Genomic DNA, 230,686 nt, shown 5'->3' with positions numbered 1-230,686 from the left:
AAAACCAAAAGACCAATACCAATGACAATACGCCCTACTTGACGCCAATCACGTTTTTCAGTTGTCATGAAGATACATGTGCCAATTAAAAGGCATATTGGCACAACAAGTGTGAGGTCATAGGAAAGAATTTTGACAACGAATGCCGATCCTAATTCTCCCCCACGTACAGCCATAAGTCCTGCTAATCCAGAGACAAAACCAGATTCAACAAAAGAACTAACAAGGAGCGTTATTGCTGTAGAGCTTTGTAAAATCATTGTTGAAAAAAGTCCAAAACTTACAGCAAACAACGGTTTGGAAATGACGTAGCGCATTTTATATTTAAGCCGGTCACCATAGGCACGTTCAACACCTGTGCGTACCATACGTGTAGCCCAAAGAAGTAAAGAAACAGCGCCTGCAAGATGAAGGAGTACCAATGAACTATTCATGATACTTTTTCTTTCTCTGTTGTTATAAATATGGTTGATCTAAAAAATCGATGAATTGAGATTTATCGTTTTACTGTTCTTTCATTTTTAATACATGATGAAAGTCATAGCCACTTGGATTTTGAAAAATCTTTAGACCAAAGCTAGGAAGGATGGAATAAAGGTGGTCAAAAATATCAGATTGAATTTGTTCATACTCTAGCCAAACAGTTGTGTTGGTAAAACAATAAATTTCCAAAGGTAAACCATTGGGTGTAGGAGGCAATTGTCGTGCCATCAGAGTCATGTTTTGTTCGATATTTAAATGATTTTTTAGGTAAGCAAAAACATAAGCACGGAAAGTTCCAATGTTAGTTAAACGGCGGGTATTGGCTAACACGTCGTGATTTTTATCTAATTGAGTATTCCATTCATTGATTTCTGGTATTTTTTGTGTGAAATAATTTTCTAACAAATTAAATCGGGAAAGATATTCTTGTTCCTCTTTTGTGTGAAAACGGATACTTGATTGGTCAATAAAGAGGGATCGTTTAATACGTCGTCCACCTGCTTCTTCCATTCCACGCCAATTCTTAAAAGGGTCCGTCACCAATTTACGGATAGGCACAGTCGTGATTGTTTTATCAAAATTTTGAACTTTAACAGTATGAAGTGCAATTTCAGTGACATCACCATCTACATCAAGACTGGGAATTTGAATCCAATCACCAACACGTACCATATCGGTGGATGAAATTTGGATACCTGCAATGAGAGAAAGGAGCGTATCTTGGAAAATCAGCATGAGGACAGCAGCCATTGCACCAAGACTGGATAGAAGGATAAGCGGTGAGCGGTCAATTAATGTAGCTACCATGAGAATTGCAGCTACAGTAAAAAGCGCAATTTTAGCGATTTGAATATAACCCTTTATTGGTTTTAACCGCGCTGTCGGCTGTTGTGCATAAAGGATATTAATAACATTAAGAAGAGAAGAAATTGCTAAAACAACAACAAAAATAATGAAGGCATTAGCAACATTGCCTATAATAGTACTGAGTGCATCAGGGAGTGTTTGGATAAAATCAATGCCGATTGAGAGAGTAAAGGCTGCAACAGTGTTAGCTATGTAGCGAATGGTGGCCTCAATATCAACGGTGGTATTTTTAGGGAGAAAAGAAGAAAGCCGTTTTGCTCCATGCGAGAGGAGGCTTCGTGCTAAAAAGTTGATTAAAAGCGCAATGATGATAAGAACAATGAGCCAAACAACAGATTCTAGCAAAGGATATTGAACAAGAAATTTTATCACTTTTTCACTCTCCATTTCTGCAAAATATGCGGTTGAGCCTTTAAAATTTTTCAACCGCTTAAAAGGAAGTATTGGAATTATGCTCTAAAGTGGTTAAATATGCAAAAAAGAATTTTAAAACTCTGTGAGAGATAATGCGCTTTCCGCCTGATTTCCTTGATGATCTCCGCACTAGATTACCAATTTCAACAGTTATTGGCCAAAGGGTGGTATTTGATCCCCAAAAAAGCAAGCCTTCGCGAGGAGATTTTTGGTGTTGTTGCCCATTTCATGGTGAGAAAACTCCAAGTTTTCACTGTAATGATCGTAAAGGACGCTATTATTGTTTTGGCTGTGGTGTGAGTGGTGATATTTTTACTTTTCTTTGTGAGCTTGATGGATTGCGCTTTTCAGAAAGTGTAGAGCGTTTGGCTGATTTTGCGGGGATAAAATTACCTCTTTTTGATCCACAAAGTCATAAACGTCAAATGGAAAAAGCTGATCTTTATGATGTTATGGGAATAGCTACAAATTTTTTTCAACAGAGCTTGTATGATAAAGCAGGTGTTCAGGCGCGTCGTTATCTTGATGCGCGGGGGGTGACGCCAAAGCTTGCCGAGCGTTTTCGAATTGGTTTTGCTCCAATGAAACGTACAGCTTTGAAAGAAGCTTTAGGCGCGCGCGGTATTTCAATAAAACAAATGGAAGATTGTGGACTTCTTAAATTGAGTGAAGATAATACGATTTCCTACGATCGATTTAGAAATCGTATTATGTTTCCTATTGAAGATTTACGCGGACGTGTGGTGGCTTTTGGAGGGCGTGCGTTGGAGAAAGATACGCCGGCAAAATATCTCAATAGCCCTGAAACGGTGCTGTTTCATAAAGGAAATATGCTTTACAATGCAGCAGCAGCTCGCAAAGATAGCCGCTTCGTTGGCGATGAAAAAGTTCATTCGCTCCTTGTTGTTGAAGGTTATATGGATGTGATTGCGTTGACTAAAGCTGGTTTTGAAGGAGTGGTAGCGCCTTTAGGGACAGCATTAACGGAAGCGCAAATTGGGCTTTTATGGCAAATGGGGAGTGATCCTATTTTGTGTTTTGATGGTGATGATGCTGGTTTAAAAGCAGCTTTTCGTGTTGCTGATCGTGTGCTTCCCCTTTTAAAGACCGGGGTTTCTGTGCGCTTTGTTTTGTTGCCACAAGGTAAAGATCCAGATGAAATTATTGCTGCTGGTGGCGCACAACTTTTTTCTTCTTTTTTGCAAAAAGCGATTCCGTTAATTGAGCTTTTATGGTGGCGTGCTGCTTACGGAAAGAATTTTGAAACTCCAGAAGCACGAGCGGCGCTAGAAAAGCAACTGAAACAGCAAATTTTTACGATTAAGGATGAAGATATACGCCGTTATTATTTGCAGGATATAAAGAAACGGCTTTTTGATTTTTTTCGTCCCTCTTTTTCGAAAAAAAAAGATGCAGGGCAATATCAACAGTATTCCCCAACTAGAATATTTAAAGGTCAATCTTTTTCTGTTTTGGAAAATTCTGATATGGTGCGCAATTCGTCGCAATCTATACCTCTGCGCGAGGCCGTTATTTTATCGATTTTAGCTTACTATCCTGAGCTATGGTATGAAAATTTTGAAGTGCTTGCTGAATTAGAATTACAAAACACTCAATTAGTCTGTTTTCATCAATCTATGTTGGAAATTCTTGGGAACCAGCAACTTCATGATAAAGAGACAATGGTTGCGCTCTTAGAAGAAAAAGGGCAAAAAGCTCTGTTAGAGCGTATGAAACATCTTGTGCAACATGTTGGTATGCGTGCTGTCTTTATTGGAGCTCCTGTAGAAGATGCTCGTGCTATATTAAAACAGGCCATCTACTTGCATCTTCAAGAACACCACCTACATAAAAGATTACAAGATATTGAAGAGCAACTCGTAAAGAATCCTAAGAGTGAGGTTTTTAATTTGCTTCGTGAGACAAAAAGTGAGTTAGAAAGAATGCGAGAAACAGAAGCGTTAATTGAGGGATTTGGAAGTTGGTTGGATGAAAAAGTAGACGAGAATAACAAAGATACGATAAAATGATTCGCTTTTTTGATGCGAATCAGTCACCTAAAGCGTAAGATGAGGGAGTTCATGTAGAGCGTAGAGCAGCATCTTTATAAAAAATGACGATTAGATTTTAGGAAAAGCGGGAAATTGGTTCTTACTTGTAGGATACAGAGATTATCTCAGAAAGGTTGAGAGGTGTCGGGGAAACTTCTGAAGTTTTCCCGCGTTTTTGTGTGAATGAAGGGTGTATACAAAATGTATTCTTTCAAATAGTAATCTCCTCTAAAAGGGGGAATATTGTGAAAAACTGTTAGTACGCTTAAATGAGAATGCGAAAAGCTGGTCACGTGGAAGCTGTGGAGTGATCAAGTGGAGTTACGGTATGGCAACAAAGGTTAAACAGAAAGATAGTGTAGAAGTAATGAGCCAAGCGAGTTTGGATGGTCCTCTTCTTGATTTTTCTGATGATGCCATTAAGAAAATGGTTAAGCTCGCCAAAAAAAATGGTTATGTGACGATGGATGAACTGAATGCAGTTCTTCCTTCTGAAGAGGTTACGTCTGAACAAATTGAAGATATCTTAGCGATGTTTTCTGAAATGGGTATTAATGTTGTGGATGATGAAGATGAAGTCGATTCTGAACATTATGATGGAGGAATTACGGTAGAGGGGGGGGATTTAGTAGAGGCCTCTAGTCACGCGATCGCTACGACAACGAATAAGCGTGAAATAACAGATCGTACTGATGATCCGGTGCGTATGTATTTACGTGAGATGGGAGCTGTTGAACTGCTGTCGCGGGAAGGCGAAATTGCCATTGCTAAGCGTATTGAAGCAGGTCGTGAGACAATGATTGCAGGACTTTGTGAGAGTCCTTTGACTTTTCAAGCCCTTATTATCTGGCGTGAAGAATTGAAAGAGCAGCGTATTCTTCTTCGTGAAATTATTGATCTTGAAATGACTTATGCTGGTCCGGAAGCTAAGCAGGCTCCTATCGTTGAACGAGGTGAAATTGATAAAATAAAAGAGGAAAAAACATCTCATAGCACGCGTAATATGCTGGGTATTGAAGGAGATAGAGGCATTGAGGATGATGAAGAGGACGATGACGAGGTTAATTTGTCGCTTGCTGCAATGGAAAGTGAACTCTGTCCTCAAGTAATGGAAACATTGGATTTCATTGCTCAAACCTATGTAAAATTGCGAAAATTACAAGATCAGCATGTTGAGAGTAGTTTGGCAGATCGTAAAGAGGGTGCTCTTACACCTTCTCAGAGGAAAAAGTACATTCAATTAAAGGGCGAGTTGATTCAAGCAGTAAAATCCCTTTCTTTGAACCAAAATCGTATCGAATCTTTGGTTGAGCAACTTTATGACATCAATAAGCGATTGATTCATAATGAGGGTAAGCTGAAGCGGATTGCTAATAGTTATGGCATTGGTCATGAGGACTTCTTAAAAGAATACCAAGGACGCGAATTAGATGCAGATTGGATAAATTATATTGCAACTTTGCCAGGATCTGGTTGGAAAGAGTTTTCAACGCGTGAAGAAAAAGAAATTCAAAGGCTGCGTTGCGAGATACAAAATCTTGCACAGGAGACGGCTATTTCGATTGGCGAATTTCGTCGGATTGTTACGCAGGTGCAGAAAGGCGAACGCGAATCAACAATTGCTAAAAAAGAAATGGTGGAGGCTAATCTACGTCTCGTGATTTCAATTGCAAAAAAATATACCAATCGTGGTTTGCAGTTTCTTGATCTTATTCAAGAAGGTAATATCGGTTTGATGAAAGCCGTGGATAAATTTGAATATCGGCGTGGATATAAGTTTTCAACTTATGCAACATGGTGGATTCGTCAGGCAATTACCCGCTCAATTGCTGATCAGGCACGTACTATTCGTATCCCTGTTCATATGATTGAAACAATTAACAAAATTGTTCGTACTTCCCGACAGATTTTACATGAAATTGGACGTGAGCCCACACCAGAAGAATTGTCTAGTAAGCTTTCTATGCCGTTAGAAAAAGTACGGAAAGTTCTTAAAATTGCAAAAGAGCCTATTTCACTTGAAACGCCTGTTGGTGATGAAGATGATTCCCATTTGGGCGATTTTATTGAGGATAGGAATGCGTTATTGCCGATTGATGCTGCTATTCAGGCGAATCTGCGGGATACAACAACACGCGTCCTTGCTTCATTAACGCCACGTGAAGAACGTGTTTTGCGAATGCGTTTTGGTATAGGGATGAATACCGATCATACGTTGGAAGAAGTTGGTCAACAATTTTCAGTGACTCGGGAGCGTATTCGACAGATTGAAGCAAAGGCGCTTCGTAAGTTGAAGCATCCTAGCCGTTCGCGCAAATTGCGTAGTTTTCTCGATTCCTAAATAAAGGAATTTGTACCTTTTTCAAGGATGTATCTTTTCTTGATGAATGTGGGTAAAATAGCTTTTGAGATGCTTTTTAAAGAAAGAGGCGGGTAAGTATTGTAAAATATTTGTGATGTCTAAGAGTTCTGTTGGCTTTGATGTTTGTGCTTTTATCTGCAAAGATAACAAGATAGGTGGCATAATATTCTATGGTGGTTTCTCAACGAAATAAACGCGGTGTTCTAAGCATTCTTTGTGAGTGTCGTAAAGCTTGCGAGTTCCTTAAGAGATGTAATATCTTAAAGTTAACTTATTGAAAAATATAGGCTTTTTATGACGAAATGCACGTTTTCTCTTGTACTAATGAGACTTTTACAGAAGCGATTTATGCAGATATGTGGGAGTTTAAAAATTCCATTTTGATGGATGTTATTGTTTTAGATTGTAAAATATTAACTGCGTGTTAAGATCTTTTCCTATGTTTCTCATAAGGGATATTTTTATGCATTATTTTTCTTTATATGAGATGTTTGCTAAAAATGAAATATATCTTTTTTTAATTGATTTTAAAAAGATTGTCTTAAGGCCACAGAGTGGATTGAATGTTTTTTAAGAAACAAAAATTGGTGATATTGTAAGGATTAAGTTTTGTTTATTTCGCTTGTTGATAGATTTTTTATTTCAAAAAGATATAGCCGGTCTTATGAGTGAAAAAACTCCCTTTTGGAAAGTAAAAAAATTAGAAGAAATTTCCATTTCTGAGTGGGAGAGTCTCTGCGATGGCTGTGGGCGTTGTTGTTTGCATAAGGTAGAAGATGATGATACTGGAAATATCTATACAACCAGTGTAGCTTGTCGTCTTTTAGATGGGGAAACTTGTCGATGTCGGGACTATATTCATCGTCAATCAATTGTTTCAAACTGTATATCGTTAGATGTTGCAACGGTTAAAAAAGCTCGCTGGCTTCCGGAAAGTTGTGCTTATCGGTTGATTAATGAGGGAAAAGATCTTCAATGGTGGCATCCATTAGTGTCAGGAAATTGGCAAACGGTGCATAAAACACAATTTTCTGCCCGTGGACAGATAGAAATTTACGAAGACGAATTATCGTCTGAAGAGGCTTATCTCGACCATATCACCGGTCTCCTCTGTGAAGGCCAATGATATGATTATTTCACGCAATAATTGATGACATTATATGACTTATTCTATAGCAAATACTGCGCTAACACTGACATTATAGCTCAACTCACCCCCTGAAAAATTTGTATCGGCGTAGCTTGCATGTGTTGCACTTCTCATAAGGCGTGGCGTTGGATAATAATTGTCATTATTTTCATTGATTGCAATGATTTTTCCTAATTTCAAATTCGCTGCTTGTGCTATAGTTTCTGCTTTTTCAATGGCTTCAGCGATAGCTTTTTTACGTGCTTCTTGGTAAAATGGCTTTGTATCGGCGTTGGTAAAGGTGATACCATTAACTGAATTAACGCCGAGCGCCATTGCTTGATCAAATATTTTACCAGCATTGGCAAGATCACGAATACGTACTGTTAAAGAATTTGAAACATGATATGGTCTTTCATCGTTCTTTTTTTCGTGATGTTTATCGGGGTTAGATTGATAAATGGATAAGCCTGATGTTTGCAAATCATTTGCTTGTATACCGTTGTTCTTAAAAGCATTTACAATATCATTCATAGATTTGTTGTTAGCTGCTAATGCTTTTTGGGCAGTTTTGTCATGTGTAACAATGGCTAGATTTATAATCGCCATATCCGGTGCTGCCTGGCTTTCGCCGGTTGCGGTAACTGTAATAGTTGAGTTTTTCATTTTGCTTTCTTCAGCGTGCACGGTGAGCGAACTGGCTAGCAGTGCGACTGCCATCACAGCTATTTTAACTCTATAATGGTTTAACGGTTGGAAAATTGTTTTTGTCATCTCTATTCCTTTATATTTGTCGGTTTATTACTTTCTCATTTTTGGGAGTTTTTGTAAAGGAATTAGGGCACTAGAGAAAAAAACCGATAGATAAACAGAAAAAGATGGATAATAATTCGAGTAGGCCCTTGTATCATAGGGCGTTTTAGTTTAGAGAAAAGCAACCTGTGTGGGGCCTGTAGCTCAATTGGTTAGAGCCAGCGGCTCATAACCGCTTGGTTGGGGGTTCGAGTCCCTCCGGGCCCACCATTTATAGAATAAATAGGTTATAGAGAAGTTTAGAGATTTTGCTTCCATTGTTCTTTTGAGTTATTTTCTGTTTATCTTGAATCTTTTTGTGGTTTTCTTGAATATTTTGTTGCGCGTGGTTTCTTATCAGTCTTTTTAGTATCGAGGGATATTGTATTATCTTAAGGCCAGCCAAAATTTTGTTTTTGTTCGTGGTATTGTAGCATTTGCATTAGCTGGTAGGTGTTGCTGCCTACTTTCTCAATATCTATTCTGATTTTTCTTAAAAATAGATACTTTATCCTAATAAGACCAATTTTAAAATTTTTGGCGTGTTTTGGTAAAATTGGAAGAAAAGCTTTTATCTTAAATCAGCTTTTTTCTGTTTTGGAATAAATAGCATTATTTATTATGCTTTTTCGGAATCTCAGAACTGTATCATTTTAATACAAATCTGGTGGTCTAAGCCTGTATAAAAGAAAGTGGGTCACAGACATTTATGTATATCGTGGGAGAAAAAATTATAACGTTTGTCACTATTTTATTTTTTAAGCTGAAAATCTATTTTATTTTATTGTAGATACTTGTACAATTTATGTACCGGTATCATTAAGGCTTGACCCATTGTACCTTTTTAAGTATTGCTATCTCTGTTCATGACAGACCTCTATGCTGGTATTTCTAGGGAGCTTTCGGAGAGAAGGTAGCCTTTTTTAGAAAATATGTCGTAGAGTTCTAGGCAGCGCTGATGTTCATAAAAACTATATATATCGCGTCGTTATGTACTTGTTTTGCTATATTGTTTAAAAACATAGATAGTGCTGTGTAGAATAAAATTGTGATATATTTTTCGTTCAAAATAAGATTTTTCATATTTTCTTACATAGAGGACAGCAACGTCTTCAGAGATATTTTCACATCAATTAGTCATTGGTTTGATTCACAAGATCTGATTAACATTATTAGCGTTGTTGATAAAAGTGATGATGCCATTTTTTCATAAAAAAGTCCGGACTGTGCGATGTTTTCTGTTTCACCATGGTACATAACTAACAGAATCCCGTCTGATTGTATAAGACCAGTTTGTACACAATTGCTTCCATACTGCCTATTGCAAATATTTTTTTGTAATGTATGGGACATGTATGAACGCTTTAGCGTTAGTCATTTTGACTACATGGAGTATAACGATGAAGAATAGCGAAAAATTTGAGGCAGCTTTGTCTGACATTATAGTGAAATGGGAGGCCTTGTCGATAGCTCAAAAGCAAGAGATATTGAAAATAGTAGAAAGCTCTACAACTTCTGATCAGTCAATAGAACACTTAAAGCTTCAATCTTCTTTTTATCTCCAGACGAAATCAAAGCGATGAGTTTTAAATCTTCATCGGAAATGTTAAAACCGGTTATTACATATATAGCGCTAGCATTTCCGAGTGTGTTAAGAATAGCCATCAATTTATCTACAGAGGGTCTTTTTCCTCCATTTATCATTTGTTGTACGTAGTTTTGTCCACAGCCTGCTGCTTTGCTTATTTCAATCATTGTGCGTCCGTCACTTTTTATCAATTCAATTAAGCGTTGGAACCAATCTTTTTCAGTCTTTTTCATTTTTAGACCTTTACACATTTACGCTATAGCGTTAATATTGAACTGCGAATCTAGAGTAGATGATATAAGGAGCGTGAGAATATCCATGCGTAGCTTTTCGCTTATGGAGGATAGATGGTCTTTTTTAACTAATAACAAGATGTCCCCATGCACTTTCAGATTCGAATCAATACAAAATGGTTACTTAGTTCCACGATTGTGACAGGATGGATGCGTATGACCAGATATGGAAATACACTTGGTGTGTTCATGAAATGTTGCCGATGATATACGCAGTGTCACTATAAATCAAGATATACCCTAACATTGGCATTTGTAAGGAATTTCTGCGTCGAGGCGGTGCGCAGATGGAATAGAGCTTTACAGCCTTAAGAGCAGGATGATGGCTGTAAAAAATGTAAATTCATGAGCACAGGATGTCATTTTTTTGTTTTAATAGATTAGGTTGCTTCCAGATGGTATATCACATGTGGGCGTTGAGGGACTTTGTAAATGTCAAAAAAAGTGTTTTTGGTGATTTTATAGAGTTTAAAGGTACTCTTCGTTATGAAGATGATTGTTGGGGGAAATATCATATAAGCGATAAATGCTGTATCAAAGGTGGGTGTGCTTTTACCGATACTATTATGGCTTATAATAGTACTCGTGTTTGCAATGGCAGCACTATTTATGACAATGCAAAGATGTATTGTATATTGCTTTTTTCTAGTGGTGTCCGTTTTTACGACAATGCTGAGGTTTGTAACTATGAAGGTTTTCGTAATGGTAAAGAAATCCGCATAGATAACCGTATTGTACATATTACAAAAAAGGTAAACAAAAACAACGCGAGGGAGTCACGTGTGAAGTTTACCACGCCGTTAGCATTGTTTGAAATTATTTGTGTTGCTACGTTTTATATAAATAAATGTAACGCAAACATATTGGCGTGAGAGTATAGATTTAGGCAGCTTTCATGGGGTTATTTTACATCATTTGTTAGAGTGTTTTGCGGAAAGAATAAGCTTACCAAGCGTGATTTGTTGCACTTGGCATGTACAATTTTTGGCATTCTTTTTTATGGAGGATTGAACCAGACAAATTGGTCGGAATGATCAATTTAATGACAGTTAAAGGAGATCAAAATGAGTGTAAATGAAATTTTATTAGCAGCTGTAATTATTATTGTGCTTTTGAGTGGTATTATGTTTCGTTTTGCTTTTTATTATCGCGATCAGGTTAAAGCTCTTAAAGAAGAGGCAAGAAAGATCAAGCACGAGTTCTTAAGAGATTCTATGAAGATGACTAAAGAACGAGATAGGGCAATTAGAGATCAAAGTATGGTGATTAAAAGACGTGATCAAGCAATTGAAAAACTGAAAAAACAAATTAAGCAGCACGAAGAAGTTATAAAACAACATCAGGAAGCAATTAAATCTGAAGATGATGCGAAGAGATGATTTATCCATATTTACATTGGATTTGTATATTAGAAGATTTTGGTAACGTGAGGTTTGGGACAACAAGAGAGGTAAGCTTTTGTCATAAAAGCAAATGTTGGGTTGGTGGTGAAATTATGTTTTGGGGTAATACTCAAGTTTATCGAAAGGTAGTTGTTGATAGTAACATAAGAGTTTATAGCGATGCACTAACTTATAGATATACTAAAGTTATTAAGGATATACATATATGATCCTAGAACTGTTTGTGGTGTGTACGTATTGCTGCGAATAATATTGAAGGTGGTACGTTCACTTGGGGAATGAAGTGTATTATGATAAAAATGTCTCAAGAAATTAGTATATCAGCAACAAGAAAAAAGCTTCCTGTCCTTTAGAAGATGAAGCGGTCAAGAAAATAGGAAGAGAAGAATGTACGCAGAAGACATCGGTTATTTGATAAAGCAATCATATTCATAACTTATGATTTACATGTACTTTATTAAATTTATTACTTATACGAACAGATACAAAATCTAAGAGAGTTGCTGATTGTCAGTTCAATGCAGCTTGATAATTATTTTATATACAAGCTATAGCATACACTGTTATCCAGGTTGCTTGCGTATATTATGAATCATATAACCACAACTCCTCCATTGAAGCAAACTAACCACTTCATTGTTTATCATAAAAGCATGAGATTAAAAATATACGAAGTAGAATTTTGTTTTAATGGTAAAGAACGTTAAGATCGCAGTTCTCTAATAAGAGCTTTATGCGTAATTTCTCTTATCTGCTCAATATTTATCAGGATATCTTGTTTCGTTGGATAACCCTTACTAGAAAAAGCAATCTTCTGTTCATCTCCTGAAATTAGACGCCAGTACCATTGATTGTGAACTCCTTGAAACACCTCAAAATACATGCTTTCTCCCTCATAAAATAGCCGATAATTTGCAGGATAAATATTCAACCAATCTGACTATAAGCATTAAGCTATGTTTCAATAGTAAGTAGTCAATATATTCTCCTTAAATTTTTTTTGATCTCAAACAATAATTTTTATGAGAACTACATTCTGTAACAAGAAAATATTTATTGTCAATAAGGTATAAATAGGTATTTCATAATATAAAGCTGTTTTTTTTAATTTAATTATGTTGTATTCCTATTTGGATTAGGAATTTTTTTTCATTTTTATTAGGAATATGTATTTAATTATTTTACTATAGAAACAAACTTTATACAGCACACTAAATCTTACCAGCATGGAAAAGGTAAGCGTTTCTTTCCATGCTGATAAATCTTACATCTATTTTGCTATCCTTTATGATAAGGACATCTATTGATTAGCTATAATTTCTTTTTGCGATATGCTGCGAATGAGTAAATCAATGAACAAGCTGAGAGTATAAGAATTAGCCATTTTTGCTTTCATATCAATTAAAGAAGTTGCAACTTTTGGGCTAAGGCTATTAGATAAACCTTGTCTTGACAAAAATTGCTGCAATTTTTCATAAGAGCTGTCAATTTTTTCTTGATTTGGTTTTTCACTACTGTCACCGCTGGTAAGAATTTCTTCAAGACTCTCAATTTTTTTTATAAAATAGTTCCAATCAAAGTCACCTTTAGTATACTCAGTGTCAAACATTTTTCCCTGTCCTGTTAGAAGCCAATTAATATTGACACCGTACAATGTGCGATATGTTTGTAAGACACTAAGATTAGGCTCCCTTTCTCCACGCTCATAAAAAGCAATGGAATTTTTTGTCATGCTAAAACTTTTCGCTAGTGTTTCACGTGATGGATCCCCTAAAGCAAGGCGTACATAACGCAAACGTTTTCCAAATACAGTTTTTGATTCAGTTTCAGGACGGGCCACGAATTATCTCCCTCAGTAAATCATCATGGTATAGAGTTTAACCGATAAAGGCACACTATGTATTAATATTTCATGATGTAATGTCAATATTTATAGTTTTATTTCTCTTTATTTTTTTCTAAATTTAGTGGATAGAAAGCTATTTTCAATTTATTATATTGCATATTACTTAAAACTGGTATTCATTTCAAACAAAATGATAAAATTGTTGGTTATTTTCTTGTTTTTTCTATAGTAACTTCCATATGAAACTGCCGTGTAGGGCTTTTCTATCTTTGCGTTAATAGATGTAATCTTTTGATTCGCACTACAGACGAATGAAAGAAATGGATTTTTAGGAGTGATCATGGCCCTATTAGGTTATTTTAGGTGGGCTTTTTTTTTCACAATTGTTGGTGTCTTTATGGGAGGGGCGATTGGTTGGTTTGAAACAAAAAGTGTTACTGGTTTTCTTAAATATTTTTTCATTTGCTGTGTTTTAGGAATTTTGGAAATTTCTTTATCTTTTGATAATTCTATTATCAACGCTCGTGTTCTTGGAAAAATGGATCCATTATGGCGCCGTCGTTTTTTAGTATGGGGTATTTTGGTGGCTGTGTTTGGGATGCGGATTGTTTTTCCATTGCTGGTGGTTGCTGTTGCTGTTGGGATTAACCCCATTGCAGCCGTAAAGTTAGCAATATGGGAACCACATCAATACGCTGCAATTTTAACAGATGCTTATGTGGGAATTGCAGCTTTTGGGGGAACTTTCCTGATAATGGTTGGTTTGAGATATTTTCTTGATCCTCAAAAAGAGGTGCATTGGCTTGCTTTTATAGAAAAGCCTGCGCAAAAGTTTGGGGCGCTTGTTGGCATTGATATTGCAATCGTTTTAGTTTTGATATTGTTCTTTTCAGAACAGATTGTAAGAGAAGATAAAACGACGTTTTTATTAGCGAGCCTTTATGGACTTTTGACGTTTATAGGTGTCGAAGCTATTGGTTCGCTTTTGGATGGTCCAAAAGCGGCTTTAGCTACCGTTGCTAAAGGGGGAGCTGGAGCTTTTCTTTATCTAGAGATTCTAGACGCTAGTTTTTCTTTTGATGGTGTTGTTGGTGCTTTTGCTTTTTCACACAACCTTTTTATTATCGCAATTGGTCTTGGTATCGGTGCGTTTTATGTTCGTTCTATGACGATTATGTTGGTCGAATCAGGGGTATTGTTGCATTATCGTTATTTGGAGCATGGTGCTTTTTATGCGATTTTGGTACTTGCGGTGATTATGTATCTGCAAACTGTTATATCGGTTCCTGAAATACTAACAGGATTGGTAGGGGGGGGGATTATTGGAATGGCGTTTTATGCTTCTCTTCGTTTTAAGCGTCATCACCTGAATGAACATGGTGTATCTAAGTAAATTGAAAATTGCTTATGCGTTGTGATAGCAAGACAGAGAAAAGTGTTTTAGGAAGCCATTAAAAGTTCTATACCAGATTCGTTCATAGTTTTAAGTATAGTGTTAAGAGACCCGTTGAGATCAATACCAGCACAGGCGTTTAATGAAACACTTACTTTAAAGCCGCATTGTGTGGCGTGAAGTGCGGAAAATCCCACACAAAAATCGGTTGCTAAGCCACATATCGCCAGCTTTGTAAAACCATGTTCTCTGAGATAAACTTGTAAGCCTGTTGGTGTTTTTTGATCATTTTCAAAAAAGGCGGAATAGCTATCAATTTTTTTATTATAACCTTTTCTAAGGATAAGTTGCGCCTTCTCAACTCTGAGAAATGGGTGAAAATCTGCTCCTTGTGTTCCTTGTATGCAATGATCAGGCCAAAGTATTTGAGGGCCATAATCAAGCTCAATGGTATCATAGGGCGCTTTTCCAGGGTAGGAAGAAGCAAAGCTGCAATGATTTTTTGGATGCCAGTCTTGGGTTAAAATGACATGGTCAAAATGATTTATGAGATTATTGACAGCGGGTAAAATGGCATCGCTTTGTGGTACTGCAAGTGCCCCACTTGGTAAGAAATCATTTTGAACATCAATAACAATTAAAGCTTTTTTTTCCATGAATATATTCCTGTAAGAGACTTGCTCTTTATGATACATTTAAGAGGTTATATTTTCATCTTGTGGAAGTTTTGAAATAATTTCGTGGATATTGGTATTATTTTTATAATTATCAATCCAAAAAAGGGGAAGTGATAAGTTTTTACAATTCGTTTTATAGTTTTTTACAAATTGCAACCATGTACCAATGGGAAGTGCACTGTAGTCACAAATTGCTACATGTCGGTGTAAAGCTTTCATGATCATCAGGCTTGGAACGTCAGATCCCATAAGGCGGCGGTCATTTTGTAAACACAATTTGAGCCATAGTAAAGCAAGGGATGAAGTCCATTGCTTTTCGTGACACAAAATTGATGAAAAAAGAGAGTTTTTTTTTACCGCGTAATCTAAAGCCCATAAAGCAAAAAAAGAGGGGGCATAGAGAATTGGTTTTTTTGGGGGGGGTATATTGCATTGATAAGTCGGTTTAATACGATAAAAATACAATGTTGTATCTGGTAAGGAAAAGATGGGTGATGTTTGATAGCATGTTTCAGGTACAGCTAAGAGGATTTTTTTTTATTTGTCGAGGGTGTATTTTTTTGCATTCAGAACCATAGTGGGGCTTGTGAGATTAGAAAAAATGTATCAATATTAAAATGCAAAACTCTTGCGTTGAACATAAATGTTGCTTATCCGAAGTTTAAGGAAAGCGAAAGCATTTTTTCAAAGTCCTAATTCTAATACCACACAATATTTAAAGAGAAGTTTATGGCACGTCAATTTATCTATCACATGGCTGGGCTTACCAAGGTTTATGGTAATAAGAAAATTTTGGAAAATATTCATCTGTCTTTTTATCCAGATGCAAAAATCGGTATTTTAGGGCCAAATGGTGCAGGTAAATCAACCATTTTACGGATTATGGCTGGGCTAGATAAGGAATATATCGGAGAAGCATGGCTTTCTGAAGGAGCACGTTGTGGTTATCTGCCTCAAGAGCCTCTTCTTGATGTGAGCAAAGATGTACGTGGTAATGTGATGGAGGGTGTTGCAGATAAGCAGGCAATTTTAGAGCGTTATAATGAATTGATGATGAATTATAGTGAAGAGACAGCTGATGAAAGTGCGCGTCTTCAAGATATCATCGACAGTCAAAATCTTTGGGATTTAGAAAGTCAAGTAGAAATGGCTATGGCTGCCCTTGATTGTCCGCCAGCCAATGAGGATGTGATAAAGCTCTCGGGAGGTGAGAAGCGGCGCGTTGCGCTTTGTAAATTGCTTTTGTCGAAACCTGATTTATTGCTTTTAGATGAACCAACAAACCATTTGGATGCTGAAACTACAGCTTGGCTTGAAAGGCATCTACGTGAATATCCCGGTGCGGTGCTTTTAGTGACGCATGATCGTTATTTTCTAGATAATGTAACGGGATGGATTTTAGAATTAGATCGCGGAAAAGGTATTCCTTATGAGGGGAATTATTCTGCTTATTTGGGATCTAAAGCCAAACGTTTGGCTCAGGAAGGGCGTGAAGAGGCTGCTCGTCAGCGTGCGCTGTTACGCGAAAAAGAATGGATAGCTTCTAGTCCAAAAGGACGACAAGCAAAGTCAAAAGCGCGGATTAAAGCGTATGATGAATTGGTTCAGGCTGCAAATGAGCGCCGTCCTGGAGATGCACAGATTATTATTCCTATCGGCGAAAGATTGGGGCAGGTTGTCATTGAAGTTGATAACCTCTCTAAGGCATATGGAGAGCGTGTGTTGATTGATGGTCTTTCTTTCAAGCTTCCTGCTGGTGGAATTGTTGGAGTCATTGGTGCCAATGGTATGGGAAAATCTACTTTGTTTAAAATGTTGACGGGTCAGGAACAACCGGATTCAGGTCAAATACGCATCGGCGAAACAGTTCACATGAGTTACGTTGATCAGAGCCGTGATTCATTGGCGGGCGATAAAACCGTTTGGGAGGAAATTTCCGGCGGAAATGACATTATTAAATTAGGTAAATATGAGATGAATAGCCGCGCTTATTGCGGTGCGTTTAATTTTAAGGGTGCAGATCAACAGCAAAAAGTAGCAAGTTTATCAGGAGGACAGCGTAATCGCGTGCATTTGGCCAAGCTTTTGAAAGAGGGAGGTAATGTTCTTCTTCTTGACGAACCAACAAATGATCTTGACACTGAAACGTTGGGTGCATTGGAGGATGCGCTGGAAAATTTTGCTGGTTGTGCGGTTATCATATCGCATGATCGTATGTTTCTTGATCGATTGGCAACGCATATTTTGGCCTTTGAAGGTGATGGACATGTAGAGTGGTTTGAAGGTAATTTCGCAGAATATGAGGCTGATAAGGTTCGTCGTCTTGGATCAGAGGCTCTTAATATGAAGCGTGGGAATTATAAGCCACTTACACGCTAGCATTGCTTGTTTATTTTTCCCTTTTATCTCAGCAAATCGTGATGCTTTCAGTGTTACTTTTATTCTTCAGGAGATACGTTATCATACTTTTTCTAAAGTATAATAAGAGTTTAGCATTTATCTAGGTTGTAATAGAGAATCATAGGTCTTCATATGCAGTTGGGTGTATGGTTGGAATACCAGTAACTTTGCCATCATTGTTGTGAAATGGCGGGGAGGGGTTTTTCATTTTTTAGCAATTGTCCATTTTTATCTTATCAAAAAACAGTACGAACAGAAGTGATACAACTATATGTCTTCTGCTTGATTTTCTATTTGTAGGAATAAATGCTCGCCTGAGCAGTAAGGAATATTTATGGAAAAAGTAGAAAGTTTGGATGTGATGATTGTGTTGCTAAAAGCGATGGCAGAGACGAGTCGTTTGCGCATCATTGCACTTTTGTATCACGAAGATTTAACAGTAGCGGACTTTATATTTATCCTTGGTCAGTCGCAATCGCGTGTATCACGGAATTTACGTTTATTGTGAGAAGCACAATTGATTGAGCGTTATCAGAAGGGGGGGAAGGGTTTATTTTAAGCTTTGTCATAGTTGTTTGGCTAACAGCTCTTCCAGAGCATGATTTAATGTTTGTGCACGATTTGGTACGTTTAGTAAATGTGAAAAAACAGCGCCAAAACAAGAGAAATAAGGATTTCTCACAAAATGTGGCGCAATGGGGAGGCATTACGGTTATCGTATATTGCAGATCACTTGGTAGAAAACGCTTTACTTGAAATCATTGGTGATAAACCATTTGAGACTATGCTGAGTGTTGGTACGGATACAAGTTATCTCTTGCAATTGTTTTCAGGTCTTTATACGCGTGCTGTTGAAGTTGCGTTTGATAGCGATGTTTTGCATTTATCTGTTGGAGATGCAACTTTTGACTTGGTTATTCTTTATTGGGCAGAATCCTGAGATAGTTCTTAATGAGGCAGCACGTGCTTTGCATCTTCATGGGAGTTTGCTGATTGTAGATTTTGTTTGTTATGAAGTTGATTATTTATATTTTTCTCACGCTTATAGGTATTTTGGATTTCCAGATTCACAAATAGAACAATGGCTTAAAAAAGTAGGGCTTATTCTAGAACAAACGGCTTATCTTGCTTCTTTGCCCAATAAAAATAATGAAGGGTTAATGGGTAAGCTTTGGCTCGCATATGATCCGCGTTTGCTGGTTGATGATATCAAAGACGAAAAAGCAGACTTTGCATAATTATATTTGTTAACGTGCTTCATTTTTCGGCATTTCTCAATTAGAAGTGTAGAAGTGCGAAAATGGGATTTTAGTAAGTCTTTGAAGAGTTGTCGCTTTTGGGGTGTGCATTGTGTTTTTTCCATGAGATTACTGATGCTTCAAGAGATGTATGTGTAGATGTATCAGTTAACGGGATTTTTATAGAGATGGGGCTATAATGGCAGTCATTTAATGCATGTTGATACAGTATTTGCTGATTGACTAGTTGATTGATTTTATGAATGTTAATTTTAGGCGTAAGAATATTTTCTTGTTTTAAACTTTTTTATTTATAAATCAAAAGTCGTTTGTTTCTATGTTACAAGAGAAATTAATATACGAATAAAAATCATTTGAACAAGTGGTAAATATGTCTCTTAAATCGTTGATATGCAAGAATGGTCAGATATTGGAAGTAGGTAAATATAGTATGGTATTGGGATGTAGCGTCACTGAGTATAAAGATAGATAGTTCTAATAGATCTTGTAATTTTATCTTTCACAAATAGGGTTGGAGGATGAGATTAGAGGTAAGGTGAGATCCTTTTTAAGCAAATAGGCGAATGCGTAATCCAAAGATGTAAGGTTCTTCGTAAGAGATGTTCTTCCCTTGAGAAGGATGAACAGTAAAAAAGAAGGTACTATACAATTTCTTTAAGAGCGGATAGCATATAAAAGTCTTCGAATACAGAAGCTATAATTTTATCACTTTCTTGAGTGATTATTTATATCGTAAAGATTGGAAGAAATTCTCCGCACTGGTCGTTGTTTATGATATGTTGGAATTTGTTTCTTGTTGTCAATTAATCTGTAGCTATTTTAGACTAAAATAATGGACGATTCTAAGAAGATTACGTTTAGAATTTCGATTTTTGTGGTGGTAACTGCGGAACAAGTGACTGCTGCTTTTATGCATTTTGCCCATCATAAGGGGAGTTTGTATAACTTACTCATGTTGTTAAACTTTTACGGTTATGCGATTTTTGGGGGGAAGGTTATTTTGCAAATTGTGATGATTGCAGATTCTTCTTGTTGATGCTTATTGAAATAAAATTGCTTCAAATTGGATCATTTTGAATATTTTTTGCCTAAATTTTTCCATTTTTGAACGATTTATAATTTTTTTATGTTTTTTTGCGTGGAAGATGATAAGAATTTCTTGTTGTTTAAAACATTTTATTCCATAGCAAGGATATTGTGTTGGCTACATTAGTAGTTGATACGAAAGACGATCGGGGAACCTCCTCCCCCCCCCCCCCGCGTGGATCCCTTAGATTGTCTGGCCTGGCTGGGGTTTTCCTCAGTCAGGTTTTTTGGGTTTTGGTATTGCGGTTTTTAGAGTGTTGTTAAGGGGAAAAAATGTAGGCACTTTGGCTCGTATGGTGTTTGTATATTAAAGAGAGATACTAGATTTTTTTAGTGAGTGGTGCTATTTAGAGGGATGTTTTGTGTGCTATGATGCTTAGGTAAGAGATGATGGGGTTTTGCTGGCGTCGTATTGTTTTTGTTTTATTTGTGTTTTTAGTATTTTTCGTTAGTTTTTTTACTTTTCGGAATGCTTCTGTTTATAGATTTTTATTTAAACGATCTTTTTCTTCTCAGCAGGTTGATGTTACAGAGGAGGCACTTCTAGAGAGATTAGCAGTGTCTTTTCCTGATATTATAACACAGCTCTCTAAGCTGGATCCTGAGCAACAAAAGCAACTAATTGAGTGGGTGCGTCGCGATGTAGTTGCTGCTGCTTCTGCAGGTGGTAAGAATAATGAACAGGCTCAAAAGCTGGGTAAAAAGGTTGCTATGGCCTTATCGAGAGCGGTTTCTCACCCTTCTATTGCTGATACTTATTTTTAATTGTTTCTTTAAATTATACATTTACGATTAATCTTAAAAGTGCTTCTATGGTTTTCGTGGATTTTGAAAAATGTGCAGGGAAGATACTATTGATTTTATTTTACCTCATAGGGTGATAAAAGTAGCAAAGTGCCTGAATTTTTTTTCATGTGAATTTTAAAAATTTTGTCCGTTTCTATGATTTCTAGAGATAGCAGTGAGGTTGTGCAAGGTTTATGAAATCATCGTATGCGGGTGAAATACTTAAATAGGAATGAATAATGTAAATTTTTATATAGATGTTCTTGAGATTTTTCGTGTTGCCTCCTTTATAGAATTTTTCAAAAAACGGACAGAGTAATTATTAAGTTTTGCTATACAATCAGAGACCGATGTGCTTGTGTGTATTTGTGCGTTTCCTATACATAATGGTTGTTTTTGGTAGACGACTTGTTTAGCATGGAGTTTTCTGCAGTGAGTATTTATCAAGCAATAGGAAAAGTTGATAATGATTTCTCTTCCCAGTAGAGCTCTTGCAATGTAGATAGCATTTGGTGAAGTTGTCCTGGCTTATGTTGCTTCTTAAGATTATGGAATTTGTTTCAACAAGATTTTAATAATAAGCTATAAAAGATAGAAGAAGTATTTTGAATGCTTTCTTTGTTTGTTAAAATTACATTTTTTGCATTTATTATCATAAACTAATATAGTATATTATATTTTTATTACATTTAAAGTCTCTTTGTATTTTATTTATTGTTAAATATCCTATAAGATAAAAAAATATATAATAAAAAAGTTGAGTTATCTTGTTATTTTACAACAAAATATTTTTGAAATAATCTTAATATTTTCATTTTCAAGCCGTTTTTTAGCTTTTTTTCTCTGTAGAATGCGTCCGCAAAGCCGTTGCGGCTAGGATTTGAAGATGTCTTGAAGAGAAAGAAAATGCAATTTTTGAAAATCCTTTTAAGTGCAGCATTTGCTGTATTTTTTATTTTTGATATAAGTTTGGCTCATACTATCTTGAATGTTGCAGATTCAAAGGAAAGCTCAGGGGCACTTACTTCTAAGATTCCTGCTCGTCCTTATGAATCTCTCATTCAGAGATTTGCAAATAAGTATAATGTTCCTGTTAATTTAGCACATGCTGTTGTAAGAGTTGAAAGCAATTATAAAGCACGTACAAAGGGAGCCGCTGGCGAGGTAGGCTTGATGCAAATTAAACCATCTACTGCGCGAGGGTTGGGTTTTAATGGCTCTGTGCAAGATCTTTATGATCCTGCGACAAATCTTGAATATGGTATGCGTTATTTGGCGCGGGCATATATGCTAAGCGGTGGGAACACATGTGGCACAATTCTTAAATATAATGCAGGTCATGCTGCAAAAAAAATGAATTCTATTTCAGCGAAATATTGCTCAAAAGTGAAAACTTATTTGGCGTCATTAAAATGGAAATAATCTTAAAGGTAATGCATTTGCTATAAAACTATAAAATATCTTGAAGGTGCTATTTTCACGTGATAAAAAATGTTTTATAAGCGCTGCGTCAGTCGGCTGGGCAGCCGCGCTTGTCTTGTGCCTAAAGGTGGCAGGTGAGGAAAGTCCGGGCTCCACGGAAAAACGGTGCCGGGTAACACCCGGCGGGGGCGACCCTAGGGAAAGTGCCACAGAAAGCAAACCGCCTATTTTTATAGGTAAGGGTGAAAGGGTGGGGTAAGAGCCCACCGCGCATTCAGTAATGAATGTGGCAAGGTAAACCCCACCGGGAGCAAGACCGAATAGAAATGACGCGCAAGGCTTAACTTGCAGCCAGTTTCCGGGCGAGTCATTCGGGTAGGTTGCACGAGGCGGATGGTAACATCCGTCCCAGATGAATGGTTGCCATGGAGAGTGTAAGCTTTACCATACAGAACCCGGCTTATAGGCCGACTGATATTTCATGGTTGAGTTCTATTTTATAGATTGGATATTATGGACAGTTGATATTTCTATGCTATATTGCATGTGAGCTTTTTCTATAGAAGGTGCATTCTTGAAAGTGTACACTTAAAAAAGAGTATTTTAAAAAATCATAATATTTCTTTAAATATAATGCATTAGGATATGCATCGGATTAACTTTGACTTTATTCTCTTTCATTGTGATAGATATGAGAGTTGAATTTTTAGTTATTCTGACATCAGTTGCCATTAAACAATTATTGATTTGAAAAAGTATAAATCAAGACGGATTATTTTGACAGAGCAGGGTCATAAAACTGAGCGCCATATTCCAGTGTTGTTGCAGCCAGTTTTAGCTGGGCTTGCACCATTGGTTGGGGCAAGAGTGATTGATGGTACCTTTGGTGCCGGTGGTTATACGCGTGCTTTTTTAAATGCCGGTGCAGAGGTTATTGCTCTTGATCGTGATCCTCATGCTATTCGTGAGGGACAATTGCTCGTTGATGAATTTTTCCCACGACTTCGTTTGGTGCAAATGGAATTTTCACAGTTGGATCGTGTTGTTGAAGAGAAGGTAGACGCTGTCATTTTGGATATTGGTGTTTCTTCCATGCAGCTTAATGAAGCTGAAAGGGGATTTTCTTTTCAGAAAGATGGTCCATTAGATATGCGAATGGCTCAGACTGGGTTTACTGCTGGCGATGTTATAAATTGCTTAAATGTTAATGAGTTAGCTCGAATCTTTAAAATATTAGGAGAAGAACGCTATGCTGGTCGGATTGCACGGATGATTGAAAAACGCCGCTGTGTTCAGCCTTTTTTGCGTACAGGTGATCTTGCTCATGCTATTGAGGTGTTGGTAGGGCGTAAATCAGGAGATCGCATTCATCCTGCAACGCGTGTATTTCAGGCTCTTCGCATTTATGTTAATGATGAAATTGGTGAACTTGCGCGTGGCTTATTTGCTGCTGAACGCATTTTAAAAGCAGGAGGCCGTCTGGGTGTCGTGAGTTTTCATTCTCTTGAAGATCGCATGGTCAAAAGATTTTTTTCTGCTCGTTCAGGAGAGCGTATGCGATCGCGCTATCTTCCTGAAATAGAGACGGATCCAGCAACATTTTTTCCTTTGTTTAAAGGGGGGATAACTGCAAGTGAAGAGGAATTGCAACAAAATCCTCGTTCGCGTTCTGCACGGTTACGTATTGGTGTACGCACAAATGCGGATAGTTTCATGGCAGATATGAAATTATTTGGTATGGCAGAGATTGCTGGTTTTGAAGGCGGCAAAAAATGACAGTTTTTCGTACATTTGATATGATTTTAGTGATGATTATGATTTGTATGGCAGGTCTTACCTATAAAGTGAAATATGACGTTCAGAAACGGATGAGTGAAATCCGTCGTCTTGAACATGAAATTGTTGCAGCAAAAAATACAGTGAGTTTACTTCGTGCTGAGTGGGCTGTGATGATAAAGCCTTCACGCATGCAAAAACTTGCAACGCGTTATCAAAAAGAGCTTAGTTTAGAGACTATACAGCCTCGCCAAGTCGTAGAGTTTAAGGATATTCCAGTACGTATCCATGATCAAATTGAAGAAGTGATTAAACAAACTATCTTGGAGGAAGAGAAGGATATTTTGGCAAATAATCGTACTTCTCGGGTGAACAATATTGTTCAAGAAAGCGTGCGGTGATGAAGTCGTACTTTCTATTTTCGCAGAAGAAAAAGTGTTTAAAGCCTTCGTTAGATGTTCATAACTTTCCTGTTCGTCGTTCTTATTCTAGTCGTCCACGCTTGCTTTTTTCTTTGCTCTGTTTTCTTATTTTATATGGTGTTATGGGAGCTTGTCTTATTTCTTATGGGCTTGAAGGTGGGCAGATTGAAGAGGCAAAAGGGCCAAGACTTCCTCAATTGACTGCGCGGCCTGATATTATTGATCGTAATAACCGTTTGTTAGCAACAGATATTAAAACTTATTCGCTTTTTGCTGAACCACGGCGTATTATTGATGTGGATGAAACAATTGAATTGCTCTCAACAGTTTTGCCCGATCTCAATTGGCAGGAAACTTATAACCGTCTCAAAAAAAAATCTAGTTTTTCTTGGATTCAGCGTGGATTAACACCAACGCAAAAGACGCAAATTATGGCTCTTGGTATTCCAGGGATTGGTTTTCGTACTGAAATCCGTCGTTTTTATCCAAGTGGATCGGTGGTTTCGCATATTCTCGGTATGGTTAATATTGATAATCAGGGTATAGCGGGGATGGAAAAATATATTGATGATGCCGGCTTGAGTGCTTTGCGTGCTGCTGGCCTTGCAACTGAGGAATCATTAAATCCTGTTCAGCTTTCGATTGATGTGCGTGTTCAGAGTATTGTGCATGATGAACTTGTTAAAGCAATGAAGCGTTATAAAGCACTTGCTGCAGGAGCTGTTATTTTGAATATCCACACTGGTGAAGTTTTGGCTTTGGCATCATTACCAGATTTTGATCCTGAAAATCCTGTTGAAGCTCTGAAAAGTGATCGCCTTAATCGGATGACTGCTGGAACTTTTGAAATGGGATCTATCATTAAAAGTTTTACGACCGCCATGGCGCTTGATTCAGGTCTTTTTCATTTAAATAGTGTCATTGATGCTTCACGGCCTTTTCAAGCAAGCCAGAATTATTTTATTCGTGATTTTCATGGAAAAAATCGTCCTTTAGCACTTTGGGAAGTTTTTATTTATTCCTCTAATATTGGTTCTGCTAAGGAGGCATTGGCGGTGGGAATTGATGGACATCGTAATTTTTTGAAACGACTTGGTTTACTGGATCGATTGACAACAGAATTGCCTGAAATTGCCCATCCTATTGTGCCACGTTATTGGAAGGATATTCATTCGATGACCATTGCTTTTGGACATGGTATGGCAACAACACCTTTGCAAACAGCAGTCGGTGCTGCTGCTTTAATGAATGATGGTTGGTTGATTGACCCCACCTTTTTGAAACGCACAAAGACAGAAACTTTGAAATATGCAAAACAAGTTTTAAATCCCAAAACAAGTCAAAATATGCGTTATCTTTATAAGTTAAACAGTGATATTGGTTCTGGACGTAATGCAAAAGTAGAAGGTTATCGGGTTGGTGGTAAAACAGGAACAGCTGAAAAAGTCGAAAATGGAAAATATTCTAAAACAAAAAATTTCAATAGTTTTCTCGCTGCTTTTCCTATTGAGAATCCCTCCTATGTTGTTTTAACAATTATTGATGAACCTCAGCCTGAAGATGGAAAAAAATCGGCAACAGCAGCAATGAATGCAGGGCCGATGCTTGCTAATATCATTCGCCGTTCAGCGAGTTTTTTGGGAATAAAACCAGATTTTGAAAAAGAATACGAGCCTCTTTTGAGCACAAAGAACAGTTTGAGATTCGTTAAACAACAGTAAAATTAATATGAAGGTGCATTGTCATGTTGTTTGGAACAGTTTTTACAGAATGTATTGAAGATGAGAATCTTTCTTCAATGGAAATAACAGGAATAAGTGCAGATTCACGGCAAGTTTTGCCAGGTTATGTTTTTGTGGCTGTTCAAGGTAATCAAGGTGATGGGAGACACTATATAAATGATGCACTAAAGCGTGGTGCACGAGCAGTCGTTACAGATTGTAATGTTGTTCTTGAGAATTTATCTGTTCCCCTTTTACGTGTTCGGGATGTTCGTCATAGTTTAGCGATAGCAGCTGCGCGTTTTTATAGTTCTCAACCTGAAACTATCGTTGCTGTTACAGGAACAAGTGGAAAAACATCCGTTGTCTCTTTTGTTAGGCAAATTTGGACTCATGTTGGATTATGTGCCGCTAGTATAGGGACGGTAGGTGTTGTTTCTCCTCACCGAAATGATTATGGTTCTCTCACAACACCTGATCCAGTAGTTCTACAGCGCCTCCTTTATGAAATTTCCAATGAAGGTGTTACACATGCAGCCCTTGAAGCATCTTCGCATGGGCTTGATCAATGCAGACTTGACGGAGTCCGTTTAACTGCTGGTGCCTTTACCAATTTAGGGCGTGATCATATGGATTATCACACGAGCGTAGAGGATTATTTGCGTGCTAAAATGAGGCTCTTTGATACACTTTTGCCTCAAGATTTTCCTGCTCTGATTTTTGCGGATGATGTTTATTCGCAAAAGGTTATTGATACGATCACACAAACACGCCGCCGTGTCTTAACAGTTGGGCGTAAAGGAAAATTTATCACTATTAATCGTATTGAACATCAACGGTCAAAACAGTGTGTTGAGTGTCGTGTGGAAAACAATATTTATACATTTGATTTGCCTTTAGCCGGAGATTTTCAGGTAATCAATGCACTTATGGCGGCAGGATTAGCAATTGCAACAGGAGTTTCTCCTGATAAAGTTTTTCATTCACTTGAAACTTTACAAGGAGCCCCCGGGCGCTTGGAATTGGTTGGAAAGACAGAAGATAATGCACCTGTTTATATAGATTATGCGCATAAACCAGAAGCTTTAGAGCAGGTATTGCTTTCTGTTCGCCCTTTTACGCAGGAGCGTTTAATTCTTGTTTTTGGTTGTGGTGGTGATCGTGATCGGGGAAAAAGGCCTTTAATGGGAAAAATTGCAGAAAACAAGGCTGATATTGTTATTGTAACGGATGATAATCCCCGTACTGAAGAACCTGAGAAAATTAGAAAAGATATTTTGCAAGCAGTTCCAAAAGCAATAGAAATAGCAGATCGTGGTGAAGCTATTGCTTATGCGGTTGGGATTTTGCAAGCTGGAGATACACTCATCATTGCTGGAAAAGGTCATGAGAATGGTCAGATTATAGGGCAAAAAACATATCCTTTTTCAGATCGCTTGAAAGCGATTGAGGCTTTGCAGGAACGAAAGAGATGACAGTGTTATGGGATAAACAAGCACTTATTACAGCAATTGATGGCTTTGTAATTGGATGCTTACCAGAAACTTTTTCTGGGATTTCTATTGATAGTCGTACGCTTGTAAAAGGTGATATTTTTTTTTGTATTAAAGGTCATCATCTTGATGGTCATGATTTTGTTGCGCAAGCTTATGCACGAGGAGCAGGCGTTCTTATCGTTGCCGAAGATCGTTTGGCTGACATGAAAACAATATCCGCTCCACTGATTGTTGTTCCTGATGTTTTGCAAGCCTTAGAAAAACTTGCGCAAGCTGCGCGTAGGCGTTCAGAGGCTAAAATTATAGCGGTAACAGGTTCTGTTGGAAAAACAACAACAAAAGAAGCTCTCAAACAAGTGCTTGCAACTGTTGGAAAGGTTCACGCGAATTCTGCTTCTTTGAATAATCACTGGGGAGTGCCACTTAGTTTGGCACGAATGCCAGCAGAGTGTGATTATGGTATCTTTGAAATTGGTATGAATCATAAAGATGAAATTCGCCCTCTGGTAAAGTTGGTTCGTCCGCATGTTGTTCTTATTACGCATATTGCTGCGGCACATATGGGTTTTTTCAAAAATCTTAAAGAAATAGCAGATGCAAAAGCTGAAATTTTTGAAGGATTAGATGAGGAAGGTGTTGTCATTTTAAATGCGGATAATGATTTTTTTTCTTATTTAATTCAAAAAGCAAAGCAATGTGGTGTGAAAAAGATCTTGAGCTTTGGTGAGGCTGAAAATTCCGATTATCAGGTTAGAGATATACATCTTCTAACGGGTTCTTCGTCTATGATTGTGCGCATTTCTGGGCAAGATAAAGAGATTAAAATTGGTGCTCCTGGACGACATATTGTTCAAAATAGTTTAGGTGTTATTGCGATTTGTGATGCAGTTGGTGCTGATTTAGAATGTATCGCACTTGCTTTGAGCCGTTTTTCTCTCCAAAAAGGGCGTGGTATCCGCTACCAGTTGTCTTTACCCAATGGGGGCGAATTTTATCTCATTGATGAAAGCTACAATGCGAATCCCGCGTCCATGCGTGCTGCTCTTGATCTGCTTGCTACGGGGCCGGTAGGTTTATGTGGTAGGCGCATTGCCATTTTGGGCGATATGTTGGAGTTGGGAGTTCATAGTGAAAAACTCCATCGTGATTTAGCAAAACCAGTATATCTTTCTGGGGCCAATCCAGTTTTTTTATTTGGTGAGGCAATGAAATTTTTGGCCGTTGATTTATCCGCTTACGTTAAGGTTCATTATGCTGAAAATATTGAAAAAATTTTACCGCTTCTTTTGGCAGAAATTTCCAATGGGGATCTGCTTATGATTAAATCATCCCGTGGTCTTAATTCTTCAGATATTGTGGCGGTACTTTTTGATCGTTATAAAGTGGTTTCTCTCTAATTTTAAATAGGTTTTTTATATTATGATGCTGTTTTTTTCTTTGCTTAGTGATTTGCTCCCAGGCGTTAACGTTTTTCGTTATATTACTTTTCGCACTATAGCAGCGATGCTTACATCGGGGCTCATTGTGTTTCTATTTGGTCCTAGTATCATTGCTTCTCTAAAATTGCGGCAGGGAAAAGGGCAGCCAATTCGCGCTGATGGTCCTCAAACACATTTTAAAAAGGCTGGGACGCCTACTATGGGTGGTTTGATGATTTTAACAGGCATTGTGGTGTCAGCATTTTTGTGGTGTAATTTATTGAATATTTATTTTTGGGTGTCGCTCTTTGTTATGCTTTCTTTTGGAGCAATTGGTTTTTATGATGATTATCTTAAGGTAACAAAACAAACACACAAAGGGTTTTCCGGTAAAGCTCGATTAGGATTGGAATTTTTGGTTGCAACAATTGCTGCTTTTATGATCTTACAAGTTGGTTCTCCTGGATTAGCTTTGCCCTTTGTGAAAGATTATTTTATCAATTTGAGTTGGTTTTTTCTTCCTTTTTCTGCTTTCGTTATTGTAGGAACTGGGAATGCGGTTAATTTGACTGATGGTCTTGACGGTTTAGCTATCGTTCCTGTGATGGTTGTTGCTTTGTCTTTTGCTTTAATTGCTTACCTTTCTGGTAATATCAATTTTGCTGATTATCTACAAATTCATTATGTATCAGGTACCGGTGAACTGGCTGTTTTACTAGGAGCTGTTGTTGGTGCGGGTCTTGGCTTTTTATGGTTTAATGCGCCGCCGGCGGCTATTTTTATGGGCGATACTGGTTCTTTGGCGCTTGGAGGACTCTTGGGTACTGTTGCTGTAGCAACCAAGCATGAAATTGTTTTGGCTCTTATTGGTGGGCTTTTTGTTCTGGAAGGGTTTTCGGTTGTTATTCAGGTTGGTTATTTCAAATTAACAAAAAAGCGTGTGTTTCTTATGGCACCAATACACCATCATTTTGAGAAAAAAGGCTGGACTGAAAGCCAAGTCGTGATACGCTTTTGGATTATTTCGATTGTTCTCGCTCTCATTGGCCTTTCAACACTTAAGTTGCGGTGACATTTTGATTTCTGTTACGTGTTATAAAGGTCAAAAAGTTGCTCTGTTTGGATTGGGGCCGTCTGGATTAGCAGCAGCAAAAGCATTGATACGTGGAGGTGCAGAAGTGGTTGCATGGGATGATAGTCCTTCAAGCGTGCAAGCGGCTTTTCGGCACAATGTTCCAACGCAAGATCTCCGTTATGAAGATTGGTCAGAATTCGTTGCATTGATTTTAGCTCCTGGTGTTCCTTTAAATTATCCTCAACCCCATTGGGTTGTTGAGAAAGCACGTCAAAAAGATATAGAAATTATCGGTGATATTGAATTATTTGTTCGTGCGCGCAACCATTTTTTACAGCACTATGGCTTTTGTGATCAAGATGTTCCGTTCATTGCTATTACTGGTACGAATGGGAAATCAACGACGACAGCTTTGCTTACTCATTTGCTAAAACAAATGGGCTATGATGTGCAGATGGGAGGAAATATCGGAACTGCAATATTGACCCTTAAGCCGTTTGTAAAAAAACGTATTTATGTGATTGAATGTTCATCGTTTCAAATTGATCTTACACCCTCTCTTCAGCCAACCGTTGGTCTTTTATTAAATCTCACGCCTGATCATATTGATCGCCATGGTAGCTTTGCTCAATATGTACAAGCTAAAAGGCGTTTAGTAGCTAGGGCTTCTCATGCCTTGATTTCAGTTGATGATTCTGCTTGTTGGAATTTGTACCAACAATTGCTTCATGAGGGTCGTCAAGTCGAGGCAATTTCCAAGGAACATTTTGTTGAAAATGGTTTTTATGCGGAGAGCACTAAGCTTTTTTCTGTTCATCAAGGGCAGCGCTCCATGCTTGCAGATCTGGCTCTTATAACAGCTTTACGTGGTAGTCATAACGCACAAAACGCACTTATGGTTTTAGCAACATTGCAAGCTTTGAAAATTACTGATCCACATATAGAGAACCATTTAGCAAGTTATAAAGGATTGGCTCATCGTATGCAGCAGGTGCGTAAAATGGGGACAGTTTTGTTTATCAATGATAGTAAGGCTACCAATGCAGATGCATCAGCTCCTGCACTCTCTGCTTTTGATGATATTTTTTGGATTGTTGGAGGGCAGGCAAAAAAAGGTGGGATTGAGTCTCTTAGAGGATTTTTTCATAAAATTCACAAAGCTTATTTGATTGGGAGCGCGGCGGAAGAATTTGCTGGCGTTATTGGATCTGTTTTTCCTTTTTCGATGAGCTTAACTTTGGAAAATGCGGTGCATGAAGCTGCTGCTGATGCAATGCATTGCAAGGCGAAAGAGGTTGTGGTTCTTTTTTCACCCGCTTGTGCAAGTTATGATCAATTTAAAAATTATGAAATGCGTGGAGAAGCATTTGTTTCTTTTGTTATGCAGTTAAAAGAGGCATGAATTTAAAAAAAGCGTTTTCATGTTAATATTCCAGAATCTTTTTTCGTGTAATTCAGTTTTTGAAGTGTTTTGCCAAAAAGTAGGGAACCATATCACTTTGAGTAGAATTATAAAAAAGATAAGGTGGATATAATGGTTACGCGTGCTGATAGAGATCCAATTGCGAATTGGTGGTGGACGATTGATCGCTCTATCTTTGCGGCTTGTTTGATCTTAATGGGGATTGGCATTATGCTTTCTTTTGCTGCAAGCCCCACTATTGCAAAAAAAATCGGAATTGCTGATGGTTTTTATTTTGTTCGCTGGCATATCATTTTTAGTATTCCAGCGTTTTTTACAATGGTTACCATTTCTTTTTTTTCGCTTCGTAATATTCGCCGTTTATGTGCTCTTTTGTTAATTGCAACGCTTGTTCTTATGGTTGCAACCTTATTTGTTGGTCCAGAATTAAAGGGGGCACGTCGGTGGATTCCTCTTTTTGGTTTTTCTGTACAGGCTTCAGAATTTATGAAGCCAGCTTTTGTGGTGATGTCTGCTTGGCTTTTTTCGGAACAGATGCGTAGGAGGGGAATTCTGGGTTATACGTTAGCGATTGTACTTTATGCCATTTGTTGTGTGCTTCTTGTTCTACAGCCCGATATTGGTCAAACACTTTTAATAAGTGCAACATGGGGGGGGCTGTTTTTTATTGCTGGTGTGCCTCTTACCATTCTTTTTCTTTTTCTCATTTTGGGGATTGTAGGAATTGTTTTTACCTATTTTTCTCTTCACCATGTGCGCGAGCGTATCAATGGTTTTTTGACAGGTGAAGGCAATACCTTTCAAGTGGATGTGGGACGTGAGGCTATTTTGAATGGTGGTTGGTTTGGGCAGGGGCCGGGCGAGGGAACGGTGAAACGTATCATTCCTGATAGCCATACAGATTTTGTTTTTTCTGTTGCTGCTGAAGAATATGGTATTATCCTCTGTCTTTTGATTATGATGCTTTTTGGCTTTATCGTTATGCGTTCATTGTATATAGCCATGAATACACGTGATTCCTTTATACGTCTTGGCATTACTGGCATAGCAATGATGATTGGTTTTCAATCAGCAATTAATATGGCGGTTAATCTTCATCTCATCCCTCCAAAGGGAATGACATTGCCGTTTATTTCTTATGGGGGTTCCTCTATGGTGGCAATTGCATTATCAATGGGGATTTTACTTAGTTTAACGCGCCGCTGGCCAGAAGCACGCTTTTCCGCTTTTTCCTCCCCTGCTGTTTTGGATATCACTTATGACTGATAAAAAAATTATTGTTTTGGTGGCTGGTGGTACAGGTGGACATCTTTTCCCTGCTGAAGCACTTGCCGTTGAATTAAGACGGCGTGGATATGATGTTCATTTGGCTACAGATAAAAGAGCTCAACGTTTTGTACGCTGCTTTGATAAAGAGCATACACATATACTTTCATCAGCGACATTTACACGACGCCATCCTTTTGCACTTGTAAAAACATTTTGGGCTTTGTTAAAAGGAATGGGGCAATCATTGGTGCTTTTTTATAAGCTGCGTCCTGTTCTCGTTGGTGGGTTTGGGGGATATCCTACTGTTCCTCCTCTTTTTATTGCTGCTTTAACACGGCGTGTAACATTTATTCACGAGCAAAATGCCATTATGGGGCGTGCCAATCGAGCGTTGGCAACTTTTGTGAGTGCAATAGCAGGTGGTTTGTTGTCGCCAAATAATATTTATACTGATAAAATACTTCTTACGGGCAATCCTGTGCGTGAGGCTGTTCTCAAAGCAGCGGAAATTCCTTATCATCCCTCAACTGGTGAAGATCCATTTCATTTCTTGGTTTTTGGTGGTAGCCAAGGGGCTTCTTCTTTTTCACGAATTGTCCCTGCAGCAATTGCTTTGCTGGATGAAAAGGACCGTAAACGCTTGCGAATTGTTCAGCAAGTTCGAGGTGAAGCTGGAGAGTTAATAGAAATCTATCATAAGATGGGTGTGCAAGCAGAAGTTGCCCCTTTTTTTGATGATATGACAGAACGTATGGCACGTGCTCATTTTATTTTGTCACGTGCTGGTGCTTCATCTGTTTGTGAAATAGCTGTGATTGGTCGACCCGCTTTGCTTATCCCATATCCCTATGCTTTAGATCACGATCAAGCGGCAAATGCAGCGCTGCTTGCTGCTGTGGGGGGTGCTCAAATTGTATCAGAAAAAGATTTGAATGCACAAAAACTTGCGTCTCTCTTAACAGAAGCCTGTTGTACGCCGCATTTATTGGAAAAACAAGCACTTGCTGCAAAAAAAGTTGGACAACCTCATGCAACTAGTCGCCTTGCTGATATGGCTGAAGCGTTGATTGCAGGGAAATTATTGTCAGATATAAAAGAGGAGTTTTTTGATGAAAATGCCGCTTAATATAGGTGTTATCCATTTTGTTGGAATCGGTGGTATCGGCATGAGTGGAATTGCGGAGGTTTTTCATAATTTTGGCTATCAAGTTCAAGGATCAGATCAAGTTGAGAATGCAAATGTTGAACGTTTACGGGGGAAAGGAATTAACATTTATATCGGTCATAACCCTGAAAATTTAGGGGATGCAGAGGTTGTTGTTTTTTCTACTGCTATAAAAAAAACAAATCCTGAATATATTGCCGCAAAAGAAAGGCATTTGCCGCTTGTGAGGCGTGCAGAAATGTTAGCGGAGCTTATGCGGTTTCGTCGGGCAATTGCCGTTGGTGGTACTCATGGTAAAACAACGACTACATCAATGGTAGCAGCACTTCTTGTTGCCGGTAATTTGGATCCGGTGGTGATTAATGGCGGTATTATTAATGCTTATGGCACGAATGCTCGTATGGGGGGAGGTGATTGGATGGTTGTTGAAGCTGATGAAAGTGATGGTACATTTTTAAAGTTGCCTGCTGATATTGCCGTTGTTACCAATATTGATGCTGAGCATTTGGATCATTACGGGAATTTTTCTGCTCTGCGCCGAGCTTTTCGGCACTTTGTAGAGAATGTTCCTTTTTATGGCTTTGCTGTTTTATGCCTCGACCATCCAGAGGTTCAGTCTTTAGCCAGTCGTATTGATGATCGTTGGGTGATCACTTATGGTGCCAATCCACAAGCAGATGTTCGTTTTCTTAATCTGTCTATGGATGGTCAAAAAACGCATTTTGATGTTCTTATTCGCTCGCGTAAGACAGGTAGAGAGACTGAGTTAAAAAATTTAATTTTGCCAATGTCTGGGCAGCATAATGTGTCTAATGCAACAGCAGCGATTGCTATTGCTCATGAACTTGGCATTTCAAATAGCTCTATAAAAAAGGGGATAGAAGGATTTAGTGGAGTAAAACGGCGTTTTACACAGATAGGGAGTTGGCATGGTGTTGAGATCTTTGATGATTATGGACATCATCCTGTCGAGATAAAAGCTGTTCTACGTGCAGCGCGTGAAAGTGCAAAAGGGCGCATTATTGCTGTTGCGCAACCACACCGTTATTCCCGTTTGCATAATCTATTTGATGATTTTGCTTCTTGTTTTAATGATGCTGATATTGTGATGATCACACCTGTTTATGCAGCCGGTGAAGAGCCAATCGCTGGTTTTGGTGCTAGAGAATTGGTTGAGCATATTCAAAAGGCCGGTCATCGTGATGCGCGTTTGATTCATTCTCTGGAAGATGTCATGTCGCTTGTCTCTACATTTGCTCAATCGGGGGATTATGTTGTTTTTCTTGGTGCTGGCAATATCACACAATGGGCTTATGCTTTGCCTCATCAGTTGATGGTGCTTGATAACAATGATAAATTTTCAACTCATTGATGGTGAGGCGCTGTTGGCGCGATTGCAACCGATATTGGGCGGAATAAAAGGCAAAATTACGCCTAATGTTGATATGCGTAAGGTGACGTGGTTTCGCACTGGTGGGTTGGCTGAGCTTTTTTATCAGCCTGCCGATGAAGCGGATTTGGTTCTTTTTCTTCAAAGTTTGCCTGAATCTATCCCTATAACAATTGTGGGGATCGGTTCTAATATTTTGGTGCGGGATGGGGGGATTCCTGGTGTTGTTATTCGTCTTTCGGCCAAAAGTTTTGGGCAAGTGCGACAAGTTTCTCCAAAGCGCTTTTTGGTTGGTGCCGCTACGGCAGATAAACATTTAGCAGCGGCAGCTTTAGAAGCTGAGATTGCAGGTTTTCATTTTTATCATGGTATTCCTGGTGGTCTTGGAGGAGCACTCAAAATGAATGCAGGAGCTAATGGTTTTGAGACAGCTGCGCGTGTTGTTGAAGTCTATGCACTTGATCGTAGAGGACAGCGTCATATTTTGAGTTTGAAGGATATGCACTATTCCTATCGCCATTGTGATATTCCTGAAGGTTTTATTTTTACTGCTGCTTTGTTGGAAGGACAACTAGGAGATAAAAACAATATTCGTGCAGCCATGGATGAAGTTGCACTTCATCGGGAAAAAGTACAACCTATTCGCGAAAAAACAGGTGGATCAACTTTCCGAAATCCTGAAAATACATCTGCATGGCGTGTTATTGATGAAGCAGGGTGCCGTGGTTTGCGGGTTGGTGGGGCTCAAATGAGTGAAATGCACTGTAATTTTATGATCAATACAGGACAAGCAACAGGCTATGATCTTGAAGCATTGGGAGAAACAGTGCGTGCCCGTGTTTTTGCTCACTCAGCCCATCTCTTACAGTGGGAAATACAGCGTATCGGTCAATTTGAACAAGGCCGTAGTGTTCTTTCTTTTGATAAGTTTAATTAATTTATTCAGTGCAATAAAAAAATTGTAATAAAAAATTGAGTCATTTCAAAGAGATAATGAAAAAAATCCATTAAGAATCAATAAATTAACAAAGAATCTCTTGCGTGATGCGTTTGAGTCTGATTCATTATACAAAATGCTTAGGTTATTGATTCGCAAGGATAAATCTTGGCATTTCCCGTATGTGGTATTGGTGATTTCTATGTGGTCTATATATAGTATGCCAAGGAGGATAGGTTGTTATGAAAGATGAGCATATAGCTGTATTAATGGGAGGTATCTCCTCTGAACGGTCTGTAAGTTTATCTTCAGGCGCTGCTTGTGCTGATGTTCTTGAGGCGCAGGGATATCGTGTGAGCCGCGTGGATGTTGATGGTCATATTGCTTCTGTTCTTGAACAATTACAGCCTGATATCGCTTTTAATGCATTGCATGGGGCATTTGGTGAGGATGGTTGTATTCAGGGTGTTCTTGAGTATTTAAAAATTCCTTATACCCATTCCGGAGTGATGGCGTCTGCACTGGCAATGGATAAGGGGCGTGCAAAAATTGTTGTTGCAAGCGTTGGTGTTTCTGTTGCTCCATCTTATGTGATGAGCCGCTTTGCTGTAGGGAGAGCGCATCCTATGGAGCCTCCTTATGTGATTAAGCCTGTGTGCGAAGGATCGAGTTTTGGTGTCGTGATTGTGAAAGGAAATGAACCTGCACCGCCGCGTAATATCATGGGAGCTGAATGGGTTTATGCAGATGAGGTGATTGTTGAAAAATATATTCCTGGGCGTGAACTTACTTGTGCTGTTTTGGGAAATGAGGCTTTGGATGTTTGTGAAATTTTACCCGATCAACGTTTTCAGTTCTATGATCATGACTCGAAATATAAATCTGGTGGCTCTCTTCACATTTGTCCTGCAAAACTTTCATCAAATATTTACCAAAAGGTGCAAAGAATGTCTTTGGCCGCACATCAGGCGATAGGTTGTCGAGGTGTTAGCCGTTCTGATTTTCGTTTTGATGAGGAAACGGAAGAGTTAGTTTGGCTTGAAATTAATACACAGCCCGGTATGACATCGACTTCTCTTTTTCCTGATATTGCAAAAGCGAGTGGTCGTACTTATAGCGATATTGTTCAGTGGATGGTGGAGGACGCGTCGTGTATGCGTTGAATGTTAATAAAACAAATGTTCCGATGGTGCTGTCAGTGTCAGCTTTGCCACGTCTTTATCGTCGATTTCTCCGATTTATGTTTGAGTTTGTCTTTACCAGTATTCATGTACCTCGCCATTTCGGTTCTTTTGCGGTTTTATTGTTTTTCTTTGTTACGGTGCTTTATGGGCTCTTATCAAGTGGTCGTATGGAGATGATTGTAAAAACTGTAATATCAGATATTGGTTTTGAGGTTACCGATATCGAGATAAGTGGTAATAAGCGCGTAGTAAAACAGAGAGTTTTGGAAATTTTAGGACTTGATCTTTCTCCATCAATATTCGTTTTTGATGTTGATAGAGCACGTTCTGTTTTGGAACAGCAGGCTTGGATTCAATCGGCTAATGTTCAAAAGATTTATCCTAACCGTGTGCGTATTTCAGTTGTGGAGCGTGAACCATATGCGATTTGGCAGCATGACGGTATGATGGATATTGTTGATAGTACAGGGCGCGTAATTGTGCCCTTTCAGGGAGGCTTAGTTCGGGGGTTGCCCCTTGTGGTTGGTCAGGGTGCACAAAATGCTGCCAAAGTTTTTATTCAAGCGCTTTCGGCATATCCGCAATTGTATAATCGTGTTCGCGCTTATGTACGTGTGGGTGATCGGCGATGGGATCTTGTCTTGGATAATGGCGTACGCGTTAAGTTGCCTGAGAATAATGCACTTGAAAGGCTTTCTTCTCTTATTAAGGCAGGTATAGAACAAGATCTTTTTTCTCGCGATATTTTAAGTATTGATTTACGTCTTTCTGATCGAATTACAGTTTCTTTATCAGATGAAGCATTGGAACGTCGTAGGGTCGCTGTGGCTGAAGAAGAACGCGCTTTAAAGGTGCGAAAGGCAGGAGGCCTATGATGTTGCTTGGATCACATCATATGGGGGGACGTAAAACACGTTTTTTGACTGTTCTTGATGTCGGCTCCAGTAAGATTGTTTGTCTTATTGCTTGTTTGCGTCCTTTGAAGCATATGCACTATTTACATGGTCGTACACATTCTATGGAAATTCTAGGTTTTGGAGTGCAGCGCTCACGTGGTATCAAATCTGGTGTTGTGATGGATATGTGTGCGGCAGAGCAATCCATACGGTTGGCTGTTAATGCGGCAGAAAAAATGGCTGGTTTGGTGGTGGATTCGGTGATTGTGAATTTTTCTTCAAGCCGATTACAAAGTACTCTTATCAATGGCATGGTACGTTTGAATGGTCGTGAGGTAACCAAGCGTGATATGCGTGTGGCATTTTCAGATGTTTCGCGCAAAGTTTTTGATGCTGAACGTCATGTCATGCATTCAGTTCCAGTCTCTTATGTGTTGGATGGAGATAAAGGGATTTCTGATCCTATTGGAATGGCGGGAGAATTGTTTGGTGTGGATGTGCATGTGGTAACAGCGGAAACAGCATCTTTGCGTAATTTGGAAGCTTGTATTAATCGTGCACATTTAAGTGTTGAAACAATGGTTGCAACTCCTCTTGCAAGTGGTCTTTCTGTTTTGATGAATGATGAAGCGCATTTAGGGGCTGCATGTATTGATTTTGGGGGTGGAACAACGACGTTTTCAGTGTTTTTTGAGGGAAAGTTTGTTCATGCAGATGCACTTGCGATTGGCGGACATCATGTGACTCTTGATGTTGCACGGGGGTTTTCTATGTCACTTACAGAGGCAGAACGTTTAAAGGTTGTCTATGGTTCAGCACTTCTGACAAGTGCTGATGAGCGACATATGATTAATGTGGCAGAGATTGGGAATGGACAGCGTGAAACTCAATATCCTCGTGCTGTTCTTGGTCGTATCATTCATGCACGTGTTGAAGAAATTTTAGAGATGGTACGTGATTGCTTAAATCGTTCTGGTTTTGGTCACATTATTGGTAAGCGCGTTATTTTGACTGGGGGAGCAAGCCAGTTAACGGGATTGCCAGAAATGGCACGTAGTATTTTGGGAAGAAATGTTCGCATAGGACGGCCTTTAGGTATCTCGAGGCTTCCTTCTCTTGCAAAAGGGGCGGCGTTTACATCTGCTGTTGGATTGTTAATTTATCCGCAATTGGTGGGTTTTGAAGAAAAAACAATGCAGGGTGCAGTAAAACATTTATCGATGGGCACGCGTGGGTATTTTCAGCGTGTTGGTCAATGGTTGCGTGAGAGTTTTTAAGTAAGTCTATTGAGGTAAAGTTAAATTTCATCGCTTTGACTTGCGATGTCTTATGAGAAGGAAAAAGAAATGACGATTAATCTGCATCGGCCAGATATCGCGGAATTGAAGCCACGCATTACCGTTTTTGGTGTTGGCGGTGGTGGTGGGAATGCCGTGAATAATATGATTAATGCTGGTCTTCAGGGAGTTGATTTTGTTGTTGCCAATACAGATGCACAGGCTTTGGCTATGTCAAAAGCTGAACGTGTTATCCAGCTTGGTGCAGCCGTTACGGAAGGTCTTGGTGCTGGTGCTTTGCCAGAAGTTGGTCAAGCGGCTGCAGAGGAATGTATAGATGAAATTATCGACCATCTTGCGGATTCTCACATGGTTTTCATTACGGCTGGTATGGGTGGAGGTACAGGAACTGGGGCGGCGCCCGTTGTAGCTCGCGCAGCACGTGATAAAGGTATTTTGACCGTTGGTGTCGTAACAAAGCCATTTCAGTTTGAAGGTGCTCGCCGTATGAAAACGGCAGAGGCGGGTATTGAAGAACTACAAAAGTCTGTTGATACATTGATTGTTATTCCCAATCAGAATCTTTTTCGCATTGCAGATGAAAAAACAACATTTGCTGATGCTTTTGCTATGGCTGATCAAGTGCTTTATTCTGGTGTTGCTTCTATTACAGACCTCATGATTAAAGAGGGGCTCATTAATCTTGACTTTGCTGATGTTCGTTCTGTTATGCATGAAATGGGTCGTGCGATGATGGGAACGGGTGAGGCGTCTGGTGATGGTCGTGCTTTGGCAGCTGCTGAAGCTGCTATTGCGAATCCGCTGTTGGATGATACTTCTATGCGGGGTGCTCGTGGCCTGCTCATTTCTATTACGGGTGGTCGTGATATGACTCTCTTTGAAGTGGATGAAGCAGCGAATCGTATTCGTGAAGAAGTCGATGCGGATGCAAATGTTATCTTTGGTGCTATTGATGATGAGTCCCTAGAGGGCGTTATTCGTGTATCTGTGGTTGCAACGGGTATTGATCGTGAGGTTAGTGATGTCGTTCAACCTTCTCATCCTCAGCTTCAAAGACATGCAACTTCAACTCGTAGGAGTGATCCTGCAGCGTCGCAGACTTCTTTTCCTATTCAGTCACCACCCTTACGTTCTGAGTCAATGGTAGAAGTGATAGAAGCGCTTGAAATAGAAAAGGGTAAACCGGCTGGAGAACAGTTCCGTCCTAAGAGTCAAATTTTTGCACAACCTGCAGATGCTGTCGCTGCACGAAGTGCGAATGCTTCCCCTTATGGATCAAGTGTTGTGCATGGGCAGATATCAAATGCACCACGTATGCAAGTTAGCCGTAGTTCTCAGCAGTCTATGATTGCACCTGTAAGCATGGAGGCGACGGCGCATGTTCTTGATGAGATGACAGAGGTTGTTAAGCAGAAAGACAAGCAAGTACAACAGATGCAAGCACGTTCACCGATGCGTATGCCTGAGTTAAAGGATTTTCCTCCTGTTGTTCATGCTCAACGTGAGAGGGCACCTGCAGCCGGCCAAGGACCTCGCAATCTTTGGCAGCGTTTGAAACAGAGCTTGACACATCGAGAAGAAGTTGAACCAGAAGCTCGATTAGAGCCCGCTGTGAAATCTTCTCAGAAGCAAGAAGCGCACGTTTATAAGAAAAGTTCTCAGGCACTTTCTCAGGATGCTTCTGTTTATGTTCCACGTCGTTCTGGTGAGTTGCATCCCCATGTACCGCAAGATCAGCGTACTTTTATAAGCGAAGAAGATCAGTTGGAAATACCAGCGTTTTTACGTCGTCAGGCAAATTAATTAGCAAAAAAATGAGAAAGATGGGGAAATTTGGCACTTTCTTCTATGATCAATAAAAGCTTTGTACAGTGAAATATATTGCTCTTTTGGAAAAAATACTCTGATTTTTATAAACTCGCGTGTTATAAGCGGGTTTATTATTTTCTTTGGTTATGGCTTTTATGCATTTATAAATATTTTTAAAGTGCGTAAAAAACTACTCAATGAAATAATATGATGAAGCTGGTGCAAAAATATCAGTCCACTCTAAAAAAGGCAGTGACATTTAAGGGGTATGGTGTTCACAGCGGGTGTTTGTCTGTGGTGAAGGTCTGTCCAGCTGACGTTGGGTGTGGTATTGTTTTTAAGCGTCGTGTGATGGATGGAACAGAGAAAATATTTCAAGCGCATGCATCGCAAACGGGAGAAACTGAATTATCAACAGTGCTTGGACATGGAGAAGCGAGAGTTGGAACGATTGAACATTTGATGGCTGCAATCGCTGCTTATAATTTGGATAATCTTATTATTGAAGTGTCGAGTAATGAGATACCCATTTTGGATGGTTCTTCATGGCAATATTGTCAAGGGTTTGAAGACGTTGGCATCGTACAGCAGGATGCATTGCGTTGCTATTTTGTTATAAAAAAGCCGCTGCGGATTGAAGTAGATGGTGGTATGGCAGAGTTTTTGCCGTTTGATGGACGGTGTTTTGATGTAACGATTTCTTTTCCTTCTTGCGCTATTGGTAAGCAACATTTCAATTTTGACCTTACCACGAAGGGGTTTCGAGATAATTTATCCCGTGCGCGCACTTTTGGTTTTGTCAAAGATGTGGAAGAATTATGGAATTCTGGAAAGGCGATAGGCGCTTCTTTGGAAAATTCCCTTATTATCGGACTTAATGATAAAATCATGAATCCAGATGGTCCTCATTGGGAAAATGAATGTGTGCGGCACAAAATGCTTGATGCGATTGGTGATACTGCTTTGCTTGGAGCACCTTTTATTGGATTATTTCGTTCCTATTGTAGTGGGCATAGAATTAATTCACAATTGGTGAAAGCTGTTTTGGCAGATAAATCTTGTTACGAAGAAAGCTATCTATAGGCAGCGTGAAGGAAAAATTGAAAAAATTTTCCTATAGCTTATTTGATTTTTAAGGGGATGATTGACCTAAGCCACTAAATTAGTTAGTGGATTTTAAAGCGATATGGTATAAAAGCTTTTGATAAATAACTTTTGCTACAAGGTGATATTCTCTGGAGGCCGGAAAACTATGACAAAATTTTATGTATGTATTGAAAATATGGCGGATAGGAAGTCTAACATTGTACGCACGGTATTGGGGGTGATGCTTTTGGGGAGCACCTGCATGTTAGCAGGTTGTTTGTTTAAAGAGAAAAATACCCTTGATCCATCTGCATATGTTTTAAAAATGGATCCACCAGATGTTTTATATAATCAGGCACTTGCTAGCCTTGATAGTGGGCGGCTTGGGGATGCATCGAAAAAGTTTCTTACGATTGAAAAACAGTATGCTTATACGGATTGGGGACGTAAATCTTTGGTGATGGGTGCTTTTACAAATTATAAGCTTGGTAAGTATGATGATTCAATTAGCATGGCTCAGCGCTATATTACTCTTTATCCAGGATCAGATGATTCCGCTTATGCTTATTATATTATTGGTCTTTCTTCCTTCCGTCGGATTCCTGATGTTACACGTGATCAACGTGATACGAAACGTGCTATTGCTGCTATGCAGCTTCTCATAGAGCGTTATCCTAATTCTGAATATGTTGAGGATGCTAAGGCAAAAATACGTTTTGGTCGGGAACAGTTGGCTGGTAAAGAGATGCAGGTTGGTCGTTATTATGAAGAGGGTCGGCGTTATCTTGCTGCTAGTAGAAGATTTCGTACTGTGGTTGAAGAGTATTCCGATACAAATCAAATTGAAGAAGCGCTTTTCCGCTTGACGGAAGTTAATCTTGCTCTTGGCTTAACTGCGGAAGCGCAGACAGCAGCAGTTATTTTAGGACGTAATTATCCAAAAAGTGAATGGTATAAATTCTCTTATAATTTATTGCAGAAGAATAGTATGTCACCAAAGGAGCATAAATCTTCTTGGATATCAAATGCTTTGAGTGGTGATAAGAATAAGGCACGTTGATTTTCTATGCTGGTACAGCTTTCGATTCATAATATTGTTTTGATCGAAACGCTTGATATTCATTTTACAGCGGGTTTATCGGTTTTGACTGGAGAAACGGGTGCTGGAAAATCTATTCTCCTTGATGCTTTGTCGTTAGCTCTTGGTGGACGTGGTGATGCTTCTCTTGTGCGTCATGGTGCTGCTCAAGGGCAGGTAACAGCTGTCTTTGATGTGCCTGTTTTACATCCTGCGCGCCAAATTATCCGTGAAAATGGCTTTGATGATGAGGGCGATATCATTTTACGGCGTGTACAATCAAGTGATGGTCGTAGTCGTGTCTTTATCAATGATCAGGTGGCTAGTGTTGCTCTGATGCGTAATGTTGGGCGTCAGTTGGTTGAAATTCATGGGCAACATGATGATCGCGCGCTTGTAGATGTTGCGACACATCGCCAGTTATTAGATGCTTTTGGTGGGCTTGAGGGTGAAATGAAAAATTTGCGCCGGTGTTATCAGATATGGCGTGAATTTGAAGAGCGTTTGCAACAACAGCGTGTCAAAGTAGAGGATGCTGTGCGTGAAGCTGATTATCTTCGCGCGTGTGTGGAAGAGCTTGATAAACTTGATTTTCAAGTTGGTGAAGAGGATGCGTTGTCTCTTCGTCGTGCGGATATGCTTAAATTAGAAAAAATAGCGATGGATATTAAGGAAGCTGATGATCTTTTAAGTGGCCCAAAATCGCCGATACCTGTTCTTTCTAATTTGGTGAGGCGTTTTGAGCGGAAAATTCCTGAGTCGCAAGAGCTGATTACACCTGTGGTCAAATCTATTGATGATGCGTTGCATGCACTTGCAACAGCACAAGAAGGTCTTGAAGCTGCAATACGGGCATTGGATTTTGAACCTGGTGAATTGGAGCGGATAGAAGAGCGTCTTTTTGCTCTTCGTGGTTTTGCTCGTAAATATCAAGTTTCTGCTGACGAATTGGCTCAGTTGCGCAATAAGATGGATGCTGAACTCGCTGATTTTGAGGAGGATCAGATCATATTGATGCGTTTTGAAGATGAGGCGCGGGAAGCACAGAAAAATTATGACACATTGGCGCAAACGTTGTCAATAAAACGTCGAGAAGCAGCAAAGCGTTTGTCTGAAAGCGTTATGGCTGAGTTGCCAGAATTGAAATTGGAAAAGGCAGAATTTATCGTTGAAATGCAAAGTGATGTTGAAAGACGTAGTGCAGAGGGGATAGATCGTATCGAATATTGGGTTCGGACAAATCCTGGAACACGTGCTGGACCGATGTTGAGTGTTGCTTCTGGTGGTGAATTGTCTCGTTTCTTATTGGCATTAAAGGTTGTTTTGTCCGATCGGGGATCAGCTCCCACATTGATCTTTGATGAAATTGATACGGGGGTTGGTGGAGCTATTGCAGCTGCTATTGGGCAACGATTGCAGCGTTTATCGGAAAGTGTTCAGGTTTTTGCTATTACGCATGCGCCGCAGGTAGCGTCGAAAGCGCACAGCCATTTTCTTATTTCAAAGGTTGAAAGTGATGATGAAGGATGCTTTGTTACGGGTATCCATAGAATGGAAGAGCATGAGCGTGCAGAAGAAATTGCCCGCATGTTAGCAGGAGAACAGATTACTAAAGAAGCGCGTGCAGCTGCTCAAAAGCTCCTTGCGTAGGTATAATTGATAAGCGATAAAAATACTGGCGAATATGCGTTTATTTGGGTTCTATTCGTGACAAAAATTTGAGATTCTTATGGCCATAACCCATACTTTGGGATAGATTTTATGAACAAGGATGCAATTAAAAATTTAACTGCTCTTGAAGCAGAAAGTGAATTGGAGTGGTTGGCAAAAGAGATTGCACGTCATGATGTGCTTTATAATAATCACGACCAGCCTGAAATTTCTGATGCAGAATATGACGCTCTTCGTCGCCGTAATGCAGAAATTGAATCCCTCTTTCCGGAGCTCATTCGTTCAGATTCTCCTTCACATAAAATTGGGGCACCGGTTTCTGAAAAGTTTGAGAAATCTGTTCATGCACAGGCGATGCTTTCACTTGATAATGCATTTAACTTTGAAGATGTTAGCGAATTTATTGAGCGTATTCGTCGTTTTTTACGGCTTCCAGCAACACAATTATTGGAAATAACAGCTGAACCGAAGATTGATGGTTTATCTTTGTCTTTGCGCTATGAAAAAGGGAGGCTTGTACGTGCTGCAACGCGTGGTGATGGATATGTCGGTGAAAATGTAACTGCAAATGCACGAACAATTTCTGATATTCCAAAATTCTTGCAAGGCGACTTTCCTGATATTATTGAGGTTCGTGGTGAAGTTTATATGGGGCGTGAGGACTTCCAAGCGCTTAATATGAGTCAAAAGGGGGAGGAAAAATTAGCTTTTGCTAATCCTAGGAATGCTGCAGCTGGTTCGCTACGGCAGCTTAATTCACGGGTAACAGCCAGTAGAAAGCTTAAATTTTTTGCTTATGCTTTGGGTGAAGTGAGTGAAATGCCAGCAGAAAGCCAAATAGGGATGATAAAAAAGCTAAAAGAATATGGATTTATTATCAATCCATTAACAAAAGTTTTTAAGACATTAGAAGAGGTTATTTCCTATTATCATCATATCGAAGAATGCCGCCATTTCTTAAGTTATGATATTGATGGAATTGTTTATAAGGTTAATGATTTGATGCTCCAGACGCGTTTGGGGTTTGTCTCTCGTTCGCCACGTTGGGCAATTGCGCATAAATTTCCAGCAGAAAAAGCGATGGCACTTTTGGAAGGCATTGATATTCAAGTGGGCAGAACTGGAGCATTAACCCCTGTTGCGCGTCTTGCACCTATTACTGTTGGTGGTGTGGTGATCACCAATGCGAGTTTGCATAATGAGGATTATATTAAGGGAATTGGTCATAAAGGAGAGCCAATTCGTGAAGGGCGTGATATCCGTGTAGGCGATACAGTGATTGTGCAACGTGCTGGTGATGTGATTCCTCAAATTGTTGATATTGTTGCTGCAAAGCGTCCAAAAGAGGCCTCTGCTTTTGTTTTTCCTCACTTATGTCCAGCATGTGGGAGTCATGCTGTTCGTGAAGTGGGGGAAGCTGTGCGTCGATGCACTGGTGGGCTTATTTGTCCTGCACAGGCAATTGAGCGTATTTGTCATTTTGTTTCACGCAATGCCTTTGATATTGAGGGACTTGGGAAAAAACAAGTGGAGTTCTTTTTCCATGTTCAAGATGAGACGCTTTGTATTCATACACCAGCCGATATTTTTACTTTACAACGGCGCCAAGAAAAATCTCTGGTGCATTTAGAAAATATGGAAGGTTTTGGTACTGTTTCAGTTCGTAAGCTTTATGATGCTATTAATGCACGCCGAGAAATTCCTTTAAGCCGTTTTTTGTTTGCATTAGGAATTCGCCATGTTGGAGAGGTTAATGCGCGGCGTCTTGCACGAGCCTATCAAAGCTATACAGCTTTTGAGATGGCGGCGATGACGGCTATTATGCCATGTGATAAGATTGATACAGAAGGAAATGAGGCTTGGATAGAGCTTACCAATATTGAAGGAATTGGACCACAGGTAGGGAGCGCGATTCTTGATTTTTATCAAGAAGCGCATAACCGCGAGGTTTTGTCTGTTTTGCTTAAGGAAGTTACACCTCTTGATGAAGAACTTGTGATGACAGATTTTTCACCAATAGCAGGAAAGATCATTGTTTTTACAGGAACTTTAGCACAGATGTCACGCGATGAAGCAAAAGCGTTAGCGGAACGGTTAGGCGCAAAGACCTCCGGTTCACTTTCTAAAAAAACGGATATTCTTATTGCAGGAGCTGGGGCGGGATCGAAATTGGCTAAAGCACAAGAGTTAGGTATTGAGGTTATCGATGAAAAGACTTGGTTGCAGTTGATTGAGGGGCATTATGTTTAAAATTTTTCCTTCAAGAACGATAAATACACCAGTATTGTCATTCATCTCATGTAAAGCATCGTTTGTACTTGTGTGCTAGAATGAGGAATGCTGATACTCTTTTTCTTTTCTTGAGATTGTTATGGTATCTCTTGTTTCGCGAAGAGCTTTGATTTATGAATATTCCAAATATGACTGTTCATATAAAGAGCTGTTCTTATATACTTTGATGAAAAGTCCGTGTCTTTCTTAAAAAAGATAAGGAGGATTTTTTTATAGAAAGAGTAAAAGTTGTAAGCTCTTTCGCTTAAAGAGGCATGGTTGCTTCTTTTACCCATTTTTTATCTTCTTCATTTAAGTAAGGTGCATTAACCTGATAAACATGTGCATGGTAATCATTAAGCCATTGTCGCTCTTGCAATGTCAAAAGCTCTGGGAGGATTAAGCGTCGATCAATGGGGCAATTTGTAAGTGTTTCAAACGAGAGCATTTCTATATCTCCACCATCAATTTTTTGCGCTGGCTTCACAATCATCAAATTTTCAATACGAATACCAAAAGCACCTTCGCGGTAATACCCAGGTTCATTAGAAATAATCATTCCTGGAATGAGTTCCTGGCATCCATTGCGCGAAAGATTTTGTGGTCCTTCATGAACAGAGAGATAAGACCCAACTCCATGACCAGTGCCATGGGCATAATCAAAACCCGCTTTCCATAAGGCGATGCGTGCTAGAACATCAATGTCTTGTCCACGTGTGCCTTTTGGAAATCGTGCGGTTGAAAGAGCAATCATGCCTTTGAGAACAAGAGTGAAACAACGTTTTTCTTCTTCTCCAATATTTCCAATTGCTACTGTGCGTGTAACATCTGTCGTGCCATCACGATATTGCCCACCTGAATCAACAAGATAAAGTTCACCAGTATTTAATTGTTTATTTGTTTGGGTCGTTACACGATAATGAACAATGGCACCATTTGCACCTGCTGCTGAGATTGTATCAAAAGAGAGGTCTTCAAGCTTTTCTCCCATTTCTTTTGCTGTTGTTATGCGAAATTCTTCTAATTTTTTTGCAGCAGAAATTTCATTTATTGTGCCGAGTGTTTGTTTATCTAACCAAGAAAAAAAGCGGGTAAGTGCTACACCATCGCGCAGGTGTGCTTTGCGCGCACCGTTTAATTCCGTGTTATTTTTAATGGCACGTGGTAGAGAAGCGGGATCAGTAATCGTAATAAAAGAGCCTCCTTGTTCTTCAATAGTGGTGCGTAATTTTTCGCACGTTAGCCGTGGATCTAAGGCAAACACTGTTCCTTTTTGAACATCATCTTTGATCTTTGGAATAAGCTGTTCTGGTTCATATAATTTTGCATAACGTTCCAAATATTGTTTTTGTTCTACACCAATTTTTTTGCTGTTAATGAATAAGGCTGGTGTTTCTTTAATTGGAATGAGAGCAAAACAAAAGGAAAAAGGTGTGTTGGAAACATCATTGCCACGTATATTAAATATCCATGCAATAGAGGAAGGGTCTGTAAAAATAAAAGCATCTGCATTGGTTTGCTCGATATTTTGGCGAATCAAAGTCAGCTTTTCATCAGTACTGTATCCTGCATATTTGAGAGGATGAATCGATAAAGCAGATTGTGGTAATTGTGGTTGATCATGCCAAATAAGATCAATGGGATTTGGTTGAATTGCTATAAATTTCCCACCTGCTTTAATCTCTAGTGCTTTTTTCAATGTATCTGTAGCAGCAATGGTATGAAGCCATGGATCAAAGCCAATAGAAAGTTTTTTCTCATTTTTTTCAAGCCATTGTGAGGGAGGGCAAGTTATGAGATCTTCATAATCAAAAATATTAGGATCAGTTTGTTGGCGAACTTGGAGCTTATATCGCCCGTCTGTAAATATGATGGCTTTGTTTTTTAAAATCAGTGCAATCCCTGCTGATCCAGTAAAGCCGGTTAGCCAGCTAAGGCGTTGAGCATGAGGAGGGACATACTCTCCTTGATGTTCATCTGCACGTGGAACAAGAAAACCATCGAGCCCAAGGCGATCTAGTTCTTTACGAAGAAAGGTAATGCGTTCTAGAGCGTGGGTTGGATTTGTTGTCGTTTCAAAAGATTGATACATAACAACGTCCTTTCTTTTATTTTAGATGTATCGTAATCCATCCTTGACGGTGGTATGTTTCAATGTGTTTCAGACCTTGTTGTACATAAGCCTTTAGAACATCTGCATGTTGTTCTTCAAGGATCCCAGAGAGTATGAGTGATCCGCCTTTTTGGAGTACCTTTACCATTTCTTGTGCAAGTTCGATCAGAGGATTGGCAAGGATATTGGCAACAATGAGATCAAAGGGCGCCCGTGAAGCAATTTCATCATGGGAAAAACTTGTTGCTGTGACGGCTGTGATATATTTCTTTACACCATTGAGTTGGATATTGTGTTGTGTAACTTGAATAGCGACAGGATCAATATCAGATGCAAGTATAGAAATAGGTTTGAGCATTGCGATGCCGATGGCCAGTACCCCACTGCCGGTACCGAGATCAAGTGCATTTTGGGGATTTTCGTGTTTCATCACTTTAGCAATCATTTCTAAACAACCAGCTGTTGTTCCATGATGTCCTGTACCGAAAGCTTGATTTGCTTCAATTTCAATAGGTAAAACATTGGATGGAATGTCGCCTCTATTGTGGCTTCCATGAAGAAAAAAAGGTCCAGCATGCACAGGTTTTAGTCCTTCAAGGCTTTTTCTAACCCAATCAATATTAGGTAAAATTTCACGGTTAATTTTATCAGGATCTGTAGAAAGAATGTGTGCAAAACGTTTTGAAGCATTCTCTTGGCTTTCTTGGTCTACATAAAGTGAAAGCTCATATATAGAATTTTTTTCATCTATCTCTGCAAGAGCAAGAGGATATCCCTCTTCATCAAAGGCTTTTTCCATAAGTGCGTACAATTGTTCTGCTTCGTTTTTGAAGGTAGTACAATACAAACGAACTTGCGGCGACATGCTGTTCTTTCTCTTAAATCAGCTTTTAAATTTAATTCGAGACGAGTTTTTTAAGCCGTTCAATGGCAATATCATCTCTTAGTTCATCGTTGTCTTCTTTAATTTCATAAGGAATAACGCCAGCTAATTTTCCACCTTTTTTGAGTAAAAAAATTGCTGCTGTATGGTTATATGTATAATTTCCATCTGTTCCAGGGACTTTTTCAGCAACGATGTTAAAAGAATCTACCATTTTATGAACTTTATCAGGATCTCCACTGATACCAATGATTCTATTGTTAAAATTACTGAGATATTCATGGAGTATTTCTGGTGTATCACGTTCGGGGTCAACAGTAACAAACCATATTCCTAACTTATCGGCATTGGGGCCAAGAGCTGTAAGCCATCGATCAAGATTTATCAGTGTGGTAGGGCAGCTTTCAGGACACATAGTGAAGCCGAAAAAAATTATTGAAGGCTTGCTTCGAATATCAGCTTCAGTAATAGTTTCTCCATTGGAATCAGTGAGTGTAAAATTATCACCTAAGGGCTTATTTTTTAACGCATCATAAATAAAAACGCCTGCAAGAAATATGACTGTTAGCCCCAAGATGCGTATTACATTTTTCATAGTTTGACTCTCTCAGATAGACCAATGAATTGTAACATTGGCTGGTTAACTTTGCAATCTCTGTTTCATGATTGATTTTATTTACCTAGTCGGTCTTTTTATTTACGGAAAAATAATTGGTGGAAGATAAATGGATGGAGAGAAAGATTTTCGATTTCATGAAAGTGAGCCTCGTATCCATACGACAGCACGGCTGCATGGTTATAAATTGGAACGCTATGTGGAAATCAATGAGCGGGTGGTTTTGCATGATGCAATGGTTGGAGATTTTTCTTATTTTGATCGTAACAGTGAGGCTATTTACAGCAATATTGGACGTTTTTGTTCTATTGCATCTCATGTTTGTGTAAATGCGCTAGAGCATCCCATGGAACGCCGTTCAACGCACAAAATAACCTATCGTTCTAATGAATATTTTCGTTATATGGCATTAAATAGTGGTTTCCGCGAAAGGCACTGTGCAAAACGTGTTATCATTGGGCATGATGTGTGGATTGGACATGGTGCGGTTATTATGCCTTGGGTGACAGTTGGACATGGCACTATCATTGGTGCGAACGCCGTTATAACGAAAGATGTTATGCCTTATGCGGTTGTCGCTGGTGTTCCTGCAAAGCACTTGCGGATGCATTTTCCCGATCATGTGATTGAGTGCCTTTTGGAGACGCCTTGGTGGAATTGGCCGCTTGAAAAAATTTATAACGCATTGCTTGATATGCAAAACTTTCCAATCGAGGTTTTTATTGGCAAATAGAAAGAGCGTTCAGAATAAAATGAAAAAATAGTTTTTTGTTTGGGGGTGTGGTTTCATTATGTTTATGCTAAGCTTTGTCTACAAAACTATCGAGCACGCGCTTTTCTCCAGCTTTCTCAAACATAATAGTTAATTTATGGCCGTCTATTGCGGAAATATGACCATAACCAAATTTTATATGAAAAATCCGATCATTGATTGAAAAATCTGAAGGAATCTCAGAGACTGGGTGGGCAATAACTTTTTCTTCAATGTTTTTTTGTGTACGTTTCCATCCTGATTTCGAATAATCCTTATAAAAGGAATGTTGATGTTTAAAGTGCGATTTCCCATAACCACCATAAGATGTTGCCATTTCTACTAATTCTACATTTTCTTCTGGTAATTCATTAAGAAAACGCGAGGGAAGTGTAGATTGCCAAAGTCCATGAATTCTTCGATTGGATACAAACCATATATGCAGATGTTTTTTTGCTCTTGTTAATCCTACATAAGCTAGTCTGCGTTCTTCTTCTAAACCTGAACGGCCTCCTTCATCTAATGAGCGCTGATGAGGAAAAAGTCCTTCTTCCCAGCCAGGAAGAAAAACTGTTTCAAATTCAAGCCCTTTGGCTGAATGAAGAGTCATAATATTGACCGCATCAGTATTTTCATTGTTTTCAGCGTCCATAACCAGTGAAACATGTTCTAAAAAGCTGTGAAGGCTTTCAAATTGTTCCATAGAGCGGATCATTTCTTTGAGATTTTCTAGTCGCGTTGGTGCTTCTGGTGAGCGATCTTCTAGCCACATAGCTGTGTAGCCTGAATCATCAAGAATTGTTTCGGCAAGCTCTCTATGGGGGGTGTGTTGCAGCATATTTTGCCAGCGGCGGAAATTTTCTACAATGCTTCGTAAAGCACTGCGTGCTTTTGGTTTTAGTTCGTCCGTTTCAATTATTTCAATAGCAGCAGCAAAGAGAGGAATAGAGCGTGCACGTGCACTTTCATAAAGAGTGCGTAGGGTTGCATCTCCTAAACCACGTTTAGGTGTGTTGATAATGCGTTCAAAAGCCAAATCATCAGCCGGTTGGACAACAACGCGTAAATAAGCCATGGCGTCACGTATTTCCATTCGTTCGTAAAAGCGTGGACCCCCAATGACGCGGTAATTAAGACCAAGTGTTACAAAGCGGTCTTCAAATTCACGCATCTGGAATGATGCGCGCACCAGTATAGCTATATGATTTAATGAATGACCAGCTTTTTGTACTTGTTCAATTTCTTCTCCGATGGCGCGTGCCTCCTCTTGCGAATCCCATGCTGCATGAATTTTTACTTTTTCTTCTTCGTTATTTGTTTGATCAGAAAAAAGTACTTTTCCAAGTCTTTCTTGATTATGAGAAATGAGATGAGAAGCGGTTTTGAGAATATGTGATGTTGAGCGATAATTGCGCTCTAAACGAATAATCTTTGCAGGAGGAAAATCTTTTTCAAAACGTAATATGTTATCGATTTTAGCACCACGCCACCCGTAAATGGATTGGTCATCATCACCAACACAACAAAGGTTGACATGTTGTCCTTTTGATTGTTTGGCCAAAAGACGAAGCCAAAGATATTGTGCTGTATTTGTATCTTGATATTCATCGACAAGAATATAGCGGAATTTGGAATGATATTCGCTAAGAATATCTGGATTGTGTTGGAAGAGAGAGATAGAATGAAGTAAAAGATCACCGAAATCACAGGCATTAAGACTTTTTAATCTTTCCTGGTAGCTACGGTAAAGTTCTCGCCCCATACCATTGCCGAAGGAATAGGCATCACTTTCTGAAATACGTTCTGGTGAAAGTCCTTGATTTTTCCAGGAATCAATCATTATGGCAAAGCTTCGTGCCGGCCAACGCTTATCGTCCAAGCCTTCAGCTTGAATAAGCTGTTTTAAAAGACGAAGGACCTCATCGCTATCAAGAATTGTAAAGTTGCTTTTTAAGCCAACAAGTTCTGCGTGGCGGCGCAAAATTTTAGCACTGGTGGAATGAAAGGTTCCAAGCCAAGGCATGCCTTCAACAATTTCACCAATAAGTTCAGAAATACGCGTTTTCATTTCACGTGCCGCTTTGTTGGTGAAGGTTACAGAAAGTATTTGCTGAGGAGAGGCAAGACCGGAGCACAAAATGTGAGAAATGCGGGTCGTTAAAACGCGCGTTTTTCCAGTACCAGCACCAGCAAGAACTAAAAGAGGTCCTTCTGTATTCATGACGGCCTGTCGTTGTTCTGGGTTAAGATTTTCTAAATAATCGGCATCATTTGAAATCATATCGCATTTTTTCTTTTGCTATTATGCAGCCATTTAACCTAGAGATATTTTCATGCTTATGGAGAAAGGGGATATTCTTCAAAGAATGGTATGTGATCGGGAAAATTACTCATTATACCTTTTTTGTAGTATTTTTTTCATTTGAGCGCTAGGTCTAAAAAACTTTTCTTAAAAGCGCCATAATACCCTCAGTTGAATAAGAAGACAAAAATTGCAAAAAATAAAAACGGATATTAAAGGTGTTGGGTGATAACACTCTGAAGTGCATAAACGCGTAATGAAGCTGAAAGATTTACTTGTTGTGGTCTTTTTCTATCAATATCAGTGATAATGGAGGCTAAAGATTGTCCTTTTTTGCGTGCTATGGCTTTGAGAATGTCTAGAAACGGTTGTTCTAAAGATACACTCGTTGCGTGTCCATCAATTCGAACGGATATTTTTCGCAGAATCACTTTTGACAAATCGATGGGATTATTTTCATGCATTTCTTCTACTCTTATTTATCGTACCATAAACGATTTTGATCAAGAAATTTTTGTGCTTTTAAAGATTCTTTTTTTTCAAAAAGTTTTTCAGCTTTTGTTCGTCCAAAACGACAGCGATTCTCCACTGCATGAACAGCTCTTTCTGCACGCTTTTTTTGTTTTCGAAATTGGCGAAGGTTAATCGGTTTAGTCATGAGAAAGTTTATTTATTTTTTCCGAAAAGAATCTAATGAGACAACATCAGCACTCTGTTTGGTATCACTGTTTGAAGCTTCCTTATTTGTACTGAGATTTTGTTCTTTTGTGAGCGTATTTTCTTTTTTTTGTTCGTCCGATAGAGTGATAGGTGTGAGTGAGGTATTGTCTGAATTTTCACTCTCTCCAGAAGTAAGGTTTGACGGCAGGTCAAATGCTGCTTCAAATGCTGCTACAGGGTCATAAAATACTTGGATAGACGTGAAAGGAATTACTAACCTTTCGCTAATTTCCCTAAAAGATAATGTTACTTCAAAAGCAGTTTCTGATACACTTAAATCTCTGAATTGATGTTGTAATACGATTGTCATTTGTTCTGGATAACGGTTTTTAAGTCGAGTAGAAATTTTTACTCCCGGTACATTTGTCAAGAAAGTAATAAAAAAATGGTGATTACCTGGAAGTCCTGCTTTGGCAACTTCCGATAAAACTTTACGGATAACTCCACGGAGCGCATCCTGAACGAGAATATCGTAACGGATTTGATCTTGAACCATTGAAGTTTATTCCTCTTATTTCACATAGTAGATGAGCATAAATGATATTGTGCAATGAAATGTTTCTCTAAGGTAGCAATATTTTTTTTACAATGCACCTCATTAATTGAGAAAAACACGAAATTTTATGACAAATAGTGTCTGAAAGATCAATCAATAATACTTAAAAAAGTGAAGGCTTCTGTTGCCAGGTGCCTTCGAACCCCGCTTAAACCTGCGATGGTTTAAGGCTTAGTTTGAAACATTCGCACTGCGTCAAGCAGCGAGACGTGCTTCCGCATAGTTGTCATTTGCAACTACTCATTTAGTCCGATAACGGTGGTACTATGCCGAGTAAAAGAGCAATCTTTACGCCCTTGTCGATCCTATTTCGCCCCCACCAAAATATAATTTTTTGTTTATTATATTTTGGTGGAGGCGCCGGGTACTGCCCCCGGGTCCAATGAGTTTATTTCATTGTCCATTTATTACCATAGCTGGTAAATCAGCCCTCTAAATATAGATGAAAAACAGTCTTTGTAAAAGGGGGCTTGTTAATATTTTTAATCCTCTAGTTATTTATGAAGCTAGGTAACGCGGTTGTAAAATGCAGCTGCTAATTTTTGGAGAGGAGATGTTGCAGAATGATAAATGATCTAGAAGATATTAAATTATATGATCCAAATCCCGATGAATCTGCAATAGAAAGGCTTCGTCATCGTTTAGCTTTGGTGATGAAAAAGCAGGATGCATCACTTGTTGCTACATCGGATCCAAAAGAGTTAGAGCGTGTTGAAAAATGGGTTCAAGATGTATTGGCTGCTGATGAGCAGAGTGCTAAAGCTGCTGTTGCAAAAGTTGCAGAAATGATGTCTGGAGATCGCAGAAAAAGTCGTATGACTTTCTATTATTTGGTAGCCAAACAATTAAATGCACTTGATAAAATTTAAACAATTTTAAAATTCAATTTTTGCTCAATAATTATAAAAAAGCCCAATTTATTGGGCTTTTTTATTTAGTATAGAAGGGTTAATTGGCTTCGTCTTTTTGAAGATATCCTCCTTTGCTCATATCCGGTATAAAGAGGGTAGCAACGAATGCGATGATCATTACGCCGATTACGTAAAAATAAAAGAGTGACTCATGTCCCATATTTTTTAATCCAAGTGCTACATATTCGGCAGAACCACCAAATAATGCATTACCAATAGCATGAGAGAGGCCAACTCCCAGTGCTCGTACTGAAGAAGGAAACATTGCTGATTTTACGACACCAGAGATGGATGTATACATGCTCATAATACAGAGTATTCCAATAATGGCTGACAGTGCAATCCATGTATTATGCGTATGACCGATTATGAGAAGCCCAGGAATCGTAAAGAGAGTAGAGAGTGCACTCCAAAGGATAAGTAAATTTCTCGTTCCAATTTTATCAGCCAGAAAACCAAATATAGGTTGGAGCAATATGAAAATAAGGAGTGCAGCGGTCATTATAGTTGTAGCGGTATGTTTGTCAAAACCGGTGGTTGTTATCAGATATTTTTGCATATAAGTCGTACAGGTGTAAAATGTCAGAGATCCTCCAGAGGCGAAGAGAACAATTACAAAAAATGCTTTTGTGTGTTTGCTTAGAAGCTCTTTAAGACTCCCAGTGTTTTTTTGAGAGCGGCTTGCTTTGGTCGTTGTTTCATGCATCGAACGACGCAGATAAATTGCAATCAGTGCTCCAAAGCCACCAATTAAAAAAGGAATACGCCAACCCCATGTTCTTAATTGATCTTCCGTTAGATAAAGTGCCAAAATAAATATAGTAAAACTGGCTAAAAGTTGACCAGTAATAAGCGTACCAGATTGGAAAGAAGCAAAGAGACCACGGTGATTTTTAAGGGAAATTTCGCTTATATAAGTTGCAGCTGTACCATATTCACCACCTGCTGAAAGCCCCTGCATCATACGGATTAAGAGCAGAAGAATTGCTGCAGTTCTCCCTAAAGTTTCATAAGTGGGAAGTATAGCAATGAGAAAAGATCCCCCACACATCATAAGAATAGATATGAGCATTGAGCGTTTGCGTCCATAACGATCAGAAATAAAACCAAAGAGCCAACTTCCAATTGGGCGCATAAGAAAACCAATAAAGAAGATTCCTGCAGTTTTTAAAAATTGGGTAACAACATCGTCATCTGAAGGGAAAAATTGTGGTGCAAAGTAAATAGATGCAAATGAGTAAATATAAAAATCATACCACTCTACTAGATTCCCTGATGCGCTAGATATGATGGCGAAGATACGTTTTCTCGTATCATGTTGTATCAAAGTTGTTTCATTTTTCATGAAGTGTTCCCCTTTTAGATCTGTAGTTTATATTTTTTTATTTAAAGTTGTTTACGATTTGTATCGCCACAATTCAATTGGTATAATGATAATTTCTTATGAAAGCTATATGAGAAGGCTTATTTGGTTGTAGAATTGAGCCTTTTGAGGGGGTTATTTTGTAGGAAGATAAAAGTTGATCACATCGAATCTAAAAGGGAAGTGTGCTGAAAAGTAGATTTAATCTGGATGAAATGTTGGTAAAAAAGTGCTTAAATGGCTGTTTTAAAAGTTGCCGGTAGGATGTTTGGAGAGTGCAGAAAAATTGTATAATTTTTTATTACTTAATCACTAAACATTTGATAAATAACCTAAACAATACATAGTATTATAAACATGTTCTTCACTGTATAAAGGAACACAAATATTTCTTTACGTAGGGCAGTTACAAGAAGAGAATCATTTTATATTATTTGCTTCTTTTATTAAATATTTATACATTCATTATAAAAAAGCCTAAATTATTAGGCTTTTTTATTTTGTATAGAAAACTTAATAGACATCATTGTCTTTAAGATACCCTCCTTTGTCTATATCTGGCATCGAGAGAATTGAGATAAGTGCAATGATCATCATACCAACTATATAAAAAAAGAAGATAGTTTCATGTCCTATACTTTTTAATCCAAGTGCTATGTATTCAGCAGAACCACCAAACAGCGCATTCCCTATGGCAAAAGAAAGCCCAACCCCAATTGCTCTGATTGAAGCAGGGAATAGCTCTGCTTTTATAATACCAGAGATGGAGGTATAAAAACTCATAATACAGAGCATTCCAATAATAATTAATAGCGCAACCCATGCATTATTAGTGCTACCAATTACTTTCAGTGCAGGAATTGTACAGATAATGGATAAGGTACTCCACATGATGAGTGAAGCTCTTGCTCCAATTTTATCGGCTAGAGAACCAAATAAGGGTTGTAGTAACACAAAAATAAGGAGTGCAGCAGTCATTATTGTTGTGCCAGTCTGTTTATCAAAACCGGTGGTTGTGATCAGATATTTTTGCATATAAGTGGTGTAGGTATAAAATGTCAGAGATCCTCCAGCTGTAAAGCCAATAATCAAAAAGAAAGCTTTTTTATGATTGCGTAGAACCTCTATAATACTACCAGTATGTTTTTTAGAGCGGCTTGCTTTTGTCGTTGTTTCATGCAGCGAACGACGCAGATAAATTGCAATCATTGCTCCAAAACCACCAATTAAAAAAGGAATACGCCAGCCCCATGCTTTTAACTGATCTTCAGTAAGGTAAAGTGCTAAAATAAATATAGTGAGGCTGGCGAGAAGTTGACCTGTGATCGTTGTAGCATACTGGAAGGAAGCAAAGAGCCCGCGTCGATTTTTAAGAGCAACTTCACTCATATAAGTTGCTGTTGTACCGTATTCACCGCCAACTGAAAGTCCTTGAAACATGCGAATTAAAAGTAAAAGGAATGCTGCTGTTATTCCCAAAGTTTCGTAGGTAGGAAGTATGGCAATGAGGAATGAGCCACCACACATCATAAAAACAGAAATAAGCATTGAGCGTTTACGTCCATAACGGTCAGCAATGAAGCCAAAGAGCCATGCTCCAATCGGGCGCATAAGAAAGCCAATAAAAAAGATTCCTGCAGCCTTTAACAGCTGCGTAACGGGATCTTTATCTGTAGGAAAGAATTGCGAAGCAAAATAAATTGACGCAAATGAGTAAGCGTAAAAATCATACCATTCTACTAAATTTCCTGATGCACTAGATATGATAGCAAAGATACGTTTCCTTGTATCATCCGGTTCTAATATTGTTTTGTTTTTCATGAAGTGTTCCCCTTTTAGATCTGTAGTTTATATTTTATTTAAAGTTTACTACGGTTCATGTTGTATATCATAAAAAAATTAATTCTACAGTGGTAATTTTTTATGAGAACTATTTAAGACCGATGACTTTGCTTGTAAAATTATGTATTTTGATGGTTTTGTTTAAGTAATGTAAAATAATTATAATATTAGTAGGAAATATATGTTTTAATTTTTATTACTTGTTTAATAATATTAATTATTATTAGATAAATGATACATAAATATATGGTGTTTTTGTGGTAAAATTATAATTTAATTTTTATTATTGATAATAAGAAATCTGTAGTTATCTTAATTATAATACGATTTTTAAATTTCTTTAGATGGTAAAAAATTTATGTGTTTAATAAAACCATCATTTCGTCGTGCTTTTAATAAATATAGGGGAGTCTAAAGTGTAATACTTCTCCGTTTAGGTAATTTCTGTTGTTTTATAAAATGGAATTATTGTATGCATTTGTGCAGTGCTGGGTATTTATTGATAAATTTGCAATATTTTAAGAGGTTGATTTGTAATGCGCTTATGAGAGAAAACAAGGTTTTTCTTGGGTAAGGTTTATTATGCACATCCATATTGTGATGATCCACAATCCACACGTTTACAACTGAAAGTACTATTGTTGTTCATTTTCCTTTACACTTAACTGCTGTTGCAAAAAAGAATTTTTCAAAATGAAGAAGACGCAGTTTTTGTTATGGAAGGGGGGTGATTTTCAATAAAAGTTAATTATTATTGAAAAAATTCCTTTTTTCTTCGATTTTGATAAAAAGAGCGAATGCTTTTTAAAGGTGACGTTTGTTAAAATAGTTAAATATTTTTTGATCTTAAAGGTTATATTTTCGTAAAATCATAAAATGACATATTTGTAATAACAGAAAGTAATTTACTTTTTAGAGCTTGTTACAGAGAAAGTATTTTTTATGACATGAGAGGAGGGGAGGTTGTAAATATTCAATTTCCATATGACAGGCATAAAAAAGCCCAACGTCCTGAGCTTTTTTGATTAACATAAAAAGTTAATGAATATCATCACCTTGAAGATAGCCCTCTTTTCGAGCATCGGGCATCAAGAGAACTGCAATGAATGCAATAATCATCATACCAGTTACATAAAAATAGAAGACAGATTCATATCCAAGATCTTTTAATCCAAGCGCGACATATTCAGCAGAACCGCCAAACAGTGCGTTGGCAATAGCATAAGGGAGTCCAACTCCTATTGCTCGTACTGAAGCGGGAAACATTTCTGATTTTATAATGCCAGAGATTGAGGTATAAAAACTCATAATACAGAGCATTCCAATAATGACTGATAAAGCAATCCACGCATTAACAGTGCTACCAATTACATTAAGCCCAGGAATAGTAAAGGTAATAGATAAAATACTCCAAATAAGGAGTGAAGTTTTTGTTCCAATTTTATCAGCCAGAAAACCAAATGCAGGTTGAAGTAACATGAAAACAAAGAGCGCAGCAGTCATTATAGTTGTTGCGGTATGTTTATCAAAGCCGGTGGTTGTGATCAGATATTTCTGCATGTAAGTCGTATAGGTGTAGAATGTGAGCGATCCTCCAGCAGTAAAGCCGATAACTAGAAAAAAAGCTTTGCGGTGGTTGCTCAGAAGTCCCCTAATACTACCAGCTTGTGTACTAGAACGACTCTCTTTCGTCGTTGTTTCGTGGAGTGTGCGGCGTAGATAAATCGCAACAATTGCTCCTAATCCACCAATGGCAAATGGAATACGCCAGCCCCATGCTTTTAACTGATCTTCGGTGAGATAAAGCGCTAGAATGAATATAACGAGACTGGCTAGAAGTTGACCACCAATCAGTGTGGTGTATTGGAAGGAGCCAAAGAATCCACGACGATTTTTTAGGGCAATTTCGCTCATATAAGTTGCTATCGTACCATATTCACCACCGACAGAAAGTCCCTGAAGCATTCGGAGTAAAAGTAAAAGAATTGCTGCTGTTACTCCAATGGTTTCATAGGTAGGAAGTAGGGCGATTAAGAACGAACCACCACACATCATAAAAACAGAAATAAGCATTGAGCGTTTGCGGCCATAACGATCGGCAATGAAGCCAAAAAGCCACCCCCCGATTGGACGCATAAGAAACCCAATAGCAAAGACACCAGCAGCCATTAAAAGTTGTGTAACGACATTGCCATCTGAGGGAAAGAACTGTGATGCAAAGTAAATGGACGTAAAGGAATAAACATAAAAGTCATACCATTCTACTAGATTACCTGATGCACTGGACACGATAGCCCAGATACGTTTTCTTGTATCATGGGGTGCCAAAGTTGTTTGATTTGCCATACAGTTATCCCTTTGTGTGTTCATATTTGTTCACTTGATTCTGAAGTTGTTTACAGTGTTTTATTTTTTGCGTCATCAAAATTTTAATTTTATAATGCCAATTTCTTGTGTAAGATATTCTTTTTGGTGGGTTTGAACTGTATTTTTATGAATTTTGCTATTTCTCTTTTCCTGTGATGGGTAGAATCGGTCATAATGTTTATATGAAAGCTTATCTTGATTTTTTATTCCATGTTTTAAATAATGGTGTTGATCGTTCAGATCGAACGGGTGTTGGGACACGATCAATTTTTGGGTATCAGATGCGGTTTGATTTACAGGCAGGCTTCCCTCTGTTAACGACGAAAAAATTGCATTTGCGCTCGATTATTTATGAACTTTTGTGGTTTCTGAAAGGTGATACAAATATTGCATGGTTGAAAGAACATGGGGTATCAATTTGGGATGAGTGGGCTGATGAAAAAGGCGATCTTGGTCCTATTTATGGTTATCAGTGGCGCTCTTGGCCAGCTCCTGATGGACGTCATATTGATCAAATCAGTAATCTTTTGACTATGATTAAAAAAACACCTGATTCTCGTCGCCTGATTGTATCGGCTTGGAATCCGGCATTGATAGAGAAAATGGCTTTGCCACCTTGTCATTGTTTTTTTCAGTTTTATGTTGCTGATGGTAAGTTATCGTGTCAGCTTTATCAGCGTTCAGCGGATATTTTTTTAGGTGTTCCATTCAATATTGCTTCCTATGCGTTGTTGACTATGATGATTGCGCAAGTAAGCGGACTTAAAGCAGGTGATTTTATTCATACTCTCGGTGATGCACATCTTTATTCTAACCATTTTGAACAGGCAAAATTCCAGTTGTCTCGTATACCAAATGCTTTGCCGTTGATGCTTATAAACCCAGCGGTAACAGATCTTTTTTCTTTCAAATTTGAGGATTTTGAATTGCTTAATTATGAAGCGCAGCCACATATCAAGGCACCGGTAGCAGTATGACTTTTCCAGTTTGTTTAATTGCAGCTGTTGCAAAAAATGGTGTTATCGGTCGTAAAGGTACAATGCCTTGGCATTTGTCGACAGATTTGCAACGCTTTAAGGATTTGACTTTTGGTAAACCCATCATTATGGGGCGAAAAACTTGGGATTCTCTTGGGCGTCCTTTACCAGGGCGTACAAATATTATTATTACCCGCAATTGTGCATTCACGGCTGAAGGTGCTATTATTGTTCACTCTTTGCCTCAAGCTTGTGCTATCGCAAAAAGGGTGGCTTCTCAAAATGGTGCAGATGCAGTTTTTATTATTGGTGGTGGTGAAATTTTTCAACAAGGGCTGAATATTGCTGATAAAATATTCCTTACAGAAGTTTTAGATTCCATTGAAGGTGATAGTTTTTTTCCTGTTTTTGATAAAGAGAAGTGGACTATTATGCAAACACAATATATTCCAGAAGGGGAGAAAGACAGCCATCCGACACGTTTTGTAGTTTATGGACGAAAATAATCGTTTGTGATTACGTGGAAAGAGCCTGTCAGTTGTATTATAATGAGGTAAGAGGCACTCTATAAGATCAAACGAATAGTTGGTATTTGAGTGGTGGTAGTCAGTTAAAGAGGTGAGGATGCCCTGGACAAATCAAAATGGTGGTGGCCCGTGGAGTGGCGATAAAAGCAAACTTGGTGGTGACAAAAAGAAACCAGCTAAGAATCTCTTTGGTTCTGGTGGCAATAACGATGGTGATAATAGTCCCAATCTTGATGATATTTTGCGTAAAGGGCAGAATCAGTTTAAACAATTTAGTAGGAGCGGGCTTTCTGTTTTATTACCTCTGCTTGCTGCGTTTTTTTGGCTATACCAATCAATTTATATTGTTCAGCAAAATGAACAAGCGGTGGAGTTGCGTTTTGGCGTTCCTAAAGAAGGAATCATCGGCGATGGTTTACATTTTCATTTTTGGCCAATTGAGGCCTATATGAAAGTCCCTTTAACGGAAAAAACAATCGCAATTGGTGGGAATCCTGGTCAGGCACAACAAAGTGATGGTTTAATGCTTTCGAGTGATCAAAATATCGTTAATGTTAATTTTTCCGTTTACTATCGGATTTCAGATCCTAGTCAGTTTTTATTTAATGTGAATGGTCAAGAAGGGACAGTTCGTCAGGTTGCCGAGAGTGCAATGCGTGAGGTCATTGGTTCTCGGCCAGTTGATGATGTTTTGCGTGATAAGAAAGAAGAAGTTGCTAATGATGTAAGAAAGATTATCCAGTTGACTGTAGATAAATATCAACTTGGTATTGAAATAAGTCGTGTGTCTATCAGTGAGGCTGCTCCTCCTACAAAGGTTGCTGCTGCGTTTAATTCTGTTCAGCAAGCAGAGCAGGAACGTGGGCGAATGATTGAAGAGGGGAATCGTGTGCGTTTTACGAAGATTGGTTTAGCAAATGGTGAAGCTTCACGCACACGGGAAATCGCAAAGGGTGAGAAGGCGCAAATGGTTGAAGAGGCAACAGGGCGTGCGGAGCGTTTTCAGGCTATAGCTCGTGAGGCTGCAATTTCACCAGAGGCTGCTCGCTACCGTCTCTATATGGAAACAATGGGGCATATTCTTTCTTCACCAAATAAATTGGTTCTTGATCAGGCAAATTCTCCAGCAGTGCCCTATTTACCTCTAAACGAATTGTTGCGTAGCAATTCATCAGAAAAAGTGAAGGCAACATCAGTACGTCCTGCATCGCTCTTGGATTCTCGCATTTCTGGAGGACATTAATTATGCAGCAGTCTCGTTTTTTATTTGTTTTGAGTGCTATAGTGCTTGTTTTGATGATTTTGTGGATGTCCGTTTTTATCGTCTATCCTCGTCAACAAGTAGCAATTAAGCGTTTTGGACAAATTGTTCAGGTAGAATCTAATCCAGGGATCTATTTGAAGGTGCCCTTTATAGATAAGATGATCATTGTTGATAATAGGTTGTTGCGTTATGATGTTCCTACACAATCTGTACAGGTTCGTGGTGGTGCGTATTATGAAGTGGATGCGTTCTTTATTTACCGTATTACAGATCCTAAGTTGTTTTTACAGCGCATTGCTTCTGGGCGTCCGCAAATTGCTGCCCGTGAGAATCTTGCACCGCGTTTTATTGATGCTTTGCGTGCTGTTTATGGTAAGCGAGAATTTAAAGCAGCTTTATCGGATGAACGAGGAGCGATGATGGCTGAGGTACAGAAGCAGTTTTCTGTAGATGCTGGTTCTTTGGGTATTACCATTGTTGATGTGCGTATTCGCAAAACTGATTTGACCGATGCTGTTTCAGAAGATGTCTATCGGCAAATGGCGGCTGAACGTGAAGCTGCTGCGGAAAATATTCGTGCTCGTGGTCAGCAAGAACGGGATCGTATTGTGGCGGAAGCTAATCGTGAATATGAAGAAATTGTAGCAGCTGCAAAGCGTGATGCTGAAATTACTCGGGGTGAAGGTCAGGCTGAAAGTATTCGCCTTTTATTGAATGCGCGGAAGGCTAATCCGTCTTTTTACGATTTTTGGTTGGCTATGGAGCAATACAAGAATTTAGAGCGTACTCCAATGGTGATTTCGCCAAATGAGGATTTCTTTTTCTATTTTCGTAATCCGCCACAAGCAGATAAAGAATTCTTACCGACAATGAATACTGGTCTTAATAATACGGATAAAAAATCCGCGGGAGAGTAGATAGGTAAATGGATTGCAGTCTGAGCTTTTTATGAGATAATTCGTGATCGCTTCCTTTTATGATGAAGGTGGTATGGCATTTTAAGAGCCATAATAATTTCGCAGGAATGAATTTAGTAATGCTCTTTACAGTATTTATCGAAGGTAGGTTATGGGTAAAAATATTAGGGATAAAAATATGTCTCTGAAATGCTTTGCTATAGGAGCTACCATCAGTGTAGTTTTGTTTTTTTCAGGGGCAATGGGTTGTTGGTCTCGAGAGGTAGTGTCCGAAACTACGCCACTTTCCGTTCCTGATTTGGCTGCTGAACTCTTGGAGACGGTTGTGAATATTTCCATAGCACAGACCGTTGATGGAACCGAACAGGACGAGAACATTCCTATACCCGTTATACCAAAAGATTCATTGTTGCAAGAATATTTTAGTGATTTTTTTACACCCAAAGATGGTCAAAAAGATAGTCAGTTTCAAAAGGTCCGTTCTTTGGGATCTGGTTTTGTGATTGATGCGCAAAGAGGGCTTGTTGTTACAAATTACCATGTTATCGTTGATGCTGATGATATTGAAGTTAATTTTACTGATGGTACAAAACTAAAAGCAAAATTGCTTGGAAAGGATAGCAAGACTGATTTGGCACTACTTCAAGTGGATGCTGGGAGTAAAAAATTAAAAGCTGTACGTTTTGGTGACTCAGAAAAGGCACGTATTGGCGATTGGGTTATGGCTATCGGTAACCCTTATGGTTTTGGTAGTAGTGTAACAGTTGGTATTATTTCTGCACGTAATCGTGATCTTAATGCTGGTCCTTATGATAATTTTATTCAGACAGATGCCGCGATTAACCGGGGCAATTCTGGCGGTCCGTTATTTGATAGAAATGGTGAGGTGATTGGCATTAATACAGCAATTATTTCTCCTTCTGGTGGGTCTATCGGTATTGGTTTTGCTATACCATCAGATATGGCTCTTTCTGTGATTAATCAGTTGCGTGATTTTGGAGAAATAAGACGCGGTTGGTTAGCTATTCGCATTCAACCGGTAACAGAAGATGTTGCAAAAGGTTTAAAACTAAAAAAAGCTGTGGGGGCACTGGTTGCTGGTAAAATGGAACAGGCGCATGTGGATAATAGTCAGTTGCAAATTGGAGATGTTATTCTTTTCTTTGGGAATGCAAAAATTAAGCATGCACGTGATTTGCCGCGTTTAGTAGCAGAAAGTCCGGAGGGAAAAGTAGTGAATGTTACTGTTTTTCGGAATGGACAAGAAAAAATAGTAAAAGTTAAGCTTGGACGTTTGATTGAGACAGATGCAAATGAAAATACAGTAGAAGAAGCCGATGATGAAAAAGGCGGTGCTCTATCAAAAAGCGTGACAATGCAATTTATGGGAATGACATTATCAGAGCTTACAACTGATTTGCGGCATCTCTATTCAATTACAGATAAACTTCGGGGGTTGGTGGTGACATCTGTTGCAAAAAACAGTGCTGCAGATAAAAAGCGTGTTCGCATTGGTGAAGTGATTGTTGATATCAATCAAAGTTCCATCACAACCATTGATGAGGCTAAAAAACGTATTCATAAATTACGTGAAGCTGGGCGCAAAAATGCTCTCTTCATCGTTGCTCGGTCAAATGGAGAGTTGCGACTCGTGACAATTCCAATGGATTGATATTCTTGAATGCGTGTTGAGTTATTTATGTTTTTGTTATCACTATTCAAAGTGTGCAAGAGGTAATGGTTTGCTCTCATATTATAATAGGAAGATCAACATAAGAACTCGTAAGCTGTAGGCATTACTATATTTTGCTTCGTAGTCGATGGAAAAGAAACAGTTGCAAGAAAAATAGGAGTTTAAGGAAAGTAACTTCCGGTCACTTATTGTGAATCGGAATGCTATCCATTTTAATGTAAAAAATAAAGCTGTTTGATTATATGCAATAAGCTAAGTATTATTTTTCTATGTGATTGCAAAAATTATGTTTGTTTATAATGATCTACCTGAAAGGGTTTTGGTGGTTATGTCTTGTTATTGAATAATAATAGCAGGAATAAATGCTTTTAAAGCTTTTTAACATTGTTATTGTGTTCATTTTTTATTTTCCCAAGGAATTAAAACTATCACAAGCACTTTTTCTGTATTAAGCGTAGAGATCCTGCTTGCATTTTTTTGAAGAGTCCATTCTATGGCAACGTAGATAAAATACAGGTTCTTTGGGGTTTGTCATGTATGTTGTAATACGTCGGTGTTTGATAGACATAAGGGGCATTCATTCATGATGCAGAGAGCGATTACATTGATAGCGGGGCCTACTGCAAGTGGTAAGTCAGCGCTTGCTTTACAAATGGCTCAAGAAAAAAATGCTCTCATCGTTAATACTGATTCAATGCAGGTTTATGACGTTTTAAATATTTTAACAGCACGGCCTACGGAGGCTGATATTGCGATCGTTCCACACTATCTCTATGGCTATGTGATTCCTACTCTTCATTATTCAGTGGGACAGTGGTTATGTGATGTTGAAGAGCTTTTAACTACATTCACGTCAAAATCACTTATTTTTGTTGGCGGAACAGGACTTTATTTTCGTGCTCTTTTAGAAGGACTTTCAGAAATACCTCATATTCCAGATGCTGTACGGCAGAAATGGCGACTTCGGCTTGATAAAGAGGGTGCTGAAAGCCTTTACCGCCAATTGTTGCAGGTTGATGCTGTTCTTGCTGAGAAAATTTCTTTGCAAGATGGTCAACGTATTGTTCGTGCTTTAGAAGTTTATGAGGCAACTGGTAAGAAGCTCAGTTGGTGGCAGAAGAAAAAAACGCCTCCTCTGATTTCGTCAGATTGTGCAGAAAAGATTCTTCTTCTTCCACCACGTCAACAGCTTTATGAACGCATTCATAAGCGGTTGGATACTATGATTGAAAGAGGAGCTTTAAAAGAGGTGTTTGCTATGAAAAAGCTTATGCTTTCTCCTCTGCTGCCAGCGATGAAAGCTATTGGTCTGCGTGAGTTGATGGATCATTTAGATGGATATAAAAGTTTTGAGGATGCTCTTGAAACAGCAAAAATACAAACGAGGAGGTATGCAAAAAGGCAAATAACGTGGTTTCGTCATCAATTTGATGAGGAATGGACGCTCATTTCTTCAGATGAAAAGCTGTAGAAAATTTTAAAAGAAAGAGAGCATTGGGAATGGAAAATTTTTAAAAAGATAATTTTTTATTGACGAATGGCATTGATGGAATTAATACTGCTCCTAACAAGGAATATCTTTCTTGCAGTATGTCATGCATTTGAATGGGGGGATAATTATACGATATATGTTTTTTGCGTGTAATAGGCTCCTTTGGGGGCCGTTTTTTATTGTGCTATAAATGGACGAGTGGGGAAAATGATAAATCATCCAAGAATAAAAGAGAGTGCGGACGGAAAAATAATGTCTGGGGCTGAAATGGTGGTGCAAGCTCTTATTGACCAAGGGGTTAAGCATCTCTTTGGTTATCCTGGTGGGGCTGTTCTTCCTATTTTTGATGTTATTTATCAACAAGACTCACTTCAGCATATTTTGGTACGTCATGAACAAGCAGCAGGGCATGCTGCTGAAGGTTATGCACGAAGCACAGGGAGGGTGGGAGTTATGCTTGTGACTTCTGGTCCGGGTGCAACTAACGCTGTAACACCTCTGCAAGATGCGTTCATGGATTCTATTCCTCTTGTTTGTTTTTCTGGTCAGGTGCCGACAACAGTGATTGGAACAAGTGGCTTTCAAGAAGCTGATACGGTTGGTATTACAAAACCTTGTACAAAATATAATTGTTTGGTTAAAGATGTAAATGATCTTGCGGTGATCATCCATGAGGCTTTCTTTATTGCCCAATCAGGACGTCCTGGACCAGTTTTAGTTGATATTCCAAAAGATGTTCAATTTTCTTCAGGGATTTATAGAGCACCTCAAACGCCGACATTTATGCGTTCTTATTCAAAGCCAAAAGGAAATGCACAGGCTATTGAAGAGGCTGTTTCTCTCTTAGTAGAAGCAAAGCGTCCTGTTATTTATTCTGGTGGTGGTGTTATTTCATCAGGTCCTGAAGCTGTAAAGCTTTTGCGTGATTTCGTTCAACTGGGTAATTTTCCGATTACGTCAACACTCATGGGGCTTGGTGCTTATCCTGCTTCTGGCAAAAATTGGCTTGGAATGCTTGGGATGCATGGAACTTATGAAGCTAATATGGCTATGCATGATTGTGATGTTATGTTGGCTGTTGGTGCGCGCTTTGATGATCGTATCACTGGGCGACTGGATGCATTTGCACCTCATGCGCGTATTATCCATATTGATATTGACCCTTCTTCCATCAATAAGATTGTAAAAGTAGAAGTGCCACTCATTGGTGATGTGGCTTGTGTTTTAGGAGATATGACGCAACTCTTAAAGATACAGCAATCAGCGTTCAACGGCGAAGTCCGTGAGGCGTGGTGGATGCAAATTAACCGCTGGAGAGCTCGTAATTCATTGGCATATGCGGAGAAAAAAGATGTCATTATGCCGCAATATGCTCTTGAACGACTTTATGCTCTTACTAAAGATGTACGTACTTATGTAACAACGGATGTTGGACAGCATCAGATGTGGGCAGCACAATATTATCGTTTTGATGAACCAAATCATTGGATGACTTCTGGTGGTCTTGGAACTATGGGTTATGGTTTACCTGCTGCTGTTGGTGTTCAAATCGCATATCCTGATGCACTTGTTTTATGTATTTCTGGTGATGCTTCAATTCAGATGAATATTCAAGAGCTTGCAACGGTAATTCAGTATGATACTCCAGTGAAAATTTTTATTTTAAATAATCAGTATATGGGTATGGTTCGACAGTGGCAGCAATTGTTGCATGGCAATCGTCTTTCCCATTCTTATACGGATTCGATGCCTGACTTTGTGAAATTGGCAGAGGCTTATGGAGCCGTTGGTATCCGTTGTTCAAAACCCGATGAACTTGATGATAAAATTCAGCAAATGATTGATTGTGATAAGCCAGTTCTCTTCGATTGCCGTGTTGATAATTTAGAAAATTGTTTTCCAATGATCCCATCTGGGTGTGCTCACAATGATATGCTGTTGCCTGATGAGGCTAATGATGAAGTAGTTGCAAATGCTATTCCTGCTGGAGGACAGTGTTTTGTATAAGGCGTTTGCAATTGCGACAACATGAATTTAAACTTTACCTTTAGTTCCTCTCTTCACTTTGAAAATGATTTAGTAGAGATCATATGCAATTTTTTTTGAGATTACTTCATATTCTTGATTTGGCTGTTCGTATTGTTGTTTTTTTAGAATAGAGCATTTTGTTCAACGAAAATAAGATTTGATTAAAATGTCTGATATGAGTTTTGTATAAATGCAAGATTTAGGTTGTGAAAATATTTTATTCGACGGTCATTGTACGATGGTTGATGATTTGCTTTGAGAGTGGTAGCCCACCTATCAAAAAATCTTTAACAATGAGGACTTTTCGCAATATTGCTTGCTCTTTTTACGCGAATCTTATTTTGATAAACTATGCAATTTTCACCGGAACAGGATAATGCATTGAAGGCTGTTGCTGCGTGGTTGAAAGAGGGGTATTCTCCACTTTTTCGCCTCTTTGGCTATGCGGGGACGGGCAAGACAACGCTTGCACGTTATTTTGCGGAAACAGTTGATGGTTCTGTCCAATTTGTGGCGTTTACAGGCAAAGCGGCTCAGGTTTTACGCTCTAAAGGTGCAAGCAATGCTTGTACTATTCATTCGCTGATTTATTGTCCGCGTGGGGAAGAAGAAGTTTCCGATGAAGTTACCGGAAAGAAGTCTATTGCACCGACATTTGCATTAAATCGGAGGAGTGCAGCTGCACAAGCTAAACTCATTATTGTGGATGAGTGTTCGATGGTAGATGAACAATTAGCGCATGATTTAATGAGTTTTCGGACGCCAATTCTTGTTCTTGGTGATCCAGGTCAGTTGCCTCCCATTTCAGGAGGTGGTTTTTTTTCTAATGGTGCGCCAGATTTTCTTCTCTCAGAAATTCACCGACAAGCGCAGGATAATCCGATTGTTCGTTTAGCTATGAATGTGCGTGAAGGACGCGATATTGCTTATGGTGATTATGGGGCAGCGCGCGTTATTACACGTAAAGAGGTCGATAAACAATTGGTTTTAGAGGCTGATCAGCTTTTGGTAGGGATTAATCGAACGCGCTATCTTTATAATAAACGTTTGCGTGAGTTGAAGGGGTTTACAGCAGATTATCCACAAGCAGGAGACAAGCTTGTGTGTTTGCGCAATGACCCTGCTAAAGGCTTGTTAAATGGTTCTTTATGGAAAGTTCTCACTTCACAGAAGGAAACTGTTAAACCGGGTGTTAATCTTCTCGTTAAGCCTGAAGAGAGTGAACGTGGAGTGGTGAAGATCAAGCTTTTAAAAGCAGCATTTGAAAATTCTGGTAATGAGATTTCATGGCAATTAAAAAAAAGATATGATGATTTTGATTATGGGTATGCATTAACTGTTCATAAAGCGCAAGGATCCCAATGGGACAATGTGGTTTTATTTGACGAAAGTTTTGCATTTCGTGATATGTATGCGCGCTGGCTTTATACCGGAATTACACGCGCAGCAGAGCGTTTAATTATTGTTCGATAGAGGAAAATATTTTTATTGTTTGGGATTATGCTGGGGAATGTATTTTTCTGTCTTTAGAAATGTATATGCAAATAGGGATGTGTATGGCAGTAAAACTTTCGGTTAATCTCAATGCTGTTGCTGTTTTGCGCAATCGTCGTAATCTTCCATGGCCAAATATTAAGAATATTGGGCATATCGCACTTACAGCTGGTGCGGCTGGTTTGACAGTTCATCCGCGTCCAGATGAGCGGCATATTCGTTTTGCTGATTTGCCGGATATACGCTGTTTAATTAACAGCTCTTTTCCTACGGCTGAATTTAATGTTGAAGGTTATCCAAGCGATACATTTTTGGATTTAGCAGAAAAATATGCTGATCAGATTACCCTTGTTCCTGATGATCCAGCTCAGTTAACCTCTGATCATGGTTGGGATTTTGTTCGTGATGCAGAGTTTTTGGCGCCCATTATTCAGCGTTTGAAAAAAAGAAAAATTCGTGTGTCGTTATTTGCTAATCCTCTTGTAGATGGTCTTGACATTGCTAAAGCAATTGGCGCTGATCGTGTGGAATTTTATACTGGGCCTTATGGGGGTGCGTTTAAAGATAAGGCAAAACAGGAACAAGAGTTGAATAAACTTATTTTAGTGGCAAAAAAAGCCAAAGAGCTACAATTAGGTATCAATGCAGGTCATGACTTGACGATTGCTAATCTTCCCGCTCTTGTCAATCGTATTCCTTGGCTTGATGAAGTTTCTATTGGCCATGGGCTTATTGCTGATGCATTAGAATATGGAATGCATGAGACTGTTCAACGTTTTGTCCGGTTGTTGTCTTAACTTTTGTTCTTTATTCAATTTTGCATATGATGAAATAAATAACACCGCTCTGTTGGCGATATATTGATTTATGGCTCACTATATATTTTTTAGCGCATAAATTTTTTATCTTCATACTCTCGATTATGAAGATGTTTTTAGTTGAAATCTTCCCAGGTGCTCTTTAAAGGAGAGATAAAACAAGATTTTGCAGATATTATTTTTACCAAAAAATTGTGTAGAGCTTTGTATGAGTGATGTCTTTTATGGTTAGAAATGTAAAGTTAAATTTTTATGCTAGAGTGTATAGAAATACTATACTCATTTTATAATTTTCTTGCTATCCACTTTAATTTAGTTCATGCTGAGAGGCCGTATGGTGTATCTTAATTTCAAAAATACAAGGGCTTATCATGCGAGGAAGAGTAGAATTTTAGAGTGTGTATTTTTCTTCGGCAATGTTGTTGTGTATAATGCTTCGTTTTTATAGAGTAGCGGTTGAGTTCTATTTTTGATCTGTATATTTTTTGGGGAGGTTTGGATCATGTTTTTTGTGTAGAAGATTTAAACTGTAGAGATTATTTATATGTCGTGTTTTTGTGAATAATGATGTGGTTATTCATAGTGTGCGAGGTGCGGAGGGGTAGCTTTTTTTCTTCAATAAAAAATTTAAATTCAGTTTAAATGTGAATATAAGGAAGTATTTTCATGCGTGTTTATTATGATCGTGATGCGAACGTTAATTTGATTAAAGAGAAAAAAGTAGCCATTATTGGTTATGGTTCACAAGGGCGTGCCCATGCTTTAAATCTAAAAGATTCTGGAGTTCAAAAGATTCAAATTGCTTTGCGTTCAGGGTCGGAAGCAGCTAAAAAGGCTACTGTGGATGGTTTTGAGGTTGTTAGTGTTGCTGAAGCAGCAAAATGGGCAGATCTCATTATGATGGCAACACCAGACGAATTGCAAGCTGATATTTATAAAGAGCATATTCATGATCATTTACGCGACGGAGCAGTGATTGCTTTTGCGCATGGTTTGAATATTCATTTTGGCTTAATTGAACCTAAAAAAACAGTTGATATTGTGATGATTGCTCCGAAAGGTCCGGGTCATACAGTACGCAATGAATACCAATGTGGTCGTGGTGTTCCTTGCTTAATTGCGATTGCACAAGATGCTTCAGGGCATGCTCATGATGTAGCATTGTCTTATGCGTGTGGTCTTGGTGGTGGACGTGCTGGGGTAATTGAAACAACATTTAGAGAAGAGTGCGAAACTGATCTTTTTGGTGAACAAGCTGTTCTCTGTGGTGGTCTTGTTGAGCTTATTCGCGCAGGTTATGAAACACTAACGGAAGCAGGTTATGCGCCAGAAATGGCTTATTTTGAATGTTTACATGAGGTTAAATTGATTGTTGATCTCATCTACGAAGGTGGCATTGCAAATATGAATTATTCGATTTCCAATACAGCTGAATGGGGCGAATATATGTCTGGTCCACGCGTGATTACTGATGAAACAAAAGCAGAAATGAAGCGTATTTTGAAGGATATTCAGACGGGTAAATTTACGTCAAATTGGATTCAAGAGTATAAAGCCGGTGCAGCTCATTTTAAAGGTATGCGGCGTTTAAATGATCATCATCCTATCGAAGAAGTTGGCAAAAAACTCCGCTCCATGATGCCTTGGATAAAATCTAACGCTTTAGTTGATAAAGAGCGTAATTAAAGTCGTAGAAATTTCTATGTAAAAAGCTTTTATGGTTTGTCTACAAAAAGGGTAAACAAGGTTACCCTTTTTGATATGCTTTTTATACATAGGCTTTATTCCTCAGTTTTTTGCGTTTGCAAACTCTTTTTTCCAAAAATAAAGTATGCAACTCCTAAAAAGATAAACTACACTGGAGTATATTTTAGAGCTATTGCAGTATCTTCTTTTAATGACAACAAATAAATAATGAATGTAAAGAAGATTAGAAGGGTCCAACACATAAAAATATCTCCAGACGTTTTATAAGGAGATACGGCATGTTGAAGAGGACGGCTGCAATGATAGACAATATAGCTGATCAAAATTATAGACTATACAAATATAAACAAAATTGCTGCGATTGTGGTTACAATTGTAAAAGAACCTATAACTGTTGGTGATAGAGATAAGACTGTATAGCCTAATAAGATGCATAAACAGGAGAAGAGTAATGTGTTGACTGGAACGCGATTGCTAGAAAGTTTTCCTAAAAACTTAGGTTCTCCCTTTTTCGTTGCGAGACCGTATATCATGCGGTTGGTAGAAAAAATACCACTATTGGCTGAAGATGCGGCAGCTATTAGAACAACAAAGTTCATCAAACCAGCGGTGGTTTTTGAATACCAATAAGTACATACATCGTTACAAATGGGCTTTTTTCTGGAATGATTTGATTCCAAGGAGTGACGGACATAATCATAATGAGAGAGAAAATATAAAAGAAAATAATGCGGATCGGTATCGAATTGACAGCTTTGGGCAAAGCTTCTTGTGGTTCTTTGACTTCATCTGCAGCTGTTCTAGCGAGTTCGATGCCAACAAAAGCAAAAATAATAATTTGAAATCCGGTAAAAATTCTGTAATGCTTCGAGGAAAGATATTTCCACCGTTCCATGTATTACCAAGGGAAGCAACGGTGCCGTTCGGGGAAATAAAGCCAGTAAAGATCATGTAAAATCCTACAATAATTAATACTAAGATTGCTAGAATTTTGATAAAATAAAACCAAAATTCGAGTGTACCAAATAGTTTTACGGCTACGAGGTTAAATATTAAAAAGGACAGAAGACCTATGAGAACAGGAATCCACGAATTGAGTCCAGGCCATCAAAAGTGCGTATAACTGATGATAGCAATAATTCCAGCAGTTCCAGTTACAATCCAGCATAACCAATACGTCCAGCCGATAAAAAATCCAACACTTTGGCCAAGAAGATCGGTTGAAAAATCAATGAAAGATCGGCACTGTGTATTAGAAAGCAGTAATTCTCCCATAGCACGCATTACAAAGTATATAGCGCAACAAACAATAGCGCGAACTAACAAGATTGAAGGACCAGTGACGCTAATTGTTTTTCCTGATCTCATAAAATGCCTGTTCCAATAGCTCCACCAAGGGCTATAAGTTGGATATGGTGATTATCGAGTTCACGTTGCAATTTTTTCTTAGATTTTTTTATAACTTATTTTAAGGAGTTTCCCTTTAATTATTTAAGATAAAAATTACCTTGAAAAAAGTAATCCGCCTTATCTGATCATGATATGGCTGAATGGTAAAAGAAAGAGAGTTTTTTATGACTCCGTGTGGACAAAGAAAAGGAATATAAAATTAATGGGTGTGGGCTATTTTACTAAAAAATAACGTAACAGAAATTTAAGTGCAGAGTTTTTAAGTATAGCTGTGATGGCTATGAGAAGACATACTATGATTAATCAGACAATCACTCTTGAACTTCTAAATCTTTGTGAGAAACCGCTGATAGTATCGATAAGTGGATGAAAAAAGTTTGAGGTGAAATAATGCATTTACATTATACTTATCCTCTATAATTAAGTATAATAACTGTTTTAGATGTTATGATGGGTGGGGAGAGTTTTGATTTTTTCAGATAGAGTTAGGATTGTCATCTTCTTAAAAAAATTCACGGTAAGCAATTTTGAAATGATTTCTCTATGAACTATTACAATTACGGTAGAGGATAGAGATAAAGGGAAAATTTTTGCCATTAATTTTCAGAAAGGTATTTTTGATTTCAATATACCGATGTCGTTGAATGAAAGGTTTATTCACGGTTATTTATTTTTATTTAGTGGCATAAAAGGGAGAGATTTCTTTTCTTTTTTACAAAGGAAATGAAAAATACAGTAGGATTTTTTATTCTGAAATTGTAAACAAGAATTCTGTTCAGCTACTTGCATATTGGATAAAAACTTATGAGAATTTCATGTTGATTATACAGAAGCTTTTTTAAGATATGGTAGAGGAATGAAGTGTATTTGCGAATTTTTTTACTTTTGTAGAGATTGGTAAAAAAGAGAAAAGGCTTTGAGAGGTCTTTGAAAAATTTTTGATATTTTTTTATGTTTTTAAAATTTCGGAAAGTTGTTTTTGAAAAAACAAAAAATAAAACTTACTCTACAATGAAAAAAGATTCCTATTGCTTTTTTATTGTAACTGGCTGTAAATTTGTATTTTTTAGATTACTAAATGTGTTTTTTAGCTTCAAGAGGAAGTTTGGAAAAATTCCGTTTTATGCTGCTTTGTATAAATGCTAGTGCTTTTGTTAATCAAGAACTTTATTGAATCCCATAGAGGATTCTATTTAAAAAGCTAATGCGTTATATATAAAAAGGGTAATTTTTACCCTTTTTTACATGCTTTTTATGTACAGGTTTTATTCACTATCTTTAGTCGTTTTTTTTCTGAGAAAGATAAAATACGTTATGCCTAAGAAAGCGAACCATACCAGACCATATTTAAGAGCTATAAAAGTATCAGATTCCAATGTCAACAAATAGAGCATAAAAGCAAAAAAAGCTAAAATAGCCCAGCACGCGATAACACCTCCTGGCATTTTATAGATAGATTCAGCATGTAGTTGGGGGTGATTGCGACGATACACAATATAGCTAATTAGAATTACAGACCATACAAATAAAAATGCAATAGCTGAAATACTGGTCACAATTGTAAAGGCACTTATAATACTTGGGGATAGCGATGTCATTGTGTACCCTAATAAAATGCACAAGCAAGAAAAGAACAGGGCGTTGGCTGGGACATGGTATTTGGAAAGTTTTCCAAAAACACGAGGTGCTCCTTTTTGCGTTGCAAGCCCATATATCATGCGACTGGTAGAAAAAATACCACTATTTGCGGAAGAGGCAGCAGATGTTAGAACAACAAAATTCACTAAACCAGCAGCTATCGGAATGCCAGCAAGCCAAAACATCTCAACAAAGGGACTTCTATCTGGAATCACTTGATCCCAAGGTGTGACGGACATAATCACAATGAGAGAAAAGATATAAAAAAATACAATACGAACCGGTATTGCATTAATTGCTTTTGGTAGAACTGTTTTAGGGTCTTTAACTTCGGCTGCAGTTGTTCCGGCAATTTCTATACCAACAAAAGAAAAAATGGCAATTTGAAATCCCGCAAAAAAACCTGTAATTCCCAGAGGAAATATATTTCCATCGTTCCATACGTGACTGAGAGAGGCAACAGTACCATTGGGAGAGGTAAAACCAGTAACGATCATATAAAACCCTACAATAATTAATACTAAAATCGCTATAATTTTGATAAGGCCAAACCAAAATTCAAGTTCACCGAACATTTTTACGGCAAAAAGATTAAAGATTAAAAAGAAAATAATGCAAGAAAAAACAACAATCCATGGATTGAGTTCAGGCCACCAAAAGTGCATATAAGTGATGATGGCAATAATATCTGCTGCTCCAGTTACAACCCAACTTAGCCAATAGCTCCAGCCAACAAAAAAAGCAATTCCTGGTCCTAGCATATCGGTTGAAAAATCAATGAGAGACCGGTATTGTGAATTAGAAAGCAAGAGTTCTCCCATAGCACGCATTACAAAGTATAAGGCACAACCGATAATAGCGTAAACGAGTATAATAGAGGGACCTGCTACGCTAATTGTTTTGCCTGACCCCATGAAAAGGCCTGTCCCAATAGCACCACCGAGAGCTATAAGTTGTACGTGACGGTTGTCTAATCCCCGTTGCAATTTCTTTCGAGGATCATCTTCTAAATTTTGTTTATAGTTCATTTTTTGGAGGTTCCCTTTAATTATTTAAGATTCAAATTACATTGAAAAAAGCAACTTGTGTATCGAAGCATGATATGAGTGAGTCGTAAAGGAGAAAAACATTTTTTATGATTTCATGTGGAAAAAGGGAAAGCATAAGAAATTGATAAGGATAGATGACTTTACTCTAAAATAGTGTAATAGGTATTTTAATGCAGAGTTTTAAATTTTAGCTGAGGTGATTGATAAATGGTTGATACAAAGACTTAGTAATTATTATGTCAGTTATTTTTAAGCTATTTCAAAAAGTTGTAAGAAATTGCTCATATATTATGGAAAATCATACTTGTATAATAAGACTGTAGTTTTCATAGATTTTATAATGAAAAAATATTTTTTTTCATTCAGTTATATCGTGTAATTATAATATCACTTAAGAATTTTTTATGACAAGCAACATAAAACAATTTTTACAATCATTTTTATTTTGTACCATAAATGAAAAATCGCTACCTTCTTTTGTACCAGGTAAGTGATAAGAATTCCATTCAGATATTTATACTACTTGGTAAAGTCTTACGAGAAACTCGGATTAGCCATATAGAATATCTTTAGAAGATGATAAAGAAATGCAATGTATTAGTAGTGTCTTTTCGAAGAGATTATAAAGAGATTTATTTTCATATGGTTTAAATCAAGAAAGAAAGATTCTTTTAAGAAGTAAAGACATATGTTTATTGTAAGAGTTTCATAGTAAGTTCTTTTTGCTCATTTAATTACAAAGTTGTAGATATATTTGTTAGAGTTTTTGATAATTTTTCTCAAAGAGCTTTAGAAAAAATTGAAAAGTTAATAGAAAAGAGAAAAATAACAAAATATTTTTTGTAGAGGTAAATGCAAAATTCTCTTCTCTTGCTTTATTATGTGCGTAGCTTGATGCTAGGTTTTGCACTAAGTAGGAAAAGGTAGGATTAGTTAAGAATACGTGGTAATTTGTTGTTTTTATATACAATTTTTACCATTAATGCATGTTTTGTCAAAATGGATTTTGGCACCTAAAATTGTAAAAAAGAGCTAAAAAGAGCAAAAATCGGAATTTGGTGCTAAAAATGAGAGAAGTCTGTGAAAGCTCAGAAAACCGCTTTTGAAAACTCTTTGAGAAAAATAAATCAAAAAATAAAACTAACTCCAAAATCAGCCAAAAAAGCAAAAAAGATTTTCATATCGATTGTTGATTTTAAAGAGGTATAAAGCCGTATCTTATGTAGCTTCTATTTGACGCTTTAAATGCAATTTTAAGAAGAGGGTAAATTGCCTTTACTTCTTCTATATCATTGATGTTTTGAGTAAGTTCTTGCAACTTTTTATAAAGCTATACCACTAATTCCGCTATATCTTCAGAGGAAGTTTTTTTCTCAAGAAAAGCTCTCTGAGGATGCCAAAGCCGGTATGGAACAGGCGGGGGAGGACTTGGCCAATTGGATTGTCGATGGTTTTATGGCCTCCATCACGGGGTTGAGCGATTTTTTTACATCCTTGCCCCGCCGCATCAAGACATGGATTGGGTCGATTGATTTATCGGACCTTTTCCATTTGCCAAGTTGGCTTGGGGGCAAAACAGCCATTCAACCGATTGTGCAATTTGCGGGAAGCCATCACAAACAGGCTCCTGACACAGGGATAAGGGACAAAGACCGCTCCACCATCACCCATAATCAAAATGTCACGGTACATGTCAATGGTGCCCGTGATCCTATTGCCACTGGTCGTGCGGTAAGTCACGCCATTCAACGTGCACGTGCCAATGCCCTGCATGGGGGAACAGAATGAGGGGAGGGAGCCTATGAGAGATCCTTTGATGATGTTAGGACCACATCAATTTTATGTGGACTGGTTGAATTTCCAATCCTTTGAAGAAGAGTTTTCTGCCTCCTGGATCTCTATGGAGCGTTTTGGCAAGGCATCTGGTTTGCAATTTACCGGCTATGGTAATGATCCCAAAACCATCCATGGGGTTTTGTTTCCAGAAGAGTTTGGCGACCGTGAAGCGATAGATGCCATTACCCAAACGATTCGAGCAGCCAAACCCGTTGCGATGATCCGTTGGATCAATGATACCACCTATAGCGCCATTATGCATGGCTGCGTGGTGCTCACCAGTATTAGTAAAGACCATGATTATATCAGCCGCTCTGGCCAATCTCAGCGTCTCCGCTATTCCATTAGTCTCTTGCCCTTTTTTGATGGGGGAAAACCTCAAGGACAGTATCAGATGGGGCAATATCAGATGGGACAATGCCAATGAAGATAGCAGAAAAGCACATTGTTGTAGAGCTAGAGGATATGAGCTTAGACCTCATCTGCTTTCACCATGCCATGGCTGTGTTAGGGGATCGCTCTCGCGTGGGAGCTTTAAAAGGTTATTTAGAAGCCACATTGGAGGCCAATCCAGAGATTGCCAAATATGGTGTGCTTTTGCCACGTGGATTGCGTGTGATACTTCCTGAATTTGTGTTGTCTAATCCCCAAAGCATGGTGAAGCGGCTATGGGATTAATGCGTACATACCCTTTTATTGTGGTTAAGGTGGGAGACAGACCTGTTCATGAAGTTTTTTACCAGCGTCTTTTAACGGCAACCATCACTGATAATGCCGGTAATGAAGCCGATACATTTGAAGCAGAATTTGACGATAGCGGTCATGATTTAAGTGTTCCGGCCAGCAACAGCACTCTACAGGTGATCTTTGGCTATGAGAACATCATCAGTGCGTTTATGGGGCGTTTTGTTGTTGAATCGGTTGTAAGTTCAGGCGGCAGTGAAGGAGAGATTTTACGCCTTTGTGGCAAAAGCGCCTCGATGCGTAAGGAACTCAAAGAACAAGCTAGTGAACATTTTGATCACAGAACCATTGGTGAGATTGTTGAGACACTCGCCAAGCGCCATGGCTATCAAGCAAAGATCAGTCCCCAGTTGACCAAACAAGCTTTGCCTTATGTGATTCGTACAGATCAATCTGCGGTTGATTTTTTAACCCGCCTTGCTGACCGCATGCAGGCACGTTTTTTGATCAAGGACAATAAGTTTTTATTTTTAAGCGGAGACAATTTACCAGCACTCGAACTTCATAAGCACGACTGTTCCAGTTGGGAATTCACGTTGGAGCCACGCACGCAATACGGTGTGGTGGAAGCTTCTTATTTTGATCGCTCAAAAGGGCAGCAATACCAAGTCAAACATCAGACAGGGGTTAGCGGACCTGTGCGTCGTCTGCGGACTTGTTATACCTGCAAGGAAGAGGCGTTAGCGGTAGCGGCATCAGAATCAGACCGACTTTGCCGTGCTGTGGGGAGTGGTTCTTTGACCCTTGAGGGTTATCCAGAAATCATGGCCAATCAACCTCTTTTGCTACAGGGGTTCCGCGGTGAAATCAATGGTTCATGGAAAGTTGCAACCGTCACCCATCGCTATGAGAAATCAAGCGGATATACCACAGAAATTACACTGGAAGCACCAAACAAGAGGGAGGAGAGACACAATAAATAGAGGCTGGGCTGGTTACCCAGCCAACGGGGATAGTTTAGCGACACACCCGTCCGATGCCAAAACACATAACATCGCAGCCACTTCTTATCACTTGAAGCAATGAGAAGGCGGCTATCATGTATGGAAGAAGTTAAAAAAGTATGGATACACTTTATGCTGAAACATTAAAATCTGTTGATCCTATCACACCAGCTAGTGCTTATATTGGTGGTAAAATCAAGTTGTCTAAAACCCTTATCAGAATCATTGAAAGCATTCCTCATAAAACCTATGCAGAACCTTTTGTTGGCATGGGAGGAATATTCTTTAGACGAAAATTGAAACCTTTATATGAAGTGATCAATGATCGTTCAGGTGATGTGGTGAATTTTTTTCGGGTGTTGCAACGCCATTATCAGCCATTTACGGATTTGTTAAAGTTCCAGATTAGCAGCCGTGAAGTATTTCAACACTTCTCTTTACAAGATCCCAAAACCCTTACGGATTTAGAGAGGGCTGTACGATTTTTCTATCTGCAGCGTTTGAGTTTTGGTGGTCAGGTAACCAATCGTAGGTTTAGAGTTGATCCTCACTGCACTGCACAGTTTAATCCTTTGAAACTTGAAGCCTTGTTAAAGCTTATTTACCGTCGTTTATCCACGGTCACCATTGAACATTTAAATTGGTCTGACTTTATTCTTCGCTATGATCGTCCACAGGTGTTTTTTTATCTTGATCCACCTTATTTTGGCGTTGAGCCCTATTATGGAAAGGATTTGTTTAAGCGGGAGGATTACCAGACCATGTCTGCGCTCCTTGCGCAATTAAAGGGGAAGTTTCTTCTTTCACTCAATGATGTGCCAGAGATCCGAAAAACCTTTAGTCAATTTCAGATAAAAGAGGTCACAACATCTTACACATGTGGTTTAAATCGTGCGACTCCTGCCAAAGAACTGATCATCTCAAATTGTGATTTTTAACAGAAAAAAAAGACTCATTTAAAGGGTCTTTAAATAACCTTTGTAAGGCCTTTGAAGACCCTTTGAGAACCCTTTGAAAAAATGAAAATCCTTTGAAAAGGAGGTAGTTTTTACAAAATACGATACAAATTATACAAAATTTTATGGTGCTCATGCACTCATGATCTTACAAACTGTAGGTATCAAATCATGTGATTGTGGCAAAAAAACTGATCATCTCAAATCGTGATTTTTAACAGAAAAAAAAGACTCATTCAAAGAGTCTTTAAATGATCTTTGAAGACCCTTTTAGAACCCCTTAAAAAACCCTGTGAAAAAAAATAAATTGGTGCAAAACTAGGTGGCAAATAGTGCAAAACCTGCTGGCAAGCTACATGGTATCAAAATATACAAAATCTGTTGGCAAGCTACAATAACAATAAAAAATATGGCTCCCCGGGCCGGATTCGAACCAGCGACCAACCGGTTAACAGCCGGTTGCTCTACCGCTGAGCTACCGGGGAACAGTGCCCAATTATTCAACTGCAAGGGCTATAGCAAATATTCAACTGCAAGGGCTATAGCAAAGCAATACTGATTTGCAAAGGGTAAAATTATTTTTTTTAAAAAAAATGTTATAAATTGCAGAAGAAGAGAAAAAAAGAATAGAGAAAATTTCTACACCTTGACGGATGCATTGCCTTCCCTTATTGACACTGATGTATTTGTTGATGAGGCCTCGTGGCGGAATGGTTACGCAGAGGACTGCAAATCCTTGTATCCCGGTTCGATTCCGGGCGAGGCCTCCAGCTGGTGTAAAATAAGATGACCTTTAAGGATGATGTGCGCAAGTGAACGGCTTTCCTTCATGGTAAAGTGCTTTTGCATGAAAAGTAAGCGGTTGGAATCGAGTTGTTGACGGTAGCGTACTTTTTTGTAACACCCAAAGTATAAGGATTTTAGGTTCTCATTATTGCCGTTTTGTTGTATTCTTGTTATATGTAGGAGAAAAATGGTTGTTATGGTTGCAGATTTTGCAGAGCTTCGCCGCAAAATGGTTGACAATCAGATTCGTACAGTAGATGTAACGGATTTATCAGTTCTTGAAGCATTTTTAATGGTACCACGTGAGGATTTTGTACCAGAAGATATGAAAGCTTTAAGTTATCTTGATACCGATCTTGTCACATATCCACAGCAAAACGGGGTGCCTGCGTGCTATTCGATGGCACCTGCCTCGTTAGCAAAATTGCTCCAGCTTGCGGCTGTAAAATCATCGGATATTGTTTTAGATATTGGTGCAAATAGCGGTTATTGTGCAGCATTGCTTTCAAAACTTGCAGGATCTGTTGTTGCGTTAGAAAGTAATAAAACTCTTTCAGAACGTGCTTCTGAGATTTTAGAACGTAATCAGTATGACAATGTAGTCGTGATTCATGGACCTTTGGAGCAAGGGTATACTGTTGGAGGGCCTTATGATCTGATTTTTATTGAAGGTTCTGTTGATTTTATTCCAGAAGGCATCTTTGATCAAATGAAAGATGGGGGGCGTCTTGTTGTGGTTGAAGGACACGGTAATTCCGGTGTTGCGCGAATCTATGTAAAAGAAGATGGGGTTATTGCGGCGCGTCGTGCTTTTAATCTCGCTGTGAAACGTCTTCCTGGTTTTTTAAAGACACCTGATTTTATATTTTAGTGCTCGTTAAAAGATAGTTTTATGATTGATTGGGGATTTTTGCTGTGTGTAGTGTGTTCAAAATGAACAAGAAATTTCAGGCGTGCTTGTTGCTAGTTTTAAGTAGTTTTATATCAAGGTCGGTTTGTGCAGAAACATTGATGGATGCTTTTGCTAAAGCTTATATGTACAATTCTAAGTTGAATAGTGAACGTGCTGTTGTGCGTATATCAAGAGATGATGTGGTCATTGCACGGTCTGGCCTATTGCCACAAATTGAAGGATTTGGAAGCTATGGACGGAGTAAGTCCATAGTGGGGCCTTATACTACTTCTGGATCTATAGGGATAAAATTAAATCAAAGATTATTTGACGGTTTTATCACGCAAAATATTTTTTCTTCAGCTCAGGTTAAATTGCAGGCACAGCGTGAATATCTTCGTAATGCTGAGCAAAATACGTTTCTCGAAACTGTAACAGCGTATGCTAATGTATATCAAGCACGTCGCATTGCTGATCTTCGTAGAGAAAATTTGGCTGCTCTTGAAGAGCAAGTTCGTTCGAATAAAGCAAAATTTGATGTGGGAGAGGGAGGGCATGTTGATCTTTCCCAAGCACAGGCTGCTCGTTCCGTGGCCGTTTCAGAACTTAATCTTGCACGTGCTAATGTAAAATCAGCAGAGGCAATTTATCGACAGGTCATTGGATCTGATCCTGAAAAATTAAAATGTCCACCAGTAGCAAAAGAGTTGCCGGTAAGTCTTGATGATGCCTACAAAATTAGTGTTATTATGCATCCAGCAATTCTTTACGCAAAACATTTGGTTGATGCTAGCCTTTACAATGTAAAGGCGAAAGAAGGGGCGTTGCTTCCTAAAGTTGATTTTTCTGCAACAGCATCTTACAATCAGATTTACAGCAATGCTGGGGAGGATGGAGTTTCTAAATCAATAGGATTGTCAGTTAGTGTTCCAATCTTTGAAGGTGGGCGTACGTCTGCTCAGATTCGCCAATCCAAGGAACAATTTTGGCAGGCTCGTCTTCAGCTTGATTTAGCTCATAGTAGTACAAGACAAGCACTTACCTCTGCATGGTTTCAGTTAGAGGGTGCACGTGCATCTGTAGTTGCTTATCGTGAGAGTGTTCGTGCTGCTGAAATTGCTCTTAAAGGTCGTGTCCAAGAAAATCGTGTGGGGCAGGCGACAACATTGGATGTTTTAAATTCTCGGACTCAGTTGATTAATGCTCAAATTGCACTTGCGATGGCAGAACATAATGCTATTGTCGCAAGCTATAGTGTTCAATCTTCCATTGGTAAATTGACTGCAAACTATCTAGGTTTAAAAACGAATGAGTCTACCCGATAATGCATAAAAGTGACTTTTGAATCTACGAATGATTTTTATCTGTAAAAGGTTAAGTGTGTCGATGGTTGAGCGTATTGAAACATTATGATGGTTAGATGCAGTTATTATGAATGAAGAAAGTTGTGTGTAGTGCCTTACTCGTGACAACCATGTTTGAAAATATAAGAGGAGATGTGTTGATCTTATGATTCTTTTGCTTACACTAAGAATATGATTCTGTTTGTTGTTGCGTTTTTGAGAGGTTTTTAAGTATGGTACAGAGTTCAAGCGTGTTACGTGAACCAAGTATGGATGAAATTTTGACGTCTATTCGTGAAATAATCGAAGAAAATGCGGTTCAGCCCGATCACTTTCTAAATGAAGGTGTTGCAATGAGTGACTCTGCAGATCATTTAGAAGTAGTATCAGAAGGTGGCTATGATACAACTTTATCGGTTGATGATGCAATGAAGGCTTTAGCTGATCGTATTGGCCTTTCTTCTGAGAACAAAGATTGTTCGTTAACACAAGAGAAGGAAGATATAGATACGGAAAATAATACGATTGGTGTTGATATGCAAAGGGTAAAACTTTCTTCTGAAGAACAGCACTCTGTTCATGAAACAAAAGAGTATAGTGATGAGGACTCTGTATCGCAGTCAGAAAATATGGCTGCTAGTCGTGTGGAATTATCTGAATATTGTACTTCTTCTGCGGAGAAGATCGCAAAGGATGTATTACGTCCGGCTATAGCAGAATGGTTGCAGCGTAAATTACCTGTTTTGCTGGAGAATATTTTACGTGAAGAGATTATTAAAGCAATTAAGAAATCTTCTTAACAATTTGTTTTTTTTATTATTTTTTTGCTTTCTATTTATTTTGAAGGGTTTTGTTTGTAGGGAGTATGATCAGATTTTAGATCATGGACTGTGTTTTTGGCGGCGTTATGGGTGGGTTGAATGTTAGAAAAAAACTATGATGCTGCTTCTATAGAGCAACGGGTTGCAAAAAAATGGGAAGCGCGTGGTGCTTTTAAAGCAGGGATGGGTTCAAAAAATGGCGCGGAGCCTTTTTGCGTTATGCTTCCGCCTCCTAATGTTACAGGCTCCCTTCATATGGGGCATGCGCTCAATACGACAATTCAAGACATTATGGTCAGATTCCAGCGGATGCGGGGCAGGAATGTGTTGTGGCAGCCGGGTATGGATCATGCAGGGATTGCTACGCAAATGGTTGTTGAACGTCAACTTGCAGAGCGTCAAGAGCCAACGCGTCAAGAAATGGGGAGAGAAAAATTTATTGAGCGTATTTGGGAATGGCGTCACAAGACTGGTGGAGTCATTGCGAACCAGCTACGTCGACTTGGTGTTTCATGTGATTGGTCGCGTGAGCGGTTTACAATGGATGAAGGTTTGTCACGGGCTGTTTGTGAAGTCTTTGTCACGCTTTATAAGCAAGGGTTGATATATAAGGATAAGCGTCTGGTTAATTGGGATCCTAAATTGTTAACGGCTATCTCGGATCTTGAAGTTGAACAAAAAGAAGTCAAAGGTTATTTGTGGCATTTTAGATATCCACTTGAAGATAAAGTTTTTGATCCGAGTGATGCTACAACCTTTATAACAGTAGCGACAACACGTCCAGAGACCATGCTTGGTGATACGGGGATTGCGGTTAATCCTGAAGATGATCGTTATAAAAATCTTATAGGTAAAAATGCTATTTTGCCGCTTGTTGGTCGTAGGTTATTAATTGTTGGCGATGCTTATGCAGATCCCAGTGAGGGAAGTGGTGCTGTAAAAATCACACCAGCACATGACTTTAATGATTTTGAAGTAGGGCAACGCAACAATCTACGTTTGATCAATATTTTTACGGAAAAGGCAGAGATTTTTCTCCGTGAAAATGAAGCATTTTTTGACGGTTTGATCTTATCGGATGAATTAAAATTATTAGTGGAAAATTTAGATCAATCTGATCGTTTCCTTGCACGAAGTCGGATTATTTCTTTGATGGAACAGAGAGGATATTTAGCAGCTGTTGATGATCATCTACATACTGTTCCTCATGGAGATCGTAGTGGAGTCCCTATAGAACCATTCTTAACAGATCAATGGTATGTTCGTGCTGCAGAATTAGCTAATCCAGCGATAGAAGCTGTTCGTCAAGGGAAAACACGATTTGTCCCCGATAGTTGGAAAAAAACCTATTTTAATTGGATGAAAGATATTCAACCTTGGTGTATTTCGCGCCAATTATGGTGGGGGCATCAGATACCGGCTTGGTATGGTCCTGATGGGACGGTTTTTGTTGAAAAAAATGAAAAAGAAGCTTTGGATTCGGCTTTCTCTCATTACGGTGAAGTGGTTGAGTTAATCCGGGATGAAGATGTTTTAGATACGTGGTTTTCATCTGCTCTTTGGCCTTTTTCAACACTAGGTTGGCCAAACAAAACAGTGGAATTAGCTACCTTTTATCCAACATCTTTATCGGTAACAGGATTTGATATTATCTTTTTCTGGGTTGCGCGTATGATGATGATGGGACTTCACTTTATGGGTGAGGTTCCTTTCCCAACGGTTTATGTGCACGCTTTGGTCCGAGATCAAAAGGGGGCAAAGATGTCAAAGTCGAAGGGAAATATTATTGATCCATTGGAGCTTATTGATCAATATAGTGCAGATGCGCTCCGTTTTACTTTGGCTATTATGGCGGCACAAGGTCGTGATGTAAAACTCGATCCTTCCCGTATTGCAGGTTACCGTAATTTTGCTACGAAGTTATGGAATGCTACCCGATTTGCAAAGATGAACGGTGTTAAACATGATCCGACTTTTAAGCCAGAAAAAGCAAAACTTGCACTTAATCGTTGGATTTTAACAGAGTTATCCAAAACTGCTTCAGCAGTGACTTCTGGTATTGAAAATTACAAGTTTAATGAGTCTGCTAGTGTCCTTTACCGCTTCATTTGGAATACATTCTGTGATTGGTATTTAGAGCTTCTCAAACCCATATTTCAAGGTTCAAATGAAGAGGATAAAAATGAAGCTCAAGCCTGTACTGCTTGGGTTTTGGATGAAGTTTATAAGCTTCTTCATCCTTTTATGCCTCATATGACGGAGGAGCTGTGGTCTCTTACAGAAACGCCAGGTGTGAAGCGTGAGGATATGCTGGCATTGATACAATGGCCAGAGGGAATATTTGCAGATGAAGAGGCCGCTTCTGATATTAATTGGCTTATCGATGTTGTTAGTGGAATTCGGTCTGTGCGTTTTGAAATGAATATTCCGGCGGCTATGCTAGCGCCTCTTGTCATTGTAGAAGGAGGGGAAATAACGCGAGAGCGTGTACAGCGTTATGGTACTCTTCTTGAAAAGTTAGCGCGTATTGAAACAATTCATTTCTCTGAGAAGGTTCCAGCTGTATCAGCGCAAATAATTTTGGGAGAGGCAATTTTTTGTTTGCCATTGGGACAGTTGATTGATTTGGAAGCTGAACGTGCTCGTTTGATGAAGGATATCAGCAAAATTGAACAGGATATTGAAAAAATATCGTTTAAATTAAACAACCCTAAATTTATAGCAAATGCAAAACCAGAAATTGTTGAGAGTGAACGCAAAAGGATTGTAGAATTGCATGCTGCGCAGAGGAAAATATCTGTTGCTTTAGAACGTTTGATGTAATTAAATCTTTTATTTTATTCTTCTCATGAAGATTATGAGTGAAGAATCGAAAAATTTCTACCTTTGCGTTTATAAAATAATAAGTTAGAATTGTTATTTATATTTACTTATCTTTAAATTTGCTTATCATTTTGGCATTTGAGTATTTTATTAATATTTCATTCATTTTAAAATCATTTTTCAGCACATCCGTTTTTTTATTGAGTAGTTTTTATTCTTTCATAGTAAAAATATTGAAACAACCAAATATTATAATATCAAGCTATCTGTTAAAAAATACAGAATGATGATTTATTTTTCAAAATCAATTTATTGTAGATGAAAAGGAAAGATTCTTCTGGTTTGATATTTTTGGCAACTTTCATTTATTTATCTTTCTGTTAGAGTTCTAATATTCAAAATATCTTTTTTCTCTTACTAAGAAGATTTTGAATCCGTACAAAGAGATTTGTAGCAGGTGTGATTATTAAAGCTGATATAAGGGGGGAAATTTTAGATGGTAAACGGGTTTAGGGTATGGAAAAAAGCTGCGCTTATTATTACTTTGGGGAGTGCTTTTTCTACTGCTTATGTAATAGATGTAAATAACACGCGGAAATCTATTAGTGATTCGTTTTATTTTTTGAAACGTGGTATGTCTGCTTATAAAAATGGGCAAATAAATCAAGCACTTTCAGCATTACGTTGTGCAGCCGATATGGGCAATATTGGGGCACGCTGGAAGCTTGGCCATATTTATGCAGAGGGTGATGGTGTCCCTGAAGATGATTATAAGGCATACAATTTTTTTGCATCTATTGTTAAAAAAGGTGCTGATTTGGGTTCCGAGGATGAAAGCTATGTTTCTGATGCATTAGTTAAACTTGCAGGTTATATAAAAAAAGGCATTCCTCGATCACCTGTAAAATCTAATCCTTCTTATGCTGCTCATCTTTATATGCAGGCTGCGGTGAATTATGGAAATCCTAAAGCTCAGTACCATTTAGGAAAAATATTTTTAAAGGGAGAGGGAAGAAAGAAAAACCTTGTACAAGCAGCACGATGGTTTCAACTTTCAGCAAGAAAAGGCAATCCGCCTGCTCAAGCAATGCTTGGAAATATGTTGCTACAGGTAGGAAAAATAGTTCGTGGTACTGTGATGTTAACTGTAGCTTATGAAAAAGCTAATGTAAAAGATCGAGAGTGGATCCGTCCTATGCAAGAGCACGCTTTTGCCATTTGTGACGAATTTGAAAAACGTACAGCAATATTGCTGGTTGGTGATATTTTAAAAAATAACGGCTTTTGAGTATGTTATTGCAATATTCCTAGTTTTTCTTGGCATTAAATACTGACTCCTTGTGTCTAGCTTACAAAAGCGATGGTTTTGGGTTATAATGCCACTGTTAATGGCCAAGGATCTTAGATAAAAAATCCTTCGCACGCGGGGTTCTAGCTTGCGGATCAGAAAAAAACTCTTTAGATGAGCAGTCTTCGAGAATTTCTCCTTGATCCATGAAAATAACACGCTTAGAGACTTTTTGCGCAAATCCCATTTCATGTGTTACACAAATCATCGTCATACCTTCTTCTGCTAAGCTGATCATGACATCTAGTACTTCGCCTACCATTTCAGGATCTAGAGCAGATGTTGGTTCATCAAAAAGCATAACGAGCGGATCCATAGTTAAGGCGCGCGCGATAGCAACACGTTGTTGCTGACCTCCGGAAAGTTGACCAGGATATTTATTTTTATGATCGATGAGTCCAACGCGTTCAAGATATAACAAACCACGCTCGAGTGCTTCTTTTTTGCTGCGCTTTAGGACTTTGATTTGTGCAATTGTCAAATTTTCTGCGACAGATAAATGTGGGAAAAGTTCGAAGTGCTGAAATACCATTCCTACCTGACTACGTAATTTAGGCAAATTCGTTTGTTTTGAATGAACTGGTGTTCCATTAATCCAAATTTCACCTTTTTGGAACGGAACGAGAGCGTTAATGGTTTTTATGAATGTTGATTTACCTGAACCTGATGGTCCACAAACCACAACAACCTCTCCTTTGTTGATATTGGTTGTACAATTTTTAAGAACATTAATTTCGCCATACCAGTTAGAAACATTTTTTATTTCGATCATATGAGTAGACATTTTTTTCCTATTAGCGAATAATGGATATTTTTTTCTGGAGCCACAAGACTATCTGTGACAATGTAAAACAGATAACAAAATAGAAAATAGCTGCCAAGACATAAGCTTCTTGCTTTACACCAAAATTATTGGCAACAATATCAAAACCGTTTAAAAGGCTATTGCCACTGATTGCATAAACAAGCGTTGTGTCCTGAAAGAGGATGATGACTTGAGTTAAAAAAACTGGCAACATATCTCTAAAAGCTTGGGGAAGAATTACAATGTACATATTTTGCCAATATGTCATCCCAAGAGCTTGCCCAGCATGTTTTTGTCCTTGCGAAATAGAATTTATGCCAGCACGCATGATTTCGGCAAAATAAGCTGCTTCAAATGCGGTGAAGGTAATGAGCGCTGATTTATTGGCACCGATTGATGTTCCGGTTAGGAAAGGTAAGAGCACAAAAAACCATAAGATAACCATAACAAGCGGTATTGAGCGCATGGCTGTTATGTAAATTATTGCAAGTGAAAAAAGCAGTCTCATAGAGGAAAGCCGCATCATTGCTAAGAGAGTACCAAAAACAAGCCCCAATATTGTCGCAAAAAGAGTTAGAAAAACACTAAAAAGCAGGCCTGATAGAATGTAAGAACGGAATATATCAAAAGTAAAAAATGAGAAATCGAAGTCTGAAAAATTGAAAGAGGAAAAAAATCCAAACTTGGAGCTTATGAAATTCATCATATTCAGTGCTCCTCTGTTTGAAAATTAGGAATTTTAAGCATTTGCTCAATTATTGTCATAATGATAAATACGAATAAAGCTATAAAAATATAAAGAATCGTAACGATGAGATAGTTTTCATAGACGTGACTTACCTCCTCAATCGCTTGATATTGGAATTGCATCAGTTCATTTATTGAAACAGCGAATGCTATAGACGAATTTTTCACAATGCTCATTGCTTCTGAAGTAAAGGGGGGCATGATTGTACGCATGGCACGCGGTAATATGATATAACGATAAGTTTGATAGGTCGTAAATCCCATTGCCATAGCTGCGTAGCGCTGTCCAGAAGGGATTGCGTCGATACCTGAGCGAACCTGTTCTGCGATGCGAGCGGATGTAAAGAATCCTAAGGCACATGTTATCAATAGAATAGGTGAAAAATTCATTGCTGGCGGATAAACCTTAGGCACAACAAAATACCATAAAAATACCTGTACAAGCAAAGGAATGTTACGCATGATCTCTACCCATATGGCTCCAAGGGAACGTAATAAGAAACGGATCATGGAAGTGTTTGGTAGAGTGCGTATTGTTCCTATAATGATACCAAAAAATACAGCTAAAATTAGTGAAGAGGCGGATAGTACAACTGTATTTTTTAATCCATCAAGAAGTGTATCTAAATAGGTATGACTTACACCAGGAGTTCCGAGGCATCCAGCCACAAGTGTTTGGGTGAGATCATCTGAACAAAGGAAAGAAAAGTCCATTAATTGATATTTCCTAAATTTAATCATCTGCAAAGATAGTAATAAATCAGCTGTACTTACATATGCCAAATTTATTAAAAAATGAACCAAAACATAACCACACTCAATTTTCAAAGAGTGTGGTTGTTTTTTTCCAAATTCTACAAATTATTTTCTGTATAGTCCTCGCGAGGTTTATTATTTGGATGCTCCCAAGCATATTTCGTCGCTTTAGATAAAGGAAGGTTAACAATCGTATTTGCAGGCGGAATTGGTTGCATAAACCATTTATCATAAAGTTTTTCAAGCGATTCGTCTTTAATTTGGCGCACGATGCTATCGTTAATTGCTTGTTCGAGATTTTTGTCATTTAACCGGAGCATACAAGCGATAGGTTCGACTGAAAGTACTATATCAAGGATGACATAATCAGATGGATTTTTTGATTTAGCAATATGCCCAGCAAGAATTGAAGCATCCATAACAAATGCGTCTGCACGGCCAGATTCTAGTAATAAGAAGCTATCTCCGTGATCTTTTCCATTCACGACATTAAAGTGAATGTTTTTTGCACGTTTATTTTTGCGGATAAGCTGAACAGATGTTGTACCAGTGGTGGTTGCTACTGTTTTTCCATTTAAATCGGCAAGAGATTTAATGTTAGAGTTTTTCTTTACAGCAATTCGAACTTCTTCGATATAAGTGGTATAAGCAAATGCGGCTTCTTTACTACGGGCAACATCATTTGTTGTCGAACCACATTCAAAATCGTAGGTACTATTTTTTAAGAGAGGAATTCTGTTTTGTGATGTAATGGGGAGATAATGAATCTTGATTGGCTTACCAATTTTTTTTGAAATATCGTCAATAATATGTTCTGCCATTTCTGTATGAAAACCTACATATTTATCATTACCAAGGGCATAAGCTAGCCCTGATGATTCACGAACACCCAGCGTGACCTCTCCTGTTCTTTTTATTTTTTCAAGTGTATCATTTCCAGCATGTGCGACATTTGTGAGCCCAATGGCAGTTGCTGCAATAAATATTAACAGTGATTTTTTCATGATGTCCTCCGTTCATTTAAAAATTTTTGTTCTTGTTTATTGTTTAAGATATATTATTATGCAGGGTCTAGCACATTTATGTCCTAGGTGGGATATTTTTATCTTAATAAAATCAGGTGGTGTACTCTGTTAATTGAAATTAAAATGAGCCCAAACGGGAATATGGTCTGATGGTTTTTGATATTCTCTTACCTCTTTTTGGCTATAAGCACAGATAAGTTGATCTACAGCTTCCGGTGATAATAGAAAGTGATCAATGCGAATTCCGTTATTTTTAAGCCATGCACGAGCTTGAAAATCCCAGAAGCTGAATGAGGGGGTATCTGTGACATTACGAATAGCGTCATAAAAACCTAAATGAACAATGCGCTGGAATGCTTGTCTTGTTTGTGGAAGAAATAATGCGTCATGATTCCATTGTTGAGGATTTTTTGCATCTAATGGGGTCGGGATAACATTATAATCACCAGCTAAGACAAGGGGTTCTTCATATGCAAGCAATGATTTTGCATGTGCGTATAATCTTTCCATCCATTCTATTTTATAAGGATATTTTTCGCTTTTGACAGGATTTCCATTCGGAAGATAGAGAGATGCAACACGGATAACGCCTTTATTTGTTGAATAAACGGCCTCGATGTACCGTGTTTGTGCATCATTGTTATTTCCTGGTAATCGGCGGATAACTTCATCAGGTGTTTTTTTAGAGAGAATTGCGACACCATTAAAACTTTTTTGTCCGTGTGTTTCTATATGATAACCTAAGCCTTCAATTGCATCGCGTGGAAAATTCTCATCGGTACTTTTAATTTCTTGTAGACAGACTACATCGGGCTGACTTTGTTGTAGCCATTGATATAATGTTTCATGTCGTGCTTTTATTCCAGCAATATTCCATGTTGCTATTTTCATGACGCTCATTTTAAATGTTCCATGTGCAATTTGTTAAATTGCTGCGTTAAAGTGTTGTATGAATATCCCCAATGCACGGCTCTTTTTTATTACGTAGAGGGATGTTACTATGAGAATTTGATTTATCAAGAGCTTCTGTAAAAGCCAAATTTAAAGTATTAGAATTTAATTTATTTTCATTTTTAAAAATTTTCTGATGTTTAGTTCTTGACGAATGTAAGTGTTCTCGCTATTAGGGAGTACTGCAACCAACGTGAGGATGGCTAAGTTGTTTTGGTTTTTTATCCAAAAAGTCATTTGAGCGGGTTTTGTTTTGTTAAAGATTAAAAGCGAATACTAGTGCAAAAGGCTACTGCCTTCTCTGCTTGTAATCGGGTGAGCTGTTCATGACAGGCATGCCCGATTTTGTGTGTGAGCTTAGGTATTTACTCCGATTTTATCGGAATAGTAAGAATAGAAAAGCCCAGGTGGGTGAGACGAACGTAGATCGAAAAAAGGAAGGTTACATGCCTACCGTAAATCAGTTGATTCGCAAGCCGCGTGTAGCGCCAGTTAAGCGCAATAAGGTTCCTGCTCTTCAATCGAATCCGCAGAAGCGTGGTGTTTGTACGCGTGTCTATACAACGACACCGAAGAAGCCAAATTCTGCTCTTCGTAAAGTTGCTAAAGTCCGTTTGACAAATGGATTTGAGGTGATTGGCTATATCCCTGGAGAGGGGCATAATCTTCAAGAGCACTCTGTTGTAATGATTCGTGGTGGTCGTGTGAAGGATTTGCCAGGAGTTCGCTATCACATTATCCGTGGGTTGCTTGACACACAGGGTGTCAAGAATCGTAAACAGCGTCGTTCAAAGTATGGCGCGAAGCGTCCAAAATAATATTGAGAGACAGAGCACATGTCCCGTCGCCATAGAGCAGAAAAACGTGAAATTAATCCAGATCCGAAGTTTGGTGATTTGGTTATTACAAAATTTATGAATGCTATCATGTTTGATGGTAAGAAGTCGGTTGCTGAGCGTATTGTTTATGGTGCGCTTGATGCTGTAGAAAATAAAGTGAAGTCAGATCCTGTAGTTTTGTTTCATCAAGCGTTAGAAAATGTTTCTCCTCATATTGAGGTTCGTTCACGGCGCGTTGGTGGTGCTACTTATCAGGTTCCGATTGATGTTCGTCCTGATCGTCGTCAGGCTCTTGCTATTCGTTGGTTGATTTCGGCAGCGCGTGGACGTAATGAGACGACAATGATTGATCGTCTTTCGGGTGAGTTGATGGATGCGGCTAACAATCGCGGTTCTGCGGTGAAAAAGCGTGAGGATGTTCATCGTATGGCTGAGGCTAATCGTGCATTCGCTCATTATCGCTGGTAGGCGTGTTTTAAACTAAGGCAAGTACAATGGCTCGCGAATATAAAATTGAAGATTATCGTAATTTTGGTATTATGGCGCATATTGATGCTGGTAAGACCACTATGACTGAGCGTATTTTGTTTTATACGGGTAAGAATCATAAAATTGGTGAAACCCATGATGGTGCTTCTACGATGGATTGGATGGAGCAGGAACAAGAGCGTGGTATCACGATTACGTCTGCTGCGACGACAACTTTTTGGGAAGGGCGTGATGGTCGGAAGCGGCGTTTTAATATCATTGATACACCAGGACATGTTGATTTTACAATTGAGGTTGAGCGTTCTTTACGTGTTCTTGATGGTGCGATAGCGTTGCTAGATGCGAATGCTGGTGTGGAGCCTCAAACAGAAACTGTCTGGCGGCAAGCTGAGAGGTATCGTGTGCCGCGTATGGTTTTCGTTAATAAAATGGATAAGATCGGTGCTGATTTTTATCGTAGTGTAGAAATGGTTGGCTCACGGTTAGGGGCTAAGGCGCTTGTTTTGCAATTGCCAATTGGTGCTGAAAATGATTTCGAGGGTGTTGTTGATCTTGTTGAGATGAAGGCGTTGAAATGGGATGGTTCCATTGGAGCTTCGGCGGTTGTGGATGAGATTCCTTCCGATTTGAAGGAAAAAGCTGAAGAGTATCGCGAAAAATTGGTTGAGATGGCAGTTGAGGTTGATGAAGCTGCGACGGAGGCTTATTTGGAAGGTGTTATGCCAACCAATGAGGAGCTTATTGCTCTTATTCGTAAAGGAACGATAGAGGTTCAATTTCATCCAGTTCTTTGTGGTACTGCTTTTAAAAACAAGGGTGTTCAGCCGCTTTTAGATGCTGTTGTTTCTTATCTTCCTTCTCCGGTTGATGTTCCTGCAATTAGTGGTGTTGATGTAAAGACTGAGGCTGAGACAACGCGTGAATCTTCAGATGATGCTCCCCTTTCTATGCTTGCTTTTAAGATTATGAATGATCCGTTTGTTGGGTCACTGACTTTCTGTCGTATTTATTCTGGTAAGGTTCAAAGGGGTATTTCTCTCGAAAATACTGTAAAGAGGAAGAGAGAACGTTTGGGTCGTATGCTTCAAATGCATTCTAATTCTCGTGAAGATATTGAAGAAGCTTTTGCAGGTGATATTGTAGCTCTTGCAGGTCTTAAAGAAACGACAACAGGTGATACTCTTTGTGATCCTTTGAAACCTGTTATTTTGGAGCGGATGGAATTTCCTGAGCCTGTTATTGAGATTGCAATTGAGCCAAAGACAAAGGCAGACCAAGAAAAAATGGGTATTGCGCTCAATCGCCTGGCAGCAGAGGACCCTTCCTTTCGTGTGAAATCAGATGAGGAATCGGGTCAAACAATTATAGCTGGTATGGGTGAGCTTCATCTTGATATTATTGTTGATCGTATGCGGCGAGAATTTAAGGTTGAAGCTAATGTTGGGCAACCCCAAGTTGCTTATCGTGAGTCGATCACAAAAACTGCGGAAATTGATTATACGCATAAAAAGCAATCTGGTGGTGCGGGGCAGTTTGCCCGTGTAAAGATTATTTTTGAACCTCATGATGGTGATGATTTTATCTTTGAGTCGAAAATTGTTGGTGGTGCTGTTCCTAAGGAGTATATTCCTGGAGTGCAAAAGGGAATTGAGAGTGTTATGGGTTCGGGGCCTCTTGCAGGTTTTCCTATGCTTGGTGTGAAAGCTACTTTGATCGATGGTGGTTACCATGATGTTGATTCTTCCGTTTTAGCTTTTGAAATTGCTGCTCGTGCGGCTTTTCGAGATGGAGCAAAAAAGGCTGGTGCACAGCTTCTTGAGCCAATTATGAAGGTAGAGGTTGTAACCCCGGAAGATTATGTGGGAGATGTCATTGGTGATTTAAATTCTCGTCGTGGTCAGATTTCAGGAACTGAGGCGCGTGGTATTGCAACAGTTGTGAATGCAATGGTTCCTTTAGCGAACATGTTTGGTTATGTGAATAATCTTCGTTCGATGAGCCAGGGGCGCGCGCAGTATACGATGCAGTTTGATCATTACGAGCCAGTCCCTTCAGCTGTTGCTTTGGAGATTCAAAAGAAATACGCGTAATTAAAAGTTGCGTGATTAGTTTTTTAACTTAGTCCTTTTTGAGGACAGAAAATGGAGAGCTCAAATGGCAAAGAGCAAATTTGAACGTACGAAGCCGCATGTTAATATTGGTACGATTGGTCACGTTGACCATGGGAAGACGTCATTGACAGCAGCGATTACGAAGTATTTTGGTGAATTTAAAGCATATGACCAAATTGATGCTGCACCAGAAGAAAGAGCACGTGGGATTACGATTTCTACAGCACATGTTGAGTATGAAACAGAAAAAAGGCACTATGCACATGTTGATTGTCCCGGGCATGCGGATTATGTAAAAAATATGATTACGGGTGCAGCACAGATGGATGGTGCAATTTTGGTTGTTTCTGCGGCAGATGGTCCGATGCCTCAGACACGTGAACATATTCTGCTAGCGCGTCAGGTTGGTGTTCCGGCGATTGTAGTTTTTCTCAATAAGGTTGATCAGGTTGATGATGAGGAGCTTCTGGAGCTTGTTGAGCTTGAAGTACGTGAGTTGTTATCAAAATATGATTTCCCAGGAGATGATATACCGATAGTTAAAGGTTCAGCATTGGCAGCTCTTGAAGATAAGGACAAAGGCATTGGTGAAGATGCGGTTCGTCTTTTGATGAGTGAAGTTGATAATTATATCCCAACACCAGAGCGTCCTGTTGATCAGCCGTTTTTGATGCCGATAGAAGATGTTTTTTCGATATCTGGTCGTGGAACTGTTGTGACTGGTCGTGTTGAGCGTGGTATTATTAAAGTTGGTGAAGAGGTCGAGATTATTGGTATTCGTCCCACTTCTAAGACGACGGTTACAGGTGTTGAAATGTTCCGCAAGCTTTTGGATCAAGGTCAGGCGGGTGATAATATTGGTGCACTGCTTCGTGGCGTTGATCGTGAAGGAATTGAGCGTGGTCAAGTTTTGGCAAAGCCTGGTTCAGTTACTCCTCATACCCGATTTAAGGCGGAGGCTTACATTTTAACGAAAGATGAAGGTGGGCGTCATACTCCATTTTTCACGAATTATCGTCCACAGTTTTACTTCCGTACGACAGATGTGACGGGGATAGTAACGCTTCCAGAAGGAACAGAAATGGTAATGCCTGGTGATAATGTTGCTATGGATGTTTCTTTGATTGTTCCAATTGCCATGGAAGAAAAGCTTCGTTTTGCTATTCGTGAAGGTGGTCGTACTGTTGGTGCCGGTATCGTTTCTAAAATCATTGAATAAAGAGTGATTATTGAAAAACGTCTTTGTTATTAGGAGGCGTTTTGCGTGACAGGGAAATAAAAGAGCATGAACAGTCAAAATATCCGCATTCGCTTGAAAGCATTTGATCACAGAATTCTTGATGCATCAACGCGTGAGATTGTGTCGACCGCTAAGCGTACTGGTGCAAATGTCCGTGGTCCTATTCCGCTTCCAACGCGGATTGAAAAGTTTACAGTGAATCGTGGACCACACATTGATAAGAAGAGTCGTGAGCAATTTGAAATGCGTACACATAAGCGTCTTCTTGATATTGTTGATCCAACGCCACAAACAGTGGATGCGCTTATGAAGCTAGATCTTTCTGCTGGTGTGGATGTAGAGATTAAGCTCTAAGGTTTGAATACAGAAGGAACAGACCCGATGCGTTCAGGTGTAATAGCACAGAAGCTGGGCATGACCCGTGTTTATAATGAATCTGGTGAACATATACCGGTAACAGTGCTGCGTTTGGAAAATTGTCAAGTTATTGCACAGCGTACAGTTGAAAAGAATGGTTATACTGCTGTTCAATTAGGTGTGGGCTTTGCCAAGGTTAAAAATACTTCGCAAGCTCTTCGTGGGCATTTTGCTAAGGCTTCTGTTGAGCCGAAAGCGAAAATAGCGGAATTTCGTGTGAGCCCCGACAATCTTCTTGATGTTGGTACTGAAATTACCGTAGAACATTTTGTTCCAGGGCAGAGAGTTGATGTGACAGGTACGAGTATTGGTAAAGGTTTTGCTGGTGTTATGAAACGGCATAATTTTGGTGGACATCGTGCTTCACATGGTAATTCAATCACACACCGTGCTCATGGTTCGACAGGACAGTGTCAAGATCCAGGTAAGGTATTTAAAGGTAAAAAAATGGCTGGCCATATGGGGCAGGTTCGTGTGACGACACAAAATATTGAGGTTGTTTCTACAGATATTGAACGTGGTTTAATTTTGGTGCGTGGTGCTGTTTCTGGATCTAAAGGTGCTTGGATTTTGGTGCGGGATGCTGTAAAGAAACCTCTTCCTGATAATGTACCTAAGCCTGCTGGTATTCGCCGTCTTGTAAAAGAGAAAACGGAAATGGTTTCTCCAGTGATAAAAACCTCTGGAGCTGAAGGAGCCGAGTGATGGATCTTATAATTAAAACTCTTGATGGTAATGAAGCTGGTAAGTTGAAGGTTTCTGAGAGTGTTTTTGGTCTTGTTCCGCGTGAAGATATTTTGCAGCGTGTTGTTCGTTGGCAGCTTGCTCGTCGTCAACAGGGAACACATCAATCACAAGGGAGATCTGATGTATCTCGAACAGGAGCAAAAATGTTTAAACAAAAGGGAACTGGGCGTGCTAGGCACTCATCTGCTCGTGCACCGCAGTTTCGAGGTGGTGGTAAGGCGCATGGTCCTGTATTCCGTAGTCATGCATGCGATCTTCCTAAAAAGGTTCGTGCACTTGGAATGCGTCTTGCTTTGTCAGCAAAATTAAAAGCAGATGATTTAATTGTCGTTGATGATCTCAGTGTTAAGGATGCTAAAACAAAAATGCTCGTTTCCAGTTTTTCTAAGCTTGGGTTTGATAATGCTCTCTTAATTGGTGGCAAAGAAATTGATGTTAACTTTTCTCGTGCAGTGTCTAATATTCCTAATATTGATGTTTTACCAATTCAAGGAATTAATGTTTATGATATTTTGCGTCGCAGCAAACTTGTTTTATCAAAAGCAGCTGTCGAGGCTCTTGAGGAGCGTTTTAAATGACAGACCTTCGCCATTATGATATAATTATCAGTCCAGTTATTACTGAAAAGTCGACTATGATTTCTGAGTATAATCAAGTTGTTTTTAATGTCGCGCCGAAAGCGACAAAGCCTGAGATTAAGGCTGCTGTTGAAGCGCTTTTTAGCGTTAAAGTAGAAGCAGTTAACACGATAGTCCGTAAGGGTAAAGTGAAGCGTTTCAAAGGCATTGTTGGTCGGCAGAGTGATGTCAAGAAGGCGATCGTGACACTGGCTAGTGGTCAGTCTATCGACGTTTCGACAGGTCTTTAGAGAGGCTCGGAGATAAGAATAATGGCACTTAAGCACTTTAATCCAACTACGTCCGGGCAGCGTCAGCTTGTTATTGTAGATCGCTCTTGTCTTTATAAAGGTAAGTCTGTAAAGGCGTTGACTGAAGGTTTATCGTCAAAAGGTGGGCGCAATAATCGTGGTCGCGTTACTGCTCGTTTTCAGGGTGGTGGACATAAGCGCAGCTATCGGTTTATTGATTTTAAACGTCTTAAACGTGATGTTGCTGCGAAAGTTGAGCGTTTGGAATATGATCCAAATCGGACTGCTTTTATTGCCTTAATACGCTATGATGATGGCCAATTAAGTTATATTCTTGCGCCACAGCGTCTTGATGTTGGCGATTTTATTATAGCAGGTTCAAATGTCGATGTTAAACCCGGTAATGCTATGCCGCTTGGTAATATGCCGGTGGGTACGATTATTCATAATGTTGAAATGAAGCCAGGAAAAGGTGGTCAAATTGCACGTTCAGCGGGCACTTATGCGCAATTAGTTGGACGAGATCAAGGGATGGCTATTCTTCGTCTTAATTCTGGAGAGCAGCGTTTGGTGTCTAGTAGTTGTTTTGCAACTGTTGGTGCAGTTTCAAATCCTGATCATGGGAATATTAATGATGGTAAGGCAGGGCGATCGCGTTGGCGTGGTAAGCGTCCACATGTTCGTGGTGTTGCTATGAATCCAGTTGATCATCCGCATGGTGGTGGTGAAGGTCGTACGTCAGGGGGGCGTCATCCAGTGTCTCCTTGGGGGAAACCTACAAAGGGTAAGCGTACGCGCTCCAATAAAGCCACTGATAAGTTTATTATGCGTACGCGTCATCAGCGCAAGAAATGAGAAAGGTAGTCTGAAGTGGTTCGTTCAGTTTGGAAAGGTCCGTTTGTTGACGGCTATCTTCTTGGAAAAGCAGAGAAGGTACGTGCGAGTGGACGTAATGAGGTTATTAAAATATGGAGCCGTCGCTCCACTATTTTACCGCAATTTGTTGGTTTAACTTTTGGTGTTTACAACGGCAATAAGCATATTCCTGTTTCTGTTTCTGAAGAGATGGTTGGGCATAAGTTCGGTGAATTCGCTCCCACTCGGACTTATTATGGGCATGGTGCAGACAAGAAAGCGAAGAGGAAGTAGGAATGGGAAAAGCTAAAGTTCCGCGCCAGCTTAAGGATAATGAGGCAAAAGCGGTCACTCGGACAATTCGTGTTAGTCCGCAAAAGCTTAATTTAGTTGCTGCGATGATTCGTGGTAAAAGAGTCAGTGTAGCGTTGGCTGATTTGACATTTTCACGTAAACGTATTGCTGGAACTGTGAAAAAGACTCTTGAATCAGCGATTGCAAATGCAGAGAATAACCACGACCTTGATATTGATTCGCTTATTGTTGCAGAAGCCTATGTTGGTAAGTCGATAGTGATGAAACGTTTTCATGTTCGTGGTCGTGGACGTGCTAGTCGAATTGAACGTTCGTTTTCGCATCTTACTGTTATTGTTCGTGAAGTTACCGAAAAAGTGGAGGCCGCATAATGGGTCAAAAGATCAATCCAATAGGACTTCGTCTTGGAGTTAATCGGACCTGGGATTCCCGTTGGTATGCTGATAGTGGTGAATATGGGCGTCTTCTTCATGAAGATTTGAGGATTCGTTTATATGTGTTTGAAGAGCTGAAACAAGCAGCTATCTCTAAGGTTGTTATTGAGCGACCTCATAAGAAATGTCGTGTAACGATTCATTCAGCACGTCCTGGCTTGATTATTGGTAAAAAAGGTGCTGATATTGAGAAGCTTCGTCGGAAGCTTTCGGAAATGACAAATGCTGAGACTTCATTGAATATTGTGGAAATTCGTAAACCGGAAATTGACGCTACGATTATTGCACAGTCGATTGCTCAGCAGTTAGAGCGTCGTGTTGCTTTTCGGCGTGCAATGAAGCGTGCGGTTCAGTCGGCTATGCGTCTTGGAGCAGAGGGAATTCGTATAAACTGTTCTGGTCGTCTTGGTGGTGCTGAAATTGCTCGTATGGAGTGGTATCGTGAAGGTCGAGTCCCACTTCATACCTTGCGTTCTGATGTTGATTACGGTACAGCAGAAGCTAAGACTGCTTATGGTATTTGTGGTGTTAAGGTTTGGGTCTTTAAAGGTGAGATTCTTGAGCATGACCCGATGGCTTCAGAGCGTCGAGCTACGGAAGCTGATCATTCTGGTTCTTCGTCGAATCGTCGCCGCGAAAGTGCTTAGTTTTTGTGGTTGAACTAAAATTTGGAGTAGAGAGCAATGTTGCAGCCAAGGCGCACAAGGTTCCGTAAACAGTTCAAAGGTCGTATTCACGGTGTTTCGAAGGGTGGTACGGATTTGAATTTCGGTGCTTACGGACTGAAGGCTGTTGAGCCTGAGAGAATTACTGCCCGCCAAATTGAGGCGGCGCGTCGTGCAATTACACGTTATATGAAACGTTCTGGTCGTGTATGGATTCGTATTTTTCCAGATCTTCCAGTTACATCTAAGCCGACTGAAGTTCGTATGGGTAAAGGTAAGGGAAGTGTTGATTATTGGGCCGTTCGTGTTGCGCCTGGGCGTATCATGTTTGAGCTTGATGGGGTTCCTGAGGATGTAGCGCGTGAGGCATTGAGATTGGGTGCTGCAAAGTTACCTATTAAAACGCGTTTCATCCAGCGTATTGGTGAATAAGAGGTAAAGCGATGAGAGCCATAGAATTACGGGTGCAAACGCTCGACCAAATGAAAAATGAGCTAGTTAATTTGAAGAAAGAGCAGTTTAATTTGCGTTTTCAAAAAGCAACAGGTCAACTGGAAAAGACTGCACGTGTTAGGCAGGTTCGTCGTGATATTGCGCGTGTTAAAACTTTTCTTCGTCAGAAGATAATCGAGAGTAAGGTTTAAGGAAATAAAAGATGCCTAAACGCATTTTACAGGGTGTTGTCGTAAGTGACAAAAGTGATAAGACTGTGGTTGTTAAAGTTGAGCGGCGTTATCCTCATCCACTTCTTAAGAAAACTGTTAGACAGTCGAAAAAATATAAGGCGCATGATGAGGACAATCAGTTTAAGATTGGTGATCAAATTTCTATTCAGGAATCTAAACCAATTTCGAAAGACAAATGTTGGATTGTTATTAAAGGCAGTGTAGCGTAGTTAATTGGGTTTATTGTCATAGAATTTAGCAGTAGGTTTATTTCTGTTGGTAAATTGGGGGCAATGGATTTATTGTTATTTGGCAGGCAAATCCGGGTGTGTTAAAGACATAACCGGATATAAATGTTAAGAGAAGGTGGCCAGTCATGATTCAGATGCAAACAAACCTTGACGTTGCCGATAATTCTGGCGCTCGTCGTGTCATGTGCATCAAGGTGTTAGGCGGTTCAAAGCGAAAATATGCTTCGATCGGTGACATTATTGTTGTTTCTGTCAAGGATGCTATTCCTCGTGGCCGTGTTAAAAAGGGTGATGTAATGAAAGCTGTAGTAGTTCGTACTGCTAAGGATATTCGTCGCGCAGATGGTAGTGTCATTCGTTTTGATAGTAATGCTGCTGTTTTGGTGGATAATAAAAAAGAGCCGATCGGTACACGTATCTTTGGACCAGTTCCTCGCGAGCTTCGTGGTAGGAATCATATGAAGATCATTTCCCTCGCTCCTGAAGTGTTATAAGGAGTGAATGTCATGCAAAAGATTCGAAAAGGCGATAAGGTCGTTGTTTTATCTGGTAAGGATAAGGGATGTAGTGGTGAAGTAATTAAGGTGAATCTGAAGGAGAATAAAGCTTTTGTTCGTGGAGTTAATATGATTAAACGTCATCAACGCCAAACGCAAAAGCAAGAGGCTGGAATTATTTCTAAAGAATCTCCGATTCATCTATCTAATTTGGCGATTGCTGATCCTAAAGATGGTAGGCCTACGCGTGTAGGTTTTCGTATGAATGCAAGTGGTAACAAGGTTCGTTTTGCCAAGCGTTCGGGAGAGTTGATTGATGGCTGAGGAAAAACAAACGCCGCGCATGAAAACGCATTATTTTGAAGTAGTTCGAAAAATACTTCAAGAAAGGTTTAGTTACAAGAATGCGATGCAAATTCCGCGGGTTGATAAAATTGTGATTAATATGGGGATTGGTGAAGCAACTGCCGATTCTAAGAAACCGTCTATTGCAGCTGAGGATTTGGGGCTCATAACAGGTCAAAAAGCTGTTGTTACCCGCGCACGTAATTCCATTGCGACCTTTAAGGTTCGTGAAGGAATGCCACTTGGGGCTAAAGTTACGTTGCGTAAAGATCGTATGTTTGATTTTTTGGATCGTCTTGTTACGATTGCGCTTCCGCGGGTTCGTGACTTTCGTGGTTTGAACCCAAAAAGCTTTGATGGTCGTGGAAATTTTGCTATGGGTATTAAAGAACACATTGTGTTTCCAGAGATCAATTATGATAAAGTTGATCAAATTTGGGGCATGGATATTATCGTTTGTACGACAGCAAAAACGGATGATGAGGCGCGTGAGTTGTTGCGTGCTTTTAATTTTCCTTTTCGTTCGTAACGGCAAATGTAGCGAGGTAAGATTATGGCCAAAGTAAGTGCTGTTGAGAAAAATAAGCGTCGTGAAGTGATGGCAAAGCGTTATGCTGCGCGTCGTGCGCGCTTGAAAGCAATCGTTATGGATCAAAAGATTTCTCTTGAAGAGCGTTTTAAGGCTTCTGTTCAATTAGCAGAGTTGCCACGTAATTCTGCAAAGGTTCGTGTTCGTAATCGTTGTGAGGTTTCGGGGCGTCCACGGGCTTATTATCGTAAATTAAAAATGTCGCGAATTGCATTGCGTGAACTTGGCTCTATCGGCCATATTCCAGGCATTGTTAAGTCTAGTTGGTAAGAGGAGATTATTCAATGTCTATGTCAGATCCTCTTGGTGATATGTTAACGCGTATTCGTAATGCGCTTGGTCGTAAAAAAAACAAAGTGATTACACCTGCTTCTAAGCTTCGTGCATGTGTTCTTGATGTTCTTCAATCAGAAGGTTATATTCGCGGATATAAACAAATTGATTTAGGTGGTGGGAAATCTAAAATTGAAATCGAATTGAAATATTTTGAAGGATTAGCTGCTATTCGTGAGGTTTCGCGTGTTTCAAAGCCTGGTCGTCGCGTATATGTTTCTGCGAAGTCACTTCCTCAAGTAGCAAATGGTCTTGGTATTTCGATTTTATCAACTCCTAAAGGTGTTATGGCGGATCATGAAGCACGTGAACAGAATGTCGGTGGAGAGCTCCTTTGTCGTGTTTTCTAAGTGATTTTAAGAAAGCAGAAGAAAAATAGGTTAGAACAATGTCTCGTATTGGAAAAAAGCCCATTTCAGTTCCTTCTGGGGTTACTGCAACTATCGATGGTCAGCTGGTTAAGGCGAAAGGTCCTAAAGGTGAACTAAGCTACGTCGTTAATGATGAAGTCTTAGTAAAGTTTGAAGAAAATGTTATAACGGTTTCTCCACGTGATCAATCAAAAGATGCCCGCTCTAAATGGGGTATGTCACGCTCAATGATTGAAAATATTTTTTTGGGTGTCAAGGATGGTTTTGAAAAGAAGCTGGAAATCAACGGTGTTGGTTATCGTGCGGCTTTACAGGGTAGGGATGTTCAATTGTCGTTAGGTTTTTCGCACGATGTGATTTATAAAGTTCCATCGGGTGTTACTGTGACAGTTCCTAAGCCCACAGAAATTGTTATTTCTGGAATTGATAAGCAGCAGGTTGGGCAAGTCGCAGCGGAAATTCGTGAATATCGTAGACCTGAACCTTACAAAGGTAAGGGCGTAAAACATGTAGATGAGCGTATTTTTCGTAAAGAAGGCAAAAAGAAGTAAGGATTTTGTATTATGGTTGCATCTAAGGACATTATCCAGCATCGTGCACGACGTGTTCGTCGTAGAATCAAAATGGTTTCGAGTGGTCGTCCGCGGCTTAGTGTTTATCGTTCAAATCAGAACATTTATGCTCAAGTTATTAATGATTTGCTTGGGCACACTCTTGCTTCGGCATCTACCCTTGAGAGTGACTTAAAAAAATCGTTAAAAAGTGGTGGTGATAAAGAAGCAGCTGTTGCTGTTGGTAAATTAATTGCTGAGCGTGCAAAGCAAGCCGGTGTTAATGAGGTGGTTTTTGATCGTGGAGCATATGTTTACCATGGTAGAGTGAAAGCTTTAGCTGAAGCTGCTCGTGAATGTGGTTTGAACTTCTAAGTATTTTATCTAAAAACTTAAATAAGAAAATTTTAGGGTATTTTCGTGTGAGTTCTTCTAGTTTTAAAGTAGAACTTTGTTAGAGTGCTTCCGGAAAAGAAAAAAGGAATGAGGAATGGCACAGAAAGAACGTGGTGAGCGAGATGAGCGTGATAGTGAATTCGTCGATAGGCTTGTTCACATCAATCGTGTTGCTAAAGTTGTGAAGGGTGGTCGGCGTTTTGGTTTTGCTGCTCTTGTTGTTGTTGGAGATCAAAAGGGGCGTGTGGGCTTTGGTCATGGTAAGGCGCGTGAAGTGCCAGAGGCAGTTCGTAAAGCTACAGAAGCTGCAAAGCGTGGGATGATTTATGTTCCGCTTCGATCTGGGCGTACATTGCATCATGATCTTGAAGGTCGTCACGGGGCTGGTCGTGTTTTGCTGCGTTCAGCTTCTGCTGGTACTGGTATTATTGCTGGGGGGCCGATGCGTGCTATTTTTGAAGCCCTTGGGATGCAGGATGTCGTTGCAAAATCATTGGGGTCGTCCAATCCTTATAACATGGTGCGCGCAACATTTGATGCGTTAAAACATCAAATGCATCCTAGAGATATTGCAGCTCAACGTGGTATAAAATATTCGACTTTACAGGCACGGCGTCGACATTTAGTTGATGCCGAAGGGTAGTTTCTGAGATTATCAGAAAAGGAATTAGGAAATGGTTCAGAAAAAATCTCAGAGTGGCCGAACTGTGACGATAGAACAAATTGGAAGTCCGATTCGGAATTCACGGATTCAACGTGCAACCTTGAAGGGACTCGGATTAAACAAAATGCATCGTCGGCGTGTTTTAGAGGATACGATTTGTGTGCGAGGGATGATTGCTAAAGTTCGACATCTTGTTCGGATTATAGATGAAGATTAAAGGTTGCGGGAGTATAAGATATGAAACTCAATGAGCTGCGTGATCGTGAAGGCGCAACAAAGGATCGTAAACGTGTCGGGCGTGGTATTGGTTCTGGTACTGGTAAAACTGGTGGTCGTGGTGTAAAAGGGCAAAAATCACGTTCTGGTGTTTCGCTCAATGGTTTTGAAGGCGGGCAAATGCCTATTTATCGTCGTTTGCCAAAGCGTGGATTTAGGAATTTTTTTGCTAAGACTTATAATGAAGTCTCTTTGGGACGTATTCAGTTGGCGGTTGATGCGGGTAAGTTGAGTATTGAAAAGCCTGTCGATATTATTGCCTTGAAAGAGGCTGGTATTATTCGTCGTGTGAAGGATGGGGTGCGTCTTCTTTCTGATGGTGAGTTGAAAGCAAAAATTATAATTCATGTTTCTGGTGCTTCTGAAGTTGCTCGTATTAAGGTTGAAAAAGCTGGTGGTCAAGTTATTTTTCCTGAAGTTATTCGGTGAACTCGTTTTGATGTAATGATGTTTTAAGGGGGGTTGTTTGCTTCGTCGATGATATCTTTTATGGAGAATTATTTGATTTTTACGTTTATTTATGTGTGACGATATAAATTTTAAAGGTTATACTTCTGTGATTTAAAGAACTGGAGTGTGGATGGGAGACATTTTATGGCATCAGCAGCAGAGCAATTCGCTTCCAATATAAACTTTGGTACTTTTTCACGTGCAACCGAATTAAAGAAGCGTATTTGGTTTACCTTAGCAGCACTTCTTGTCTATCGCTTTGGTACTTATATCTCTCTTCCTGGTATTAATATTGATGCTTTACGGCAAACATTTGAACACCATGCATCTGGTGTTTTGGGATTATTTAATATGTTTGCTGGAGGTGCTGTTGGGCGTATGGCAATTTTTGCATTAGGAATTATGCCTTATATATCGGCCTCAATTATTGTGCAATTGTTAACTTCAGTTATTCCTTCGTTAGAAACTCTCAAAAAAGAGGGTGATTTTGGCCGTAAAATTATTAATCAGTATACTCGTTATGTGACGGTGATATTAGCAGTTTTACAAGCGTTTGGTATTGCAGTTGCGCTTGAAACCGGTATAGGAACGGGGTTTCAAATTGTTGTAGAGCCGGGTCTTATGTTCCGTATTTCTTCTGTTATTACCCTTGTTGGTGGAACAATGTTTCTCATGTGGCTTGGCGAGCAAATTACATCACGCGGTGTTGGTAATGGGGTGTCCCTTATTATTTTTACGGGTATTGTTGCTAATCTTCCTTCCACTTGTGCTCAACTTTTAACTGCCCATAGTCAGGCTGATTTATCAACTTTTTTGTTAATAGTAATCTTTCTTATTGCGGTTTCTGTTGTCGCAATTATTGTTTTTGTTGAGCGTGCCCAGCGGCGGATTCTTATTCAGTATCCAAAACGTCAAGCTGGTAACCAGATATTTCAAGGGGATATGTCACATCTTCCTTTAAAGCTGAATACTGCTGGTGTTATTCCGCCAATTTTTGCTTCATCTTTGTTGTTATTGCCTGCAACTGTTAATAATTTTTCTGATAAAATGCCACAATGGATGCAGGCTATTTCTTATTCTCTCGGTCATGGGCAGCCACTTTATATGATTATTTATGCACTTTTGATGGCGTTTTTTTGCTTTTTTTATACGGCGATTGTGTTTAATCCAAGTGATACAGCAGATCAGTTGAAAAAGCACTCTGGTTTTATTCCAGGGATTCGTCCTGGTGAGCGTACAGCCGAGTATATTGATTATGTTTTGACACGTATTACTGTCATTGGGGCGATTTATATTATTTTGGTTTGTTTGCTACCTGAGTTTATGATATCCGCGCTACAGGTTCCTTTTTATCTTGGAGGGACGTCCTTGTTAATTGTTGTTACTGTTACACTTGATACAGTTGCTCAAATTCAGGGACATCTTGTTGCACACCAATATGAAGGATTGATTAAGAAATCAAAACTTCGTGGAGGCAAGCGGAATCGATGAGGATTATTCTCTTAGGACCTCCAGGAGCTGGAAAGGGTACGCAAGCTAGGATATTAACTGAGGAGTATAATATTCCTCAGTTATCAACGGGTGATATGTTGCGTGAAGTTATTGCTAGAGAAACGGAAATTGGCAAAAAAGCTAATGCTATTATCAGCTCTGGCGCTTTGGTTTCTGATAGCATTGTTAATCAAATTGTTTCTGATCGGATTGATGAAGATGATTGTGTAAACGGTTTTGTGTTGGATGGATATCCACGGACTATTGGGCAAGCAGAGGCATTGCAGCAGATTTTGCAGTCAAAAAATATGCAGCTTGATGCTGTTATCGAATTGCGTGTTGATGAAGATGTATTGATTGAGCGAATGAATAAACGCGTTGAGGAAACAATAACTGCTGGTGGGCAAGTCCGTTCAGATGATAATTCTGTTGCTTTTGTGAAACGATTAGTGGAATATCGTGAAAAAACAGCACCTTTATCGAAATTTTATTTAGAGAGGGGATTATTGAAGGTGGTTGATGGAATGATTGATGTTACTGAGGTATCAGGCGTAATTAGAGAGATTCTTAAATAAGGTTTTTAGAAACAAATGAAAAGTATTGACTTTTTTTGTGAAATCTATCAAAAGGAATCTAATTTATTTCAGCGGAGTAGTGGGATTCGGAGTGTTTTTATGCAGGATCGTTTTTTCTGTAAGGTACATCAGATATTTTATGATAGGCTGTTAACATAATCAAGGAGAGTAGGCGTGGCTCGTATTGCTGGTGTCAATATTCCGACAAATAAGCGTGTAATTGTTGCGCTTCAGTACATTCACGGGATTGGACCAAAATTTGCTCAAGAAATTATTAAAAGGGTTGGTATTCCCATAGGGCGCCGTGTTCATGAGCTTTCTGATGCGGAGGTTTTGCAGATTCGTGAAGCGATAGATCAAGGTTATCAAGTTGAGGGTGATCTTCGCCGTGAAGTCGCTATGAATGTTAAGCGTTTGATGGATCTCGGCTGTTATCGTGGTTTACGTCATCGTCGTTCTTTGCCTGTTCGTGGACAACGGACACATACAAACGCGCGCACGCGTAAGGGACCAGCTCAAGCAATTGCTGGTAAGAAAAAATAAAATTCTTTATTAGAAGGAGAATTTTGTTTTTATTCTATTTCTTGTTTAAAGTTTTTGACAAGAAAAAAGAAGGTGGAGCTGCTGGTGTTACGGCAGTGAGGAGATCGTTGAAAGGAAGATTATGGCCAAGGAAGCCACACGTGTTCGCCGTCGCGAGCGTAAAAATATTTCGTCGGGTATTGTGCATATCAATTCAACATTTAACAATACAATGATTACCATTACTGATGCGCAGGGAAATACGATTGCATGGTCGTCTGCTGGTGCTCAGGGATTTAAGGGATCGCGTAAATCTACACCCTTTGCAGCCCAGGTTGCTGCAGAAGATTGTGCTAGAAAAGCGCAGGAGCATGGTATGCGTTCGTTAGAGGTTGAGGTTTGTGGTCCTGGAGCAGGTCGTGAGTCTGCTTTGCGTGCATTGCAGTCTGTTGGTTTTGTCATTACTTCCATTCGTGATGTAACACCAATTCCTCATAATGGATGTCGTCCGCGAAAGAGACGGCGTGTTTAATTGGGTATTGTTTTTTGTTGTCAGAGTCTTCTCTGATGGTTCACATTGGTCGTTACGATTGAATGGTAGCAAAACTAAAGAACGGGAAATAAAAATATGATCCAGAAAAACTGGCAGGAGCTGATTAAACCCAATAAGGTTGAGTTTTGTACACATGATAATCCAAATGTTTTGAGTGTGGTTGCAGAGCCTCTTGAGCGTGGTTTTGGCTTAACATTGGGGAATGCGCTTCGTCGCGTATTATTGTCATCGCTTCGTGGTGCCGCAATTACTGCTGTGCAGATTGATGGTGTGTTACACGAATTTTCATCAATTCCAGGTGTTCGTGAGGATGTTACGGATATTATTTTGAATATCAAAGAAATTGCGCTTCGTATGGAAGAAGAGGGGCCTAAACGTGTCGTTATTTCTAAAGAGGGGCCTGGTGTTGTGAAGGCTGGAGATATCAGTACTGTTGGGGATATGGAAATTCTAAATCCAGAACATGTAATCTGTACTCTTGATGAAGATGCTGAGATTCGTATGGAATTTATCGTCAATACAGGAAAAGGGTATGTTCCATCTGATCGTAACTGTGTCGATGATGCACGAATAGGCCTTATTCCAGTTGATAGTCTTTATTCACCAATCCGTAAGGTATCTTATAAAGTAGAAAATACACGCGAAGGTCAAGTCTTGGATTATGATAAATTGACGCTCACGATTGAAACAAATGGCGCTGTTAATGGAGAAGATGCTGTTGCTTTTGCGGCACGTATTCTTCAGGATCAGTTATCTTTATTTATTAATTTTGTGGAGCCACAGAAGGAAGTTGTTGAAGAATCTGATTCGGAACTTGCTTTTAATCCTGCCCTTCTTAAAAAAGTTGATGAATTAGAGCTTTCAGTTCGTTCAGCAAATTGTCTTAAAAATGATAATATTGTTTACATTGGTGATCTTATCCAAAAGACAGAGGCTGAAATGCTTCGCACACCGAATTTCGGACGGAAGTCATTAAATGAGATTAAAGAAGTTTTGGCGTGTATGGGATTACATCTTGGTATGGAAATTTCTGCATGGCCGCCTGAAAACATTGATGATCTTGCCAAGCGTTATGAAGATCAATATTAAAATTAAAATTTGAGGAGAAGGTTTATGCGCCATAGTAAGTCAGGTCGCAAGTTGAACCGGACGTCCAGTCACCGTAGAGCGATGTTTGCAAATATGGCGGTTTCGCTGATTGAGCATGAGCAGATTGTGACAACGCTTCCAAAGGCTAAGGAAATTCGTCCTATCGTTGAAAAGTTGGTTACGCTTGGTAAGCGTGGAGGCTTGCATGCGCGTCGACAAGCAATTGCAGCACTTCGTGATGCGGGAAAGGTTGCAAAGTTATTTGATACACTTGCGCCACGTTATGCAACGCGCAACGGTGGGTATTTGCGTATTATGAAAGCAGGGTTTCGTACCGGTGATAATGCTCCCATGGCTGTTATTGAGTTTGTTGATCGTGATGTCGATGCGAAGGGTGCTGTAGATCATGCGCGTACGGAAAATTCTGCAAATGAAAAGGGAGCTTCCTCATAAAGTATTTTTTTCTTTTGGATTTCAAAGAGCCGCTTTTCTAGAGCGGTTTTTTTACGTGCGTTTCACAATCAGTTTTGTTCCAAGAGACAAATGTGGAGGGAAGGTTACAAAATATTGGATTATTTTATTTTTATAATATCTATTGCCCAAATAAGTTGTTTTTATTCTTAATTATAAATATTAGTAAAAATTCTGGGGTTATGAAAGATGAGAGGATTTCTTATCCTTCTTAATATTTAAAGAGTGGGTTAGTCTTTTAAGGAGCGAGTTATGAGGAATTTTTTTTTGGTGGGGCTTTTTTTTGTGATTGTTGCACAGATATCGCTTCATTGTGCTTATGCTGAAATTCCGCAAACACAAAAAGAAATCACTCTTTCATTTGCTCCTTTAGTTAAAAAGACTATTCCATCTGTTGTAAATATTTATGCAGCACGGCAAATTAGAGCGCGTTCACCTTTTGAAGGAGATCCATTTTTTGAGAAATTTTTTGGTCGTTTTCAAAATAACCGACCTTTACGTACGCAATCGTCATTAGGATCTGGAGTGATTGTTGATGTGCGTGGTTTGGTCGTCACAAATTACCACGTTATTAAGGATGCAAGTGAAATTAAAGTTGCTCTTTCTGATGGGCGGGAATTTGAGAGTAAGGTCATGCTTAAAGATGAAGCTACTGATATTGCTGTGCTTGAAATTGATGCACAGGGTGGGCGATTTCCTATTCTTCCTTTAGGAGATTCTGATACAGTTGAAGTTGGTGATCTTGTTCTTGCAATTGGGAATCCTTTTGGTGTTGGTCAAACGGTTACCAGTGGTATTGTTTCGGCGCAAGCGCGTACACGTGTTGGTATTTCTGATTTTGACTTTTTTATTCAAACAGATGCTGCCATTAATCCAGGAAACTCTGGTGGAGCTTTAATTGATATGAAAGGACAATTAATAGGGATTAATACAGCTATTTATTCACGCTCAGGTGGTTCTGTAGGGATTGGTTTTGCTATTCCGGCAAATCTTGTAAGAGTGATGCTTGATACCGTTAAACGCGGTAAAAAGTATTTTGTACCTCCTTATATTGGGGCATCTTTCCAAAGTGTTACACCTGACATTGCTGGTGGGTTAGGTCTAAATCGTCCCTATGGTGCTCTTGTCATCGAAGTTAATAAAGATAGTCCTGCTGAAAAAGCTGGTTTAAAAATAGGCGATGTTATTTTGAGTGTGCAAGGGATAAGAATTGATAGCCCAGATGGTCTTGGATATCGTTTGATGACAGCTAGTATTGGGGATAGCTTTGTCTTAGAATATTTACGAAGTGGAAAAACTTTCAAGACGAAAATATTCATTTCATCAATACCAGAATCAGCATTTTCAAAATCGGAAAAAATTATTGGTGAAAACCCTTTTTCTGGTGCTGAGGTTTTGGATTTAACACCACAAAATAGTAGACGTTTTCATCTTCCAGCGTCCGCAAAAGGTGTTGTGATTATTAATATTGATGAAATGAGTATTGCAGCGGGAATTTTTCGCTCTGGAGATATCTTGCGTGTTGTTAATGGCCATAAAATTCAAACAGTTGGTCAGTTAAAAGAGATTCTTATACAACAAGGTCGCTCAAATATATGGCAATTGGAATATGAGCGTGATGGTATGTATATTCGCCAGTTTATTCGCTGAGGTTTTTTTTGAATAAAGGTTTTTTTGCTTCATCGTTTGATTTTCAAGTTAATAAAAATCGGCCGCTTGCAGAAAGAATGCGTCCTCGTTGTCTCAAGGATGTAATGGGACAAGATCACTTGGTTGGAGAAGAGGGCGTGCTTTCGCGTATGGTTGCCGCTGGTTCAATTGGTTCGATGATTTTTTGGGGTCCTCCAGGAACAGGAAAAACAACGGTTGCGCGCTTGTTAGCACTTGAAACAGATTTCGTTTTTGAGCAAATTTCTGCTATTTTTACCGGAGTTTCTGAACTTAAAAAGATTTTTGAAAGTGCTCAGACTCGTTTTATGTCTAGATGTCGAACACTTTTGTTTGTGGATGAAATTCATCGTTTTAATCGTGCACAGCAGGATAGTTTTCTTCCTGTTATGGAAGATGGTACTATAATTCTTATTGGTGCAACGACGGAGAATCCTTCATTTGAACTTAATGCTGCTCTTCTTTCTCGTGCGCGTGTTTTGACGTTTCTTCCCCATGACAGTGAAAGTTTGAGCATGCTTTTAAAACGTGCTGAAGAAGTGGAGGGAAAGCTTCTTCCCTTAGATAATGATGCCAGAGATGTTTTGATAGGGATGTCTGATGGTGATGCACGGGCAGCGTTAACATTGGCAGAGGAAGTTTGGTGTGTCGCGCGAGCGGGAGAGATATTTGATGCTGTAGCTTTGCAAAAGATTATTCAGCGTCGTGCCCCAATTTATGATAAAGGGCGGGATGGTCATTATAATCTCATTTCAGCGTTACATAAATCAGTTCGTGGATCTGATCCTGATGCTGCGCTTTATTATTTGGCACGTATGTTAGATGCGGGGGAAGATCCTCTCTATATTGGGCGAAGATTGGTCCGTATGGCTGTTGAAGATATCGGTTTGGCAGATCCGCAAGCTCTTGTCATTTGTAATGCGGCAAAAGATGCTTATGATTATTTAGGGTCACCTGAGGGAGAACTGGCTTTGGCTCAGGCATGTCTTTATGTTGCAACTGCGCCAAAATCGAATGCAACATATCTCGCATATAAGGCAGCACTGTGTTGTGCACGCAAAAATGGTTCTTTGCCTCCTCCACAGCATATCCTCAATGCGTCTACAAAATTTATGAAGGAAGAAGGATATGGGCATGGTTATCGTTATGATCATGATGAACCAGATGCTTTTTCTGGGCAAGAATATTTTCCTGAAAAACTTGGGCGCCAGATCTATTATCAACCACGAGAACGCGGTTTTGAGCGTGAGATTATAAAGCGTCTTGAGTGGTGGAAAAAATTGCGCAAAAAACGAGGCAATCAAACATAAAATTTTAATTGAAATAAGATTTTTTATTATTCTTGAACTGATTTTACATCAGTTATAAGATTGAAATTTTATAAATAATCGGATGCAATGCTTCAAAAGCTTATTATTTTTAGAGCGATTTTTTTTCTTTTTTATCTAAGAAAAATTTCCCAATATGCTTAAAACTCAATTTTAAGAAATGTTGATTTAATTATGCTTCGTAGGCTTCTTTGTAATTATGATTTTAGTTGTGCGGTGTTCTGTTATTTTGATTGATAGCAAGTTTTTCTGTTCTCAAGAGCAGAGGATTCACTAAGAGCTGTGATTTTTTTGGTGCTTATAGAAAAGGATCAGAAGGGTTTGTGTATAAAGCATTGTATTGAAATTTAAATTGTTTCTTTTCTGAAGAAGAGATGCAAACATACTAAATTTCTCTCCTTTATAGAAAGGTATTTTATTGAAGTGTATTTGTATTGTAAGATAAAAGGGTAGCTTTTACGCATTTTTGTGAGATATTGTGGACATCATATCATGATAGAAATAGAAATAGTCTGTGAGAATCTTAACTCAGGGCTTTGGTTAAGTTAAAAGAACAGTGTACACTAGATATTAAATTGTTATGAATCGGTCAGGGATATAATCGTGGATAAAACAAAAGCACTCGATGCTGCGCTCTCACAAATTGAACGTTCTTTCGGTAAAGGCTCGATTATGCGTCTTGGGCAAAAAGAGCAGGTTGTTGAAATTGAAACAATCCCAACAGGTTCGTTATCCTTGGATATTGCTTTGGGTGTTGGTGGATTACCGAAAGGGCGTATTGTTGAGATTTATGGACCAGAAAGTTCTGGAAAGACAACACTAGCTCTTCATGCCATTGCTGAGGCACAGAAAATTGGTGGAATTTGTGCTTTTATTGATGCAGAGCATGCTCTTGACCCCATTTATGCACGTAAGCTTGGTGTTGATTTAGAAAATTTGTTCATTTCTCAGCCCGATACTGGTGAACAGGCGTTGGAAATTACAGAAACACTTGTTCGCTCTGGTGCAGTTGATGTTCTGGTTGTTGATTCCGTGGCGGCTTTGACGCCACGGGCGGAAATTGATGGTGAAATGGGGGATGCTTTACCCGGATTGCAAGCTCGATTAATGAGTAAAGCGTTACGAAAATTAACAGCAGCGATTTTTCGCTCTAACTGTATGGTTGTTTTTATTAATCAAATTCGCATGAAAATCGGTGTGATGTTTGGTTCTCCCGAAACGACAACAGGTGGAAACGCTTTAAAGTTTTATGCTTCTGTTCGTTTAGATATTCGCCGCATTGGGTCCATTAAAGATAGGGATGCAATCGTTGGTAATCAGACGCGCGTTAAAGTAGTTAAGAATAAATTGGCACCTCCATTCAAACAGGTTGAGTTTGATATTATTTATGGTGAAGGTATTTCCAAAGTAGGCGAATTGATTGATTTGGGTGTTAAAGTTGGCATTGTGGAAAAATCTGGTGCATGGTTTTCTTATAATTCTCAGCGTTTGGGACAGGGGCGTGAGAATGCAAAGCAGTTTTTGCGTGAACATGCGGAAATAGCTGCTGAGATTGAAGCAGCTTTGCGCCAAAATGCTGGTTTGATTGCAATTGAACTGCTAGAAAATGCAGGGTCAGAAAATACAGAAAGCGATGAAACGATGTGATGGATTGCTTGTTTAACAGCCATTCATTCATTTGAAATCTTTCTATTTTTATTTAAAAATTTAACGTATTGAGACCATTTACTTTTCGATTTTATTGAAAAAGCATTCCACTTTTTGATTAAATTGACTCTACGAGTGCAGCAAAGAGGATATTTAATGAGGCGGATTTTGCTTTTATGGTTTTGCGCTGTACTCTACAGGTGACGATATGAATAGTGTTAATAGTATACGGTCAACTTTTCTGGATTTTTTTCATCTTAATGGACATAAAGTTCTTTCTTCTAGCCCTCTTGTTCCGCGTAATGATCCTACACTCATGTTTACAAATGCTGGAATGGTGCAGTTTAAAAATGTTTTTACTGGACTTGAACAGCCCCCTTATAAGCAGGCAGCAACGGCACAAAAATGTGTCCGGGCCGGTGGAAAGCATAACGATCTTGATAATGTTGGCTATACGGCACGCCATCATACATTTTTTGAAATGTTGGGTAATTTTTCTTTTGGTGATTATTTCAAAGAAGAAGCTATTTTTTTGGCATGGAATCTTTTAACAAAAGAATTTTGTCTTCCAAAAGAGAAATTGTTGGTGACAGTTTATCATAGTGATGATGTTGCTGCTGAACTTTGGCGTAGAATTTCAGGTCTTCCTGATGAAAAAATTATCCGTATTGCGACGACTGATAATTTTTGGGCGATGGGGGATGTTGGTCCTTGTGGTCCTTGTTCGGAGATTTTTTATGATCATGGTGATAAAATCTGGGGAGGGCCACCTGGAAGTGCTAATGAGGATGGTGATCGCTTTGTTGAGATTTGGAATCTGGTCTTCATGCAGTATGAGCAGGTAAGTAAGGCAGAGCGTATTGAATTGCCTCATCCTTCTATTGATACAGGTATGGGATTAGAGCGTATTGCTGCTGTTTTACAGGGCGTTCGTGATAATTATGATATTGATCTTTTTCGTGCACTAATCAGTGTATCACAAGAGATAACAGGTGTTGAAGCAACGGATGATTTTGTTGCGAGCCATCGCGTGATTGCTGATCATCTCCGCTCATGTGCATTTTTGATTGCTGATGGTATTCTTCCTTCTAATGAAGGACGGGGATATGTTTTACGTCGTATTATGCGTCGTGCTATGCGGCATGCGCATCTTCTTGGTGCTAAAGAGCCGTTGATGTGGCGTCTTTTGCCCGCTTTAATTTGCGAAATGGGACAAGCCTATCCTGAATTGGTGCGTGCTGAATCTTTGATTTCAGAGACTTTAAGGTTAGAAGAAACACGGTTTCGTAAAACTCTTGAACGAGGACTCGGTTTGTTGAATGAAGCAAGCAGCAATCTTCAAGAAGGGGATCATTTTAATGGTGAAGTTGCCTTCAAGCTTTATGATACCTATGGTTTTCCGCTTGATTTAACGCAGGATGTTTTGCGGCGTCGTGGAATATCTGTTGATGTTGATACCTTTGATAAAGCGATGGAGCGTCAAAAAGAGGAAGCGCGTGCCAATTGGTCTGGTTCTGGGGAAGCTGTAACAGAAAAGATCTGGTTTTTTGTTCGTGATAAAGTGGGGGCTACGGAATTTTTGGGTTATGGAACAGAGACGACTAAAGGCATTCTTACAGCTCTTGTGTGTGATGATAAACTGGTTGATCATATTTCTTCAGGTCAGAAAGCTATGCTTGTTGTCAATCAGACACCTTTTTATGGTGAATCTGGTGGGCAAATTGGTGATAGCGGTATCATTTCTGGTAAAAATTTTATTTTTGAGGTGCATGATACCCAAAGAAAAGGTGATGGTGTTTTTATCCATATTGGGGAGGTGAAATGTGGTCAGGCATCGAGGTCTGATTGTGTAGATTTAACAGTTGATGTTATTCGTCGTAAGAAAATCTGTGCGAATCATTCTGCTACCCATTTATTACATGAAGCTTTGCGTCAAGTTTTGGGATCTCATGTTACACAAAAAGGTTCTTTGGTATCGCCAGATCGGTTACGTTTTGATTTTTCTCATCCAAAATCCGTTTCACCAGAAGAATTGAAAAAAATAGAAGATTTAGCAAATGATATTGTTTTGCAAAATAGTGAGGTAACAACACAACTTATGCCCGTGGATGATGCCATTTCTGAAGGGGCAATGGCGTTGTTCGGTGAAAAATATGGTGATGAAGTTCGCGTTGTTTCTATGGGAAATCAGCTTGAACTAGGGAAACTAAAGAAGAATTGGTCAATTGAGCTTTGTGGCGGCACACATGTGAAGAGAACAGGGGATATTGGTTTAATTCATATTGTTTCTGAAAGCTCTGTGGCGGCTGGAGTTCGTCGTATCGAAGCTTTAACAGGGAAAGCTGCACGCCTCCATCTAAACCGCCAAGATGAGCGAATCCATGAAATTGCTAATCTTTTAAAAACTTCTTCTGCTGATATAGAAGAACGTGTTCGGATTCTACTTGATGATCGTCGTAAACTTGACAAAGAATTGAATGATGCACGCAAGAAAATTGCTTTGAATGGTGGGGATATGAAAAATGGTCAAGAAGATATTACCGTCATCAATGGTATTTCTTTTATGGGGCGTGTTATGAGAAATATTTCACCACGGGATTTGAAAGCATTTGTGGATTCTGGAAAGAAGCAGATTGGATCTGGAGTAGTCGTTTTCATCTGTGTTTCAGAGGATGGCAAGGGGAGTGCTGCTGTTGGCGTTACTGATGATTTGACGGATAAGTTGAATGCTGTTGATTTGGTGCGTATTGTTTCAGGTATTCTTGGTGGTCAAGGTGGTGGTGGTCGTCCTGACATGGCGCAAGCTGGTGGACCTGAAGGGAATAAGGCTAATGAAGCACTTGCAGCGTTAAAAGCTTTTCTTGAAGGATAATTTCTGATTTATTATTCGGTTACTTAGCTTCGAGATTTTTTAAAGAGAGGGGATTTACACCTCTTTCTTCAAGGTGGAGCGTTTATTTTATGACGCCATGGCTTCATGTAATGAAAACACATTTTCATCTTCTCCTATTGCTGGTTGCTCGATTGTTAAACCGCTAGCTTTTAAGAGTTTGTAGAAGCGTCCGCCTTTATTTATCAGTTCTTGAAAGCTTCCTTTTTCAATTAAGTGACCATGTTCTAGAAAGAGCACAAGATCAGCATTGCGTATTGTCGAAAGGCGATGTGCTATAATAAAAGTAGTGCGGTTGTGACTTATACTTTCAAGGGCATCTTTAACGCGTGCCTCTGTTTCGACGTCAAGAGCACTGGTTGCTTCATCTAGAATGAGGATGGGTGCATTTTTTAAAACAGCGCGCGCAATTGCTAAGCGTTGTTTTTCTCCACCTGACAGTTGAGAACCTCGCTCGCCGACTATTGTGTCATAACGATTGTTTTTTTTCAAAATAAAATCATGGGCTGCTGCTATTTTTGCTGCTTCATAAAGTTCCTCACCTGTTGCAGTCGCTCTTCCTATCGAGATGTTGTCGTGAATAGTTCGATTGAAAAGGCCGGCGTCTTGAAATACTGTTGCTAAAGATTTGCGTAAAGATTCGCGATTAACAGAGCGTATATTTATTCCATCAATGGAGATATGTCCAAATGTGGGGTCATACACGCGTTGCAACAAGTTTATTAATGTTGTTTTTCCTGCACCTGTTGGTCCTACAATTGCAACGGTTTGCCCTGCCTTAATTTCAAATGAAATGTCAAAAAGACCTTGAGAAGAATTTGGAAATTTATAGGTAACGTGATGAAATTGTATTGCACCCTTAACATTTTGGAGGGAAGGAAAGCTTTCAGGTTCGTTAATATGAAAGGTTGAGTCTTCCATTTCAAAGAATTCTTGTAGTTTTGCTTGTGAAGACGCCGCTAAATTAATAAAATTGCTCATTTGATCTAGACGACTAATCATTAATTGTGCAAATCCGACAAAAGCAACAACTTCACCCATACGTAATTGGCCTTTTGCTACAAAAAATGCTCCAAGCAAAAAGACACATACTATTGAAACGGTTGAAGCCATTCGGTTTAAGCCACTTGCCAGCGCCCACCAATTAAGAACAGGGTTTTGTGCTTGAAGAAGATCGTTTGTATGTTGTTTCAGTGTTAAAGTTTCTTCCTTTATTCGGTTATAGCTTTGTACAATGGAAACGTTAGAGATTGAATCACTGACATGTTTACACACATTATGGTGATAGCATTCTACAGCGGCTTGTCCGTCTTTTGTTTTTCGCATTACTAGACGTGCAATTAATAGATAGATGATGGCGAGAACAACCAAGACTGTTGAAAGGCGCCAATTCATGTTAAAGGATATGGGGATGAGAGCCAATAACGCCACAAAAGTTGAGAGATGTTGACGCATAAAATCAAGCCATATGGTTGACATGGAGTCTATGGCGCGCAAGAGTGTGTGAAGGGCGTTAGAGGTTCCACGCTGTTGGTGCCAAATTAGGGGCATGGCAATAATACGCTCAAAGGATTCCGTTAAAACAGTTAAACGGCGCCTATGTGCTAAGCGATCAGCTCCACGGGCAACAAGAACATAAGCAATAATATTAGAGAGTCCGAAACATACCCAAATCGTGAGAGTCAGAACAATATCTGACTTTTCAGCAATGGAATCAATGACGTGTCCAAATAAAATAGGTTCTGCAATGGTGATAACAGCCAATACAACATTAGCGGTACAGATTAAAACAGATGTCTTTTTTTCTCTGCTCAGATAGTTGAGAACACGTGCATAAATTTTGAATAAGGACACAGATAATATCTCCAATGGCTACCGCAAGTATACAGGGCTATAATTTTCGTAAATCTAATCTTTGAGCTAATAAAATTTAAACAATAAGAAAATGCAATTTTGGATACGAATTGTAATGTGGTGTGATAAAGCCAATTCTAGAAGATATGGATTTTTGTGTTTATAAAGATGAAGTATAAAAACTGGTAAATAAAATTAAATTATATTGGCAAGGGTACTTTCATGGTCGGCGTAGAAGTAAAAAAGGTTGTGACAGATGAAAACGGAATGCGCTTAGATCGCTGGTTTAAAGTGCATTATCCAGGACTCGGGTTTGGGCATTTACAAAAGTTGCTACGTTCTGGTCAGATACGGGTTAATGGTGGACGTGTTAAAGCCGATACGCGTCTTTTAGTGGGGCAATCTGTTCGTGTGCCGCCTCTGCCTGTTAATGACAAGGAGAGTTTTCCTGTAACGGATAAAACACTCCGTGGACAGGATGATGAGTCCGTTTTAAAAAAAATGCTGCTCTATGAAGATTCAAAGATTTTTGTTTTTAATAAACCTGCAGGTTTATCTGTACAAGGTGGCTCTGGCTTGACTCGCCATGTTGATAGTATGCTCGAGGTTTGGCGCAATAAAAAAGGTGAAAAACCACGTTTGGTTCATCGTCTTGATCGTGAAACATCGGGTGTGCTCGTTGTTGCTCGATCAAGAGGGGCTGCACAGGCTTTAACTGCTGCTTTTAGGGCGCGGGAAACAAAAAAAACTTATTGGGCATTGGTACGAGGTGTTCCTAGAAAAAAACAGGATAAAATTTCAACATGGATGGTCAAGGAAGTAACCGAGCAGGGTGATAAAATGCGTGTTTGTGAACATGGGGAACCAGATTCTAACCATGCAGTTTCCTACTATCGCGTTTTAGATACTAGAGGGAAAACTCTTTCGTGGCTTGAAATGGAACCTTATACGGGGAGAACACATCAGCTGCGTGTGCATGCTGCCCATATAGATCACCCTATCATTGGCGATTCAAAATATTTTTTTTCTGATAGTAATTGGGAATTACCAGGGGGAATTCAAAACCGGCTTCACCTTCATGCACGTCGTATTCGTATTCCTCATCCTTCAGGAGGGTTATTGAATGTTGTCGCACCTTTGCCTCCTCATATGGTACAAAGCTTTAATCTTTTGGCTTTTAATGAGAATGATGGAGAAGCAGAAATGGAATAAGAGAAAAACTTTTACAGTTTGTTCTTTTTGATTTGTGCAAATTTTGTATGATTTAGTAAGGTGTAGTATAATTTGTTATGAAGAGGGCTTTTGCTAAGCTGCCCACCATTACAAATTATGTTTTTTGGTTATGAATTTGGCGAATATCATTTACAATTTTTCTACAGTTTCTTTATCCTATTATGCCGTAAAACACTACCGTTTAGGGCTTGATATCAGGCGGAGGAAACTTTGTGCAGAGGGGATGGATATGTTAAACGAATGAGTGAGGCACCCTTGCGGATATTTAGTAAGGTAGGATGGTGAGTAAAATGCACTGCTCCATAGTCTTTTGGGTGATCGAGCATTTTTCTTCTTTAACATTCTGTTAGAAACACCTTATAAGCTGTTGACGAGTATAGATATTGCTACTTTAAGTAAGTATTTAATTTGATCAATATAATGAGCCAACGGAAATAAACGCTCCCTCAAAATAGGAAAACATAGTCTCAATTTTTTATACTTTTTGTTAAGGCAGAATTATAATTTAAATTTGCATTCACATATATTGTTTAAAATACCAATTTGAAGTACAGATACCAAAAATAAAAACTCGATCCATTGTTGTTCATTCTATTCTGCATATTTTAGCAATTCAGTCACATAATTTAAAGAATAGAGATTGTGCAGTTTGAAAAGAATACTTTTATCTATGCAATTACCCCTGCGGATACTAACTGTGTAGATTCTGCTCAATGATGTTTTGACAATCATAATCAAAATATTTCTTCCGCACGTAATAACTTTGATAAAATTAAAACTGTAGCTACTGGTCTTGTTCCGCAGTTTCTTCTTCTAGAAAAAACTAAAGTGGACTTAATTACAGTGCGTATTATGCTATAAAATCGTTCAAAGTTTTGGGAAGAAGTATTTGATTTTGTTCTATTAGAACGCATATTTCGTTATCCAAAAGGTTCTGGTCAGCATATGACGTTCGATGTTGGTACAGGTATCTTACTTTTTGAAATATTGATGTGTAACAAAGCATTGATTGAAATGGGGTGAAGTTATTTTCAATCTGATTTGGAGCGTCTTAAAGAAGTAATATCATTGATAATCGTAGATATAGAAGTACTTGAAGCATTGGATAATGACGCTTATTTAGCAGGTGCTAAAGATTATATCCAAAATAACCTTTAGAAACCAAAAACCCCAAAGTCATGATTTAATTTTTCAACATCATATTATGCGCGGCGAGTGATTGGAGGGTTAAATCATTGAGTTTTTTAAAAGGACGGTTATTATTATTTACTTTTACCATTCTAGCGCTGTTTTCTATAGGTTGGTTATTATCTAAGAATTTGGTTAGCAGTATACCGGTAGTACATGCAATTGAACTTAGGTTATGTGCTACTGCTGCGGCCTTATGGTTGATCGCAGTATTTCGTGAGAAAGCCGTTTTAAAATCATTACCATTGCTTGCAATGATACCTTCTTTTTTAATTCTATTAGTGTTAGGATTCTCGCTGTATTTTGTATGCAGCTTCGGTGCCTTAAAGTCGCTCAAAGCCAGTGATTTAATTATGGTGCTCGCTACTATTTCAGGTATTACCTATATATTGGATGCGCTGACTAATGGCCTTGAGGTCTCATGGATGAAGCTTAGCGGTGTGATAATTGTTAGTGTAGCAGCTGTAGCATTCAATATAAACAGGAGGGTAGATATTATAGTCTGATAGGGATAGGTCTTGCTTTAACAGCAGTACTTTACTTACTCTCTTTATGATTTTTTTAAACAGTATCCCAAAAATTTACCTTTACTAACCGCACTGGCTTGGATTACTATAATTTCTGCAGCATCATTTATACCATTATTCATTTTTTATTCTTCCCCACTGTTACATATTTAAGTTATAAGACATGTTTAACATATTGATTTTAAAATATTTTTATCGTAACCAGGTTACGTATTGCAGCAAAAAGTTTTAGCCGAAGGAGGCATATTATACGCCAATACTATCGGTGTATCAGCTCTTTTTGCAGTCGTAGCATGTGAATGGGTAACCGACTTGAGCACCTCTCTAAGCGCTATCAAAATAATTGCTATGATTGTCAGTTGTTATAGAAATGATACTCTTACTTATAGATGCATCAAAAGTATCTGGATGGCAACTGAAACACCGTTCCAAAAATTCTAAATTATAAGGGAAAGAACTGGCGTTAGTGTGTCAGCGTAATGCAAAAATACCCTTTATATTTGAAGCTGCAAAAGCAGCTAACATCGAATTAGTAATGATTTATGATATCGCTGAAAATGCACCTATTCAGCTACATGCAGCAGTAATTTCAACTTGGTAATTTCCTGTTTTTGATAATCTAGAGTTAGCTCTAGATGCTTTTGCAGTCGGAGTGAAAGAATGCAATATTGGTGGGATTGTGATTCTTTGCAAAGAAGTCACCATACGGACAGCTTTAGCTGCAAAAAAATCAATACTTCCAGTATTGAGCTAAAAGTAGCGGCATTGACCCGAAACAAATATGTAATGCGTCAAGCTTTTGCTAAAGCAGGGCTGAGAACATCAAGATTTTTTTATGTAGATAATCCGGAAATTTATCATAAGCCCATGCTTTAGGCTGTCTGCTAGTCATTAAACCCATTTTTGGAGCTAGGTAGTATAGGCATAATGTTAGCTAAAAGTTCTGAAAAATTTCCTGATCTCATCAAAGCGGTATGGAATGTTCAGTATAAAGATATGGCACGTTTCAACTATAACAATAAATCTGTAGGGTTAGTAGTAGAACAATATTTACCAGGAAAAGAGTTTGTTACGGAATGCTTTGTCGATACAGCAGGTGTGCATATTTTGGCCGTTGGAGATAAGGAATAGCCTGAAGAACCATGGTTGGAAGAAACAATTTATCGTAAACGCTGTGATATAGATGATCCTTTAATTATTGCTTTATGTGAGGCTGTATGTTCTGGGATTAAAGCTCTTGGTATAAACATGGGAGCTGCCCATGTAGAGTTACGCTTAGATACTAATAACTTACCTTATGTATGTAATTGAGATTGGCGCTCGTATAGGTGAGTCAGGTGTTTACCATTTTAATGTGGAGCAATGTACAGGAATTTTATTTGGAAAACTATGTATGAACGCTGCTTTAGCCGAACAAAGCTTAGAACTTCCCGATGTACTTCCAGCTGAAAAAGTAGCGGCAAATTACATTATTCCTCTTCGTGGTCATGGAAGGTTTTCTGAATTTTCAGGCCTAGATAAGGTTGCACAGAATCCACTAACTGCTAGAATTATCATTTTCTTTGAAACCGATCATATTTCACCACCTCCACCAGCATACAGTGGATATCCTGGTTTCATTTTCTCTGTTTATACCTCAAACGAAGAAGTCCGCGATTATCATAAATGGCTTGATGAAACCTTCAGCATCATATGGAAAGGCCACGTTTATCAATAGCTCAATAGATATATTTCCTCTTACCCTTTAACTTTGATATAAATCTTATTGATACAGACAGAGCCCTAATGCGGTTTTCTAAAATTTCGCAAACACTTTGGGCAGCAATGGTGGAATGGAAAATTTCTTCAAATTCAACATATTAGGTTTTTAAATCAAGACAAATATTTAAAAAATATTTTAACAGTTGTTGCTGAATATAAACAAGGCATTCACCATTGTCTTGTTTGTAAAAAAGACATGAAATATACTCTTAAATCAGATTGATGCTGGTAAAATTTTTCCTTCTTTAGGCGGAAAAGGAGGTCAAATTAAACCTCATTGAAATACACAAAAACTTGAACAATCAGTTGATTTTTGAAAATATCAGAGGAAAACGTTAAATAATATGCGTGAAATTTTGCATCATTTTAATAGGCCATTGAGTAAAAATAACTCCGTTCAGAAGGACCAGAATCTTTCATGCCAGTTACTCCCTAGACGATTTTATAAAGAAGTGAAGATCGCTTGCGAAGAGAGGGGATTTTCTCTCTTATTGGATGGATGTCCAGTCAAAACGCCGGCAAGACGGCCTTTTCTTGTGCCAAAAGAAGCATGTGCTGTATTAGTAGCAAAGGAGTTTGAAAGCCAAAAACAAGTTATTGATCCACTAAAAATGCCAATTACGCGCCTTATTAATACTGTTATTGATGGCGTAGCTGACGATATGCAAGTTATTTTCGAGGATTTATTGCGTTTTGTTGCATGTGATATGATTTTTTATCGTGCACAAACACCGAAAGAGCTCGTGCAACGACAATGTGAACAGTGGGATCCATTACTTGATTGGGCAGAAGAAAAACTTGACGCACGTTTTCATTTGACACAAGGCCTTATGCATATTGAACAACCGTGGGAAGCCATTCAAGCGGTGAGTCATTATTTGCGCAAAGTGGAGTCGCCTTATATTCTTGCCGCGCTTCATATGATGACAACTTTAACAGGATCAGCTCTTATTGCTCTTGCTTTTACCGCTGGAAAAATTGATGCAGATCATGCTTTTGATATTGCACATTTAGATGAAGATTGGATGATAGAACAATGGGGCATTGATGAGGAAGCCATAGCACGCCGTGATCACAAGAAAACTGAATTTAATGCTGCTGCTACAATTATTACAACTTGTTTTTAAAGAAAAATTTCCTTTTATTTATGTACACATTTTTTCCAATCATAGTATTTTTGTGATTTTCTGGGGATTAACTTTTATTTTTTCAAGTCCAGGAAATGCTTCAGTGGTTATGTTTAAGATTGCTTCGTCGTTCCCACGGATAAAATACCACTGGTTATTATAAAAAAGGGCAATAACCTCAGTTTGAATAGAGCATTTTTTCCCAGCATTTGTTGCGGTTACAAATTCTACAGGTATAACAAAATAAGGAATACCATTATCAAGCTTGCCTTCACGTTTTTGTTTTTGGTCAATGTGAATACTTTCAATTTTATAATTTTCTGCCAATTGTTCTATTTGTTTTTTCATGATTTGTTGGAATTGTGGTTTGCTGAGATTTTTTTTGGCAGTTAAACTATTGATGATTTGGGGAGGGATAGCATTTAAGATGGCATTTGCATCAGCATTTTTAATCGCTTTGCTGTAAGCAAAAGCTGCTTTTTCAAGGGTTATAAGTTTTTGACCTGCAATTGTATAAGCTTGGGTTGTTGATAGAATAAAAGCAATACATAAAAGAATGGGAGAAAGGGGACGAATTCGCAGCATTACAAGCCTTTTTAATTGATTTGAATGGATTCAACTAAACTTATAAAGGAAAAGCACACGAGCAAAAAGTCACTTATGCTCGTGGATGAGGAGAATATCCACAAAAATGGAGGTTAATACCTCCATTTTTAAATCAAAAAGAGGGATCTATCATTCTTTAAACAGAATAGTACATATCAAATTCGACGGGATGGGGAGTCGTTTCACAGCGTAAAACTTCTTGCATTTTTATTTGAATGAAGGAATTAATCTGGTCATCATCAAAAACATCACCGGCTTTAAGAAAACCACGATCTTTATCAAGCGCTTCAAGTGCTTCGCGTAGACTTCTTGAGACTGTGGGAATGTCTTTGAGCTCTTTTAAGGGAAGATCGTAAAGATCTTTATCCATAGCCTGTCCAGGATGAATTTTATTTTTGATTCCATCAAGACCAGCCATTAAGAGTGCTGCAAATGCCAGATAGGGATTTGCTGTTGGATCTGGAAAACGCACTTCTACGCGTTTTGAATTTGGAGAAGAGCTCATTGGAATACGGCAAGATGCAGAACGATTGCGTGCAGAATAAGCAAGAAGGACAGGTGCTTCATAACCTGGTACTAAACGCTTATAGGAGTTTGTGGATGGATTAGTGAAGGCGTTGATTGCTTTGGCGTGCTTAATAACACCACCGATGAAGAATAAGCAGGTTTCTGATAGTCCGGCATATTCATTTCCTGCAAAAATTGGTTTACCATCTTTCCAAATGGATATATGAACATGCATGCCTGAGCCGTTATCACCAAAAACTGGTTTTGGCATGAACGTTGCTGTCTTTCCATAGCTGTTTGCTATTTGATGTACGACATATTTAAAAATTTGCATCTTATCAGCTTCGCGAACGAGGGTATCAAAGCGAATACCCAATTCATGCTGACCTGCTGCTACTTCGTGATGATGCTTCTCAACTTGGACACCCATATCTTTCAGTGCTGTGAGCATTTCTGAGCGCATATCTTGGCAGGAATCGATAGGGGGGACAGGAAGATATCCTCCCTTCATTCGTGGGCGATGACCGAGGTTGCCCGTTTCATATTCCGTATCATCATTGGATGGAAGTTCACTGGAATCGAGCTTAAATCCTGTATTGTAAGGATCAGTTTTATATCGCACATCATCAAAGATAAAAAATTCCGCTTCTGGTCCTACATTGATTGTATCTCCGATTCCCAAAGATTTCATATACACTTCAGCTCTCTTGGCGATAGAACGAGGATCCCTACGATAAAACTCTCCAGAAACAGGATCAAGTACGTCACAAAATATGATCAAAGTGGATTGAGCAAAAAAAGGATCGATATGTGCTGTCTCTGGATCTGGCATTAAAACCATATCAGATTCATTAATTGTTTTCCATCCGGAAATTGAAGAACCATCAAACATAACGCCATCGCTAAATGTATTTTCGCTGATTTCTGCGATATCCATTGTGAGGTGGTGCAACTTTCCTCGTGGATCGGTAAAACGTAAATCGACAAAACGGATTTCGTTATCTGCAATCTGTTTGATAATATCTGATGCGGTTATCATATTCAATTTCCTTAATTGGATTGAGGTGGATAAAAACGGTAAAAAATTTTGTCATTATTTGTTAAAGGGCATCGATCCCAGATTCGTCAGTGTCGATACGAATGGCATCATCAATGGAAAAAACAAATATTTTCCCATCTCCGATATGTTTTGTTTGAGCTGCTTTACGTATTGTATCAACGGTTTGTTTCAGTTTTTCATCAGCAACGACAATTTCAATCTTTACTTTAGGTAGAAAATCAACAACATATTGAGCGCCGCGATAAAGTTCTGTATGTTCTTTTTGACGACCAAAACCTTTTGCTTCTGTTACTGTAATACCGTGTAAGCCAATTTTTTGAAGCGCTTCTTTCACTTCATCAAGTTTGAAAGGTTTTATAATGGCTTCAATTTTCTTCATGCTGAAATTATCTCCAACGTTATTTTTTCTTTTTAAACTGCACCACATTATATTGACAACTATAAGATGTCCAACGGATACTTTGTGCACAAAAAGTCAAAAATTATGTTACTAGATATTCTTTGGAGAAAGTTTCTCTTGTAGCATAAAGTGAAGTGCTTTTTTCTTCGGGAAGGAACCTACATGGCTTATAAAGAATAAAAAATAATACAATAATAAGAGACATTTGGTTTTCCTTTTTCTTATTGTACTGCAGTGTCCTTTATAAGAAGAGTGGCTTTAGAAGGGATTTTATAAAGGTTGGCGCAGTAAAATTTTTCTCAGAAATTTTCCTGTATAGGAAGTAGGAATATTGATGATATCTTCAGGACGCCCAGCTGCAACAATTTCACCGCCACGGTCTCCACCTTCTGGTCCTAAATCAATAATCCAGTCGGCTGTCTTTATGACTTCAAGATTATGTTCAATGACTACAACTGTATTACCTTGCTCGACGAGTTCATGCAGCACTTCGAGGAGTTTGGAAATATCATGAAAATGCAAACCCGTTGTTGGTTCATCCAAAATATAGAGTGTACGCCCTGTTGTTTTGCGTGAAAGTTCTTTAGCGAGTTTTACACGTTGAGCTTCACCACCAGAAAGTGTTGTAGCTTGTTGTCCCACTTTGATATAGCCAAGGCCAACTTTACTGAGAGTCTTCATTTTATTGTGAATGGTGGGAACGGCTTGAAAAAATTCTTCGGCCTTTTCGATTGTCATATCCAAAATATCGGCGATGGACTGTTCTTTAAATTTTACTTCAAGTGTTTCTCTATTATAACGTTTTCCTTGGCAGACATCGCAAGTAACATAAACATCAGGTAAAAAGTGCATTTCAATTTTGATGACTCCATCACCTTGACATGCTTCGCAGCGGCCTCCCTTAACATTAAATGAAAAACGTCCTGCTTTATAACCACGGGCTTTTGATTCTGGAAGTTCTGCAAACCATTCGCGAATCGGAGTAAATGTGCCCGTGTAGGTTGCTGGATTAGAACGTGGGGTGCGTCCAATAGGTGCTTGGTTGATATCAATGACCTTATCAAGAAAATCTAATCCTTCAATTTTATCATAGCTTGCGGGGCTATGATAACTTCCCATGATATGATGTGATGCCGCTTTAAAAAGAGTTTCAATAAGGAATGTTGATTTTCCTCCACCTGAAACGCCAGTTATGCATGTGAAGGTTCCAAGAGGAATATCAGCACTGATATTTTTGAGATTATTTCCTCTGGCTCCGATGACTCTGAGTTTTTTCGATTTTGATATTTTGCGTCGTTTAGCAGGCATTGGAACAGCCATTTTTCCTGAAAGATATTGTCCCGTAAGAGAATATGGATTACCCATGATTTCCTGTGGTGTACCTTGCGCTATGATTTCTCCACCATGAACACCTGCGGCAGGGCCAATATCAACGACATGGTCTGCGGTTAGAATGGCATCTTCATCATGTTCAACAACGATAACTGTATTGCCAAGATCACGCAGATGATGCAGCATTTTCAGAAGACGTTCATTATCACGTTGGTGTAAACCAATAGATGGTTCATCTAAAATATAAAGGACACCTGTAAGGCCAGAACCAATTTGAGAGGCTAACCGAATACGTTGACTTTCTCCTCCTGAAAGAGTGCCTGAACTTCGAGATAAGGTAAGATATTCGAGTCCTACATGATTTAAAAAGGCTAAGCGTTCACGAATTTCTTTTAAAATACGCACTGCGATGTTACGTTGTTTTTCAGTCAGATATTGATGAATATTGGCAAACCAATCATCTGCTTTTGAAATAGAAAGTTCTGATATTTGTCCAATATGCATTCCGTGGATTTTTACAGCTAGCGCTTCTGGTTTTAGACGATAACCATGACAAGCCGGACAGGATGAAGAAGACATATAACGCTCGATTTCTTCACGTAACCATGTAGAATCGGTTTCTTTCCATCGCCGCTCCATGTGGGGGATGATTCCTTCAAAGTGTTGAGTCCTTTTACACGAACCTGAATCATTTTTATAGGTAAAGAAGATTTCTTTGCTTTTTGTACCATAGAGAATAGCGTGTTGCGCTTCATCTGAGAGCACACACCATTTATCCGTAAGTTTAAATCCATAAACTTTGCTCAATGATTCTAAGGTTTGGTTATAATATAGTAAAGATAATTTAGACCAAGGTGCAATTGCACCATCTTTTAAGGTAACATTTTTATTTGGCACGATTTTTATCGGGTCTACTGCTTTTTTGATGCCAAGCCCGTCGCAGAGAGGACAAGCGCCAAAAGGATTATTGAATGAAAACAGACGTGGTTCAATTTCAGGGATAGAAAATCCAGAGATGGGACAGGAAAATTTTTCTGAAAAAATAAACCGTTTGTGTGTTTCATTTTTTGATTTATGAACAGATTCTTTTGTGGTTTCATTTTGTGCTAAGGGTTGATCAGCCATTTCAGCGACCGCGATTCCATTTGCTAGGCGTAAACAGGTTTCTATACTGTCTGCTAAGCGAGGGGCAATGTCACTATGTACAACAATGCGGTCTACTACTACATCTACGTCATGTTTATATTTTTTATCAAGAGGAGGAATATCAGGAATTTCATAAAATTTTCCATCAACTTTAGCACGTTGAAATCCTTTTTTTAAAAGCTCTATCAATTCTTTTTTATATTCTCCCTTTCGTCCTCGGATGAGAGGGGCCATAATAAAAATTCGTGTACCTTCTGGTATGGACATAATTTGATCAACCATTTGGCTTACCGTTTGACTTTTAATAGGAAGTCCCGTAGCAGGGGAGTGAGGGACGCCAATACGTGCAAAGAGGAGGCGCATATAATCATGAATTTCAGTGACGGTTCCTACCGTTGAACGAGGGTTGCGGATGGTTGTTTTTTGTTCAATGGAGATGGCTGGGGAAAGACCATCTATTCTATCAACGTCCGGTTTTTGCATCACTTCCAGAAATTGGCGTGCGTAGGCAGAGAGACTTTCAACATAGCGGCGTTGACCTTCGGCGTAAATTGTATCAAAAGCTAAGGATGATTTACCTGATCCAGAAAGTCCCGTGATAACAATCAGTTTGTCACGAGGGAGATCGATATCAATGTTTTTAAGATTATGCTCACGCGCACCGCGAACGGATATGTATTTTTGATGAGTCATATTTTATCCTTGCAAAATACGAAAATTGAGCACCTAAAATAGAATAAAACTGTTTTTTAGAATTACAACGTGTTTAATTGCTCTAACGAAGTTAAAATACAAGTTCTGTGGAAAGTAAAATGTAGGGAAAAGCTTTTTATTCTCTGATGATGGAATAAACTATGCGTTATGATCATCTTTTGTTATAATTAAATCTTATAGTATCTTAAGAGAAGATAGCAAAATCCATATTTAGGATTAACTACGGATATGCAAATGAAAAGGTCAGGATGGTAATGACTGCTATACAACAAAGAGTGTTCGCGAATTAAAATTTTGGAGTTTATGCAATGGCTGGTAGCCTTAATAAAGTTATTTTGATCGGTAATCTTGGTGCGGATCCTGATATCCGCCGTTTAAACTCTGGTGACCAAGTAGCGAATTTGCGCATCGCTACTTCAGAAAGTTGGCGTGATCGTAATACTAATGAGCGAAGAGAACGAACAGAATGGCATAGTGTTGTTATTTTTAATGAAAACCTTATCAGAATTGTGGAGCAATATTTAAAAAAAGGAAGCAAAATCTATATTGAAGGTCAGTTGCAAACACGCAAATGGCAAGATCAAAATGGGAATGATCGTTATACAACAGAAATTGTTTTGCAAAAATACCGTGGTGAATTGCAAATGCTTGATGGACGTGGAGTTGCTGGTGGAGAGCAAATGCCAGGAATCAATCAAGCAAGCGGAAGTTATGGTAGTAGTAGTTTTGGTGACAGTAACTCAGATCAGAGGGGTGGTTTTGGTCAAAATGATAGCAAATTAGAAGAGAGTTTTTCACATAAATTAGATGATGATGTTCCTTTTTGATAATCTTTAAGGCGTGTCATTATTATCGCTTTTTTGGTTTCCGTTTTTTTTAAATTCAGCAAAGTATATTTTATTCATTTTATCTATGATTTTTAAAGATGAATAAATAACATGTTGAAAGTTATTATTAAATTTCTTTTCTGTCGTGGGAGAGAAATTGGCATTTTAGTGTATTTTCGATATAAACAAATTAAAGTGATTCTTTTTTGAAAGTCTTGAAGCTGTGACCGATCTTACTCCACTACCAGAACGTGATGTGCTGACCGGTATTGAACCAGTCAGTATTATTGATGAAATGCAACGCTCCTATCTCGATTATGCGATGAGCGTGATTGTTTCCCGTGCGCTTCCGGATGTACGTGATGGTCTTAAACCTGTTCATCGGCGTATTCTTCACGCCATGAATGAGATGGGGCTTTCTTTCAATAAACCGTATCGTAAATCTGCAGGTGTTGTTGGTGAAGTTATGGGGAAATTTCATCCTCATGGGGATGCTTCAATTTATGATGCATTGGTGCGTATGGCACAAGACTTTTCTTTGAGAAATCCGTTGATTGATGGTCAAGGAAATTTTGGTTCTGTTGATGGTGATCCACCTGCGGCGATGCGCTATACAGAATGTCGTTTGGAAAAAGTTTCACAAGAGCTTTTAGCCGATATTGATAAAGATACTGTTGATTTTCAAGATAATTACGACGGGCGTGAGCGTGAACCAGTAGTCTTACCAGCACGTTTCCCTAATCTTTTGGTCAACGGGTCAGGTGGTATTGCTGTAGGGATGGCAACCAATATTCCTCCCCATAATCTTGCTGAAGTCATTAATGCTTGTATCGCCTTGATTGATAATCCCAATATAACGCTTGATAAAATAATTGAAATTATTCCTGGTCCTGATTTTCCTACTGGTGGTATTATCCTTGGCCATTCCGGTGTCCGTTCTGCTTATGAAACAGGGCGCGGTTCAATCATTATGCGTGCTAAGGTTGATATTGAAGAAATTCGCAGTGGTCGACAGGCAATCATTGTAAGTGAAATACCTTATCAAGTTAATAAAGCGACGATGGTTGAGAAAATGGCCGAATTGGTGCGCGATAAACGCATTGAAGGAATCTCTGATTTGCGTGACGAATCTGATCGTGATGGATATCGCGTCGTTATTGAGCTTAAGAAGGATGTTGTTGCGGAAGTTGTTTTGAACCAATTGTATCGTTATACGCCGCTGCAAACTTCTTTTGGTTGTAATATGGTTGCGTTGAATGGGGGAAAACCTGAGCAGATGACGTTGCTTGATATGCTTCGTGCATTTGTTTCTTTTCGAGAAGAGATTGTAAGTCGACGAACAAAATATCTTTTGCGTAAAGCGCGTGAACGTGCGCATGTTTTGGTTGGTCTTGCACTTGCTGTTGCCAATATCGATGAAATTATAGCGCTCATTCGCAAAGCTCCTGATCCACAGACAGCGCGTTCACAATTAATGGAACGACGTTGGCCGGCTGCTGATGTGGCATCTTTGATTAAGCTTATTGATGATCCCCGTCATATTATTCATAGAGATAGTACTTATAATTTATCTGAAGAACAGGCGCGCGCTATTTTGGAATTGCGCTTACAAAGGTTGACGGCGCTTGGGCGTGATGAAATTGCTGATGAATTGAATAAAATTGGAGTGGATATTGCTGATTATCTTCATATTTTGGCATCACGTTTACGTATCATGGGCATTGTTAAGGATGAGCTAAATGCTCTTCGTGAGGAGTTTGCAACGCCCCGACGCACCATATTTGGTTTTGGTAGTGCTGAGATGGAGTGCGAAGATCTGATCGCGCCGGAAGATATGGTGGTAACGGTTAGTCATAGTGGTTATATTAAGCGTGTACCTCTCAATACATATCGTGCGCAGCGGCGTGGTGGTAAGGGGCGTTCTGGTATGTCCACGAAGGATGAGGATTTTGTAACTCGTTTGTTTGTGGTTAATACGCATACACCGGTTCTTTTCTTTTCGTCGCGTGGGATTGTCTACAAGGAGAAAGTTTGGCGTTTACCACTTGGTACGCCGCAGTCGCGTGGGCGAGCTCTGATCAATATGCTTCCCTTACAGCAAGGTGAGAGAATAACGACTATTATGCCTTTGCCAGAAGGTGAGGCGAGTTGGAGTGCGTTGGATGTTATGTTCGCAACGACGCGTGGAACTGTGCGTCGTAATAAATTATCAGATTTTGTCCAGGTTAATCGTAATGGAAAAATTGCAATGAAACTTGATGAAGAAGGAGATGAAATCCTTTCTGTAGAAACTTGTACAGAACATGATGATGTTGTTTTAACAACGGCTAATGGACAATGTATTCGTTTTCCGGTTGTTGATGTTCGTGTATTTGCAGGGCGTAATTCGGTGGGAGTGCGTGGTATTAATTTGGCTAACGGTGATAAAGTTATTTCAATGACTATTCTAGAGCATGTCGAGGCAACGTCGATTGAGCGTTCTGCTTATGTCAAACGTGTGATGAATGAACGGCGTTCTGCTGGTGCAGATGCTGAAGATATTGTAACTCTTGATGGAGATGACGAGGAAACAGAAACAGAGTTAACAGATGAACGCTATGCGGAACTTAATGCTCGTGAGCAAATGCTTTTGACAGTTAGTGAATTTGGTTATGGAAAACGATCTTCTTCATATGAATTTCGGATTTCGGGACGTGGTGGAAAAGGAATACGTGCAACAGATCCGTCTAAGACGTCTGAAATTGGTAAGTTGGTAGCGGCTTTTCCAGTGAAAGCACAAGATCAAATTATGTTGGTATCAAATGGTGGGCAGCTTATTCGCGTTCCTGTTGATGGTATTCGTATAGCTGGTCGCTCGACCAAGGGAGTGACAATTTTCAATACAGCTGAGGGTGAAAAAGTTGTATCGGTTGAACGTATTTCTGAATCTGAAGATGATGATAACCAATTAGATGATGAAACTGGAGGATATTTTGATGCGGTTGATGTGAGCATAGAGAAATAATTCTGAAGGAGGGGCGGAGTAAAACAATGAAAATTGCTCTTTATGCAGGTTCTTTTGATCCTCTTACAAATGGTCATCTTGATGTTTTGCGAGGCAGTCTCGTTTTGGCCGATAAGGTGATTGTGGCTATAGGTGTGCAGGCTAAAAAAAAAGCACTTTTTAGTTTTGAAGAGCGTGCCGATTTAATTGCTGAGGTAGGGAAGGACTTGTTAAATATAGGTTCTGATAGGTTGCAGGTTCTTTCATTTAATACTCTTTTGATTGATAAAGCTCATGAGATTGGTGCTTCATTTCTTATTCGCGGATTGCGTGATGGTACTGACCTTGATTATGAGATGCAGATGGCGGGAATGAATGGAATCATGGCTCCTGAATTGCAAACTGTCTTTTTGCCAGCGAGTGTTTCTGGGCGTGCGATAACTTCCACATTAGTGCGCCAGATTGCCTCTATGGGAGGTGATGTTGCACCCTTTGTACCCCCAAATGTTGCCCGAGCTTTGCGCTTGAAATTTCAGCATTTATGAGAGAACGATTATGTATCTTAGATTTTTTACTGTTTTGACGTGTATTTTTTGTTTTTTTTCGTTAAGTGCTGTAGCAGATGATTCGAATGTTCTTATTTTATCTCTCAAAAATGGAGATGTGATTATTCGTCTTCGTCCTGATCTGGCACCAAAACATGTTGCACGAATCAAGAGATTAACAAAGGAAGGTTCTTACAACAACGTTGTATTTCATCGCGTTATTCCCGGTTTTATGGCACAGACTGGTGATATACAATTTGGAAAAAAGGATAGTGCAGATTTTGATGCTAAACGCGTTGGTAGTGGTGCTTCAAATTATCCTAATATACCAGCGGAATTTTCAAAGCATCCGTTTAAGCGTGGCACTGTTGGAATGGCACGTGCACAAGACCTAAATTCCGCGAATTCTCAGTTCTTTATTTGTTTTGATGATGCTTCTTTTTTAAACGATCAGTACACTGTTGTTGGAGAGGTCATAAAGGGAATGGACGTTGTTGATAAAATTAAAAAAGGTACCACAGGTAATAATGGATCTGTGAAAAATCCTGATGTTATTAATGCTGCTACTTTACAAGCTGATAGATGATTCAAAGGAGTTTAGCCGTATGTCTGAAATTAAAGATTTAGAAAATATCTTAATTCTTGAAACAACAAAGGGTAGAGTTGTTATTAGGCTGTTTGCTGATTTGGCGCCTTGTCACGTTGCGCGTATTAAAGAGCTTGTGCGTGAAGGTGCTTATGATAATGTTATTTTTCATCGCGTTATTGATGGTTTTATGGCTCAAACAGGAGATGTGCAATTTGGAAAAAAGGATGGTGCAGAATTTAATTTATCGCGTGCTGGTATGGGAGGGGCAAAGAAGCCCAATTTAACAGCAGAGTTTTCGAATCTTTCTCATAAGCGTGGTACAGTTTCCATGGCACGTAGCCAGAATCCAAATTCTGCTAATTCACAGTTTTTTATTTGCTTTGCGGATGCTCCTTGGCTTGATCGTCAATATTCCATATGGGGACAAGTTATTGAAGGTATGGAAAATGTTGATAAAATTAAGCGTGGTGAGCCTGTTATAGAACCTGATGCAATCATTAAAGCTAAAATTTCTGCCGATACGAAATAGTATAAATTATATCGGTTTCTACAGTAATCATTAAGTGGAGGTATTCCCATCTGGTGATTGTCTTGAACATGGTAAAGATCAGTTGTTGCAGCTTAAATCGATAAAATGATTCTGCGGTTGTGCGTTCTCTTCGCATTAAATTTTGTTAGCTATAAGTGCTATTGATTTGTGACAGATGGGTCTGTTTGTTGTTGTTGCCCATGGAATCTTATACTCAAAATTTTGGATATTTAATAGTATTGCTGCTAGTTTATAACCAAGGCATGAATAGCCAATTTAGTTTTATGTTCAGTATACAAAATTCATAGCTTCTTACAGTTGTTCTAAATTTTATATTTTTATGTAAGTGGATTTTTGGGGAAAAATGCCTAGTGTAACACTTTATATTGAGGCTTATTTATTTGAATAAAATGAGTGTTTCTTGAAAGAAGATAAAAGATTTTCGTGTTTATTTCTTCTGAATTTCTTCAATGAAGGGGAGATGGAGGTTTGAGTGTTATGATGGTTAGTTGTAAGTAGTAACAAGGTTTTTTGTTGGTATTTACTGTTATGTATAGCTCTCAATTTTTTTACTTAATTATATTTATACTCAAGTGTGCGTGAGATATTTTAGATAAAAAAGTTATGAAAGTCCTTTTTATAAAAGTAAAGGCTATCTCTAACTCTACTTTGTATTTAAAATATTCGGAAAACTCTTTTATCGCAGTCAAATTTTCTAGGAATTATTGGTAATAAAGGCGTATAAAATAAGGTCGTTATTGTTTGAAACAGAAGCTTTAGGATTTTTGTGAGGACATATAACGGGTATATTGTTAGGTAGAGCCAATATTTTGTACAATTAGATTATTGCTTTTACTATGATGATTGTTTGGTCATAAAACTTAATGTAGCCTACCAAATCCTTTTATGCTGATTACAATATTTAGCGAATCTAGAATCAATCCATAAAGCTTATGATGCCATAAGAAAAGGTATAGTTTTTCTTTCTGTGGTAATGTGAGTTTATGGAATTAAAAAGACGAGAGTGATGATAAAGACATTTCATTATAGAAAAATTTCTCAAGATGGGTGCGCACGGCGGGGCGAAATTATAATGGGACGTGGGTGCATTCGCACACCCGCATTTATGCCTGTTGGAACGGCAGGAACTGTTAAGGCTATGTATATGGATCAGCTACGTGCTCTTGGGGCAGATATCATTTTGGGCAATACTTATCATTTAATGTTGCGTCCAGGAGCTGAGCGTGTTGCCCGTTTAGGGGGCTTACATGAATTTTCACGCTGGTCTGGACCTATTTTAACCGATTCTGGTGGGTTTCAGGTTATGTCACTTGCGGGAATCCGTAAAATTACAGAACAAGGTGTGATTTTTCGCTCTTACATTAATGGAGCGTACTATGAAATGAGTCCAGAGCGCTCTATCGAAATTCAAGAGCTCCTTAATGCGGATATCCAGATGCAGCTGGATCAATGTATTGCATTACCTGCAACTGAAAAAGAAATAGAAGCTGCTATGGAACTTTCATTGCGGTGGGCGCTGCGTTGTAAAAAATCTTTCGGTGATCAGCCAGACAAAGCATTGTTTGGTATTGTTCAAGGCGGTGATAATTTGAAATTGCGTGAACGTTCTGCCCAAGCATTAAAAGAGATGGATTTGAAAGGCTATGCTATTGGAGGGCTTGCCGTTGGCGAACCGCAGAGTGTTATGACAGCCGTATTGGATGCTACTTGTCCAATTTTGCCAGAGGATAAGCCACGTTATCTCATGGGGGTTGGAACGCCTGATGATATTTTAAAAAGTGTTGCTCGCGGTATTGATATGTTTGATTGTGTTATGCCGACGCGTGCGGGACGTCACGGTTTAGCTTTTACGCGCTTTGGTAAAATTAATTTGCGCAATGCGCGTTATGCAGAAGATCCACATCCTCTTGATCCACAGTCTCTTTGTCCTGCTGCATACGATTATAGTTGTGCTTATTTGCATCATTTAATCAAATCTGGTGAATCTCTTGGTGGTATGTTGTTGACTTGGAATAATCTTTTTTATTATCAGCAGCTTATGCAAGGAATTCGTGATGCGATTGAAGAAGGATGTTATGCTGATTTTTGTGCTGAAACGCGCGCTTTATGGATAAAAGGGCGCTAGGGTGTTGACCGTAATTCATGGCGCTTGTCTTTTTCATGTTGCTCGATTTATTTTTCATCAAGAGTTTTTGCTAAATAAAAATGAAGTTACAAATGCTTTTCAAAAGCATAAAACTATACTGGCCTAAAAGATAAATACGCAGTCTTATCGGCATACAATCCCTCCGCGACTGTAATAATAAACAGAAACTGTTACTCCGGTACGCGCTACCTGATCCGGAGCAAAACAGTTTGTTTCTGTTTCTGATGACTGTTTAGATCAACAATATTAATGAGGAGTTAGTGAACCCTTAAAGAAGTATGAAGATTGCATTTTTATAGGGTACTTTGTGTTTTTTACCGTTAAATAATGAAGTTTTAATAAAAGTTGTCTCATTTAGGAGTGGATGTGAAGGTGATTTGTTTTGAATTGAAGGTTTAGAAAATGCAAACGGTTAATACTTCAAAGTGCTGAGCTTATTTTCTCTGATAATGATATTATTAATAACTGAAGTTCCATTTAAGTTACAGAATGTTGCAGCTGAAATGCAGTTTAAAAACACAGATTCTACTCATATATGCTTTGATTATGTCACTGCGAAAGAAAACTAAATATGTTGTTCTTTTCGTTGCGGAGGATGTTTTTAATGCTTTGTTGGAAAGTATTAGGCATAGATATAAGCAAATTCTGAGTTCATTTATGCTATATCATAAATATTCACGATTAGAGTATCACCATACAGAAATGATGACAATGAGGAATTCTCATAAAAAAAAATTTTTTGCATCGGGAATTGATTTTAGAACACGGTGTTTGGCAATTTTAGCTCTTGCCGTGGGAAGTTTTGCTATTGGTACCGCAGAGTTTGTTGCAATGGGTTTACAGCCAGAAATGGCACGAAGCTCATATGTTGATATCCCTACAGCTGGTCAATATATTTCTGCTTATGCATTGGGCGTTGTGATTGGAGCGCCTCTTTTAGCTGTCGCGACAGCTAAGTTATCACGCAAAGCTGTTTTAACAGGATTGATGTTTTTTTATGCACTGGCGAATATTGCCAGTGCCTTTTTTTCTGATTTTAACATATTAGTGGCACTGCGGTTTATCAGTGGTCTTCCACATGGCATCTATTTCGGGCTTGCGACTATAGTTGCAGCTTCAATGGTGGAAATGAATGAACGTTCCAAAGCTGTTGGGTATGTTATGCTTGGTTTAACAATTGCAACCGTTTTGGGAGCACCAGGTGCAACTTGGATTGGTCAGCTTGTTGGTTGGCAGATTGCTTTTATCCTTGTAGGCGCTATTGCTTTATTGTGTTGTTTGCTTATTTGGAAGTTTTTGCCTTCTGGTTCGAATATTCCAAAAAGAAGTCCTCTACGTGAATTGGGTGCATTAAAGCAAAAGCAAGTGTGGTTTCTCTTGGCGATGGTTTCGGTTGGAGCATCAGGATTATTCTCTGTTTTGACTTATGTTAAGTCAACATTAATGCATATTTCTGGTGTTCCACTTGATTGGGTGCCATTTATTATGCCGTTAGTTGGATTGGGGATGGTGGTAGGTAATCTTTTAGGGCCTAAATTTGCAGTTAAAGCCGGTACTTCGCCAATGATATTTTTTTCTATGCTTTGGAGCACATTTGTTTTTTTTCTTTTTTTCTTTTTATCTCATGCTCCGTTAACGGCGGCATTAGGATGCTTTTTTGTTGGTACTTCTTTTGCAGCTATGCCTTCTATACAAACGAAAATCATGGATGTTGCTCTACATGGACAGATTTTAGCGGGAGCGTTAATGCAATCTGCTTTTAATATTGCCAATGCTCTTGGAGCAGAATCTGGAGCGTGGATTTTGAAATTTGGCTATAGTTATGAATATACTGCCATTTTAGGGGGAGTTTTAACTCTGTGTGGATTATTGATTTTTTGCTTTTCGTGGCACGTGGAAAAACGTGATCGACATTTCTCTCAGTTATGAGTGCTTCTTAAAAGGAAAGGGGATTTTTTTACTTGTTTAATCTTTGGATTGACCGGTTGGATTTTTTAATATGCTGTAGGCAACGCGTAAGGCAAATGGAATACCAAGAAATAATAAAAGACTGATAAGTGCTACAAGAAGAGTTTTTGCCGCAGAAATCATCCCTGTTATTCCTCCAGGATTAAATAACCCGGCGAGATTAGTAATTATTCCCGCTAATGTTGCGCTAAAAGCCATTGAGAATAGCTGTACGGAAGTGAGAGATTCACTGGCACGTAGAGCATCTTCATCGTTTGCACATTGCAATATCCGTGTTAACAAATGCGGCCATGCTATGCCAGCACTGATCCCAATAGCAAATAATGCAAAGCAAATGATAAAAATATGTTCAGATGTGGAAAATTCTGTTGGAATAAACCATAAGAGAGTGCCTATGCCTAACAGTTTTAATATGGGAAAATATACAATGATACTGCAAATTTTTTTTGCGGATATACCGGCACTTGATAGAGCGCCACATGTCCAACCGAGGCTTATGAGCGCTGCCATATAACCAGCAATAAGCGGGGCCTGCCCGTGAAGTTCTTGAAGAAAAAGTGGAAAATAAAGCTCTATGCTATATACTATTGTAGTCATAATGAGTATCAACGCGTAAACAGGAAAAAACTCAGAAGAGAAGGAAAAAGAGTTGCGTGGTAACATGGGATGAAGCGTAGATGATTCGATCTTTGCTAGAACAAAGAGAAGACACAATCCAACAACTAGCCCGCAGATTTTTGCAACTATAGTATCCATAGCTTCCCCAGCAGAAATGATAAAAATCAATGAGCTGAGTGTGAAGAGTTGTGCGAGGGGGAGTGGGGATGTTGGAACATAATTTTCATTTTCTTTTGGTAAAACTTTAAGGGCTATGAGTGAGAAGATTATTGCTAATGCTCCAATTAGCCAAAAGGATGCTCTCCATACGCCATATTGTACAGAAATACCACCGATAGCTGGTCCTAACAGGGTTGATATTCCCCACATTCCAGAGATAATACCCAATGCGTGCGACCATAAAGGTGGACTGAAAATAATACGTATCATAGAATAGGATAGGGATAGCAAAGAGCCGCTTCCAAATCCTTGAACGAAGCGCCCTATTAAAAATAACGGCATATTCGACGCAGTACTGCATATAAAAGTTCCAATGGCAAAGACAAATCCAGAGACAACATAGGCTTTGCGAGGACCTATTTTCCCTAATATTTTTGTTGCAAGTGAAGTACCAAGGAGTGATGCTGTAATGAAAACAGTAGCTACCCAAGAATAATACAGTTCACTACCAATATCATTTATAAGAGAGGGTAAAATAGTAACAACAACGTAAACGTTTGTGGCGTGTAACACAACACCGCCTGCAAACGTTAAAAAGCGAACACCACTTTCACCCAATAAAAGCGCAAACAAATTTTCTTTTTCTACTATTTTTGCTATTCAGTAAAAAGTTGACCCCTTCTATTTATAAGGCAGTTATTTGAATTTGCCAAGAGAAGATTCAAAGCTCTCCTTTCGCAGAGCTTTGGAATTTAAATTAAGCTGTCACTTAATTACTCATTGCTTTTTTGAAATTTTCGTCGATTTTATCGAGGAAACCTGTTGTAGAGAGCCATTTTTGTTTAGGTCCAATTAAAAGTGCAAGATCTTTGGTCATAAAACCTTCTTCAACGGTTTTAATACAAACTTCTTCTAATGTTGTAGCAAAGTTTTTTAGCTCCTTATTGTCATCTAGTTTAGCACGGTGTGCCAGTCCACGTGTCCATGCGAAAATGGATGCAATAGAATTTGTTGATGTTTCTTCGCCTCTTTGGTGCTGACGATAATGGCGTGTCACTGTACCGTGTGCTGCTTCTGCTTCAACAATTTTACCGTCTGGTGTCATGAGAACAGAAGTCATGAGACCAAGGGAACCAAAGCCTTGAGCGACGATATCAGACTGAACATCACCATCATAGTTTTTACATGCCCATACATAGCCACCTGACCATTTAAGTGCAGAAGCAACCATATCATCGATTAGACGATGTTCGTAGTATAATTTAGAATTTTCAAATTCAGCTTTAAATTCTGTATCAAATATTTCTTGAAAGATGTCTTTAAAACGACCATCGTAGGCTTTCAGAATGGTATTTTTTGTTGAAAGATAGACTGGAACATTTCGTTGTAATCCATAGTTAAAAGATGCGCGGGCAAAGTCACGAATTGATTCATCAAGGTTGTACATAGCCATGGCAACCCCTGCACTTGGAGCATCAAAAATATCATGTTCGATAACTTGATTGTCATCGCTAACAAATTTAATACTTAGTTTTCCTTTTCCAGGAAATTTGAAATCAGTTGCTTTATATTGGTCACCGAAAGCATGACGCCCTATAATAATTGGCTTTGTCCAATTAGGTACAAGACGTGGTACATTCTTACAGATAATGGGTTCACGAAAAATCACTCCCCCTAAAATATTGCGGATCGTACCATTGGGTGATTTCCACATTTTTTTTAGGTTAAATTCTTTAATACGTGATTCATCAGGCGTGATGGTTGCACATTTTACTCCAACTCCATATTTTTTGATAGCATTGGCAGAATCGATTGTTACCTGGTCATTGGTTGCATCCCGATTTTCGACAGAAAGATCGTAATATTTTAGATCAATGTCGAGATAGGGATGGATTAATTTGTCTTTGATATATTTCCAGATGATACGGGTCATTTCATCCCCGTCGATTTCAACAACGGGGTTTTCCACTTTGATCTTTATCATTAGAAGTCCTTTTTTATTTAAGTGATATTATTTTATAATACTTTCAGACTTATAATGAAAAGTAAAAACAGGAATGATAGAGGGGCATTTAAATGTGATACCGATAAGGATATATCATCATAGGGTATAAAATTTTATTGGGAAAGGCATGTTTTGAGTGGATCTTTACTGGCGATATTAGAGATTATTTATTTTTTATGAAATATTTAATTATTTGATAAACTTGTATTATTCTAATTTTATGTACAGTTTTTTGCGTTATTGTATGCGGTGCATAATATTGTGAATCTTTGGTGTTATGATTTTAATTTTGAGGACATGACTCGTTTTTTAAATAAAAATCCAATGTGATAAAGAGAAGCTGTGATGAGAAAATAGTCTTATAAAACATGTTGTAGTTTAGCCTTTTAGGATATTTTAGAATCTTTTACAGTCATTTTGAATAAAAAAGCCTATTAAAGAATAGGGTAAAGCTTGACTAAAAAACTTACAATATATCAGTTATGTTAGTATAGCTCACAGGTTCTAGCTTATTAAGGAATAAAATTGCTGAAAAATTCTATTTTCGATAAATTTTCACTTTTAATTACCAGTGCACACAGTAAGGTATTTTCCTCAAAAAAAGAGAATAAGCTGTTCACAGGGTAACTGTGATGATTCTTTTTCAGGTGCATAGAAACACACTAAAAAATGATTCTCTCATCTTTATTTATGTGTCCTATACCTCTAAAAATAATGTAAAATCAACATATTAGCTAAAAAACAAAGATCTGGTACGCCCAAGGGGAATCGAACCCCTGTTTCCGCCGTGAAAGGGCGGCGTCCTAACCGCTAGACGATGGGCGCAAACCAATGATGAGGCTTATAGAGGTGATCTTTTTACTTCGCAAGCCCTCTGCGTAATTTTTTTTCAAAAAACATATTTTATTGAATTATTTTTAGGTATGTCTCTTTGAAGAGCGGAAAAAATAATCATTTTTTTTATTTCTCTCTACATGGCTGAATTAAGAGATTTTTAGAAGAGAATTAAAAGCTACCAATTTCTCTTCGATATATTTGAACAATTTTTGTTTGAAGTCGCTATGCATGAGGAGAATTGACTTAGACATGCGTAACCGTAATTAGCTATTCTTTCAAGATGTTGTTGATGCGTTAGTGTGAAATATACAAGTTTTGCAAATATTACCGTTCTTCTAAATTTTCCAGTATTTCAGGGTTGCATTGTATATAAGCCAGGCCGATGTTTCCATTTCGATGTAAAGCTTTTTTTGAGCTATATGCTGGGTATGAGGATATTTAGATTAAGGGGCAGAGATATTGCTGATAAAGTTCAAATTATGCAAAGGTAACAAGATACGTGGTATTATCTTCCGTTACACTTTATCGTATCCATCCTTTTAATTCGTCATATGAAAGATTGCTGTTGTTTCAATATTTATTAAATTGGATGCTTATGTAATTTTTGATAATAATTTTTATTTATAAATTTTGAAATTTTCTATTGAAAGTGTCTGTAATAATTTAGTTTTTGCGTATGAACCTCTATTAAAATTAGGCAAACTTCTATTTTCATAAAGCTTAGCGTTACGATTGCTTTTAAAAAGAATGTTTCTTTATTTTACACTTGTTTAAAAGAGGTATAAAGGGCAATGTAGAATTTATGATTGAAAAATTTTCGTGTGCTCATGGGAAATTTTTAATATTTAAATTCATGTTTTCTTTAATGTAGTTTCTGATCTTTAAAGAATATTAGTGTTTGTGTTCTTAGAAATTTTTATTGCACAAGTGGTATTGTTGTACTGGGGGGGAAAGTTGGGTTGAATAGAATGGGGGACTTCTTTAAATTATGCAGGTTTTAAGCATCATTTTCATTGATTTGCACATCGTTTAAATATTTTTCAAAAGAAGAGGGATAAGTAGTTAGATAATGGCAGAAGCTTTAAAGGTTGGCATTGCGGGTCTGGGTACAGTTGGTAGTTCAGTTATTAGAATTTTACGTGAAAAAGCTAGTAGTTTGGCTTGCCAATGTGGGCGACCAATCAAAATTATTGCTGTTAGTGCGCGTGATAAAGGCCGTAGTCGTGGAATTGATTTGAGTGATATGAAATGGTTCGATTCACCTGTGGATATGGCCGCCTCTAATGAGATTGACGTTTTTGTTGAATTAATTGGTGGCGAATTAGATATCGTGTATGAAGCTGTTAAGAAGGCGATTGAGATGGGACATCATGTTGTTACTGCCAATAAAGCGCTTCTCGCTCGACATGGGGTAACACTTGCTGTGATTGCGGAAAAAAAAGGTGTTTTTCTTAATTTTGAAGCGGCCGTTGCTGGGGGAATTCCTGTCATCAAAGCTATGAGAGAATCACTTGCTGGAAGCCATGTATCACGGATTTATGGTATTCTCAATGGAACCTGCAACTATATATTAACACGCATGTTTACCGAAGGTTCTTCATTTGAAGATTGTTTGGCAGATGCACAGAGACTTGGTTATGCTGAATCTGATCCAACTTTTGATATTGGGGGAAATGATACCGCTCATAAGTTAGCTTTATTGACAAGTTTGGCATTTGGAACTGCAGTTTCGTTAGATGATGTTTATGTTGAAGGAATTAGTAATATTTCGCAGATTGATATCCGTGCGGCTGATGAATTGGGTTATCGGATTAAGCTTTTAGGGGTTGCACTAGAAACTAATTCCGGAATCGAGCAACGTGTTCATCCAACAATGGTACCAACATCATCAATGATTGCACAAATTCATGGTGTAACGAATGCTCTTTCTATTCAAAGCGATTTATTAGGTGAATTGCTGTTTTCTGGTCCTGGTGCTGGAGGAGCGGCAACAGCATCAGCGGTTATTGGTGACTTGGCTGACATAGCGAAAGCACGTCACGGCTTTCAGTATAGACCTGTTTTAAGAAGTCCAGCATTAGGACTTTCTCCTCATAAAAGAGCGCGTATTTCTCATCATGCAGGTGGTTATTTTATTCGTTTGAATGTTCATGATCGTGCTGGTGTTTTTGCGGCAGTTGCAAGACATATGGCCGATAATCATATTTCACTAGAGTCCATTGTTCAAAAACCTTTTGTAGACAGTCAGATTGTGAAAACAATCATTTTAATAACGCATGAAACAACGGAAGTGAATGTACGACAAGCGCTTGCAGGAATTGAAAAAGATGGTCATCTTGTTGTGAAATCTCAATTCATTCGTATCGAACCTATGACATAGAATCGATAATTTGTTTTATAATGGCAAAGCAAGAAGCGTGGGTGTTTTTTTCTTTTGTGGAGAGTTCTTGTCTTTGCTAAAAGCTATCTTCTTAATGCTTTGCAATAAATGCTAGTGCTTTTTACTAGTACTCATTTGGTAGGATTTTTTACATGCTCACAACTCAGAAGAATTTAAGTAGACTTGATCGTATTCTAACGCTTGAATTGGTGCGTGTCACTGAACGTGCTGCTGTTGCAGCTGCACGCTGGCGCGGTCGTGGTGATGAAAAAGCTGCTGATCAAGCTGCTGTAGATGCAATGCGCCAGGAACTTAATCGATTGCCTGTTGATGGTACAGTAGTGATTGGTGAAGGTGAACGCGATGAAGCTCCTATGCTTTATATTGGAGAGAAAGTAGGTCTTAAAAAAAATGGACTAGCGATTGATATTGCACTTGATCCACTTGAGGGAACGACAATTTGTGCTAAAAATCTTGCTAATTCCCTAGCTGTGATTGCAATTGCTGAAAAGGGTAATTTGCTTCATGCTCCCGATGTTTATATGAAAAAAATTGCTGTTGGTCCTGGTTATCCTAAGGGGGTTGTTGATATAGATGCTTTTCCTGCTGATAATATTCATGCCCTTGCAAAAGCTAAGGGAGTACCTGTTAATCATGTGACTGTTTGTATTATGGATCGGCCTCGCCATGAGAAATTGATTGAGGAAGTGCGAGCAACGGGGGCATCAATTCGTTTAATTGGCGACGGAGATGTTGCAGCAGTTATCGATACAACTGATCCAGACGAAACGGGTATTGATATCTATATGGGAGTTGGTGGAGCACCAGAGGGTGTATTAGCGGCTGCAGCTTTGCGCTGTATTGGTGGGCAGATGCAAGGACGTTTGCAACTTGATACAGAAGAAAAAATTGTACGTGCAGCCAAAATGGGGATCGACAACCCTCATAAAGTTTATACAATGGAAGAAATGGCAAAGGGTGATGTGTTGTTTTCTGCAACAGGTGTAACGGATGGCAATATGCTTTCTGGTGTTAAGTTCGCTCCTCGTTATATTCAAACGGAAACGCTTGTGATGCGTTCACATACCGGTACAGTTCGTCATATTAAAGCGCAGCATAGGGATTATTCAAAATTTGATTAATGATTTTTTTACTGTAGCTGTTAAAAGAGTAAAAAAATATTGTTTTTGAAAAGTGTACTTCCATAAAAGCTCTAAGAGGTGCCTTCATGGAAGTACTGACGATATTTCCAGAAATTATTTTATTGTTATGAAAGCTGGACAGAATGCACCCAGCCATTCTTATCTTCTTTGTTGCCCTTTTGAAGGTCAACAAGCTGTGTGTGAAGCTTTTTTGTAACTTCACCAATCATTTCATTTCCAATAACAAATTCGCCACCTTTGTATTTGAAACGGCCGATTGATGTAATAACGGCTGCTGTACCACAAGCAAAAACTTCCTTAAGGTGACCACTTTGTGCATCTTCTTTGAGTGATTCAAAGGAATAAGGACGTTCTTCTATCGTTAATCCCATTTGTTGCGCCAATTGTAAAATCGAATGACGTGTTATTCCTGGAAGGATAGTGCCACTAAGTGCAGGTGTTACAAGTTTATTATTTGCCATAATAAAGCAAACATTCATGCCGCCAAGTTCTTCAATCCACTTATGTTCAACCATATCAAGGAAAAGTACTTGGCTACAATCATTTTGTGTTGCGCTGCTTTGTGCCAGTAAGCTTGCTGCATAGTTGCCACCACATTTGGCGGCGCCTGTACCTCCCGGACCGGCACGGCTATAATCTGTTTCGATCCATACGCTAATAGACTTTTCTTCTCCTTTAAAATATGATTCAACTGGAGATGCTATGATACAAAAAAGGTATTCTTTAGAAGGGCGAACGCCTAAAAAGCTTTCATTACCAAACATAAATGGACGTATGTAGAGGCTAGCATTTGGAAGATCCGAAACCCATTTTTGATCAATTTTTATCAATTGATTAACGGCATCTAAAAAGATGTTCTTTGGCAATTCTGGCATAGCTAAACGCTTTGCCGATTCTATAAAACGTTGTGCGTTGGCATCAGGGCGGAATAACAAAATTCGCCCATCTTTTGCACGATATGCTTTTAAACCTTCAAAAATTTCTTGCGCATAATGCAAAACGGTACTTGCTGGGTTAATCTCTAAAGCTTTGTATTGAGAAATAACAGCGTTATGCCAACCTTTGTCTTCAGTCCATTGGATAGTACACATATGATCTGTAAAAAATTGACCAAAACCAGGACTTTTTAGAATCTTTCCACGGTTCTCATCTGATAGAGGAGATGGATGTTGTTCTATTTTGAACGGAAGCCATGATTTAGAAAATTTCATAATTAAAACCTTTTAGGATATGCTTTATTACTAGGTATTGTTTAATAAAAATAATGATATACTTTCATTATAACTTTATTATTAGCAAAACATTTGTGTCAATGCTTTATATTATAGAATTAAAAGAAAATACTATTTATAGATCTTTTTGTTTTCATGTTCCTTCTTTTCGATGTTATCCAGTAATCTGGAACCTTTAGTGATATTTAGCGTTTTTCAAAATAAGTATCTGAATAATTTTGTATATGTATATTTTGTAACTTAGGTAGGGGAATTGAAAAAAGGAATTCACTATGATTGATAGAAATTACCACACATATGACAAACATATAGCTTCTGAAAAAAAAGAGCGTGAACAGATTAATTCAATTGGTAGAGGTATTCTTGCTATTATTCTTGGAGTTTTTATTCTTTGGTTTGTTTTTGGTTTTTTAGGATCTTTTTTTGAAAAATCCCCTGAACATATATCTCACTATAATGCTACAGAATCAAATCAAATTGTAACAAGTCCGAGAAAAGATTTAAATTCAACATCCAAAATACCTTATACCTATAAAAACACGACATCACCTTTACTCCATGAATAATCTTTCAGATAAAAAATCTCATGAAGCATAGATTAAGGTATAAAATCTTTCACATGCATAAAATTAAAAATTAAGACGATTTTAATTCCTGAAACTAATCAATAAATCAATTAATTGATATTAAAATAAATCACGCAACGGCTTTTAACAACTGCAGCGTGATTTATTTAGCGTGTGATGAAGCAGTTTCCTCCAGAATTTTTGATGTCTTCACAAAGACTTATAGCATCATTCCGATTTTGCGTTTGTATACGAATACGGTAATAGGTTCCTTTTCCGGGTATGAGAGCAGATTGAATATTTAAAGGACGAGCGCCAATAAGGAATCCAAATCTGGATTTTATGTTTTTCAAAGAATCTTTCGCCAATGCGTGGGTGGGCTGGGATGCAAGCTGTACGTAATAACTTTCTGAATTTTGCGTAGCTATGCGGCTTGGTGATGGTGGGCGAGAATCAGCATGTCTTTGTAGCTCTGAATTCCTTTCCGCATGCAAAGGAAGAGGTATAACTTTTTCTTCAACCTGAGAAGTAGAAGTACTTTCAGCTATTATTTTATCAATATCGCTTGTAAAAGTATGTTCTGTTTCTTTGTTATTCATATCGGAATCATATGAAGAAGCAGGGGTAAAATCTTGAGGTTGATCTGCAGCAGTTTGATCAATTGTTTCTTCTGGTTCATCAGTTGTTTTTTTCTCTGTCTGATGTATTGGTGCCAATACAACTGTCCCGTCTTGATTTACAATAACAGTTTGTACTTCTCGTGTTGGAACAGTGTGATTGATAGCTTCAGTCACTGCATCTTCAACATCAGATTGATTAAGAGAAGAGGATAAAAAACTTGTAGATTCTTGTTGGTTTAATTCCGTTAAGTCTTCAGGTTGTTCAGAATTATCAATAAGAAATTGTTGTGTACTTTCTTGTTTTTCATTTTGTCCAGTTATCTGTTTATAAATATCTAAATTATGTGCAACATCATCCTTAGTTTCAGCTGTTTCTTGCTTGAATTTGAAAGGCCTGTCATCAGCGTGGATGATAGGAGAACTTTCATTTTTTTGTGATGGCATAAAAAAATGAGAATAACCAAAAAAACCAACTGCTATTAAGATAAGAAGAATAAAACTTCTGATAAGAGTTTTACCAACAATAAAATTTTTTAAGGAAGAAGTATTCGATCCATGCGTGGAGATTTCATCTGTACCTCTGTATAATGAGTTCTCTGTAGAAGAACGATATTCTATATTTTCAGTGGGGAAATAATTGGCACTTTGATCTTGGGAATTTTTATATACATCTTCTTTTGGATTTTCTATGGTTTGATGAAAAATTTCATTGAAGATTTCATTATTTTGCTGTTGTTGCCATGAAAAATCCTCTCGTGGAACATTTCCTACATTGAGTACATCAGCAAATTCTTCTTTTAAACCATCAGTTGGTACATCATATTCTGGGGCCTCATATGGCACCTCAGGAACCATAATCGGTCCAGTTTTTTCTACAATTTCTTCTGCAAATTTATAAGTATCGACATTTGGAGGGGGAGTCTCCCTATGATACGTATTGTTATGAGCAAAAAAATTCTCTCTTTTTTCCGTATTAAAAGTTTGCGATGAGGAGTGCATATGATTTAAATTATTTTGGTTATACGGTATTTCTTTTTCATTATTTTGGGCAGAGATATTTTCTGTATTAATGACATACTGGGCTTGAGTGCCATGATATTCCGGAGTTTTTTTAGCATAAGTTTCCTGCTTTGAGAATTCTTCTTCATAAAACTGGGGATAATCGGTGGTATGAGGTTCTTGTGGAAAACCTTCTAAATCAGACTGTTTGTTAATTTGTGTTGAATCCAAAGGTAATGGGAAGTCAGTTGTCGTTTTATTTCTTGCAGTGCCTCTTCTCTCCAAAATAAGGTCAGAAGATGAGGGAAATACATTTGTATCTGGAGAGGAGGGGGAGAGATCAGAGTAATATTCTGTAGTCCGATTTTCTTGATTAGCTGAAACTTTATATGGATGATTCACAGGGGTGTCGTAGAAGCTTTGATTGCTGTCATGATTTTGTTGCACATTTGGAGCGTTTTTTTGTTGCAAGGTTGTTTGTGAAAATTGGCGGGCTTGTTCAATAGATTCTGTAGTAGTCTCTATAGGATTATCGTATTTATCCGCTTCATCAAAAAAGAAATTTTTTGATCCTTCATTAAGATCACTCTTTTCAAAAAAAGGATCAGTATGCATTGGTGCAGTTCCCTTTTTAGGTAATTGATTCTTTTGGATAGGTAATGGAGAAAGCGCGTCCAAAATTTTTTCTTCATCATGACTAACAGCTGAAGAGTGTTTCTCTTCAGGCAAAAAACTATTTTGTTCTGAACGGTTGAAGAAAGCTGTTGGTAAAGCATCTGAGGTTGATTCATTGCCGGTTGTATGCAAGCTCCATTGCTCTTTTTGATCATCAAAAGATAAGTCATTTTTTAAATTATTTTCAAGCTCTGCTTCTAGAAAGGATAAATCAAAATTATCATCGTAAAATGAAGTTTTAGGAGTATGAGATATTGATTGATCAGTCTGCAAAGAAGGTTGATCGTTTTGATTTCCGCTTTGTTTGTTTGGATTAAAAATTTGTGTAAGTCTGTCTAAAGGATCATGATGTTCATGATCTTGTTTTATTTCGCGCGGACTTTTGCGATCGTTATCGCTCATAGCTTTTCTCACATGATGATCTGCATTTGCATGCAATAAATGGTTAATTTTGATTTGTTATATTTTAAAATTACAAATTCTCCCCCTCCTACGACAAGGATATATGAAAAAGTTTATCAATGAAGCATCTATTTTATGTATTTATAGAACTTTTTCAACGCATTTCTGTTGGTGCTTCGACTCCCACAATTGTAAGCCCTGATGATAAAATGTTTATCACAGCTTGTATCAATCCCAATCTAGCGAGTGATAGTTCCTTATCATCAGGCTGAATGAAACGTAAATTAAAATTATCGCTCCCTTTATTCCAATGGGCATGAAAGCTGGAAGCAAGGTCATAGAGATAAAACGCCAATCGATGTGGTTCTTTATGGATTACGGCTTGTTCGATGATACGGGGATATTCAGAAAGTTTGCGTATTAAGAATATTTCATTATCGTCGGTTAATCGATTAAGGTGCGCAATTATCGTATCGTTTGAAAGATTTTTAATATGAAAGATCTCTTGCGCTTGACGAAGAACGGAGTGACAACGTGCATTTGCATATTGTACGTAAAAGATAGGGTTATCTTTTGATTGTTCTGTTACTTTAGCAAAGTCAAAATCAAGAGGTGCTTCACATTTACGGTATAGCATCATAAAACGCACTGAATCACGACCGACTTCTTCTACAACATCGCGTAGAGTAACAAACGATCCTGCTCTTTTCGACATGCGTACAGGTTGACTATTGCGGGAGAGTCTTATCAGTTGACATAAGAAAACACTTAATTTGGCTTTATCTCCAGAAATTGCTTTTGCCATCGCTTCTAATCGTTTTACATAACCAGCGTGATCAGCACCTAGAATATAAATCATTTCATCAAAATGGCGATTAAATTTATCATGAAAATAAGCAACATCCGCTGCAAAATAAGTATAAGAACCATCAGATTTAACTAAAACACGGTCCTGATCATCTCCAACATCTGTTGAGCGGAATAAAGTTTGTTCGCTTGGTTCCCAGTCTTCTAAATTTTGCCCTTTTGGTGGTGGGAGCTTTCCTTTATAGATATAACCATTCAAAGTGAGATCATTAATCGTATTACGAATAGCATGCGCATTATTTGCGTAAAGCATTCGCTCAGAGAAAAAGATATCATGATAAATATTAAGAGCAGCTAAATCTTCACGAATCATTGACATCATTGCATGAATTGCACGCTCTTTCACGATAGATAAAGCTTCATCTTTATCCATAATGAGTAATTGGTCATCAAATTCTTGAGCAAGCGATTGACCCAATGGTATGAGATATTCACCAGGGTATAGCCCTTCTGGAATTTCATTAACTTTTTGTCCAAGAGCTTCACGGTAGCGTAACAGTACGGAATGAGCAAGCACTTCAATTTGTTTACCTGCGTCATTGATGTAATATTCTTTCGTAATGTCGTAACCAACAAATTGCAACAAATTAGAGAGAACATCTCCAACGACAGCCCCACGGCAATGCCCCACATGCATTGGCCCTGTTGGATTTGCTGATACATACTCAACATTGATGCGTTTTCCTTGTCCCATTGGAATACGGCCATAAGAGACGCCTAATTCAAGCATGAATTTTATTGCATCTTGCCAAAATGGTTTTGTAAGTTTGATGTTGATAAATCCAGGACCCGCAACATTAATACAGTCGATAGAAGGATCATTTTGGAGAAGTTCTATGATTTTTTCTGCAAGTACACGTGGATTAAGCCCGATAGATTTTGCGAGCACCATAGCAGCATTGGTTGATAAATGGCCATGTGAAGAATCACGTGGGGGATCAACAGTGATTTTTGATAAATCTAAGTTTTCTCCATTTTTTCCTTTTATACCAGATAATTCGAGTAATTTTTTAATTTTATTCTCGAAGTTTTTAAAGACATTCATATTCAACTTCCATCATATATTCAAAAGCAATTAAACAAAATTATCTGGCCGGTCAAATAAACGGTGATATTCGCGTAGAGCATAGTGATCGGTCATACCTGACAGAAAGTCAGCAATAAGACATGCTAACTCTTGATCTGTTAAGTGAGCTGTTTTGCTGTGCCAACTTTCAGGCATGACATCTGGGTTCTGATAATAACAGTCGAATAATTTTTGTACAATAGATTTTGCTGCATTACGGCGACTGAGGACTTGATCATGGTAATAAAGATTTTTAAATAGAAAATCCTTTAGTTCTTGTTCGTAAATCGTCATCGCAGGAGAAAAAGCAACAATGGTTTGTTTTGCCTGATGAACTTCGTTTATGCTTTTTGGTTTGATGTATGCTAAATTTTTTTGTGATTGTTTAATAACATCTTCAACCATGGTTGTTATCTGTTTTCGCACCAGTTCGAAACCGCGCCGAGTGTGATCAAGCTGTGGATATTCTGCTGCTATATCTTTTAGTAATTCTGCGGTTAGCGAGACGTGTTCAAATTGATCAATTGTTAAAAATTTGGAACGTAAACCATCATCAATATCATGTGCATTATAAGCGATATCATCAGCAATAGCAGCGCATTGTGCTTCTAAACTAGCAAAGCAATCAAGCTCAAGATCTTGCGTTGCGTTGTATTGTAGAATATAGATAGGGACGTTTTTTCTCTTCGCATAAGGGCCTAAAAGGGGGCCGTTATGTTTCACAAGTCCTTCGAGCGTTTCCCAAGTAAGGTTAAGTCCATCAAAATTTGCATAGCGCTGTTCCAGTTTTGTGACAATGCGTAATGCTTGTGCATTATGATCAAAACCACCATAATGTACCATTGCTTCATTTAGGGCATCTTCTCCTGCGTGGCCGAAAGGCGTATGCCCAAAGTCATGAACGAGGGCAATAGCTTCGGCAAGATCTTCATCAAGACACAGCGCACGGGCTAATGTTCGTGCAATTTGAGAAACTTCTATTGAATGTGTCAGTCGCGTACGATAATGATCACTTTCATCAGCAATGAAGACTTGAGTTTTATGTTTAAGACGTCGAAATGCATTAGAATGAATAATACGATCTCTATCTCGTTGAAAAGGTGATCGTATAGTACTCATTGTTTCATGGAATAATCTACCGCGGCTTGTTTTCGGGTTTGCACTATAGATCATTCGAGACTGGTAATTGAAATTGTTTATGTCCATTGCAAGTTGTCCATTCTCATCCTAAATTGAGAGAGGTTTATATTTAATAAATTTCTCTTTAACAGGGGATACTCTTTCTTGATAGTTTAACGCAAGGATACATAAAATGGGTGTGAATATTTCAGATGTTGCTGCCAAGCGAATTGCACAGATACTTTTGAATGAACCCGATAAAATAGGATTACGTATTTCTGTTGAAGGCGGCGGATGTTCAGGTTTTTCTTATAAATATAATTTGGTTTCTGAAACGAGTGAAGATGATCTCGTTTTGAAAAAAGATGGAGCAGTTGTCTTTATTGATTCAGTATCACTTCCCTTCCTGGAAGGGGCTGAAATTGATTTTGTTGATGATCTTATGGGGCAGTCTTTTCAAATTCATAATCCCAACGCCATCTCATCATGTGGCTGCGGTGTGAGTTTTTCAATTTAGTGTGGTGGCTTCGTGATATTGTTTCTTGAAAAAATTATCACTTTGGTCAACAATATAAGAATGGGTGTTCTTATAAAAACATTGCGCCGATGGTTGTGGTTGTTTGTGGCGCATATCTTATTGATCTGGAATAATTGCGTCTTTTCTGAAGAAAGGAAAGAGCAAGATGATCAACAAAAACAATCAACAAATTTTATTTTAAAATCTCAAGATTCTGAAAAAGAAAATTTAGTTTCTCAGTCCCAACTCATCTTGCATGCTCAGTTAACAAACAGCAATGAAAATATTATGAAAGGGCTCGTATGGCGTATTTATGCACCTATCTTAGGGATTGACAATAAATTACCATTGATTGCAACTTATGAAGGAGGAAGCGCACGTTTTGATTTAGAACCAGGAAATTACCTTGTTCATGTCTCATTTGGTCATGTGAGTGCGATGCACCGTATAAGTTTAGAAAGTGGGCAGAGTCTTGTTAAAAAATTTAATCTTGATGCTGGTGGTGTTATTTTAAATGCTGTACTGCTAAACGGTGAAGCCAATGAAAAGGAATTGCGTTTCACTATCTATGAAGATGAAAAAGAAAATGATGAAACGGGTGTGATTTTGTCAAATGTTAAACCTCAATCAATTGTGCGTTTGAAAGCTGGACACTATCATGTAGCTTCCCATTATGGTTCCATTAACGCGATTGTTCGTTCCGATATCCAAGTAGATGCCGGTAAAATTACGGAGGTAACTCTTGAACATCAGGCAGCTCAAATTGTATTAAAGTTGGTACGACAAGAAGGAGGAGAAGCACTTGCAGATACAAGTTGGTCTATTACCAATGATTCTGGCGATATCATTTATGAAACAGTTGGTGCTTATGTTTCACTTGTGTTGGCTGAGGGCGAGTATATTGCCATTGCTAAAAATAAAGATAAAATTTATCAAAAAGTTTTTTCAGTTGTTTCTGGTCATGATAAAGATTTAAGTGTAGTGGCAGATGCACAAAATATGCAACAAATTGATGAAGAAATGGATTGATGATTATTAAGCGGTATAAATCATCATTGAAAGTGGATAGAGCGTTTTGATTGTAGAAATTTCAACAATTGGTGTATTTTTTGCTGGTGCACTGTCTTTTTTATCACCGTGTGTTTTACCTTTAGTTCCTCCTTACTTATGTTATATGGCAGGTATTGGTATTGATGATTTTCGTTCCCAAAAGCGTGAGGGAGAAGTATTTATACGGTGGGCACTTTTATCTTCTGTTCTTGCTTTTGTGCTTGGTTTTACAACCGTTTTTGTTGCATTAGGTGCCAGTGCAAGCACAATTGGTAAATTCATTGGTTATTATCGTGATTGGTTTGCGCTTGCTGCTGGAATTGTCATTATTATCTTTGGTTTAAATTTTTTAGGTCTTTTCAAAATTGCTTTTTTATTTCGTGAGGCGCGTTTTCAAACGCACAAAACACCCACTGGGCCTTTAGGGGCGTACATTATTGGCTTAGCTTTTGCATTTGGTTGGACACCATGTATTGGTCCAATTTTAGGACCTGTTATAACACTTGCTGGAACAAAAGAAACTGTGAGTGAGGGAGCTGTTCTTTTAGGGGTTTATGCGTTGGGTCTTGGGGTGCCCTTTGTGTTAGCAGCTTTATTTTCGAGCAGCTTTATGAGATTTTTGGGAGCTTTTCGTGTTCATTTAGGAAAAGTTGAAAAAGTTGTTGGTATTTTTTTGGTTGTGACAGGTATTTTATTTTTAACAGGCTCTATGCAGGATTTTTCATTTTGGCTTTTAGAAAATTTTCCTTTATTAAGTGATGTTGAAGCTATTCGTTGGCATGATATTGTAAGTTTTTTTGGATTTTCTCGTTAGTCTTATGTGTTTTCATGGTTAGAAATTGTCTTTCTATTGTCCTTGCAGCAGGTGAGGGGACGCGTATGCAGTCGTCTCTTCCCAAAGTGCTTCATAAAATTGCTGGATTGCCCCTTGTATGCCATGTCATAAAACAAATAGAATTGGCAGGTGGTTCACAATTAGCAGTCGTTGTGGGATTTGGTGCTAAAGATGTCACTGAAATTGTTCAATCATTTGTAAAAAATGCGATGATTTTTGAACAAAAAGAACGTTTAGGAACCGCTCATGCTGCTCTTTGTGCTCATCTAGCTTTGCAAAAAGGGGTGGATGATGTTCTCATTGTTTTTGGTGATACTCCTTTGATTGAGCAAGATTCATTGTTAAAAGTTCGTGCGCAGCTTGCTGAAGGAGCAGATATTGTTGTCGCTGGTTTTCATGCTTTAGATCCAACAGGTTATGGACGCCTTCTAGTAGAGAGGAATGGCAAACTTGTCGCGATTGTAGAAGAAAAAGACGCAACTGATGAAGAAAAAGAGATTTCTTTTTGTAATGGTGGAATAATGGCCATTAATGGAAAACATGCGTTTTCTCTTTTAGAGAAGATCGATAATAATAATTTGAAGCAAGAATATTACCTAACAGATATTGTTTCTATTGCATCACGTGAAGGATTAGATGTTCGAGTTGTTGAAGTGCCTTTTGATAATATTATAGGGATTAATAACTGTTTGGAGCTTTCTGAAGCTGATGCTTTGTGGCAAAGGCGCAAAGCACGCGATTTAATGTTGTCTGGTGTTACAATTCTTAAACCAGAAACTGTTTATTTTTCTTATGATACAGAAATTGAACCAGATGTTGTCATTGAGCCAAATGTTTATTTTGGGTTGGGGGTAAAAGTACACTCTGGTACAGTTATCCACGCATTTAGTTATCTAGAAGGTACTGTGGTTGGTTTGGATGTGCGAATTGGTCCTTATGCACGTTTGCGTCCAGGAACAGAGTTAGCACGGTCTGTGAAGGTTGGAAATTTTTGCGAAATTAAACAAGCAAAAGTGGGAGAATCTACTAAGATTAATCATTTAAGTTATATTGGCGATGCAGAAATCGGTGCATATAGCAATATTGGAGCTGGTACTATTACTTGCAATTATGATGGATTTCACAAATATAAAACTGAGATTGGTGATAATGCCTTTATTGGTTCAAATTCAGCACTTATTGCTCCACTCATTATTGGAAAAGGTTCTTATATTGCTTCAGGAAGTGTTATCACCGAAAATGTGCCTATGAATAGTATAGCTTTTGGGCGAGCACGACAGGTGATAAAAGAAGATTGTGCCGCAAAATTGCGTGCACGTTTGTCGATGAATAAACAGAAAAAGTGATTTTTCACTTTAACTCTTGGCTTTATAAATATCTGGCCATTGTGCAAAGACTTATTCTTAGGTATTTCCATACCATATTGGGTGTATATGATCTTCTAGAGTCTTTAATCGGTCCGTTGCATTGTTTTATCGGATTATTATAAATCTTGGATGTGAATTGGAGCTTTTTAATGTGCGGAATTATCGGAATTCTTGGAAATAGACCTGTTGCGTCCTCTTTGATTGATGGTTTGAAGCGTCTCGAGTACAGGGGATATGATTCATCTGGTGTAGCAACGATTTATAAGGGGCGGCTTCATCGTATTCGAGCTGAAGGTAAGCTCATTCATTTAGAAGAAAAGTTAAAGATAACACCTTTGAAAGGTAATCTAGGAATTGGTCATACGCGCTGGGCTACACATGGAGTTGCTGTAGAGCGGAATGCTCATCCTCATTTAACTGAACGACTCGCGATTGTTCATAATGGCATTATCGAAAATTTTGTAGAATTGCAAAAGGAACTCATTGAGGATGGCTATATCTTTGAAACAGAAACAGATACGGAGGTTATTGCTCATCTAATTACGCGTGCTTTAGAAAGTGGGCTTTCTCCGCGAGAGGCTATGTGCACAAGTTGGAAAAAGTTGCGAGGTGCTTTTGCCATTGCTGTTATTTTTAAAGGTGAAGATAATCTTATGATTGCTGCTCGCTCTGGTCCGCCGCTAGCAATTGGCTATGGAAAAGATGAATTTTTCGTCGGATCGGACGCAATTGCTTTGGCACCGTTCGTGAATCGTATTAGCTATATGGAAGATGGTGATTTGGCTGTTCTCACACGTGAGGGAGCAACAATTTATAATGTAGACAGTCAACCGGTAGAACGTCCTATTACAACATTGTTTGAGGAATCCTTATTGGTTTCTAAGGGTAATCATCGTCATTTTATGCACAAGGAAATGTTCGAACAACCTGAAGTGATTTCTCATAATTTGGCACGTTATCTTAATCTTAGAAATTATACGGTTCGCTCATTTGAGAATTTAATTGATTGGAAAAATATTAATCGATTACTCTTTGCAAGCTGTGGGACAGCCTATTATTCGACTTTGGTTGCACGCTATTGGTTTGAGAATTTTGCTGGTTTAAGTGTTGATAATGATGTTGCTTCGGAATTTCGTTATCGTGAGCCACCTTTAACACCTGATATATTACCGGTGTTCGTTTCTCAATCTGGTGAAACGGCTGATACACTTGCTTCTTTGCGTTATTGTCGCGATCGTGGTGTGAAAACAGCGACAATTGTGAATGTTGAGCAATCGACAATGGCAAGAGAAGCTGATTTTATTCTACAAACATTAGCAGGACCGGAAATTGGTGTTGCTTCAACAAAAGCTTTTACTTGTCAGTTGGCAACACTTGCCGCAATGGCGCTTAGTGCTGCTAAGCAACGTGGATCTCTCTCGAAGAAAGAAGAACATCAGTTTGTTCAACAATTAGCAGAGGTGCCACGAATTTTAAATAAGGTTTTAAAGCTAGATGATAAGATTAAACAGATTTGTCGTAATTTAATAAATGTAAAAAGTGTTCTTTATCTTGGGCGTGGTACTTCTTATCCAATTGCTTTGGAAGGAGCACTAAAATTAAAGGAGCTTTCTTATATTCATGCTGAAGGTTATGCCGCGGGTGAGTTAAAACATGGACCAATTGCGCTGGTTGATGAGACACTCCCAATTATTGTTGTTGCACCTTATGATCGGTGGTTTGAAAAGACTTTTTCTAATATGCAAGAAGTGGCAGCGCGCAATGGTCGCATTATTTTAATAACAGACAAAAGGGGAGCAGAAGCAGTTCATCTTGATATGTTATCGACCATTATTTTGCCAGATGTTCCAGAGTTTACTGCACCTCTTATTTATGCTTTACCCATTCAGTTAATTGCGTACCATACAGCTGTTTTATTGGGAACCGATGTTGATCAGCCTCGTAATTTGGCAAAATCAGTCACTGTTGAGTAAAATTTTTCTAAGGATTTTTTGAAAAATGATGAGAGGTGAGAATTTATAAAAGAATTTTGCAATATATATGTAAAGCTTTTTAATTTTTTATTTGATTGCTTTTTTATTGCTATCCTGCTCGTAATAAACGTGTGGCATCGTCCCGTCCGAAAAGATAAAGAAGCAAACGTAAAGTTTGTCCTTTTTCTGAAGAGAGATTAGGGTCACGTTGCAAAAATAAACGTGCATCTCTTCTTGCTATTGATAAAAGATCACTATGTACCGCAAGGTTTGCTATGTGGAATTCAGGCATACCTGATTGCCGTGTTCCTAAAAGTTCTCCTTCTCCTCGTAAACGCCAGTCTTCTTCGGCAATTTCAAAGCCATCTTCTGTATTGCGTATAATATTAAGACGTTCTGCGGCCATTTTTGTTAGTGGATCTTTGTATAGTAAAATACAGGAGGACTTTTTTTCTCCTCGTCCAACACGTCCACGCAATTGGTGCAATTGTGAGAGACCAAAATGTTCTGCGTGTTCTATAACAATGATTGAAGCGTCAGGAATATCAACTCCCACTTCAATAACCGTGGTTGCAACTAAAATACAGATATCTCCACATTTAAAAGATGCCATTGCAGCCTCTTTTTCCTCTGTAGACATTTTCCCATGGATCATGCCAACACAGGAGCCAAACCGTTGATGGAGAATAGCAAAGCGGCTCTCAATTGAAGTAAGTTCAAGAGTTGTTGATTCTTCCACTAAAGGACAAATCCAATAAAGTTTTTCTCCTTTTTTTAACGCAGATGCAATTCGTTCTATAAGTTTATTGATACGTTTTAAAGGAATTGTTGCTGTAGTAATTGGTTGTCGTCCTATTGGTTTTTCGGTAATTTTGGAGACATCCATATCACCAAAAACTGTCAAGACTAATGTGCGTGGAATCGGGGTGGCAGTCATTACCAGCATGTCTGGTTTATGGCCTTTTGCTGTGAGGGCAAGACGTTGATGTACTCCAAAACGATGCTGCTCATCAATAATAGCTAATGCAAGATTATTGTATATAACGCTTTGTTGTATGAGAGCGTGTGTACCAATGATAATGGAGGCTTTCCCTGATAAAATGTCCTTCAGAATATTTGTGCGCACTTTTCCTTTTTCTCGTCCCGTTAAAAGAACTGTTCGTAGTCCGATCTTTTCAGCAAGAGGTGCAATTGTAGCAAAATGTTGTCGAGCCAGAACTTCTGTTGGTGCCATTAAAGCTGACTGTCCAGAATTTTCAGCAATCTGTGCACTTGCCATTAGTGCAACAACGGTTTTTCCTGCTCCTACATCACCTTGGAGAAGCCTTAACATGGGTTCGGGTGATGCCAAATCTTTTTCAATATCTTTTATCGCTTTTATTTGTCCATCTGTTAGCTGGAAGGGAAGAGCTTTCAGCAATTTTTGAGTGTAAGTTCCTGTCGGGGGACGAGAAGTTCCGGAGAGAGATTTGGTTTTCAAACGCACGAGACCAAGAGCCAATTGACAAGCGAGCAATTCATCATAGGCAAGACGTTTGCGCGCTGTACTTTCTAAGCTTAAATCATCGGGATCGATGGGCATGTGGATGCGGCGCAAAGCAATAGGAAAAGAAGAAAAGTTTTGCTGCTTTTTGACGCTTTCTTCCATCCATTCTGGTAAGAGAGGAATATAATCTAGAGCATTTTGTATTGCCCGCCTTATTGTTTTTGCGGATAATCCGGCGGTAGAGGGGTAAATAGGTTCAATGAAGGGAAACTGATTTGATTGCTCACTTGGTACTATGTAATCAGGATGTACCATTGAAAGTTGTCCATTGAAACGTTCAACTTTACCTGATACAATGACTTTTTTTCCTTCTGGGAGTTGTTTTTTTAGCCAAGAACGTTGGGCATGAAAAAAGACTAAATTTATTTTTCCTGTTAAATCATATGCAATGACCCGATAGGGTAATCGATTATGGCCAACTGGGGGTTGCTGATGTTGATCGATAACAATTTCGAGAGTAGTGATGACCCCTTCTTGTGCGTAAGCAATGCTATGACGTATTCTACGGTCTATAACGGAATGGGGCATTAATTTCAGCAGATCAATGAGTGTAGGTTCGCGTTGTGTAGGATTAATGTTTAAGACTTTAGCCAGTAAACTATATGCTTTAGGTGTAACCCCAAAAAGGGTGCGGATAGAACTAAAAAGAGGGGTAATAAGGCTTGGAAGCATACGGAAATTTAGCTTGCTCTTTTTATTTTTTCTAGTGCTTTAAAAGAGCTTTTTTGGGGATAAGTTACATAAGAGAAAGTGGCTTTATTTACACTTTTATTTTTAAACAGAAAAATAAACATTTTGGAGAATGCATAAAATGAAAATGGTGCAAGAAAGAGTCTCAATATTAGTAATATTCTATACGATTTTCTCCTTTTTATTTTTGTGTGTTTATTTGCTGTGAATAGAGGTATTTTCTTGATGGAAGTCTCCTGTAAATATAAATAAAAATGAAATGTCTTGCTAATAGGCGAGGGGGTGCGCTTGTAGATTTAAGGAGGTGATAAGTTAGGGTGTTCCCTATTAACAAGATAGATAAAGGTTGCGCTTTGGCATTTATTTTGTAGTGGAAAATTTAAGAGTGGCAGAAGATAAAAGTAAAATACGAGGTAAAAAAAAATCTCTTCCCAACTTTATTCATTTGAGGGTGCACTCTGCTTACTCATTGCTTGAAGGGGCTTTAAAAATTCCACAAATTATTCAGCATGCGATTTCAGATCATACACCAGCGGTTGCTATCACGGATACGAATAATTTATTTGGTGCCTTGGAGTTTTCGCAACATTGTTTTTCGCATGGGATCCAACCTATTATTGGCTGTCAACTCACAGTTGATTTTTGTGATAAAAATGATAATCTGCGTTTTGCTAAATGGCGCTATCCTTCTGATTTCTGCTCTCTTGTTTTGTTAGCTGCTAGCGAGATCGGTTATGCTCATTTGGTTCGTCTTGTTAGTCGTGCTTATCTTGATAAACGCGATACTGATCCTCCTCATGTCAAAGTCAGTTGGCTATTGTCGCACAGTGAAGGAATAATTGCTTTAACTGGTGGCAAGGGAGGGCCTATTAATTTCTCTTTGGCAGAAGGTAGGAAAGAATGTGCCGTTGAACGTTTAACTTATTTAAAAAAAATTTTTGGTGATCGTCTTTATGTGGAATTACAGCGGCATGGCTTTTACGATCGACAAGTAGAAGCTGCACTTATTGAATTGGCGTATGCACATGAAATTCCTCTTGTTGCAACCAATGAGGCTTTTTTTCTTAATAGGGAAGGATATGAAGCACATGATGCGCTGATGGCGGTGGCAGAAGGACAAATTGTCTCTAATCCAGATCGTAAACGTGTGACGCCGGATCATTATTTGAAGTCACAAGATGAAATGGTTGCACTGTTTTCTGATCTTCCAGAAGTTCTCGAAAATAGTGTTGAAATTGCATTGCGTTGTCATACTGCTACACCAATTCGAAAACCAATTTTGCCTCGTTTTGTAGAGCATTCTATTAATTCAAACTGTACTTTAGAAGTAGAGGATAGGGAATTATTAAATCAAGCTAAAGCTGGTTTAAAAGTGCGACTTGAGACAATCGGATTGGCTGAAGGATATACAATTGCAGATTATGAGCAGCGGCTTAGTTATGAAATTTCCGTTATTACACGCATGCAGTTTTCTGGTTATTTTCTCATCGTTTCAGATTTCATAAAATGGGCGAAGTCCCATGATATTCCTGTTGGTCCAGGGCGTGGTTCTGGTGCTGGTTCACTTGTTGCTTATGCGTTGACTATTACCGATATTGATCCATTACGTTTTTCTCTCCTTTTTGAACGTTTTCTTAATCCAGATCGTGTTTCTATGCCGGATTTTGATATCGACTTTTGTCAAGAGCGGCGCGAAGAAGTTATTCATTATGTTCAAAAAAAATATGGACGTGATCAAGTTGCCCAAATTATTACGTTTGGTAAGTTACAAGCACGTGCAGTGTTGCGTGATGTTGGGCGTGTTTTAGAAGTGCCTTATCGTCAGGTGGACTATCTTACGAAGTTAGTTCCTGCTACGCCTGGAAGTCAGGTTGAATTAGCTGATGCTATTAAGGATGAGCCTAAATTTGAGGAGGAAAAGAAAAAGGATCCCATCGTTGGGCGCACATTAGATATAGCGCTTCAGCTGGAGGGGCTTTATCGTCATGCATCGACCCATGCAGCCGGGATTGTTATCGGTGATCGTCCGCTTTCAGAGCTTGTTCCAATGTATCGTGATCCGCGTTCTGATATGCCAGTAACGCAATTTAACATGAAGTGTGCTGAACAGGCTGGGTTGGTAAAATTTGATTTTCTTGGATTAAAAACGCTTACTATTTTGAAAATGGCAGCAGATTTTGTTGCACGGAAGGGGATCAAGATAGATTTGTCAAATATTCCTCTGGATGATGAAGTAACCTATGCTATGATGGCACGTGGTGAAACGATTGGCGTGTTTCAAGTTGAAAGTTCTGGTATGCGTAAAGCACTGATTGGGATGAAGCCAGATCGTATTGAAGATATTATTGCTCTTGTTGCGCTTTATCGTCCTGGTCCAATGGAGAATATCCCAACGTATAACGCACGCAAACACGGGGAAGAGGAAATTGCTTCTATTCATCCTAAAATAGATCATCTGGTTAAAGAAACACAAGGTGTTATTGTTTATCAAGAACAGGTAATGCAAATTGCGCAAGAGCTGGCTGGTTATTCGCTTGGGGAAGCGGATTTGTTACGTCGCGCTATGGGTAAAAAGATTCACAAAGAAATGCAAAAACAGCGTACACGCTTTGTGAATGGAGCCGTTGCTGGCGGTGTTGATAAGGATCAGGCTAATATTATTTTTGATCTTTTGGCAAAATTTGCAGATTATGGTTTTAATAAGTCGCATGCCGCTGCTTACGCGATTGTTTCTTACCAAACAGCTTATATGAAAGCACATCATCCAGTTGAGTTTTTAGCCGCTTCCATGGCGTATGATATGACGAATACAGATAAATTAAATGATTTTCGGCGTGAAGCCTTAAGATTGGGTATTAAGGTTATTGCACCTTCGGTGCAAACATCACACCGTATTTTTGAGGTTGGTGATAACTGTATTTATTATTCTCTTGCTGCCATTAAAGGTGTAGGGGAAGCGGTCGTTGATCATATTGTTGCTTGCCGTGGAAATAAACCTTTTAAGGATTTAGAAGATTTTTGTGAGCGTATTGATCCCCGTATTGTTAATAAGCGTGCCATGGAAAGTTTGGTTTGTGCTGGTGCCCTGGATTGCTTTCATATTGCACGTGAGATTTTATTGGCAAGTCTTGGAACTCTTCAAGCGCGTGCACTTCGTATTCTTGATAACAATTCTAGCGGACAGACTGATATATTTGAGATGACAGGTGGATTAAAAGAGCCTTTAATTTTAACGCAAACGACTCCTTGGTTGCCGGATGAAAAACTTTATCGAGAATTTCAAGCAATAGGTTTTTACTTTTCTGCGCATCCTCTGGATGAATATCAAGCTATTCTTGCTAAAAAACGCGTACAAACCTGGGCTCATTTTGCCAATGCCGTCAGAGGAGGAGCAGTTGCTGCTAGGCTTGCTGGAACTGTCGTGGCAAAACAAGTACGCAAAACAAAATCCGGCAAAAAAATGGGGATTATTCATTTTTCTGATACGAGCGGACAGTATGAAACAGTTCTCTTTTCAGAAGGGCTTTCGAATTATGAGGAGATACTAGAGCCTGGGAAGTCTTTTATCATTACAGTGAGTGCAGAAAATCGCTCCGAGGGCATTAGTTTGCGACTTGAGACAGTTCAATCTTTGGAAAATGATTCGTTACAGCATCATAAAATGATGCGCCTCTTTATAAAAACAGTTGATGTGCTTCCTCAGATTGAGCAGAATTTGAATCCTCATGGGAGTGGAGAGGTAGGGCTTATTCTTATTCAAGAGGATGGATTACGGGAAGTCGAAATTACGCTTCCGAAGAGATACAGGGTTAATCCACGTGTGGCAAGTGCTATGAAATCGATACAGGGTGTTGTCGATGTGGAATTGGTTTAAATCAAGAATTGTGCAGTAACTTATTGTTTTACATGGTATTTTTTATTGGTGGCTTAAATAATTCATTTTGAATGAGTTGTAGATCTTGCTTTATTCTATTCATGAATATTCAAAATAATCTGGAGAGGTGAAATCTATGAGTTTTTACTACACATTACCTTGTTCCACTCTTATTATGTTTATAGCATCATACATATAAAGCCAATTAAGACTAGACATGATACTCTCTGGTGTGCGTATTTTCATGATAAAATTGCGTGCAATTGCTATAGGACCAGTTGCATGATAGGCTATTCTATTAAAATCTCCACGTTTTTTTACTGCTATAATTCGGGGCGTGCGTATTTTTTCGTAAAGCGAAAGAGCTTTCTTTAAAGGAAGATCTTTGAGAGAGAGCGCTTCAGCTAATGTGGCGGCATCTTCTATTGCCATAGCAGCACCTTGGGCTGCAAAGGGGAGGGCTGCATGTGCACAATCACCAACAAACGCTTGTCCTTCTAAGCCTAAAAAGCGATCCTGTTTCATTTGAAAGAGTGGCCAATAGCTCCATTCATTAATATGGTCAAAGATTTGCAAAATTTGTAGATCCCAATCTTTAAAAAGATATTTCAAATTTTCTTTATCTCCTTTATGTTCCCATCCTTCTTCTGAATTTTCTCCACGAGTAATGGCTACAAAATTAAAAACTTTTGCTGATGATTGAATGGGATAGACAACAAGATGATTTTTTGGTCCCATCCAGGCAGTAATTGTCTTCATATTTTGCAATAAAGAACGAAAGCCTTTGGGAAGATTTTCAAATTCTGCTGTAGCACGCCAAGCAATAAAACCACTAAAATCTGCCCTTTCATGAAAAGGAGCCAAATGCCTTAATGTTGACCAAACTCCATCGCATCCGATAAGAATCGACGTTGAATAAGGCTGGTGTTCTTGCGTTTTTGATGCATCTGTTTTTGTTGTTTTTATATGAATGTTTCTAGATACCGTTTGAGTAAATGATATAACAGTTTCACCTTTTTTATATTTGATAAAAGGATTTTCCATAACAGCATTGTATAAAACTTTTTGTAAGGCGGCGCGATGAATCGTAATATAAGGAAATTTCCAATTTTTTTCCGATAAATTGATAAGATCAATGTGCAGTCGCGTTTTTAAAGAAACCCCATCTCGTAACTCAAAAAAATGTGGTATTGTTCCCACTTCAATAAGCTTGTTAAGAATGCCCCAATGAGCTAAGATGTAGGTTGCATTTGGGGTAAGCTGAATACCAGCACCCACGGCATCGAGCTGTTCACGTTTTTCTATAAGTATACTTGCAATTCCTTTATGGGCGAGTGCTAAAGCAGTGCTTAAACCAGCAATACCTCCTCCAACGATGATTGGTAATTGATCCATGCGTTTACTTCATATGAAAAGAGCAGAAAATGCACTACAACGAATTGTTTGGATAGTATAAACACCCTGTTGGGTTTGTTTGATTGTACGATAGCGAGGAGACATAGCGATAAAGTGTTGAACAATAAGGGCAAATTTTTTCATCCATTGATCCCATGTCGATAAAAATGTGGGGATGATCGAATGGTTGTGTAGCGCCTACACACATAAATTCTTTTACACCAATTTCGATCGTTTTATATCCATGGTCATTTTGGAAATGGGGGATGTTGTGATCAGCCATGGCACGCAAGCTCCGGACAAATTGCTTAATCAAATATGATTTGAATCCTCTATTTTATATGCACTAGTTTCTAATAAAGATTATAATAATGCAAGGTACTTTTAAAACAAACTGACTATCTTTTATGTTATACGCGTCAGTTTTTGTGTTTTTAGCATTTTGCGTATAGAAATAGCTCAAATTGTCTTGAAATATTAAATATGAATAATATGCAAAAAAATTGATCATTTATATGTTATTGTCACGGTAACATATCGTAAAGTGTTCTGTTGGATATTTACTTGTAAGCATCTTAGAAAGTATCAGGGAAGTTTATCTATAATATATGGAAAAGAGGGTGGAAGATCATATCTTTTTATCGGATATAACAATGAATAATCCGAATCGATTTATTAATAGAGAATTTTCATGGCTACAATTTAATACGCGTGTATTGATGGAGTCAACTAATTCAAGGCATCCTTTATTAGAACGGTTACAATTTCTTTCAATATCAGCAGCAAATCTTGATGAGTTTTTTATGGTTCGCGTTGCCGGATTGGCTGCTCAAATTCGTGCTGGGGTTACAGAATGCAGTGCAGATGGGCGTACACCGCAGGAACAACTTGATTTTGTGTTAGCTGAGATTTCACATTTGCAGGCCAATCAGCTACGGGAATGGAGAGTTTTACGTCACGAATTAAAACAGAATGATATTGAAATTATTTGTCCTGATGAGCTTTCAGAAATTGAAAAATTATGGCTCGAAAAATATTTTCTTGATATAATTCATCCCGTTCTAAAGCCTTTGCCTGTCGATCCTACTCACTCTTTTCCCTTTATTCCTAATTTAGGGCTTTCTCTTGCTCTCCGATTGTCTCGGTGCGATAATCAATCCTTACTTATGGCTTTGTTGCCTATTCCAATCTCCTTAAGACGTTTTATTCTTCTTCCTCAAGAAGGTAATCATTTTCGTTTTATTGCATCTGAAGATGTTATGGGCCTTTTTATGAATTATGTATTTCCTGATTATAAAATTGATGGAATTGGTACATTTAGGGTGATTCGTGACAGTGATATTGAAGTAGAAGAAGAAGCTGAAGACCTTGTTCATTTTTTTGAAGCTGCTCTTAAAAGACGTCGTCGCGGGCAGGTTATTCGAATCGAATTTGATGCAAAAATACCAGAGAATTTACGCCAATTTATAACGAATGGTCTTGCTGTTCCTGATAATTGTATCAGTGTTCTCGATGGATTGTTGGCGCTTAATACGGTATCAGAAATCGTTTCTATTCCACGCGATGATCTAAAATTTATTCCTTATAACCCTCGTTTTCCTGAATGTATTCGTGAGTATAATAGTGATTGCTTTGCGGCTATTCGTGAAAATGATATCGTGATTCATCATCCTTATGAGTCATTTGATGTTGTTGTGCAATTTTTACGTCAGGCTGCTAGAGATCCTGATGTTGTGGAAATCAAACAAACTCTTTATCGTACATCAAATGATAGCCCAATTGTCAGCGCTTTGATTGAGGCTGCTGAACAGGGGAAGTCAGTGACTGCTTTGGTTGAGCTTAAAGCACGTTTTGATGAGGAAGCGAATATCCGTTGGGCGCGTGATCTTGAGCATGCGGGTGTTCAAGTTGTTTTTGGTTTTATTGAACTAAAAACACATGCTAAGATGTCACTCGTTGTGAGGCGTGAAGGAAAACGCCTTTGTTCTTACGTTCATCTTGGAACTGGAAACTACCATCCAGTTAATGCTAGAGTTTATACCGATCTTTCTTTTTTTACCACTGATAATGATATTGGTCATGATGTTGCATTATTGTTCAATTATATTGCTCAATACGAACGCCCCAATGAAGCAATGAAGATTGCTTTTTCACCCTTAACATTGCGTAGTCGTATTCTTAAGCATATTGAAAAAGAAATTACCAATGCGCAACAAGGATATTCTGCTGCTATTTGGATGAAAGTTAACGCATTGGTTGATCCTGAAATCATTGATGCTTTATATCGTGCTAGTCAAGCGGGTGTGCAGGTTGATCTTGTGGTGCGGGGCATATGCTGTTTACGTCCTGATATTCCAAGAATTTCAGATAATATTCGTGCAAAATCAATTGTAGGGCGTTTTTTGGAACATAGCCGCATTTTTTGTTTTGGTAATGGTGAAGATCTGCCCAGTGAAAATGCACTTGTTTATTTGGGATCGGCTGATATGATGCCTCGTAATCTGGATCATCGTATTGAAATATTGGTTCCAGTTTTTAATAAAACGGTTCGTAAGCAGATTCTTTTACAAATTATGCTGGCTAATATTATTGATAATCAACAAAGCTTTGATATACTGGGTAATGGAACATCAAGGCGTATAACACCACAAAGAGGTGAAAGTCCGTTTAATGCGCAGGAGTATTTTATGGCCAAAGAAGATCTTTTGGGGTGGAAAGAGTCGTTTGAGTTTTCTGCTTCGCGTTTGATTTCGTTGCATCGGCAGTATGCCGAACTGCGTAAAGATGAAATCCAATGACATATATAAATGCTCAGGGCCGGTTGAAGGGTTGTAAGCCTGTTGCAGTTATAGATATTGGTTCAAATTCTGTTCGGCTTGTTATTTATGAAGGCCTTGTTCGTTCTCCAACAGTTTTATTTAATGAAAAAGTTCTCTGTGGTCTTGGTCAAGGTGTTGCAAAGACTGGATTTTTAGAAGAAAAATCCATGAAGATGGCGTTGCAAACATTGAAACGGTTTCATGCGCTTTGTCGACAAATTGGGGCATATGATGTCTATACACTAGCAACAGCAGCAGCGCGGGAAGCAAAAAATGGATCAGCATTTATTCAAAATGCGGAGAATGTTTTGCAAAATAAAATATACCTTCTTTCAGGAAATGAAGAGGCTCTTTATTCAGCATATGGGGTTATTTCTACTTTTTATCAGCCAAAGGGTATTTCTGGAGATCTTGGTGGAGGAAGCCTTGAACTTATTGGTATTGATAACTCTTATGTAGGTGAGGGGATAACTCTGCCGTTAGGCGGTTTACGGCTACGGTATCTGTCCAATAATGATATTGCTGTTGCCACAAAAATTGCCCATGAACATTTTGGTAAATCTGCTATTGTTCGTAAAGGTATGGCACGTTGTTTTTATGCAGTAGGAGGAACTTGGCGTAATTTGGCAAAACTTCATATGGCAACCAAACATTATCAGCTACCTGTTATGCATGGCTATGAAGTTGATGCCGTTGAAATGGAAGATTTCTTGCGTTTTGTTGTAAGTGGCAATATCGATAACATGAAAGGAATTTCAGCTATTTCAAAAAATCGCCGTCAGCTTTTGTCTTATGGGGCGATTGTTCTTATTGAACTTATTCAGTCTATGGGATTTGAAAAGATAATCTTTTCTGGAGCTGGAGTTCGCGAAGGTTTTCTTTATTCAAGATTGCCACAAGAGGTTCGTGTTACAGATCCTCTCATTGCAGCATGCACTGAAATGGCGATTCTACGGGCGCGTTCACCAAAGCAGGCAGAAGAACTCATTGATTTCACTACGAATGCTTTTGATGTTTTTGAAATTTCAGAAACTGAAAATGAACGCCGTTACCGTAAAGCAGCTTGTCTTCTTGCGGATATTGGATGGCGTATACATCCAGATTATCGAGGCAATGAAGCAGCTAATCAGATAGCATTAGGATCTTATCCGGGAATTTCTCATGAGGGGCGTCTTTATGCTGCGCTTGCTGTCTTTTTTCGCAATACGAGTTTTCTTATTGATGAAGAATCTCTTCCTATTTTTCAATTAGCAACCAGAAATATAATTGAGAAAGCGCGCATTCTCGGTGAAACTATGCGTATTGCTCATCTTTTTAGTGCGTCTACCGCAGGCGTTTTACCTCATTTATTGTGGCATAAAAAAACAGATCATATTGTCTTGCACATCCCAGGGCGTTATGCTGATTTATTAGGGGAACGCCCTCTTACTCGGTTGAAGAAGTTATCAAAAATAATAAAATTACCACTTTCATTTGAAACTTTTTGATTCTTTTTCTATCGTATGTTACACTGCTACGTATTTTGATTGCTATGTGGCTTCATCTTTTGGTTTTTGAGTTGCGCTTTTAATAAGGCATTCACTTTTATGATATAACGGTGTAGAGTATTATACTTCCACACTTTGCTTTTGCGCTAGGCTGCTATTTTTATAGAATAGTTTTTTCTATTTTAGAATTGAATGCTTTCTGTTGTTAAGATTTAGTCATCATTTTGGAAGCATATTCCAGTTAATCTAGAAATATGGATGGTATAGTAGATTTTTTCAGAATGAGAGTATTTCCTTAAAGTTTGTTGAGAGCTCTTCTCTATTTTTTCAAATAAAATTGGCTTAGCAAGTTGATTGCTAATTTTTTCTTTTTGATTTTCCATTGAATTTGACATTAAACAAGGCATATGAGCCCCTTTAGAAGATTTTTATAGTGGTAGTCGTATAATGCAAATGGTTATTTTTTATAAATTAAAGCTGTTTGGTACTTATTTTTCCATTATTAAAATAAAATCCTATCTGGCCCTTGAGCATTTGTTCAGCTTTTTGACCAAATATTTCATAGCGCCAACCATTCATAGCGGGGATATTTTTCTTGATACAACCATTTGCGATTTTTTCTAAATCATTGGAAGTTGCAATAATTTTAGGTGCAATACCGTTTTCGTTCGCAACAACTTTTAAGAGAACTCTGAGAAGCTCAATAACGGCAGTCGATGTTTCATTAAGTGGATTATATTTAGGAAGGGGAGGCAAAGTAGCAAGATCAACCTCTAACCCCTCGTGGACAGCTTTGATTAATGTTTGTGCGATTGAGAATTTATCCCAATTTTTATTCAGGCTACGTAAACGTTTTAAAGCAGCTTCATCTTTTGGTTGTTGGATTGCGATTTCAATAAGGCATTCATCTTTCATGATATGACGACGCGGGATATTATAACTTCGTGCTTTGCGTTCACGCCAAGCTGCTATTTTTTGTAATACGGCAAGTTCACGTGGTTTTTGTATTTTTCCTTTTACTTTTTTCCATGCTTCATCTTCAGGTATATCATAGGTTTTTGGATTTAATAGAATCGCTATTTCATCATCCATCCAGTGCATACGTTTGTTTTTTTCTAACTGCTTTTTTAATAAGAGGTAAACGTCTCTTAGATATGTCACATCAGCAAGTGCATAAAGCAGTTGTTTTTCGGAGAGGGGGCGGTAACTCCAATCTGTAAAACGAGATGATTTGTCAATTTGATGACCCGTGCAGCGTTGTACAATTTGATCATAGGAAATAGAATCACCAAATCCGCAAATTGATCCTGCTATTTGCGTATCGAAGAGAGGATACGGAATGATACCTCCCAAATGATAAATTGTTTCGATGTCTTGACGCGCAGCGTGAAAAACTTTGACAATGTTTTTATTGACCATGAGATCAAAAAATGCTTGTAGATTAATATCTTGTGCCATTGGATCAATCAACAGCGTGACATCTGGTGATGCCAGCTGGATTAAACACAGTTGAGGCCAAAAAGTTGTCTCGCGGATAAATTCAGTATCTACTGTTACAAAATCTGAGGTACGTAGAGAATCAAGTGCAATTTCAAGATCTGTTATTTGTGTAATAAGATTCATCATTCTATTATAGCCAGATAAATTAAATTTGTCTTTTATTGACTTTTTTTTTGAGTCTTTATTCTCATATCTTGACAAATGGTTGTTAAAAAGCGTTTGTAGCGCATATGGAATTACAATCAAAGGCAAAAACTATGCACCGTTATCGCAGTCATAATTGCGCTGCTCTTCGTAAATGTGATGTAGGAACAAAAGTTCGTCTTTCTGGATGGGTTCATCGTGTCCGTGACCATGGCGGAATCCTTTTTATAGACTTACGTGATCATTTTGGAATCACACAGATTGTTGCTGACCCTGCTTCGCCAGCTTTTAAAGTTATTGAAACAGTGCGTTCTGAATGGGTCATTCGTGTAGATGGGGAAGTGTGTGCACGTTCTGATGAAGTTATTAATACATCTCTTCCAACAGGAGAGATTGAAATTTTTGCGCAAGAGGTGGAAATTCTTTCAAAGTCTGATGAACTTCCTCTCCCTGTTTTTGGCGAACCTGATTATCCAGAAGATATTCGGTTAAAGTATCGTTTTCTTGATTTACGTCGCGAAACTATGCACAAAAATATAATGCGACGTACTGAAATTATTGCTGCTATCAGACGCTCTATGCAAGATAATGGTTTTACGGAATTTACGACACCACTTTTGACAGCTTCATCACCGGAAGGAGCGCGCGATTTTTTAGTTCCAAGTCGTATTCATCAGGGAAAATTTTATGCATTGCCACAAGCACCTCAGCAGTACAAACAGTTGTTGATGATGTCAGGTTTTGATCGTTATTTTCAAATTGCTCCATGTTTTAGGGATGAAGATCCACGGGCCGATCGTCTTCCGGGAGAATTTTATCAATTAGATATTGAAATGAGTTTTGTTGAACAGGAAGATGTTTTTGTAACAATGGAACCCATTATGCGTTCTCTTTTTGAAGAGTTTGCAAATGGAAAGCCCGTAACACAGAGCTTTCCTCGTATTTCTTATGATGAAGCAATGCGGAAATATGGTTCTGATAAGCCAGATTTACGTAATCCGATTATCATGGAAGATGTTTCTCGGCATTTTTGTGATTCTGGCTTTAAAGTTTTTTCTCAGATTTTAGCGAATGATGAAAATGCAAAAGTGTGGGCTATTCCGGCTAGAACAGGTGGAAGTCGTGCTTTTTGTGATCGTATGAATGTATGGGCACAAAGTAAAGAGCAGCCGGGACTTGGTTATATTTTTTGGCGTGAAGAAGGGGGAAAATTTGAAGGAGCGGGTCCTATCGCCAAAAATATTGGCGAACAAAGAACTGAAGCACTCCGCACGCAGCTTGGCCTTGAAAGTGGTGATGCCTGTTTTTTTGTGGCGGGAGATCCAAAGAAATTTGCATCTTTTGCAGGAGCAGCACGTACACGGATAGGGGAAGAATTAGACCTTGTCGATCGGGAGTGTTTCTCTTTAGCGTGGATTGTTGATTTTCCATTTTTTGAATGGAATGAAGATGAAAAAAAGCTTGATTTTGCGCATAATCCTTTTTCTATGCCTCAGGGGGCAGAAAATGCTCTTGAGTGCCAAGATCCTCTTACTCTTAAAGCTTTTCAGTATGATCTTGTTTGCAATGGTTATGAGATTGCATCAGGTGGAATCCGTAATCATTCACCAGAGATGATGCTTAAAGTTTTTAATCTTGCCGGTCTTTCTAAAGAAGTAGTAGAAGATCGTTTTGGTGCTCTTTATCGTGCATTTCATTATGGAGCACCACCGCATGGCGGTATGGCGGCTGGTGTTGACCGTATTATTATGCTTTTGCAAGGCGTTAAAAATTTACGTGAGGTTGCTTTATTTCCTATGAATCAGCAAGCGCTTGATCTTTTGATGAATGCTCCGTCTGATGTTTCTGCTGCACAATTACATGATTTAGGAATACGAATTGCTCCTGCTGCAAAAAATGGTTAGTAAATCTACTTTGGATTTTTGCTATTTTTCTATCTACAGTGCAGTTTTAATGCCTTTAAATTACATCAGCGTATATATTTTTTATAAAAAGCTTAGATATATGCTTCATTTAGTTTTTTAAACGTTGTAAAAAAGTCATGTATCTTCATGTTTATAAGATAACGCAGTATTATGAAATATTGTGTCATTCTGAAAAAAACGTAGAGTTTACCATATAGAAAATAGTTATTGTTTACTATGTATGGTTTTTGATTAAATATCTATAAGATGAGAGAGCTCATTTATCACTAGATTTTCAGAAAAGATTTCGGCTTCATGCATTAAATATTTTTGTATAAGGCTTAGATGCAGTTTAGGGATCGTGTATAAAATTTTTCAAATTGATATAATTTTCTGTTCATGTTCTAATGACATCGTCTGTTTTTATATAATCGATTTTAGATAAAAATAAGTCGATTCATAAAAAAATTGTACTGAAAAAATCTTATGAAATAATTGCTCATTATTTTGAGAATTGTTGTTCTAATGCTATGTCTAATAAAATGAGTTTACCTTTTGATAAAGAACACATTGAGCCAATAGAATTACGTTCTGCTTTACAGGAGCGTTATTTGGCTTATGCACTTTCTACTATTACTCACCGTGCGTTGCCTGATGTACGTGATGGTTTGAAGCCTGTACATCGTCGTATTGTCCATGCTATGCGGTTACTCAAACTTAATCCAGGGCAGTCCTATGCAAAATGTGCACGGATTGTTGGTGATGTAATGGGAAAATTTCATCCGCATGGTGATGCATCTATTTATGATGCATTAGTACGTTTGGCTCAGAGTTTTGCTGTTCGTTACCCCTTGATTGATGGACAAGGCAATTTTGGTAATATTGATGGTGATAATGCTGCTGCTATGCGCTATACAGAAGCGCGCATGACTGAAGTGGCTGCATTGTTGCTTGAGGGGATTAATGAAAACGCTATTGATTTTCGTTTAACCTATAATGAGGAAGATGAAGAGCCGGTTGTTTTACCGGGAGCTTTTCCTAATCTTTTAGCGAATGGTTCATCAGGTATTGCTGTTGGTATGGCAACATCTATTCCACCCCATAATGTTGCTGAGATTTGTGATGCAGCACTTCATTTGATTGCACATCCTGATGTCAATGATGAGGAATTGAATCAATTTGTGCTTGGTCCTGATTTTCCAACAGGTGGTATTTTAGTTGAGCCTAAAAAGAGTATTGAGGAATCTTATCGTGTAGGGCGTGGTTTTTTTCGGTTGCGTTCACGTTGGTATCAGGAATCTGGTAACCGTGGTTCTTACGTGATTGTTGTTACTGAAATTCCCTATCAGGTTCAAAAGTCACGCCTTATTGAAAAAACAGCAGAATTACTGCTTGCACGGCGATTACCAATGCTTGAGGATATTCAAGATGAATCAGCAGAAGATATCCGCATCGTGCTTATTCCTAAAAATCGTACTGTTGATCCAGAGCTCCTTATGGAATCTCTTTTTAAATTGACAGATTTTGAAGTCAGATTTCCTCTTAACCTTAATGTTTTGTCTTTAGGAAAAATACCGAATGTTCTTTCTTTGCGGGAAAGTTTGCAGCAATGGCTTGAACATCGTCAAGAAGTTCTTATTCGTCGCTTTCATTATCGACTTGATCAAATTGATCACCGATTAGAAATTCTCCATGGATATCTTATCGCCTATTTAAATCTTGATGAGGTCATTCAGATTATTCGTGAAGAAGATGAACCAAAAAAAAAGCTCATCGATCGTTTTAAATTAACAGAAAATCAAGCTGAAGCTATCCTGAATATGCGCTTGCGTTCTTTACGTAAACTTGAGGAATTTGAAATTCGTAAAGAATTTGAAAGCTTGAGGACTGAAAAAGAACAACTGCAGAGTTTGTTATCCTCTCGTACAAAGCAATGGAAAATAATTTCAGAGGAAATTATAAAAGTTCGTAAAATTTTTGGTCCTGATACTTTCTTAGGAAAAAGGCGTACAACGTTCGAGGAAGCGCCAAGGCGTGATATTGATGATATTCATCAGGCGATGATTGAAAAGGAACCGATTACTATTGTTATTTCTGAAAAAGGATGGATGCGTGCTTTGAAGGGACATTTGAGTGATTACAACACGCTTTCTTTCAAAGAGGGGGACGGTTTGAAGCTAGCATTTCCAGCGTTTACTACAGATAAGATTGTGTTGATAAGTACTGGTGGAAAGTTTTTTGCTATTGCTGCAAATAGTTTACCTGGAGGGCGGGGACATGGTGAACCAATTCGTCTTTTAGTGGATATGGATGATGAGCATGATATCTTGCTAGCTTTTGTGCATAATGCACAGGAAAAACTTCTCTTAGTTTCATCTCATGGAAATGGTTTTATTGTACCTGAGGCGCAAGTGATTGCTAATACACGAAAAGGCAAGCAAGTTATGAATGTGAAGTTTCCTGATAAAGTAAAGCTTTGTGTTCCAGTAAAAGGTGATCATGTTGCAGTGGTTGGTGAAAATCGCAAAATGCTTGTTTTTGCAATTGAACAAATACCAGAAATGAGTCGCGGTAAAGGTGTGCGTTTGCAACGTTACAAAGAGGGAGGCATTGTTGATGCCAAAACTTTTAATTTATCAGAAGGATTAAGCTGGCAAGATACAGCTGAACGTTGCTTTAATCGTCAAGCTGACGATCTTATTGAATGGATGGGAACGCGTGCTGGGAGGGGACGTTTGGTTCCAAAAGGCTTTCCAAAATCAGGAAAATTTACCAATTAAATTATAAAAAAATGTTGTGTGGTTTCATTAACTTTTCATAGCAGCATTTATTCATGAGAATTATTACTATATTGTCTAAAAAGAATTCCACGTTCAGCCCATAAAACAAGAAGTATGGCGATGAGACTGAGAAAGAAAAATCCTGCTGAATTTGGGGTGGTTGTTTCATTAAATTGTTGTGCAATAATAAAGCTAAGGCCTGTTGCAATAGATGTTTGAAGAAAACCAGATACAGAAGACGCTGTTCCAGCGATTTTTCCTACTGATTCGAGAGCAAGTGTATTGAAATTGGCCATAATGCCGCCGCAGGCAAACATCAGTATACAAAACAACAGCATGTAAAAAGGAAAAGGGAGTATACCATCTGTTAAGACAGATACAACAAACCAGATGCATGAAGTAGCACAAAATAGCAAAAGCATGCTGTGTGCTATACGTCGCATTCCAAGGCGCCCAACGAGTTGAGAATTAAGGAATGATGATAGAGCTTGAAAAGCTGCACCGATGGCAAAGGCAATGGGAAACCAGAGGCCTAGATTATAAATCCCTTCATACGTCTGCTGCGATGTATTAACAGCGATAAAAATACAGCCTAAAATAACAGAAGTTGCCAGTGTGTAGCAAAGTGTTGTGCGGTTGGTAATAACAATCCATAAGTTATGTTTGATCGAAGAAAAGGAAAGAGAGCGTTGTTTATGAAGAGTCTCAGGCAAGCGCAGTTGAATCCAAATCATCAGCCCAAAACCAATAATTGCCATGAATATAAAAATAAATTGCCAGTTTCCGAACAGTAAAATGACCTGTCCTGTTGCCGGTCCAATCATTGGTGCAATAAGAAAAACTATCATGATGATAGACATAACTTCTGCCATTTTTCGCCCACTATAGAGATCACGTACAATGGAAACTGTGAGCACGCGCATAGCGGCACCTCCCATACCTTGTAAGATACGCAAAATAAGTAAGATAGAAAAATTGGATACAAAGGCAGAACCGATCGCTGCAAATGAATACAAAGCAAGACCAATAAGAATAATCTTACGGCGCCCATAACGATCACTTATGGGACCAAAAAGTATTTGTGTGATACCATAGCTAATAAGATAACTAGAGATGATATAATGTTGATCATTTTCATTGATGACATTTAAACTGTTCAAAATGTCGGGCATAGCTGGCAGCATAATATCAACGGCTATAGAATTGATAGCCATGAGTGCACCAATGAGAATAACAAATTCCTTATAACCAATTTTTTTTCTAATTATATCACTATGCTCTTGTTCGTCGACTGAATATGACATATGGCATCCTTGAAATAAAAATTTCAACTGAACAACAGCTCTATAAAAGATTAAATGCAATGAGAGATATCTACTTAAGAGATATCTATGATTTATTGCAGGAGATATTTTTTTCCTTCAGCAATTCTTGCAATTCATTATTTTGAAACATCTCTTTCACAATATCACAGCCACCAACAAATTCACCTTTGATATAGAGCTGTGGAATTGTAGGCCAATTTGAGTAGTCTTTAATTCCTTGACGCAATTCACCAGAAGCTAAGATATTAATCCCTTTATAATCTACCCCTAAATAGTCAAGGATTTGAACAACCTGTCCTGAAAATCCGCATTGTGGAGCATCCGGTGTTCCTTTCATGAACAAAATGACGTCATTTTTTTTAATTTCATTGTCAATAAAATCATGAACAGTGCTCATTTTTATTCCTCGATATTGCAGATTTTGTAAGTGTACATTTATGCTCGTACTGTTTTTTAATCGTATTGAGTGAATGAATGCAAGAAGAAATTTTTAAATTATTTAGGAATATTCGTTTGCAACATTAAAGCATGAAGGTCGTTTCCCATATTGCCTTTAAGAGCATCATAGACCATTTTATGTTGCTGGACACGACTTTTCCCGCGAAAACTTTCGGAAGTAACTTCTGCAGCGTAGTGTTCTCCATCACCAGCGAGATCACGAATGATTACAGTTGCATCGGGAATACCTTCGCGAATAAGTACTTCAATTGCACTGGCACTCATTGCCATGATTATTCTCCTTATGTTTGTTAATTTTTTATAAGAGTATCATACAGTCAAAAAAAACGAAAAATTCTTTATTTTTCGCCCATAAATTGAGGAAACCAACTTTCATAGGCTTTTGTGAGTTTTTCTACTGAAAGTGTTAATATCCCCTCTATATCAAGTGCATCACCTGCAACTCTACCAAGCTCTGTTAAAGAAATTGCACTTATTTGTGCAAACTTTTTAAGACTATTGAGCGCTTCAGGTTTGACTGCTAAAAGATAACGTCCTTGGTCTTCTCCAAAGAGTTCTGCATGCTCTGGTGATTGGTTACTTAATTTTGCTTTGATTCCTTTATCTGCTTTAATAATCATTTCTGCAAGTGCAATAGCTAATCCACCGTCAGAAAGGTCATGCGCAGCGTGAACAAAACCACGATGAATAACATCTCGAACAAATTGTCCGTGTTTTTTTTCAAGCTGTAAATCTACAGGAGGTGGGGCACCTGTATCAATATTCAAAATATTCCGTGCGTAGATTGATTGTCCTAAATGAGAGCCACAAGCTCCAATCAAAACAATATGATCTCCATTTTGCATACCACTGATTGTTACCATTTTAGACCAGTCATCAAGAAGTCCGACACCTGCAATTGTTGGTGTGGGAAGAATGGCTTCTCCATTGGTTTCATTATAAAGAGAGACATTGCCTGAAACGATAGGAAAATCGAGAATTCTACAAGCTTCACCTATGCCTTTAATGGCGAACACTAATTGCCCCATAATTTCAGGTTTTTCAGGATTACCAAAATTGAGATTATCTGTAGCTGCAAGTGGTGTTGCACCCGTAGTGCTAATATTGCGCCAGCATTCTGCGACGGCTTGTTTTCCCCCTTCATAAGGATCAGCTTCACAATAGCGAGGCGTTACATCAGAAGAAAAGGCAAGAGCACGCTTGTCGTTATTGCTTACGCGAATGACTCCTGCATCGCTTCCTGGAGCAACAAGAGTATTTCCTTGAATAAGCGTATCATATTGTTCATAAACCCATCGTCGTGAACTTTGATTAGCAGAATTTAATAAGCTAAGGAGTGCATCACCAAGGTTTTCAACTTTTTTGACTTCTTCTATTTTAAGAGTCGTTTTTTTTACAGGTTCTCTCCAAGGACGATCATAAACAGGTGCTTCATTACCGAGTTCTTTGATGGGAAGATTGACGACTTCTTCTCCTTGATGCAATACGCGGAAACGCAAATCATCTGTTGTTTTTCCAATAATAGAAAAGTGAAGTCCCCACTTATGAAAAATTGCTGCTGCTTGTTTTTCTAATTCTGGTTTAAGAACCATGAGCATACGTTCTTGGCTTTCGGAAAGCATCATTTCATAGGTTGTCATGTTTTCTTCACGGACGGGTACTTTATCAAGATTAAGCTCTATACCTAGATTTCCTTTTGCTCCCATTTCGACGGCAGAGGATGTTAGTCCTGCTGCACCCATATCTTGAATAGCAACAACAGCTCCTAGTTCCATGAGTTCTAAGCAAGCTTCAAGAAGGCATTTTTCTGTAAAAGGATCACCCACTTGAACAGTTGGGCGTTTTTCATCGATTGAATCATCAAATTCTGCGGAAGCCATTGTTGCTCCGCCGACACCATCACGTCCTGTTTTGGCTCCAAGATAAACAACAGGAAGTCCTACTCCTTGCGCTTTAGAATAAAAAAGAGAATCTGTCTTTGCAATACCAGCGACAAAAGCATTCACAAGGATATTACCATTATAACGCTCGTCAAAATTTACTTCTCCACCAACAGTTGGAACGCCAAAAGCATTACTATAGCCACCTATTCCAGAAACAACGCCAGAAACAAGATGGCGTGTTCGGGGGTGATTAGGAGTCCCAAAGCGCAATGCATTCATAGCTGCAACAGGACGGGCGCCCATTGTAAAAACATCACGCAAAATACCTCCTACACCTGTTGCCGCACCTTGATAAGGTTCAATATAAGAGGGATGATTATGGCTTTCCATTTTGAAAACAACGCATTGACCTTCACCAATATCAACAACACCAGCATTTTCACCAGGTCCTTGAATGACACATTTCCCTTCTGTTGGGAGCGTTTTAAGCCACTTTTTTGATGATTTATAGGAACAATGTTCGTTCCACATTGCAGAAAAAATTCCTAGCTCAGTGAATGTTGGCTCTCTTCCAATTAAGGTTAAGATATGTTGATATTCATCATTTTTTAGGCCGTGCTGTGCAATTAATTCTGGTGTAATGGTGATGTTATTACAAGGATTCATGGCTATTTTATCCGTCAAATTAATTAAAATTTAGCATTTTTATTATTTTAAATCTAGCAGCTTAAATTATAGTTGGTTTTATTGTTTTATAGGGTAGAAGTTCATAAAATACCAATTGAAATACTGGTTATTTGCTTAGTAAACTCAAGGATATGAAACAGTCTTTGAATGAATTTTTGTGTATTGAGAAAATATTCTCTGTTATATCCATAAAGCGTTTAACTTGTATATTTCCTCTACGGAGGAGATGTGCAGATTTTTAATTTTAAAACAGCAAAAGAGTACGAAACCTTTTTTATCATTATCCATTTGCCAATTCTAAAGCACTTTGGAAAAGTAGACGACCATCAGTACCACCATGTGCGGGCTCAATGAAATTTTCAGGATGAGGCATCATACCAAGAATATTACCAGCTTTATTGGTGATCCCGGCAATATTATGAATTGAACCATTAGGATTTGTATTTTCTGCATAGCGAAAGACAATTTGCTCATTGTCTTCCATTTGTTTTAATGTTTCATTGTCAACAAAATAATTTCCATCGTGATGCGCAACAGGACAACGAATGATTTGTCCTCTCGAATAATGTCGAGAAAATCTTGTGTTGGCATTTGCTACTTCAAGCTTTATTTCACGACAAACAAATTTTAATGAAGCATTACGCATTAAAGTACCAGGCAATAATCTAGATTCCAACAAAATTTGAAATCCATTGCATATACCGATTACCGTAACACCTTTTTCTGCTTTCTCACGAACGGCTCGCAAAACTGGTGTTCTTGCACCAATAGCACCACATCTTAAATAGTCTCCATAAGAAAAACCACCAGGAATAACGATGACATCTACATCTGGAATTGTGGTATCCGTTTGCCAAATTTTAAATGGTTCAACTCCTGTGACGTGGTGTAATGCTGCAACCATATCGCGATCGCGATTGAGTCCAGGTAATTGAATGATGGCAGTTTTCATAAAGAACCCCATTTAAAAAAGTTCTATAGTGTAATTTTCAATGACAGTATTTGCCAGTAACTCTTCACACATTTTTTCAAGTTTCTGCTTTGCGGTTTCATAAGGCTGATCATCAAGCACAATATCAAAAATCTTTCCTTGGCGAATGGAGTGAATGTCTTTGAAAGCTAAACTTTTTAAAGCACCGACAATTGCTTCTCCTTGTGGATCAAGGACGCTATTTTTTAAAGTAACTGTAACGCGTGCTCTCATTTCTTATTTCCTGTTTATAGAATCCCTCTCCTTCAAGAGGTACACTTACCAATATAAAGAAGGGCAACATAACGTCGCCTTATTGTTTATTTCACCAAAACTGGACCACTTGGTCGTGGAGGCTCATTTTCATTGATGATACCAAGACGTTTTGCAACCTCTTGATAAGCGTTAATAAGCCCTCCCATATCACGCCGAAAACGATCTTTATCCATTTTTTCTCGTGTTTGCATATCCCACAGTCGGGAAGAATCAGGGGAGATTTCATCAGCAAGAACAATACGCATTGTTTCATCTTCCCACAAGCGACCAAACTCCATTTTAAAATCAATAAGTTGAATATTAACGCCTGCAAAAAGTCCAGAAAGAAAATCATTAATACGAATCGAAAGTTGCATAATGTCTTCAATTTCTTGTGGAACAGCCCATCCAAAGGCAGTGATATGTTCTTCAGTTACCATTGGGTCGTCAAGAGAATCATTCTTGTAATAAAATTCGATGATGGATTGCGAAAGGGCAGTTCCTTCTTCTAATCCAAAACGCTTAGAAAGGGAGCCAGCAGCAACATTACGAACGACAACCTCCAATGGAATAATTTCAACGGCTTTAATGAGTTGTTCGCGCATATTTATACGTTTGATAAAATGCGTTGGGATACCCAAACGGCCAAGATGGCTAAAGATATGTTCCGAAATACGGTTGTTTAAAACCCCTTTTCCATCGATAACCTCATGCTTTTTTGCATTAAAGGCAGTTGCATCATCTTTGAAAAACTGAATATAGGTCCCTGGTTCAGGTCCCTCATATAGAATTTTGGCCTTGCCTTCATAAATACGGTGGCGACGATTCATTGTGATTCTCTATTTCTCTGAGAGGTTTTAATAGTATCGATGGGTGATACTATCCTAGTTGATAGAAATTCTCAATGATTGCTATAACACTTCTTACAATTTTTATTATATTGGATTCGATCAATAAGGGACTCAATACGCAGAGAGAGTAAAGAAGCTTATTTCCATAAATTAAATTTTTGCAAGGAAATGGGAAAGAACCATAAGCCCTTCAGGCCAAGGTCCATGCCCAGATTCTGCGTTAATGTGACCAGATTTCCCTGCGTCAACGAAAAGTGCCCCCCAATCGTTAGCAAGTTTTTCTGCTACAGAGAATTGGCAAAATTCATCGTTACGACTGGCTATGACTACTGAGGAGAAAGGCAATGTTTCACGGTGGTATGGGCCAAATGTCTTTAAGTGTTTGGGATGTATTTTTTCATTGGCTACATCTGGGGGAGCAACAAAGAAAGCGCCACAAACTTTTTCTGCGTTTTGCAGCGTTGCATGAATAGCTGTGGGAACTCCTAATGAGTGGGCAATAATCACAACGGGTTTTTGAGCTTGTGCAATGGCGATTTTAACTTCATTAACCCATTCTTCACAAACAGGTTTTGACCAATGGTTTTGTTTAACACGGCGAGCTGTAGACAATTTTTTTTCCCAACGTGTTTGCCAATGATCAGGACCAGATCCTTTGTAGCCGGGAACGATAAGGATATCGAGTTGATTTGCTTTCATGAATTGTTTCCTTCACAATAGGTTTTATCTCATAGGTGAAAACAATCTGTTGGTTTCTCGTATGCAGTTTTGTTATTCTCCAAAAACGCGTTTAAAAATTGTGTTGATGTGTTTGGTGTGGTAAGAAAGGTCAAATTTTTCGCGAAGTTCTTCTTCACTTAAAGCTTTTGTTATATCTTTGTCGTTGAGCAGTTCCTCTAAAAAGTCTTTTCCTTGTTCCCAAACTTTCATTGCATTCCGTTGTACAATTCGATAAGATTCCTCACGACTTATTCCAGCTTGCGTGAGTGCTAAAAGTACACGTTGTGAATGAACAAGACCACGAAATTTATTGAGATTTTTTTGCATGTTTTCTGGATAGACAATTAAATTTTCAATGACAGATGTCAGTCTGACAAGAGCAAAATCAAGTGTAATGGTAGCATCAGGGCCAATATATCGTTCAACAGATGAATGAGAAATATCACGTTCATGCCAAAGAGCTACATTTTCCATGGCGGGCATTGCAAATGCACGCACCATACGCGCTAATCCTGTTAAGTTTTCTGTTAAAACTGGATTACGTTTATGCGGCATAGCGGATGAGCCTTTTTGTTCAGGTGAGAAGTGTTCTTCTACTTCAAGGACTTCTGTTCGTTGTAGATGGCGTATTTCTACGGCTAATCTTTCAATAGATGAAGCAATAACACCAAGTGTGGCAAAGAACATGGCATGACGATCACGTGGTATAACTTGAGTTGAAACAGGTTCAGTACGCATCCCCAAAGCTTTTGCTACATGTTTTTCAACGCGTGGGTCAATATTAGCAAAAGTCCCTACAGCTCCTGAAATAGCACAAGTAGAAATTTCTTCTCGTGCTGCAAGAAGACGTTTGCGACAACGGGAAAATTCAGCATATGCAAGAGCAAATTTTACTCCAAATGTTGTTGGTTCAGCGTGAATGCCATGACTTCGCCCAATGGTGATTGTCTCTTTGTGTTCAAAAGCACGTTTTTTTAATGCTTCAAGAAGCTTATCTATATCTTTTAGCAAAAGATCACTGGCGCGCATCAATTGAATATTAAGCGTTGTATCTAGAACATCTGATGATGTCATACCTTGGTGGACAAAACGAGCTTCTGGTCCAATAAATTCGGCTAAGTGTGTTAGAAATGCTATAACATCATGCTTGGTAATCGCCTCAATTTCATTAATGCGATTGACATCAAATTCGGCTGCAGCTCCTTTTTTCCAAATGATCTTTGCTGCTTCTTTTGGAATAATTCCTATTTCAGCCAAGGCATCACAGGCATGAGCTTCAATTTCAAACCAAATACGATATTTTGTTTTAGGTGACCAAATTTCTACCATTTCAGAGCGAGAGTAACGTGTTATCATAATTTTTTCCTTATTGTGAGAGGGCTGCTGCTTGGCGCAATGCATTAATGCGTGTTTTGTAAAGCTCTTTGTTTCCATTTTTATAAATTGCAGAGCCTGCGACAAATACATTTGCACCAGCTTTTGCAGCTATCCCAATTGTATCAACTGTGATACCACCATCAACTTCAAGATCAATAGGTCTGTTAGCAATCATGCTTTTAACACGTTTAATTTTATCTTTCATTTCTAGAATGAAACTTTGTCCACCAAAGCCAGGATTGACGGTCATGATGAGAATAAGATCTAATTGATCAAGCAAATATTCAAGCACATATTCTGGTGTACTTGGATTGATCGCAATACCTGCTTTTTTTCCATTTTTTTTGATTGTTTGCAGTGAACGATGAAGATGAGGGCTTGATTCAGCATGAATGGTTATAATATCTGCACCCGCTTTTGCAAAGGCTTCAAGATAAAGATCTACTGGTGCAATCATCAAATGAACATCAAATATTGCTTTTGTTAATGGGCGCAGTGCCCTGATGACATCAGGACCAAAAGTAATATTAGGAACAAAGTGGCCATCCATGATATCAAGATGGAGCCGATCTGCACCGGCATCGACAACATCCAACATTTCCTGTCCAAGTTTGGAAAAATCAGAAGCTAAGAGTGAAGGTGAAATAAGATGGGAATGGGGCATTAATGTCTCCTTGATTGGCTATTTTATCATGTGGTTCTGTATACTAAAATAACTTTTGTGTTATGACGTAAAAGGAAGAATACCTATTACCTATAATCAGTCTTTTTATGAGAAAATTGCTTGAATTTTAAAGCTGTATACGTGAAAGATATGCTAAATCATAAAACATATTTAATGCCTGAAATTCAACATAATGTTACGGTTTCTTCGCAAGAATATCGGGATGCTATGAGCCATTTTGCAGGGGCTGTGCATATTGTGACAACAGATGGTTTTAAGGGAAGGCGCGGGGTGATAGTTTCAGCATGTTGTTCTTTATCTGATGATCCTCCAACACTTCTTGTTTGCCTCATGCGGCATAATCCTAAGAATCAGTTGTTTGTGGAGAACGGAAATTTTTGTGTTAATAGCTTTGCGGGAAAACATCGTTCATTAGTAGATATTTTTCTAAACATGGCAATGAAACACAAAATGAAGGCTTTAATGTAGCACAATGAGGAATTTTGCAGACTGGTGCCCCTATTCTCTCAGACTCCTTAGCATCTTTTGATTGTCGTTTGATTTGTTGGCATGAACATGCAACACATTGTGTTTTGATTGGTGAAGTTGTTGCAATCAATCGTAGCCAATAAAAAGACGCTTTGATGTATTTGATCGTGAATATCATACTCCATTTTTGTAAGAATTTTTATTTCTTGCATATTTTGCATATTAAGGTGATTTGTTTTTACTACATTTGAAACTTATCTTCATCACTGGGTGAGGTTATTTTACATGATATTGAATATGGGCATTTCCCTCTTTTATAGGCTCGTAGGTATAATTGGAAAGGGGGAATAGAAGGGGTCTTATCAATAGTTGTGCCAAGGGAGTACATGCTATGCAAGAGAATAGTAAAGATCTAAAAAATGGCTTTTTACTCTTGTGTTGATCGCTGTTGCACAATATATAGGCTGCACATACCATATACGGAGGTTTTTATGGCATGAGCGAAGAGGTTGATGATCAATATCGTCCTAGTGAAGATGAACCTTTTATGAATGAACGGCAAAAGGCATATTTTCGTACTAAATTGGTCTCTTGGAAGAATGATATATTAAGAGAAGCTCGTGGAACTTTGGAAAATTTGCAGGAAGAGAATGTTGGTCAGCCTGATTTGGCTGATAGAGCTTCTTGCGAAACTGATCGTACAATCGAGTTACGTGCTCGTGATCGTCAGAGGAAACTCATCTCAAAAATAGATGCTGCTTTGGAGCGCATAGATAATGGGACTTACGGTTTTTGTGAGGAAACTGGCGAACCTATTAGTATAAAGCGCCTTGAAGCTCGACCGATTGCAGTTCTATCGCTGGAAGCACAAGAACGCCACGAACGACGAGAAAGAGTTTATCGCGATGATTAGAAGCAATCGAAGTAATTAACAAAATAAAATGTACACTGCGAGAACTGCGTATTTTACTTTGGAGGAGTAGGGATAAATAAAGATGGTTCTTGCCGTCCTTCGATTTCGGCAGTGATGGCTGAATCTTCAACGTTTTGATTCATAAGAAGAGCGGTGTTTTTGTCTTGCGTACATCCCTGCTTATTTACAGAAGAAGGTCTTTTTTCTGTAGGATTTGGGATTAGATTGTTTTCTATTGTTGTTAGTGTTGGCTGTGTTTCTCTCTTTTGGATGGTAGATGTGCTAGTAATATTAGATTCTATAACAATATCTGTGAACCCGCCAATAAGAAGCAAATGTTCTTTATCATCACAACGTACCAAAATAAGACGACGTGCGCGATCTATGGCAATTGTCTCGCAGAGAGTTAGTCGTGATGGACGCTTCTTTCTGTTGATGCTGAATTGGCTTCTCTTTAAACGGCGTAAAAACAGGATGATCGTAGCAAGAGCTGTGAGTGTTATTATGAAAAATACAAAGCTTACGGTTATATTAGCGGCGGACGCGCCTATTTGGCTTGATAACCAGACATACATAGAATCTCTCCCATTTTAAGATGAAAATATTATTTTTCATTGAGATAAGTTTGTAAACATACCCTTAAAAGTTTTACTTATAATATGAGAAAAGGTCTTTTAAACATTAAGTGATTTTCTTAGGAGGATGTTATCATAGCATACACTCCATAACAATGATTATGAAGGCAACTTTTGGTATAAGAAACAACTATAATCAAGGCAAAGTGAGATGGATAAAGGTTTTGAGAATAGCGAGGGGGCATTTTCTTCTTCTGCATACCGAAGAAGTATGATTCTTGGTGTTGTTTTTATAGTAGCTTTTCTTTTCATTTTGGGTACCCTGAATCTTTTTTATCCTCAGGGCTATTTGCAAAAGGCTGGATTGGTATCTTTTTTTGCTTTAGCAGTTATAGGAGTTACGGCGCTTGTCCTGAGTGCAATGGGGTTTTTAAGATACAATGCGGCACAGTTGTGTGATGAATTCGATTTTAGTATATTTGATAATACTGATGATGCGATTATAGTCTCTAATTTATCTGGTTTTGTTTATTATTCTAATCAAAATTATCGAAAAATTCTTACCTATAAGACTCAGTCCTCTTGTTATGCAGTTATTGCTGATCTTCCAGGGGCTGAGGTGCTTTCTTATCGTTTAAAGGTTGCGGCATGTAGTGATCTTGCTGCACAAGAAGAATTGAGAGTGGAACAATCGATTTTTTCTCATTCTATACAAAAAAAACCCTTTTGGTATAACATCTCCGTTCAACCGATCAAAAAGCGGGGTAAAAAGCTTTTATTTTGGCGTATTGCTGATATTTCCCATTTACAGGAATGTCGTGAAGTTTTTTTCTCAAATCTTCAAGAAGCTATCAATCACTTAGATCAGGTGCCTGTTGGTTTTTTATCTGTTAATGCACAAGGGATGATTCTTTATGCAAATGCAATTTTTGCTGAATGGTTTTCAATTGATTTGGCAAATTTTACTGTTGGTCAGTATAGTTTTGATCAATTATTTAATAGCGTTGGAGCTAACAATGCATGGAGTGATATTTGTTTGCAAAGCAACAAATATCAACGTTCAGGTTATTCTTTGCCTTATACGTTTTCATTATGTTTAAATTCAGAGACTGTTGATAAGAAAATATTGAATTGTTTTATGTGTGCTTCTTCTCTCTTAGAAGATGACGCTATTTATCGTATTGTGATAATCCCACAGCAAATACAAAAGAGAGAGAGCGATGATCAATTAAGATTACCTAGTGCATTGGTAGAGTATTTTGATGCGAGTCCCTTTGCAATAGCCGTGGTGGATCAGAAAGGACAATCGATTCATATGAATAATGCCTTTTCATCACTTATGGGATGTATGGGTAAAACTATTAATCTTTATGATGTTATATCGCACCGTGATTGTACGCAGTTAGAGCATGCGTTTCAGAAAATTATGAAAAATAAAGATTATACAGTTTCGATAGAAACTGTTTTAGAAAATAATGAAGAACGTCATTTGCGTCTCCATGTTATGTCTATAAAGCCATATTATGATGATGTCTTAAGAGATTTCGTCATTATCTCTGTTATAGAAACAACAGAACAAAAAACACTTGAAGATAAAATGGTGCAAAGTCAAAAAATGCAAGCTATTGGGCAATTAGCTGGTGGTATTGCTCATGATTTTAATAATGTCTTAACAGCAATTTTGATGTCATGTGATCTTCTTTTAAATACACATCGTAGTTCTGATCCCGCACATGCTGATCTTATCAATATCAAAAATAATGCTAATCGTGCAGCAGCACTTGTGCAGCAACTATTAGCTTTTTCTAGAAAACAAACACTTCGCCCTGAACAGGTTGATTTTACAGAATTTTTATCAGATATTCGCAACCTTATTTTACCCCTTTTAGGAAATAATATTCAGTTAAAAATTATTCATGGTAGAGATTTGTGGAGCGTCGAAATCGATCAAGCATCTTTCCAGCGTGTGATTATGAATTTGGTTATTAATGCGCGTGATGCTATGCCAGATGGAGGTGTTGTTACGATTGCGACGAATAACATTACAAAACAACAAAGTGCTGAATTTGATCATGTTGGTTTTGGAATTGGTGAGTATGTACAATTAACCATTTCAGATACAGGGACTGGTATATCATCTGCTATACAAGAAAAAATGTTTGAACCATTTTTTACAACAAAAGAAGTTGGAAAAGGAACTGGACTTGGTTTATCGATGGTTTATGGAATTATAAAACAGACAGGTGGTTATATTTATTGTGATAGTAGAGAGAAGGAAGGTGCAACATTTCATATTTTTCTTCCCCGTTATATTTCTCCTAATAACCTAGAAATTTCCCCGCAGATTGAAAAAGGTAAAGAGCAAGAAAAAAATACAGACTTAACAGGATCTGCGACTGTTTTGTTGGTAGAAGATGAAGATGCTGTCAGAATGGGTGGGATAAGAGCGCTTCAAATGAGAGGGTATACTGTTTTAGAGGCTGCAAGTGGAGTAGAAGCGCTCAACATTCTTAAGGAAAAAAGTGGGGCTGTTGATATTATTGTTTCCGATGTGGTGATGCCAGAAATGGATGGACCAACTTTGTTCAAGGAAGTATGTAAAAATTATTCTGGTATCAAATTTCTTTTTGTTTCTGGGTATGCAAAAGATGCATTTGCTAAAAATCTTCCTCAAGATGCTGTTTTTGGATTTTTATCTAAACCTTTTACACTCAAACAGTTATCTCAAACAGTTAAAGAAATACTTTCAAAATAAAATGAAAATTTATCCGATAGAAAAATTGTTCATTTTAAGATTTTTTAAACGAAAATTTAGAATATTTTGAAAAAATAAATAAGATAATGCGTAAAATCAGTGAAGCAAATAAGTAAAAATAATTTGGGAATTGAATATTAGAAATTTAAAAAAGGATCATACGTTCCTCATAAAAATATTTGCTAAGCTAATAAGATTCTGTCATGTGAAAACTTCATAATAGAGGAGGTGAAGGAAAATTGGGATGCAATGTTGAAAAGCGATGATTGACATACTCAAAAGGATAAAAGCCGTTGTTGAGTATCTATTATTTTACTGTTTCCTTCAATAAACGCTTTTAAGGCCTTGGGATAGAGTTCATGTTCGGCTTTAAGGACTCTTTTTGCTAAGCTATCAGCGGTATCATTGGAACAAACTCGAACAGCCGCTTGAGCGAGAATCTTTCCCGCATCCATTTCTTCTGCCACAAGATGAACAGTGCAACCAGTGATTTTAACGCCTGCTTGTAAAACCCTTTCGTGCGTGTTTAAACCTTTAAATGAAGGTAAAAGGGAAGGGTGAATGTTTAAAATTTGCCCTTCGTAAAGTTTTACAAAATGCGGTGAGATGAGGCGCATATAACCAGCAAAGCAGAGAAGATCCGGTTGATATTGAGCTAAAACTGTGAAGATAGATTCTTCATGTGATTCCTTTGTTGGGTAACTTTTTCGATCGACAACATGAACAGGCAAGTTATCGTGATGAGCCTTTTCAATGCCAGCAGCATGAGGATTATCGCAAATAACTGCAACGATTTCAGCAGGGTATTCCTTTTGTTTGCAGGCTTTGGCAAGGGCAACCATATTGGATCCGTTGCCAGAAATAAAAACAACAATTTGCTTTTTCATAAGTGAAGCACACCTTTATAGAGTATTCCTTTATCTTGGCGTTTTGTCAAAATACCGAGGGGGATAACGGTTTCTCCTTGTATTTCAAGTGCTTGCGTAACTTTTTCAACCGCGTGTTGTGCTACGATAATAACCATACCAATGCCGCAATTAAATGTCCGTAGCATTTCTGTTTCTTCTATTCTACCTTGTTTGGCAATCCATGAAAAGACGGGTGGAACATGAATGGTAGAAAGATTTATTTCAGCGCAGAGAGAAGATGGAAGTATCCGTGGAATGTTTTCAGTAAATCCTCCACCCGTGATATGGGCAAGAGCTTTGATTCCTTGGTAATTTCGCATAATGGGAAGGAGCGATTTTACATAAATGCGTGTTGGTGTGAGTAATGCTGTACCAAGGCTTGTTTTAGAATTAAAAGGGGCGGGATCTTGCCATTTTAGATTACTTTGTTGAATAATTCGTCTCACGAGAGAAAAGCCGTTAGAATGAACTCCAGATGCGCTAAGACCTAAAATGATGTCGTATTCTTTAATATCTTTTGAAGGGAGTAGTGCGTTGCGTTCGCATGCTCCTACAGCAAAACCTGCTAAATCATAATCTCCTTCTGCATACATACCAGGCATTTCTGCGGTTTCTCCCCCAATAAGGGCTGCACCTGCTTGTTTACATCCTTCAGCAATACCAGAAACGATTGCAGCACCTTGTTCAGGATCAAGTTTACCCGTTGCAAAATAATCTAGAAAAAAGAGGGGCTCAGCGCCTTGTACGAGTAAATCATTGATGCACATAGCTACGAGATCAATACCAACAGTATCATGGACACCTACTTCAATGGCAATTTTTAATTTTGTTCCCACGCCATCATTTGCCGCTACGAGAATGGGATCTGTGAATCCTGCTGCTTTTAAATCAAAAAGGCCACCAAAGCCGCCAATTTCGGCATCTGCTCCTGCTCGCTTTGTCGAGCGTATAAAGGGTTTAATTTTTTCTACCATGGCATTACCCTTATCGATGTTTACACCGGTTTTTGCGTAGGTAAGACCACACTTGAATTTATCGTTTATAATATCTTTATTGCTCATTGGAGCCTTCCTTATGGAAAATCAGGTTTTGATGTTATGCAATGCCATGAGAGAGTTATCTCTGCAAGAGATATTGATATTACGATTTTAAGAAAATAAGCAACTTTGCTTGTGTCCTATGTTGAAGAAGTTTATATTCTTTGTGAAAAGTTTTTTTAGGACATTTTATGAATAAAATATTAGATAATCACGAACAGTCTTCTTGGCAGCTTATGAAAAAGAAAGTGCGTGAGGATGGATCGCGTGGCCGTTATAAGACTTATGTACCAGCTTATACCCAAGTACCTTTACCTAATAATATGAAAAGGCAAATTTTTTTCTGGCTTAGTACATTGGCTTTTTTCATTTTTTTTATGTTTGTTTTTGAATCTATTTTGCTTCCTTTCGTAGCTGGAATTGTATTGGCTTATTTTCTTAATCCCATTGTTCAATTGCTTGAAAAATTTGGTATTCGTCGTGTTTTTGGTACTATCCTTATTACTTTGTTTATTGTCATTGTTTTTGTTGCTGCTTTAATCATTTTAATTCCTATTATCAGTTGGCAAATACAGCAATTTGTAAGTAATGGTTTACCTGTTTACATTAATCGTATTCAAACTTTTTTTGTTGAGCATGATTTTGATTGGGTCAGGCGTTATTTTGATAGTGATCCAAGTGAATTACAAAGTAATATTAAAGGACTTTTGGGAAAAAGTTCTGATTTTATTACATCTCTTTTGAATTCACTTTTAAAATCAGGAAAATCTATCGTTAATCTTGTTAGCTTATTTGTTGTAGCACCTGTAGTGGCATTTTATATGTTATTAGATTGGCCACGTATGGTTGCAGCAATTGATTCGTTAATACCGCGAGATCATCTTGAAACTGTCCGCAGTATTTTTCATGAAATGGATAGAGCTATCGCTGGCTTTGTTCGTGGACAAGGAACAGTTTGTTTAATATTGGGTGGATATTATGCTATTGGTCTGACCATCACGGGGCTTAATTTTGGTCTTTTGATTGGTATGTTTATTGGACTTATCAGCTTTGTGCCTTATATCGGTACGATGAGTGGTTTTATCCTCTCTGTTGGAATTGCATGGGTCCAGTTCTACCCAAATAATTGGGGGTGGATCGTTGTTGTTATGATCCTCTTTTTAGTTGGTCAATTTATTGAAGGCTATATTCTTCAACCAAAATTTGTGGGGTCATCAGTGGGACTACATCCGGTATGGTTGATGTTTGCACTTTTTGCTTTTTCTACACTCTTTGGTTTTACTGGTATGCTTGTTGCTATCCCTGCGGCGGCGGCTGTTGGTGTTTTGGTTCGTTTTGCTATTCATACTTATCTTAATTCTCAGATGTATTCGCGAGATAAAAATTCGGGGTCGCTAGAATGAATAGGCGTGAAACGCAATTACCCTTAAATTTTCCTTATAACCCAGTTTTCCAATTTGATGACTTGGTGGTAACGGAAAGCAATCGTATGGCTTTCCAACTCATTGATAATTGGCCAAACTGGATTTTACCTATTGCAGTTTTGGTAGGAAAAGAAGGATCTGGAAAAACACACTTTTCTAGCATATGGGCACAGAAAGTTGATGCTTTAAGTCTGCATCGTAATGAAATTGATCAGGCTGTTACTGTTGCTTCTTCAGGAAGATCATTTTTAATTGAGGATATTGATTCGGGTGGAATTAGTGAGACAGGGCTTTTTCACTTGATTAATAGCGTTAAGCAAGCCAATCTCGATACATTTAAAGCTACTTTGTTGATAACTGCACGTACAATACCCTCAGCGTGGAATTTAAAGTTAAATGATTTAAAAAGTCGTCTTAATTCGGTTATGTTGGTTGTAATCAATCAACCTGATGATGCACTGTTAACAGCGGTTGCTTTTAAACTTTTTTCTGATAGGCAGATTATTGTTCATCCAGACATTGTTCGCTATCTTGTAAGCCGTTGTGAACGTTCTTTATTTTCATTAAAACGTGTTATTGATTCTGTTGACCGCCTAGCATTACAAAGAAAAAGTAGAGTAACGCGTGCCGTTATTAGTGAAGTCCTTAACATGCAAATACAGTGAATATTTTTTGAATATGGCACAAATTGTTCAATAAAAAATGCCTGTGTTTTATTATTGTTATAATGTGCGGGTAGAAATATGTTTATTTAAATTTTCTGTTTTTCAATACCTGTCAAGAGTAAATAAGCAGTATGTTTTCATTTACTCCTTTTTCGTACAATGAATCTTTCTTCTTATAATATGCTTAATACGTTATTTGATTGGTTTTGAGATTTATAATTTATGACGTTGCGTTTTTTCTCGTTTGTGCAAGCGTATTTAAACATTTGAAAATGATTTTAGAGAAGAGAAATTTTTTTCTTTTTCCTATTAAGAGAAGTGTCTGTTTTTTAGTTTCTACATTAGTGTTGTAGGAGAGAATAGGATTTTAAAAATAAAAGCAATTGGGAGGAGGAAGTGACAGAATGCCAGATCATTTTCCTCATAAGTCCTATTAGATTTTATATGAAAAAATGATGATGTTGAATCTTTATAGCATTGAAATTTTTGTGCTGCTCGGAATATTTCTGTCACGAAAATTATATTCGCTTAGGTGTTTTTAATATTAAAATTTTTCTTAAAGTAGTATGAGAATTGTAGGATTTTAATTAGAGGAATTAGTTTATTGTTAGCGTGGGGATGTTTTTTCTTGTGGATATTATTTTCTTAATTGCTGTCAATGAAATGTGTTATTTAGCAAAAAAGGGAATTTAAAAAAGTTTTTTCTTGTAAAGAAAAGCAAGAAAATTAAAAAAAAGTGTGTTTTCCTCTTGCACTTCTGTCATGAAAATTTTAGGGATTGTGCGTTAATGAGTGTAAACAGCGGAGCGTAGCGCAGCTTGGTAGCGCACCTGATTTGGGATCAGGGGGTCGTAGGTTCGAATCCTATCGCTCCGACCATGTTTGTTTTTGTGTGAAAGAATGGCCCGATTGAGTGCATGTAGTGAGAAATGGTCATTCAAGCGTTTTAATAGTTTGAAGGAAGCCAGTTATGATTGCACGTATTTATAATCCTGCGAAGACAGCTATGCAGTCAGGTAGGAGAAATGCTGATTTTTGGATTTTGGAATACGAGCCGTTACAAACAAAAATGCTTGAGCCTCTTATGGGATATACGGCAGTGTCTGATATGAGGAGTCAGATAAAAATCCGGTTTGGTAGGCAGGAAGAGGCAGTCGCCTTTGCTTGTAGGAATGGTATTCCTTATCGTGTAGAGAAAGCACATAAGTCGATTCGGCGTGTCGTTTCTTATTCTGATAATTTTCGCAGTGATAGATATCAGCCTTGGACGCATTGAATTAAGAATGTTATTGTGAATTGAGAAAAAATCAATTGGTCCCGTAGCTCAGTTGGATAGAGCAACGGCCTTCTAAGCCGTGGGTCACAGGTTCGAATCCTGTCGGGATCGCCATGTTTTAGCACAATCAATAGACATGTAAAAAATTGGAAACCTTTTTTCTTTTGATTCTATTGATTTTTTCTGTTGCAAATTGTTGTCTATCAGCCCTTTTTGTGAGAAAGAAGTGTATTTCTGTCCAACTAAAAAAATGCTGTAAGTTGCAACGCTGTGGCACTTACGTTAGTGGCAGGTGTTGTTGTTAGCTTTTCGATTCATTTGCTGATTTTTAATTTCTTCCCTGATTACACGATTCATGAAACCGATCGCTTCAAAACTTTCTTTAGCGAAATTATTTTTTGTCTTTCCTACAAATGAATATTTTATCTTAGATGAAACAATTTAAAGTGTTTCTACTCATTCAAGCAAAATAAAAAATACCTATTTAAAAATTAAAGGATAAAAATTCTTCCTTAATTATATATTAAAATGTTATGCAAGTGAGATCTGAATCACTTCTACTCATGTGTTCTAAAGTAGTTATTACCTGTTTTTAAATTTCAGTAGGCATGTGATTCTGATGAAAAATCTAATTTTTATCATGATTTTCTATTTTTTTAACATTTATTGTAAAGTGACTGTAGTGTATTGTTATGCCTAAATATTTTGGTAGAAGGTTTTCTCTAATAATAATGAGAAAAAGAATCATAGAGCGATAGTTAGATTAGAAAACAACGGCACTTTTGAGAAAAAAATCTGATACCTTTCGTAAGGTTATTTAAAATAATAAACTTTTTTATTTATTGAGCTGTGAAATTATCGGCATGCCTACCAGAATCTTGAAGTGTTCTCTCATAAGAAAGTTTAGCAGAAATCGAAGAATTATTAAAGGAAGCTAGAAAAAATGCACATTACGGAGTGAGTGCTGGAAAACTCTCTTCTCTAACTCGTTACCTACACATTTTATACCTTTAAGAGGTATACAAAACCAATAATCTATTTGTGGCATAAAGCCAAATGGTGGGCGTGACAGGGATTGAACCTGTGACCCCTACGATGTCAACGTAGTGCTCTCCCGCTGAGCTACACGCCCATTTGATAACGTTGCATACACCACATAGAATTACAAACGTCAACGCCTAATTTAATTTTCTATTTAATCAGGCTCGAATAACTTAGAAAAATACCCTTTTAAGCAGCTATAAGTATTTTTTCAATCTCATTCACGAGTTCACGCAGGTGAAACGGTTTAGAAAGCACTTTTGCATCAGGAGGAGCATCACTGTTTGAATTGAGTGCTACTGCTGCAAAGCCTGTAATAAACATCACCCGTAAATCGGGATCAATTTCAGTAGCGCGCCGTGCCAATTCAATACCATCCATTTCTGGCATCACAATATCAGTAAGAAGAAGGGAAAATGGCTCTTCTTGTAAACGTTCATATGCGCTAGCACCATTATCGAAATCAGCGACTTCGTAGCCGGCACGTTCTAAAGCTTTCGCTAGAAAGCGACGCATATCATTATCATCTTCTGCGAGTAGGATTCGTTTCATAATTATGTTCCAATAGCTCCATTCGTCAGAGTTTTTGCCACATCAATTATACAATACAGAGTATTTATAAAAAAGATGATAAAATGCTCATAATTGGAACGAATGGCAAAATGGTTAATTCTTATCTTATTTTCAAGAATACGGCATATTAGTTGTGAGTTGGTTAAATTTAAAACGTATGTGATATGAAAAGAAGGAAGCGATGTGTGAATGTTCTAAACGCAATTAATATCAGTTTTTTCTTCTTTTTAATTTTTTTCATTCTAGCTAGATCTCCATTGAAGGACGCATAAGAACATTTTTCCTTAGAGACTATTTATATTAGAACATGAGAGAGGCATTATATTATTGCTGTTTTTGAGAAATTATACGGCAACATTGATTTTTTGCCGCTGTTTATTTTTCATGCAGTTTTTAGACATACCTTGTAAACGCATTGATTTCGTTCTGTAAAGCATTTATCCTGAACAGACAAGATTTATTATTATTTTTTTATGCCATAAATTAAGAACAAAGTTTCTTGACAATACACTAAAAATATAGTTTTGACGTTTTTCATATTGCATTAACATTTGTATGACAGTCATTTTTATTTTTGCAAACTGCATTAATTCTTATGAATTACTCCGCAATTAACCATTTTATTTCCAAGTTTGAAATTAAATTTTCTCGTTCTCAATTGCGTTACAGAAATATCGTTAAGAAATTCCATTATATAAAAGAGCTATTCTTAAATAAAATTGTCCATATTATTATTTTAAAAATAAATATCCTATCTCTTTATCGTATTAAATTATGATTTTACTAAGAAATGTTAACTTATAGGTGTATCAATAGGAATAAATGCGTCAAATGCAGCCCAAAATTGTTTTTTATAATCTTCTTCATGCATGATTGTATCAAGTTCAGCACCCGTGATGGTGATACTATCTGTCAGGCGTGTGCGTTGGCATAATTGTCGCACTTCAATGTTGTTCGCAATATTGTTTTGATTGGCGAGAATAAACAGTGTTGGGATTTGTAAATGCCCATGAAGTATATTTTTTTTCATAGAATCAATTGCATTAAGTACTGATGCCATCCATTGGGATGTTGGGGGCTTGATAGAGGGGAACGGTGCTTTATGAGTGCACCAAAATTGCACATTTTTTTGTTTTGTTTGTTTGAGTTTTTTCCTACCTTTAGCTGGTAAGAATCCAAGACCTATATCAGAAAGAAGTTGTGTTAATTTATGTTGAAAACCATTCGCTTTATTGCCCAACGGAGAAAAAAGGGGAGAAACGCAAAGCATTCTATTAAACTGATGGTTAATGAGATCCAATCCACTAAGTGCTATCAAACCACCTATGCCATAAGTTAGCATGTAATAAGGTGGAGGGCAGTCAGTATAAACAATATTTTTAAGAAATTCATATAAATCATTAATATCACTATTAATATCAAAATAATGATGTCGATTTTGTTTTTTTGTATTGAATTGCGATTTTTCTCGACCAAACCAGTCAAATATTGCTGTATAAAAACCACGTTGAGAAATTTTATTCATTGGTAACAAATATTCTTCTATAGCATTTGCATAGCTTTCGAGAATAACAACTGTTCCCTTAGATTTTTCTCTTTCGGGATATGTTATTGCAAAACGAATTTCACGATCCATGGCTACTTTAAGGTAGCTACTACGGATACTAAGAGGAATGGAACCCCATTCTGTGAGACAAAGAGGTATTTCCAATTGACATCCTTTACAGTGTATTTTGCGACTTATTGCAAAGTAAGATAACGAGAGAACAGACGTTTATTTAATGATGAAAAAGGGTTAAGAAACGGTTATGTTGTTTTTCTGTATTGTTATAAATTCAAGCACAAAAGAGTTGAAATAGGATAGAATAATTACCAAATAAATAATGCGGTTGCCATTCTGGGGCCGCTGGTTCACGGGTTAAGTTTGCCACTTGGGAGCTTCGTGAATCAATTAATTATAGTCGCTCTAAAGGAGGGCAATATTATGCGTCAAGTAGATTTTTCACCATTTTATCGTTCAACAGTAGGTTTTGATCATCTTTTAAACTGGTTTGATTCCAGGACACAGCCCGATGATGTTTCTTCTTATCCACCCTATAACATTGAACGTTTAGCTGAAGATTCTTATAGAATTTCTATGGCTGTTGCTGGTTTTTCTCAAAATGAAATCGATATAGAAACGCATTGCAATCAACTGATCGTTAAGGGTGAGAAAAATCCTGAAAATGATGATAAAGAACGAGAATTTCTTTATCGAGGCATTGCTTCGCGTGCTTTTGAGCGGCGTTTTCATTTAGCTGATCATGTTAAGGTTATTGGAGCAGAGCTTGGCGATGGCCTTCTTCATATTCAGCTTAAAAGAGAAATGCCAGCTGAATTAAAACCAAAAAAAATAACTGTACAGGCATCATCATTTGCCATAAAAGATGATAACAATTCATAGTATGTGAAAAACAAGCTTAAAAGCTAGAAACTAGGATGATTATCGATTCTTTGAAATAGAGAAATAACGCGAGATCTTTGTCTCGCGTTTTTTATTTTTCTATCAAAAGAAGGAGAATTTAAATGTCTTTCTGTTTTCAATTTGTAGTAATTATTTCATTATACACTGTTGTGCATTGAAGAAATAGAGGAAGTTTTTAAAGCTTCATCTAGATACGAGAACAATAAGTTAACTGTAATTTCTCATTATATTTTATACTAAGTAGGAAGATGTGAGATTAAATAGAAATATATGATAATTATTTGCTTTTATATACAACTTTTACTATTAAATGCGCGTTTTGTCAAAATGGATTTTAATATCTAAAATTTCAAAAAAGAGCGATTTAATAATAAAAATGAGAAAAGGCTTTGAAAGCCCATAAAACAACCTTTGAATCCCCTTTGAAAAAATCAAATAAACAAACAGCTTGCTTCAAAATCAATCAAACATGATCAAATAATCTCCCCTTGATTGCTTAAAAACATTGCGCCGTTTTGCTTTGGAAACCTCCACCAAGATTCCGCTAGCGGCACGTGAAGTTTTGGAGCTGATGACCAGTGTCAGCCGAGCCGGAATCGGCGAGCAAGATCTAGAAGCTTTTAGCGTTTATGCTGCTAAAGCTGTGGTGGATTTTGATATGACGGGGGATCAGATTGGGGAGCGCTTTGCTAAATTGCGCAATGTCTTTAAACTCAATCAGGAAGGTATTGAGGCTTTAGGCGATGCCATCAATCATCTCTCCAATCATATGGCCGCCAAGGCCAGTGAGGTTTCCGATTTTACCAATCGTGCCACCGGTGCGGCAACCATGTTTAAACTCACGGCGCGTGAAACAGCGGCGTTTGGTACAGCAATGATTTCTGCTGGTATTGTTCCAGAAAGCGTAGCGCGTGGTTTTAATGCAATCAGTGCCCGTATTCAGGCGGAAGGAAAGCATATTGAAGATGCTTTTACCAATATCGGGCTATCCCGTGAAAAATTCATGGAAGATCTTGATAAAGATGCCATCGGTACCTTGGTTCGCTTTTTTGATGTTTTTGGTAAATCAGAAAAGGGTATGCGCCCTGGTGAAAAGGCTTTGTATCTTTTATGGTCCTATTCATGTGCGTCTTGTTGATACCTTTAGAATAGATGAAGAGAACAGAAAATATAAAGCCTTAATTGATGAAGCAAAATGGGTTTTAGAAAGCTCTGTAGTGAAAGCCGCTTAGTTTTAAAGAAACATGAATTCCCTTCTCGCCTGCAAAGGAGGAAAGGAGATTAAGCTACATCCTTGATTGCAATAATGATCTGTTTGCCAAAAACTATTAATGCTTACTCCAGTGTTTGAAGTTTAGTCGGATAATTTGGATCAAGAATGCGTCTCGCTTCTGTTTCTTTTTACCTAAATGATTAACCAATTCTGTTTTTGTATATTAGCTTTATTAAAAGCTTCTGTCACTGCTAGCTTAAGAGCATTCCATGCATTTATCATTACCGCTATAAGGTCTTTACTATTGCTGCGGTATAGGTAAAGATAAATCACGCATAAGATAAGCTACATAATGCCAACCCTAAAGCTTCCAGAGCATTTTTTAACGTTTCAGCTCAATTTTCTTCAGCTGTAATTGCTTCTAATACATCCGGAAATGTTATCATAAAACCGCCATCTGGATCAGCTTCCAATTTCACTTGATAGGCATATTCCATATTTAGATCTTCTCACCATTATCGATATGTTTTTGAAACAAAAAATCAAAAGCGTTTGAGATGATAATTTATACTCACAACTGCTTTTTTATTATTTTTACGTAAATTGGCGTTAATTCACCAAATTTAAAACGGTTGTTCTATTTCCAAAAGTTACCCAATGATGTGATTCTTCGTCTGCATCAGGAGGTTCACTGTAATGAATGCCTCTTTTTTAGATTCTTTGCGCAATTCTCTAAGCAGCATTTCTCGTTTTATTTAGCCACTTTTAGAGGATGTTTATTGAGTGGCAACAGATAAAAAATATTTTTACTAGTCTACAAGTACCAGCTTTAATTGGGATTTGCGTAATGCTTTCAATACCTAAGCAAAGCAGGTTGAGCACTCTGCTGAAAAGTAAATTACTGAAGTGATATCAGCCCAATTGAAACGTATCAAAGATGGTGCTTACATTTGAGAAAAATTTAAAAGCCAATCAATTGATAATGGCTGTGATACACGTTTTGATTTACTAAGCTATTGGAAAGGAACGTTCTCCAATGAAAAGACTTTGTATCTTTTCGGTTCTATTCATATGCGTCTTGTTGGTGCTTTTAGAGTAGATAAAGAACACAGAAAATATAAAACTTTAATTGGAAAAGCAAAGCGGGTTTTAGCAAAAATTGTAGAGAAATCTGTTGAAGTTAAAAAACATTCTTTCCTCACAAGTGGGAAGGTGGTTAAGATAATACATTGTTTAACCAAAATGTAAAACGATTATCTTGTGCTAGTTATTAGTGTGGAGGTTAATTATGCCAAAGTCAAAAAATCAAACTAACCAAGCAAGTGCTGCATTAAAAGAAAATGATCTCGCAAATGAACCTTTAGAAAGTCTTCTTGCACGTTTAGAGGCTAGTGAACACGAAAAAAAAACAAGTAGCATGTTCAGTAATAGAGCATTAAAAAGCATTATTGAAGATTTAGAGAAGGACATCGCCGATGGTAGTTTTACTAGAAAGGTTTATGTACATACAGATATTACAATGATGCCTGCTCTAGTCGAGAAAGCAAATGATCGGGATGCAGCTATGAACATTCACCTTGCTATGACTCCTCAAGGCCTTGTTGAAAAGATGAAAAAAGTTGTGGACAGTGGAGCTGAATCTGCTAGGTTTCTAGTTGGAACAGAGGGTGAAGACGCCCATTTTGCGGTAATAGATTATCGAGACTTTTCTAGCAGGAAATCCTTGGTATTGCTTGAAACCACAAACTTTAGAAATCCAGCAGCACAAATGCTAGCGGTAACGAGCAAATCAGCTATTGAAGATTCTCAGTTACCTGGTTGTCATTTTTCCATGGCGGAAATGAATATTCAAAAACACTCCTCTGGAAGTGGAATTGTTAGTTTGGCTTTAGCCAAAAAACTTTATCTCGAATATCCTAAGTTACTGAAAATGCACATCGATAATATTAATGGTGATTTATGTAAAGAGGGTATTCCTTTATCTTCTAATAAGGTAGATAAATATCTCCCACCCAGCTTTTACAAACACGCACACTGTGACAGGCGTATCAAGCAATATGTAGAGGAAAATCCAGAGGCTTTACATGAAGCCATCAATAAAAAAGGCCAAAATCTTTTTGAAAGAGCTCATAAGAACTTAACTCTCGCAGATGATCAAGAATTCTCTGTTTCGGCACATAGGAAAAGGATTAAAGAATATAAATCTCTTATGAGATGAATTTCAATCTCTGACGAGGTTATAATATAATTCTTTAATGTTGAGGTTAAATATGATTAAGGATTAATCTGTGCATTCAAATTTATTAATTTTGATAAATTAGTCTGCTTTTTCTGCTTATAATGCACTAACATTGTAAGCATTTTGCATATCCAGCCTAAATTTAACTGTTAGATTCCGCTGTGATATCAAAAAATAGGCTGGCCTTAGTACTATTATTCCATTGAACTGATTGATCGTCTTGATTTTGTTGATACTATTGCTGTCTTCAAGGTTTTTTTTGCTTTTTTTACGCAACGCCAATCCTTTATGCCGGACAATTTGGAGCAGAACTAGCGCTTTATTATCACTGGGCGCCTTCAGAAATTAACCAGATGGATTGGCGGGATGTGATTTCCTATCGCAGCGAATTAGCACGCCTTAAAGCCCTAGAATATGAAAGCCATCAGTTAGGATAAAATACTCTCATGGATGTTTCCCTTGTTGTGCGTTTTGTTAATCATCTGCAAGAGGGGATAGCTTCTGCCAAGCGGGATCTTGCAGCCTTTAGTTCAGATGTTGCGCATTTCCAAAACAAGACAAGGCAGCACTTTAAAAATTGGTTTGACCCTGAGCATCTGAGGGAGGCAACAGCAAATGCGGAAAATGCTTTCAATCAAGCACGTGGGCGCATGGTGGGTGCCATTGCGCAAACAGCAACCTTGATTGCCCCTCTCTATAAAGCCATGCAATTTGACCAATCGATGAAAGGATTGGAAAAGGTTCTGGATGCGCCCCTTGAGCGCTTAAAAGCATTGCGCCGTTTTGCTTTGGAAACCTCCACCAAGATTCCGCTAGCGGCACGTGAAGTTTTGGAGCTGATGACCAGTGCCAGCCAAGCCGGCGTCGGCGAGCAAGATCTAGAAGCTTTTAGCGTTTATGCTGCTAAAGCTGCAGTGGCTTTTGATATGACGGGGGATCAGATTGGGGAGCGCTTTGCTAAATTGCGCAATGTCTTTAAACTCAATCAGGAAGGTATTGAGGCTTTAGGTGATGCCATCAATCATCTCTCCAATCATATGGCCGCCAAGGCCAGTGAGGTTTCCGATTTTACCAATCGTGCCACCGGTGCGGCAACCATGTTTAAACTCACGGCGCGTGAAACAGCGGCGTTTGGTACAGCAATGATTTCCGCTGGTATTGTTCCAGAAAGCGCAGCGCGTGGCTTTAACGCAATCAGTGCTCGTATTCAGGCGGGAGGCAAGCATATTGAAGATGCTTTTACCAATATCGGGCTATCCCGTGAAAAATTCATGGAAGATCTCGATAAAGATGCGACCGGTACCTTGGTTCGCTTTTTTGATGTTTTGGGCAAATCAGAACAGGGTATGCGTTCCCTGATTGCCATCGCTGGACGCGATTTTACCGGTGATTTTGCCAAATTGGTCGGCAATCCCGAATTGTTATGGCAAGCTCTAGAGTTTGTGAGAGATCCAAAAGTCTTTAAAGGCTCGGTGGAGCAAGAGGCGGACAAACAAGCAACCGGTGCGATGAGGCAATTTGAACTTTTGCAAAACCGTATCGTGGCGTTGGGGATTACCATTGGTGAAGTTTTATTGCCCCCTGTCAACAGTTTGATGAAAAGTGTTGGCAATTTTACCAATGGGTTGATGACATGGGCGAATGCCCATCCCACTTTAACAAGCGCTATCATCAAAACCATTGCCGCCCTGATGGCTTTTAATATTGCTCTGCGTGTGTTGCGTTTTACCATGGCTGGTACACGTCTTGGGTTTCTGCAGTTGATCAGCTCTTTTATCAAGCTTGGAGCACTCAGTCGTGGTCTTAAGGCAAATTGGCGAGGGTTAGCGGCTTCAGGTCGCTCACTGGGAATAATGGCGGCAGGGCTTGGTGGGAGATCACTGCGTCTTTTACGGCCGATAACTTTACTGGTGGCTACGTTTCGGGGGCTTATGGTCTCTGGTTCTGCATTCGCCGCCTCTTTTGGTTCGATAGGGACAGCGATAGAAGTGGTTGGGGCTGGCATTGCCTCTGTAGTTGGTGCTGTTTTTACCCCGATAGGGGCTCTGATTGCTGCTGTTGTGGCTGTGATCCTTACCGCTTGCTTTGCTTTGTGGAAATATTGGGATCGTTTCTCTTCCTTTGTCAAAGGCTTTGCACGGGGAATAACACGCGCTCTTAGTCGTGCCTTTGAAGCCGTCATGCGCTTTTTTGGTGCTGATACCGCAACCATCACCAAGTGGAAAAATATTATTGCCGCTGCTTTTGATTTCTCTCAAGCTTGGCAAAAATTCAAACAAGGACTTAACGCTGTTGGCAGGTGGTTTGGCAATGTGTGGGATGGGTTTAAACAAAGCCTTTCCAACTTTTGGCAATGGTTGGTTAGTTTTTTTGCTCAAGAAAAGCTCTCTGAGGATGCCAAAGCCGGTATGGAACAGGCGGGGGAGGACTTGGCCAATTGGATTGTCGATGGTTTTATGGCCTCCATCACGGGGTTGAGCGATTTTTTTACATCCTTGCCCCGCCGCATCAAGACATGGATTGGGTCGATTGATTTATCGGACCTTTTCCATTTGCCAAGTTGGCTTGGGGGCAAAACAGCCATTCAACCGATTGTGCAATTTGCGGGAAGCCATCACAAACAGGCTCCTGACACAGGGATAAGGGACAAAGACCGCTCCACCACCACCCACAATCAAAATGTTACGGTGCATGTCAATGGTGCGCGTGATCCTATTGCCACTGGTCGTGCGGTAAGTCACGCCATTCAACGTGCACGTGCCAATGCCCTGCATGGGGGAACAGAATGAGGGGAGGGAGCCTATGAGAGATCCTTTGATGATGTTAGGACCACATCAATTTTATGTGGACTGGTTGAATTTCCAATCCTTTGAAGAAGAGTTTTCTGCCTCCTGGATCTCTATGGAGCGTTTTGGCAAGGCACCTGGTTTGCAATTTACCGGCTATGGTAATGATCCCAAAACCATCCATGGGGTTTTGTTTCCAGAAGAGTTTGGCGACCGTGAAGCGATAGATGCCATTACCCAAACGATTCGAGCAGCCAAACCCGTTGCGATGATCCGTTGGATCAATGATACCACCTATAGCGCCATTATGCATGGCTGCGTGGTGCTCACCAGTATTAGTAAAGACCATGATTATATCAGCCGCTCTGGCCAATCTCAGCGTCTCCGCTATTCCATTAGTCTCTTGCCCTTTTTTGATGGGGGAAAACCTCAAGGACAGTATCAGATGGGGCAATATCAGATGGGACAATGCCAATGAAGATAGCAGAAAAGCACATTGTTGTAGAGCTAGAGGATATGAGCTTAGACCTCATCTGCTTTCACCATGCCATGGCTGTGTTAGGGGATCGCTCTCGCGTGGGAGCTTTAAAAGGTTATTTAGAAGCCACATTGGAGGCCAATCCAGAGATTGCCAAATATGGTGTGCTTTTGCCACGTGGATTGCGTGTGATACTTCCTGAATTTGTGTTGTCTAATCCCCAAAGCATGGTGAAGCGGCTATGGGATTAATGCGTACATACCCTTTTATTGTGGTTAAGGTGGGAGACAGACCTGTTCATGAAGTTTTTTACCAGCGTCTTTTAACGGCAACCATCACTGATAATGCCGGTAATGAAGCCGATACATTTGAAGCAGAATTTGACGATAGCGGTCATGATTTAAGTGTTCCGGCCAGCAACAGCACTCTACAGGTGATCTTTGGCTATGAGAACATCATCAGTGCGTTTATGGGGCGTTTTGTTGTTGAATCGGTTGTAAGTTCAGGCGGCAGTGAAGGAGAGATTTTACGCCTTTGTGGCAAAAGCGCCTCGATGCGTAAGGAACTCAAAGAACAAGCTAGTGAACATTTTGATCACAGAACCATTGGTGAGATTGTTGAGACACTCGCCAAGCGCCATGGCTATCAAGCAAAGATCAGTCCCCAGTTGACCAAACAAGCTTTGCCTTTGTGATTCGTACAGATCAATCTGCGAACCCGCCTTGCTGACCACATGCAGGCACGTTTTTTGATCAAGGACAATAAGTTTTTATTTTTAAGCGGAGACAATTTACCAGCACTCGAACTTCATAAGCACGACTGTTCCAGTTGGGAATTCACGTTGGAGCCACGCACGCAATACGGTGTGGTGGAAGCTTCTTATTTTGATCGCTCAAAAGGGCAGCAATACCAAGTCAAACATAAGACAGGGGTTAGCGGACCTGTGCGTCGTCTGCGGACTTGTTATACCTGCAAGGAAGAGGCGTTAGCAGCAGCGGCATCAGAATCAGACCGACTTTGCCGTGCTGTGGGGAGTGGTTCTTTGACCCTTGAGGGTTATCCAGAAATCATGGCCGATCAACCTCTTTTGCTACAGGGGTTCCGCAGCGAAATCAATGGTTCATGGAAAGCCGCAACCGTCACCCATCGCTATGAGAAATCAAGCGGATACACCACAGAAATTACACTGGAAGCACCAAACAAAAGGGAGGAGAGACACAATAAATAGAGGCTGGGCTGGTTACCCAGCCAACGGGGATAGTTTAGCGACACACCCGTCCGATGCCAAAACACATAACATCGCAGCCACTTCTTATCACTTGAAGCAATGAGAAGGCGGCTATCATGTATGGAAGAAGTTAAAAAAGTATGGATACACTTTATGCTGAAACATTAAAATCTGTTGATCCTATCACACCAGCTAGTGCTTATATTGGTGGTAAAATCAAGTTGTCTAAAACCCTTATCAGAATCATTGAAAGCATTCCTCATAAAACTTATGCAGAACCTTTTGTTGGCATGGGAGGAATATTCTTTAGACGAAAATTGAAACCTTTATATGAAGTGATCAATGATCGTTCAGGTGATGTGGTGAATTTTTTTCGGGTGTTGCAACGCCATTATCAGCCATTTACGGATTTGTTAAAGTTCCAGATTAGCAGCCGTGAAGTATTTCAACACTTCTCTTTACAAGATCCCAAAACCCTTACGGATTTAGAGAGGGCTGTACGATTTTTCTATCTGCAGCGTTTGAGTTTTGGTGGTCAGGTAACCAATCGTAGGTTTAGAGTTGATCCTCACTGCACTGCACAGTTTAATCCTTTGAAACTTGAAGCCTTGTTAAAGCTTATTTACCGTCGTTTATCCACGGTCACCATTGAACATTTAAATTGGTCTGACTTTATTCTTCGCTATGATCGTCCACAGGTGTTTTTTTATCTTGATCCACCTTATTTTGGCGTTGAGCCCTATTATGGAAAGGATTTGTTTAAGCGGGAGGATTACCAGACCATGTCTGCGCTCCTTGCGCAATTAAAGGGGAAGTTTCTTCTTTCACTCAATGATGTGCCAGAGATCCGAAAAACCTTTAGTCAATTTCAGATAAAAGAGGTCACAACATCTTACACATGTGGTTTAAATCGTGCGACTCCTGCCAAAGAACTGATCATCTCAAATTGTGATTTTTAACAGAAAAAAAAGACTCATTTAAAGGGTCTTTAAATAACCTTTGTAAGGCCTTTGAAGACCCTTTGAGAGCCCTTTGAAAAAATGAAAATCCTTTGAAAAGGAGGTAGTTTTTACAAAATACGATACAAATTATACAAAATTTTATGGTGCTCATGCACTCATGATCTTACAAACTGTAGGTATCAAATCATGTGATTGTGGCAAAAAAACTGATCATCTCAAATCGTGATTTTTAACAGAAAAAAAAGACTCATTCAAAGAGTCTTTAAATGATCTTTGAAGACCCTTTTAGAACCCCTTAAAAAACCCTGTGAAAAAAAATAAATTGGTGCAAAACTAGGTGGCAAATAGTGCAAAACCTGCTGGCAAGCTACAGTGGCGGAGGGGGTGGGAGCGTTATATTTATATGTAATCAATAACTTATATAAAGGTGAGGGAATTTTGATTCCATTGATTCTTTTAACTTATTTTCCTGTCTATCCCGAACTTTTTAATAGCTTATTCTCAACCATTTTATCCAAATATGAAGCAAGATTTGTCAGTATGGTACTTGATCTTATTTTTATTAATCGTATAGTGGCGATATACGTTAGGGGTGCTAATGGCAATTGTAAGTTTCAAACATAAGGGCTTGGAATTATTTTATACAACAGGTTCGATAAAAGCTATTCGATCAGATCATGTAAAAAATTACGCGTTATCTTAACGGCCTTAACGAGTGCTACCACGCCTGAAATGTTGAAAGCGCCTGCTTTTAAAATGCACCCTCTTAAAGGTAAACTCGCAGGATACTATTCTATATGGGTGAATGGAAATTGGCGTATTACCTTTCGCTTTATCGGAACAGACGTTGAGCTTGTTGATTATCAAGATTACCATTGATGAAAGGAATGAAAAAATGATGCATAACCCCGCGCACCCGGGCGAAGTTCTAAAAGTAGCTTTCTTGGAAGAAATGGGGATAACAATACAAAAATTAGCTGACCATCTCCATATGACAAGAGCCTCTTTATCAAGAGTGATTAACGGACATGCTTCTATGAGTACCGAGCTTGCTGTTAAATTAGAATTAGCTGGTTTTAGTAAAGCAAAGTTTTGGTTGGATATGCAAACAAACTATAATTTATGGCAAACAATGCAACAGGTACAACCGCCTATTTCTCCTCTTGTTTCTGATGCTACTCAAACGCCACTTTGATTTGTTTTTTTAGCTTCTGTCCATTGTCTTAACCTTTTTGAAGCTTTTTGATTGCTTCTATTGCTAGACGTTTTCTATCGGCTGTTTTGGTATAAAGGGATGCCATTTTATCTTCTGTCCAGCCAAAAAGCGCTTTCATTTGTGAAACCGTAGCACCAGCATTGGCAGCACGTGTTGCTGCTAATTTTCTTAATCCGTGCGCTGATTTTTTAATATCCGCTGCATTACATGCTTTGCGAAATAGATTACCAAAGCTTTCTTTGCTAAATTTTTTCCCACTTTTTCCGCAAATAAATGTCTCTTCACCTACGGGACCAATTTTAAGAGTTTCTGCTAGTTCTGGTAAAATCGGGAGAAAGACATCTGTTTTAAATTGGCTTTTTTCTGTTTTGAGATGAATGATATTATCTTTAACATCTTTCCATCCGATACGAACGGCGTCACCACGGCGCAGTCCCGTATAAAGAAGAACATCAACCCAGACCCGCTCATGTGTACCATGTACCCATCTATTATAATATTTGTCTATGTCCTCTTCTAGCCATGGTAACAATCCCTCGTTGTTAAGAGATTTTGGTGCTTTTATATTAAATGCAGGATTTCTATTTAAAAGAGCATTATCAACTGCCCAATTAAAGAGACCGTTTAAAGAAGTCAAAAAGTGTTTTGCGGCTGCGGGGGTGTCGCGTCTTCTATCTACAGCGTCAAGGATATGTTGCTTCTCTATGCTTTTATATGCGCGATCACCAATATGTTTAGAAACATTACTCAGGATTCTGTATTTCACTTTTTTAGTAGATTCTGATTGATTATGCCATTGCATACTTTGCAAATACTGATGCAACAACCAATCGAAAGACCCTTCTGTAAGCCTGGTGCGCTTCACGGTTTTTGAAGAACCGCTCTGTGCTTTTTTGATGGCGAGCATGTAATTATCAACAAATTCCTGTGTTCCGTAGGTTCCTTGAATCCGAAACCGTGAACCGTGACCAATACGCACATACCATATAGTTTTACCATGGCGTGTACATTCACGCACAAGGTGCGGTGGACGATGTTTTGGCATGACTAAAACTTTATACCATCAACAGAGGGACAGGATTGGTTGGTACTATATTCTTCTTGTTCATTTTCAAGTGGGGGAAAATCGTCAACACTATAAGTATTCCCTGTCGTTTTGTGTGGGATGGTTTTATTGATATGAATGAATAATTCTCCCGTAGGCTTGATTTCTATTAGTTCGCAGCCTTGTTTCTTCGCTTCTCGTAAAGCACGTGCAATAGCAGGTTGCGTGATAGTAGGTGGACGATGCGGCATGTTTATTCCCCTTAATTTTGGGTGCAATTCACTTGTGGCGTGAAGCACGCTTTTGTTAAAAATGGTTGTTTGGTTGTTAGAATCCTATTTCTAGAGACTGTGTGGTATTGACCACCTTCCCGCCTGTAAAGATGAGAAGATGAAATCAATTTTTTAAACTAAGCAGCCTTCACGATAGTTCTTGCTAAGACCTGTTTTGCTTCTTTGATTAAGGCTTTATAGTGTTCAAGTTCTTCTTCAAGGCCGTTTGCATCCAACAAACGTCTCATTATCACCCCTAAGATTTCTCCAACACCGGCAGGTTTTTTTAAACACTCATAAGAAAATAATTCACAACCAACAAATTGATTTTTTAACTTTTTCTCACACTCAATGAAATAACGACGGGCTTGACGTCCTTTTTCATTACGTTCAACCATCGAAAGCTCTTTCGCCATATCTAAAGTGATGTGATATTCTTTGCTGATAACATTTTGACGTTTCCCAATTTTGGGAAGCGTTAAAATAAAATCTTTTCCTTCTTCAAATTCATACTGATTAATACGATTTGTAATCCAAGTAGCAAAACGTTTTCCTATTTCCAAAAATATGTGCAACTCACGTGCGTTGACAGTTTGAACAGTTTCCTGATCAATAGTCTGTTCTTTGATTTTGATGAGAGTGTTCATCGTGAACTCCTGTTCGATTGGAGGTTTTTCATTGACACTTTTTAAAAGTGCCGGGCGCTGAAAAACACGGCGAACAGTCCGTCGTTACGCTTTCCCCATAAGAGTATTGTATAGCGTAACTACACCCGACAAGATCATTATACGCAACAAGCGCATGACGAGTCAAAGTCTTTAATGTGCGGAGAAGAGATTGTTTCGGTAATCTATCCGCTGCTCGTTTAAGGCGTTTTTCAGGCACCTGATTCGAAGATATATATACTGATAGTACATTGTCAATTAGAAAATTAAAAAATTGATGTAAATAAACGAGATTTATTTCATCAGTCGATTCATATTTCTTTTCCATGGTTTATTTCCTTCATTTGCACACAATCTACCCGTAGCGTGAAGCACGCATTGATTGAAAGTTGTTGAGGGCGGGGATGCTTGGAGGAGAGAGCACCCCCATAACTTTAAGCAGCTTTTGCTAATATCTTTTCTGTGTCTCGTTCTATCTCTACTAAAAAGGCTTCGACAGCTTTATTGATATATGCGATCTGTTTTTCATCACGGTGTACGCGTTTTGCTTTGATCCGTAAGGGCGCCGATTGGCCAGTAAAGCGTGGATCATAACTCACAAAATCACACCATTGACGTCCTGTACAAGCCATTTGGAATTGCATTTGTGCGAGATATTCAGGCTTGATCTGGTTATCGAGAAAAAAGCGTATATGCGTTTTTGATCTTGGACATTTGACCTCTATTAATCCATGATCCCCAATCAGACCATCAGGGCTTGCACCGGCCATCTCCATTGTGGGGTGTTGGATAAAACCGCACTTTGTAACATGAGTATCATAAATGAACTCATATTCTTTGATTGCATCCTCTTCATGGTCAATACCCCATCGCATGTCTTCAGTTTCATAATGGGGGCTTATTTCCTCTGTTAAGCGCTCTGTGATGAGTGTGATTTTGTAGTCATCATATTTGCTTGTCGGCAAACCTTTTGCTGTCTTACTGAGTACGTTGTAAATATTAGAAGCAGTGATTTTTCCCAACCGCACTTGAAACCACTCTGCTGTTCTTTGTTCCATCTCACACCGCCGTTTGTTGTTTTTGTTGTCTTGGTGCAGATTCAATATCTTGAATATGTATGCATTCGGCATCTTGTATAAGAAGATCGGTTTGCTCTTGTGGTTGCAAGGATTGTTGTGCGGCAGCCATTTGCATGCATTGCTTTTTCTTCAACCCCTCTAAAGCCATTTGTGCTTTCTCATAAGAGAGATCGATGAGGCTTTGTCCTTTTACAAAAGAGAGTACTTTTGCTTCATCTGTCTGTGTTTGTTCCATGAGTTTTTTGATTTGTACAAGCATTTCATGAGAAATTGGTTGCTCTTGTGTGTTGTTGTTTCCTTCATTAATCCGCACAGCTTCATCTTCTTCATAGATTCCAGAAAATCCGAAGGCATACCGTGCACATTGTATGGTTGCCTTATGGCGCAACATGCGAGCAGGGTATTTCTGCCAAGGATCTGTTTTTTGTTTGCATTCGTTGAGATATTCAGTGACTTCAATGGGGTCTTTAATCTCTTTCAAGCGTATGGCACATTTGATAGCAATGAGATTGCCGTTATTGTCGAGTTGATCTTGAAAGGTCATGCCGTCAAATTTAGGATTTGACTTTATGATCTTGATCCATCCATCAATAGAGACAACAGGGATGATGCCGCCGCCTCGTTTAGGAAGAGCATAAATCTCTTTAGTGAGTGGATTGAGGCCATAAGTATTAGCTACCGAAATAAAAGCAGCAAATTCTTCATCAGAGAAGTTATGGCTGATACAGGTTTTGATGATAGTCTTTCGAAATTCTTGTTCTGAGAAGCCATATTTTTGCGATATAAGGGCTAAAGGAGAATTTGTCATTTTGGTTTCCTTTATTTACGCATCACTCACCCGTGGCGTGAATCACGCTTTTGTTAAAAATGGTTGTTTGTGCTGTTAGAAGTTGGTCTTTTGAGACCGTGCTCACTTATCAGTGAGTTCGTATTTCTTTTCCATAGTTTTTCTCCTTTGTTAATGCATGCTTTGTCTTTTAAGTTCTTGAGACAGCACACCAATTCCTTTTGCTGTGATTTTTGCGCAAGGAATGAATTTTTCTATTCCACTTGCGGTTTGAAGTGTGATGGTTGGACAATCCATAAGTTTCTTTTGGATTTTGTCTTGGTACGGTAGCAAATTTCCACCTACTGATCGTCTGTAAACCCAACCTTTTTGCTGTAAGAATTGAATGAACTGTTTTGGTTGCATCTCGAGTATTTTAGCGGCTTCTGTAAGACCAAAGAGTCCATCATGGCGTTGTAAGCTTTCAAGAGCCATTGCTTTTGGCTTTAAATCTTCAATGATGGTGTCTTTTTGATCTATTTGCCCTTGTAGGTAATTCAAAAAGCCAATCATAGCTTTTGGACTTGAGTAATCGATTTGTGGAACCGCCACCTGCTTTTCTAATTCTTGCCAACGATCAATTATTTTTGCACGTAAAGTAGTGCTATAACCAGAAACAAGAATTAAGCATTCACGCTTGGGGAGATGATAGCAATTTTGAGGCTTGCCTTGTTTGTCTAAATAGGTGCCCTCAAATTTGAGGAGACCCCCTTCAGAGTATAATTCCCCTAACATTTGCTTAATGTCGCGTCTTACATTGTCATGTCTTTTACCGCATAACTCTGCAATCTCACGGCTAGACATAGTTTGAACCGTTTGGTTATTAAAATCGTTTTCTGCTGTTGTCATAAGATTATGCATGATGAACTCCTTTCAAGAAGCTCGTATTTTTTTCAGATGTTCTAATAAAGTCTTGCATCATCACTGCCTTAATTAACCAAAACACAAGGTTTGATATAATGCTGTGTTTTTGCTTCTGTGGTATTTTGTTTTGGCAATTTTCTTTGCTGCGTAAATTGTGAAGTGATGATTATCAATTTCATCTGTTTTTATTTCAGATTTTGGACAAATCTTTTTTCTGTTCCATTCTTCTTTTGTAAAAACAAAATCCACCCCCTCTTTCAGATCAAACTTTTCAACACAATCATTAAACCAAGTGGAAAAATCTTGTTTCAAATGTAAACGCCTATGCATTACATGGGCATTGACCATTGGGATGTAACCGGTTTTATCCTCTCCCTCGTTTTTGGGTGTGATGTATCGTTCAGTCTCTTTACTTTTGGCATGACTGTTCATAGATTTGTTCTCGTTAATGATTGATGGAGAAAGGGGGCGCTTTTTCAAACGCCCTTAGAAATTTTAAAGCACATCACAAGGACGCAATCGGTGCTGCTGTTCATAGGTACCAAACATTTCATCTTCATATCGCTGCTGTTTTATATCGTCTAAAAAAAATCCGTATGCTGCACTGTGTTTAATAAAGTCATGAGGTATGATGTCGTCAAAACACTGTTGTTCACGTTCTTTAAGGTAAAAATCGGCAATATCTTCAGAGATATCTTCACAACGGTTCATAGCTGGTTCAATGCGAAAGATTTGGACAGCGTTATCAGCTTCGTCAATAAAGTCGATAATGTCATTTTCTTCGTAAAATGGTCCAGACTGAGCGAGATTTTGTACCTCATTTTCACATATGACTAAGAGAATTTCATCTGAATTTATAAAAATTGGTTTTCCCATAATTTCCCCTCCATTACGCCTCTTAGCAATTAATTCTGTTTGCTTTATGGGATACTTATACGCAAACGTATAAATAAAATCAAGAAAAAAATTACGAATATTTCACTTTTTTCGCATTTGTGTATAAATATTGTCTTTAGAATAATAGAATCAAAAGCTTTAATCGGTTATTTCATAAAAAGTCGATAGGCTTTACGGGGCAATATTGAAACTATTTCTCCAATCCACTTGATCTTAACATTTTTAATAGGGGTTGCATTCCATGATTTGAGTACAATGCCCTCTGAAGAGCGAGTAATTTGTTTGATGAATCGCCTATTGTCTTCTGTTAGAACAACAGCTTCATCACCATAATAGTCGCTCACTGGCTTTGTTTGCAGATATTTAACTACAATTAAGTCCCCATCCTTATATACAGGATACATAGAATTTCCACGAACCATGAATCCTATTGCTTCAAAAGGTAAATCAAAGGGTATCTCAATTGTTTCAAGTCCGTCTTCTGGAATTTGTTCAACGTCTGTATCAATCTCTAGCCCTGCTCCTACATATCCCATAACAGGAACAAGTGTAGTAATTTTGTTATAGCCCTTTAAGCTTTTATATAATTCTAGAATTGCATCTCTGTGTGACCCTCTAGGATCTGACTCACTCCCCAACCATCTTGATACGGTTGCTTGGGTTACATTTAGTCTATCTGCAAGATCTTGTTGACTGAGACCAAATTCAGATTGCAATACCTGCAATGTAGCAATGATATTTTTTGTCATAATTAATTACTTATGATTTTTAAATTAAAAAAATCTATTGTTTTTTTAATTAAACTGTATACAATTGCGTATATGGTTAAAAATAATGGACAACTCAAATGGACACAAAGGAAAAATTAAAGATTAAATCTATCCGAAAGTGTTTATCTCTAACACAAAAGGAATTAGCAGAACTTTTAGGCGTTAAGCAAGCTTCTGTTTGTCGTTGGGAACAAGGCAAAGGATTATCATTAAAAAGTTATTTAAAACTGCAACAGTTGAAAGATAATTCTAACTCAACGACCTCTTTTGTCAACGATTTCTCTGTTTGCATGAAGCCGGGCAAGCGAAGTGAAATGATGCAGTCTCAACATGAGGAAAAGTAAGTGAAGTTTATTACGTTTAGCTCCATGAAGTTAGAATATTAGTTATGACGAAAGAAACCAAGATAAATAGGTGAGTTAATCTACTTTTGTAGAAATACCGAAAGCATAATTTTTTCAAGACAGCTAATCACAACACGCTCTGTCACAGCGCAGGTATAAATACACAACAGCCTTAAGGGGGGATCATGAGCTTTAATTCACAAACCACACTTTGTCTTGACCTAGGCACTAAGACGGGCTGGGCGCTTTGTGGTGTGGATGGTCGTATAACAAGCGATACAGAACATTTTCCCACACGCCGTTTTGAAGGTGGTGGCATGCGTTATTTACGCTTTAAACGGTGGCTTACTGAACTAAAGAGGTCTGTTGATGAAATCGATGCGGTGTATTTTGAAGAGGTAAGGCGTCATATGGGTACGGATGCTGCCCATGTTTATGGGGGCTTTCTAGCGACATTAACAGCGTGGTGTGAACACCACCAGATACCGTATGAAGGCATTCCTGTTGGCACAATTAAAAAAGCAACGACAGGAAAAGGCAATGCCTCAAAAGAAGAAATGATTAAGGCGATGTGTGACAAAGGGCACGCACCGCAAGATGATAATGAAGCAGATGCTTTGGCAATTTTATATTTAATGAAAGAAGGGGGTGTGCATGTCCAGTAAATTACCATGGACGAGGCTATTTGCAGATAGGTGGATTCTTGATCTCACTTGTTTGTCTTCTGTTGAAGGGAATATATACATGAGGTTACGGTTGCAAATGCTTCACACAGGTGAACCTCTTTTAAATAATATTAAGGTTTGGGCTAATTATACGGGCTACTCACTCAAAACATTTGTAAAAGCATTAGATGTTTTACAGAGTACAGGTCATATTATTCGTTTAGCAGATGGACGTTTATGGAATCTAGATGTTGAAGAAGAATTAAATGACAGCGTAGGAAAATCAGAAGCTGCATCAAAAGCTGTCAATGCTAGATGGAAAAAATCTAAAGAAAAAGATGTAAAGTGTGATACGGAATCTATACGGACTGGATACGGAAGTGATACGGAATCTATACGGACTGGATACGAAAGCGATACGGGATCGATACCATATAACAATAACATTAACAGTTATAATAAAAAAACTAAAACTATCGTTTTAGCAAAAAAAGAAATTGTTTCTGAGAATTCAGAAACTATCGATTTGGTTCACGAGCTAACAGAGGTTGATGCTGTTGAGAGCCAACCAGAACAAATCGCAACAGGTGCAGACAACCACCCATCCCTTCACGAGCAAGAAAACGTTCCCCAAAAAGCCAAGCGGGTGAGAGATGACCGTGGCTGTCGATTACCAGCTGACTTCGAACCCGATTACGATTTTGCAATTGCAGAGGGCTTGCCTCCAGAGCGTGTCAAAGTCGAGATTGCAAAATTTCGAGATTACTGGACTGCCAAATCTGGAAAGGATGCAACCAAGCGTGATTGGCCAGCGACATGGCGTAACTGGGTAAGAAATTCAAAAGATTATCAAAAAAATAAACAAGGTGGAAACAATGGAAATCACTCTCAAAGGCAAAAAAGCATTGGTGAACGCATCGCAGACAGCATCCTTGATATCGGATCTCGAGGCTACTTTGAATCAAATTCACGAGATGATAGCACCGGGCTTTCCCTTGGTTTTGAAGGATGGACAGCAATTAACGAGACAGCAGGAAACGATTGCCTTAGATGCTTGTGATCAACTTCACGAATTGTTTTCAGTGAAAGCGAGTAAAGAGGACATAGCCAAGGCAATTCGGATGCTTTCGTGTGGTTTGAAAATTTCGCAACAGGCAGATCATGAAGGTATGGCTCTTACCTATGGAATGGTTTTGGAAAGTATTTCTGCGTGGTCACTGATGAAAACGATTAAACGGATTTTATGCGATGAGGTAGAAGGTTTATCGGATACGTTTTTCCCAAGCACCCGTGAGTTAGTAAGATTATGTCGTGATTTGGAAAACATTCTTTTGACGAAAGCCAATCTTGTCCGCAAGGCTGTCTTGAACACCCGTGAAAAAAGACTGAAAGAAAAGGCATTGAGAGAAAATTCAAGACCACTCACGTTGGTTGAAAAGCAAAAGCTTGAAGAGGTTTTAAATGGGATTGGGGGAGCAGTGAAAAACATTGCAGGTTAGCAAAATAGTGAAAAGTGCTGATTTTTTTTGGAATAGATATGCGTTTAAATCGACAAAAAGGCACCGTACAGAGCGATTTAAAGTTTTTTTGATAAATTCTACATAAGAAGTTAAAACGCCACTGTACGATCAAATTTGAGGCAAATAAATCCATATGGTAAAATTAAGGATTTAAGATATGAAAATCTTAAAACACATATTCTTAACAAAACGTCAACAGCCCATGCAAAAAAAGTTTGTGGCAATAGCTATTGGTCACGTGCCATGGGGGCTTGGTTGTGCTGAGTATTTTTATAACCTTTATGAGCATGAGGATGGTTCTAGAGAATATGAGGAGTTTGAAGGCTGTCAGTACTATGACATGCCAGAGAAAACAGATTTCAGTACCAAAGCGCAGGTGAAAGCGTGGGTTTATGGGGGTGCGGTGCCTAAAAGCGTTTTGAATCTCGAATCTCTCATAGAAGAAATCAACAAAAAGATTAAAAAATTATCGTAAACCACTAGGAAATAAAAATGTTTACAAAAAACAAATAGAAACCTCATGCTGTATTATAATTTTTATATTCTTGTATTTTTTGGGAGCAAAGAAGAATTCTGATTTTATTCAGGATGTTTTAATATTATCGTCTATTTTTTTGGTAATGATAACGGCTATTTTTACAATTTTATGCAATTCTAAATTTCCATCAAAGTTACATTTTGACCCAGAATACCAATATGAAAATGCAACATCTTGGAATATCATAGCATCTAGTTTTCATCGATATATGCACAAACTTTTGAATATAATTCTTTTAGCGCTTGTCGTTTTAATTGTTCCACATAAAGAGATTTCTTATCCCACTGTTTTTGGGTATCTTGAGCATGAATTCACTCTTTCAGTGGATACCATCCTTTGGTATATTTTTTTGATGTATCTACTTTTTGTTGTGGTTTGTATGCACAGTATCATAAATATATTCATCAACACAGTACGATTCTCTGCTGCAAAGACATCGTAGAAATTATTTAATTTTAAGAAACACCCGCTCATCATTCCCGCCTTTAAAGGCGGGAATAAGATTATGCCGCATCCTTAATTGTAATAATTACCTGTTTTCCAAGAACTGTTAGTGCTTGCTCCAGTGTTTGAAGCTTAGTCGGATAATGTGGATCAAGAATGCGTCTCGCTTCTGTTTCTTTTTTACCTAAACGATTAGCTAATTCTGTTTTTGTAATGTTGGCTTCACTAAAAGCCTCTATTACTGCCAGCTTAAAGACATTCCAAGCATCCACTGTCACTGTGATAAGGCCTTGATGTTGCTTTGGTGTAGGCAGGGGCAAACCGCGCATAGGATAGCTGCGCAACGCTAATCCCAAAGCTTCAGCGGCATTTTCTAGCGCCTCAGCTTGATTTTCTCCAGCTGTAATTGCTTCTGGTACATCTGGGAAAGTTACTATAAAACCGCCGTCTGGATCAGCTTCCAATTTTGCTTGATAGGTATATTCCATGTTTAAGTCTCCTCACCATGATCGAAATGCTTTTAAAACGAAAAATTAACAGCCTGTGAAAAAGTAACTCATATCTCCAACTGTTTTTTATTATTTTCACGTAAAGTGGAGTCAATTCACCAGATTTTATAACGGTTGTCTTATCTCCAAAAGTTACCAAATAATGTGACCCTTTGCCTGCATCAGGAGTTTCACTGTAATGAATGCTTCTTTTTCTGGATTCTTTACGTAACTCTCTAAGCAGCGCTTCTCGTTTCAATTCATCCTCCTCTTAAATATTTTATAAAACAAATATCGCACAAAAAGGTTCGACCATCAATAATAAATCGAACAAAAAAGTTTGATCCAGATCTTAATGAGAAGATATTTATTGAAAAGTTAAAAGCAGAAATAAGAAAGCCGTGCCATTTATGTAACATGGTTTTTTGATGAACGATTTATCAAATAATATTATAATGTAATACTTTAAAAAGTATTATTAATTAATTGAAAAAAATTGAAAAAATATGAAAATTATGTTAAGATTTTTATATATCAAAGTGTAGATTTCATGGATATACAAATATGCTCAATAAAGTGATACTCATTGGTTATCTTGGTGCTGATCCTGAAAGCAAAACAATGCCATCAGGTGCTGAGGTTGTTAATTTTCGTATGGCCACTTCTGAAAGTTATAAAGATAAAAATACCGATCAGAAAATAGAAAAAACCGAATGGCATTCAGTGGTGGTTTTCAATCCACATTTGGCAAAGGTTGCTCTTCAATATCTCAACAAAGGCTCAAAGGTTTATATAGAAGGCAAATTACAAACACGTAAATGGCAAGATAAAAAAGGCATCGATCATTATACTACAGAAGTGATTTTGCCACAGTTTAAAGGTGAATTATATTTGCTTGATGCAAAAAAAGATCAATCTACTCCTGCCCCTATTACTTCTCAAAGTTATGCTATCGCCTCAGGAGCTGCTGATTATGGTATATCTGTTAATGACAGCATGCCATTTTGATTGAAAAAATATGACAAATAGAAAAAAAACTGCACAACGTGGACATTCATGTATTAAGGGATGTATCAGTGAACCCAATGGTCGTATCTCACAGGTAAAAATGCCACATGACCCCATTGATAAATTAGCCATAGAAATGCGTGCCAAGCGCTTTGGTTTGACCATAGAAGATGCCAAAAATCCGCTTGCTGGTACTTATATTGGGCGACTTTGTTTACAGGGTGCTCTCACGCGAGACCAGTATGATGCTGCGCAAAAATATCTTGAAGTTAGGAATAATTATCTATGCTCCAAAGGCTTGCCTGGGGCAATTTATGATGAAATGCCTACAACTTCTGATGAAGCAGCTAGAAAAAAATGGGTTGAATTTGCAACAAAACAGTTTTTCAATATGCAAGAGGTAATAAAAGAAACACAACACCTTTACAGACAGCATAATTTTTATGCTGCATTACAATACCTTGTTATAGAAGATCAAGAATTACCATATCTTGTGAATTCATTGCGTATTGCTCTTAATGCGCTTCTTAAACATTTTACACAAAAGCATAAAAAGCTATTGAATCATGGGTTTTAGGATGTTATATTTTTATATAACATTAGAGAGGGCATTTTATGCATACAACAAAATTACGTAAAGTTGGAGGGTCAGTTATGCTCTCTATTCCGCCCGCATTGCTTGATGTTCTTCACCTTACTGAAAATGCGCAAGTTGGTTTGGCAGTTGACAATGGACGATTGGTTGTAAAGCCACAGCTATCTCCTAGTTATACTCTTGAAGAGTTATTAGCCCAATGTAATCCTTCAGATGACTTTGTGGATGAAGATGCGGAATGGTTCGATGTTAAGTCTATTGGCAGAGAGCTCTTGTAATGAAGCGGGGTGAAATTTGGTTTGTATCGCTTGACCCAACTTCTGGCTATGAGCAAAAAGGAACGCGTCCTGTACTGATTGTTTCACCGGAAGCGTTTAATCGTGTAACAAAAACACCCATTGTTTTGCCCATTACGAGTAGCGGAAGTTTTGCTAGAACAGCAGGTTTTGCTGTCTCATTAATGGGAGTGGGATTACATACAACGGGTGTGATACGTTGTGACCAACCACGTGCCTTAGATATAGTAGCGCGTCAGGGGAAGAAAATGGAAACTGTTCCCTCCGTGATTATGAGTGAAGTGCTCGCTAAACTATCAACATTTCTCACATAGTTTCTTTATGCATCTTTAAGAACGGCGCTAAAGTAAGCAATGTGATATGAAACGTTTTTCTGTACAGTAAGTTGTATTTGTATTACAATGAATACATAATGAGGTGAGGATTGCGTTATGACTATATCTATTCGGTTGCCAAGTGATCTTGAAACGCGTTTGAACGATTTAGCGCTTAAGACAGGACGTACAAAATCTTTCTATTTGCGCGAGATTATTGAACGTGGAATAGAAGAAGCGGAGGATTATTATTTAGCCTCACAAGTAAGGGAGCGTGTTCGAAGGGGAGAGGGTACTTTTTATAGCTCTGAAGAGGTGAGGAAAGAGCTTGGCTTGGACGATTAGATATGAAAAAAAAAGCCCTCACTTGAATTCATTGCGGGTCGCTCTTAACGCGCTTCATAAATATTTTGACAGAAAAACTAAATGGTAAATGTTTATTATAATGTTTCAAAGGCAGTTGATTGCTCTTCTGATAGTTCGGCTATAAATACTGCGTGAGAAAAGCTACATAATAT

General features: G+C 38.4%; 199 protein-coding genes, 7 tRNA genes, 2 other RNA genes and 10 pseudogenes (2 of these 218 cut by a window edge). 146 read left to right on the top strand and 72 right to left on the bottom strand.

Going from position 1 to position 230,686, the window contains the following annotated elements; translation table 11 throughout:
- Together V4P57_RS05725 and V4P57_RS05720 are read right to left on the bottom strand one after the other, a co-directional pair.
- Positions 1-434 carry the 5' end (the start) of a Na/Pi cotransporter family protein gene (locus tag V4P57_RS05725; protein WP_455465632.1) on the bottom strand. Its footprint begins 1,258 nt before the window's first position, so 434 of the gene's 1,692 nt are visible here — the first part of the coding sequence; the start codon lies at positions 432-434; the stop codon falls past the left edge of the window.
- A gap of 70 nt (positions 435-504) precedes the next feature.
- The gene (locus V4P57_RS05720; protein ID WP_455465631.1) at positions 505-1,722 is read right to left on the bottom strand and encodes a mechanosensitive ion channel family protein; all 1,218 of its coding nucleotides are present in this window, start codon (positions 1,720-1,722) and stop codon (positions 505-507) included.
- 134 nt (positions 1,723-1,856) lie between these two features.
- On the opposite strand from V4P57_RS05720, the gene dnaG reads away from it, so the two are divergent.
- From dnaG to V4P57_RS05705, 3 genes are all read left to right on the top strand, one after another.
- A complete protein-coding gene (gene dnaG, locus V4P57_RS05715; RefSeq protein WP_455465630.1) occupies positions 1,857-3,794 on the top strand; it encodes a DNA primase in 1,938 nt (645 codons plus the stop codon).
- 349 nt (positions 3,795-4,143) lie between these two features.
- Positions 4,144-6,156 (top strand): RNA polymerase sigma factor RpoD, encoded by a 2,013-nt coding sequence (gene rpoD, locus V4P57_RS05710; RefSeq protein WP_455465629.1) that lies wholly within the window; start codon positions 4,144-4,146, stop codon positions 6,154-6,156.
- Positions 6,157-6,841: 685 nt separating this feature from the next.
- Positions 6,842-7,303, top strand: coding sequence for a YcgN family cysteine cluster protein (locus V4P57_RS05705; protein WP_455465628.1), 462 nt, complete (start codon positions 6,842-6,844; stop codon positions 7,301-7,303).
- A gap of 39 nt (positions 7,304-7,342) precedes the next feature.
- On the opposite strand, the gene V4P57_RS05700 is transcribed toward V4P57_RS05705, so the two are convergent.
- Positions 7,343-8,080, bottom strand: a complete 738-nt coding sequence (locus V4P57_RS05700; RefSeq protein WP_455465627.1) for an SIMPL domain-containing protein — start codon at positions 8,078-8,080, stop codon at positions 7,343-7,345.
- A 172-nt stretch (positions 8,081-8,252) separates the two neighbouring features.
- Here V4P57_RS05700 and V4P57_RS05695 point away from each other — a divergent pair.
- Positions 8,253-8,329, top strand: a tRNA-Ile gene (locus tag V4P57_RS05695).
- 1,169 nt (positions 8,330-9,498) lie between these two features.
- The gene (locus tag V4P57_RS05690) at positions 9,499-9,681 is read left to right on the top strand and encodes a hypothetical protein (RefSeq protein WP_455466978.1); all 183 of its coding nucleotides are present in this window, start codon (positions 9,499-9,501) and stop codon (positions 9,679-9,681) included.
- Here the strand turns inward: V4P57_RS05690 and V4P57_RS05685 are convergent.
- Positions 9,605-9,919, bottom strand: a complete 315-nt coding sequence (locus V4P57_RS05685; protein WP_455465626.1) for a helix-turn-helix domain-containing protein — start codon at positions 9,917-9,919, stop codon at positions 9,605-9,607. The two genes, V4P57_RS05690 and V4P57_RS05685, sit on opposite strands and share 77 nt — an antisense overlap.
- Positions 9,920-10,386: 467 nt before the next feature.
- On the opposite strand from V4P57_RS05685, the gene V4P57_RS05680 reads away from it, so the two are divergent.
- Together V4P57_RS05680 and V4P57_RS05675 are read left to right on the top strand one after the other, a co-directional pair.
- On the top strand, positions 10,387-10,851 hold the full coding sequence (locus V4P57_RS05680) for a hypothetical protein (protein ID WP_455465625.1): 465 nt from the start codon (positions 10,387-10,389) through the stop codon (positions 10,849-10,851).
- A 192-nt stretch (positions 10,852-11,043) separates the two neighbouring features.
- Positions 11,044-11,358: a hypothetical protein gene (locus V4P57_RS05675; RefSeq protein WP_455465624.1), complete on the top strand. Its 315-nt coding sequence runs from the start codon at positions 11,044-11,046 to the stop codon at positions 11,356-11,358.
- A 727-nt stretch (positions 11,359-12,085) separates the two neighbouring features.
- Here the strand turns inward: V4P57_RS05675 and V4P57_RS05670 are convergent.
- Positions 12,086-12,265, bottom strand: a complete 180-nt coding sequence (locus V4P57_RS05670) for a YegP family protein (protein WP_455465623.1) — start codon at positions 12,263-12,265, stop codon at positions 12,086-12,088.
- A 417-nt stretch (positions 12,266-12,682) separates the two neighbouring features.
- Complete coding sequence (locus V4P57_RS05665; RefSeq protein WP_455465622.1) at positions 12,683-13,222, bottom strand: helix-turn-helix domain-containing protein; 540 nt, start codon at positions 13,220-13,222, stop codon at positions 12,683-12,685.
- 346 nt (positions 13,223-13,568) lie between these two features.
- Here V4P57_RS05665 and V4P57_RS05660 point away from each other — a divergent pair, with 346 nt between their 5' ends.
- Entirely contained in the window at positions 13,569-14,621 is a 1,053-nt protein-coding gene (locus V4P57_RS05660; protein ID WP_455465621.1) for a DUF475 domain-containing protein, read from the top strand.
- 47 nt (positions 14,622-14,668) lie between these two features.
- Here the strand turns inward: V4P57_RS05660 and pncA are convergent, their stop codons facing one another.
- A complete protein-coding gene (pncA, locus tag V4P57_RS05655) occupies positions 14,669-15,277 on the bottom strand; it encodes a bifunctional nicotinamidase/pyrazinamidase (RefSeq protein ID WP_455465620.1) in 609 nt (202 codons plus the stop codon).
- A 39-nt stretch (positions 15,278-15,316) separates the two neighbouring features.
- A pseudogene (locus V4P57_RS05650) lies at positions 15,317-15,864 on the bottom strand (hypothetical protein).
- 163 nt (positions 15,865-16,027) lie between these two features.
- Here V4P57_RS05650 and ettA point away from each other — a divergent pair.
- The 25 genes and pseudogenes from ettA (at position 16,028) to ligA (ending at position 47,615) form a co-directional block, all read left to right on the top strand.
- Positions 16,028-17,677, top strand: a complete 1,650-nt coding sequence (gene ettA, locus V4P57_RS05645; protein WP_455465619.1) for an energy-dependent translational throttle protein EttA — start codon at positions 16,028-16,030, stop codon at positions 17,675-17,677.
- Positions 17,678-18,032: 355 nt separating this feature from the next.
- Positions 18,033-18,936, top strand: a pseudogene (locus V4P57_RS05640) (ArsR family transcriptional regulator).
- Between the two features lie 853 nt (positions 18,937-19,789).
- Positions 19,790-19,993, top strand: a complete 204-nt coding sequence (locus tag V4P57_RS05635; protein ID WP_455465618.1) for a hypothetical protein — start codon at positions 19,790-19,792, stop codon at positions 19,991-19,993.
- A 440-nt stretch (positions 19,994-20,433) separates the two neighbouring features.
- Positions 20,434-20,808: a hypothetical protein gene (locus V4P57_RS05630; protein ID WP_455466977.1), complete on the top strand. Its 375-nt coding sequence runs from the start codon at positions 20,434-20,436 to the stop codon at positions 20,806-20,808.
- A gap of 927 nt (positions 20,809-21,735) precedes the next feature.
- The gene (locus tag V4P57_RS05625) at positions 21,736-22,251 is read left to right on the top strand and encodes a lytic transglycosylase domain-containing protein (RefSeq protein WP_455465617.1); all 516 of its coding nucleotides are present in this window, start codon (positions 21,736-21,738) and stop codon (positions 22,249-22,251) included.
- Positions 22,252-22,339: 88 nt separating this feature from the next.
- Positions 22,340-22,730: RNase P RNA component class A (gene rnpB / locus V4P57_RS05620), an RNA gene on the top strand.
- 298 nt (positions 22,731-23,028) lie between these two features.
- Positions 23,029-24,027, top strand: coding sequence for a 16S rRNA (cytosine(1402)-N(4))-methyltransferase RsmH (gene rsmH, locus V4P57_RS05615; protein WP_455465616.1), 999 nt, complete (start codon positions 23,029-23,031; stop codon positions 24,025-24,027).
- Positions 24,024-24,428 (top strand): cell division protein FtsL, encoded by a 405-nt coding sequence (gene ftsL, locus V4P57_RS05610; protein ID WP_455465615.1) that lies wholly within the window; start codon positions 24,024-24,026, stop codon positions 24,426-24,428. The genes rsmH and ftsL overlap by 4 nt, the downstream gene beginning before the upstream one ends.
- Entirely contained in the window at positions 24,428-26,170 is a 1,743-nt protein-coding gene (locus V4P57_RS05605; protein ID WP_455465614.1) for a peptidoglycan D,D-transpeptidase FtsI family protein, read from the top strand. The genes ftsL and V4P57_RS05605 overlap by 1 nt, the downstream gene beginning before the upstream one ends.
- Positions 26,171-26,193: 23 nt before the next feature.
- A complete protein-coding gene (locus tag V4P57_RS05600) occupies positions 26,194-27,645 on the top strand; it encodes a UDP-N-acetylmuramoyl-L-alanyl-D-glutamate--2,6-diaminopimelate ligase (RefSeq protein WP_455465613.1) in 1,452 nt (483 codons plus the stop codon).
- Entirely contained in the window at positions 27,642-29,063 is a 1,422-nt protein-coding gene (locus V4P57_RS05595; RefSeq protein WP_455465612.1) for a UDP-N-acetylmuramoylalanyl-D-glutamyl-2,6-diaminopimelate--D-alanyl-D-alanine ligase, read from the top strand. The genes V4P57_RS05600 and V4P57_RS05595 overlap by 4 nt, the downstream gene beginning before the upstream one ends.
- A 22-nt stretch (positions 29,064-29,085) precedes the next feature.
- Positions 29,086-30,156 carry a phospho-N-acetylmuramoyl-pentapeptide-transferase gene (gene mraY / locus V4P57_RS05590; protein WP_455465611.1) on the top strand — a complete coding sequence of 357 codons (1,071 nt, stop codon included), beginning with the start codon at positions 29,086-29,088 and terminating at the stop codon, positions 30,154-30,156.
- Between the two features lie 4 nt (positions 30,157-30,160).
- Positions 30,161-31,561 carry a UDP-N-acetylmuramoyl-L-alanine--D-glutamate ligase gene (gene murD / locus V4P57_RS05585; RefSeq protein ID WP_455465610.1) on the top strand — a complete coding sequence of 467 codons (1,401 nt, stop codon included), beginning with the start codon at positions 30,161-30,163 and terminating at the stop codon, positions 31,559-31,561.
- Between the two features lie 132 nt (positions 31,562-31,693).
- Positions 31,694-32,848 carry an FtsW/RodA/SpoVE family cell cycle protein gene (locus V4P57_RS05580; RefSeq protein WP_455465609.1) on the top strand — a complete coding sequence of 385 codons (1,155 nt, stop codon included), beginning with the start codon at positions 31,694-31,696 and terminating at the stop codon, positions 32,846-32,848.
- Entirely contained in the window at positions 32,841-33,977 is a 1,137-nt protein-coding gene (gene murG / locus V4P57_RS05575; RefSeq protein ID WP_455465608.1) for an undecaprenyldiphospho-muramoylpentapeptide beta-N-acetylglucosaminyltransferase, read from the top strand. Before V4P57_RS05580 ends, murG begins: the two co-directional genes overlap by 8 nt.
- The gene (gene murC / locus V4P57_RS05570; RefSeq protein ID WP_455465607.1) at positions 33,961-35,388 is read left to right on the top strand and encodes a UDP-N-acetylmuramate--L-alanine ligase; all 1,428 of its coding nucleotides are present in this window, start codon (positions 33,961-33,963) and stop codon (positions 35,386-35,388) included. Before murG ends, murC begins: the two co-directional genes overlap by 17 nt.
- Positions 35,366-36,343, top strand: coding sequence for a UDP-N-acetylmuramate dehydrogenase (gene murB, locus V4P57_RS05565; protein ID WP_455465606.1), 978 nt, complete (start codon positions 35,366-35,368; stop codon positions 36,341-36,343). The genes murC and murB overlap by 23 nt, the downstream gene beginning before the upstream one ends.
- 242 nt (positions 36,344-36,585) lie before the next feature.
- A complete protein-coding gene (locus V4P57_RS05560; protein WP_455465605.1) occupies positions 36,586-37,506 on the top strand; it encodes a D-alanine--D-alanine ligase in 921 nt (306 codons plus the stop codon).
- Positions 37,494-38,402: a cell division protein FtsQ/DivIB gene (locus tag V4P57_RS05555; protein WP_455465604.1), complete on the top strand. Its 909-nt coding sequence runs from the start codon at positions 37,494-37,496 to the stop codon at positions 38,400-38,402. Before V4P57_RS05560 ends, V4P57_RS05555 begins: the two co-directional genes overlap by 13 nt.
- Complete coding sequence (gene ftsA, locus V4P57_RS05550; protein WP_455465603.1) at positions 38,399-39,700, top strand: cell division protein FtsA; 1,302 nt, start codon at positions 38,399-38,401, stop codon at positions 39,698-39,700. The genes V4P57_RS05555 and ftsA overlap by 4 nt, the downstream gene beginning before the upstream one ends.
- A gap of 69 nt (positions 39,701-39,769) precedes the next feature.
- Positions 39,770-41,524 carry a cell division protein FtsZ gene (gene ftsZ / locus V4P57_RS05545; RefSeq protein ID WP_455465602.1) on the top strand — a complete coding sequence of 585 codons (1,755 nt, stop codon included), beginning with the start codon at positions 39,770-39,772 and terminating at the stop codon, positions 41,522-41,524.
- Between the two features lie 213 nt (positions 41,525-41,737).
- Positions 41,738-42,613 (top strand): UDP-3-O-acyl-N-acetylglucosamine deacetylase, encoded by an 876-nt coding sequence (gene lpxC, locus V4P57_RS05540; protein ID WP_455465601.1) that lies wholly within the window; start codon positions 41,738-41,740, stop codon positions 42,611-42,613.
- A gap of 169 nt (positions 42,614-42,782) precedes the next feature.
- On the top strand, positions 42,783-43,676 hold the full coding sequence (locus V4P57_RS05535; RefSeq protein WP_455465600.1) for an outer membrane protein assembly factor BamD: 894 nt from the start codon (positions 42,783-42,785) through the stop codon (positions 43,674-43,676).
- A gap of 6 nt (positions 43,677-43,682) precedes the next feature.
- Positions 43,683-45,344, top strand: coding sequence for a DNA repair protein RecN (recN, locus tag V4P57_RS05530; RefSeq protein WP_455465599.1), 1,662 nt, complete (start codon positions 43,683-43,685; stop codon positions 45,342-45,344).
- A gap of 111 nt (positions 45,345-45,455) precedes the next feature.
- Positions 45,456-47,615 carry an NAD-dependent DNA ligase LigA gene (ligA, locus tag V4P57_RS05525; RefSeq protein WP_455465598.1) on the top strand — a complete coding sequence of 720 codons (2,160 nt, stop codon included), beginning with the start codon at positions 45,456-45,458 and terminating at the stop codon, positions 47,613-47,615.
- A gap of 286 nt (positions 47,616-47,901) precedes the next feature.
- Here ligA and V4P57_RS05520 read toward each other — a convergent pair whose 3' ends face one another.
- Genes V4P57_RS05520 through V4P57_RS05510 form a run of 3 tightly spaced genes read right to left on the bottom strand, consistent with a single transcriptional unit; the run spans position 47,902 to position 51,227 of the window.
- Positions 47,902-49,728 (bottom strand): aminopeptidase P family protein, encoded by a 1,827-nt coding sequence (locus V4P57_RS05520; protein WP_455465597.1) that lies wholly within the window; start codon positions 49,726-49,728, stop codon positions 47,902-47,904.
- 16 nt (positions 49,729-49,744) lie between these two features.
- Positions 49,745-50,614, bottom strand: coding sequence for a 50S ribosomal protein L11 methyltransferase (locus V4P57_RS05515; RefSeq protein ID WP_455465596.1), 870 nt, complete (start codon positions 50,612-50,614; stop codon positions 49,745-49,747).
- A 31-nt stretch (positions 50,615-50,645) separates the two neighbouring features.
- Positions 50,646-51,227, bottom strand: coding sequence for an SCO family protein (locus tag V4P57_RS05510; protein WP_455465595.1), 582 nt, complete (start codon positions 51,225-51,227; stop codon positions 50,646-50,648).
- A gap of 130 nt (positions 51,228-51,357) precedes the next feature.
- Here V4P57_RS05510 and V4P57_RS05505 point away from each other — a divergent pair, with 130 nt between their 5' ends.
- Positions 51,358-51,981, top strand: a complete 624-nt coding sequence (locus V4P57_RS05505) for a chloramphenicol acetyltransferase (protein ID WP_455465594.1) — start codon at positions 51,358-51,360, stop codon at positions 51,979-51,981.
- Positions 51,982-52,048: 67 nt separating this feature from the next.
- On the opposite strand, the pseudogene V4P57_RS05500 reads toward V4P57_RS05505, so the two are convergent.
- From V4P57_RS05500 to ssrA, 5 genes and pseudogenes are all read right to left on the bottom strand, one after another.
- Positions 52,049-54,393: pseudogene (locus tag V4P57_RS05500) on the bottom strand (ATP-dependent helicase).
- 120 nt (positions 54,394-54,513) lie between these two features.
- Complete coding sequence (locus tag V4P57_RS05495; RefSeq protein WP_455465593.1) at positions 54,514-54,765, bottom strand: ribbon-helix-helix domain-containing protein; 252 nt, start codon at positions 54,763-54,765, stop codon at positions 54,514-54,516.
- A gap of 11 nt (positions 54,766-54,776) precedes the next feature.
- Positions 54,777-54,959 (bottom strand): DUF4169 family protein, encoded by a 183-nt coding sequence (locus V4P57_RS05490; RefSeq protein WP_455465592.1) that lies wholly within the window; start codon positions 54,957-54,959, stop codon positions 54,777-54,779.
- Between the two features lie 12 nt (positions 54,960-54,971).
- Positions 54,972-55,517, bottom strand: coding sequence for an SspB family protein (locus V4P57_RS05485; protein WP_455465591.1), 546 nt, complete (start codon positions 55,515-55,517; stop codon positions 54,972-54,974).
- A gap of 170 nt (positions 55,518-55,687) precedes the next feature.
- Positions 55,688-56,045: a transfer-messenger RNA gene (ssrA, locus tag V4P57_RS05480) on the bottom strand.
- A gap of 95 nt (positions 56,046-56,140) precedes the next feature.
- Here ssrA and V4P57_RS05475 point away from each other — a divergent pair.
- Positions 56,141-56,446: a DUF2853 family protein gene (locus V4P57_RS05475; RefSeq protein WP_455465590.1), complete on the top strand. Its 306-nt coding sequence runs from the start codon at positions 56,141-56,143 to the stop codon at positions 56,444-56,446.
- A gap of 79 nt (positions 56,447-56,525) precedes the next feature.
- Here the strand turns inward: V4P57_RS05475 and V4P57_RS05470 are convergent, their stop codons facing one another.
- The 3 genes from V4P57_RS05470 to V4P57_RS05460 form a co-directional block, all read right to left on the bottom strand.
- On the bottom strand, positions 56,526-57,833 hold the full coding sequence (locus tag V4P57_RS05470) for an MFS transporter (RefSeq protein WP_455465589.1): 1,308 nt from the start codon (positions 57,831-57,833) through the stop codon (positions 56,526-56,528).
- A gap of 531 nt (positions 57,834-58,364) precedes the next feature.
- A complete protein-coding gene (locus V4P57_RS05465) occupies positions 58,365-59,672 on the bottom strand; it encodes an MFS family transporter (protein ID WP_455465588.1) in 1,308 nt (435 codons plus the stop codon).
- Between the two features lie 1,059 nt (positions 59,673-60,731).
- Entirely contained in the window at positions 60,732-62,039 is a 1,308-nt protein-coding gene (locus tag V4P57_RS05460; RefSeq protein WP_455465587.1) for an MFS family transporter, read from the bottom strand.
- 203 nt (positions 62,040-62,242) lie between these two features.
- Between V4P57_RS05460 and V4P57_RS05455 the strand changes: the two genes are divergently transcribed.
- The 10 genes from V4P57_RS05455 to ilvC all read left to right on the top strand — a co-directional run bounded on the left by V4P57_RS05455 (position 62,243) and on the right by ilvC (position 74,956).
- Positions 62,243-63,037: a thymidylate synthase gene (locus tag V4P57_RS05455; RefSeq protein ID WP_455465586.1), complete on the top strand. Its 795-nt coding sequence runs from the start codon at positions 62,243-62,245 to the stop codon at positions 63,035-63,037.
- Positions 63,034-63,543 (top strand): dihydrofolate reductase, encoded by a 510-nt coding sequence (locus V4P57_RS05450; protein ID WP_455465585.1) that lies wholly within the window; start codon positions 63,034-63,036, stop codon positions 63,541-63,543. The genes V4P57_RS05455 and V4P57_RS05450 overlap by 4 nt, the downstream gene beginning before the upstream one ends.
- 118 nt (positions 63,544-63,661) lie before the next feature.
- Complete coding sequence (gene hflK, locus V4P57_RS05445) at positions 63,662-64,807, top strand: FtsH protease activity modulator HflK (protein WP_455465584.1); 1,146 nt, start codon at positions 63,662-63,664, stop codon at positions 64,805-64,807.
- 2 nt (positions 64,808-64,809) lie between these two features.
- Positions 64,810-65,745 carry a protease modulator HflC gene (hflC, locus tag V4P57_RS05440; RefSeq protein ID WP_455465583.1) on the top strand — a complete coding sequence of 312 codons (936 nt, stop codon included), beginning with the start codon at positions 64,810-64,812 and terminating at the stop codon, positions 65,743-65,745.
- 151 nt (positions 65,746-65,896) lie between these two features.
- Positions 65,897-67,417 carry a Do family serine endopeptidase gene (locus tag V4P57_RS05435; protein ID WP_455465582.1) on the top strand — a complete coding sequence of 507 codons (1,521 nt, stop codon included), beginning with the start codon at positions 65,897-65,899 and terminating at the stop codon, positions 67,415-67,417.
- Positions 67,418-68,021: 604 nt separating this feature from the next.
- The gene (gene miaA, locus V4P57_RS05430; RefSeq protein WP_455465581.1) at positions 68,022-68,909 is read left to right on the top strand and encodes a tRNA (adenosine(37)-N6)-dimethylallyltransferase MiaA; all 888 of its coding nucleotides are present in this window, start codon (positions 68,022-68,024) and stop codon (positions 68,907-68,909) included.
- Between the two features lie 228 nt (positions 68,910-69,137).
- Positions 69,138-70,937, top strand: a complete 1,800-nt coding sequence (locus V4P57_RS05425) for an acetolactate synthase 3 large subunit (protein ID WP_455465580.1) — start codon at positions 69,138-69,140, stop codon at positions 70,935-70,937.
- A gap of 372 nt (positions 70,938-71,309) precedes the next feature.
- Positions 71,310-72,431: an ATP-dependent DNA helicase gene (locus V4P57_RS05420; protein WP_455465579.1), complete on the top strand. Its 1,122-nt coding sequence runs from the start codon at positions 71,310-71,312 to the stop codon at positions 72,429-72,431.
- A gap of 83 nt (positions 72,432-72,514) precedes the next feature.
- Complete coding sequence (locus V4P57_RS05415) at positions 72,515-73,249, top strand: pyridoxine 5'-phosphate synthase (protein ID WP_455465578.1); 735 nt, start codon at positions 72,515-72,517, stop codon at positions 73,247-73,249.
- A 687-nt stretch (positions 73,250-73,936) separates the two neighbouring features.
- Positions 73,937-74,956 carry a ketol-acid reductoisomerase gene (gene ilvC / locus V4P57_RS05410; protein WP_455465577.1) on the top strand — a complete coding sequence of 340 codons (1,020 nt, stop codon included), beginning with the start codon at positions 73,937-73,939 and terminating at the stop codon, positions 74,954-74,956.
- 95 nt (positions 74,957-75,051) lie between these two features.
- Here ilvC and V4P57_RS05405 read toward each other — a convergent pair.
- From V4P57_RS05405 to V4P57_RS05395, 3 genes and pseudogenes are all read right to left on the bottom strand, one after another.
- Positions 75,052-76,437, bottom strand: a pseudogene (locus V4P57_RS05405) (amino acid permease).
- 1,215 nt (positions 76,438-77,652) lie between these two features.
- On the bottom strand, positions 77,653-79,053 hold the full coding sequence (locus V4P57_RS05400) for an amino acid permease (protein ID WP_455465576.1): 1,401 nt from the start codon (positions 79,051-79,053) through the stop codon (positions 77,653-77,655).
- 1,239 nt (positions 79,054-80,292) lie between these two features.
- Positions 80,293-80,443 (bottom strand): annotated as a pseudogene (locus V4P57_RS05395) (helix-turn-helix domain-containing protein); the annotation flags it as partial.
- A gap of 38 nt (positions 80,444-80,481) precedes the next feature.
- Between V4P57_RS05395 and V4P57_RS05390 the strand changes: the two are divergent.
- The 5 genes from V4P57_RS05390 to V4P57_RS05370 all read left to right on the top strand — a co-directional run bounded on the left by V4P57_RS05390 (position 80,482) and on the right by V4P57_RS05370 (position 83,536).
- Entirely contained in the window at positions 80,482-80,862 is a 381-nt protein-coding gene (locus tag V4P57_RS05390) for a hypothetical protein (protein ID WP_455465575.1), read from the top strand.
- A gap of 13 nt (positions 80,863-80,875) precedes the next feature.
- Positions 80,876-81,337, top strand: a complete 462-nt coding sequence (locus tag V4P57_RS05385) for a phage tail protein (RefSeq protein ID WP_455465574.1) — start codon at positions 80,876-80,878, stop codon at positions 81,335-81,337.
- Entirely contained in the window at positions 81,334-81,588 is a 255-nt protein-coding gene (locus tag V4P57_RS05380; protein ID WP_455465472.1) for a tail protein X, read from the top strand. Before V4P57_RS05385 ends, V4P57_RS05380 begins: the two co-directional genes overlap by 4 nt.
- Positions 81,588-82,577 (top strand): phage late control D family protein, encoded by a 990-nt coding sequence (locus tag V4P57_RS05375; RefSeq protein WP_455466976.1) that lies wholly within the window; start codon positions 81,588-81,590, stop codon positions 82,575-82,577. The genes V4P57_RS05380 and V4P57_RS05375 overlap by 1 nt, the downstream gene beginning before the upstream one ends.
- A gap of 140 nt (positions 82,578-82,717) precedes the next feature.
- The gene (locus tag V4P57_RS05370) at positions 82,718-83,536 is read left to right on the top strand and encodes a DNA adenine methylase (protein ID WP_455465471.1); all 819 of its coding nucleotides are present in this window, start codon (positions 82,718-82,720) and stop codon (positions 83,534-83,536) included.
- A gap of 428 nt (positions 83,537-83,964) precedes the next feature.
- Here the strand turns inward: V4P57_RS05370 and V4P57_RS05365 are convergent.
- Positions 83,965-84,039: transfer RNA gene (locus V4P57_RS05365), tRNA-Asn, on the bottom strand.
- A gap of 211 nt (positions 84,040-84,250) precedes the next feature.
- Here V4P57_RS05365 and V4P57_RS05360 point away from each other — a divergent pair.
- From V4P57_RS05360 to V4P57_RS05335, 6 genes are all read left to right on the top strand, one after another.
- A tRNA-Cys gene (locus tag V4P57_RS05360) sits at positions 84,251-84,324 on the top strand.
- Between the two features lie 212 nt (positions 84,325-84,536).
- The gene (locus V4P57_RS05355) at positions 84,537-85,211 is read left to right on the top strand and encodes a protein-L-isoaspartate O-methyltransferase family protein (protein WP_455466975.1); all 675 of its coding nucleotides are present in this window, start codon (positions 84,537-84,539) and stop codon (positions 85,209-85,211) included.
- 62 nt (positions 85,212-85,273) lie between these two features.
- Complete coding sequence (locus V4P57_RS05350; RefSeq protein ID WP_455465573.1) at positions 85,274-86,557, top strand: TolC family outer membrane protein; 1,284 nt, start codon at positions 85,274-85,276, stop codon at positions 86,555-86,557.
- Between the two features lie 251 nt (positions 86,558-86,808).
- Complete coding sequence (locus tag V4P57_RS05345) at positions 86,809-87,375, top strand: DUF2497 domain-containing protein (RefSeq protein WP_455465572.1); 567 nt, start codon at positions 86,809-86,811, stop codon at positions 87,373-87,375.
- 120 nt (positions 87,376-87,495) lie between these two features.
- Positions 87,496-90,219 carry a valine--tRNA ligase gene (locus V4P57_RS05340; RefSeq protein WP_455465571.1) on the top strand — a complete coding sequence of 908 codons (2,724 nt, stop codon included), beginning with the start codon at positions 87,496-87,498 and terminating at the stop codon, positions 90,217-90,219.
- Positions 90,220-90,715: 496 nt separating this feature from the next.
- Positions 90,716-91,507, top strand: coding sequence for a tetratricopeptide repeat protein (locus V4P57_RS05335; protein ID WP_455465570.1), 792 nt, complete (start codon positions 90,716-90,718; stop codon positions 91,505-91,507).
- A gap of 97 nt (positions 91,508-91,604) precedes the next feature.
- On the opposite strand, the gene V4P57_RS05330 is transcribed toward V4P57_RS05335, so the two are convergent.
- The 5 genes from V4P57_RS05330 to xth form a co-directional block, all read right to left on the bottom strand.
- Positions 91,605-92,351: an amino acid ABC transporter ATP-binding protein gene (locus V4P57_RS05330; RefSeq protein ID WP_455465569.1), complete on the bottom strand. Its 747-nt coding sequence runs from the start codon at positions 92,349-92,351 to the stop codon at positions 91,605-91,607.
- A 10-nt stretch (positions 92,352-92,361) separates the two neighbouring features.
- Positions 92,362-93,078 carry an amino acid ABC transporter permease gene (locus V4P57_RS05325; RefSeq protein WP_455465568.1) on the bottom strand — a complete coding sequence of 239 codons (717 nt, stop codon included), beginning with the start codon at positions 93,076-93,078 and terminating at the stop codon, positions 92,362-92,364.
- Positions 93,079-93,080: 2 nt separating this feature from the next.
- Positions 93,081-93,833 carry an amino acid ABC transporter permease gene (locus tag V4P57_RS05320; RefSeq protein WP_455465567.1) on the bottom strand — a complete coding sequence of 251 codons (753 nt, stop codon included), beginning with the start codon at positions 93,831-93,833 and terminating at the stop codon, positions 93,081-93,083.
- Positions 93,834-93,973: 140 nt separating this feature from the next.
- Positions 93,974-94,879, bottom strand: coding sequence for a transporter substrate-binding domain-containing protein (locus tag V4P57_RS05315; RefSeq protein ID WP_455465566.1), 906 nt, complete (start codon positions 94,877-94,879; stop codon positions 93,974-93,976).
- A gap of 129 nt (positions 94,880-95,008) precedes the next feature.
- A complete protein-coding gene (gene xth, locus V4P57_RS05310) occupies positions 95,009-95,791 on the bottom strand; it encodes an exodeoxyribonuclease III (RefSeq protein WP_455466974.1) in 783 nt (260 codons plus the stop codon).
- 506 nt (positions 95,792-96,297) lie between these two features.
- On the opposite strand from xth, the gene rpsL reads away from it, so the two are divergent.
- The 35 genes from rpsL to alaS all read left to right on the top strand — a co-directional run bounded on the left by rpsL (position 96,298) and on the right by alaS (position 122,435).
- Positions 96,298-96,669, top strand: coding sequence for a 30S ribosomal protein S12 (gene rpsL / locus V4P57_RS05305; RefSeq protein WP_004859227.1), 372 nt, complete (start codon positions 96,298-96,300; stop codon positions 96,667-96,669).
- Between the two features lie 18 nt (positions 96,670-96,687).
- Positions 96,688-97,158, top strand: a complete 471-nt coding sequence (rpsG, locus tag V4P57_RS05300; RefSeq protein WP_455465565.1) for a 30S ribosomal protein S7 — start codon at positions 96,688-96,690, stop codon at positions 97,156-97,158.
- Between the two features lie 26 nt (positions 97,159-97,184).
- On the top strand, positions 97,185-99,269 hold the full coding sequence (fusA, locus tag V4P57_RS05295; protein WP_455465564.1) for an elongation factor G: 2,085 nt from the start codon (positions 97,185-97,187) through the stop codon (positions 99,267-99,269).
- 64 nt (positions 99,270-99,333) lie between these two features.
- Entirely contained in the window at positions 99,334-100,509 is a 1,176-nt protein-coding gene (gene tuf, locus V4P57_RS05290; RefSeq protein WP_455465563.1) for an elongation factor Tu, read from the top strand.
- 66 nt (positions 100,510-100,575) lie between these two features.
- Complete coding sequence (gene rpsJ, locus V4P57_RS05285; RefSeq protein WP_004855744.1) at positions 100,576-100,884, top strand: 30S ribosomal protein S10; 309 nt, start codon at positions 100,576-100,578, stop codon at positions 100,882-100,884.
- 27 nt (positions 100,885-100,911) lie between these two features.
- A complete protein-coding gene (rplC, locus tag V4P57_RS05280) occupies positions 100,912-101,652 on the top strand; it encodes a 50S ribosomal protein L3 (protein ID WP_455465562.1) in 741 nt (246 codons plus the stop codon).
- Positions 101,652-102,272: a 50S ribosomal protein L4 gene (gene rplD, locus V4P57_RS05275; protein ID WP_455465561.1), complete on the top strand. Its 621-nt coding sequence runs from the start codon at positions 101,652-101,654 to the stop codon at positions 102,270-102,272. The genes rplC and rplD overlap by 1 nt, the downstream gene beginning before the upstream one ends.
- A complete protein-coding gene (locus V4P57_RS05270; RefSeq protein WP_455465560.1) occupies positions 102,269-102,562 on the top strand; it encodes a 50S ribosomal protein L23 in 294 nt (97 codons plus the stop codon). The genes rplD and V4P57_RS05270 overlap by 4 nt, the downstream gene beginning before the upstream one ends.
- Positions 102,563-102,583: 21 nt before the next feature.
- A complete protein-coding gene (rplB, locus tag V4P57_RS05265; protein WP_455465559.1) occupies positions 102,584-103,417 on the top strand; it encodes a 50S ribosomal protein L2 in 834 nt (277 codons plus the stop codon).
- Between the two features lie 15 nt (positions 103,418-103,432).
- Positions 103,433-103,711: a 30S ribosomal protein S19 gene (gene rpsS, locus V4P57_RS05260; protein WP_004855734.1), complete on the top strand. Its 279-nt coding sequence runs from the start codon at positions 103,433-103,435 to the stop codon at positions 103,709-103,711.
- Positions 103,712-103,713: 2 nt separating this feature from the next.
- Entirely contained in the window at positions 103,714-104,103 is a 390-nt protein-coding gene (rplV, locus tag V4P57_RS05255) for a 50S ribosomal protein L22 (protein ID WP_455465558.1), read from the top strand.
- Complete coding sequence (gene rpsC, locus V4P57_RS05250; protein ID WP_455465557.1) at positions 104,103-104,813, top strand: 30S ribosomal protein S3; 711 nt, start codon at positions 104,103-104,105, stop codon at positions 104,811-104,813. Before rplV ends, rpsC begins: the two co-directional genes overlap by 1 nt.
- A 36-nt stretch (positions 104,814-104,849) precedes the next feature.
- Positions 104,850-105,263, top strand: coding sequence for a 50S ribosomal protein L16 (gene rplP, locus V4P57_RS05245; protein ID WP_455465556.1), 414 nt, complete (start codon positions 104,850-104,852; stop codon positions 105,261-105,263).
- 11 nt (positions 105,264-105,274) lie between these two features.
- Positions 105,275-105,475: a 50S ribosomal protein L29 gene (rpmC, locus tag V4P57_RS05240; protein ID WP_455465555.1), complete on the top strand. Its 201-nt coding sequence runs from the start codon at positions 105,275-105,277 to the stop codon at positions 105,473-105,475.
- Positions 105,476-105,486: 11 nt separating this feature from the next.
- Entirely contained in the window at positions 105,487-105,726 is a 240-nt protein-coding gene (gene rpsQ / locus V4P57_RS05235; protein WP_455465554.1) for a 30S ribosomal protein S17, read from the top strand.
- 146 nt (positions 105,727-105,872) lie between these two features.
- Entirely contained in the window at positions 105,873-106,241 is a 369-nt protein-coding gene (gene rplN / locus V4P57_RS05230) for a 50S ribosomal protein L14 (RefSeq protein ID WP_455465553.1), read from the top strand.
- Between the two features lie 12 nt (positions 106,242-106,253).
- The gene (gene rplX, locus V4P57_RS05225) at positions 106,254-106,568 is read left to right on the top strand and encodes a 50S ribosomal protein L24 (protein ID WP_455465552.1); all 315 of its coding nucleotides are present in this window, start codon (positions 106,254-106,256) and stop codon (positions 106,566-106,568) included.
- On the top strand, positions 106,561-107,118 hold the full coding sequence (rplE, locus tag V4P57_RS05220) for a 50S ribosomal protein L5 (protein ID WP_455465551.1): 558 nt from the start codon (positions 106,561-106,563) through the stop codon (positions 107,116-107,118). The genes rplX and rplE overlap by 8 nt, the downstream gene beginning before the upstream one ends.
- A 24-nt stretch (positions 107,119-107,142) precedes the next feature.
- Positions 107,143-107,448: a 30S ribosomal protein S14 gene (gene rpsN, locus V4P57_RS05215; protein ID WP_455465550.1), complete on the top strand. Its 306-nt coding sequence runs from the start codon at positions 107,143-107,145 to the stop codon at positions 107,446-107,448.
- Between the two features lie 14 nt (positions 107,449-107,462).
- The gene (rpsH, locus tag V4P57_RS05210; RefSeq protein ID WP_455465549.1) at positions 107,463-107,861 is read left to right on the top strand and encodes a 30S ribosomal protein S8; all 399 of its coding nucleotides are present in this window, start codon (positions 107,463-107,465) and stop codon (positions 107,859-107,861) included.
- Between the two features lie 38 nt (positions 107,862-107,899).
- Positions 107,900-108,433, top strand: a complete 534-nt coding sequence (gene rplF / locus V4P57_RS05205) for a 50S ribosomal protein L6 (protein ID WP_455465548.1) — start codon at positions 107,900-107,902, stop codon at positions 108,431-108,433.
- Positions 108,434-108,445: 12 nt separating this feature from the next.
- Positions 108,446-108,808: a 50S ribosomal protein L18 gene (gene rplR / locus V4P57_RS05200; protein ID WP_455465547.1), complete on the top strand. Its 363-nt coding sequence runs from the start codon at positions 108,446-108,448 to the stop codon at positions 108,806-108,808.
- Positions 108,809-108,923: 115 nt separating this feature from the next.
- Complete coding sequence (gene rpsE, locus V4P57_RS05195; protein WP_455465546.1) at positions 108,924-109,472, top strand: 30S ribosomal protein S5; 549 nt, start codon at positions 108,924-108,926, stop codon at positions 109,470-109,472.
- Between the two features lie 31 nt (positions 109,473-109,503).
- On the top strand, positions 109,504-109,710 hold the full coding sequence (gene rpmD, locus V4P57_RS05190; protein ID WP_455465545.1) for a 50S ribosomal protein L30: 207 nt from the start codon (positions 109,504-109,506) through the stop codon (positions 109,708-109,710).
- A gap of 20 nt (positions 109,711-109,730) precedes the next feature.
- Positions 109,731-110,198 (top strand): 50S ribosomal protein L15, encoded by a 468-nt coding sequence (gene rplO, locus V4P57_RS05185; protein ID WP_455465544.1) that lies wholly within the window; start codon positions 109,731-109,733, stop codon positions 110,196-110,198.
- Positions 110,199-110,363: 165 nt separating this feature from the next.
- On the top strand, positions 110,364-111,710 hold the full coding sequence (gene secY, locus V4P57_RS05180) for a preprotein translocase subunit SecY (RefSeq protein ID WP_455465543.1): 1,347 nt from the start codon (positions 110,364-110,366) through the stop codon (positions 111,708-111,710).
- Positions 111,707-112,285 (top strand): adenylate kinase, encoded by a 579-nt coding sequence (locus V4P57_RS05175; RefSeq protein ID WP_455465542.1) that lies wholly within the window; start codon positions 111,707-111,709, stop codon positions 112,283-112,285. The genes secY and V4P57_RS05175 overlap by 4 nt, the downstream gene beginning before the upstream one ends.
- Positions 112,286-112,459: 174 nt before the next feature.
- On the top strand, positions 112,460-112,828 hold the full coding sequence (gene rpsM, locus V4P57_RS05170; protein ID WP_455465541.1) for a 30S ribosomal protein S13: 369 nt from the start codon (positions 112,460-112,462) through the stop codon (positions 112,826-112,828).
- Between the two features lie 121 nt (positions 112,829-112,949).
- Positions 112,950-113,339, top strand: a complete 390-nt coding sequence (gene rpsK, locus V4P57_RS05165; RefSeq protein ID WP_455465540.1) for a 30S ribosomal protein S11 — start codon at positions 112,950-112,952, stop codon at positions 113,337-113,339.
- A gap of 96 nt (positions 113,340-113,435) precedes the next feature.
- Entirely contained in the window at positions 113,436-114,449 is a 1,014-nt protein-coding gene (locus V4P57_RS05160) for a DNA-directed RNA polymerase subunit alpha (RefSeq protein WP_455465539.1), read from the top strand.
- A gap of 24 nt (positions 114,450-114,473) precedes the next feature.
- On the top strand, positions 114,474-114,902 hold the full coding sequence (gene rplQ / locus V4P57_RS05155; protein ID WP_455465538.1) for a 50S ribosomal protein L17: 429 nt from the start codon (positions 114,474-114,476) through the stop codon (positions 114,900-114,902).
- Positions 114,903-115,172: 270 nt separating this feature from the next.
- The gene (locus V4P57_RS05150; RefSeq protein WP_455465537.1) at positions 115,173-116,570 is read left to right on the top strand and encodes a DegQ family serine endoprotease; all 1,398 of its coding nucleotides are present in this window, start codon (positions 115,173-115,175) and stop codon (positions 116,568-116,570) included.
- A gap of 8 nt (positions 116,571-116,578) precedes the next feature.
- Positions 116,579-117,898 (top strand): replication-associated recombination protein A, encoded by a 1,320-nt coding sequence (locus V4P57_RS05145; RefSeq protein ID WP_455465536.1) that lies wholly within the window; start codon positions 116,579-116,581, stop codon positions 117,896-117,898.
- A gap of 621 nt (positions 117,899-118,519) precedes the next feature.
- A complete protein-coding gene (gene recA, locus V4P57_RS05140) occupies positions 118,520-119,563 on the top strand; it encodes a recombinase RecA (RefSeq protein ID WP_455465535.1) in 1,044 nt (347 codons plus the stop codon).
- Between the two features lie 208 nt (positions 119,564-119,771).
- A complete protein-coding gene (gene alaS / locus V4P57_RS05135; RefSeq protein ID WP_455465534.1) occupies positions 119,772-122,435 on the top strand; it encodes an alanine--tRNA ligase in 2,664 nt (887 codons plus the stop codon).
- Positions 122,436-122,522: 87 nt separating this feature from the next.
- Here alaS and V4P57_RS05130 read toward each other — a convergent pair whose 3' ends face one another.
- Positions 122,523-124,307, bottom strand: coding sequence for a glucan ABC transporter ATP-binding protein/ permease (locus tag V4P57_RS05130; protein ID WP_455465533.1), 1,785 nt, complete (start codon positions 124,305-124,307; stop codon positions 122,523-122,525).
- A gap of 222 nt (positions 124,308-124,529) precedes the next feature.
- Between V4P57_RS05130 and V4P57_RS05125 the strand changes: the two genes are divergently transcribed.
- From V4P57_RS05125 to V4P57_RS05100, 6 genes are all read left to right on the top strand, one after another.
- Positions 124,530-125,519 (top strand): RluA family pseudouridine synthase, encoded by a 990-nt coding sequence (locus V4P57_RS05125; protein WP_455465532.1) that lies wholly within the window; start codon positions 124,530-124,532, stop codon positions 125,517-125,519.
- Between the two features lie 1,256 nt (positions 125,520-126,775).
- Positions 126,776-127,234, top strand: a complete 459-nt coding sequence (locus V4P57_RS05120) for an EamA family transporter (RefSeq protein ID WP_455465531.1) — start codon at positions 126,776-126,778, stop codon at positions 127,232-127,234.
- A gap of 948 nt (positions 127,235-128,182) precedes the next feature.
- Positions 128,183-128,386, top strand: a complete 204-nt coding sequence (locus V4P57_RS05115) for a hypothetical protein (RefSeq protein WP_455465530.1) — start codon at positions 128,183-128,185, stop codon at positions 128,384-128,386.
- A gap of 15 nt (positions 128,387-128,401) precedes the next feature.
- Positions 128,402-128,566 (top strand): hypothetical protein, encoded by a 165-nt coding sequence (locus V4P57_RS05110; RefSeq protein WP_455465529.1) that lies wholly within the window; start codon positions 128,402-128,404, stop codon positions 128,564-128,566.
- Between the two features lie 82 nt (positions 128,567-128,648).
- The gene (locus V4P57_RS05105) at positions 128,649-128,972 is read left to right on the top strand and encodes a hypothetical protein (RefSeq protein ID WP_455465528.1); all 324 of its coding nucleotides are present in this window, start codon (positions 128,649-128,651) and stop codon (positions 128,970-128,972) included.
- Between the two features lie 388 nt (positions 128,973-129,360).
- Positions 129,361-130,143, top strand: a complete 783-nt coding sequence (locus V4P57_RS05100; protein WP_455465527.1) for an ATP12 family chaperone protein — start codon at positions 129,361-129,363, stop codon at positions 130,141-130,143.
- A 39-nt stretch (positions 130,144-130,182) separates the two neighbouring features.
- On the opposite strand, the gene V4P57_RS05095 is transcribed toward V4P57_RS05100, so the two are convergent.
- From V4P57_RS05095 to uvrA, 4 genes are all read right to left on the bottom strand, one after another.
- The gene (locus tag V4P57_RS05095; RefSeq protein WP_455465526.1) at positions 130,183-130,728 is read right to left on the bottom strand and encodes a hypothetical protein; all 546 of its coding nucleotides are present in this window, start codon (positions 130,726-130,728) and stop codon (positions 130,183-130,185) included.
- A 157-nt stretch (positions 130,729-130,885) separates the two neighbouring features.
- On the bottom strand, positions 130,886-132,295 hold the full coding sequence (gene glnA / locus V4P57_RS05090; RefSeq protein WP_455465525.1) for a type I glutamate--ammonia ligase: 1,410 nt from the start codon (positions 132,293-132,295) through the stop codon (positions 130,886-130,888).
- A 61-nt stretch (positions 132,296-132,356) separates the two neighbouring features.
- A complete protein-coding gene (locus V4P57_RS05085) occupies positions 132,357-132,695 on the bottom strand; it encodes a P-II family nitrogen regulator (RefSeq protein WP_455465524.1) in 339 nt (112 codons plus the stop codon).
- Positions 132,696-132,986: 291 nt separating this feature from the next.
- Positions 132,987-135,887: an excinuclease ABC subunit UvrA gene (gene uvrA / locus V4P57_RS05080; protein ID WP_455465523.1), complete on the bottom strand. Its 2,901-nt coding sequence runs from the start codon at positions 135,885-135,887 to the stop codon at positions 132,987-132,989.
- Between the two features lie 329 nt (positions 135,888-136,216).
- On the opposite strand from uvrA, the gene ssb (V4P57_RS05075) reads away from it, so the two are divergent.
- The 7 genes from ssb (V4P57_RS05075) to V4P57_RS05045 all read left to right on the top strand — a co-directional run bounded on the left by ssb (V4P57_RS05075) (position 136,217) and on the right by V4P57_RS05045 (position 145,477).
- A complete protein-coding gene (gene ssb, locus V4P57_RS05075) occupies positions 136,217-136,735 on the top strand; it encodes a single-stranded DNA-binding protein (RefSeq protein WP_455465522.1) in 519 nt (172 codons plus the stop codon).
- 223 nt (positions 136,736-136,958) lie between these two features.
- On the top strand, positions 136,959-139,739 hold the full coding sequence (gyrA, locus tag V4P57_RS05070) for a DNA gyrase subunit A (protein WP_455465521.1): 2,781 nt from the start codon (positions 136,959-136,961) through the stop codon (positions 139,737-139,739).
- Between the two features lie 26 nt (positions 139,740-139,765).
- Positions 139,766-140,263 (top strand): pantetheine-phosphate adenylyltransferase, encoded by a 498-nt coding sequence (gene coaD, locus V4P57_RS05065; RefSeq protein ID WP_455465520.1) that lies wholly within the window; start codon positions 139,766-139,768, stop codon positions 140,261-140,263.
- 10 nt (positions 140,264-140,273) lie between these two features.
- The gene (locus tag V4P57_RS05060) at positions 140,274-140,849 is read left to right on the top strand and encodes a peptidylprolyl isomerase (protein ID WP_455465519.1); all 576 of its coding nucleotides are present in this window, start codon (positions 140,274-140,276) and stop codon (positions 140,847-140,849) included.
- Between the two features lie 19 nt (positions 140,850-140,868).
- Positions 140,869-141,381, top strand: a complete 513-nt coding sequence (locus tag V4P57_RS05055; RefSeq protein WP_455465518.1) for a peptidylprolyl isomerase — start codon at positions 140,869-140,871, stop codon at positions 141,379-141,381.
- Positions 141,382-142,408: 1,027 nt separating this feature from the next.
- Positions 142,409-143,527, top strand: a complete 1,119-nt coding sequence (tgt, locus tag V4P57_RS05050) for a tRNA guanosine(34) transglycosylase Tgt (protein WP_455465517.1) — start codon at positions 142,409-142,411, stop codon at positions 143,525-143,527.
- A gap of 723 nt (positions 143,528-144,250) precedes the next feature.
- The gene (locus V4P57_RS05045; RefSeq protein ID WP_455466973.1) at positions 144,251-145,477 is read left to right on the top strand and encodes an MFS transporter; all 1,227 of its coding nucleotides are present in this window, start codon (positions 144,251-144,253) and stop codon (positions 145,475-145,477) included.
- Between the two features lie 36 nt (positions 145,478-145,513).
- On the opposite strand, the gene V4P57_RS05040 is transcribed toward V4P57_RS05045, so the two are convergent.
- The 3 genes from V4P57_RS05040 to V4P57_RS05030 all read right to left on the bottom strand — a co-directional run bounded on the left by V4P57_RS05040 (position 145,514) and on the right by V4P57_RS05030 (position 149,123).
- Entirely contained in the window at positions 145,514-146,926 is a 1,413-nt protein-coding gene (locus V4P57_RS05040; protein ID WP_455465516.1) for an MFS transporter, read from the bottom strand.
- Between the two features lie 136 nt (positions 146,927-147,062).
- Positions 147,063-148,277, bottom strand: a complete 1,215-nt coding sequence (locus V4P57_RS05035) for an NADP-dependent isocitrate dehydrogenase (protein ID WP_455465515.1) — start codon at positions 148,275-148,277, stop codon at positions 147,063-147,065.
- A gap of 771 nt (positions 148,278-149,048) precedes the next feature.
- Positions 149,049-149,123: transfer RNA gene (locus tag V4P57_RS05030), tRNA-Glu, on the bottom strand.
- A gap of 1,081 nt (positions 149,124-150,204) precedes the next feature.
- On the opposite strand from V4P57_RS05030, the gene V4P57_RS05025 reads away from it, so the two are divergent.
- Positions 150,205-151,515 carry a homoserine dehydrogenase gene (locus V4P57_RS05025; RefSeq protein WP_455465514.1) on the top strand — a complete coding sequence of 437 codons (1,311 nt, stop codon included), beginning with the start codon at positions 150,205-150,207 and terminating at the stop codon, positions 151,513-151,515.
- Positions 151,516-151,667: 152 nt separating this feature from the next.
- Positions 151,668-152,657, top strand: a complete 990-nt coding sequence (gene glpX, locus V4P57_RS05020) for a class II fructose-bisphosphatase (protein ID WP_455465513.1) — start codon at positions 151,668-151,670, stop codon at positions 152,655-152,657.
- A gap of 125 nt (positions 152,658-152,782) precedes the next feature.
- Here the strand turns inward: glpX and V4P57_RS05015 are convergent, their stop codons facing one another.
- Complete coding sequence (locus tag V4P57_RS05015) at positions 152,783-153,889, bottom strand: branched-chain amino acid aminotransferase (RefSeq protein ID WP_455465512.1); 1,107 nt, start codon at positions 153,887-153,889, stop codon at positions 152,783-152,785.
- 293 nt (positions 153,890-154,182) lie between these two features.
- Here V4P57_RS05015 and V4P57_RS05010 point away from each other — a divergent pair, with 293 nt between their 5' ends.
- The gene (locus tag V4P57_RS05010) at positions 154,183-154,476 is read left to right on the top strand and encodes a hypothetical protein (RefSeq protein WP_455465511.1); all 294 of its coding nucleotides are present in this window, start codon (positions 154,183-154,185) and stop codon (positions 154,474-154,476) included.
- Between the two features lie 167 nt (positions 154,477-154,643).
- Here the strand turns inward: V4P57_RS05010 and V4P57_RS05005 are convergent, their stop codons facing one another.
- The 3 genes from V4P57_RS05005 to V4P57_RS04995 form a co-directional block, all read right to left on the bottom strand.
- Complete coding sequence (locus V4P57_RS05005; RefSeq protein WP_455465510.1) at positions 154,644-157,172, bottom strand: SPOR domain-containing protein; 2,529 nt, start codon at positions 157,170-157,172, stop codon at positions 154,644-154,646.
- Between the two features lie 154 nt (positions 157,173-157,326).
- A complete protein-coding gene (gene argS / locus V4P57_RS05000; RefSeq protein WP_455465509.1) occupies positions 157,327-159,084 on the bottom strand; it encodes an arginine--tRNA ligase in 1,758 nt (585 codons plus the stop codon).
- Between the two features lie 30 nt (positions 159,085-159,114).
- On the bottom strand, positions 159,115-160,311 hold the full coding sequence (locus tag V4P57_RS04995; RefSeq protein WP_455465508.1) for a deoxyguanosinetriphosphate triphosphohydrolase: 1,197 nt from the start codon (positions 160,309-160,311) through the stop codon (positions 159,115-159,117).
- 106 nt (positions 160,312-160,417) lie between these two features.
- Between V4P57_RS04995 and V4P57_RS04990 the strand changes: the two genes are divergently transcribed.
- From V4P57_RS04990 to glmS, 5 genes are all read left to right on the top strand, one after another.
- Entirely contained in the window at positions 160,418-160,741 is a 324-nt protein-coding gene (locus V4P57_RS04990) for a HesB/IscA family protein (RefSeq protein WP_455465507.1), read from the top strand.
- 60 nt (positions 160,742-160,801) lie between these two features.
- Positions 160,802-161,770, top strand: coding sequence for a carboxypeptidase regulatory-like domain-containing protein (locus tag V4P57_RS04985; protein WP_455466972.1), 969 nt, complete (start codon positions 160,802-160,804; stop codon positions 161,768-161,770).
- A gap of 46 nt (positions 161,771-161,816) precedes the next feature.
- Entirely contained in the window at positions 161,817-162,605 is a 789-nt protein-coding gene (locus V4P57_RS04980; RefSeq protein ID WP_455465506.1) for a cytochrome c biogenesis CcdA family protein, read from the top strand.
- Between the two features lie 14 nt (positions 162,606-162,619).
- Entirely contained in the window at positions 162,620-163,972 is a 1,353-nt protein-coding gene (gene glmU, locus V4P57_RS04975) for a bifunctional UDP-N-acetylglucosamine diphosphorylase/glucosamine-1-phosphate N-acetyltransferase GlmU (protein WP_455465505.1), read from the top strand.
- Positions 163,973-164,142: 170 nt separating this feature from the next.
- Positions 164,143-165,966, top strand: a complete 1,824-nt coding sequence (gene glmS / locus V4P57_RS04970; protein ID WP_455465504.1) for a glutamine--fructose-6-phosphate transaminase (isomerizing) — start codon at positions 164,143-164,145, stop codon at positions 165,964-165,966.
- A 109-nt stretch (positions 165,967-166,075) separates the two neighbouring features.
- On the opposite strand, the gene recG is transcribed toward glmS, so the two are convergent.
- The gene (gene recG, locus V4P57_RS04965; RefSeq protein ID WP_455465503.1) at positions 166,076-168,184 is read right to left on the bottom strand and encodes an ATP-dependent DNA helicase RecG; all 2,109 of its coding nucleotides are present in this window, start codon (positions 168,182-168,184) and stop codon (positions 166,076-166,078) included.
- Between the two features lie 403 nt (positions 168,185-168,587).
- Here recG and dnaE point away from each other — a divergent pair, with 403 nt between their 5' ends.
- Positions 168,588-172,076, top strand: a complete 3,489-nt coding sequence (gene dnaE / locus V4P57_RS04960) for a DNA polymerase III subunit alpha (RefSeq protein ID WP_455465502.1) — start codon at positions 168,588-168,590, stop codon at positions 172,074-172,076.
- Between the two features lie 147 nt (positions 172,077-172,223).
- Here dnaE and V4P57_RS04955 read toward each other — a convergent pair whose 3' ends face one another.
- Positions 172,224-173,471 carry an FAD-binding protein gene (locus tag V4P57_RS04955; protein WP_455465501.1) on the bottom strand — a complete coding sequence of 416 codons (1,248 nt, stop codon included), beginning with the start codon at positions 173,469-173,471 and terminating at the stop codon, positions 172,224-172,226.
- Between the two features lie 34 nt (positions 173,472-173,505).
- A complete protein-coding gene (locus tag V4P57_RS04950) occupies positions 173,506-173,754 on the bottom strand; it encodes a zinc-finger domain-containing protein (RefSeq protein ID WP_455465500.1) in 249 nt (82 codons plus the stop codon).
- Between the two features lie 325 nt (positions 173,755-174,079).
- Between V4P57_RS04950 and V4P57_RS04945 the strand changes: the two genes are divergently transcribed.
- Both V4P57_RS04945 and ppx read left to right on the top strand, forming a co-directional pair.
- Positions 174,080-176,269, top strand: a complete 2,190-nt coding sequence (locus tag V4P57_RS04945) for an RNA degradosome polyphosphate kinase (protein WP_455465499.1) — start codon at positions 174,080-174,082, stop codon at positions 176,267-176,269.
- A complete protein-coding gene (gene ppx, locus V4P57_RS04940) occupies positions 176,266-177,777 on the top strand; it encodes an exopolyphosphatase (RefSeq protein WP_455465498.1) in 1,512 nt (503 codons plus the stop codon). Before V4P57_RS04945 ends, ppx begins: the two co-directional genes overlap by 4 nt.
- A 471-nt stretch (positions 177,778-178,248) precedes the next feature.
- Here ppx and rnd read toward each other — a convergent pair whose 3' ends face one another.
- A complete protein-coding gene (gene rnd, locus V4P57_RS04935; protein ID WP_455465497.1) occupies positions 178,249-179,403 on the bottom strand; it encodes a ribonuclease D in 1,155 nt (384 codons plus the stop codon).
- Positions 179,404-179,534: 131 nt separating this feature from the next.
- Here rnd and aspS point away from each other — a divergent pair, with 131 nt between their 5' ends.
- Positions 179,535-181,325 carry an aspartate--tRNA ligase gene (gene aspS / locus V4P57_RS04930; protein WP_455466971.1) on the top strand — a complete coding sequence of 597 codons (1,791 nt, stop codon included), beginning with the start codon at positions 179,535-179,537 and terminating at the stop codon, positions 181,323-181,325.
- 530 nt (positions 181,326-181,855) lie between these two features.
- A complete protein-coding gene (gene parC / locus V4P57_RS04925; RefSeq protein WP_455465496.1) occupies positions 181,856-184,105 on the top strand; it encodes a DNA topoisomerase IV subunit A in 2,250 nt (749 codons plus the stop codon).
- A 47-nt stretch (positions 184,106-184,152) separates the two neighbouring features.
- On the opposite strand, the gene V4P57_RS04920 is transcribed toward parC, so the two are convergent.
- The 10 genes from V4P57_RS04920 to rpe all read right to left on the bottom strand — a co-directional run bounded on the left by V4P57_RS04920 (position 184,153) and on the right by rpe (position 193,296).
- Entirely contained in the window at positions 184,153-185,409 is a 1,257-nt protein-coding gene (locus tag V4P57_RS04920) for a multidrug effflux MFS transporter (protein ID WP_455465495.1), read from the bottom strand.
- 85 nt (positions 185,410-185,494) lie between these two features.
- Positions 185,495-185,827: a Grx4 family monothiol glutaredoxin gene (grxD, locus tag V4P57_RS04915; RefSeq protein ID WP_455465494.1), complete on the bottom strand. Its 333-nt coding sequence runs from the start codon at positions 185,825-185,827 to the stop codon at positions 185,495-185,497.
- Positions 185,828-185,925: 98 nt separating this feature from the next.
- The gene (locus tag V4P57_RS04910; RefSeq protein ID WP_455465493.1) at positions 185,926-186,159 is read right to left on the bottom strand and encodes a BolA/IbaG family iron-sulfur metabolism protein; all 234 of its coding nucleotides are present in this window, start codon (positions 186,157-186,159) and stop codon (positions 185,926-185,928) included.
- Positions 186,160-186,227: 68 nt separating this feature from the next.
- A complete protein-coding gene (purL, locus tag V4P57_RS04905; RefSeq protein WP_455465492.1) occupies positions 186,228-188,438 on the bottom strand; it encodes a phosphoribosylformylglycinamidine synthase subunit PurL in 2,211 nt (736 codons plus the stop codon).
- Positions 188,439-188,739: 301 nt separating this feature from the next.
- Positions 188,740-189,411, bottom strand: coding sequence for a phosphoribosylformylglycinamidine synthase subunit PurQ (gene purQ, locus V4P57_RS04900; RefSeq protein WP_455465491.1), 672 nt, complete (start codon positions 189,409-189,411; stop codon positions 188,740-188,742).
- Positions 189,412-189,423: 12 nt separating this feature from the next.
- Positions 189,424-189,663 carry a phosphoribosylformylglycinamidine synthase subunit PurS gene (gene purS / locus V4P57_RS04895; protein ID WP_455465490.1) on the bottom strand — a complete coding sequence of 80 codons (240 nt, stop codon included), beginning with the start codon at positions 189,661-189,663 and terminating at the stop codon, positions 189,424-189,426.
- Positions 189,664-189,749: 86 nt separating this feature from the next.
- Positions 189,750-190,514, bottom strand: a complete 765-nt coding sequence (gene purC / locus V4P57_RS04890; RefSeq protein ID WP_455465489.1) for a phosphoribosylaminoimidazolesuccinocarboxamide synthase — start codon at positions 190,512-190,514, stop codon at positions 189,750-189,752.
- A gap of 171 nt (positions 190,515-190,685) precedes the next feature.
- Positions 190,686-191,234 (bottom strand): RBBP9/YdeN family alpha/beta hydrolase, encoded by a 549-nt coding sequence (locus V4P57_RS04885; RefSeq protein ID WP_455465488.1) that lies wholly within the window; start codon positions 191,232-191,234, stop codon positions 190,686-190,688.
- A gap of 72 nt (positions 191,235-191,306) precedes the next feature.
- The gene (gene purB / locus V4P57_RS04880; protein WP_455465487.1) at positions 191,307-192,611 is read right to left on the bottom strand and encodes an adenylosuccinate lyase; all 1,305 of its coding nucleotides are present in this window, start codon (positions 192,609-192,611) and stop codon (positions 191,307-191,309) included.
- 10 nt (positions 192,612-192,621) lie between these two features.
- Positions 192,622-193,296: a ribulose-phosphate 3-epimerase gene (gene rpe / locus V4P57_RS04875; RefSeq protein WP_455465486.1), complete on the bottom strand. Its 675-nt coding sequence runs from the start codon at positions 193,294-193,296 to the stop codon at positions 192,622-192,624.
- Between the two features lie 150 nt (positions 193,297-193,446).
- On the opposite strand from rpe, the pseudogene V4P57_RS04870 reads away from it, so the two are divergent.
- Together V4P57_RS04870 and dksA are read left to right on the top strand one after the other, a co-directional pair.
- Positions 193,447-193,928 (top strand): annotated as a pseudogene (locus V4P57_RS04870) (flavin reductase).
- A 353-nt stretch (positions 193,929-194,281) separates the two neighbouring features.
- Positions 194,282-194,698, top strand: coding sequence for an RNA polymerase-binding protein DksA (gene dksA / locus V4P57_RS04865; RefSeq protein WP_455465485.1), 417 nt, complete (start codon positions 194,282-194,284; stop codon positions 194,696-194,698).
- Between the two features lie 53 nt (positions 194,699-194,751).
- Here the strand turns inward: dksA and V4P57_RS04860 are convergent, their stop codons facing one another.
- Entirely contained in the window at positions 194,752-195,273 is a 522-nt protein-coding gene (locus tag V4P57_RS04860) for a flagellar biosynthetic protein FliO (RefSeq protein ID WP_455465484.1), read from the bottom strand.
- Between the two features lie 211 nt (positions 195,274-195,484).
- Here V4P57_RS04860 and V4P57_RS04855 point away from each other — a divergent pair, with 211 nt between their 5' ends.
- On the top strand, positions 195,485-198,028 hold the full coding sequence (locus tag V4P57_RS04855; protein ID WP_455465483.1) for a response regulator: 2,544 nt from the start codon (positions 195,485-195,487) through the stop codon (positions 198,026-198,028).
- A 275-nt stretch (positions 198,029-198,303) separates the two neighbouring features.
- Here the strand turns inward: V4P57_RS04855 and purN are convergent, their stop codons facing one another.
- Both purN and purM read right to left on the bottom strand, forming a co-directional pair.
- Complete coding sequence (gene purN, locus V4P57_RS04850; RefSeq protein ID WP_455465482.1) at positions 198,304-198,915, bottom strand: phosphoribosylglycinamide formyltransferase; 612 nt, start codon at positions 198,913-198,915, stop codon at positions 198,304-198,306.
- On the bottom strand, positions 198,912-199,997 hold the full coding sequence (purM, locus tag V4P57_RS04845) for a phosphoribosylformylglycinamidine cyclo-ligase (protein WP_455465481.1): 1,086 nt from the start codon (positions 199,995-199,997) through the stop codon (positions 198,912-198,914). The genes purN and purM overlap by 4 nt, the downstream gene beginning before the upstream one ends.
- A gap of 167 nt (positions 199,998-200,164) precedes the next feature.
- Here purM and V4P57_RS04840 point away from each other — a divergent pair, with 167 nt between their 5' ends.
- The 5 genes from V4P57_RS04840 to V4P57_RS04820 all read left to right on the top strand — a co-directional run bounded on the left by V4P57_RS04840 (position 200,165) and on the right by V4P57_RS04820 (position 203,452).
- Positions 200,165-201,376: an AI-2E family transporter gene (locus V4P57_RS04840; protein WP_455465480.1), complete on the top strand. Its 1,212-nt coding sequence runs from the start codon at positions 200,165-200,167 to the stop codon at positions 201,374-201,376.
- Positions 201,373-202,062, top strand: coding sequence for a DnaA regulatory inactivator HdaA (hdaA, locus tag V4P57_RS04835; protein ID WP_455465479.1), 690 nt, complete (start codon positions 201,373-201,375; stop codon positions 202,060-202,062). Before V4P57_RS04840 ends, hdaA begins: the two co-directional genes overlap by 4 nt.
- An 802-nt stretch (positions 202,063-202,864) precedes the next feature.
- A tRNA-Pro gene (locus tag V4P57_RS04830) sits at positions 202,865-202,941 on the top strand.
- Between the two features lie 91 nt (positions 202,942-203,032).
- Positions 203,033-203,338, top strand: a complete 306-nt coding sequence (locus V4P57_RS04825) for an ETC complex I subunit (protein ID WP_455465478.1) — start codon at positions 203,033-203,035, stop codon at positions 203,336-203,338.
- Positions 203,339-203,375: 37 nt separating this feature from the next.
- Positions 203,376-203,452, top strand: a tRNA-Arg gene (locus tag V4P57_RS04820).
- 943 nt (positions 203,453-204,395) lie between these two features.
- Here V4P57_RS04820 and V4P57_RS04815 read toward each other — a convergent pair.
- The 3 genes from V4P57_RS04815 to V4P57_RS04805 form a co-directional block, all read right to left on the bottom strand.
- Positions 204,396-204,470: transfer RNA gene (locus V4P57_RS04815), tRNA-Val, on the bottom strand.
- A gap of 98 nt (positions 204,471-204,568) precedes the next feature.
- The gene (gene cpdR, locus V4P57_RS04810) at positions 204,569-204,931 is read right to left on the bottom strand and encodes a cell cycle two-component system response regulator CpdR (protein WP_317993347.1); all 363 of its coding nucleotides are present in this window, start codon (positions 204,929-204,931) and stop codon (positions 204,569-204,571) included.
- An 814-nt stretch (positions 204,932-205,745) separates the two neighbouring features.
- A complete protein-coding gene (locus V4P57_RS04805; RefSeq protein WP_455465477.1) occupies positions 205,746-206,663 on the bottom strand; it encodes a serine aminopeptidase domain-containing protein in 918 nt (305 codons plus the stop codon).
- A 273-nt stretch (positions 206,664-206,936) separates the two neighbouring features.
- On the opposite strand from V4P57_RS04805, the gene V4P57_RS04800 reads away from it, so the two are divergent.
- The 11 genes and pseudogenes from V4P57_RS04800 to V4P57_RS04750 all read left to right on the top strand — a co-directional run bounded on the left by V4P57_RS04800 (position 206,937) and on the right by V4P57_RS04750 (position 217,517).
- On the top strand, positions 206,937-207,395 hold the full coding sequence (locus tag V4P57_RS04800; RefSeq protein WP_455465476.1) for an Hsp20 family protein: 459 nt from the start codon (positions 206,937-206,939) through the stop codon (positions 207,393-207,395).
- A 508-nt stretch (positions 207,396-207,903) separates the two neighbouring features.
- A pseudogene (locus V4P57_RS04795) lies at positions 207,904-208,500 on the top strand (phage tail tape measure protein); the annotation flags it as partial.
- Positions 208,489-208,648: pseudogene (locus V4P57_RS04790) on the top strand (phage antirepressor Ant); the annotation flags it as partial. The pseudogenes V4P57_RS04795 and V4P57_RS04790, both read left to right, overlap by 12 nt.
- Before the next feature lie 1,269 nt (positions 208,649-209,917).
- Positions 209,918-210,847 carry a YopJ/AvrA family T3SS effector serine/threonine acetyltransferase gene (locus tag V4P57_RS04785; protein WP_455465475.1) on the top strand — a complete coding sequence of 310 codons (930 nt, stop codon included), beginning with the start codon at positions 209,918-209,920 and terminating at the stop codon, positions 210,845-210,847.
- Positions 210,848-211,314: 467 nt separating this feature from the next.
- Positions 211,315-213,657 (top strand): phage tail tape measure protein, encoded by a 2,343-nt coding sequence (locus V4P57_RS04780; RefSeq protein WP_455465474.1) that lies wholly within the window; start codon positions 211,315-211,317, stop codon positions 213,655-213,657.
- Between the two features lie 13 nt (positions 213,658-213,670).
- Positions 213,671-214,132 carry a phage tail protein gene (locus tag V4P57_RS04775; protein ID WP_455465473.1) on the top strand — a complete coding sequence of 154 codons (462 nt, stop codon included), beginning with the start codon at positions 213,671-213,673 and terminating at the stop codon, positions 214,130-214,132.
- Positions 214,129-214,383, top strand: a complete 255-nt coding sequence (locus tag V4P57_RS04770) for a tail protein X (protein WP_455465472.1) — start codon at positions 214,129-214,131, stop codon at positions 214,381-214,383. Before V4P57_RS04775 ends, V4P57_RS04770 begins: the two co-directional genes overlap by 4 nt.
- Positions 214,383-215,360 (top strand): annotated as a pseudogene (locus V4P57_RS04765) (phage late control D family protein). Before V4P57_RS04770 ends, V4P57_RS04765 begins: the two are co-directional and overlap by 1 nt.
- A 140-nt stretch (positions 215,361-215,500) precedes the next feature.
- Complete coding sequence (locus tag V4P57_RS04760; protein ID WP_455465471.1) at positions 215,501-216,319, top strand: DNA adenine methylase; 819 nt, start codon at positions 215,501-215,503, stop codon at positions 216,317-216,319.
- A 601-nt stretch (positions 216,320-216,920) separates the two neighbouring features.
- A pseudogene (locus V4P57_RS04755) lies at positions 216,921-217,201 on the top strand (type II toxin-antitoxin system RelE/ParE family toxin).
- Positions 217,202-217,217: 16 nt separating this feature from the next.
- Positions 217,218-217,517, top strand: a complete 300-nt coding sequence (locus tag V4P57_RS04750) for a HigA family addiction module antitoxin (RefSeq protein WP_455465470.1) — start codon at positions 217,218-217,220, stop codon at positions 217,515-217,517.
- A gap of 28 nt (positions 217,518-217,545) precedes the next feature.
- Here the strand turns inward: V4P57_RS04750 and V4P57_RS04745 are convergent, their stop codons facing one another.
- From V4P57_RS04745 to V4P57_RS04700, 10 genes are all read right to left on the bottom strand, one after another.
- The gene (locus V4P57_RS04745) at positions 217,546-218,583 is read right to left on the bottom strand and encodes a tyrosine-type recombinase/integrase (protein WP_455465469.1); all 1,038 of its coding nucleotides are present in this window, start codon (positions 218,581-218,583) and stop codon (positions 217,546-217,548) included.
- Positions 218,584-218,585: 2 nt separating this feature from the next.
- Positions 218,586-218,834 (bottom strand): hypothetical protein, encoded by a 249-nt coding sequence (locus tag V4P57_RS04740; protein WP_455466936.1) that lies wholly within the window; start codon positions 218,832-218,834, stop codon positions 218,586-218,588.
- A 158-nt stretch (positions 218,835-218,992) separates the two neighbouring features.
- Positions 218,993-219,502 (bottom strand): antA/AntB antirepressor family protein, encoded by a 510-nt coding sequence (locus tag V4P57_RS04735; protein ID WP_455466935.1) that lies wholly within the window; start codon positions 219,500-219,502, stop codon positions 218,993-218,995.
- Between the two features lie 28 nt (positions 219,503-219,530).
- Complete coding sequence (locus tag V4P57_RS04730; RefSeq protein ID WP_455466934.1) at positions 219,531-219,848, bottom strand: hypothetical protein; 318 nt, start codon at positions 219,846-219,848, stop codon at positions 219,531-219,533.
- Between the two features lie 106 nt (positions 219,849-219,954).
- Positions 219,955-220,578 (bottom strand): lambda exonuclease family protein, encoded by a 624-nt coding sequence (locus V4P57_RS04725; protein ID WP_455466933.1) that lies wholly within the window; start codon positions 220,576-220,578, stop codon positions 219,955-219,957.
- Between the two features lies 1 nt (position 220,579).
- Positions 220,580-221,407 (bottom strand): phage recombination protein Bet, encoded by an 828-nt coding sequence (gene bet, locus V4P57_RS04720; protein ID WP_455466431.1) that lies wholly within the window; start codon positions 221,405-221,407, stop codon positions 220,580-220,582.
- Between the two features lie 150 nt (positions 221,408-221,557).
- Positions 221,558-222,286 carry a Rha family transcriptional regulator gene (locus V4P57_RS04715; RefSeq protein WP_455466430.1) on the bottom strand — a complete coding sequence of 243 codons (729 nt, stop codon included), beginning with the start codon at positions 222,284-222,286 and terminating at the stop codon, positions 221,558-221,560.
- A 72-nt stretch (positions 222,287-222,358) separates the two neighbouring features.
- Complete coding sequence (locus V4P57_RS04710; protein WP_455466825.1) at positions 222,359-222,721, bottom strand: antA/AntB antirepressor family protein; 363 nt, start codon at positions 222,719-222,721, stop codon at positions 222,359-222,361.
- Positions 222,722-222,784: 63 nt separating this feature from the next.
- On the bottom strand, positions 222,785-223,165 hold the full coding sequence (locus V4P57_RS04705; protein WP_455466428.1) for a hypothetical protein: 381 nt from the start codon (positions 223,163-223,165) through the stop codon (positions 222,785-222,787).
- 167 nt (positions 223,166-223,332) lie between these two features.
- Positions 223,333-223,935, bottom strand: a complete 603-nt coding sequence (locus V4P57_RS04700) for a S24 family peptidase (RefSeq protein ID WP_455466932.1) — start codon at positions 223,933-223,935, stop codon at positions 223,333-223,335.
- 98 nt (positions 223,936-224,033) lie between these two features.
- On the opposite strand from V4P57_RS04700, the gene V4P57_RS04695 reads away from it, so the two are divergent.
- The 5 genes from V4P57_RS04695 to V4P57_RS04675 all read left to right on the top strand — a co-directional run bounded on the left by V4P57_RS04695 (position 224,034) and on the right by V4P57_RS04675 (position 226,960).
- Positions 224,034-224,300: a helix-turn-helix transcriptional regulator gene (locus V4P57_RS04695; RefSeq protein ID WP_455466931.1), complete on the top strand. Its 267-nt coding sequence runs from the start codon at positions 224,034-224,036 to the stop codon at positions 224,298-224,300.
- Between the two features lie 185 nt (positions 224,301-224,485).
- Positions 224,486-224,965 carry a crossover junction endodeoxyribonuclease RuvC gene (locus tag V4P57_RS04690; RefSeq protein ID WP_455466930.1) on the top strand — a complete coding sequence of 160 codons (480 nt, stop codon included), beginning with the start codon at positions 224,486-224,488 and terminating at the stop codon, positions 224,963-224,965.
- Positions 224,955-226,025, top strand: coding sequence for a hypothetical protein (locus V4P57_RS04685; protein ID WP_455466929.1), 1,071 nt, complete (start codon positions 224,955-224,957; stop codon positions 226,023-226,025). Before V4P57_RS04690 ends, V4P57_RS04685 begins: the two co-directional genes overlap by 11 nt.
- A complete protein-coding gene (locus tag V4P57_RS04680) occupies positions 225,967-226,464 on the top strand; it encodes a hypothetical protein (protein WP_455466928.1) in 498 nt (165 codons plus the stop codon). The genes V4P57_RS04685 and V4P57_RS04680 overlap by 59 nt, the downstream gene beginning before the upstream one ends.
- A gap of 178 nt (positions 226,465-226,642) precedes the next feature.
- On the top strand, positions 226,643-226,960 hold the full coding sequence (locus tag V4P57_RS04675; protein ID WP_455466927.1) for a hypothetical protein: 318 nt from the start codon (positions 226,643-226,645) through the stop codon (positions 226,958-226,960).
- A gap of 566 nt (positions 226,961-227,526) precedes the next feature.
- Here V4P57_RS04675 and V4P57_RS04670 read toward each other — a convergent pair.
- On the bottom strand, positions 227,527-227,955 hold the full coding sequence (locus tag V4P57_RS04670) for a type II toxin-antitoxin system HicB family antitoxin (RefSeq protein ID WP_455466926.1): 429 nt from the start codon (positions 227,953-227,955) through the stop codon (positions 227,527-227,529).
- A gap of 564 nt (positions 227,956-228,519) precedes the next feature.
- Here V4P57_RS04670 and ssb (V4P57_RS04665) point away from each other — a divergent pair.
- The 5 genes from ssb (V4P57_RS04665) to relB all read left to right on the top strand — a co-directional run bounded on the left by ssb (V4P57_RS04665) (position 228,520) and on the right by relB (position 230,513).
- On the top strand, positions 228,520-228,963 hold the full coding sequence (gene ssb / locus V4P57_RS04665; RefSeq protein WP_455466925.1) for a single-stranded DNA-binding protein: 444 nt from the start codon (positions 228,520-228,522) through the stop codon (positions 228,961-228,963).
- Between the two features lie 10 nt (positions 228,964-228,973).
- Positions 228,974-229,540: a hypothetical protein gene (locus V4P57_RS04660; protein WP_455466924.1), complete on the top strand. Its 567-nt coding sequence runs from the start codon at positions 228,974-228,976 to the stop codon at positions 229,538-229,540.
- A gap of 38 nt (positions 229,541-229,578) precedes the next feature.
- The gene (locus tag V4P57_RS04655) at positions 229,579-229,836 is read left to right on the top strand and encodes an AbrB/MazE/SpoVT family DNA-binding domain-containing protein (protein WP_455466923.1); all 258 of its coding nucleotides are present in this window, start codon (positions 229,579-229,581) and stop codon (positions 229,834-229,836) included.
- Entirely contained in the window at positions 229,836-230,168 is a 333-nt protein-coding gene (locus V4P57_RS04650; protein ID WP_455466922.1) for a type II toxin-antitoxin system PemK/MazF family toxin, read from the top strand. The genes V4P57_RS04655 and V4P57_RS04650 overlap by 1 nt, the downstream gene beginning before the upstream one ends.
- A gap of 117 nt (positions 230,169-230,285) precedes the next feature.
- A complete protein-coding gene (gene relB, locus V4P57_RS04645; protein WP_455466921.1) occupies positions 230,286-230,513 on the top strand; it encodes a type II toxin-antitoxin system RelB family antitoxin in 228 nt (75 codons plus the stop codon).
- Positions 230,514-230,608: 95 nt separating this feature from the next.
- On the opposite strand, the gene V4P57_RS04640 is transcribed toward relB, so the two are convergent.
- Positions 230,609-230,686 carry the end of a hypothetical protein gene (locus V4P57_RS04640; RefSeq protein WP_455466920.1) on the bottom strand. The gene runs 621 nt beyond the window's last position, so only the last 78 of its 699 coding nucleotides appear in the window; its start codon lies off the right edge, out of view — the gene reads right to left on this strand; it ends in the stop codon at positions 230,609-230,611.

The organism is Bartonella sp. B39, assembly GCF_053795145.1.
The sequence above is the reverse complement of the archived record's forward strand: the minus strand, read 5'-3'. Positions and strand labels throughout refer to the sequence as shown.

What these genes read in the sequence shown, in the direction of transcription:
- dnaG (WP_455465630.1), top strand. Translation starts at nt 1,857, where the DNA reads ATGCGCTTTCCGCCTGATTTCCTTGATGATCTCCGCACTAGATTACCA.
- rpoD (WP_455465629.1), top strand. Translation starts at nt 4,144, where the DNA reads ATGGCAACAAAGGTTAAACAGAAAGATAGTGTAGAAGTAATGAGCCAA.
- V4P57_RS05705 (WP_455465628.1), top strand. Translation starts at nt 6,842, where the DNA reads ATGAGTGAAAAAACTCCCTTTTGGAAAGTAAAAAAATTAGAAGAAATT.
- V4P57_RS05700 (WP_455465627.1), bottom strand. Translation starts at nt 8,080, where the DNA reads ATGACAAAAACAATTTTCCAACCGTTAAACCATTATAGAGTTAAAATA.
- V4P57_RS05690 (WP_455466978.1), top strand. Translation starts at nt 9,499, where the DNA reads ATGAAGAATAGCGAAAAATTTGAGGCAGCTTTGTCTGACATTATAGTG.
- V4P57_RS05685 (WP_455465626.1), bottom strand. Translation starts at nt 9,919, where the DNA reads ATGAAAAAGACTGAAAAAGATTGGTTCCAACGCTTAATTGAATTGATA.
- V4P57_RS05680 (WP_455465625.1), top strand. Translation starts at nt 10,387, where the DNA reads ATGTGGGCGTTGAGGGACTTTGTAAATGTCAAAAAAAGTGTTTTTGGT.
- V4P57_RS05675 (WP_455465624.1), top strand. Translation starts at nt 11,044, where the DNA reads ATGAGTGTAAATGAAATTTTATTAGCAGCTGTAATTATTATTGTGCTT.
- V4P57_RS05670 (WP_455465623.1), bottom strand. Translation starts at nt 12,265, where the DNA reads ATGTATTTTGAGGTGTTTCAAGGAGTTCACAATCAATGGTACTGGCGT.
- V4P57_RS05660 (WP_455465621.1), top strand. Translation starts at nt 13,569, where the DNA reads ATGGCCCTATTAGGTTATTTTAGGTGGGCTTTTTTTTTCACAATTGTT.
- pncA (WP_455465620.1), bottom strand. Translation starts at nt 15,277, where the DNA reads ATGGAAAAAAAAGCTTTAATTGTTATTGATGTTCAAAATGATTTCTTA.
- ettA (WP_455465619.1), top strand. Translation starts at nt 16,028, where the DNA reads ATGGCACGTCAATTTATCTATCACATGGCTGGGCTTACCAAGGTTTAT.
- V4P57_RS05635 (WP_455465618.1), top strand. Translation starts at nt 19,790, where the DNA reads ATGGACGATTCTAAGAAGATTACGTTTAGAATTTCGATTTTTGTGGTG.
- V4P57_RS05630 (WP_455466977.1), top strand. Translation starts at nt 20,434, where the DNA reads ATGGGGTTTTGCTGGCGTCGTATTGTTTTTGTTTTATTTGTGTTTTTA.
- V4P57_RS05625 (WP_455465617.1), top strand. Translation starts at nt 21,736, where the DNA reads ATGCAATTTTTGAAAATCCTTTTAAGTGCAGCATTTGCTGTATTTTTT.
- ftsL (WP_455465615.1), top strand. Translation starts at nt 24,024, where the DNA reads ATGACAGTTTTTCGTACATTTGATATGATTTTAGTGATGATTATGATT.
- V4P57_RS05605 (WP_455465614.1), top strand. Translation starts at nt 24,428, where the DNA reads ATGAAGTCGTACTTTCTATTTTCGCAGAAGAAAAAGTGTTTAAAGCCT.
- V4P57_RS05600 (WP_455465613.1), top strand. Translation starts at nt 26,194, where the DNA reads ATGTTGTTTGGAACAGTTTTTACAGAATGTATTGAAGATGAGAATCTT.
- V4P57_RS05595 (WP_455465612.1), top strand. Translation starts at nt 27,642, where the DNA reads ATGACAGTGTTATGGGATAAACAAGCACTTATTACAGCAATTGATGGC.
- mraY (WP_455465611.1), top strand. Translation starts at nt 29,086, where the DNA reads ATGATGCTGTTTTTTTCTTTGCTTAGTGATTTGCTCCCAGGCGTTAAC.
- V4P57_RS05580 (WP_455465609.1), top strand. Translation starts at nt 31,694, where the DNA reads ATGGTTACGCGTGCTGATAGAGATCCAATTGCGAATTGGTGGTGGACG.
- murG (WP_455465608.1), top strand. Translation starts at nt 32,841, where the DNA reads ATGACTGATAAAAAAATTATTGTTTTGGTGGCTGGTGGTACAGGTGGA.
- murC (WP_455465607.1), top strand. Translation starts at nt 33,961, where the DNA reads ATGAAAATGCCGCTTAATATAGGTGTTATCCATTTTGTTGGAATCGGT.
- murB (WP_455465606.1), top strand. Translation starts at nt 35,366, where the DNA reads ATGATAAATTTTCAACTCATTGATGGTGAGGCGCTGTTGGCGCGATTG.
- V4P57_RS05560 (WP_455465605.1), top strand. Translation starts at nt 36,586, where the DNA reads ATGAAAGATGAGCATATAGCTGTATTAATGGGAGGTATCTCCTCTGAA.
- ftsA (WP_455465603.1), top strand. Translation starts at nt 38,399, where the DNA reads ATGATGTTGCTTGGATCACATCATATGGGGGGACGTAAAACACGTTTT.
- ftsZ (WP_455465602.1), top strand. Translation starts at nt 39,770, where the DNA reads ATGACGATTAATCTGCATCGGCCAGATATCGCGGAATTGAAGCCACGC.
- lpxC (WP_455465601.1), top strand. Translation starts at nt 41,738, where the DNA reads ATGATGAAGCTGGTGCAAAAATATCAGTCCACTCTAAAAAAGGCAGTG.
- V4P57_RS05535 (WP_455465600.1), top strand. Translation starts at nt 42,783, where the DNA reads ATGACAAAATTTTATGTATGTATTGAAAATATGGCGGATAGGAAGTCT.
- recN (WP_455465599.1), top strand. Translation starts at nt 43,683, where the DNA reads ATGCTGGTACAGCTTTCGATTCATAATATTGTTTTGATCGAAACGCTT.
- ligA (WP_455465598.1), top strand. Translation starts at nt 45,456, where the DNA reads ATGAACAAGGATGCAATTAAAAATTTAACTGCTCTTGAAGCAGAAAGT.
- V4P57_RS05520 (WP_455465597.1), bottom strand. Translation starts at nt 49,728, where the DNA reads ATGTATCAATCTTTTGAAACGACAACAAATCCAACCCACGCTCTAGAA.
- V4P57_RS05515 (WP_455465596.1), bottom strand. Translation starts at nt 50,614, where the DNA reads ATGTCGCCGCAAGTTCGTTTGTATTGTACTACCTTCAAAAACGAAGCA.
- V4P57_RS05510 (WP_455465595.1), bottom strand. Translation starts at nt 51,227, where the DNA reads ATGAAAAATGTAATACGCATCTTGGGGCTAACAGTCATATTTCTTGCA.
- V4P57_RS05505 (WP_455465594.1), top strand. Translation starts at nt 51,358, where the DNA reads ATGGATGGAGAGAAAGATTTTCGATTTCATGAAAGTGAGCCTCGTATC.
- V4P57_RS05495 (WP_455465593.1), bottom strand. Translation starts at nt 54,765, where the DNA reads ATGCATGAAAATAATCCCATCGATTTGTCAAAAGTGATTCTGCGAAAA.
- V4P57_RS05490 (WP_455465592.1), bottom strand. Translation starts at nt 54,959, where the DNA reads ATGACTAAACCGATTAACCTTCGCCAATTTCGAAAACAAAAAAAGCGT.
- V4P57_RS05485 (WP_455465591.1), bottom strand. Translation starts at nt 55,517, where the DNA reads ATGGTTCAAGATCAAATCCGTTACGATATTCTCGTTCAGGATGCGCTC.
- V4P57_RS05475 (WP_455465590.1), top strand. Translation starts at nt 56,141, where the DNA reads ATGATAAATGATCTAGAAGATATTAAATTATATGATCCAAATCCCGAT.
- V4P57_RS05470 (WP_455465589.1), bottom strand. Translation starts at nt 57,833, where the DNA reads ATGAAAAATGAAACAACTTTGATACAACATGATACGAGAAAACGTATC.
- V4P57_RS05465 (WP_455465588.1), bottom strand. Translation starts at nt 59,672, where the DNA reads ATGAAAAACAAAACAATATTAGAACCGGATGATACAAGGAAACGTATC.
- V4P57_RS05460 (WP_455465587.1), bottom strand. Translation starts at nt 62,039, where the DNA reads ATGGCAAATCAAACAACTTTGGCACCCCATGATACAAGAAAACGTATC.
- V4P57_RS05455 (WP_455465586.1), top strand. Translation starts at nt 62,243, where the DNA reads ATGAAAGCTTATCTTGATTTTTTATTCCATGTTTTAAATAATGGTGTT.
- V4P57_RS05450 (WP_455465585.1), top strand. Translation starts at nt 63,034, where the DNA reads ATGACTTTTCCAGTTTGTTTAATTGCAGCTGTTGCAAAAAATGGTGTT.
- hflK (WP_455465584.1), top strand. Translation starts at nt 63,662, where the DNA reads ATGCCCTGGACAAATCAAAATGGTGGTGGCCCGTGGAGTGGCGATAAA.
- hflC (WP_455465583.1), top strand. Translation starts at nt 64,810, where the DNA reads ATGCAGCAGTCTCGTTTTTTATTTGTTTTGAGTGCTATAGTGCTTGTT.
- V4P57_RS05435 (WP_455465582.1), top strand. Translation starts at nt 65,897, where the DNA reads ATGGGTAAAAATATTAGGGATAAAAATATGTCTCTGAAATGCTTTGCT.
- miaA (WP_455465581.1), top strand. Translation starts at nt 68,022, where the DNA reads ATGATGCAGAGAGCGATTACATTGATAGCGGGGCCTACTGCAAGTGGT.
- V4P57_RS05425 (WP_455465580.1), top strand. Translation starts at nt 69,138, where the DNA reads ATGATAAATCATCCAAGAATAAAAGAGAGTGCGGACGGAAAAATAATG.
- V4P57_RS05420 (WP_455465579.1), top strand. Translation starts at nt 71,310, where the DNA reads ATGCAATTTTCACCGGAACAGGATAATGCATTGAAGGCTGTTGCTGCG.
- V4P57_RS05415 (WP_455465578.1), top strand. Translation starts at nt 72,515, where the DNA reads ATGGCAGTAAAACTTTCGGTTAATCTCAATGCTGTTGCTGTTTTGCGC.
- ilvC (WP_455465577.1), top strand. Translation starts at nt 73,937, where the DNA reads ATGCGTGTTTATTATGATCGTGATGCGAACGTTAATTTGATTAAAGAG.
- V4P57_RS05400 (WP_455465576.1), bottom strand. Translation starts at nt 79,053, where the DNA reads ATGAACTATAAACAAAATTTAGAAGATGATCCTCGAAAGAAATTGCAA.
- V4P57_RS05390 (WP_455465575.1), top strand. Translation starts at nt 80,482, where the DNA reads ATGGAACAGGCGGGGGAGGACTTGGCCAATTGGATTGTCGATGGTTTT.
- V4P57_RS05385 (WP_455465574.1), top strand. Translation starts at nt 80,876, where the DNA reads ATGAGAGATCCTTTGATGATGTTAGGACCACATCAATTTTATGTGGAC.
- V4P57_RS05380 (WP_455465472.1), top strand. Translation starts at nt 81,334, where the DNA reads ATGAAGATAGCAGAAAAGCACATTGTTGTAGAGCTAGAGGATATGAGC.
- V4P57_RS05375 (WP_455466976.1), top strand. Translation starts at nt 81,588, where the DNA reads ATGCGTACATACCCTTTTATTGTGGTTAAGGTGGGAGACAGACCTGTT.
- V4P57_RS05370 (WP_455465471.1), top strand. Translation starts at nt 82,718, where the DNA reads ATGGATACACTTTATGCTGAAACATTAAAATCTGTTGATCCTATCACA.
- V4P57_RS05355 (WP_455466975.1), top strand. Translation starts at nt 84,537, where the DNA reads ATGGTTGCAGATTTTGCAGAGCTTCGCCGCAAAATGGTTGACAATCAG.
- V4P57_RS05350 (WP_455465573.1), top strand. Translation starts at nt 85,274, where the DNA reads ATGAACAAGAAATTTCAGGCGTGCTTGTTGCTAGTTTTAAGTAGTTTT.
- V4P57_RS05345 (WP_455465572.1), top strand. Translation starts at nt 86,809, where the DNA reads ATGGTACAGAGTTCAAGCGTGTTACGTGAACCAAGTATGGATGAAATT.
- V4P57_RS05340 (WP_455465571.1), top strand. Translation starts at nt 87,496, where the DNA reads ATGTTAGAAAAAAACTATGATGCTGCTTCTATAGAGCAACGGGTTGCA.
- V4P57_RS05335 (WP_455465570.1), top strand. Translation starts at nt 90,716, where the DNA reads ATGGTAAACGGGTTTAGGGTATGGAAAAAAGCTGCGCTTATTATTACT.
- V4P57_RS05330 (WP_455465569.1), bottom strand. Translation starts at nt 92,351, where the DNA reads ATGTCTACTCATATGATCGAAATAAAAAATGTTTCTAACTGGTATGGC.
- V4P57_RS05325 (WP_455465568.1), bottom strand. Translation starts at nt 93,078, where the DNA reads ATGATGAATTTCATAAGCTCCAAGTTTGGATTTTTTTCCTCTTTCAAT.
- V4P57_RS05320 (WP_455465567.1), bottom strand. Translation starts at nt 93,833, where the DNA reads ATGGACTTTTCTTTCCTTTGTTCAGATGATCTCACCCAAACACTTGTG.
- V4P57_RS05315 (WP_455465566.1), bottom strand. Translation starts at nt 94,879, where the DNA reads ATGAAAAAATCACTGTTAATATTTATTGCAGCAACTGCCATTGGGCTC.
- xth (WP_455466974.1), bottom strand. Translation starts at nt 95,791, where the DNA reads ATGAAAATAGCAACATGGAATATTGCTGGAATAAAAGCACGACATGAA.
- rpsL (WP_004859227.1), top strand. Translation starts at nt 96,298, where the DNA reads ATGCCTACCGTAAATCAGTTGATTCGCAAGCCGCGTGTAGCGCCAGTT.
- rpsG (WP_455465565.1), top strand. Translation starts at nt 96,688, where the DNA reads ATGTCCCGTCGCCATAGAGCAGAAAAACGTGAAATTAATCCAGATCCG.
- fusA (WP_455465564.1), top strand. Translation starts at nt 97,185, where the DNA reads ATGGCTCGCGAATATAAAATTGAAGATTATCGTAATTTTGGTATTATG.
- tuf (WP_455465563.1), top strand. Translation starts at nt 99,334, where the DNA reads ATGGCAAAGAGCAAATTTGAACGTACGAAGCCGCATGTTAATATTGGT.
- rpsJ (WP_004855744.1), top strand. Translation starts at nt 100,576, where the DNA reads ATGAACAGTCAAAATATCCGCATTCGCTTGAAAGCATTTGATCACAGA.
- rplC (WP_455465562.1), top strand. Translation starts at nt 100,912, where the DNA reads ATGCGTTCAGGTGTAATAGCACAGAAGCTGGGCATGACCCGTGTTTAT.
- rplD (WP_455465561.1), top strand. Translation starts at nt 101,652, where the DNA reads ATGGATCTTATAATTAAAACTCTTGATGGTAATGAAGCTGGTAAGTTG.
- V4P57_RS05270 (WP_455465560.1), top strand. Translation starts at nt 102,269, where the DNA reads ATGACAGACCTTCGCCATTATGATATAATTATCAGTCCAGTTATTACT.
- rplB (WP_455465559.1), top strand. Translation starts at nt 102,584, where the DNA reads ATGGCACTTAAGCACTTTAATCCAACTACGTCCGGGCAGCGTCAGCTT.
- rplV (WP_455465558.1), top strand. Translation starts at nt 103,714, where the DNA reads ATGGGAAAAGCTAAAGTTCCGCGCCAGCTTAAGGATAATGAGGCAAAA.
- rpsC (WP_455465557.1), top strand. Translation starts at nt 104,103, where the DNA reads ATGGGTCAAAAGATCAATCCAATAGGACTTCGTCTTGGAGTTAATCGG.
- rplP (WP_455465556.1), top strand. Translation starts at nt 104,850, where the DNA reads ATGTTGCAGCCAAGGCGCACAAGGTTCCGTAAACAGTTCAAAGGTCGT.
- rpmC (WP_455465555.1), top strand. Translation starts at nt 105,275, where the DNA reads ATGAGAGCCATAGAATTACGGGTGCAAACGCTCGACCAAATGAAAAAT.
- rpsQ (WP_455465554.1), top strand. Translation starts at nt 105,487, where the DNA reads ATGCCTAAACGCATTTTACAGGGTGTTGTCGTAAGTGACAAAAGTGAT.
- rplN (WP_455465553.1), top strand. Translation starts at nt 105,873, where the DNA reads ATGATTCAGATGCAAACAAACCTTGACGTTGCCGATAATTCTGGCGCT.
- rplX (WP_455465552.1), top strand. Translation starts at nt 106,254, where the DNA reads ATGCAAAAGATTCGAAAAGGCGATAAGGTCGTTGTTTTATCTGGTAAG.
- rplE (WP_455465551.1), top strand. Translation starts at nt 106,561, where the DNA reads ATGGCTGAGGAAAAACAAACGCCGCGCATGAAAACGCATTATTTTGAA.
- rpsN (WP_455465550.1), top strand. Translation starts at nt 107,143, where the DNA reads ATGGCCAAAGTAAGTGCTGTTGAGAAAAATAAGCGTCGTGAAGTGATG.
- rpsH (WP_455465549.1), top strand. Translation starts at nt 107,463, where the DNA reads ATGTCTATGTCAGATCCTCTTGGTGATATGTTAACGCGTATTCGTAAT.
- rplF (WP_455465548.1), top strand. Translation starts at nt 107,900, where the DNA reads ATGTCTCGTATTGGAAAAAAGCCCATTTCAGTTCCTTCTGGGGTTACT.
- rplR (WP_455465547.1), top strand. Translation starts at nt 108,446, where the DNA reads ATGGTTGCATCTAAGGACATTATCCAGCATCGTGCACGACGTGTTCGT.
- rpsE (WP_455465546.1), top strand. Translation starts at nt 108,924, where the DNA reads ATGGCACAGAAAGAACGTGGTGAGCGAGATGAGCGTGATAGTGAATTC.
- rpmD (WP_455465545.1), top strand. Translation starts at nt 109,504, where the DNA reads ATGGTTCAGAAAAAATCTCAGAGTGGCCGAACTGTGACGATAGAACAA.
- rplO (WP_455465544.1), top strand. Translation starts at nt 109,731, where the DNA reads ATGAAACTCAATGAGCTGCGTGATCGTGAAGGCGCAACAAAGGATCGT.
- secY (WP_455465543.1), top strand. Translation starts at nt 110,364, where the DNA reads ATGGCATCAGCAGCAGAGCAATTCGCTTCCAATATAAACTTTGGTACT.
- V4P57_RS05175 (WP_455465542.1), top strand. Translation starts at nt 111,707, where the DNA reads ATGAGGATTATTCTCTTAGGACCTCCAGGAGCTGGAAAGGGTACGCAA.
- rpsK (WP_455465540.1), top strand. Translation starts at nt 112,950, where the DNA reads ATGGCCAAGGAAGCCACACGTGTTCGCCGTCGCGAGCGTAAAAATATT.
- V4P57_RS05160 (WP_455465539.1), top strand. Translation starts at nt 113,436, where the DNA reads ATGATCCAGAAAAACTGGCAGGAGCTGATTAAACCCAATAAGGTTGAG.
- rplQ (WP_455465538.1), top strand. Translation starts at nt 114,474, where the DNA reads ATGCGCCATAGTAAGTCAGGTCGCAAGTTGAACCGGACGTCCAGTCAC.
- V4P57_RS05150 (WP_455465537.1), top strand. Translation starts at nt 115,173, where the DNA reads ATGAGGAATTTTTTTTTGGTGGGGCTTTTTTTTGTGATTGTTGCACAG.
- alaS (WP_455465534.1), top strand. Translation starts at nt 119,772, where the DNA reads ATGAATAGTGTTAATAGTATACGGTCAACTTTTCTGGATTTTTTTCAT.
- V4P57_RS05125 (WP_455465532.1), top strand. Translation starts at nt 124,530, where the DNA reads ATGGTCGGCGTAGAAGTAAAAAAGGTTGTGACAGATGAAAACGGAATG.
- V4P57_RS05115 (WP_455465530.1), top strand. Translation starts at nt 128,183, where the DNA reads ATGTTAGCTAAAAGTTCTGAAAAATTTCCTGATCTCATCAAAGCGGTA.
- V4P57_RS05105 (WP_455465528.1), top strand. Translation starts at nt 128,649, where the DNA reads ATGAACGCTGCTTTAGCCGAACAAAGCTTAGAACTTCCCGATGTACTT.
- V4P57_RS05100 (WP_455465527.1), top strand. Translation starts at nt 129,361, where the DNA reads ATGCGTGAAATTTTGCATCATTTTAATAGGCCATTGAGTAAAAATAAC.
- V4P57_RS05095 (WP_455465526.1), bottom strand. Translation starts at nt 130,728, where the DNA reads ATGCTGCGAATTCGTCCCCTTTCTCCCATTCTTTTATGTATTGCTTTT.
- glnA (WP_455465525.1), bottom strand. Translation starts at nt 132,295, where the DNA reads ATGATAACCGCATCAGATATTATCAAACAGATTGCAGATAACGAAATC.
- V4P57_RS05085 (WP_455465524.1), bottom strand. Translation starts at nt 132,695, where the DNA reads ATGAAGAAAATTGAAGCCATTATAAAACCTTTCAAACTTGATGAAGTG.
- uvrA (WP_455465523.1), bottom strand. Translation starts at nt 135,887, where the DNA reads ATGACTCATCAAAAATACATATCCGTTCGCGGTGCGCGTGAGCATAAT.
- ssb (WP_455465522.1), top strand. Translation starts at nt 136,217, where the DNA reads ATGGCTGGTAGCCTTAATAAAGTTATTTTGATCGGTAATCTTGGTGCG.
- coaD (WP_455465520.1), top strand. Translation starts at nt 139,766, where the DNA reads ATGAAAATTGCTCTTTATGCAGGTTCTTTTGATCCTCTTACAAATGGT.
- V4P57_RS05060 (WP_455465519.1), top strand. Translation starts at nt 140,274, where the DNA reads ATGTATCTTAGATTTTTTACTGTTTTGACGTGTATTTTTTGTTTTTTT.
- V4P57_RS05055 (WP_455465518.1), top strand. Translation starts at nt 140,869, where the DNA reads ATGTCTGAAATTAAAGATTTAGAAAATATCTTAATTCTTGAAACAACA.
- tgt (WP_455465517.1), top strand. Translation starts at nt 142,409, where the DNA reads ATGATAAAGACATTTCATTATAGAAAAATTTCTCAAGATGGGTGCGCA.
- V4P57_RS05045 (WP_455466973.1), top strand. Translation starts at nt 144,251, where the DNA reads ATGATGACAATGAGGAATTCTCATAAAAAAAAATTTTTTGCATCGGGA.
- V4P57_RS05035 (WP_455465515.1), bottom strand. Translation starts at nt 148,277, where the DNA reads ATGATAAAGATCAAAGTGGAAAACCCCGTTGTTGAAATCGACGGGGAT.
- V4P57_RS05025 (WP_455465514.1), top strand. Translation starts at nt 150,205, where the DNA reads ATGGCAGAAGCTTTAAAGGTTGGCATTGCGGGTCTGGGTACAGTTGGT.
- glpX (WP_455465513.1), top strand. Translation starts at nt 151,668, where the DNA reads ATGCTCACAACTCAGAAGAATTTAAGTAGACTTGATCGTATTCTAACG.
- V4P57_RS05015 (WP_455465512.1), bottom strand. Translation starts at nt 153,889, where the DNA reads ATGAAATTTTCTAAATCATGGCTTCCGTTCAAAATAGAACAACATCCA.
- V4P57_RS05010 (WP_455465511.1), top strand. Translation starts at nt 154,183, where the DNA reads ATGATTGATAGAAATTACCACACATATGACAAACATATAGCTTCTGAA.
- V4P57_RS05005 (WP_455465510.1), bottom strand. Translation starts at nt 157,172, where the DNA reads ATGAGCGATAACGATCGCAAAAGTCCGCGCGAAATAAAACAAGATCAT.
- argS (WP_455465509.1), bottom strand. Translation starts at nt 159,084, where the DNA reads ATGAATGTCTTTAAAAACTTCGAGAATAAAATTAAAAAATTACTCGAA.
- V4P57_RS04995 (WP_455465508.1), bottom strand. Translation starts at nt 160,311, where the DNA reads ATGGACATAAACAATTTCAATTACCAGTCTCGAATGATCTATAGTGCA.
- V4P57_RS04990 (WP_455465507.1), top strand. Translation starts at nt 160,418, where the DNA reads ATGGGTGTGAATATTTCAGATGTTGCTGCCAAGCGAATTGCACAGATA.
- V4P57_RS04985 (WP_455466972.1), top strand. Translation starts at nt 160,802, where the DNA reads ATGGGTGTTCTTATAAAAACATTGCGCCGATGGTTGTGGTTGTTTGTG.
- glmU (WP_455465505.1), top strand. Translation starts at nt 162,620, where the DNA reads ATGGTTAGAAATTGTCTTTCTATTGTCCTTGCAGCAGGTGAGGGGACG.
- glmS (WP_455465504.1), top strand. Translation starts at nt 164,143, where the DNA reads ATGTGCGGAATTATCGGAATTCTTGGAAATAGACCTGTTGCGTCCTCT.
- recG (WP_455465503.1), bottom strand. Translation starts at nt 168,184, where the DNA reads ATGCTTCCAAGCCTTATTACCCCTCTTTTTAGTTCTATCCGCACCCTT.
- V4P57_RS04955 (WP_455465501.1), bottom strand. Translation starts at nt 173,471, where the DNA reads ATGGATCAATTACCAATCATCGTTGGAGGAGGTATTGCTGGTTTAAGC.
- V4P57_RS04950 (WP_455465500.1), bottom strand. Translation starts at nt 173,754, where the DNA reads ATGGCTGATCACAACATCCCCCATTTCCAAAATGACCATGGATATAAA.
- V4P57_RS04945 (WP_455465499.1), top strand. Translation starts at nt 174,080, where the DNA reads ATGGAAAAGAGGGTGGAAGATCATATCTTTTTATCGGATATAACAATG.
- ppx (WP_455465498.1), top strand. Translation starts at nt 176,266, where the DNA reads ATGACATATATAAATGCTCAGGGCCGGTTGAAGGGTTGTAAGCCTGTT.
- rnd (WP_455465497.1), bottom strand. Translation starts at nt 179,403, where the DNA reads ATGATGAATCTTATTACACAAATAACAGATCTTGAAATTGCACTTGAT.
- aspS (WP_455466971.1), top strand. Translation starts at nt 179,535, where the DNA reads ATGCACCGTTATCGCAGTCATAATTGCGCTGCTCTTCGTAAATGTGAT.
- parC (WP_455465496.1), top strand. Translation starts at nt 181,856, where the DNA reads ATGTCTAATAAAATGAGTTTACCTTTTGATAAAGAACACATTGAGCCA.
- V4P57_RS04920 (WP_455465495.1), bottom strand. Translation starts at nt 185,409, where the DNA reads ATGTCATATTCAGTCGACGAACAAGAGCATAGTGATATAATTAGAAAA.
- grxD (WP_455465494.1), bottom strand. Translation starts at nt 185,827, where the DNA reads ATGAGCACTGTTCATGATTTTATTGACAATGAAATTAAAAAAAATGAC.
- V4P57_RS04910 (WP_455465493.1), bottom strand. Translation starts at nt 186,159, where the DNA reads ATGGCAATGAGTGCCAGTGCAATTGAAGTACTTATTCGCGAAGGTATT.
- purL (WP_455465492.1), bottom strand. Translation starts at nt 188,438, where the DNA reads ATGAATCCTTGTAATAACATCACCATTACACCAGAATTAATTGCACAG.
- purQ (WP_455465491.1), bottom strand. Translation starts at nt 189,411, where the DNA reads ATGAAAACTGCCATCATTCAATTACCTGGACTCAATCGCGATCGCGAT.
- purS (WP_455465490.1), bottom strand. Translation starts at nt 189,663, where the DNA reads ATGAGAGCACGCGTTACAGTTACTTTAAAAAATAGCGTCCTTGATCCA.
- purC (WP_455465489.1), bottom strand. Translation starts at nt 190,514, where the DNA reads ATGAATCGTCGCCACCGTATTTATGAAGGCAAGGCCAAAATTCTATAT.
- V4P57_RS04885 (WP_455465488.1), bottom strand. Translation starts at nt 191,234, where the DNA reads ATGAAAGCAAATCAACTCGATATCCTTATCGTTCCCGGCTACAAAGGA.
- purB (WP_455465487.1), bottom strand. Translation starts at nt 192,611, where the DNA reads ATGATAACACGTTACTCTCGCTCTGAAATGGTAGAAATTTGGTCACCT.
- rpe (WP_455465486.1), bottom strand. Translation starts at nt 193,296, where the DNA reads ATGCCCCATTCCCATCTTATTTCACCTTCACTCTTAGCTTCTGATTTT.
- dksA (WP_455465485.1), top strand. Translation starts at nt 194,282, where the DNA reads ATGAGCGAAGAGGTTGATGATCAATATCGTCCTAGTGAAGATGAACCT.
- V4P57_RS04860 (WP_455465484.1), bottom strand. Translation starts at nt 195,273, where the DNA reads ATGTATGTCTGGTTATCAAGCCAAATAGGCGCGTCCGCCGCTAATATA.
- V4P57_RS04855 (WP_455465483.1), top strand. Translation starts at nt 195,485, where the DNA reads ATGGATAAAGGTTTTGAGAATAGCGAGGGGGCATTTTCTTCTTCTGCA.
- purN (WP_455465482.1), bottom strand. Translation starts at nt 198,915, where the DNA reads ATGAAAAAGCAAATTGTTGTTTTTATTTCTGGCAACGGATCCAATATG.
- purM (WP_455465481.1), bottom strand. Translation starts at nt 199,997, where the DNA reads ATGAGCAATAAAGATATTATAAACGATAAATTCAAGTGTGGTCTTACC.
- V4P57_RS04840 (WP_455465480.1), top strand. Translation starts at nt 200,165, where the DNA reads ATGAATAAAATATTAGATAATCACGAACAGTCTTCTTGGCAGCTTATG.
- hdaA (WP_455465479.1), top strand. Translation starts at nt 201,373, where the DNA reads ATGAATAGGCGTGAAACGCAATTACCCTTAAATTTTCCTTATAACCCA.
- V4P57_RS04825 (WP_455465478.1), top strand. Translation starts at nt 203,033, where the DNA reads ATGATTGCACGTATTTATAATCCTGCGAAGACAGCTATGCAGTCAGGT.
- cpdR (WP_317993347.1), bottom strand. Translation starts at nt 204,931, where the DNA reads ATGAAACGAATCCTACTCGCAGAAGATGATAATGATATGCGTCGCTTT.
- V4P57_RS04800 (WP_455465476.1), top strand. Translation starts at nt 206,937, where the DNA reads ATGCGTCAAGTAGATTTTTCACCATTTTATCGTTCAACAGTAGGTTTT.
- V4P57_RS04785 (WP_455465475.1), top strand. Translation starts at nt 209,918, where the DNA reads ATGCCAAAGTCAAAAAATCAAACTAACCAAGCAAGTGCTGCATTAAAA.
- V4P57_RS04780 (WP_455465474.1), top strand. Translation starts at nt 211,315, where the DNA reads ATGGATGTTTCCCTTGTTGTGCGTTTTGTTAATCATCTGCAAGAGGGG.
- V4P57_RS04775 (WP_455465473.1), top strand. Translation starts at nt 213,671, where the DNA reads ATGAGAGATCCTTTGATGATGTTAGGACCACATCAATTTTATGTGGAC.
- V4P57_RS04770 (WP_455465472.1), top strand. Translation starts at nt 214,129, where the DNA reads ATGAAGATAGCAGAAAAGCACATTGTTGTAGAGCTAGAGGATATGAGC.
- V4P57_RS04760 (WP_455465471.1), top strand. Translation starts at nt 215,501, where the DNA reads ATGGATACACTTTATGCTGAAACATTAAAATCTGTTGATCCTATCACA.
- V4P57_RS04750 (WP_455465470.1), top strand. Translation starts at nt 217,218, where the DNA reads ATGATGCATAACCCCGCGCACCCGGGCGAAGTTCTAAAAGTAGCTTTC.
- V4P57_RS04745 (WP_455465469.1), bottom strand. Translation starts at nt 218,583, where the DNA reads ATGCCAAAACATCGTCCACCGCACCTTGTGCGTGAATGTACACGCCAT.
- V4P57_RS04740 (WP_455466936.1), bottom strand. Translation starts at nt 218,834, where the DNA reads ATGCCGCATCGTCCACCTACTATCACGCAACCTGCTATTGCACGTGCT.
- V4P57_RS04735 (WP_455466935.1), bottom strand. Translation starts at nt 219,502, where the DNA reads ATGAACACTCTCATCAAAATCAAAGAACAGACTATTGATCAGGAAACT.
- V4P57_RS04730 (WP_455466934.1), bottom strand. Translation starts at nt 219,848, where the DNA reads ATGGAAAAGAAATATGAATCGACTGATGAAATAAATCTCGTTTATTTA.
- V4P57_RS04725 (WP_455466933.1), bottom strand. Translation starts at nt 220,578, where the DNA reads ATGGAACAAAGAACAGCAGAGTGGTTTCAAGTGCGGTTGGGAAAAATC.
- bet (WP_455466431.1), bottom strand. Translation starts at nt 221,407, where the DNA reads ATGACAAATTCTCCTTTAGCCCTTATATCGCAAAAATATGGCTTCTCA.
- V4P57_RS04715 (WP_455466430.1), bottom strand. Translation starts at nt 222,286, where the DNA reads ATGCATAATCTTATGACAACAGCAGAAAACGATTTTAATAACCAAACG.
- V4P57_RS04710 (WP_455466825.1), bottom strand. Translation starts at nt 222,721, where the DNA reads ATGAACAGTCATGCCAAAAGTAAAGAGACTGAACGATACATCACACCC.
- V4P57_RS04705 (WP_455466428.1), bottom strand. Translation starts at nt 223,165, where the DNA reads ATGGGAAAACCAATTTTTATAAATTCAGATGAAATTCTCTTAGTCATA.
- V4P57_RS04700 (WP_455466932.1), bottom strand. Translation starts at nt 223,935, where the DNA reads ATGACAAAAAATATCATTGCTACATTGCAGGTATTGCAATCTGAATTT.
- V4P57_RS04695 (WP_455466931.1), top strand. Translation starts at nt 224,034, where the DNA reads ATGGACACAAAGGAAAAATTAAAGATTAAATCTATCCGAAAGTGTTTA.
- V4P57_RS04690 (WP_455466930.1), top strand. Translation starts at nt 224,486, where the DNA reads ATGAGCTTTAATTCACAAACCACACTTTGTCTTGACCTAGGCACTAAG.
- V4P57_RS04685 (WP_455466929.1), top strand. Translation starts at nt 224,955, where the DNA reads ATGTCCAGTAAATTACCATGGACGAGGCTATTTGCAGATAGGTGGATT.
- V4P57_RS04675 (WP_455466927.1), top strand. Translation starts at nt 226,643, where the DNA reads ATGAAAATCTTAAAACACATATTCTTAACAAAACGTCAACAGCCCATG.
- V4P57_RS04670 (WP_455466926.1), bottom strand. Translation starts at nt 227,955, where the DNA reads ATGGAATATACCTATCAAGCAAAATTGGAAGCTGATCCAGACGGCGGT.
- ssb (WP_455466925.1), top strand. Translation starts at nt 228,520, where the DNA reads ATGCTCAATAAAGTGATACTCATTGGTTATCTTGGTGCTGATCCTGAA.
- V4P57_RS04660 (WP_455466924.1), top strand. Translation starts at nt 228,974, where the DNA reads ATGACAAATAGAAAAAAAACTGCACAACGTGGACATTCATGTATTAAG.
- V4P57_RS04655 (WP_455466923.1), top strand. Translation starts at nt 229,579, where the DNA reads ATGCATACAACAAAATTACGTAAAGTTGGAGGGTCAGTTATGCTCTCT.
- V4P57_RS04650 (WP_455466922.1), top strand. Translation starts at nt 229,836, where the DNA reads ATGAAGCGGGGTGAAATTTGGTTTGTATCGCTTGACCCAACTTCTGGC.
- relB (WP_455466921.1), top strand. Translation starts at nt 230,286, where the DNA reads ATGACTATATCTATTCGGTTGCCAAGTGATCTTGAAACGCGTTTGAAC.